The 213411-nt window shown below is 71.4% G+C and carries 193 protein-coding genes, 8 tRNA genes and 6 pseudogenes; 76 read left to right on the top strand and 131 right to left on the bottom strand.

The annotated features are described in order from the left end of the window. Window positions 1-154 precede the first annotated feature (154 nt). From QC385_RS30755 to QC385_RS30745, 3 genes and pseudogenes are all read right to left on the bottom strand, one after another. Window positions 155-460, bottom strand: a pseudogene (locus QC385_RS30755) (MmyB family transcriptional regulator); the annotation flags it as partial. A gap of 238 nt (window positions 461-698) precedes the next feature. Next, a pseudogene (locus tag QC385_RS30750) lies at window positions 699-1042 on the bottom strand (IS110 family transposase); the annotation flags it as partial. Window positions 1043-1451: 409 nt separating this feature from the next. After that, window positions 1452-1904, bottom strand: coding sequence for a GNAT family N-acetyltransferase (locus tag QC385_RS30745; RefSeq protein ID WP_279544630.1), 453 nt, complete (start codon window positions 1902-1904; stop codon window positions 1452-1454). Window positions 1905-2185: 281 nt separating this feature from the next. Here QC385_RS30745 and QC385_RS30740 point away from each other — a divergent pair, with 281 nt between their 5' ends. From QC385_RS30740 to QC385_RS30685, 12 genes are all read left to right on the top strand, one after another. Then, entirely contained in the window at window positions 2186-2896 is a 711-nt protein-coding gene (locus tag QC385_RS30740; protein ID WP_279544629.1) for a TauD/TfdA family dioxygenase, read from the top strand. 79 nt (window positions 2897-2975) lie between these two features. Beyond that, complete coding sequence (locus tag QC385_RS30735; protein WP_279544628.1) at window positions 2976-4013, top strand: AurF N-oxygenase family protein; 1038 nt, start codon at window positions 2976-2978, stop codon at window positions 4011-4013. Between the two features lie 22 nt (window positions 4014-4035). Then, window positions 4036-5319 carry a KamA family radical SAM protein gene (locus QC385_RS30730; protein WP_279544627.1) on the top strand — a complete coding sequence of 428 codons (1284 nt, stop codon included), beginning with the start codon at window positions 4036-4038 and terminating at the stop codon, window positions 5317-5319. Continuing rightward, on the top strand, window positions 5316-6788 hold the full coding sequence (locus QC385_RS30725; RefSeq protein ID WP_279544626.1) for a dipeptide epimerase: 1473 nt from the start codon (window positions 5316-5318) through the stop codon (window positions 6786-6788). Before QC385_RS30730 ends, QC385_RS30725 begins: the two co-directional genes overlap by 4 nt. Further along, the gene (locus tag QC385_RS30720) at window positions 6785-7903 is read left to right on the top strand and encodes an Ldh family oxidoreductase (protein WP_279544625.1); all 1119 of its coding nucleotides are present in this window, start codon (window positions 6785-6787) and stop codon (window positions 7901-7903) included. Before QC385_RS30725 ends, QC385_RS30720 begins: the two co-directional genes overlap by 4 nt. Further along, complete coding sequence (locus QC385_RS30715) at window positions 7900-9147, top strand: ATP-grasp domain-containing protein (RefSeq protein WP_279544624.1); 1248 nt, start codon at window positions 7900-7902, stop codon at window positions 9145-9147. The genes QC385_RS30720 and QC385_RS30715 overlap by 4 nt, the downstream gene beginning before the upstream one ends. Then, window positions 9144-10358, top strand: coding sequence for a GNAT family N-acetyltransferase (locus QC385_RS30710; RefSeq protein ID WP_279544623.1), 1215 nt, complete (start codon window positions 9144-9146; stop codon window positions 10356-10358). Before QC385_RS30715 ends, QC385_RS30710 begins: the two co-directional genes overlap by 4 nt. A gap of 6 nt (window positions 10359-10364) precedes the next feature. Beyond that, a complete protein-coding gene (locus tag QC385_RS30705; protein ID WP_279544622.1) occupies window positions 10365-11285 on the top strand; it encodes a branched-chain amino acid transaminase in 921 nt (306 codons plus the stop codon). 77 nt (window positions 11286-11362) lie between these two features. Beyond that, window positions 11363-12157, top strand: a complete 795-nt coding sequence (locus tag QC385_RS30700) for a hypothetical protein (RefSeq protein ID WP_279544621.1) — start codon at window positions 11363-11365, stop codon at window positions 12155-12157. A gap of 16 nt (window positions 12158-12173) precedes the next feature. Next, the gene (locus QC385_RS30695; RefSeq protein ID WP_279544620.1) at window positions 12174-13556 is read left to right on the top strand and encodes an MFS transporter; all 1383 of its coding nucleotides are present in this window, start codon (window positions 12174-12176) and stop codon (window positions 13554-13556) included. Further along, window positions 13553-14830: an ATP-grasp domain-containing protein gene (locus QC385_RS30690; protein ID WP_279544619.1), complete on the top strand. Its 1278-nt coding sequence runs from the start codon at window positions 13553-13555 to the stop codon at window positions 14828-14830. The genes QC385_RS30695 and QC385_RS30690 overlap by 4 nt, the downstream gene beginning before the upstream one ends. Before the next feature lies 1 nt (window position 14831). Then, window positions 14832-15905 carry an alpha-hydroxy acid oxidase gene (locus tag QC385_RS30685; protein ID WP_279544618.1) on the top strand — a complete coding sequence of 358 codons (1074 nt, stop codon included), beginning with the start codon at window positions 14832-14834 and terminating at the stop codon, window positions 15903-15905. A gap of 491 nt (window positions 15906-16396) precedes the next feature. On the opposite strand, the gene QC385_RS44345 is transcribed toward QC385_RS30685, so the two are convergent. Both QC385_RS44345 and QC385_RS30675 read right to left on the bottom strand, forming a co-directional pair. Continuing rightward, window positions 16397-16690 (bottom strand): transposase family protein, encoded by a 294-nt coding sequence (locus tag QC385_RS44345; protein ID WP_443033036.1) that lies wholly within the window; start codon window positions 16688-16690, stop codon window positions 16397-16399. Between the two features lie 421 nt (window positions 16691-17111). Further along, complete coding sequence (locus QC385_RS30675; RefSeq protein WP_279544617.1) at window positions 17112-17306, bottom strand: hypothetical protein; 195 nt, start codon at window positions 17304-17306, stop codon at window positions 17112-17114. A 560-nt stretch (window positions 17307-17866) separates the two neighbouring features. On the opposite strand from QC385_RS30675, the gene QC385_RS30670 reads away from it, so the two are divergent. Genes QC385_RS30670 through QC385_RS30660 form a run of 3 tightly spaced genes read left to right on the top strand, consistent with a single transcriptional unit; the run spans window position 17867 to window position 20233 of the window. Next, a complete protein-coding gene (locus tag QC385_RS30670) occupies window positions 17867-18712 on the top strand; it encodes an SDR family oxidoreductase (protein WP_279544616.1) in 846 nt (281 codons plus the stop codon). A 10-nt stretch (window positions 18713-18722) separates the two neighbouring features. Further along, entirely contained in the window at window positions 18723-19205 is a 483-nt protein-coding gene (locus tag QC385_RS30665) for a nitroreductase family deazaflavin-dependent oxidoreductase (RefSeq protein WP_279544615.1), read from the top strand. 47 nt (window positions 19206-19252) lie between these two features. Continuing rightward, on the top strand, window positions 19253-20233 hold the full coding sequence (locus QC385_RS30660) for an aldo/keto reductase (protein ID WP_279544614.1): 981 nt from the start codon (window positions 19253-19255) through the stop codon (window positions 20231-20233). Window positions 20234-20382: 149 nt separating this feature from the next. Here QC385_RS30660 and QC385_RS30655 read toward each other — a convergent pair whose 3' ends face one another. The 4 genes from QC385_RS30655 to QC385_RS30640 all read right to left on the bottom strand — a co-directional run bounded on the left by QC385_RS30655 (window position 20383) and on the right by QC385_RS30640 (window position 24885). Continuing rightward, window positions 20383-20940 (bottom strand): HIT family protein, encoded by a 558-nt coding sequence (locus QC385_RS30655; protein WP_086841012.1) that lies wholly within the window; start codon window positions 20938-20940, stop codon window positions 20383-20385. 89 nt (window positions 20941-21029) lie between these two features. Then, window positions 21030-23006 (bottom strand): threonine--tRNA ligase, encoded by a 1977-nt coding sequence (gene thrS, locus QC385_RS30650; protein WP_279544613.1) that lies wholly within the window; start codon window positions 23004-23006, stop codon window positions 21030-21032. Between the two features lie 92 nt (window positions 23007-23098). Beyond that, window positions 23099-24322, bottom strand: coding sequence for a hypothetical protein (locus QC385_RS30645; RefSeq protein WP_279544612.1), 1224 nt, complete (start codon window positions 24320-24322; stop codon window positions 23099-23101). After that, complete coding sequence (locus tag QC385_RS30640; protein WP_193504565.1) at window positions 24319-24885, bottom strand: DUF4365 domain-containing protein; 567 nt, start codon at window positions 24883-24885, stop codon at window positions 24319-24321. Before QC385_RS30640 ends, QC385_RS30645 begins: the two co-directional genes overlap by 4 nt. Before the next feature lie 169 nt (window positions 24886-25054). Here QC385_RS30640 and QC385_RS30635 point away from each other — a divergent pair, with 169 nt between their 5' ends. After that, the gene (locus QC385_RS30635) at window positions 25055-25783 is read left to right on the top strand and encodes a 3'-5' exonuclease (protein ID WP_279544641.1); all 729 of its coding nucleotides are present in this window, start codon (window positions 25055-25057) and stop codon (window positions 25781-25783) included. 69 nt (window positions 25784-25852) lie between these two features. Here the strand turns inward: QC385_RS30635 and QC385_RS30630 are convergent. Further along, window positions 25853-25924 (bottom strand) — tRNA-Val (locus tag QC385_RS30630). Window positions 25925-25988: 64 nt separating this feature from the next. Continuing rightward, window positions 25989-26435, bottom strand: coding sequence for an SRPBCC family protein (locus QC385_RS30625; protein WP_279544611.1), 447 nt, complete (start codon window positions 26433-26435; stop codon window positions 25989-25991). A gap of 98 nt (window positions 26436-26533) precedes the next feature. On the opposite strand from QC385_RS30625, the gene QC385_RS30620 reads away from it, so the two are divergent. Both QC385_RS30620 and QC385_RS30615 read left to right on the top strand, forming a co-directional pair. Next, entirely contained in the window at window positions 26534-28936 is a 2403-nt protein-coding gene (locus QC385_RS30620; protein ID WP_279544610.1) for an SCO7613 C-terminal domain-containing membrane protein, read from the top strand. Window positions 28937-28993: 57 nt separating this feature from the next. Further along, a pseudogene (locus tag QC385_RS30615) lies at window positions 28994-29098 on the top strand (leucine zipper domain-containing protein); the annotation flags it as partial. A gap of 239 nt (window positions 29099-29337) precedes the next feature. On the opposite strand, the gene QC385_RS30610 reads toward QC385_RS30615, so the two are convergent. The 7 genes from QC385_RS30610 to QC385_RS30580 form a co-directional block, all read right to left on the bottom strand. Continuing rightward, the gene (locus QC385_RS30610; RefSeq protein WP_279544609.1) at window positions 29338-32073 is read right to left on the bottom strand and encodes an exo-rhamnogalacturonan lyase family protein; all 2736 of its coding nucleotides are present in this window, start codon (window positions 32071-32073) and stop codon (window positions 29338-29340) included. Between the two features lie 113 nt (window positions 32074-32186). Continuing rightward, on the bottom strand, window positions 32187-32780 hold the full coding sequence (locus QC385_RS30605) for a hypothetical protein (protein ID WP_279544608.1): 594 nt from the start codon (window positions 32778-32780) through the stop codon (window positions 32187-32189). A gap of 12 nt (window positions 32781-32792) precedes the next feature. Beyond that, window positions 32793-33674 carry a carbohydrate ABC transporter permease gene (locus QC385_RS30600; RefSeq protein ID WP_279544607.1) on the bottom strand — a complete coding sequence of 294 codons (882 nt, stop codon included), beginning with the start codon at window positions 33672-33674 and terminating at the stop codon, window positions 32793-32795. Then, window positions 33671-34672, bottom strand: coding sequence for a carbohydrate ABC transporter permease (locus QC385_RS30595; RefSeq protein WP_279544606.1), 1002 nt, complete (start codon window positions 34670-34672; stop codon window positions 33671-33673). Before QC385_RS30595 ends, QC385_RS30600 begins: the two co-directional genes overlap by 4 nt. Continuing rightward, window positions 34672-35961, bottom strand: coding sequence for an ABC transporter substrate-binding protein (locus QC385_RS30590; protein ID WP_279544605.1), 1290 nt, complete (start codon window positions 35959-35961; stop codon window positions 34672-34674). Before QC385_RS30590 ends, QC385_RS30595 begins: the two co-directional genes overlap by 1 nt. Before the next feature lie 413 nt (window positions 35962-36374). After that, window positions 36375-36446 (bottom strand) — tRNA-Val (locus tag QC385_RS30585). Window positions 36447-36524: 78 nt separating this feature from the next. Next, a complete protein-coding gene (locus tag QC385_RS30580) occupies window positions 36525-36983 on the bottom strand; it encodes a TIGR02611 family protein (protein ID WP_279544604.1) in 459 nt (152 codons plus the stop codon). A 191-nt stretch (window positions 36984-37174) separates the two neighbouring features. On the opposite strand from QC385_RS30580, the gene QC385_RS30575 reads away from it, so the two are divergent. Continuing rightward, window positions 37175-37588, top strand: coding sequence for an SsgA family sporulation/cell division regulator (locus QC385_RS30575; RefSeq protein WP_004002642.1), 414 nt, complete (start codon window positions 37175-37177; stop codon window positions 37586-37588). Window positions 37589-37935: 347 nt separating this feature from the next. Next, window positions 37936-38496, top strand: a complete 561-nt coding sequence (locus QC385_RS30570; protein ID WP_279544603.1) for a CGNR zinc finger domain-containing protein — start codon at window positions 37936-37938, stop codon at window positions 38494-38496. Between the two features lie 80 nt (window positions 38497-38576). Here the strand turns inward: QC385_RS30570 and QC385_RS30565 are convergent, their stop codons facing one another. Both QC385_RS30565 and QC385_RS30560 read right to left on the bottom strand, forming a co-directional pair. Beyond that, window positions 38577-38753, bottom strand: coding sequence for a hypothetical protein (locus QC385_RS30565; protein WP_279544602.1), 177 nt, complete (start codon window positions 38751-38753; stop codon window positions 38577-38579). A 151-nt stretch (window positions 38754-38904) separates the two neighbouring features. Next, window positions 38905-39354, bottom strand: a complete 450-nt coding sequence (locus QC385_RS30560) for a hypothetical protein (protein ID WP_279544601.1) — start codon at window positions 39352-39354, stop codon at window positions 38905-38907. A gap of 162 nt (window positions 39355-39516) precedes the next feature. Here QC385_RS30560 and QC385_RS30555 point away from each other — a divergent pair, with 162 nt between their 5' ends. Further along, a complete protein-coding gene (locus tag QC385_RS30555; protein ID WP_279544600.1) occupies window positions 39517-40038 on the top strand; it encodes a DsbA family protein in 522 nt (173 codons plus the stop codon). Window positions 40039-40094: 56 nt separating this feature from the next. On the opposite strand, the gene QC385_RS30550 is transcribed toward QC385_RS30555, so the two are convergent. Genes QC385_RS30550 through QC385_RS30540 form a run of 3 tightly spaced genes read right to left on the bottom strand, consistent with a single transcriptional unit; the run spans window position 40095 to window position 42834 of the window. After that, on the bottom strand, window positions 40095-40919 hold the full coding sequence (locus QC385_RS30550; RefSeq protein WP_279544599.1) for a GNAT family N-acetyltransferase: 825 nt from the start codon (window positions 40917-40919) through the stop codon (window positions 40095-40097). Between the two features lie 53 nt (window positions 40920-40972). Beyond that, a complete protein-coding gene (locus QC385_RS30545) occupies window positions 40973-41794 on the bottom strand; it encodes an aminotransferase class IV (protein WP_279544598.1) in 822 nt (273 codons plus the stop codon). After that, on the bottom strand, window positions 41791-42834 hold the full coding sequence (locus QC385_RS30540; protein ID WP_279544597.1) for a chorismate-binding protein: 1044 nt from the start codon (window positions 42832-42834) through the stop codon (window positions 41791-41793). Before QC385_RS30540 ends, QC385_RS30545 begins: the two co-directional genes overlap by 4 nt. Window positions 42835-43012: 178 nt before the next feature. Between QC385_RS30540 and QC385_RS30535 the strand changes: the two genes are divergently transcribed. From QC385_RS30535 to QC385_RS30515, 5 genes are all read left to right on the top strand, one after another. Continuing rightward, window positions 43013-43085: transfer RNA gene (locus tag QC385_RS30535), tRNA-Gly, on the top strand. A 38-nt stretch (window positions 43086-43123) separates the two neighbouring features. After that, window positions 43124-43197, top strand: a tRNA-Cys gene (locus tag QC385_RS30530). A 1-nt stretch (window position 43198) separates the two neighbouring features. After that, window positions 43199-43270, top strand: a tRNA-Val gene (locus QC385_RS30525). 24 nt (window positions 43271-43294) lie between these two features. Beyond that, window positions 43295-43366: transfer RNA gene (locus tag QC385_RS30520), tRNA-Val, on the top strand. Window positions 43367-43409: 43 nt separating this feature from the next. Beyond that, window positions 43410-43481, top strand: a tRNA-Val gene (locus QC385_RS30515). Window positions 43482-43545: 64 nt separating this feature from the next. On the opposite strand, the gene QC385_RS30510 is transcribed toward QC385_RS30515, so the two are convergent. From QC385_RS30510 to QC385_RS30495, 4 genes are all read right to left on the bottom strand, one after another. Beyond that, window positions 43546-43836, bottom strand: a complete 291-nt coding sequence (locus QC385_RS30510; RefSeq protein WP_150479827.1) for a TFIIB-type zinc ribbon-containing protein — start codon at window positions 43834-43836, stop codon at window positions 43546-43548. 79 nt (window positions 43837-43915) lie between these two features. Next, entirely contained in the window at window positions 43916-44857 is a 942-nt protein-coding gene (locus QC385_RS30505) for an aminoglycoside phosphotransferase family protein (protein ID WP_279544596.1), read from the bottom strand. Window positions 44858-45109: 252 nt separating this feature from the next. Continuing rightward, window positions 45110-45316 carry a hypothetical protein gene (locus QC385_RS30500; RefSeq protein WP_086565651.1) on the bottom strand — a complete coding sequence of 69 codons (207 nt, stop codon included), beginning with the start codon at window positions 45314-45316 and terminating at the stop codon, window positions 45110-45112. 232 nt (window positions 45317-45548) lie between these two features. Then, a complete protein-coding gene (locus QC385_RS30495) occupies window positions 45549-45788 on the bottom strand; it encodes a hypothetical protein (RefSeq protein WP_184981801.1) in 240 nt (79 codons plus the stop codon). 195 nt (window positions 45789-45983) lie between these two features. On the opposite strand from QC385_RS30495, the gene QC385_RS30490 reads away from it, so the two are divergent. After that, window positions 45984-47459 carry a serine/threonine-protein kinase gene (locus QC385_RS30490; protein WP_279544595.1) on the top strand — a complete coding sequence of 492 codons (1476 nt, stop codon included), beginning with the start codon at window positions 45984-45986 and terminating at the stop codon, window positions 47457-47459. A 49-nt stretch (window positions 47460-47508) separates the two neighbouring features. On the opposite strand, the gene QC385_RS30485 is transcribed toward QC385_RS30490, so the two are convergent. From QC385_RS30485 to QC385_RS30440, 10 genes are all read right to left on the bottom strand, one after another. After that, the gene (locus QC385_RS30485) at window positions 47509-47901 is read right to left on the bottom strand and encodes an NUDIX domain-containing protein (protein WP_279544594.1); all 393 of its coding nucleotides are present in this window, start codon (window positions 47899-47901) and stop codon (window positions 47509-47511) included. A 16-nt stretch (window positions 47902-47917) separates the two neighbouring features. Continuing rightward, complete coding sequence (locus QC385_RS30480) at window positions 47918-48736, bottom strand: TrmH family RNA methyltransferase (protein ID WP_279544593.1); 819 nt, start codon at window positions 48734-48736, stop codon at window positions 47918-47920. Window positions 48737-48800: 64 nt separating this feature from the next. After that, window positions 48801-50042, bottom strand: a complete 1242-nt coding sequence (cobA, locus tag QC385_RS30475) for a uroporphyrinogen-III C-methyltransferase (RefSeq protein WP_279544592.1) — start codon at window positions 50040-50042, stop codon at window positions 48801-48803. Between the two features lie 159 nt (window positions 50043-50201). Continuing rightward, window positions 50202-54419: a nicotinate-nucleotide--dimethylbenzimidazole phosphoribosyltransferase gene (cobT, locus tag QC385_RS30470; protein ID WP_279544591.1), complete on the bottom strand. Its 4218-nt coding sequence runs from the start codon at window positions 54417-54419 to the stop codon at window positions 50202-50204. Between the two features lie 366 nt (window positions 54420-54785). After that, window positions 54786-56000, bottom strand: coding sequence for a precorrin-6y C5,15-methyltransferase (decarboxylating) subunit CbiE (gene cbiE, locus QC385_RS30465; protein ID WP_279544590.1), 1215 nt, complete (start codon window positions 55998-56000; stop codon window positions 54786-54788). A 154-nt stretch (window positions 56001-56154) separates the two neighbouring features. After that, window positions 56155-56787, bottom strand: a complete 633-nt coding sequence (locus QC385_RS30460) for a GNAT family N-acetyltransferase (RefSeq protein WP_279544589.1) — start codon at window positions 56785-56787, stop codon at window positions 56155-56157. A gap of 140 nt (window positions 56788-56927) precedes the next feature. Beyond that, the gene (locus tag QC385_RS30455; RefSeq protein WP_279544588.1) at window positions 56928-57746 is read right to left on the bottom strand and encodes a MetQ/NlpA family ABC transporter substrate-binding protein; all 819 of its coding nucleotides are present in this window, start codon (window positions 57744-57746) and stop codon (window positions 56928-56930) included. Between the two features lie 60 nt (window positions 57747-57806). After that, complete coding sequence (locus tag QC385_RS30450) at window positions 57807-58514, bottom strand: methionine ABC transporter permease (protein ID WP_279544587.1); 708 nt, start codon at window positions 58512-58514, stop codon at window positions 57807-57809. Further along, complete coding sequence (locus QC385_RS30445) at window positions 58511-59545, bottom strand: methionine ABC transporter ATP-binding protein (protein ID WP_279544586.1); 1035 nt, start codon at window positions 59543-59545, stop codon at window positions 58511-58513. Before QC385_RS30445 ends, QC385_RS30450 begins: the two co-directional genes overlap by 4 nt. 386 nt (window positions 59546-59931) lie before the next feature. Continuing rightward, complete coding sequence (locus QC385_RS30440; protein WP_279544585.1) at window positions 59932-60582, bottom strand: HAD family hydrolase; 651 nt, start codon at window positions 60580-60582, stop codon at window positions 59932-59934. A gap of 69 nt (window positions 60583-60651) precedes the next feature. On the opposite strand from QC385_RS30440, the gene QC385_RS30435 reads away from it, so the two are divergent. Together QC385_RS30435 and QC385_RS30430 are read left to right on the top strand one after the other, a co-directional pair. Further along, window positions 60652-61011: a hypothetical protein gene (locus QC385_RS30435; RefSeq protein ID WP_059422850.1), complete on the top strand. Its 360-nt coding sequence runs from the start codon at window positions 60652-60654 to the stop codon at window positions 61009-61011. After that, on the top strand, window positions 60992-61423 hold the full coding sequence (locus QC385_RS30430) for a hypothetical protein (protein ID WP_279544584.1): 432 nt from the start codon (window positions 60992-60994) through the stop codon (window positions 61421-61423). Before QC385_RS30435 ends, QC385_RS30430 begins: the two co-directional genes overlap by 20 nt. Window positions 61424-61519: 96 nt before the next feature. Here the strand turns inward: QC385_RS30430 and QC385_RS30425 are convergent, their stop codons facing one another. The 3 genes from QC385_RS30425 to QC385_RS30415 form a co-directional block, all read right to left on the bottom strand. Continuing rightward, the gene (locus tag QC385_RS30425) at window positions 61520-62017 is read right to left on the bottom strand and encodes a GNAT family N-acetyltransferase (RefSeq protein ID WP_279544640.1); all 498 of its coding nucleotides are present in this window, start codon (window positions 62015-62017) and stop codon (window positions 61520-61522) included. 57 nt (window positions 62018-62074) lie between these two features. Beyond that, entirely contained in the window at window positions 62075-62569 is a 495-nt protein-coding gene (locus QC385_RS30420; RefSeq protein WP_279544583.1) for an RNA polymerase sigma factor, read from the bottom strand. Between the two features lie 88 nt (window positions 62570-62657). Next, on the bottom strand, window positions 62658-63836 hold the full coding sequence (locus QC385_RS30415) for a glycerophosphodiester phosphodiesterase (RefSeq protein WP_279544582.1): 1179 nt from the start codon (window positions 63834-63836) through the stop codon (window positions 62658-62660). Between the two features lie 401 nt (window positions 63837-64237). Here QC385_RS30415 and QC385_RS30410 point away from each other — a divergent pair, with 401 nt between their 5' ends. Further along, window positions 64238-64912, top strand: coding sequence for a lysophospholipid acyltransferase family protein (locus QC385_RS30410; protein WP_150479844.1), 675 nt, complete (start codon window positions 64238-64240; stop codon window positions 64910-64912). Window positions 64913-64956: 44 nt separating this feature from the next. On the opposite strand, the pseudogene QC385_RS30405 reads toward QC385_RS30410, so the two are convergent. The 12 genes and pseudogenes from QC385_RS30405 to QC385_RS30350 form a co-directional block, all read right to left on the bottom strand. Beyond that, window positions 64957-66171, bottom strand: a pseudogene (locus QC385_RS30405) (sensor histidine kinase); the annotation flags it as partial. 5 nt (window positions 66172-66176) lie between these two features. Further along, window positions 66177-66845, bottom strand: coding sequence for a response regulator transcription factor (locus QC385_RS30400; RefSeq protein ID WP_279544581.1), 669 nt, complete (start codon window positions 66843-66845; stop codon window positions 66177-66179). Between the two features lie 14 nt (window positions 66846-66859). Next, window positions 66860-67741: a S1C family serine protease gene (locus tag QC385_RS30395; RefSeq protein ID WP_279544580.1), complete on the bottom strand. Its 882-nt coding sequence runs from the start codon at window positions 67739-67741 to the stop codon at window positions 66860-66862. Between the two features lie 16 nt (window positions 67742-67757). Beyond that, window positions 67758-68708 (bottom strand): VWA domain-containing protein, encoded by a 951-nt coding sequence (locus tag QC385_RS30390; protein ID WP_279544579.1) that lies wholly within the window; start codon window positions 68706-68708, stop codon window positions 67758-67760. 10 nt (window positions 68709-68718) lie between these two features. Next, entirely contained in the window at window positions 68719-69660 is a 942-nt protein-coding gene (locus QC385_RS30385; RefSeq protein ID WP_279544578.1) for a DUF58 domain-containing protein, read from the bottom strand. Next, the gene (locus QC385_RS30380; RefSeq protein ID WP_279544577.1) at window positions 69657-70655 is read right to left on the bottom strand and encodes an AAA family ATPase; all 999 of its coding nucleotides are present in this window, start codon (window positions 70653-70655) and stop codon (window positions 69657-69659) included. The genes QC385_RS30385 and QC385_RS30380 overlap by 4 nt, the downstream gene beginning before the upstream one ends. A gap of 2 nt (window positions 70656-70657) precedes the next feature. Next, window positions 70658-70906 (bottom strand): hypothetical protein, encoded by a 249-nt coding sequence (locus QC385_RS30375; RefSeq protein WP_279544576.1) that lies wholly within the window; start codon window positions 70904-70906, stop codon window positions 70658-70660. 123 nt (window positions 70907-71029) lie between these two features. Then, window positions 71030-72562: an MFS transporter gene (locus QC385_RS30370; protein ID WP_279544575.1), complete on the bottom strand. Its 1533-nt coding sequence runs from the start codon at window positions 72560-72562 to the stop codon at window positions 71030-71032. Further along, window positions 72559-73110, bottom strand: coding sequence for a TetR/AcrR family transcriptional regulator (locus tag QC385_RS30365; protein WP_279544574.1), 552 nt, complete (start codon window positions 73108-73110; stop codon window positions 72559-72561). The genes QC385_RS30370 and QC385_RS30365 overlap by 4 nt, the downstream gene beginning before the upstream one ends. 91 nt (window positions 73111-73201) lie before the next feature. Further along, complete coding sequence (locus QC385_RS30360) at window positions 73202-74173, bottom strand: aldo/keto reductase (RefSeq protein WP_279544573.1); 972 nt, start codon at window positions 74171-74173, stop codon at window positions 73202-73204. A gap of 176 nt (window positions 74174-74349) precedes the next feature. After that, entirely contained in the window at window positions 74350-75783 is a 1434-nt protein-coding gene (gene argH / locus QC385_RS30355; RefSeq protein ID WP_279544572.1) for an argininosuccinate lyase, read from the bottom strand. Window positions 75784-75852: 69 nt separating this feature from the next. After that, window positions 75853-77049: an argininosuccinate synthase gene (locus QC385_RS30350; protein WP_279544571.1), complete on the bottom strand. Its 1197-nt coding sequence runs from the start codon at window positions 77047-77049 to the stop codon at window positions 75853-75855. A gap of 218 nt (window positions 77050-77267) precedes the next feature. Here QC385_RS30350 and QC385_RS30345 point away from each other — a divergent pair, with 218 nt between their 5' ends. From QC385_RS30345 to QC385_RS30320, 6 genes are all read left to right on the top strand, one after another. Continuing rightward, on the top strand, window positions 77268-78191 hold the full coding sequence (locus QC385_RS30345) for a hypothetical protein (protein ID WP_279544570.1): 924 nt from the start codon (window positions 77268-77270) through the stop codon (window positions 78189-78191). 141 nt (window positions 78192-78332) lie between these two features. Next, window positions 78333-78920, top strand: a complete 588-nt coding sequence (locus tag QC385_RS30340) for a pyridoxamine 5'-phosphate oxidase family protein (RefSeq protein WP_279544569.1) — start codon at window positions 78333-78335, stop codon at window positions 78918-78920. A gap of 3 nt (window positions 78921-78923) precedes the next feature. Then, on the top strand, window positions 78924-79622 hold the full coding sequence (locus tag QC385_RS30335) for a L,D-transpeptidase family protein (RefSeq protein WP_279544568.1): 699 nt from the start codon (window positions 78924-78926) through the stop codon (window positions 79620-79622). Window positions 79623-79783: 161 nt separating this feature from the next. Beyond that, window positions 79784-81166: a ferredoxin reductase family protein gene (locus QC385_RS30330; RefSeq protein WP_279544567.1), complete on the top strand. Its 1383-nt coding sequence runs from the start codon at window positions 79784-79786 to the stop codon at window positions 81164-81166. A gap of 40 nt (window positions 81167-81206) precedes the next feature. Continuing rightward, window positions 81207-82295, top strand: a complete 1089-nt coding sequence (locus tag QC385_RS30325) for an FMN-binding protein (RefSeq protein WP_279544566.1) — start codon at window positions 81207-81209, stop codon at window positions 82293-82295. After that, window positions 82288-83091 carry an FAD:protein FMN transferase gene (locus QC385_RS30320; RefSeq protein WP_279544565.1) on the top strand — a complete coding sequence of 268 codons (804 nt, stop codon included), beginning with the start codon at window positions 82288-82290 and terminating at the stop codon, window positions 83089-83091. The genes QC385_RS30325 and QC385_RS30320 overlap by 8 nt, the downstream gene beginning before the upstream one ends. An 81-nt stretch (window positions 83092-83172) precedes the next feature. Here the strand turns inward: QC385_RS30320 and QC385_RS30315 are convergent, their stop codons facing one another. The 7 genes from QC385_RS30315 to QC385_RS30285 all read right to left on the bottom strand — a co-directional run bounded on the left by QC385_RS30315 (window position 83173) and on the right by QC385_RS30285 (window position 92083). Continuing rightward, window positions 83173-83718: an arginine repressor gene (locus QC385_RS30315; RefSeq protein WP_059422875.1), complete on the bottom strand. Its 546-nt coding sequence runs from the start codon at window positions 83716-83718 to the stop codon at window positions 83173-83175. Window positions 83719-83725: 7 nt separating this feature from the next. Further along, window positions 83726-84928, bottom strand: coding sequence for an acetylornithine transaminase (locus QC385_RS30310; protein ID WP_279544564.1), 1203 nt, complete (start codon window positions 84926-84928; stop codon window positions 83726-83728). Then, window positions 84925-85854 carry an acetylglutamate kinase gene (argB, locus tag QC385_RS30305; RefSeq protein ID WP_279544563.1) on the bottom strand — a complete coding sequence of 310 codons (930 nt, stop codon included), beginning with the start codon at window positions 85852-85854 and terminating at the stop codon, window positions 84925-84927. Before argB ends, QC385_RS30310 begins: the two co-directional genes overlap by 4 nt. Then, complete coding sequence (gene argJ / locus QC385_RS30300) at window positions 85851-87002, bottom strand: bifunctional glutamate N-acetyltransferase/amino-acid acetyltransferase ArgJ (protein ID WP_279544562.1); 1152 nt, start codon at window positions 87000-87002, stop codon at window positions 85851-85853. Before argJ ends, argB begins: the two co-directional genes overlap by 4 nt. After that, complete coding sequence (gene argC / locus QC385_RS30295) at window positions 86999-88027, bottom strand: N-acetyl-gamma-glutamyl-phosphate reductase (protein WP_279544561.1); 1029 nt, start codon at window positions 88025-88027, stop codon at window positions 86999-87001. The genes argJ and argC overlap by 4 nt, the downstream gene beginning before the upstream one ends. An 80-nt stretch (window positions 88028-88107) precedes the next feature. Beyond that, window positions 88108-88893 (bottom strand): tetratricopeptide repeat protein, encoded by a 786-nt coding sequence (locus tag QC385_RS30290; protein ID WP_279544560.1) that lies wholly within the window; start codon window positions 88891-88893, stop codon window positions 88108-88110. A 706-nt stretch (window positions 88894-89599) separates the two neighbouring features. Continuing rightward, a complete protein-coding gene (locus tag QC385_RS30285; RefSeq protein ID WP_279544559.1) occupies window positions 89600-92083 on the bottom strand; it encodes an alpha-L-arabinofuranosidase C-terminal domain-containing protein in 2484 nt (827 codons plus the stop codon). A 137-nt stretch (window positions 92084-92220) separates the two neighbouring features. Here QC385_RS30285 and QC385_RS30280 point away from each other — a divergent pair, with 137 nt between their 5' ends. Then, the gene (locus QC385_RS30280; RefSeq protein ID WP_279544558.1) at window positions 92221-92673 is read left to right on the top strand and encodes a DUF6314 family protein; all 453 of its coding nucleotides are present in this window, start codon (window positions 92221-92223) and stop codon (window positions 92671-92673) included. On the opposite strand, the gene QC385_RS30275 is transcribed toward QC385_RS30280, so the two are convergent. The 3 genes from QC385_RS30275 to QC385_RS30265 form a co-directional block, all read right to left on the bottom strand. Next, window positions 92655-93248, bottom strand: coding sequence for a histidine phosphatase family protein (locus QC385_RS30275; RefSeq protein WP_086848505.1), 594 nt, complete (start codon window positions 93246-93248; stop codon window positions 92655-92657). The genes QC385_RS30280 and QC385_RS30275 overlap by 19 nt on opposite strands. 73 nt (window positions 93249-93321) lie before the next feature. Continuing rightward, on the bottom strand, window positions 93322-93762 hold the full coding sequence (locus tag QC385_RS30270; RefSeq protein ID WP_279544557.1) for a GNAT family N-acetyltransferase: 441 nt from the start codon (window positions 93760-93762) through the stop codon (window positions 93322-93324). 39 nt (window positions 93763-93801) lie between these two features. Further along, complete coding sequence (locus QC385_RS30265) at window positions 93802-95238, bottom strand: aminotransferase-like domain-containing protein (protein ID WP_279544556.1); 1437 nt, start codon at window positions 95236-95238, stop codon at window positions 93802-93804. On the opposite strand from QC385_RS30265, the gene QC385_RS30260 reads away from it, so the two are divergent. Next, a complete protein-coding gene (locus QC385_RS30260) occupies window positions 95237-96154 on the top strand; it encodes a DMT family transporter (RefSeq protein ID WP_279544555.1) in 918 nt (305 codons plus the stop codon). The genes QC385_RS30265 and QC385_RS30260 overlap by 2 nt on opposite strands. A gap of 92 nt (window positions 96155-96246) precedes the next feature. Further along, window positions 96247-96447 (top strand): DUF1918 domain-containing protein, encoded by a 201-nt coding sequence (locus QC385_RS30255; protein ID WP_010045242.1) that lies wholly within the window; start codon window positions 96247-96249, stop codon window positions 96445-96447. A gap of 1 nt (window position 96448) precedes the next feature. On the opposite strand, the gene QC385_RS30250 is transcribed toward QC385_RS30255, so the two are convergent. Beyond that, window positions 96449-97699 (bottom strand): glycoside hydrolase family 10 protein, encoded by a 1251-nt coding sequence (locus QC385_RS30250; RefSeq protein ID WP_443033034.1) that lies wholly within the window; start codon window positions 97697-97699, stop codon window positions 96449-96451. A gap of 180 nt (window positions 97700-97879) precedes the next feature. Between QC385_RS30250 and QC385_RS30245 the strand changes: the two genes are divergently transcribed. After that, window positions 97880-98755 carry a 3-hydroxybutyryl-CoA dehydrogenase gene (locus QC385_RS30245; RefSeq protein ID WP_078945615.1) on the top strand — a complete coding sequence of 292 codons (876 nt, stop codon included), beginning with the start codon at window positions 97880-97882 and terminating at the stop codon, window positions 98753-98755. Between the two features lie 22 nt (window positions 98756-98777). On the opposite strand, the gene QC385_RS30240 is transcribed toward QC385_RS30245, so the two are convergent. After that, on the bottom strand, window positions 98778-99008 hold the full coding sequence (locus QC385_RS30240; RefSeq protein ID WP_279544553.1) for a hypothetical protein: 231 nt from the start codon (window positions 99006-99008) through the stop codon (window positions 98778-98780). Window positions 99009-99227: 219 nt separating this feature from the next. On the opposite strand from QC385_RS30240, the gene QC385_RS30235 reads away from it, so the two are divergent. Continuing rightward, entirely contained in the window at window positions 99228-99485 is a 258-nt protein-coding gene (locus QC385_RS30235) for a hypothetical protein (protein WP_279544552.1), read from the top strand. Between the two features lie 223 nt (window positions 99486-99708). Here QC385_RS30235 and QC385_RS30230 read toward each other — a convergent pair whose 3' ends face one another. From QC385_RS30230 to infC, 9 genes are all read right to left on the bottom strand, one after another. Further along, window positions 99709-100254 carry an NUDIX hydrolase gene (locus tag QC385_RS30230; RefSeq protein ID WP_279544551.1) on the bottom strand — a complete coding sequence of 182 codons (546 nt, stop codon included), beginning with the start codon at window positions 100252-100254 and terminating at the stop codon, window positions 99709-99711. 105 nt (window positions 100255-100359) lie between these two features. Then, complete coding sequence (locus tag QC385_RS30225) at window positions 100360-101700, bottom strand: transcriptional regulator (RefSeq protein WP_279544550.1); 1341 nt, start codon at window positions 101698-101700, stop codon at window positions 100360-100362. A gap of 326 nt (window positions 101701-102026) precedes the next feature. Next, entirely contained in the window at window positions 102027-104540 is a 2514-nt protein-coding gene (gene pheT, locus QC385_RS30220; RefSeq protein ID WP_279544549.1) for a phenylalanine--tRNA ligase subunit beta, read from the bottom strand. After that, window positions 104540-105667: a phenylalanine--tRNA ligase subunit alpha gene (gene pheS, locus QC385_RS30215; protein ID WP_279544548.1), complete on the bottom strand. Its 1128-nt coding sequence runs from the start codon at window positions 105665-105667 to the stop codon at window positions 104540-104542. Before pheS ends, pheT begins: the two co-directional genes overlap by 1 nt. 127 nt (window positions 105668-105794) lie before the next feature. Then, window positions 105795-106937: a sensor histidine kinase gene (locus QC385_RS30210; RefSeq protein WP_279544547.1), complete on the bottom strand. Its 1143-nt coding sequence runs from the start codon at window positions 106935-106937 to the stop codon at window positions 105795-105797. A gap of 54 nt (window positions 106938-106991) precedes the next feature. After that, window positions 106992-107852: a TrmH family RNA methyltransferase gene (locus tag QC385_RS30205; RefSeq protein ID WP_279544546.1), complete on the bottom strand. Its 861-nt coding sequence runs from the start codon at window positions 107850-107852 to the stop codon at window positions 106992-106994. Window positions 107853-107942: 90 nt separating this feature from the next. Continuing rightward, window positions 107943-108326 carry a 50S ribosomal protein L20 gene (rplT, locus tag QC385_RS30200; RefSeq protein ID WP_010045263.1) on the bottom strand — a complete coding sequence of 128 codons (384 nt, stop codon included), beginning with the start codon at window positions 108324-108326 and terminating at the stop codon, window positions 107943-107945. A 95-nt stretch (window positions 108327-108421) separates the two neighbouring features. Continuing rightward, complete coding sequence (gene rpmI, locus QC385_RS30195; RefSeq protein WP_059419477.1) at window positions 108422-108616, bottom strand: 50S ribosomal protein L35; 195 nt, start codon at window positions 108614-108616, stop codon at window positions 108422-108424. A 110-nt stretch (window positions 108617-108726) separates the two neighbouring features. After that, window positions 108727-109386, bottom strand: a complete 660-nt coding sequence (infC, locus tag QC385_RS30190; RefSeq protein WP_279544637.1) for a translation initiation factor IF-3 — start codon at window positions 109384-109386, stop codon at window positions 108727-108729. A gap of 396 nt (window positions 109387-109782) precedes the next feature. Between infC and QC385_RS30185 the strand changes: the two genes are divergently transcribed. Continuing rightward, entirely contained in the window at window positions 109783-110139 is a 357-nt protein-coding gene (locus tag QC385_RS30185) for a DUF1844 domain-containing protein (RefSeq protein WP_086855445.1), read from the top strand. Between the two features lie 14 nt (window positions 110140-110153). Here the strand turns inward: QC385_RS30185 and QC385_RS30180 are convergent, their stop codons facing one another. Genes QC385_RS30180 through QC385_RS30170 form a run of 3 tightly spaced genes read right to left on the bottom strand, consistent with a single transcriptional unit; the run spans window position 110154 to window position 112930 of the window. Further along, complete coding sequence (locus tag QC385_RS30180; protein WP_086855448.1) at window positions 110154-110882, bottom strand: SseB family protein; 729 nt, start codon at window positions 110880-110882, stop codon at window positions 110154-110156. A gap of 60 nt (window positions 110883-110942) precedes the next feature. Continuing rightward, window positions 110943-112109, bottom strand: a complete 1167-nt coding sequence (mycP, locus tag QC385_RS30175) for a type VII secretion-associated serine protease mycosin (protein WP_279544636.1) — start codon at window positions 112107-112109, stop codon at window positions 110943-110945. Window positions 112110-112117: 8 nt separating this feature from the next. Beyond that, a complete protein-coding gene (locus tag QC385_RS30170; protein WP_336621336.1) occupies window positions 112118-112930 on the bottom strand; it encodes a hypothetical protein in 813 nt (270 codons plus the stop codon). Between the two features lie 1166 nt (window positions 112931-114096). On the opposite strand from QC385_RS30170, the gene QC385_RS30165 reads away from it, so the two are divergent. Then, entirely contained in the window at window positions 114097-115299 is a 1203-nt protein-coding gene (locus QC385_RS30165; protein ID WP_279544544.1) for an amino acid deaminase/aldolase, read from the top strand. A gap of 31 nt (window positions 115300-115330) precedes the next feature. Here QC385_RS30165 and QC385_RS30160 read toward each other — a convergent pair whose 3' ends face one another. The 4 genes from QC385_RS30160 to QC385_RS30145 are packed head-to-tail and all read right to left on the bottom strand — an operon-like array spanning window position 115331 to window position 119816. Then, window positions 115331-116239: a DUF2510 domain-containing protein gene (locus QC385_RS30160; RefSeq protein ID WP_279544635.1), complete on the bottom strand. Its 909-nt coding sequence runs from the start codon at window positions 116237-116239 to the stop codon at window positions 115331-115333. A gap of 48 nt (window positions 116240-116287) precedes the next feature. After that, window positions 116288-117073, bottom strand: coding sequence for a 3-oxoacyl-ACP reductase (locus tag QC385_RS30155; protein WP_279544543.1), 786 nt, complete (start codon window positions 117071-117073; stop codon window positions 116288-116290). Beyond that, window positions 117070-118443: an aldehyde dehydrogenase family protein gene (locus QC385_RS30150; protein WP_279544542.1), complete on the bottom strand. Its 1374-nt coding sequence runs from the start codon at window positions 118441-118443 to the stop codon at window positions 117070-117072. The genes QC385_RS30155 and QC385_RS30150 overlap by 4 nt, the downstream gene beginning before the upstream one ends. Window positions 118444-118451: 8 nt before the next feature. Beyond that, entirely contained in the window at window positions 118452-119816 is a 1365-nt protein-coding gene (locus QC385_RS30145) for a glutamine synthetase family protein (protein WP_279544541.1), read from the bottom strand. A gap of 82 nt (window positions 119817-119898) precedes the next feature. On the opposite strand from QC385_RS30145, the gene QC385_RS30140 reads away from it, so the two are divergent. From QC385_RS30140 to QC385_RS30130, 3 genes are all read left to right on the top strand, one after another. Continuing rightward, entirely contained in the window at window positions 119899-120633 is a 735-nt protein-coding gene (locus QC385_RS30140; protein ID WP_279544540.1) for a FadR/GntR family transcriptional regulator, read from the top strand. 168 nt (window positions 120634-120801) lie between these two features. Continuing rightward, entirely contained in the window at window positions 120802-122247 is a 1446-nt protein-coding gene (gene eat / locus QC385_RS30135) for an ethanolamine permease (protein ID WP_279544539.1), read from the top strand. Window positions 122248-122269: 22 nt separating this feature from the next. Then, window positions 122270-122980 (top strand): gamma-glutamyl-gamma-aminobutyrate hydrolase family protein, encoded by a 711-nt coding sequence (locus QC385_RS30130; RefSeq protein ID WP_279544634.1) that lies wholly within the window; start codon window positions 122270-122272, stop codon window positions 122978-122980. A 138-nt stretch (window positions 122981-123118) separates the two neighbouring features. On the opposite strand, the gene QC385_RS30125 is transcribed toward QC385_RS30130, so the two are convergent. Further along, a complete protein-coding gene (locus QC385_RS30125) occupies window positions 123119-124045 on the bottom strand; it encodes a LysR family transcriptional regulator (RefSeq protein ID WP_279544538.1) in 927 nt (308 codons plus the stop codon). A gap of 70 nt (window positions 124046-124115) precedes the next feature. On the opposite strand from QC385_RS30125, the gene QC385_RS30120 reads away from it, so the two are divergent. Further along, on the top strand, window positions 124116-125267 hold the full coding sequence (locus QC385_RS30120) for a TDT family transporter (protein ID WP_279544537.1): 1152 nt from the start codon (window positions 124116-124118) through the stop codon (window positions 125265-125267). Here QC385_RS30120 and QC385_RS30115 read toward each other — a convergent pair. The 4 genes from QC385_RS30115 to QC385_RS30100 form a co-directional block, all read right to left on the bottom strand. Next, the gene (locus QC385_RS30115; RefSeq protein ID WP_279544536.1) at window positions 125179-125898 is read right to left on the bottom strand and encodes a helical backbone metal receptor; all 720 of its coding nucleotides are present in this window, start codon (window positions 125896-125898) and stop codon (window positions 125179-125181) included. The two genes, QC385_RS30120 and QC385_RS30115, sit on opposite strands and share 89 nt — an antisense overlap. Beyond that, the gene (locus tag QC385_RS30110) at window positions 125895-126464 is read right to left on the bottom strand and encodes a helix-turn-helix domain-containing protein (protein ID WP_086841771.1); all 570 of its coding nucleotides are present in this window, start codon (window positions 126462-126464) and stop codon (window positions 125895-125897) included. The genes QC385_RS30115 and QC385_RS30110 overlap by 4 nt, the downstream gene beginning before the upstream one ends. Window positions 126465-126835: 371 nt before the next feature. After that, window positions 126836-129451 (bottom strand): ABC transporter permease/substrate binding protein, encoded by a 2616-nt coding sequence (locus QC385_RS30105; RefSeq protein ID WP_279544535.1) that lies wholly within the window; start codon window positions 129449-129451, stop codon window positions 126836-126838. After that, a complete protein-coding gene (locus QC385_RS30100) occupies window positions 129444-130535 on the bottom strand; it encodes a quaternary amine ABC transporter ATP-binding protein (RefSeq protein ID WP_279544534.1) in 1092 nt (363 codons plus the stop codon). The genes QC385_RS30105 and QC385_RS30100 overlap by 8 nt, the downstream gene beginning before the upstream one ends. A gap of 169 nt (window positions 130536-130704) precedes the next feature. On the opposite strand from QC385_RS30100, the gene QC385_RS30095 reads away from it, so the two are divergent. Together QC385_RS30095 and QC385_RS30090 are read left to right on the top strand one after the other, a co-directional pair. After that, window positions 130705-131634 carry a 5'-3' exonuclease gene (locus tag QC385_RS30095; protein ID WP_279544633.1) on the top strand — a complete coding sequence of 310 codons (930 nt, stop codon included), beginning with the start codon at window positions 130705-130707 and terminating at the stop codon, window positions 131632-131634. A 124-nt stretch (window positions 131635-131758) separates the two neighbouring features. Next, window positions 131759-132601, top strand: a complete 843-nt coding sequence (locus QC385_RS30090) for a siderophore-interacting protein (RefSeq protein ID WP_279544533.1) — start codon at window positions 131759-131761, stop codon at window positions 132599-132601. 41 nt (window positions 132602-132642) lie between these two features. On the opposite strand, the gene QC385_RS30085 is transcribed toward QC385_RS30090, so the two are convergent. After that, the gene (locus QC385_RS30085; protein WP_279544532.1) at window positions 132643-133218 is read right to left on the bottom strand and encodes a GNAT family N-acetyltransferase; all 576 of its coding nucleotides are present in this window, start codon (window positions 133216-133218) and stop codon (window positions 132643-132645) included. Window positions 133219-133298: 80 nt separating this feature from the next. Here QC385_RS30085 and QC385_RS30080 point away from each other — a divergent pair, with 80 nt between their 5' ends. Beyond that, window positions 133299-134300, top strand: coding sequence for an RluA family pseudouridine synthase (locus QC385_RS30080; RefSeq protein WP_279544531.1), 1002 nt, complete (start codon window positions 133299-133301; stop codon window positions 134298-134300). On the opposite strand, the gene QC385_RS30075 is transcribed toward QC385_RS30080, so the two are convergent. The 17 genes from QC385_RS30075 to QC385_RS29995 form a co-directional block, all read right to left on the bottom strand. Continuing rightward, window positions 134294-135799 carry a cytochrome P450 gene (locus QC385_RS30075; protein ID WP_279544530.1) on the bottom strand — a complete coding sequence of 502 codons (1506 nt, stop codon included), beginning with the start codon at window positions 135797-135799 and terminating at the stop codon, window positions 134294-134296. The genes QC385_RS30080 and QC385_RS30075 overlap by 7 nt on opposite strands. 71 nt (window positions 135800-135870) lie before the next feature. Further along, window positions 135871-136491, bottom strand: coding sequence for a GTP-binding protein (locus QC385_RS30070; RefSeq protein WP_279544529.1), 621 nt, complete (start codon window positions 136489-136491; stop codon window positions 135871-135873). Then, window positions 136472-136873 carry a DUF742 domain-containing protein gene (locus QC385_RS30065; RefSeq protein WP_086850460.1) on the bottom strand — a complete coding sequence of 134 codons (402 nt, stop codon included), beginning with the start codon at window positions 136871-136873 and terminating at the stop codon, window positions 136472-136474. Before QC385_RS30065 ends, QC385_RS30070 begins: the two co-directional genes overlap by 20 nt. Next, complete coding sequence (locus QC385_RS30060; RefSeq protein ID WP_059419444.1) at window positions 136870-137277, bottom strand: roadblock/LC7 domain-containing protein; 408 nt, start codon at window positions 137275-137277, stop codon at window positions 136870-136872. The genes QC385_RS30065 and QC385_RS30060 overlap by 4 nt, the downstream gene beginning before the upstream one ends. Beyond that, a complete protein-coding gene (locus QC385_RS30055; protein ID WP_279544528.1) occupies window positions 137274-138914 on the bottom strand; it encodes a sensor histidine kinase in 1641 nt (546 codons plus the stop codon). The genes QC385_RS30060 and QC385_RS30055 overlap by 4 nt, the downstream gene beginning before the upstream one ends. Before the next feature lie 372 nt (window positions 138915-139286). After that, window positions 139287-142133, bottom strand: coding sequence for a DEAD/DEAH box helicase (locus QC385_RS30050; RefSeq protein ID WP_279544527.1), 2847 nt, complete (start codon window positions 142131-142133; stop codon window positions 139287-139289). Between the two features lie 56 nt (window positions 142134-142189). Further along, a complete protein-coding gene (locus tag QC385_RS30045; RefSeq protein WP_279544526.1) occupies window positions 142190-143080 on the bottom strand; it encodes a diacylglycerol kinase in 891 nt (296 codons plus the stop codon). A 31-nt stretch (window positions 143081-143111) separates the two neighbouring features. Beyond that, window positions 143112-144074, bottom strand: coding sequence for a twin-arginine translocase subunit TatC (gene tatC, locus QC385_RS30040; RefSeq protein ID WP_150479898.1), 963 nt, complete (start codon window positions 144072-144074; stop codon window positions 143112-143114). Window positions 144075-144121: 47 nt separating this feature from the next. Next, window positions 144122-144406, bottom strand: a complete 285-nt coding sequence (gene tatA / locus QC385_RS30035; RefSeq protein WP_059419437.1) for a Sec-independent protein translocase subunit TatA — start codon at window positions 144404-144406, stop codon at window positions 144122-144124. A gap of 259 nt (window positions 144407-144665) precedes the next feature. Next, the gene (locus tag QC385_RS30030) at window positions 144666-144860 is read right to left on the bottom strand and encodes a hypothetical protein (protein WP_279544525.1); all 195 of its coding nucleotides are present in this window, start codon (window positions 144858-144860) and stop codon (window positions 144666-144668) included. Between the two features lie 45 nt (window positions 144861-144905). Continuing rightward, a complete protein-coding gene (locus QC385_RS30025) occupies window positions 144906-145199 on the bottom strand; it encodes a hypothetical protein (protein ID WP_150479899.1) in 294 nt (97 codons plus the stop codon). Between the two features lie 370 nt (window positions 145200-145569). After that, on the bottom strand, window positions 145570-146640 hold the full coding sequence (locus tag QC385_RS30020; protein ID WP_279544524.1) for a helix-turn-helix transcriptional regulator: 1071 nt from the start codon (window positions 146638-146640) through the stop codon (window positions 145570-145572). 18 nt (window positions 146641-146658) lie between these two features. After that, window positions 146659-147636, bottom strand: a complete 978-nt coding sequence (locus QC385_RS30015; protein WP_086850470.1) for a helix-turn-helix transcriptional regulator — start codon at window positions 147634-147636, stop codon at window positions 146659-146661. A 129-nt stretch (window positions 147637-147765) separates the two neighbouring features. Beyond that, window positions 147766-148137 (bottom strand): FKBP-type peptidyl-prolyl cis-trans isomerase, encoded by a 372-nt coding sequence (locus tag QC385_RS30010; protein ID WP_019754140.1) that lies wholly within the window; start codon window positions 148135-148137, stop codon window positions 147766-147768. A gap of 61 nt (window positions 148138-148198) precedes the next feature. Further along, window positions 148199-149200 (bottom strand): FKBP-type peptidyl-prolyl cis-trans isomerase, encoded by a 1002-nt coding sequence (locus QC385_RS30005; RefSeq protein WP_279544632.1) that lies wholly within the window; start codon window positions 149198-149200, stop codon window positions 148199-148201. A gap of 130 nt (window positions 149201-149330) precedes the next feature. After that, complete coding sequence (gene pafA / locus QC385_RS30000) at window positions 149331-150692, bottom strand: Pup--protein ligase (protein ID WP_059419425.1); 1362 nt, start codon at window positions 150690-150692, stop codon at window positions 149331-149333. Between the two features lie 9 nt (window positions 150693-150701). Then, on the bottom strand, window positions 150702-151961 hold the full coding sequence (locus QC385_RS29995) for an MFS transporter (protein ID WP_279544523.1): 1260 nt from the start codon (window positions 151959-151961) through the stop codon (window positions 150702-150704). An 88-nt stretch (window positions 151962-152049) separates the two neighbouring features. Here QC385_RS29995 and QC385_RS29990 point away from each other — a divergent pair, with 88 nt between their 5' ends. Beyond that, a complete protein-coding gene (locus QC385_RS29990; protein WP_279544522.1) occupies window positions 152050-153066 on the top strand; it encodes a LacI family DNA-binding transcriptional regulator in 1017 nt (338 codons plus the stop codon). Window positions 153067-153289: 223 nt separating this feature from the next. Here the strand turns inward: QC385_RS29990 and prcA are convergent, their stop codons facing one another. The 5 genes from prcA to arc form a co-directional block, all read right to left on the bottom strand. Then, a complete protein-coding gene (prcA, locus tag QC385_RS29985) occupies window positions 153290-154066 on the bottom strand; it encodes a proteasome subunit alpha (RefSeq protein ID WP_279544521.1) in 777 nt (258 codons plus the stop codon). Window positions 154067-154135: 69 nt separating this feature from the next. Further along, window positions 154136-154981 (bottom strand): proteasome subunit beta, encoded by an 846-nt coding sequence (gene prcB, locus QC385_RS29980; protein WP_150479904.1) that lies wholly within the window; start codon window positions 154979-154981, stop codon window positions 154136-154138. A gap of 337 nt (window positions 154982-155318) precedes the next feature. Beyond that, the gene (locus tag QC385_RS29975; protein ID WP_030244016.1) at window positions 155319-155537 is read right to left on the bottom strand and encodes a ubiquitin-like protein Pup; all 219 of its coding nucleotides are present in this window, start codon (window positions 155535-155537) and stop codon (window positions 155319-155321) included. Between the two features lie 178 nt (window positions 155538-155715). Beyond that, window positions 155716-157227 carry a depupylase/deamidase Dop gene (dop, locus tag QC385_RS29970; protein WP_338776789.1) on the bottom strand — a complete coding sequence of 504 codons (1512 nt, stop codon included), beginning with the start codon at window positions 157225-157227 and terminating at the stop codon, window positions 155716-155718. Window positions 157228-157461: 234 nt separating this feature from the next. Further along, on the bottom strand, window positions 157462-159228 hold the full coding sequence (gene arc / locus QC385_RS29965; RefSeq protein ID WP_279544520.1) for a proteasome ATPase: 1767 nt from the start codon (window positions 159226-159228) through the stop codon (window positions 157462-157464). A gap of 246 nt (window positions 159229-159474) precedes the next feature. Here arc and QC385_RS29960 point away from each other — a divergent pair, with 246 nt between their 5' ends. Beyond that, on the top strand, window positions 159475-159780 hold the full coding sequence (locus QC385_RS29960) for a ferredoxin (protein WP_059419413.1): 306 nt from the start codon (window positions 159475-159477) through the stop codon (window positions 159778-159780). Window positions 159781-159838: 58 nt separating this feature from the next. Here the strand turns inward: QC385_RS29960 and QC385_RS29955 are convergent, their stop codons facing one another. The 3 genes from QC385_RS29955 to QC385_RS29945 form a co-directional block, all read right to left on the bottom strand. Beyond that, window positions 159839-160417: a hypothetical protein gene (locus QC385_RS29955; RefSeq protein ID WP_279544519.1), complete on the bottom strand. Its 579-nt coding sequence runs from the start codon at window positions 160415-160417 to the stop codon at window positions 159839-159841. Between the two features lie 345 nt (window positions 160418-160762). Continuing rightward, on the bottom strand, window positions 160763-161665 hold the full coding sequence (locus QC385_RS29950; RefSeq protein ID WP_086843993.1) for a tRNA (adenine-N1)-methyltransferase: 903 nt from the start codon (window positions 161663-161665) through the stop codon (window positions 160763-160765). A 49-nt stretch (window positions 161666-161714) separates the two neighbouring features. After that, window positions 161715-163250, bottom strand: coding sequence for a site-2 protease family protein (locus QC385_RS29945; protein WP_336621335.1), 1536 nt, complete (start codon window positions 163248-163250; stop codon window positions 161715-161717). A gap of 817 nt (window positions 163251-164067) precedes the next feature. Between QC385_RS29945 and QC385_RS29940 the strand changes: the two are divergent. Together QC385_RS29940 and QC385_RS29935 are read left to right on the top strand one after the other, a co-directional pair. Continuing rightward, window positions 164068-165067: pseudogene (locus tag QC385_RS29940) on the top strand (RecB family exonuclease). 14 nt (window positions 165068-165081) lie between these two features. Further along, the gene (locus tag QC385_RS29935) at window positions 165082-165753 is read left to right on the top strand and encodes a response regulator (protein ID WP_073899715.1); all 672 of its coding nucleotides are present in this window, start codon (window positions 165082-165084) and stop codon (window positions 165751-165753) included. 82 nt (window positions 165754-165835) lie between these two features. Here QC385_RS29935 and QC385_RS29930 read toward each other — a convergent pair whose 3' ends face one another. From QC385_RS29930 to metH, 4 genes are all read right to left on the bottom strand, one after another. Beyond that, the gene (locus QC385_RS29930) at window positions 165836-167419 is read right to left on the bottom strand and encodes an ABC transporter substrate-binding protein (RefSeq protein ID WP_279544517.1); all 1584 of its coding nucleotides are present in this window, start codon (window positions 167417-167419) and stop codon (window positions 165836-165838) included. Window positions 167420-167527: 108 nt separating this feature from the next. Further along, on the bottom strand, window positions 167528-169132 hold the full coding sequence (locus QC385_RS29925; RefSeq protein WP_279544516.1) for an ABC transporter substrate-binding protein: 1605 nt from the start codon (window positions 169130-169132) through the stop codon (window positions 167528-167530). Window positions 169133-169540: 408 nt separating this feature from the next. Then, window positions 169541-170242, bottom strand: a complete 702-nt coding sequence (locus QC385_RS29920; RefSeq protein WP_279544515.1) for an HAD family hydrolase — start codon at window positions 170240-170242, stop codon at window positions 169541-169543. A 170-nt stretch (window positions 170243-170412) separates the two neighbouring features. Beyond that, window positions 170413-173934, bottom strand: coding sequence for a methionine synthase (gene metH / locus QC385_RS29915; RefSeq protein ID WP_279544514.1), 3522 nt, complete (start codon window positions 173932-173934; stop codon window positions 170413-170415). Window positions 173935-174285: 351 nt separating this feature from the next. Here metH and QC385_RS29910 point away from each other — a divergent pair, with 351 nt between their 5' ends. The 6 genes from QC385_RS29910 to QC385_RS29885 all read left to right on the top strand — a co-directional run bounded on the left by QC385_RS29910 (window position 174286) and on the right by QC385_RS29885 (window position 181299). After that, the gene (locus QC385_RS29910) at window positions 174286-175059 is read left to right on the top strand and encodes an IclR family transcriptional regulator (protein ID WP_059419398.1); all 774 of its coding nucleotides are present in this window, start codon (window positions 174286-174288) and stop codon (window positions 175057-175059) included. A 264-nt stretch (window positions 175060-175323) separates the two neighbouring features. Beyond that, window positions 175324-176118, top strand: a complete 795-nt coding sequence (locus tag QC385_RS29905) for an MIP/aquaporin family protein (RefSeq protein WP_279544513.1) — start codon at window positions 175324-175326, stop codon at window positions 176116-176118. Between the two features lie 80 nt (window positions 176119-176198). Next, window positions 176199-177737, top strand: coding sequence for a glycerol kinase GlpK (gene glpK / locus QC385_RS29900; RefSeq protein WP_150479912.1), 1539 nt, complete (start codon window positions 176199-176201; stop codon window positions 177735-177737). Window positions 177738-177745: 8 nt separating this feature from the next. After that, a complete protein-coding gene (locus QC385_RS29895) occupies window positions 177746-179362 on the top strand; it encodes a glycerol-3-phosphate dehydrogenase/oxidase (RefSeq protein WP_279544512.1) in 1617 nt (538 codons plus the stop codon). Window positions 179363-179486: 124 nt separating this feature from the next. Next, a complete protein-coding gene (locus QC385_RS29890) occupies window positions 179487-180158 on the top strand; it encodes a FadR/GntR family transcriptional regulator (RefSeq protein WP_279544511.1) in 672 nt (223 codons plus the stop codon). Between the two features lie 157 nt (window positions 180159-180315). Further along, window positions 180316-181299 carry a PAC2 family protein gene (locus tag QC385_RS29885; RefSeq protein WP_279544510.1) on the top strand — a complete coding sequence of 328 codons (984 nt, stop codon included), beginning with the start codon at window positions 180316-180318 and terminating at the stop codon, window positions 181297-181299. A gap of 515 nt (window positions 181300-181814) precedes the next feature. Here the strand turns inward: QC385_RS29885 and mshC are convergent. From mshC to QC385_RS29865, 4 genes are all read right to left on the bottom strand, one after another. Beyond that, window positions 181815-183044: a cysteine--1-D-myo-inosityl 2-amino-2-deoxy-alpha-D-glucopyranoside ligase gene (gene mshC / locus QC385_RS29880; RefSeq protein ID WP_279544509.1), complete on the bottom strand. Its 1230-nt coding sequence runs from the start codon at window positions 183042-183044 to the stop codon at window positions 181815-181817. A 93-nt stretch (window positions 183045-183137) separates the two neighbouring features. Beyond that, a complete protein-coding gene (locus QC385_RS29875; RefSeq protein WP_279544508.1) occupies window positions 183138-183968 on the bottom strand; it encodes an SCO1664 family protein in 831 nt (276 codons plus the stop codon). Then, window positions 183932-184522: a DUF3090 domain-containing protein gene (locus tag QC385_RS29870; protein ID WP_086839541.1), complete on the bottom strand. Its 591-nt coding sequence runs from the start codon at window positions 184520-184522 to the stop codon at window positions 183932-183934. Before QC385_RS29870 ends, QC385_RS29875 begins: the two co-directional genes overlap by 37 nt. Window positions 184523-184600: 78 nt before the next feature. Then, window positions 184601-185287, bottom strand: a complete 687-nt coding sequence (locus QC385_RS29865; RefSeq protein ID WP_279544507.1) for a histidine phosphatase family protein — start codon at window positions 185285-185287, stop codon at window positions 184601-184603. A 61-nt stretch (window positions 185288-185348) separates the two neighbouring features. Here QC385_RS29865 and corA point away from each other — a divergent pair, with 61 nt between their 5' ends. Next, complete coding sequence (gene corA / locus QC385_RS29860; protein ID WP_279544506.1) at window positions 185349-186344, top strand: magnesium/cobalt transporter CorA; 996 nt, start codon at window positions 185349-185351, stop codon at window positions 186342-186344. 10 nt (window positions 186345-186354) lie between these two features. Here corA and QC385_RS29855 read toward each other — a convergent pair whose 3' ends face one another. Then, entirely contained in the window at window positions 186355-187143 is a 789-nt protein-coding gene (locus tag QC385_RS29855) for a ferritin-like domain-containing protein (RefSeq protein ID WP_279544505.1), read from the bottom strand. Window positions 187144-187421: 278 nt separating this feature from the next. Further along, window positions 187422-188477 (bottom strand): LLM class F420-dependent oxidoreductase, encoded by a 1056-nt coding sequence (locus tag QC385_RS29850; protein WP_150479921.1) that lies wholly within the window; start codon window positions 188475-188477, stop codon window positions 187422-187424. 168 nt (window positions 188478-188645) lie between these two features. Here QC385_RS29850 and QC385_RS29845 point away from each other — a divergent pair, with 168 nt between their 5' ends. Next, window positions 188646-189632: an aldo/keto reductase gene (locus QC385_RS29845; protein ID WP_279544504.1), complete on the top strand. Its 987-nt coding sequence runs from the start codon at window positions 188646-188648 to the stop codon at window positions 189630-189632. After that, window positions 189629-191869 carry an ATP-dependent DNA helicase gene (locus QC385_RS29840; RefSeq protein WP_279544503.1) on the top strand — a complete coding sequence of 747 codons (2241 nt, stop codon included), beginning with the start codon at window positions 189629-189631 and terminating at the stop codon, window positions 191867-191869. The genes QC385_RS29845 and QC385_RS29840 overlap by 4 nt, the downstream gene beginning before the upstream one ends. A gap of 64 nt (window positions 191870-191933) precedes the next feature. On the opposite strand, the gene QC385_RS29835 is transcribed toward QC385_RS29840, so the two are convergent. Further along, window positions 191934-192644 (bottom strand): hypothetical protein, encoded by a 711-nt coding sequence (locus QC385_RS29835; RefSeq protein WP_279544502.1) that lies wholly within the window; start codon window positions 192642-192644, stop codon window positions 191934-191936. Between the two features lie 47 nt (window positions 192645-192691). Here QC385_RS29835 and QC385_RS29830 point away from each other — a divergent pair, with 47 nt between their 5' ends. Continuing rightward, window positions 192692-192880 carry a DUF5703 family protein gene (locus tag QC385_RS29830; RefSeq protein WP_010045410.1) on the top strand — a complete coding sequence of 63 codons (189 nt, stop codon included), beginning with the start codon at window positions 192692-192694 and terminating at the stop codon, window positions 192878-192880. 98 nt (window positions 192881-192978) lie between these two features. Here QC385_RS29830 and QC385_RS29825 read toward each other — a convergent pair whose 3' ends face one another. From QC385_RS29825 to QC385_RS29815, 3 genes are all read right to left on the bottom strand, one after another. Further along, window positions 192979-193869, bottom strand: coding sequence for a chaplin family protein (locus tag QC385_RS29825; protein WP_279544501.1), 891 nt, complete (start codon window positions 193867-193869; stop codon window positions 192979-192981). Window positions 193870-193998: 129 nt separating this feature from the next. After that, a complete protein-coding gene (gene chpH / locus QC385_RS29820) occupies window positions 193999-194232 on the bottom strand; it encodes a chaplin ChpH (RefSeq protein WP_086563975.1) in 234 nt (77 codons plus the stop codon). 150 nt (window positions 194233-194382) lie between these two features. Then, window positions 194383-195708, bottom strand: coding sequence for a M20/M25/M40 family metallo-hydrolase (locus tag QC385_RS29815; protein WP_279544500.1), 1326 nt, complete (start codon window positions 195706-195708; stop codon window positions 194383-194385). A gap of 195 nt (window positions 195709-195903) precedes the next feature. Between QC385_RS29815 and QC385_RS29810 the strand changes: the two genes are divergently transcribed. From QC385_RS29810 to QC385_RS29795, 4 genes are all read left to right on the top strand, one after another. After that, window positions 195904-195988: transfer RNA gene (locus QC385_RS29810), tRNA-Leu, on the top strand. Window positions 195989-196281: 293 nt separating this feature from the next. Then, window positions 196282-200148: a Pls/PosA family non-ribosomal peptide synthetase gene (locus QC385_RS29805; protein WP_279544499.1), complete on the top strand. Its 3867-nt coding sequence runs from the start codon at window positions 196282-196284 to the stop codon at window positions 200146-200148. A gap of 68 nt (window positions 200149-200216) precedes the next feature. Further along, the gene (locus tag QC385_RS29800; RefSeq protein WP_279544498.1) at window positions 200217-201557 is read left to right on the top strand and encodes a M1 family metallopeptidase; all 1341 of its coding nucleotides are present in this window, start codon (window positions 200217-200219) and stop codon (window positions 201555-201557) included. A 13-nt stretch (window positions 201558-201570) separates the two neighbouring features. Beyond that, on the top strand, window positions 201571-201942 hold the full coding sequence (locus QC385_RS29795; RefSeq protein WP_279544497.1) for a YchJ family protein: 372 nt from the start codon (window positions 201571-201573) through the stop codon (window positions 201940-201942). A 19-nt stretch (window positions 201943-201961) separates the two neighbouring features. On the opposite strand, the gene QC385_RS29790 is transcribed toward QC385_RS29795, so the two are convergent. Continuing rightward, complete coding sequence (locus QC385_RS29790) at window positions 201962-202663, bottom strand: FadR/GntR family transcriptional regulator (RefSeq protein WP_279544496.1); 702 nt, start codon at window positions 202661-202663, stop codon at window positions 201962-201964. 137 nt (window positions 202664-202800) lie between these two features. On the opposite strand from QC385_RS29790, the gene QC385_RS29785 reads away from it, so the two are divergent. From QC385_RS29785 to QC385_RS29770, 4 genes are read left to right on the top strand one after another with little or no spacing between them, the layout of a single operon-like run. Then, entirely contained in the window at window positions 202801-203319 is a 519-nt protein-coding gene (locus tag QC385_RS29785; protein ID WP_279544495.1) for a gluconokinase, read from the top strand. Window positions 203320-203370: 51 nt separating this feature from the next. Further along, window positions 203371-204768, top strand: a complete 1398-nt coding sequence (locus QC385_RS29780) for a GntT/GntP/DsdX family permease (protein WP_279544494.1) — start codon at window positions 203371-203373, stop codon at window positions 204766-204768. Window positions 204769-204781: 13 nt separating this feature from the next. Then, window positions 204782-205546 (top strand): SDR family oxidoreductase, encoded by a 765-nt coding sequence (locus QC385_RS29775; RefSeq protein WP_279544493.1) that lies wholly within the window; start codon window positions 204782-204784, stop codon window positions 205544-205546. Window positions 205547-205566: 20 nt separating this feature from the next. After that, complete coding sequence (locus QC385_RS29770; protein WP_279544492.1) at window positions 205567-206598, top strand: L-idonate 5-dehydrogenase; 1032 nt, start codon at window positions 205567-205569, stop codon at window positions 206596-206598. Window positions 206599-206668: 70 nt separating this feature from the next. Here QC385_RS29770 and QC385_RS29765 read toward each other — a convergent pair whose 3' ends face one another. The 4 genes from QC385_RS29765 to QC385_RS29750 all read right to left on the bottom strand — a co-directional run bounded on the left by QC385_RS29765 (window position 206669) and on the right by QC385_RS29750 (window position 210627). Continuing rightward, entirely contained in the window at window positions 206669-207283 is a 615-nt protein-coding gene (locus tag QC385_RS29765) for a cytochrome b/b6 domain-containing protein (RefSeq protein ID WP_279544491.1), read from the bottom strand. Further along, window positions 207267-207992, bottom strand: a complete 726-nt coding sequence (locus tag QC385_RS29760; RefSeq protein ID WP_279544490.1) for a molybdopterin-dependent oxidoreductase — start codon at window positions 207990-207992, stop codon at window positions 207267-207269. Before QC385_RS29760 ends, QC385_RS29765 begins: the two co-directional genes overlap by 17 nt. A 111-nt stretch (window positions 207993-208103) precedes the next feature. Beyond that, complete coding sequence (locus QC385_RS29755) at window positions 208104-209639, bottom strand: APC family permease (protein ID WP_279544489.1); 1536 nt, start codon at window positions 209637-209639, stop codon at window positions 208104-208106. Between the two features lie 37 nt (window positions 209640-209676). Next, the gene (locus tag QC385_RS29750) at window positions 209677-210627 is read right to left on the bottom strand and encodes a hypothetical protein (RefSeq protein ID WP_279544488.1); all 951 of its coding nucleotides are present in this window, start codon (window positions 210625-210627) and stop codon (window positions 209677-209679) included. A gap of 366 nt (window positions 210628-210993) precedes the next feature. Between QC385_RS29750 and QC385_RS29745 the strand changes: the two genes are divergently transcribed. From QC385_RS29745 to QC385_RS29730, 4 genes are all read left to right on the top strand, one after another. Further along, the gene (locus tag QC385_RS29745) at window positions 210994-211905 is read left to right on the top strand and encodes a DMT family transporter (RefSeq protein ID WP_279544487.1); all 912 of its coding nucleotides are present in this window, start codon (window positions 210994-210996) and stop codon (window positions 211903-211905) included. Window positions 211906-211932: 27 nt separating this feature from the next. Next, window positions 211933-212469 (top strand): NUDIX hydrolase, encoded by a 537-nt coding sequence (locus tag QC385_RS29740; RefSeq protein ID WP_279544486.1) that lies wholly within the window; start codon window positions 211933-211935, stop codon window positions 212467-212469. Window positions 212470-212563: 94 nt separating this feature from the next. Further along, the gene (locus tag QC385_RS29735; RefSeq protein WP_279544485.1) at window positions 212564-212956 is read left to right on the top strand and encodes a YidH family protein; all 393 of its coding nucleotides are present in this window, start codon (window positions 212564-212566) and stop codon (window positions 212954-212956) included. Continuing rightward, window positions 212953-213288 (top strand): DUF202 domain-containing protein, encoded by a 336-nt coding sequence (locus QC385_RS29730; protein ID WP_279544484.1) that lies wholly within the window; start codon window positions 212953-212955, stop codon window positions 213286-213288. Before QC385_RS29735 ends, QC385_RS29730 begins: the two co-directional genes overlap by 4 nt. Here QC385_RS29730 and QC385_RS29725 read toward each other — a convergent pair. Then, window positions 213285-213411, bottom strand: a pseudogene (locus QC385_RS29725) (IS481 family transposase); the annotation flags it as partial. The gene QC385_RS29730 and the pseudogene QC385_RS29725 sit on opposite strands and share 4 nt — an antisense overlap.

Here is a 213411-nt window from a genome sequence, read left to right as displayed (position 1 = left end):
GTCGTCCGCCCGGAGGGCGGGCCTCGCGGCGTCCGGTGCGTGCTCTCGGCGTGCCGGGCGGACGCCCGCGTACTGGTTGTACGTGGGTGTTCGCCCGGTGCGGCGAGAGGGCGTGCCGGGCGTCGCGAGGCAGGCGGGACTTTGCGGACACGCCCTAGGTGTCCTGCTCGGAGTCGTCGGCCGGGGCTGACCGCTCGGCGTCGTCGTTGGCCGCGGCCCAACTGGCCGGCAAAGTCAGGGCATCCTGCGAGGGCGAGGTGGGCTCAGCGGTGTAGGTGAGGAGGAACTGGCCGGAGCCGTCCCCGAGCGGGAAGGTCTCGAAGGGCAGGTCGAGGTCGCCGACGACCGGGTGGTGGAGAAGCTTCACTCCGGTGGTGTGGATGCGGACGTTGTGCGCGGCCCAGCGGTGGCGGAACTCCTCGCTACGGGTGGACAGTTCGCCTATCAGGTCCATCAACCGACGGTCGTAGGGCTAATCACCCTCTACTCAGATGGCTCGGTGGCCGTCGCCGACAACGGACGGGGCACCGACACACGCCTCGATGAGCTTGGGCGCGTCGTGAAGAAGCCGGTCATGGCCACAAAGGACCTCCGGTTCTTCGACGACCCTGATGCGCCGTCCCTCCCCGACACACACATTCGCCGGGGCATGTCTGTTGTCGCTGCACTCAGCACGTGGCTCATCCATACCAACCGCGAAGTGCCAGCTCGATCGTGGCCTCGTCGCCGGGCGGATGGGCCGAAGGTCCCGGCGCATGCGTGCCTGGTCAGCGATGATCCTGGCGTCGCGAGCGTCGTTCTTGCCTTCGCCGCGGTAGGCGTCGGACGCGCGGTTCACCATGCGGCCGGGGATGTACAGCAGCTCCTGCATGTGGTGGATCAGGACTGCGATCAGCAGCCCGGGTTCGCCGCCCGTCATGTCCAGCGCCCAGGTCACCTCGCGGCCGTCCGCGGTGTCGAGGACGTCACCGAGCAGCTGGAGGAGCTCCGGCTCGTCGTTGGCCACCCGGCGCGACAACAGGGTCTTGCCGTCAGCCTCCATGGCGACGCAGTGGTGGTGAGTCTTGCCTCAGTCGATCCCGGCCCATATCCGGCTCATTGTGCTCCCGAAGTCGTTCCTGCCCTGCGTACCACGGACGACCTCGCCGGCATCGCCCTACACAGCGACCTGTTCGCACTTCCCAATCGGCGGCCGAGTCGTCGTGGAGAGCGGGGCGGCCAAGCCTCCGAAGCCATGGACGGCAGCGCAGCTGAGAGCCACGCCCCACTCCCCTGGGTGCCACAACCCTACGAATGGCTGGGGCCCATGATCAGAAAGGTAGGGCGAGCTGATGAAGGCCATACCCCCGCTGGTCCTGCGGACTGACCCGCGCCTGTGGACAACCTTGCCCACAGGCCGGCTGCCGCGCTGCGGCCTGGGTTCTCATCGGGCTGCGGGCACGTGGGGGAGATCAGAGCTGCAGCTTGAATCCCACGTGCGAGCCCGCGAACCCCAGACGCTCATAGAAGCGATGCGCGTCGGTGCGCACTGCGTCCGAGGTGAGCTGGACCAGTTGGCAATCCTGGCGGCGGGACTCCTCGATGGCCCACTCGATGAGCCGGGCACCGAGGCCGTGGCCGCGCTGGGAGCTGTGCACGCGTACGCCTTCGATGATCGAACGGGTCGACCCTTTGCGGGACAGCCCCGGGATGATCGTGAGCTGGAGGGTGCCGACGACCTCGCCGTCCGCGTCGGCGACGACCAGTAGCTGGTTCGGGTCGATTTGCAGTCGCTCATATGCTGCCTGGTAGGGAGCCAGGTCATCGGGAGACTCGCGGGTCGATCCCAGTGCGTCGTCGGCGAGCATGGCCACGATGGCCGGGATGTCGCCCGGGAGTGCGGGACGGATACCGATATTCGTCATACGGCGCATGCTAACCGGACGGGATCCCCACAAACAGACTACTCAACCAGGCGTGCAATCAACGCTGTTCAGGATGGATTCACCCGCGAGAAACCCCGGCACCGAAAAGGTGGTCGGAGCATTTGGTTCCGTGAGTCATCTCACAATGTGAACCATTGCGGCCCCACCCGCTGCTCACGGATGATCACTCCGGGTTTACCGGCGGCCTGATCTTGACCCGATCACCGCCCTGCCCGTTTCGATTGAGGATGGGGGAGTCCTAAATGTCTACGGCCCTTGATATGCACACTCGGGAACTTGCCGAGCAGGGGTACACGCTGCTCAAGGCGATCACCACGGACGAGGATGCGGCCGCTGCGGTCGGCCTCTTCGGCGATCTTGTCCCGCAGTACGACGGCTCCCTGCGCTACGAGGTGAAGGCCGCTCCCGGGTTCGAGGAGCGCCGCTACAGCAAGAGCGTCAACACGATCCTGGTGCACACAGAGGCGCCGGGCTGGAACCCGCCGCCCACCTACCTGGCCCTGCACTGCCGGGTCCAGGCCACCTGCGGCAGCGGCCACACCGAACTCGCCGACATGCGGGCGTTCATCGCCTCGCTGCCCGAGCGCGACCGGGCCGCACTTTATGAGCACACCGTCGACTGGATCGGCCACAACACCGGAGGCGTCGGCACGGAGGGCGTCCGCCGCCCCGTCGTCGAGGTCACCGACAGCGGCCAGGAGATCCTCCGCTTCAGCTACAACCTGCTGACCACCGGCCAGTACGACCCGCCGGTCGACGCGTCCGTCGCCCCGGAGCAACTGCCGCTCGGCAGCTTCGGCATCCACCTTGCGGAGCAGGCCGAGGCCTTCTTCCGCGAGAACCGGGTCTCGGTGCTCATCCCCGAGAACCACGTCCTGGTCTGGGACAACCAGCGCATGGTGCACGCCCGTTCCGCCTACACGGACAAGCGGCGCCACCTCACCCGCTACTGGATCGCCACCCAGCGCTGAACCGCGCGCCCGTCACCAGTCACCCCGTCACCGGTGGACCGATCACCCGCGACAGACTCCGATCACGTTAGGCCCACGCATGACTGACGACCGGAACGCGCCGGTTCAGGACGAGGAGTTCCCCACCGGACTGCCGGAGGAGCTCCGGGGACTGCCAGAGGGCGTCCCCCGCCACAACCCCGACGACCAGATTGAAAGCGCCGTCATCCGTCGCCTGATTGGCAACTGGCACCGGCGTGCCACCGTCAAGCGAGACGAGCCGAACCTCGACGACCTGTTTGAGCTCGACCGCCCCGACTACCCCGAGCGGATCCTGCCGTTCCGTGACCACCCGACGTATCGGACGCTGGACCCGGAGAAAAAGAGCCAGCTGCTCAGCTGGGCCTGGATCGCGTACAACCGGCACACCATCATGGCCGAGCAGAAGGTGGCCAACCCTGCCTTCGCCCTGGTCATGGAGGGTGAGTACCCCGAGCTCCAGGACGAGGCGCTCAACATCTCGCTGGCCCAGGCCATGGTCGACGAGCAGTACCACACACTGATGCACCTCAACGCCAGCGCCGTCACCCGGCGCAAGCGCGGCTGGGCGATGCCCGACCACGATCTGCCCATCTCCCACACGGCGCGCGAGCACATGCGCCTGCGGGAGAGCGCGGACGAGCGTTGGCAGCGGTCGCTGACCACCCTCGCCTTCGCGACGGTGTCGGAGATCTCCATCAACGCGTACCTGGACCTGCTCGCTGACGACCCGGACATCCAGCCGATCAACAGCAGCACCGCCAAGCTCCACAACCGGGACGAGTACTGCCACGCCTCGATCTCCGCGGTGCTCGCAGAGGTCGTCCACGACCGCCTCGACGAGAAGAAGCAGCGCTTCTTCCGCGACATGCTGTTCGAGGGACTGGAGGCCTTCGTGGCCACCGACTACACGACCTGGCACCGGATCATGGACCTGGTCGGCGTCGAGGGCGGCCACGAGATGCTCCACGACTGCCAGGCCGAGCAGAGCCGGAGCCGTCTGGTCCGCGACTACACGGGCCTGCATACCCTCATCGAGCGGATGGGGGTCCAGGACCTCGTCGAGTTCGACTGGTCCAAGTCCCACGTGGCGAGCTGAGCGGAAACGAGGCGAACCCCCCGTGAAGCACTACGCCAACGAGCGTCTTGCGCAGCTCGCGCGAGACCGCGGCATGCCGGACGAGTACGTCCGCGACCTGCGAGTGGTCTCCAGCGTGCTGCCGTTCAAGGTCAACGAGTACGTGGCCGACGAGCTGATCGACTGGGCGGCGGCGCCGGACGACCCGATCTTCCGGCTCACCTTCCCGCATCGCGACATGCTGCCCGCGCCGGTCTTCCACCGGATAGCTGCGCTGCTGGACGCGGGGGCGCCGCGCTCCGAGGTGCGCGCGGCCGCCATCGCCGCCCAGCTGGAACTGAACCCGCACCCGGGCGGCCAGCTCGAGTCGAACGTGCCGACCCTCGACGGGCGCCGGCTGGACGGCCTCCAGCACAAATACGCCGAGACGGTGCTGGTCTTCCCCTCCCAGGGGCAGACCTGCCACTCGTACTGCGGCTACTGCTTTCGCTGGGCCCAGTTCGTCAGCCAGGAGGAGCTGCGCCAGGCGCTGCGTGACCCGGCGGACCTCACGGGCTACCTGGCCCACCACCCGGAGGTCACCGACGTCCTGTTCACCGGCGGCGACCCGATGATCATGCGGACTGAGGTGCTGCGTCGCTGGGTCGAGCCGCTGCTGGCTCGGGCCGACACGGTGCGCACCCTCCGGTTCGGCACCAAGGCCCTGTCGTACTGGCCCGCCCGGTTCACCACGGGCCCGGACGCACACGACCTGCTGCAGCTGTTCGAGGAGTGCGTGGCGAAGGGCCGGCACGTGGCCCTGATGGCGCACTTCTCGCACCCGCGAGAGTTGGAGACGGCCCAGGTGCGCGAGGCGATCGCCCGGATCCGCGCCACCGGCGCCGAGGTGCGGGCCCAGGCCCCGCTGGTGGCGCACGTGAACGACGACCCCGCCGCCTGGTCGCGGATGTGGCAGCTCCAAGTCGAACTGGGCGTCATTCCCTACTACATGTTCGTGGAGCGGGACACCGGGGCGAGCAGCTACTTCGGCCTCCCCCTCGCCCGCGCCCTCGACATCTACAGCGAGGCCGTACGGGGGGTCTCAGGTCTGGCCCGGACCGCCCGCGGTCCGGTGATGTCCGCCGCGCCCGGCAAGGTGATGCTGCACGGCACGACAGAGGTGGCGGGCGAGCGGGCGTTCGTCCTCAGCTTCATCCAGGCCCGCCGTCCCGAGTGGGTAGGGCGGCCGTTCTTCGCGGCGTACGACGAGCACGCGCAGTGGTATGACGAGCTCAAGCCGGTGTCCTTCGGCACCACCCTGCCGGGGTACGCGGGTGAGCAGCGATGAGGCTCCACGTCCACGAAATCCGCCTCACGGACCACGACGTGTGGCGCAGCGCCCGCGAGGCGATCCCGGTGCAGCCGGGCGTTCTCGTCGAGCTGACAGCGGGCGGGCAGTCCGGTTTCGGTGAGGCTTCGGCATTCATGACCGACCGCTACAACTCCTCGCTCGACGCCCTGCACGCGGCGCTGCGGCTTGCCGCGGGGACACTGCGCCGGCTTCCGGCCGACGACCCCGAGGGGGCGTGGTCGGTGCTGGCTCCGCTGCTGGCCGGCTCGCCGTTCGCGCTCGCCGCGCTGGACGTGGCAGCGCACGACCTGGCGGCCCGGCTGGCGGGCGTACCGCTGTGGCGGCGGCTGGGCGCAGCCGAGCCGGGCGCGCTGCGCTCCAGCTACAGCATCGGGCTGGACGAGCCCGCGGTGATGGTGCGCAAACTGCTGGAGCGACCGGGCTGGCCCGCGTACAAGGTCAAGCTGGCCGCGCCCACTGACCTGCACATCCTCAAGGCGCTGCGCGAGCACACCGAGGCACCGTTCCTTGTCGACGGCAACTGCGGCTGGGAACCCGCCGCGACGACAGCGGCGCTGGACGCGATGACGGAGCTCGGCGTCACCCTGCTGGAGCAGCCCTTCCCGCGCGAGTCGTGGGCGGCGGCCAGGGCGCTCAAGGAGATCTCCCCGATCCCGGTCTACGCGGACGAGAGCATCACGGGACCGCACGACCTCGACGCCTGCGCCGAGGCGTTCCACGGCGTGAACCTGAAGCTGATGAAGGCAGGCGGTATCACGCCGGCCCTGCGGATGCTGGGCGCGGCGCGGGCGGCCGGGCTGGGCACGATGCTCGGCTGCATGCCGGAGTCCAGCGCCGGCGTGTCGGCCGCGGCCCACTTGGGCCCCCTCGTCGACCACTTGGACGCCGACAGCATCGCACTCCTGGCGGTGGACACGGGCACCGGCGTGCTGCTCGACGCCGAGGGCGGCATCACGCTGCCCAAGGCGCCCGGTACAGGCTTCGTGCCCGCGTACCGCGGGCCGGCGTTCACAGTGCGTCCCACGGCGGCCGGCGAGGTCGGCTGGGACGGTGAGGAACTGTTCGTCTACCGCGACGGTGCGGCCCTGGCCTCGGTACGCATCCGGCGCCGGCCGCTGCCCGGCCGGACGTCAGCGGACACCGTCCGGCAGCTCGACGTGCCGGCCGGGCCCGCCGACGCGGCGGTCCCCGAGGAACTGAAGGCGCTGGTACGCGGCGCAGTCACGCGCGCGGTCGCCGACGGGGCGGACATGGTCTGGCTGCGGACGGGGCACGACGGCGTACGGGAGGCCTGCCGCACGGCTGGTTTCCGTCCTCTCGCTGATTCCCCCGACGGCGCCGACACCGGCCGTAGCGACCGCGACGACACCCCCGGCGACGGCACCCTCTCGGACGGCGGCGACCCGTCCTCCCCCATGGTCTGGAAGGCGAACGAACCCGCATGAGCCACGTGCACGACATGCAGCACACGACGGCCGCCGGGGACGCCACGGCCGCCGCGCCCGCACTCGCCCCTCTGCTCCCGGCCACCACCGCCGTAGCCCTGGCCGAGACGGCGCTGACCCGCGCAGGGCTCTCCCCCGACGATGCCCGGGACGTGGCGCACGCCTTGACCGAGACCTCGCTGCGTGGCATCGACACCCACGGCCTGCGCCTGCTGCCGCAGTACTTGGACGAGCTGGCCGACGCGATCGCCACCGCCCGCCCGAAGATCCGCACGATACGGGACAGCGGAGCGGCCGCCATGCTCGACGCCGACGGCGCGCTGGGGGTGGTGGCCGGCCTGGCGGCCGCCCGGTTCGCCGCCGAGCGGGCCCGCACCCACGGCGTGGCCGCGGTCGGGGTCCGCAACTCCAACCACTTCGGGGCGGCTTCCGTCTACAGCCGCTACCTCGCCAAGCAGGGCATGGTCGGCATCGTGACCACCTCCGCCGCCTCGCGGGTTGCCCCGTTCTCCGGGACCGATCCGCTGTTCGGCACCAATCCGCTGAGCTTCGCCGCGGCCGCCGAGGGCGACGAATTCGCCCTCGACATGGCCACGAGCCAGGTCTGCTTCGGCGAGATCAAAGAGCGCCGCAAGCACGGCCGGACGCTGGACGCCGGCTGGGCCACCGACACCGAGGGCCGACCAGCCACCGATCCGGAACAGGCGTACGCACTCTCGCCGCTGGGCGGCTACAAGGGGCAGGGCCTGGCGATGGTGGCCACCCTGCTGGGCGCGGTGCTGACCGGTTCGCCGGCGGACTGGGAGCTGGAGCACATCGGCGCCTCCACCCCCGGCCGCAGCCGGGGCATCGGCCACCTGGTGATCTGCCTGGATCCGGCCGCCTTCGCGGGCAGCGAGCAGTTCGCGGCGGGGCTCACCGGCATGCTGGACACCACACGGGGCGCCCGGCCTGGGGCCGACGCTGAACAGCCCGTCCAAGTGCCCGGCGATCCGCAGCGGCGCATCGCCTCCGAGCGGGCGCAGAAGGGCATTCCGCTGGACCCGCACACCGCGCAGGCCTTCGCAGTACTCGCCACCGAGCAGGGCGTGGCCTGGCCGGAGGTATCGACGTGATCCTCGTCCTGCTCAGCCCACGCAATGCCGGCCTGCCGTTCGCCGAGTGGCTGCGGGAGCAGTCGGGCCGGCTGCTGGCCGTCACCGTGGAGGGGGTGGCCCTCGGGCCCGGCTTTCTCGACGTTGAGCGGGTCGCCGACTACACCGACGACGCGGCCGTCCTTGCGGCGGCCCGGCGGATGGCCGACCGTCACGGCGTCACGCGGGTGCTGGCCCTGGCCGAGGTGGACGTCGAGCGGGCGGCGGCGCTGCGCGCCGAGTTCGGGCTGCCGGGCCAACTACCCGCCAGTGCCCGCGCATACCGCGACAAGGTGCTGATGAAGGAACTGGCGGCGACCGGCGGGGTACCGGTGCCACCGTTCGCGGCGGTGGCCTCGGCGGCGGACGTGGCGGCCTTCATGGCGGCCAACCCGGGACCGATCGTGGTCAAGCCGCGCGGCGGTTCCGGTTCGACGGGCGTGGCGGTGCTGCACGATCCGGCGCAGATCGCGGAAGTGGCCGACCGGGTGACCGACGGCGACCACGAGGTTGAGGGGTACGTCACCGGCCGGATGTGCCACGTGGACGCGCTGCACGTCGGAGGGGAGCCGGTGGTGTGTGTTCCGTCCGTCTACACCGATGGCGGCTGCCTGTCGCACTGGACCGACTCCGGCAACGGCAGTTGGACGCTGCCCACCGTGGATCCGCTGTACGAGCGGCTAGTGACGGAGACCTGGCGACTGGTGGGCGCGCTGCCCGCGGCGCCCGCGCTGTTCGTGCACGCCGAGTTCTTCGTGACGGACGCCGGGGAGATCGTGCTGTGCGAGATCGCCGGGCGGGTGGGCGGCACGCCGATCCCGGCCATGCTGGAGGCCGTGCTCGGGCTGGACCCCCGGCACCTGTGGGCGCGGATCGAGTGCGGGCTGCCGGTGGAACTGGACGCCGTACGGGCGCACGCCGCGGCCGCGCCGCTGGTAGCCAACTTCGGCCTGCCGCCCCGCGACGGGCGAATCGTCAGGCTGCCCGCCAGGGCGCCCGCCGGGGCCCGGAACTTCACGGTACTCGCGCGGCTCGGTGAGGACTGGGGCGGGGCCCGGTACGCGGGTCGCAAGTCCGGCGACTTCATCGCGACCTGGCTGGTGACGGCGGACGATGCCGAGGAACTGCTCGCGCTGGTCGACAAGACCGGCGCGGAGGCGGAGGCTGGCTTCGGTTGGGAGCCCTCCCCCGCTCCGGAGGCCAGGTCCGAGGGGGCAGCCCGGTGAGCGACTTGACCGCCGAGATCCTCGGCCCGGACGCACGTCCCACCGCCGCGGAGTTCCCGGCCCTCGCCGCACCCGCGGTGATCTGGGAGGACGACCGTTGGTGGCGCTTCACCGAGCGCACCGACCTGCACGAGGTGCGCTACCTCGCCGTGCGCGAGGCCGGCGAGCTCGTCGCCCTCGCTCCCCTGCTCGTCACCCATGACGGCGCAGGTCTGCTTTTCTACGACACACCGAAGATGACTGGCGAGACCAACGCTTTCGGGGCCCCGGAGCTGCTGGACCCGCAACGGCGGGCGCGCTGGGACGAGCTGGCCGACCGGTTGGCCGACGCCCGCCGCGGCCAGTATCCCTCACTCGCGCTGGCCGTGTTCGGCTCGCACCACGGCATCGTCCACGCCGCCGGCCGTGACGCGGTCGGCCAGGCCCGGGTCTTGGCGGAGCTGCCGCGACTGTTGGAGGAGACGGCCGAGCTGCTTGGCTGCCGCAGCACTTCCCTGCTGTACGCCACCGACGAGCAAGCCGCCATCCTCGGCCCGGCGGCGCGGGCCCGCGGCCACGTCCCGGCAGTGCTGGGGGCCGAGTCCGTCCTGCGGCTCGACGCGCCGGACTGGGACGCCTACTTGGCGGGTCTGGTCAGCCGCAAGCGTATGCGCGTCAACCGCGAGCTGCGCGAGTACGCGGAGGCCGGCTTCCGCACCGTTGTCCGCGAGGGGCCGGAGGCGCTGTCGGACCCGATCGTCGACCTCCAGGTTGCGCTGCGCGCCAAGTACGGGCTGCCCGGCGGACGGCCCCGCGTCCAGCGGGACTTCGACGCCATCCGCGAGACCGTAGGTGACAGCTGCCTGGCGCTGAGCGCCGAACGCGACGGCGAGACGCTCGGTTTTGTCCTCTACTTGCGGGCGGGCCAGGCCCTGTACGGACGCACCGCCGGCTTCGACGACGACCGCGCCAAGGGGGTCTACTTCGCCCTGACCTACCACGAGACGGTCCGCTGGGCGCTGGCTCACGATGTGCGCGAGATCTGGTATGGCCTGGCCGCCTACGAGGCGAAGAAGCTACGCGGCTGCGACCTCGAGGCCCGCCACGGCTGGTTCCGCTTCACCGGAGTGGGCCGCGCCGAGCTCGAGGAGACCCTGCGGCTGCAGGGTGCGAGCGAGCACGACCGGCTGCTGAGCCTCGGGCCTGACAGCACCACTTCACAAGGAGACTGAGCACACATGCCACTGACCCCGACCCCGTTCATCTGGATGGACGGCGAGCTGGTTCCCTGGGACGACGCGAAGGTGCACGTGCTCACTCCGAGCCTGCACTACGGATGGGGCGTCTACGAGGGCATCCGCGCCTACGCCACGAACTCCGGTCCGGCTGTGTTCCGGCTGCGCGAGCACGTGGCCCGGCTGCGCGACTCGGCGCGGGTGTACCTGATGGAACTGCCGTGGACCGACGAGGAGCTGGTCTCTGCAGTGATCGAGCTAGTCCGGAACAACGGCCACGACTCGTGCTACATCCGCCCCATTGCTTACCTTGGCTACGGCGAGATGGGCGTCGCGCCGCAGCTGGACGCGGTACGAATGTCAATCGCGGTGTGGCCATGGGGCTCGTATCTGGGCGACCGTGCCGAGGCGGAGGGCTGCCGTCTGATCGTCAGCAACTGGCAGCGCAACTCGCACCAGACGGTGCCGCCGCTCGCCAAAGCCACGGGCGCGTACGTCAACAGCGCACTGGCCAAGGTGGGCGCGCAGCGCGCCGGTTACGACGATGCGCTGATGCTGACGGCGACCGGGCACATCGCGGAGGCCTCAGCCGCCAATCTGTTCCTGGTGCGCAACGGCGCCCTGATCACCCCGCCGGTAAGTGACGGGATCCTGCCCGGCATCACCCGCGACAGCGTCATCACCATGGCCCGCGACTTGGGTCTGGAGGTAACGGAGCGGAGCATTCCACGCAGCGAGGTCTACATCGCGGACGAGGCGTTCCTGACCGGGACCGCAACCGAGGTCGTGCCAGTGGCCTCGGTGGACGAGCGGCCGCTGGGCGCGAAAGGCGTCGGTCCGGTGACCAAGCAGCTGCGCGAACTGTTCCGGGCCGTGGTCAGCGGCCGACACGAGCAGTACGCGTGCTGGCTGGAGCGGGTGTGATCAGCACGGAACCGAATGGCGGCGTTGCGGGCCTCGGCGGCCCCGTTGTGCCGGCCTTCCGGGGCCCGGAGGTCGGCATGATCCATACTGCCGTTGCACGCCTGGAGGCCGCCGCGCTCCGGCTGCGGACGGTCCTGGGCGCGCCGGTGGCCGCGGCGGCGGCCTGCGACGTCGGCGCCCCGGAGCAGGCCTGGCGGGCCGCCCTGGACGAGGAGCTGTGCGACCGGCTGGTCGACCTGGCGGCCGCCCGGGCTTGGGCCGCGCGCGAGGCGGCCTCCGGGCCGGACCGGCACCCGGCGGCGGCCGTGCTGCGCGGGTGCACCCTGTGGGCCGTGGAGTCCGACACTGCCCGTGTCCTCGCCATGGCGAGCACCGACGCATCCCGGCCCGCCACAGACGAGGCGGCGGACGCAGAAGTGCCCTCCGCGGTGGCGGCGCAGGGCCGGGCGGCCGCCCTCGTGACGGCTCTGGCCTCGGCCGAGGTGTACGACGCGGTGTGCGCGAGGCTGCGGACCGCGTTCGGCCCGTGCCCGGCGGGCCGGGCGGCCGCCGCCTGGGAGATCGCCGATACGGCGCTATCGGGTCTGGGCGCCACGCGCGAGGAGTGGGTCGGCACCGACCCGGCATACACGGCCGCGGGCGGCTGGGTGCTGGTGGATCGGATCGGCCGGCTGGCGCTGGGCGCGGCCCTGCTGTCGGCCACCCCCACCTACCCGGCCGTGCAAGCGGAGACCCGCGTCAACGCGGCCCGCCGGCACACCTGGAACCACCTGCGCCAGCCGCCGCCGGAGGCGGCCACCGCCATTCACGTGCGGCGTACCGCGGAACTCGTGGACTGGATCGCCGGATCCGCAGGACGGAGCGGCGCATGAACGGGGAGACGTGCCCATGAGCGGGGAGCCGAACGGGCGCAAGCGCGCGGCCGGGCGGGCCACGCGCCTGCTGCTGTCCATCCTGCCGAAGACGCCGGCCGGGCGCCGCCTGGCTGCGGGCGCCGCGGTGGACTCGGTGGGCTCGGGCATGTTCCTGGCGGCATCCACCCTGTACTTCGTCACGGTGGTAGGCCTGCCCGCCGCCCGAGTGGGTTTGGTGCTGTCGGCGGCCGCTGTGGCCGGGTTGCTCAGCCCGATGCCACTCGGCTGGTTGGCCGACCGGGTGGGGCCGGCGCGGGTGTATGTGGCGCTGCTGGCGATGCGCGGACTCGGGTACGCCGGTTTCGCGCTGGTCGACAGCTTCTGGCCCTACGCCGTACTGACCTGTGTCCTCACCGCGCTGGACCGGGGCTGCTCACCGCTCCAACAGGTGGTCGTGGGCATCGTCGAGGGTGGGCAGAACCAGACACGGACGATGGCGTCCATCCGCTCCGTGCGCAACATCGGCCTCACGGCGGGCTTTCTGCTGGCGGGTGCGGTCCTCGCGATCGAGGAACAAGCGGCCTTCGTGGCACTGTTCCTGGGCAACGCCCTGACCTTCTGGGTGATCGCCGCCGTGGTGGAGCAGCTGCGCCGCCGGGCGGCCGCCGCTGCTGACTCGGCCGCGACCACCACCCCGGCAGTGTCCGCGTCAGCGGCCCCCGCACCGAGCAGCGACGAGCCGGCGCCCGCGGCCGTGCGCAGTCCCTTCCGAAACCTGCGGTTCCTGCTCTTCACCGTCTCCAACGGCGTGCTGTCGCTGCACGATTCTGTGCTCTTCGTCCTGCTGCCGCTGTGGCTGACCACGGCCACCGACGCGCCCTCCTCGGCGGTCTCGGTGCTGCTGGCGGTGAACACCGTGCTGACCGTGCTGCTCCAGGTATACGTGGCCCGGTTCGCTGAGACGACCGCGGGCGCTCTGCGGCTGATACCAGTGGCCCTCATCCCGTTGCTGGTCTCGTGCGCGGCGTTCGCCGGCGCCGAGCACGTCCCGGTGTGGCCCGCGGCGGCGTGCGCCGTCCTCGCCGTGGTGCTGCTGACGTTGGGCGAGAACGTGCACTCGGTCGCCGTGTGGAACCTGTCGTACGAGCTGTCGCCGGCCCCGGCTCGCGCCCGCTACCTCGCGGCCTTCAGCCTGGGCATGACGGGTCAGCAAATCGTCGGCCCGGTGCTGATGACGGGTGTGCTGCTGCCGCTGGGAACGGCGGGCTGGGCCGTGCTCGCCGTGGTGTACGCGCTGGCCGCCGCGGTGGTACGGGCCACCGGCGCACCACCCCGCACCACACCGGCCGCCCTCGCTTCCGGGCCCGCGCCGGCCCCCTCCCCTGCTTCCAGTTCTCCCAGCGAGGTGACCCCATGACCGAACACGTGCTCATCGTCGGCGGCGGCCGCGAGATCCCCGGCCTGATCCGGGAGGTGGGCGGCCCGGACGTCGCAACGACGATCCTGTGCCGGATGGACTTCGTCCCCAAGATCCGTAAGCCCGGGCAGCACGACCGGGTGCTGGCACTGCGCAGCGATGCCCCCGACGAGGAGTGGACCGCCCTGGCCGCCGCCGTACACGAGCGGCAGCCCTTCACCCGCGTGGGTACCTTCGGCGAGCGGGACCAAGACCGGGCCGCGGCAGTCGCCGCCGCGCTGGGCCTGCCCTGCCACTCGTCGCAGACCATCGCCTGGGTGCACGACAAGCACGCGATGCGGCAGCGGCTGGCGGAACTCGGCGTGGACGACACCCCGGGCGGACGAGTCGCTGACGTGGCGGAGCTGCGGGCGTTCCTGGCCGAGCACGGCACGCCGTGCGTGGTCAAGCCGGTCCAGGGCGCCGGCAGCTTCGGCGTCTCCGTCGTCCGTTCCGTAGACGAGGCCGAGTCGGCCTTCGCGCGCGCCGCACGCGACTTCGAGGTCATCCCGGACGCGGGCGTGCTGGTGGAGCGTTTCCACGAGGGTCCGCAGTTCAGCGTCGAGGCCTTCTCTGAGGGCGGCGAGCACGAGATCCTCGCTGTGACGCGGAAGTTCTCCGACCCCGTGGGCTTCGTCGAGCTGGGCCATGTGGTGCCCGCCGTCCTCTCCTGCGAGCAGACCGACGCCGTGCACAGTTACGTGCGCCGGCTGCTGGACGCTCTCGAGATCGCGTACGGCGTCACCCACACGGAGGTGGTGTTGACGGACGCCGGGCCGCGGGTAATCGAAACCCACGTCCGGCTTGCCGGCGACGAGATCCCGTACCTGGTGCAGGACGTCACCGGCGTGGACCTGGTCGACTGCGTGGTGCGTCAGACACTGGGCCAGTCGGTGCTCCCGGACATCCGCAAGATCCTGGCGGACCCCTCGGTGGACCGCAGCCCGGAGGCGATCTGGTTCGCGGTGCCGCAGGCGCGCGGCACGCTCGTCCGGATCGACGGCCTGGACGAGGCTGCCGCCCGGCCGGGGGTGGTGGCGGCCGAGGCCCTGCTGGCCGGTGGCGACGAGCTCGGGGACCTGGACAGCTCGGAGTCACGCGCGGCCTTCGTCCGGGCGCGCGGCGCGGACGCCATCGAGGCCGTGGCCCGGGCCCGGCAGGCCGTGGCGGCGCTGGAGTTCGCGGTCACCGTGTCCGGCGACGGGGCGGCCGTCGACGCCCAGGACTGGGTCTGAGATGGCGGCGCCTGAGGCGAGCGGACCCGAGCCGGAAGACCTCGGCATCCGCGCGTCGCAGGAGCTGGCCGCGCGAGCACGGGCCGTCCTGCCGACCGCTGCGTACGAGTTCTACGCCGCCGGTTCCGACGAGGAGATCAGCACGGGCGAGGCGGCGGGCGCCTGGCGCGGTCGGCGGCTGCTGCCGCGGGTGCTGCGCGACGTCTCGTCCGTCGACACGGGCGTAGAACTGCTGGGCACCCGGCTGGCGGCGCCCGTTGTCGCGGGGCCGACGGCCTTCCACCGCATGGCGCACGACGAGGGCGAGACGGCCACGGCGGCGGGCGTCGCCGCAGCCGGTTCGCTATTCGTGCTCTCCTCCCGCGCGACCTGTCACCCGGAAGAGGTCGCTGCGGCGGCTGGCCCCTGGTGGTATCAGGTGTACTGGCTGCGGGACGCGGATATCACCCGCCGTCAGGTGGAGCGAGCCGTCGCGGCCGGGGCCCAAGCCCTGGTACTGACGGTGGATGCCCCGTACGTACCGCCACGGGCGACGTCAGGGCTGCCGCTGCCGCTTCCCGAGGACGACGAGCTGTGCCGGTCGGTCGGGGTGGGGACCCGGCTGCCCGGCTGGGAGCAGGACCCGTCGCTGGGGCTGAACGCCATCGGGCGGCTGCACCAGATGTCAGGGCTGCCGGTGCTGGTCAAGGGCGTGCTGCGGGCCGACGACGCGAAGACGTGTGTGACCGCAGGGGCGGCCGGGGTGATCGTCTCCAACCACGGCGGACGGCAGCTGGATCGGGCCGTAGCCTCCGCGGACGCCCTGCCCTCGGTCGCGGCGGCGGTGGGTGCCGAGGTCCCGGTGCTCGTGGACGGCGGTGTTCGCACCGGTACCGATGTCCTGGTGGCCCTGGCTCTGGGCGCGAGGGCAGTGCTCCTGGGGCGCCCGATCGTGTGGTCCCTGGCCCTGGGCGGTGCGGCGGGTGTGACTGCCCTGATGGACTCGTACCGTACGCAGTTGTCGACGGCCATGGCCCTGGCCGGCTGCGCGCGGATTGGGGAAGTCGACGCGGGCCTGTTGCACGGCGGGTACTGAGGCGGCCTGCACGGCGGGCCTGGAGGCGCCCTCGCGACCCGCGCGCGCGTGCGCGGCCGGGAATGCGGACAACGGACAGGGGAAACACCTGTCCATAGGGCCAGCCCTAGGGCGTGTCCGCAAAGTCCCGTCGTCCGCCCGGAGGGCGGGCCTCGCGGCGTCCGGTGCGTGCTCTCGGCGTGCCGGGCGGACGCCCGCGTACTGGTTGTACGTGGGTGTTCGCCCGGTGCGGCGAGAGTGCGTGCCGGGCGTCGCGGGGCAGGCGGGACTTTGCGGACACGCCCTAAGCCGTACTCCTGCGAGGAGCCCTCCTGGGCGTCGTTGTGGCTCACCAGAGCCTGCCGTAGACAGGGGACATGAGCGAGATCCTCTCCAATGAGCCTCCGCCAAGTTCGTTTCCGCAGTTCAGTGGGGCTGGTGTGATGTGTCGATGAGGCCCTCACGCTGGCAGGTGGCGTGATCGTCGGGGCGAGATCGTCCGCCCCGTCTCGTTACCGCTGTACTTCGCTGTTCGCCAGGACGAGCAGGGCCCGCAGGAGCGTGGTGGCCTGCCGGGTGTCGGTGCGGAGCTGGGGCAGGATCCGCCAGTTCTTGAGGTTCGCGAAGCCGTGTCCGTTGGCGGCGCGTTCGCGGCTGACCAAGCGGTTCGCTTCCTTCTCGGCGGCGGTCAGCTGATGGTTGCGGGTGGCCTTGCGGCCGGTGATGATCACCGGGTCGTCGTCGGGTTTGTCGTCGAGGCCGACGAAGCCGAGGTCGGCCAGGGCGCCGAGGCCGGCTTCCCGCAGATGTTCGGTGATCTTGTTGTGGCGGGCGGTGGTGATCTCGCTGGACCGGCCGGGCTTGGCCGTCGGAGATCCAGATCAAGTTGCCCTTCTCGTCGGGCAGTGCGAGAAACAGCAGGCCGTGGGCCTTGTGCTTGCCTGAGTAGTTCTTCCGGTCGTCCTTCCCGGTGCGGCGGTGGGTACGGATCAGGGTGCCGTCGAGGAGGACCACGACCCAGCTGGCGTATCAGGCCGGCGACTGGCTCGACTACGTCGCCAGCCGCAAGCAACGCTGATCACCTCTGCCGCCTCCGAGCACACCCCCACGCTGAGCCCGGCACCACTCCCACCAGGCCCAGCGTCCAATCACGGCGCCTTTTCAGCGTGACCAACGATCAGGTGACAGCTCCGGCACCCTGGCGTCAAGCACTTGCCGAGGAGGCAGTCAGTTGAAGGCGTCGGTCATGCAGTCCACCCGGCAGTCGGAGGCCTCATAGCGCTGGCGGAGGGCGGCAGCTGCTTCTTCGCGCTCCACGAAGAGGTACCCGTAGTGCTGGCGCGCCACCTTGGTCACGTCTCCGACCGTGACGATGGCCGGTTCGTCGTGTGCGGCCCGGCGGCGCGCTCCGGCGATTGCCATGTCCGCAGAGCGCAGCAGGTTTCTGGAACGGTCCCGGATCACGGCTGCCTGGGCCCGTTTCGCTGAGAGGGGACGCAGGACACGTCCCCTCCAGACGTAGCCGGCGGCGACAAGGATGAGACCGAGCGCTACGAACAGGAGTCCGCCGGGGGCGTGAGGTCGCATCTATCCAGTCTTCACCACTCGCGTGGTGATCGTCATGCCCGCGTCGGCGGAACTCGACCGCCACGGCGCCGCGCTGCTGGTCCAGGTAAGAGCTGCCACTGCCCGCAGGAATACGACGGCAACGGAATAGGTGCTCTGCGCCAGTACCATGCGCTCCACTCTACGAGCGCCCGCGCCCGGTAGGGGGTCCCTCTCAGTGACCCCCTCCTCAGGGACTCCCACGCTCCCGTGACAGCCGGTTCCGTTGGTGGTGCACCGCTCCCGGCGGTGTGAACGGCCGGAGAGAGCGGCGCTTGTGCCACTGGTCTCCAGCCTTCTCCGCAGCGCCGTCGGCGCCGCACCCGTCACTCCCGCACACACCGGGTGCCGGACCACGGCACCCGAAAGGAACCCGCATGAGCAAGGTCATTCTCGTCACCGGTGCCGGACGCGGTCTGGGCACGGACATCGCCCGCGAGGCCCTCGCCGCCGGCCACCAGGTCGTCGCCACCGGCCGCCGCCCCGACGAGGCCGAGAAGACCCTGGGTGGGCCGCAGGACAACCTGCTGGTCGCCAAGCTCGACGTCACCAGCCCAGAGGACGCCGAGTCCGCAGCGCAGGCCGCCGTCGAGCGCTTCGGCCGCATCGACGTCCTGGTCAACAACGCCGGGAACCTCTTCTCCGGCTACTTCGAGGAGATCTCACCCGCGCAGATGCGCCGGCAGTTCGAGACCAACCTCTTTGGCCCGATGAACGTGACCCGCGCGGTCCTGCCGATCATGCGCCGACAGCGTGCCGGCCACGTCATCACCATCACCTCGACCGCGGGCCTGGTCGGCATGGAGTTCACCTCCGCCTACGCCGCCTCCAAGTTCGCGGAAGAGGGCTGGATGGAGTCCCTGCGCCACGACGTCGAGCCGTACAACATCCACACCACCACCGTGGAGCCCGGCTACTTCCGCACCGAACTCCTCGTGGACGGCTCCACCACCTGGCCCGAGCTCTCCATCGACGACTACGCCCCGCGGACCGCCCCGAGGATCGAGGGCATGAAGAGCATGAACGGCAAGCAGCCCGGCGACCCCGCCAAGCTCGCCCGCGCCCTGCTCACCATCGCCCGGCAGGACGAGCCCCCGCACCGCTTCGTCGCCGGAGCGGACGCCATCGAGGCCGTCGAGGCCAAGGCGAGGGAACTCCTCGCCCAGGCCGAGGCCTCCCGCGAACTGGGCGGCAGCCTCGCCTGCGACGACACCCACGCCTGAGAGGGACGACATGCCACTCAAAGGCGAGTACGAGCCGAGCAAGGCTCAGTTCGTGCGTGACCAGGTGGAGCTGTACGAGAGTTCCGGCGGCACCGAGGGAACGACGCTGAGCGTCCTGGTCGCACGCGAGGAAGACGAGAGGCTACGGGACCTGCCCGTCGTCATCCTGACCACCCTGGGCGCGAAGACCGGCAAGATCCGCAAGACCCCGGTCATGCGGGTGGAGCACCGCGGCTCGTATGCCGTGGTCGCCTCCATGGCGGGAGCCCCCAGCCACCCGGTCTGGTACCACAACGCGGTGGCCGACCCCCGAGTCGAGCTTCAGGACGGCCCGCTACGGCAGGACATGCTGGCCCGCGAGGTGACCGGGGACGAGAAGGCCCTCTGGTGGGCCCGAGCCGTCGAGGCGTTCCCGGACTACGCCGAGTACCAGAAGAAGACGGACCGCGAGATCCCAGTTCTCGTTCTGGAGCCCGCCGCTCAGGACCACTGACACGGCCGGCACCAAGGCCTGACGGCCGTCACGACAAGGAGTACCTCATGAGGCACGTATCACTGGGCGGGCTCGATGTCTCGCGCATCGGTCTGGGAGCCATGACCATGGCAGGCGTCTACACCACGGGTGGCGGGCTCGATGACGCCGAGTCCATACGCACCATCCACCGAGCCCTGGACCTCGGGGTCACCCACATCGACACCGCCGAGATCTACGGCCCCTTCCACAGCGAGAACCTCGTCGGCAAGGCCATCAAGGGCCGGCGCGACGACGTCGTCATCGCGACGAAGTTCGGTCTCGTCTCCCACGCCGGCGACGGCCCCGGCATCATCGACAGCGGCCCCGCCAACGTGAAGACCGCGGTCGAAGGCTCGCTCAAGCGGCTCGGCACCGACCACATCGACCTGTACTACCAGCACCGCGTCGACCCGAACACACCCATCGAGGAGACCGTCGGCGCGCTGGCCGATCTGGTCGCCGAGGGCAAGGTCCGCCACATCGGACTCTCTGAGGCCGGGCCCGAGACGATCCGCCGGGCCCACGCCGTGCATCCGGTGGCCGCGCTGCAGACCGAATACTCCCTGTGGACCCGTGACGTCGAAGCCGAGATCCTCCCGCTGCTGCGCGAGCTCGGTATCGGGTTCGTTCCCTACTCGCCGCTCGGCCACGGCCTGCTGACCGGGCGGATCCGCACCGTCGACGACTTCGCCGACGACGACTGGCGCAAGACCAATCCGCGGTTCACAGGCGAGAACTTCCAGTGCAACCTGCGCATCGTCGACGAGGTGCGGGCCATCGGCGCCGAGATCGGAGCCACCCCGGCCCAGACCGCGCTGGCATGGCTGCTGACCCGCGGCGACGACATCGCCCCGATCCCCGGAACCCGGCGGGTGTCGCGCGTCGAAGAGAACACCGCCGCCGACGGCATCGAACTCAGCGCCGCTCAGCTCGACCGCCTGAACAACCTCACACCGGCCGCGGGCGAGCGCCACGACGAGGCGAACATGGCCATCATCGACCGCTGACCCTTGACCACTGACCGCGGCGCATCGGCAGGACCGCGCCGCGGTCGCCGCGGCCCTCCTGGCCGCCGGCGGTCAACGAGGGCGCACCACGCCACCACCGCCCCAGCGGCACGACCGCCCGCAGGCGCAGCGCCCCGGCAGCCGGCAGCTCAGACCGGCCAGGCCTCCGCCAGCATCTTCCGGGTGTCCGCCAGCAGCTGCGGCAGCACCCGCGTATGCCCCACCACCGGCATGAAGTTCGTGTCGCCACCCCACCTCGGCACGATGTGCTGGTGGAGGTGCGCCGCGATGCCCGCGCCGGCGACCGAGCCCTGGTTCATGCCGATGTTGAAGCCGTGGGCGCCGGAGGCCGTGCGCAGGGCCGTCATCGCCTGCTTGGTGAGCTCGCCGAGCTCGGCGGTCTCCCCCGCCGTGAGGTCGGTGTAGTCGGCGACGTGCCGGTAGGGCACGGTCATCAGGTGCCCGCCGTTGTACGGGTACAGATTCAGCACCGCGTAGACCTGCTCGCCGCGCCTGACGACCAGCCCGTCCTCGTCGGACTTGGCCGGGATGGAGCAGAAGGGGCAGCCGTCGCCGGCGCCCGGGCCGCTCGGCTTGTTCTCACCCTGGATGTAGGCCATCCGATGGGGCGTCCACAGACGCTGGAACGCGTCCTGCGTCCCCACTCCCAGCTGCTGCTCCGGCTCACTCGTCATGCAGTGCAGCATATGGCGTGGAGCTGGGGGTACGGCAAAGGCCCCCGGGATCTCCCGGGGGCCCGTACGCGGTCCGGTCAGGCCGCGGTGACGCCGTGCGGTCAGACCTGCGCCCGCTCCTCGACGACCTTCACGATCTTCGCGATGGCCTCGTCGAACGGGATGCCGTTCTCCTGGGAGCCGTCGCGGTAGCGGAAGGACACGGACCCGTGGGACATGTCCTCGTCGCCCGCGATGACCATGAAGGGCACCTTCTGCTTCTGGGCGTTGCGGATCTTCTTCTGCATCCGGTCCGAGGAGGAGTCGACCTCGACGCGCAGGCCCTTCTTCTTGGCCGCCGCCGCGAACTTCTCCAGGTACTCGACGTGCGCGTCGCCGATCGGGATGCCGACCGCCTGGACCGGGGCCAGCCACGCCGGGAAGGCGCCCGCGTAGTGCTCCAGGAGCACCGCGAAGAAGCGCTCGATCGAGCCGAACAGCGCGCGGTGGATCATGACCGGGCGCTGCTTGGCCCCGTCCGGGCCGGTGTACTCCAGGTCGAAGCGCTCCGGCAGGTTGAAGTCGAGCTGAATGGTCGACATCTGCCAGGTGCGGCCGATGGCGTCCTTGGTCTGGACGGAGATCTTCGGGCCGTAGAAGGCCGCGCCGCCCGGGTCGGGAACGAGGGGCAGCCCCTGCTTCTCCGCCACCTGGCGCAGGGTCTCCGTGGCCTCTTCCCATGCCGCGTCCGAGCCGACGAACTTCTCCGGGTCCTTGGTGGACAGCTCCAGGTAGAAGTCGGTCAGGCCGTAGTCGCGCAGCAGTTCCAGCACGAAGGTGAGCAGCTTGTCGAGCTCCTCGGACATCTGCTCGCGCGTGCAGTAGATGTGCGCGTCGTCCTGGGTGAAGCCGCGGGCCCGGGTCAGGCCGTGCACGACGCCCGACTTCTCGTACCGGTAGACGGTCCCGAACTCGAACAGGCGCAGCGGCAGTTCACGGTAGGAACGCCCGCGCGCGTCGAAGATCAGGTTGTGCATCGGGCAGTTCATGGGCTTGAGGTAGTAGTCCACGCCCTCGTCGAGCTGCATGGGCGGGTACATGCCGTCGGCGTACCAGTCCAGGTGGCCCGAGGTCTCGAAGAGCTTCCCCTTCGTCGCGTGCGGGGTGTAGACGAACTCGTAGCCCGCCTCCTCGTGCCGCTTGCGCGAGTAGTCCTCCATGACCCGGCGGATGATGCCGCCCTTGGGGTGGAAGACGGCGAGGCCGGAGCCGATCTGCTCCGGGATGGAGAACAGGTCGAGCTCGCTGCCGAGCTTGCGGTGGTCGCGCTTCTCGGCCTCGGCGAGGAACTCCAGGTGCGCCTTGAGCTCGTCCTTGGTCGGCCAGGCGGTGCCGTAGATGCGCTGGAGCATCGGGTTCTTCTCGCTGCCGCGCCAGTAGGCGGCCGCGTTGCGCATCAGCTTGAACGCCGGGATCGCACGGGTCGACGGCAGGTGGGGACCGCGGCAGAGGTCCTTCCAGCACAGCTCGCCGGTCTTGGCGTCCAGGTTGTCGTAGATCGTCAGCTCGCCGGCGCCGACCTCGACGTCCGCGCCGTCGTCGCTGGAGGCGGAGCCCTTGAGGCCGATCAGCTCCAGCTTGTAGGGCTCGTCGGCCAGCTCCTCGCGGGCGGCCTCGTCGGTGACCACGCGGCGGGCGAACTTCTGCCCCCGCTTCTGGATCTCCTGCATCTTCTTCTCGATGGCCTTGAGATCCTCGGGCGTGAACGGCTTCTCGACGTCGAAGTCGTAGTAGAAGCCGTCCTTGACGGGCGGGCCGATGCCGAGCTTGGCCTCGGGGAAGAGCTCCTGCACGGCCTGTGCCATGACGTGCGCGGTGGAGTGGCGCAGGATGTTCAGGCCGTCCTCGGAGGAGATCTCGACGCCCTCGACCTCTTCGCCCTCGGACAGGGCGTACGACAGGTCCTTGAGCTCGCCCGCCACGCGCGCGGCGATGATCGAGCGCTCGCCGGCGAAGAGCTCGGCGGCCGTAGTGCCCGTCGTCACCACGCGTTCTTCCCGCTCGGAATCGCGCTGGATGATCACACGGACGTCTGACACCGGTCTCTCCTGACTGAAGGTGGGTCGCGGCGCCATACCGGAGCGCGCGCACGAGTATGGATCGTACCGACCCCGGACCACCCAGAGCGAAATCAGTCCCCGCAGTCCTCCTCGAAGAAGGCCGCCACCCCGGCGTTCTCCTGGAGCGCCTTCATCAGGCGGTCCCGCTCGGCGTCGTCGACCTGCACCGGTACGACGCCGTGGGCGCCGGTCAGACGCCGGAAGCCGCCCCGGCTCTCCAGCCGTCCCTGGACCCGCACCGGCAGTCCGACGAGGTGGGCGTGCCCGGCGATCCGGTAGGCCTCCTCGTCGAGGGTGATCCGGACGTCGGGTACGTCGGCCCCGGCCAGCACCCGCAGCCGTACCGTGCCCTCGCCGCGCGGCCCCGGCCTGCGCATCCGGACCACCGCTCCCGTGATCCGCACCGGTACGGAGGGTTCCTCGCGCAGGAAGCGGGCGCCCGCCTCGCGCAGCACCGGCAGGTCGCCGGGTGAGAACTCGACGGGCTCGGCGGAGGGCGCGCACCCTTCGGGCACACCGGCGGCCGGGGCCCACTCGACGGCGATCCGGGCACCCTCCGTGCCCCGGACCAAGGCGACGAGGGCCTCGGTGAGCTCGTGGCTCACCCCCGCCTCGACCGCGGCGTCGAAGGCGTCCATGCCGCCGGTGGCGCGCTGGTAGTCGACGGCCTCACGGGTGGCGTACAGGGCCTGGTGGAGGCGTACGGCCAGGGGACGGCCGTCGGCGACGGGCACGAAGGCGGTGAGCCGGCCGTCCGTCGCGGAGCCGACGAGGACGTTGTCCAGGGCCGCGGCGGCGGGGCGCCGGTGACGGGCGCCGTGGTAGCCGGCCCGCGCGCGCGTGGCGAGGGCCGCCGCGAGCAGCATCCGGCGGGCAGCGGTGCGCAGCCGGTCCTCGACGGTCCAGGGCGCCGCTCCGGCGGGCCCGGCGGGCACGTCGTGCCACCAGCGGATCTCGTCGCTGGGGACGGCGAGGGAGACGAGGACCTCACGGGCGGAGGGCGAGCCGCTGCGGGACAGGGCGAGCAGGGCCTCGGCGAGCAGGTCGTCGCTGTCGGGGAAGGCGCGGCTCTCGGGCACGAGGAGACTGGTGCCGCTGCCGCCGGGGCCGGGCGGGGTCCAGCGGCCGTAGCGTCCCGGGGCGCCGCCGCGCCGCTGCCAGCCGTGCCGCCGGAGCAGTGCGCCGAGCACGGCCGGGTCGACGTCCACGGGCTCGGGCGGAGCGCCGCTCCAGGTGGTGTCGACGGGGTGGGGCCGCACGGGCCTCAACGGCTCCTCGGTCGGGCGGTGCGTCACGGTTTCCCTCCCGTCCCGACCCGCGTCATGATCTCGCACAGCGCCCGGTCGTCGAAGATGCGTGCAGTCGGTATCCGCACGGTGGTGCGGCGGCGGCCGGTGATCGGCTGGCCGGCGAGGTTGGTCCAGTAGCAGCAGTGCCTGAGGTCGAGCCGGTCGTGGCCGGCGCGCAGCCAGTCGTCCTGGGCACGCGGCACCAGCATCACCACCAGGATCTTGTGCACGGACACCGGTGTGCGGGCGAGCTTCGCCAGGTGGTCGTTGTCGAGCGTGAAGGCGAAGGTGCGGCCCGGTGGGTTGGGCGGCACCTGGTAGGTGGCCTTGAGCTGCACCTTGATGGTGACCTCGTCGTCGACCGTGTGCCCGGGGGCGCTGTGGCTGACGTGCCAGTCGATGCCGTTGTCGGGGAACGGCTGGGAGAGCGAGCAGCCCGCGGCCGCCGCGACGGCGTGCAGATAGCCGACCTGGAGTGTCTCCATGCAGGCGGTGGTGGCGAGAGTGCCGCGAGAGGGAGCCGTGCGCTCGGGCAGCAGCCCGCCCCGTTCGGGCTGCGCTATGGCCATGGCCAACAGCCTTCCAGAACAAGTGATTCCCCGCTGCGGGCCGCTGAACTGCGCGGACCCGTACTCCTGTTGTCTCCTTCCGGCGTACGGCGCAAACAGCCCGGGTATCACCGGATCGGGCAGTGGACGGTGCGTCAACTGCCGAGGGTGAACGAGGGGTTGTGTGGCTATGACGACGTGCTGGTACGAAGGGCCGCTGGCAGCCTTCGACACGGAGACGACGGGCGTGGACGTCGAGACCGACCGCATCGTGTCGGCCGCCGTCGTCGTCCAGGACGCCCCCGGCGTCCGGCCGCGGGTCAGCCGCTGGCTGGTGAACCCGGGCGTGCCGGTGCCCGCCGAGGCGACGGCGGTGCACGGTCTGACGGAGGAACACCTCCAGCGCAACGGCCGGTGGCCGGCGCCGGTGATGTTCGAGATAGCGCAGGCGCTCGCCGAGCAGGCGCACGTCGGCCGCCCGGTCGTGGTGATGAACGCGCCGTTCGATCTGACCCTGTTCGACCGGGAGTTGCGTCGGCATCGCGCCTCGGCCCTGGGCCGCTGGTTCGAGTCGGCGCCGCTGTACGTGCTCGACCCGAGGGTTCTGGACAAGCATCTGGACCGCTACCGCAAGGGCCGCCGCACGCTGACCGACCTGTGCGCGCACTACGGCGTCACCTTGGAGGGCGCGCACGACGCGGCGGCCGACGCCGTGGCGGCGCTGGAGGTCACCCGGGCGGTGGGGCGCCGTTTCGCGTCCCGGCTGGAGCGCCTGGGCCCCGGTGAGCTGCACACGCTTCAGGCGGTGTGGCACGCGGCGCAGGCCCGGGGCCTCCAGGCGTGGTTCGCGCGCAGTGGCGTGGACGAGGCGGTCGACCCGGCCTGGCCGCTGCGTCCGGATCTGCCGGCGGCGGCCTGAGCACCTGGGCAGGGCACCTGCGCGGGCATGAAAAAACCGGTCCGTCTGCGACGGACCGGCTGTTTCCGGTGGGCGATACTGGGTTCGAACCAGTGACCTCTTCGGTGTGAACGAAGCGCTCTCCCACTGAGCTAATCGCCCGGGAACGCACTGAACAATACAGGTCCCGGCACGTTTCCTTCAAACCGCTTGGAGGGCCTGTCCGTCAGACAGACCCTAGGTGTCTGGCCAGTCCGCGCGCTCCCGTGCGCATCATCAGCCGGTGATTGACCCGGAAGGCGGGCCGGCACGGCACGGCGAGCCGCCGCAGCAGCGGCTTGCGGACGTCGACGACCTGGTCGTACCGCGCGCGAGTGCCCGCCCCGTCCGGGGTGAGCGTCCAGCGTGCCCAGCCCTCCATGTCACCGGACAGGGCGATCTCCAGCACGCCGGCCGCGGGGTCACGTCGCACCTCCCGCGCCGTGAAGGTCATGTCGTACGGCAGGACTGAGCGGATCCGAACCACCCCCGAGGTGTCGTCGAGCCGGGTCACCTCCCGGACCTGGCGCCACCACCGGGGGTAGTCCTCGGCCCGCTCCAGCGCCTCGTACACGGGGGCGGGCGGCGCGGGCAGGGTCCACAGAGTGCGGAAACGGTAGTGGTTCCAGTCCATGACCGCAGTCTGCCCGGATGCGGTGCGGACTGTATGAGTATGCGCCTGAGTACCCGCACTCATGCCGTACGGGGGTGACGCGGACCACACTGCCGGTCATGAACCACCTTCCGCCCCCGGCCGAGGAACTGCGGCTCCTCGACGCCGAGCTCCGGCAACTGGACGCCCGCCGGGCCCAGTTGCTGGCCCGTCGCGCCTGGCTGGTCGCGACCCTGCAACAGGCACCGCAACAACCGCAGCAGGCCTGGGCTCAGGCGCGGACGCAGCCGCCACCCGTCGCATGGTCCCGCCCTGAAACCGCCGCGCCCAGCGTGCAGAACGTGCTGCTGGTGCTCGGCGGTGTGCTGCTCACGCTCGCGGCGGCGGTGTTCACGCTGGTCAGCTGGGGACACATGGGCATCACCGGGCGGGCGCTGGTGCTCGGCGCGGTCACGCTGGCTGCGCTCGCCGGGCCGGCGCTCCTGCTGAAGCGGGGGCTGCGCTCGACGGCCGAATCCGTGGCGGGGCTGGGCCTGGCGCTGACAGTCCTGGACGCCTACGCCCTGCACGAGGCCGCGCTCGCCGGGACGGACGGGACGGGGTACGCAGCGGCCGCGGCGACGGTGCTGGCGGGGATCTGGTCGGCGTACGGTCTGCTGCCGGCCACGGCCGCGCTGCGACTGCCCCTGCCCTGCGCCCTGGTGGCGGCCCAGTTCCCGCTGCTGCTGTGGGCTCTGTCCGCCGACGCGGGTTCGCATGTGATCAGCGCCGCGCTGCTGGTGACGGCCGGGCTGGACGCGGTGGTGGCGCTGCGGGTGACGGGCGCTTCCGTACGGATCTGCGCGGTCGTCGGCGGGTACGGCACGGGCGGCTGGGGCGTTCTGGGCGCCGGCTGGCTGTCCGTGACGGCCGACGGCCCGGGCGCTGCCGCGCGGGCCGGGACGCTGCTCCTGCTCGCGGCGGCGATCGCGCTGGGTGCGGCCTGGCGGGTCCCGGATCCGGGTGTACGGCACGCCCTCGGTCTCGCGGCGGCCTCGGGGCTGCTCACCGTGGGTGCGCTCGGCGGAGTGGCTCGCTTCGGGGTACCGGCGGAGTGGGTGGTTCCGGTTTATCTGGCTTTGGGAGTCGCCCTGCTGGCGGGGCTGCGGGCCGGGCGGTTGCTGCCGGACGCGGTGCGGCACGGGGTCGCCTGGGCTTCCGCGGTCGTGCAGGCGCTGGCTTTTGTGTGGGCGCTGCCCGTCGTCGTCCTGGTGGTGATGGGGCCGGCGGGCTGGTTGGTCCGTGTGTGGAGCGGTGCGCCGTCGGACGCCCGTGCGGCGGTTGCCGTCGAGGCGCCCTGGCCGTCGGACGCGGCGGCGGCACCCGTTGTGCTGCTCGCGGTCGCGGCCGTACTCGCCACGGCGGTCCGCGCGGAGCTGTGGCGCCCGCGAGCCCGGCTCGGTGCGCTGGGTCTGCTGTGGGCCGCGGCGCTGCTGCTTCCGGCGATCCTCGCGGTTCCCTACCTCGCGGGGATGTCGGTCCTGGGAGTCATGACGGCGGCCGCGCTGTACCTGGGCCGGACCACGACGTCCGCCGCGCGGGTCACTGCCCTCGTCCTGGCCCTGGTCACGGCCGTCGACCTCACCCTGGTCTCCTTGGCATCCCAGACCGCGACGCTGGTCGTGCTGTCCGTGCTGACGGCGCTGCCGGCCGCGGCCTCGTGGCGGGCGAGCCTCGCTCCCTTCACGGCACCGGCCGCCCTCGTGCACGCCACAGCCCTGGCCTCGGCCACGGGCGCCGCCGTGGACTGGCCGCCGGCCCGTACCGCCCTGCTGGTCCTGGCCGTGCCCGTGGCCGCCGCCCTGCTCGCGCCGCGTCTCGGTGCGCAGCGGGCGACGGTGCCGGTCGAGGCCGCGGGAGCCGCCGCCGGCCTGCTGGCCGTGGGCCTCGCGGTCACCGATCCGCCGCTGCTCGCCCTGGTGCTGGCGCTGTGCGGCGTCATCGCCGCGGGCACGGCGCTGCGCCCGGACCGCCGTCCCGTCGGCTACGCGGCCACGGCCCTGTTCGTACTGGCCGCCTGGGTTCGCCTGGCCGCATGGGAGGTCGGCACACCCGAGGCGTACACGCTCCCGGTAACCGTTCCGGCGCTGCTCGTCGGTGCTCTGCGCAGGCGCCGTGACCCGCAGGCCTCCTCCTGGGCGGCGTACGGACCCGGACTCGCCGCCACGCTCGTGCCGAGCCTCCTCGTAGCCTGGGGCGACCCGCAGTGGACGCGGCCGTTGCTGCTGGGCACGGCGGCCCTGCTGGTCACCCTGCTGGGTGCCCGGCACCGCCTCCAGGCGCCGCTGGTGCTCGGCGGTTCGGTGCTGGCCCTGGTCGCGCTGCACGAACTCGCCCCGTACGTCGTGCAGGTGACCGGGGCACTCCCCCGCTGGGCGCCTCCCGCCCTCGCCGGACTCCTGCTGCTCGCACTCGGGGCGACGTACGAGCAGCGGATCCGGGACGTCCGACGGGTACGGGAGGTCCTGGGGAGGATGAACTAGGTGTGCTGTCCCGGGAGGTTGGTGACAGGCGACACGCCTTGAGCGGTCCTTGAACGAGCAGCACGCTGGGCCGGCCGCTACCGCAAGCACGGACTGGCCGGGATGCAGGACCGCTCCAGTCGCCCGCACCACCAGCCTGGCCGCACTCCGGCCGCCGTCGAGGGCCCGGCCGGGACGGACCGCTCCTCAGTCAACGCGCCGCGATCGTCTTCCTGCCGGCAGCCCTGGTCGGCATCGGTGCCACTGTTCTGGCGGCGCTGGCCGGCACCGTGTGGCCGGTCGCGGTGAGCGTCGGAGGCGGGGTCGTGGCCCCGGCCGTCCTGTTCTTCAACCAGATCATCGACCAGACGAGCGGATCCCGATGGCTCGCCCCGGGATCCGCCGGTCCAGCCCTCCCCCCGCTAAGGCATCTTGTCCCCCAGCAGGGCCAGGTTCTCGATCGCGGCGAGGCCGTACAGCGAGGTGTCGTTCGTGGACACCCAGGGCGCCTCACTGCCCGGCACCAGCGTGAGCGGGCCGCTGAGCTTCTCGGTCTTCCAGGGGGCCGACTCCTTGTAGCCGTCGGAGTTGTAGAACTTGTCCCACGCGCGCTTCGCGAGCTTCTCGTCGCCGGACTGGACGGCGGCGTAGGCGTCGAGGCGCGAGTGGCCCTGGAAGAGGATCAGTGAGCCGAAGTTGCTGCCGTAGCGGGCCGCCTGTTCAGCCTTGGTGGCGTTGAAGTAGCGGCAGTAGTCGAGGTACGCCTCCTTGAACTTCGGCACGTCGACGAGGTCGATGAGCTCGGCGCACAGCTCGTTGAGGCCGAAGACGGCCGACAGGTGCGAGACCTCCACCTTGGGCTTGTCGGCGACGGCGAACCTGCCGGTGTCCAGGTCGTACAGACCGCTGCCCTGGACGAAGCCGTTGGGCTGCGCGGCGATGGTCTCCATCGTGGACAGCACGCGCGCCTTGGCCTTCTCCCACTTGGGGCCCTTTCGCTCCCACTCGGTCAGCCACGCCGAGACCAGGCCGCTCCAGTCGGTGCCGAAGCCGATCGACAGGGCGTGCCGGTCGGGCGTGTACGGCTCGGTACGGATCTTGCGGAGCGGGTCGAGGGCGAGGAACGTCTCGTCGGAGTCGACGTTGGCGTGCATGAGGTCGCCGACGCGTTCGTCCGCCGTGAGGAAGTAGTAGTAGCGCCGGTACGTGGTGTTGGCGATGCGCTGCTGCTTGGCGCTGTCGGCGAAGTGCTGCACGCCGTGCCGGGTGCCGAGGCCGGCCCACTTGCCCAGGTGGTAGACGTCGACCTCACCGGTGTGCCGGGTCATGGCCTCGGCGAAGCGGAAGATGTCCGAACGGCCGCTTCTCAGGTACGCGTACCAGAGCCACAGGTCCGGCGACAGCTCGGAGTTGTCCCAGGCGTAGCCCCCGACGTCGTAGCGCCACTGGTGCCGGACGGTGTCGTAGGTGTGCATGATGTCGCCGTAGTCCCAGAAGCCGTACCACCGCCGCATCTCCACCTGGTCCTTGTAGTAGGTGAAGAGGAAGTCGAGGTGGTCCTCGATCTTGGCCTTGGCGGGGGTGGAGCGGTCGGGTTCGGCGTACAGGCCCTTGCCGAAGACGCCCGCCTTGATGAGCTGCTTGGGCGGGGCGGCGAGCTGCGGCAGGACCCGGACGGCCTCGACCTGCTCGGCGAGCTTCTCGGCGCTCGGGGTGGACTCGTTGGCCCAGAAGAGCAGTTCGGAGGTGCGGGCGATGCCGTACGGGGTGCCGAACTCGGGCTCGTAGTCCTCGTAGGTGATGTTGAGGCCCTCGATCTGCTCGGGGAAGGTGTCCTGGCCCATGCCGTCGTGGTAGAAGCGCATGTCCATGGGCTGGGCCTCGGGGGACCAGAGCCAGAGGGTGACCTCGGCCTCGTCGGTGTGGGCGTCCCGGATGTCGAGCTGGGCGGGGAACTTCTCCCAGAAGTCGCGCAGGCCGAAGGAGAATCCGCCGCTCACTCCGCCGACGTACCCGAAGCCGGAGGCGCGCCGGCCGCCGCCCGCGGCGATCCAGCCGTGGCCCTTCTTGGTGCGCTTGCGCACGGTGAAGCCGTCGGCGGACAGCTGGGAGAGGGTGTAGTCGCCCCACTCGGGTATGTACTGGAGCCGGGTGGTGACCCGCTGGTCCCAGGTGGCCGGGTCGGGCAGCTTCTTGCCCTCGTACTGCGCCGCCTGCACGGCCGCGCCCGGGTCGCGGCGCAGACCGGTGATGCCCTTGACGGCCTCGCGCAGCAGTCCGGTGCCCTCACCGCCGATGCGGATGTGCCGGTCGTAGGACTCGTCGCGCATCGGCACGCTGAAGCGGACGCCGAGGCCGCGGATGAAGTCGCCGCTCGCCTTGCCGGGCTCCTGCTTCCCGTCGTAGGTGATGGTGTGCACCATGCGGAAGGAGTCGGCGCCCGCGTAGAAGTAGAGCCTGATGGAGAAGGGCAGCCAGCCGCGGCCGCCCTTGCGGTGCTTGCCGTCGATGCGGACGACCGCGCGGACCGGGCCCTCCTGCTCGACGGTGACCTTGTCGATGGCACCGTCGAAGCGCTCGGTCTTGACCGCGCCCTGGTCCTCGTCCTCGATCTCGGGCTGGCGGATCAGCACGAGCCGGCCGTTCCTGGCGATCTCGGTGGAGCCCCGGGTGACCGACTTGACGATCGTGGAGCCGGACCTGCCGATCTTCGCGGTGATGACGCCGGTGGAGATGTCGATGGTGCCGCCGCGCTTGTCGACGGTGACCTTCTTCTGCGGTGCGGCGGGCGTCCCGGCGGTGAGGGTGAGCTTGCCGTCGCCCGAACCGACCGCGTGGGCGGTCCACTTGAGGGAGCCGTCGGGCCAGTAGGCGATCGGCCACGACTGCACGGGCACGGCCTTGCCGTCCGCGTCCGTCAGCGCGAAGGTCTGGTCCTTCTGATAGGCACCCTTCGGCCAGGGGACGCCGACGGTGGAGCCGGGCGCCGCGCCGAGGCCGCCGTCCTCCAGCCAGTCCAGGGTCACCGGGTCGGCGTCGGCGGGCTCGGCTCTGGGGACGGCCCGCGCGTCCTGTGTCCCCAGTGCCCAGCTGAACTGGGCGGCGGCTCCGGCGACGGCGGCCGCCTTGAGAAGGTTCCTGCGGGGGATGGGAGACATAGAGAGGCTGCCTTTCCTTGTCCGTGCGGGAAGCACATCCGTGCGCTGGTCAGGGGCATGACAGTGAGAGGCGCGGCGCGCGGGGCGCCGGCCTGGGACGAGGGCACCGCCGGTCAGCGGTGCCGGTACCGCTCCTCCACGGCGACGGCCGCCGCCGCGACGGCCCCGAGGACGGGGACCGCCAGCGGCGCGGTGAACCAGGCGGACACGGCAACCACGGCCAGCCCGGCGATGATCAGGAAGGACCCGGCCGGGTCGAGGACCGTCCGGCGCCAGGCGGCCACGAGCAGGGTCCGCCAGCGGGCGTCCGGCTCCCAGACCGCCGCCGCGCGCAGCCCGGCCACCACCAGGCCGATCAGCGCGAGCACTCCGACGGCCCCGACCAGCGGCCCGCCGGGGATCCCCGCACGGACCGCCTGGACGTCCACCCAGACCGCGGCCACCGCCGCCCACCCGGCGAGCCCGGCGATCCACCCGCCGCGCACGGCCGTACGGAAGTCGGCGACGAACTCCCGCCAGCCACCGCCCTCGTGCGCGGTACGGCGTCGCAGGTGCCGCGCCCCGGCGGCGAAGGCCGCCGGGTACGTCACGACACCCAGTGAGGCCACCGCGATCCACACACCGGTCAGCAGACACTCGGCGAACACGCCGAACCGCTCGGCAAAGGCCGACGACTCCCCCCGTGCCTTCACTCGCGTCGTGGCCATGTCCGGATCACCTCAGCCCTTCAGACCGGACGTCGCCATGCCGTCGATCAGATACCGCTGGAAGGCGAGGAAGAAGGCGAGAACCGGCAGCAGCGCGACCAGCGACATGGCGATCATGCCGCCGTAGTTGGCCAGCCCTTCCTGGTCGACGAACATCTTCAGACCGAGGGAGACCGTGTACTTGTCGGGCTCGTTCAGGTAGATCAGCGGACCCATGAAGTCGTTCCAGGAGTTGATGAACGTGAAGATCGCGCTGGTGATCAGGGCCGGACGGCACAGCGGAAGCATGATCGACCAGTAGATGCGGAAGTGCCCGCAGCCGTCGAGACGGGCGGCCTCGTCGAGCTCCTTGGGCATGTTGCGCATGAACTGCACCATCAGGAAGACGAAGAACGCCTCCGTGGCCAGGTACTTCCCCAGCAGCAGCGGGGTGTACGTGTTGATCATCCCCATGTTGCGGAACAGCACGTACTGCGGGATCAGCAGCACGTGGTACGGCAGCAGCAGGGTGCCGATCATCAGCGTGAACAGCAGATTGCGGCCCGCGAACCTGATCCGCGCGAAGGCGTACGCCGTCAGCGAGCAGGACGCCACGATGCCGATCACCGAACCGACCGCGAGGAAGAGCGAGTTGAAGAAGAAGGTGGAGATCGAGATGTCGGCGATGCCGTCGGCGAGGCTCTTGTAGTTGTCGAGGATCGGTTCGCCCGGCAGCAGGTCCAGGCTGCCGACGATGTCCTCGCTCTTCTTGAGGGAGCCGCCGATGACCCAGATCACCGGGTACAGGATCACCGCGAGGATCAGCAGGGACCCGATGTGCCAGGCGAGGGATCCGGGCAGTTTGTGCCGAAGGCCGCCCGCTCGTGGGGTGGCGTCGGTGACCTGCGCACTCATCGGGCGCCCTCCTCGTAGTGCACCCAGCGCTTCTGGGACCAGAACAGCACCGCCGTCACCAGGGCGACCGCGACCAGCAGCATCCAGGCCATGGCGGAGGCCAGACCCATCCGGCTGTTCTCGAAACCCTGGACGTAGAGATAGCAGGTGTAGACCATCGAGCCGTCGGCCGGACCGCAGGCGTTGCTTCCGGCGCCGCCGCCGACGATGTACGCCGAGCTGAAGATCTGGAAGGAGTGGATCGTCTCCAGCAGGACGTTGAAGAAGAGCACCGGGGAGATCATCGGCAGGGTGATGTTCCAGAACCGCCGCAGCGTGCCCGCCCCGTCGACCTCGGCCGCCTCGTACAGCTCGCGCGGGACCTGCTTGAGGCCGGCCAGGAAGATGACCATGGGCGCGCCGAACTGCCAGACGGTGAGCGCCACCAGGCTGTAGATGATCATGTCCGGGTCGCCGGTCCAGCCACCGACGTCGAGCCCGAAGATCTTCTGCGTACGGTCCACGATCGCGTCGTCCGAGAAGATCGCCTTCCAGACGATCGCGATGGAGACGCTCGCACCGATCAGCGACGGCGCGTAGAAGGCGGCCCGGTAGAAGGCCTGCCCGCGCCGCTTCTGGGCGAGGAGCAGGGCCACCCCGAGGGCCGCGAGCAGCTTGAGCGGCGTTCCGACGACGACGTACCAGAGCGTCACCTGCACCGAGTGGCGCCAGCGGGGATCGCCGAACATCTCGGAGAAGTTGTCGAGGCCGATCCACTTGGGCGCGTCGAACAGGTTGTAGTCGGTGAACGCGAAGTAGAGCGAGGCGACCATCGGGCCCGCGGTGAGCAGCAGGAACCCGGCGATCCAGGGAGACATGAAGAGATAGCCGGCCAGGTTCTCCCGGCGCCGCCGCCGCTTGAGGGCGGCGGGGCGCTCGGGCTTCACCGGACCGTGCCGCGGCTCGGAGTCCTGGGACAGGCCCTCCATCGCAGGGGCGTGTGTCACGGTGGTTCCCATCAGCTGCCGAGAGCCGTCTTCGACTCGGTGAAGAACTGCTTGACGGCCTCGTCCACCGACCGCTTGCCCAGGGCGAGTTCCTCGGCGATGCGCAGGAAGGCGGACTCACAGATGTCCGCGCCGTTCGGGTGCGGGGTGATCGGCTCCAGGACACCCGCCTCGACGAGGGACTCCTCGTAGGCGGCTATCGCCTTGTTGACCTCGTCGGTCGGCTTGTACGCGTCGTACTGGGCCTGCGTCGCGGGCACGCCCCGGTCGTAGCCCATGATCTTGGCGACCTCGGGCTCGTGCACCATGAAGTCGATGAACTGGGCGACTTCCTTGGGGTGCTGGGTGCGCTTGGAGGCGCTCAGCATGAGCGAGCCGAGGTACTGGCCGGTCTTCTTGCCGTCCGTGGTCGGGATGGGAGCGAGGGCGTACTCGCTCTTGCCCTCGGCGGTGTAGCGGACCGTGAAGTTGTCCCAGGTGAACTCGCCGCCCGCGAGTTCCCCGGTGACCGCGGACTTGGGCTTGATCTGGGCGACCTTCTTGGCGTCGGCGTAGCGGCCGTCCTCCACGCCCTTCTTGGCCTTCGTCCACCAGTCCGACAGATCCGACTCGGTGAAGCCGAGTCCCTCCTCCGTGAAGAACGCCTTGCCGTTCTGACGCAGGTACAGGTCGTAGAGGTACATGACGCCGTACATGCCGCTGTCGCCGGCGCGGCCCGCCTTGTCGCGGATCTTCTTCATCGCCGCGTCGAAGTCGTCCCAGGTCCAGCCCATCTCCGGCTTCACGCCCGCCTTGGTGTAGACGGGCTTGTCGATGACCAGGGCCATCGAGTTGGAACCGACCGGAACTCCGAGGAGCTTGCCGTCGAGCTCGCCGAACTTCTCGAGTCCGGCACGGAATCCGTCCATCCGGAGGTTGCCGGCCTTGACCTGCTCGCTGAGATCGAGCAGCACGTTCTTCGCGTCGTATTTGCGGAGGAACCCGATGGCATTCTGGAAGACGTCCGGCGGATTTCCGCCGGAAGCCTGGGTGTTGAACTTCTTCCAGAAGTCGAGATAAGGCTGGAAGTCCGTTTTCACCTTGATCTTCGGATACTTCTTCTCGAAGAGCGCGATGGTCTTGTTGATGCGCTCGGCGCGGTCCTCCGCACCCCACCACGCGTAACGGATCGTCACCGTCCCGTCCGCGGAGGCCCCTCCGTCGCCGCCGCAGCCGGTGGTCGCGGCCAGCCCCAGCGTGGCCGCCGTGGCCCCGGCCGCCTTCAGAATCGTACGTCTCTCAACATTCCTGCCGTTCACCACGGTTGGACCTCCCCGCACGTCGTCCCGCTCGCATGAATCGTTTCAAGTAAGCGCTTGCTGGCACAAGTTACGGAGGGGCTGAGGGTGCGTCAATGATTCGGACAAGAATTTCTTGCCGAACGGGCCGTCGGCGAGGCGGGACAGGGAGGGAGCGCGCCGCGCCCACCGGGAAGACGTCACTGGTGGGGGCCGCTGTGGTCGACGGGCCGAACGAGGCGGGGGCGCTCACACGGCTTTCGGGAGCGACCGAAAGGCGACGCCGGGGCGGGTGGCGTGGAGCGCGCGCAAGGTGGCCGGTTTCGGTCAGCGAGCCATGGAGGAGAACGGCACGCGGGTGATTCGGCAGCCGCGACAACCGGCCCCCGCACGACAGCGGCCCACCTGCGCAATCGCAGGTGGGCCGCCGATCCGGGTGGGCGATACTGGGTTCGAACCAGTGACCTCTTCGGTGTGAACGAAGCGCTCTCCCACTGAGCTAATCGCCCGGACGCAGGAAGAAGATTACCCCATGTCAGGGGGTGCCTGTGACCAGCGCCGGCCGGCACCGGCACCCCCGACGCGGCTCACTGGTTCTCGATCTTCCACGGCATGACCATGCCGAACTTCCACACGTAGATACCGACCAGTACGCCCACGATCACCAGCCCGATGGACGTCAGGATGATGTTGCGCCGCCGCACCTTGGGATCGAGGGCGCGCTGCGCTGCCTCGGTGACCTTCCGCTTGGTCCAGCGGAGCACCAGCTGGGCCCACACGAACTCGGTCGCCCAGATCGCCATGCCGCCGAAGATCACGACCCAGCCCGGCCCCGGCAGGGGCAGCATGATGATGCCCGCCACGACGACCGCGAGCCCGATGATGAAGACGCCGACCTGCCAGCTCACGTGCAGCAGGCGGCGCGCCTTGATGAATTCCGGCGCCCGCGAGCCGAGCCCCCGCTCCTGCTCGCTGCGCTCCTCGTCCGTCCCCGTCTCGTCCGGCGCCACGGCCACCTCGCCCGGCTCGTCACTCCCCGTATTCATACGGCCAAACACTACCCGAGCGAAACCAGTCACCGGAATGGACGCACGGCGCGAACGATCTCTCGGCCGGAAGAGTTACGTAAAGGCACGCAAAACACTCAGAGGGGTTTACAACGGCACCGTAGGTGGCATGTCGATTTCGCCGACGTGCGAATCCCCGAGCGCACACTGAGCGAAAGGCCCTGGCGCTTATGAACACCACGGTCAGCTGCGAGCTGCACCTGCGCCTCGTTGTGTCGAGCGAGTCCTCCCTGCCTGTCCCCGCAGGCCTGCGGTACGACACGGCCGACCCCTACGCCGTGCACGCCACCTTCCACACCGGAGCCGAGGAGACCGTCGAGTGGGTGTTCGCCCGCGACCTCCTCGCCGAGGGACTTCACCGCCCTACGGGCACCGGCGACGTCCGCGTCTGGCCGTCGCGCAGTCACGGTCAGGGCGTCGTGTGCATCGCCCTGAGCTCGCCGGAGGGCGAGGCCCTGCTCGAGGCCCCGGCACGGGCCCTGGAGTCCTTCCTGAAGCGGACCGACGCCGCCGTGCCGCCCGGCACGGAGCACCGGCATTTCGACCTCGATCAGGAGCTCTCGCACATCCTGGCGGAAAGCTAGGGCGAGGCCCCTCACAAAGCCGCCCGGCGCCGTCGACTCGGGGAGACGGCTCGGGCCCGGACAACCGCATACGGGATACACCGGCGTCGGCACCGCGGATCACGCGGGGCGGCGCCGGCTCGCGTGTGGCGCCGGCTCGCGTGTGGCGCCGGCTCGCGTGTGCACCGACGGCGGCCCGCGGCGGCGGGCCTGCCGCCGCCCGCAGGGCGGGCGGGAACCACGGCGCGCCCGGCGGCGTTGTATTCGAAGCCATGTGCGGGCATGAGGGCGGTCCAGCGGCGGTGGAGCCGTTACCATCGGCCAGCATCCGCGGGCGCCTGCCCGACCCCCAGGCCAGGGAGCGAATCGTGCTGATCACCCACGACACCCGGTGCGCCCTCGACACCGTGGTCGATCTGGTGAACACCGCACCGGAGGACGACGCGGCGGCGGACGGGCTGCCGGACGTGGCGACACTCGCGGACTTCGTACGAAACCACGAGATCAGCGATGTCGGAGTGCTCTCGGAGTTCGACCTCTCCGCGGTGCGGAAGATCCGCGGGCGGTTCGCCGCCGTTTTCGCCGCCCCTGACGCCCGGGCCGCCGCCGGTCTGATCAACGAGCTGGTCGCGGCCGCCGGCACCACCCCCCGGCTCACGGACCACGACGGCTACGACTGGCACGTGCACTACTTCGCGCCCGGCGCCTCCGTCGCCGACCACCTGGCCGCCGACTGCGGGATGGCACTGGCCTTCTTCGTGGTCGCCGGGGAGCAGGAGCGGCTGCGGCGGTGCGAGGCGCCCGACTGCCGGAGGGCCTTCGTCGATCTGTCCCGCAACCGCTCGCGGCGTTACTGCGACAGCCGCACCTGCGGGAACCGCCTGCATGTGGCCGCGTACCGGGCGCGCCGTAAGGAAGCGGCGGGCTGACCGTCATCGCCGGGGCGTTCGACGGGATCCTGGATGCCGACGCGGTCCCGGCGGGTGGCGCCGGGTACCGCGGGTACGGCTCACAGCAACAGCAGATCGTGCAACGAGGCCATGAGCAGCAGACTCCCGATCACCGCAAGGAAGATCATCAGCGGTGGCTGGGAAAGGGCGAAGAGGCAACCACGTGGCTCGTCCTGCCGGGGACATGGCTTGTCCTGCGGCGGCGCGGGGTCGCTCTGATTCGTCGTGTCCAGCATCTCGCGGCGATGATGACGCAGTAGCCGGGCAGGCGCGATCAGCGGCCTCGTTCCGTGCGGGAGTGCGCCGATTCCGCGAGGTCCGGTTCAGATTGTGATCACTTCCGCGCGCCCTCGGACCCACTGTGACGATTCGGCCGGCGCGCGGCCGTCATATCCCGTGCTTCTTGAGGATGGCCTCGATGTCGCTGAAGTCGTCCTCGCCCCGGGACGCCGACGTCGGCCGGGTCGCCGGGCGGGAGCCCTGACCCTGGCCCTGACCCAGGGAGGGCGCCGAGGCGCCCGGAGCCACAGCCTCCGGCTGGGATGCCGCGCGGGCCGCCCTGCGCTCCTTGCGGGTGCCGCCGCGGCGGCGCTCCACGACACGCGTGGTCATGAACAGCAGCCACGCGACACCGAGCACCCCGAAGCCCGCCCAGGCGGTCAGGCTGAACGCGGTGTCGGCCAGCCACTCGACGACGCCCGTCATGACCAGGCCGATCGGCACGAGCGAGTAGGCCGCGATACGGGTCGCCGCGAGGAAGCGCTTGCGGTACGCCGTGATGACCGCAATACCCAGGCCTGCCGCGGACACGGCGGAGCAGACGGTCTCGGCAATCATCCGGTCCTCCAGGCGTGGCGCGGTCGGGCAGGGCACTTCGTCCCTTCCATCCTGCACCCGCCCTACCCCGGGGGGCCATGCCCCGGCCCGACATCAGGGACATCTCCGGGTCGCCTCCTCCGCAGGTGCCGGTGCGGGTGTACGGCCTGGGAGAATGTCGGTATGAGCGACTCCTCCCCCGCCCCTGCCGCCGCCCTCGTCCTCGAGGTCTGGTGCGACCTCCAGTGCCCGGACTGCCGTACCGCGCTGGACGACCTCCGTGCCCTGCGCGCCCGCTACGGCCACCGCCTGGAGCTGCGGCTGCGGCACTTCCCCCTGGAGAAGAACAAGCACGCCTTCGCCGCCGCCCAGGCCGCGGAGGAGGCGTGGGAGCAGGGCCGGGGCTGGGAGTACGCCGAGGCGCTCCTGGGGCGGGTCGAGGAGCTGGGCCGTGCGGGAGAACCCTTCCTGGTCGAGCTGGCCCGCGAACTGGACATGGACGCCGAGGAGTTCGACACGGCCCTGATCGACGGCCGGCACATCCTGATCGTGGACGCCGACCAGGCCGAGGGCAAGGCGATCGGCGTGACCGGGACCCCGACGTACGTCATCGGCGGTGAGCGGCTCGACGGAGGCAAGAGCCAGGAGGGGCTGCGCGAGCGGATCGAGCAGATCGCGGACGGGCTGCTGGCCGGGCAGGAGTAGGAGCAGGAGCAGCAGGGCTGACCCCAGGGCCCCCGCCCCTCGTCCCCGCCCGGCCGCTACACCAGCGGCTTGTACATCGCGTACAGCTTCGTCTCGTAGCCGAGGGACGCGTAGAGCCGTTCGGCCGGGGTGTTGCCGGAGAAGACGTTGAGGCCGATGACGCGCCTGCCCTCGACGATCGTCTGGGCCTCGGCCAGCAGCATGAGGGTGCGGCCGTGTCCCTTGCCCCGGTGGGCGGCGCGGACCTCGACGTCGAAGACGAAGGAGCTGTCCGCGCGCAGCGCGAGCCACAGCTCGCCCACCGCCGTCCCCTCGTGTTCCAGGACACTGATGAGCGTGCCCGGGGTGGCGAGGCCGTCGGGCAGCAGGGTGGCGTGGTCCCGCTCCGACTTGGCGCGGGCCTCGGCCTCCGGAACGCCCCGCTCGATCCAGCTCCGCGCGTAGTCCTCCTCGCCCTTCTCCAGCCAGGGGCCGAACTCCGCCTCGGTCATGGGCCGGGCACGGCTGCCCTCCGGCAGCTCCGGCGGGGTGTCGCCGAGGGGCTTCTCCATGCCGCGGTTGCGCACGACGTAGCCGAGCGCGGTGGCGAGCCGGACCGCCGCGGCGGCGTCGGCGGGGACGGTCGTCTCGATACGCCGGCACCCCCAGCCGCGCGCCACCTCCTCGGCGGCGAGCGCGGCGACGGTGCCCCGGCCGCGTCCGCGGTCCGGTTCGTCGATGCGCAGTTTCATGATCCGGGCCACGGCGTCGCCGAACACGGGGTGCGTGCCGAGGTGTATCGCCCCTACGGGACGGCTGTTCACGCACACCTGGTAGCGGCGTGAGCGCGTCCCGTCGGCGTTCTGCTGAAGCGGCTCGGTCGGCCGCAGGGTCGTGGTCATCAGGGGTGTTCTACCCGCAACCACGCCCCGGGTCAGCCGAATATGCGGGGCTCTCAGGGGTCGAGATCGTCCCCGGACCGCTCCTGGAAGATCCGCATGGCCTTCGCGGTCACCGGGCCGGGCGCGCCGGGCAGCTCACGGTCGTCGACCCGGTGCACGGCCTGGACGTCCCGCAGCGTGGACGTCAGGAAGACCTCGTCGGCCCGCTCCAGGACGTCCAGCGGCAGGTCGGTCTCCTTGGCGCCGGTCCATGCGATCGCCAGCGCGCGCGTGATGCCCGCGAGGCAGCCCGAGGCGAGCGGCGGAGTGTGGATCTCGCCGTCGAGGACGACGAAGACGTTGGACCCGGTGCCCTCGCACAGCTGTCCCACCGTGTTGCCGAACAGGGCCTCGGAAGCGCCCTGTTCGCGGGCGCGGGCGAGGGCGACGACGTTCTCGGCGTACGAGGTGGTCTTCAGGCCGGTCAGCGCGCCGCGCTCGTTGCGCGTCCAGGGGACCGTGATCGCGGCGGTGGAGTCGGGGCGGCGGGTCGTCTCGCCGAGGGCGACGACGAGGGTCGGACCCTGGTCGCCGCGGTCGGAGCCGAGCGGGCCGTGGCCGCCGGTGTAGGTGATGCGCAGGCGGCCGAGCGGCATGGGGTTGGCCTCGAGGACGGCGGCGCAGGCGCGGCGTACCTCGTCGTGGTCCGGGTCGGGCAGTCCGAGGCCGCGCGCCGACCGGGTCAGCCGGTCGAGGTGCCGCGTGAGCGCGAACGGCCGGCCGTCCACGGCCTTCACCGTCTCGAAGATGCCGTCGCCCACGGTCAGCCCGTGGTCGAAGACGGAGACGCGGGCGGACTCGATGTCCTGCAACCCGCCGTCGAGCCAGATCTTCACGTCAGGTCCTCTCCACTCACCTCATACGCTCCCGACGCTATCGCGAGCAGCCGGGCCGCCTTCAGCTCGGTCTCCCGCCACTCCCCCTCGGGATCGGAGCCCCATGTGATGCCGGCGCCGGTGCCGAAGCGCAGCGCACCGTCGGCCCGGTCGATCCAGAAGGTACGGATGCCGACGGCCAGCTCACCGACCCGCCGGTCGGCGTCGACCCAGCCGATCCCCCCGCAGTACGGCCCCCGGGGTGCCGTCTCCAGTGCGTCGATGATCCGCAGCGCGCTCGACTTGGGCGCGCCGGTGACGGAGCCGGGCGGGAAGGCGGCGGCGAGCAGCTCGGCCCAGCCGGCCCCCTCCCCCAGCTCACCGCGGACCGTCGACACGAGATGGACCAGCCCCGGATGCTTCTCGACGGCACACAGGTCGGGCACCGTCACACTGCCGGTGGCGCAGACCCGTCCGATGTCGTTGCGGACCAGGTCCACGATCATCACGTTCTCGGCGTAGTCCTTCTCCAGCAGGTCCGCCTCGGTGCGGCCGGTGCCCTTGATCGGCCCGGACAGGACGACTCGTCCGTCGCGCCGCAGGAACAGCTCGGGGGACGCGGTGGCGATCTCCACGCCGTGACCGGGCAGGCGGATCGTTCCTGCATAGGGCGCCGGGTTGCCGCGGGCCAGCAGCGCGGTGAGGGCGTCCACGTCGGCGCCGGGTGAGACGGGCGCGGACAGCACCCGGCACAGGTTCGCCTGGTAGACCTCGCCGGCCGCGATGTGCTCGCGGATCCGCCGTACCGCCGCCGTGTACGCGGCGCGGTCGAGCGACGACGTCCAGTCACCCGCCGCCGGTCCCCGCCACGCGCCGGGCACGGGGGCGGGCACGGCCGCCTTGCGCACGTCCTGGAAGCGTGCGCAGGTCAGACGGCCCTCGAAGTCGGCGCAGACCGCCCAGAAACCACTGGACTCCAGGGCTTCGGGATCGTCGGTGACGTCGAGGAGCCCGGTGGCGACACGGTCGCCGAAGCGGGCCAAGGGAGGGAGGTCGAGCACGCAGTCGAGTCTATGGCGGGTGTCCCGCGGGTGACCGGGGGATGTCCCTTCGTGGGGCACTGTGACCCTCCTGAGCAGGGCAAGCGCAGCACGCTGCACAAACGCGTTTTTGTACTGGCCCGGGAATCCGCTAGAGTTCAACTCGTCGCCGGGCCGCGAGAGCGGACGGAAACGACAAGCGGACGTAGCTCAGTTGGTAGAGCGCAACCTTGCCAAGGTTGAGGTCGCGAGTTCGAACCTCGTCGTCCGCTCGAAGGAAGTGGGGATCTTCCCGGTTCCCTACACTCCTGGTGGAGTGGCCGAGAGGCGAGGCAACGGCCTGCAAAGCCGTCTACACGGGTTCAAATCCCGTCTCCACCTCCAAGGACGATTAGCTCAGCGGGAGAGCGCTTCCCTGACACGGAAGAGGTCACTGGTTCAATCCCAGTATCGTCCACTGGATCTGTTCGAAGATCCGCCCGCGCGATTAGCTCAGCGGGAGAGCGCTTCCCTGACACGGAAGAGGTCACTGGTTCAATCCCAGTATCGCGCACGCAGTGCCCATGATCCGCTGCATCCGGTGGTCATGGTACCGAGGACGATTAGCTCAGCGGGAGAGCGCTTCCCTGACACGGAAGAGGTCACTGGTTCAATCCCAGTATCGTCCACACCACACCGGAGCCCCCGGCCGTACGCATCGGCCGGGGGCTTCGTCGTGTCGCGGTCCTGGTGTCAGGACGAGAACAGCATGCGCCCGAAGCCCTTCTGCCGGTGGTGACCCTGGTGGCCATGGTGTCCGTGGCCACCGTGCGGGGCTCCCCAGGCGGGGGCCGGAGGGGCGGGGTAGGCCTGCGGGGCGGGGGGGGGTGGTGGGGCGGACTGGGACCACTGGGCTTCCAGGCGGGTCAGCGACTCCAGCTCGCCGTAGTCGAGAAAGATCCCGCGGCAGCCGCTGCACTGCTCGATCTGGACACCGTTGCGGTTGTACGTGTGCATCGGCGCACGGCACTTCGGACACTGCATGGTGGTTCAACTCCTCGCCGGTCGGTCCTGCTTCGTGTGTCGCCAGGACAGACTCTGTCCGGCTGTGGTCGGTTGCACCCTACTTCGGGTGCTCCTGCGCCAACTGCGGCGGGACGGTAGCCATTCGGTCACAGGCGTCCACGACCGACTCCTCCACCTCGTCGAGGGGGCGACCGGCCGCGACCGCCTTGGCGACGGCCCGGGCCGCGGTCTGCACGGTGAGGGCACGGGCGGGGACGTCCAGGGCGGCCCAGGGATCGCCGTCGGCCGGGACGGCGGGGCCGCCCTCGGCGCGGTAGGCGGCGAGGAACCGGGCCCATTCGCCGGGCGCGAGCAGCCCGCAGGCGTACCAAGCGGCGGGGCGGGCGAGGTCCCAGGCGGGGTCGCCGACACCGAGGTCGTCCACGTCGATCAGCAGCCAGGGGCCTTCGGGGGCGGGGTGGCGTATGAGCTGGCCGAGGTGAAGGTCGCCGTGGCACAAGGTGCCGGTGTGCGGCATCGGGGCCTCGTCCCGGGCCCAGGCGGGGAGGGTGTCCCAGGCGCGCAGGACGAGGGTGACGGCGGGGTGCGGGCCGGCGGCCCGGAGCCGGGCGACGGCCCGGGCCGCCGTGGCGGGGCCCCGCATCGTGGGCGGGTCGGGCGGGACCGGGGTGCGGTGCAGTCGCGCCAGGAGGGTGGCGGCGGCTTCCCAGGGAGCGGCGTCGGGATTGTCCGGGTCGACGGGGACGCCGTACGGCCAGAACGTCACGAGGCGGCCGTGCAGGTCGGCCGGGGTCGGGGCGAGTGGGGGCAGGAGGATGCCGGGGTGGTGGGTGGCGATGGCGAGGCGGGTGGTCAGTCCGCTCGGGTCGGTGTCTTCCGGGTGGGCCTTCGCGACCGTGTCCGCGTGCCGTACGACGATGCCGTCGGGGTGGTCCGCGAGTGTGGCTGCTTCGCAGGGGCAGGTCGAGGAGCGTGCGTGAGCCGCGGCTCGGGCCTTGGCGGTGAGCTGCTGTACGAGCAGGGCGGGGGCGGGTTTCACCGGGGCGAGAGTACGCGCAGGTGGGACCGGGGTGTTAAGGCATCCTTGGGTACAGGTGCTCGGCGTCCGTGCCGAGGTCGGGTGGGTCCGCAGCTCGGCCGATCCGCAGCCGCCCGCGTGCGCACACGGCAATGCCGGCGCAGCTCCCCAGCTGCGCCGGCATTTTTGCCGTCCGCCGCACCCCCGTCCCCACGGGGTTTCATGGGTGGGATGTCCCCGCCCGGACCGCTCTTCCGGGCCTGGGGTCGCCGCTCAGCGCCCCAGCATCTCTCCCACGGACGACGCCTGTGTGGCCACTGTCTCCCACCCGTCGAAGACGAGGAGGAGCAGGACCGCCAGGGGAAGGGCCATCAGCGTCGCCACCACGGGGTGGCGACGGCCCTGGCGCCGGCGGAACGCTGCGGCGTACACCTTGCGTCCCTCCTCGCGGATCAGCGTCCGCGGTGCCGTGTGGGCCATGGTCCCTCTCCTGACCGTTCGGTTGTAGTCGGCAGCGGCGGGTGTCTGACCTCGGGGGACGAGTGCTGCACCCGCCGCTTGACCTCAAATCTAGGCGGCCGGCCCTCCTCGGGCGTCATGCCCTCGTACCGATTGCCGGGCCTCCCGGAGGATGAGCCGTCACCTGCGGTGTACTCCCCTGGGTGGAGACGAAGACCCAGGTCTCAGGGTCTTCCCCGAAGGGACGCCCGGATCACCCCGCTTTGTCCGAGCTTTCCTCCCTCGGAATCGGCTGTTCGACCAGTGCCAGCACCCGGTTCGCCATGAAGCGGGCCGTACGCACTACGGTTCCGCTCCTGGTGACTTCGCTCACTTCCACGACACCTCGACGTACCGCCGTCTCCACCCTGCGGCCCGCCCTGCTCGCCACCACCTCATACGTGCGCGTCGTGTCGCCGGCGTCCACGACTATCTCCACACGGTCACCCTTCACAGGTCCAATCCCCCTTCCGTGGCAGGCGGTTGGGGTCATCCCCCGCGCGAACACGGCCTGTCCGCGCGCCCCCTGACCACCCTTCAAGTCTCCCACCCACCACTGACAATCCATCGCCCCGAGAGGGCGCGGCCTCTGCGCGCGGGCGGCCGTGGAAACGTAAGCTGTGGCTCGTCACAGGACCGGGCAGCGGGGATGAACATGGCGATGATGCGCCTGAGGCGCGAGGACCCGCGCGTCGTCGGCTCGTTCAGGCTTCACAGACGGCTCGGCGCGGGCGGGATGGGCGTGGTCTACCTGGGCTCCGACAAGAAGGGGCAGCGGGTCGCGCTCAAGGTCATCCGGCCTGACCTGGCGGAGGATCAGGAGTTCCGCTCACGGTTCGCCCGTGAGGTCTCGGCGGCCAGACGGATTCGCGGCGGGTGCACGGCACGGCTCGTGGCCGCCGACCTCGACGCGGACCGGCCCTGGTTCGCCACGCAGTACGTCCCCGGCCCCTCCCTGCACGACAAGGTCGCCGCCGAGGGACCGCTCGGCGCGGCCGACGTCGCGGCCGTCGGCGCCGCCCTGTCGGAGGGCCTGGTCGCCGTGCACGAGGCGGGGGTCGTGCACCGGGACCTGAAGCCGTCCAACATCCTGCTGTCCCCGAAGGGGCCGCGGATCATCGACTTCGGCATCGCCTGGGCCACCGGCGCCTCGACTCTCACCCACGTGGGCACGGCGGTCGGCTCGCCGGGCTTCCTCGCACCGGAGCAGGTGCGCGGGGCCGCCGTCACACCGGCCACGGACGTGTTCTCGCTCGGTGCCACGCTCGCGTACGCCTCGATGGGCGACTCGCCCTTCGGGCACGGCAGTTCCGAGGTGATGCTGTACCGCGTCGTGCACGAGGAACCGCAGCTGCACGGCGTACCCGACGCGCTGGCTCCGCTCGTCCGGGCGTGCCTGGCGAAGGACCCGGAGGAACGGCCCAGCACGCTCCAACTGTCCATGCGGCTCAAGGAGATCGCGGCCCGGGAGTCGCAGGACCTGGCCGGCGTACGGCCGCCCGCGCCGCGCGGTGCCGAGGCGGACCGGCCCGCCGACAGCTACCCCGAGCGCGGCCGGCGTCCGCAGGGACAGCAGGGTGCGGGGGCTTCCGGGGCGCAGCACGGCCGGGGGACTCCCCCGCCACGGCGCTCCCCCGGGCCCGGGGACGGCGTTCCGTCGCCGGACGGTCCGGCTTCCCAGTCAGGCGCCGGCGCGCGGGGCGGATCCCGGGCGACGGGAGGCGGGAACCGGTCGACGGGCGGCGGGAACCGGTCGACGGGCGGCGGGAACCGCGGCAGGACTCCGGTGCGCGGCTCCGGGGCCTCACGCGGCGGCACTCCGTCTCGCTCCGGATCACGGCCGACGCCCACCGGACGCAACGGGACGCGGTCGGGCAACGGCAGCCGTACCGCCCCGCACAGCGGTACCGGGCGGCCGACGTCCAGAAACACGGGGACCGGGCTGCGGCCCGCCAACCCCCGGCTGCTGCGGCAGCGGCTGTTCGTGTTCGTCGTGGTCACGCTGCTGGTGGCCGTCGGCATCGCCCTGGTGCAGGGCTGTCAGGGATCGGCGCGGGGACTCGGCGGCGACGGCGGCAGTGGTGGTGTGCGGCAGGAGAGCGTCCGGCAGGAATCCGGACCGTAGGGCTTCGAAGCCTTCGAAGCCCCGGTGCTTCACCGCCTTGGGCCCGCGGTCACAGCCCCGGCAGGATCCGCTCGAAGAACTCGCGGTCGCCGTCGAAGACCGGGTCCAGGGCCAGGAACTCCTGCGGCGTGACCCAGCGGGTCTCGGCGACCTCGGCGGGGTCGGGGACGACCTCCCCCGTGTCCGCGCGGGCGGTCCACCAGTGGAGGCGGAAGAGGCGGTCGTCGGTCTCCGACTCCCACACCTTCGCCAGCGGCACGACGGTGAGGCCGACCTCCTCGCGGACCTCACGGACGACCGCCTGCTCCTGGGTCTCGCCCGGTTCGAGCTTGCCGCTCAGCGGCTGCCAGTAGCCGGGACGGGCGACCGCCGGGCCGCGCCGGATCGCGAGGACACGGTCCCCGCGCAGCAGTACGGCGACGATCGCCTGGCGCTGTTCCACGTACGGCCCCCAGGACCTAGGACTGGGGGCGGCCGGTGGCCACGGCGTAGAAGGCCACGGCGGCCGCCGCGCCCACGTTGAGGGAGTCGACGCCGTGGGACATGGGGATGCGCACCCATTCGTCGGCGGCGACCAGGGCCTGGGTGGACAGGCCGTCGCCCTCGGCGCCGAGCATGAGGGCCACGCGGTCCATGGTGTGCGGGGCGGCCTCGTCGAGGGGCCGGGCCTTCTCGTCGGGCGTGAGGGCGAGCAGCGTGAAGCCGGCCTCGCGGACCGACTCCAGGCCCTTGGGCCAGGTGTCCAGACGGGCGTACGGCACGGAGAAGACGGCGCCCATGGAGACCTTCACGCTGCGGCGGTAGAGGGGGTCGGCGCAGTCCGGGGAGAGCAGGACCGCGTCCATGCCGAGGGCGGCGGCGGAGCGGAAGATCGCCCCGATGTTGGTGTGGTCGTTGACCGACTCCATGACCACGACGCGGCGGGCGGTCTGGAGGAGGTCGGCCGCCGTGGGCAGGGGCTTGCGCTGCATGGAGGCGAGCGCGCCACGGTGCACGTGGTAGCCGGTGACCTGCTCGGCGAGCTCCGGGCTGACGGCGTAGACCGGGGCGGGGAGTTCGTCGATGACGTCACGCATGACGTCGACCCACTTGGCCGACAGCAGCATGGACCGCATCTCGTAGCCCGTTTCCTTGGCCCTTCTGATGACCTTCTCGCCCTCGGCGATGAAGAGGCCCTCGGCGGGTTCGCGCTTGCGGCGCAGTTCCACGTCGGTCAGGCCGGTGTAGTCGTGCAGGCGCGGGTCGTCGGGATCCTCGACGGTGATGAGATCGGCCACAGGGTTGATACTGCCTTGTCCTGGGTGCGGTGCCAACGGCTTGGGACGGTTGTGTTACCCGGGGTTACTTGCGGGGTGCGCCGACCGTGGGGCCGACCTTCACGACCTCGCCGATGACGATGACCGCCGGGGGTTTCACGTCCTCGGTACGGACCGTCTCCGCGACCGTCGCGAGGGTCGCGTCGACCCGGCGCTGAGCCGCCGTCGTGCCCTCCTGGACGAGGGCGACGGGGGTGTCGGCCGGCTTTCCGTGCGCGACGAGCGTCTCCGCGATCTTTCCGATCTTGTCGACGCCCATGAGGATCACCAGCGTGCCGGTGAGCCTGGCCAGGGACGGCCAGTCGACCAGGGAGCGCTCGTCGTCCGGCGCGACATGGCCGCTGACCACGGTGAACTCGTGGGCGACGCCGCGGTGGGTGACCGGGATACCGGCCGCGCTCGGGACCGAGATCGAGCTGGAGATCCCGGGGACGACCGTGCAGGGGATGCCGACCTCGGCGAGGGCCTGGAGTTCCTCCATGCCGCGGCCGAAGACGTACGGGTCGCCGCCCTTCAGGCGGACCACCGACTTGCCCTGCTTCGCATGCTCGATCAGCGCGTTGTTGATGGCCTCCTGGGCCATGTAACGGCCGTAAGGGATCTTCGCCGCGTCGATCACCTCGACATGGGGCGGGAGTTCGGCGAGGAGATCGCGCGGGCCGAGGCGGTCCGCGATGACGACGTCCGCCTCCGCGAGCAGGCGGCGGCCGCGCACGGTGATCAGGTCAGGGTCGCCGGGGCCGCCGCCGACCAGGGCGACTCCGGGTGTGCGGGTGCGGTGGTGCGGGGCGACGAGCGTGCCGTCGCGCAGGCCCTCGACGACGGCGTCGCGGATGGCGGCGGTGTGCCGGGGGTCGCGGCCGCGGGCGTCCGTGGTCAGTACGGCGACGGTTACGCCCTCGCTGTGGCCGGTGGCCGGGGTCCAGGCCGTCGCCTCGTCGGCGTCGTCGGAGCGGACGCACCAGACGCGGTTGCTTTCGGCCTCGGCGGAGGCCCTGGTGTTCGCTTCCGTGTCGCCGGTGGCGATGAGGGCGTACCAGGCGTCGGCGAGGTCGCCTTCCTCGTAGGGGCGCTGGTGCCAGGTGATCTCGCCGGCGTCCGCCATGGCCTCTACGGAGGGGGTGACCTCGGGGGACACGAGGATGATGTCCGCGCCCGCCGCGATGAGGGCCGGGAGGCGGCGCTGGGCGACCTGGCCACCGCCGAGGACGACCACGCGGCGGCCGGTGAGGCGGAGGCCTACGGGGTAGGCGGGGTGTTCGGCCATGAGGGTGCGGCTCCTGTTGCGGCGGTGGTTCGGTAGCCCTGACGTGCGGATTTTACGGCGCGGGTGTTCGGGGTGGCACAGGTGTCCGGTGGCTGGGCGTCGTCACCGGGTATGGGTGCGTGGGTCCGTGCCCACGGACCCACGCGCACCTCAGGAGCTCTACTTCTCGGTCACTCCCGCCGAGTCGAACGTCGCCACCTCGTGCATCGCCCGGGCCGTGCTCTGGACCAGGGGGAGGGCCAGGAGGGCGCCTGTGCCCTCGCCCAGGCGGAGGTCCAGGTCGACCAGGGGGCGCAGGCCGAGCTTGTTCAGGGCGGCCACGTGGCCCGGCTCGGCGCTGCGGTGGCCCGCGATGCACGCGGCCAGGACCTCCGGCGCGATCGCGCGGGCCACCAGGGCGGCGGCGCCGGCGCTGACGCCGTCCAGGATCACCGGCGTGCGCAGGGACGCGCCGCCGAGCAGGAGGCCGACGATGGCGGCGTGTTCGAAGCCGCCGATCGCGGCGAGGACGCCGACCGGGTCGGCCGGGTCCGGTTGGTGGAGTTCGAGGGCGCGGCGGACGACGTCGGTCTTGCGGGCGAGGGTCTCGTCGTTGATGCCGGTGCCCCGGCCCGTGACCTCGGCCGGGTCGGCACCCGTGAAGACGGAGATCAGGGCGGCGGACGCGGTCGTGTTCGCGATGCCCATCTCGCCGGTCAGGAGTGCCTTGTTGCCGGCGGCGACCAGGTCGCGGGCGGTGTCGATGCCCACCTCGATGGCCTGCTTGGCCTCCTCGCGGGTCATCGCCGGTCCGGTGGTCATGTCCGACGTACCGGCCCGGACCTTGCGCGGAAGCAGGCCCGGCGTGGCCGGGAGGTCGGCGGCGACGCCCACGTCGACGATGCAGACCTCGGCGCCCACCTGGGTGGCGAAGGCGTTGCAGACGGCGCCGCCGCCGAGGAAGTTGGCCACCATCTGGGCCGTGACCTCCTGCGGCCAGGGGGTGACCCCCTGTGCGTGCACGCCGTGGTCGGCGGCGAAGATCGCGACGGCGGCGGGTTCCGGGATGGGCGGCGGGCACTGGCGGGACAGGCCCGACAGCTGTGCGGAGATGATCTCCAGCATGCCCAGCGCACCGGCCGGCTTGGTCATACGCTTCTGGCGCTCCCACGCCTCGCCGAGCGCCTTGGCGTCGAGCGGGCGGATCTGCGCGACGGTCTCGGCGAGCAGGTCGTGCGGTTCCTCTCCGGGCAGGGCGCGGCGGCCGTACGTCTCCTCGTGCACGACCCACGACAGCGGGCGGCGCTTGGACCAGCCCGCCTGGAGCAGCTCGGGCTCGTCCGGGAACTCGTCGACGTAACCGACGCACAGGTAGGCGATCACCTCGAGGTGCTCGGGCAGGCCGAGGGCGCGGACCATCTCGCGCTCGTCGAAGAAGCTGACCCAGCCGACGCCGAGGCCTTCGGCGCGGGCGGCGAGCCAGAGGTTCTCCACGGCCAGGGCGGCCGAGTACGGCGCCATCTGGGGCTGGGTGTGGCGGCCGAGGGTGTGGCGGCCGCCTCGGGTCGGGTCGGCGGTGACGACGATGTTCACCGGGGTGTCGAGGATGGCCTCGATCTTCAGTTCCTTGAACTGCTTGGCCCGGCCCTTGGGGAGGGACTTCGCGTACGCGTCGCGCTGGCGCATGGCCAGGTCGTGCATCGCGCGCCGGGTGTCGGCGGAGCGGATGACGACGAAGTCCCAGGGCTGCGAGTGGCCGACGGAGGGCGCGTGGTGGGCGGCCTCCAGGACACGGAGCAGCACCTCGTGCGGGATGGGGTCGCTGCGGAAACCGTTGCGGATGTCGCGGCGCTCTCGCATGACCTTCAGCACGGCCTCACGCTCGGCGGGGTCGTAGCCGGGGGCGGCGGGGCCGGTGGACTGTCGTGCTTCTGCCACTGCTGCCGCGCTCTCTGCTTCGTGTCGTTCCTGGTCCGCCAGGTCTTCTTGTTCGGCGCCCCGGGTGTCCAGGTCGTCGGCGTTCTGTGCGAGTTCGGCTTCGCCTTCGCGGGGTGCGGGGACGATGACCACGGGTTCCGCCTCGGGCTGGGCCGGCTGGGGGACGGCGGCCTGGGACTGCTGCGGGCCCTGGACGTGCTGTCCGGCCTGCTCGTCCGGGGCCGGGCCGGGGAGTACAACGGTGACGTCCTCGGCGGAGGTCGGAGTGCTCTCCGGGGGCTGCGGGGTCTGGGGAACCTGGGGGGCTTCCGGTGCTGTGGGGGCGGAGGTTGCCTCAGCCGGGTCGGGTGCGGGGGCTGCCGGGTCGGGCGCGGCGGCTACCGGCTCGGGGGCGGGGGTTGCCGCCTCGGCTGCGGGGTCGGGCGCGGCTGTATCGAGGGCCTGGGCCGGTGCGGCTGCTTCGGCGGCGGTCGTGTCAGGCGCTACCTCGGCAGGTGCGGGGGCTTCTGCTCCGGAGTCGGGTGTGGCCGTCTCGGTGGGCTGAGGAGGCGCCGTCGCAGCAGAGGACTGGGGCGGTGCGGTCGCTTCCGGAGCGTCGACGGGCACCTCGGGGGCGGGTGCTTCGACCGCGGGTGCTTCGGCGGCGGGCGCTTCGGCGGCCTCGGCAGCCGGAGCGTCGGCTTCCGCGGCGACCGTCTCGGCGGCCGGGGCCGGCATGGCAGCGGCGGGCGCTTCGGGGGCGGCGGCGGCCTGCGGTGCCGTCATCTCGGATTCCTGCGCGGCTGCCTCGCTGTCAGTTGCCTCCGGGACTTGGGCGATCGTCTCGGCAGCCTGGGCCTGCGCGGCGGCCTCGTCGCCACCGGCCTCCGGCTCCTGCGCGACGGACTCGGTCGCGGGTGCGGCGGGCTCGGGGCGGACTTCCGCTGCCGGGGCCTGTGCGGCAGCCTCGTCGCCACCGGCCTCCGGCTCCTGCGCGACGGACTCGGTCACGGGTGCGCCCGGTGCGGCGGGCTCGGGGCGGACTTCCGCTGCCGGGGCCTGTGCGGCAGCCTCGGGGCCGACCTCCGCTGCCGGGGCCTGTGCAGCGGCGTCGGGGGCCACCGGGTCCGGCGTTTGGCCAGCGGCTTCGGGGCCCACCTCGTCCGGCGCTCGGGCGACGTCAGGCTCCGCTGCGTCACCCTCGGGCGACGCCACGACAGCATGCTCGGGCGCGGTGGCGGCCTCCGGGAACGGGACCGCCTGCGGCGCCGGTGCGGCCTCCGGGACAGGAGCGTTCGCCACGTCCTGCTCCGCAGCGGCCGCCGGGGTCTGCTCACCGCCGTCGGCGGATCCGTCGGCGGCGGCTTGCCCGGGTACCTCGGGAGAACCGTCGGCGAGTGCCGGCTCAGCGTCCTGACCAGAGCCTTCCGCGACCGGCCCCGGCGTCTCCCCCGGTACCGGCGTTCCCTCGGCGGACACGGCCGCGGCTTCGGCGGGAGTCACCTGACCGGCGTCCGGATCGACGGCCACGTCAGCGGGGGCATCTCCGACGCCCGGGTCCTGGGCGGAAGCACCCTGCTCCGGCTCGGCGGCGGCCACCGGCTCACCCTCCGGGCCTACACCCGCACCCGCCGGTTCACCAGCAACCGCGGGCTCGGCGGCGGCCATCTGCTCCCCGGCAGGGTCGACGCTCATCCCAGCGGGGTCACCCGCGGCCACCGCCCCCTGTGCGGGGACGGCCTGCTCCGGCTGGTCGGCGGCCACCTGGTTACCTGCCGGCTCGCCCGGCGCGGCCGCAGTCTGCGCGGGCTGTTCGGCGTAGGCGGCCTGCGCGGACCCGGCCGGGGCGGGGACCGCCGCTGCCGCGTGGCCCGGCTCCGGGGTGACGGGGGTTGCGACGGCCTGAGCCGTGCCCGTCGGCTCTGTTGGCGGAACAACCGTTTCCGCAGGCGCCGCCCCGGCGCTCACCTGGGCCTGGGGCGGAACCTGCGCGCCCCAGGGCGCGGCGGCCGGCGCGGATGCCTCCGGGGCGCGCGGGGCATCGAGGTACTCGGGGCCGGGCGCGGGCGCTGCGGCCTGTCGGGCCGGCGCTCCCGCGGGGCCGCGGTCGGCGAGCGAGCGGACCGGGCTGGCGGAGCTGTCGGGAAGGGGCGGGCCGAGGTGCAGTGGCCGGCGCGGGGTGATGGGCGGGATGGGCGGAGGGTCGGGCAGGCGGACGCCGCCGAGGTCGACCGAGCCGCTGTCGCGGCCGGATAGCTCGTGCGGGCCCGGCTGGTGCACGGCCTCGACGACCGGCTCCGGAGCGGGCGGGGCGACCTCGTTGCCCCAGGCGCCGTGGGAGCCCGGCAGCAGCAGGTCCTCGTCCTCGACGGTGTCCTCGGAGAGGTAGGCGTACGCACCGTGCGCGGGGGCGCCCGGCTGTTCCACCATGCCTGCGCTCTCCGGCAGTCCCTCGCCCGGGACCTGGCCGGTGTCGGTCATGCGTACCCCTCGCCCATCGGTTAGTGCTCCTACGACCAGCTCACCCGGAACGGCGCACCGACCGCCCCACAGTGAAGAACGAGCGTGCGTCCCCAGCGGCACGAACGGCCCGCCGTAAAAGGCGACAAAGCCACTCACTGGCATTGTTGCGGCCGAACCACCGTCACGGCACGTTGATCCGCGACGGTTCCGCTGTGGACTGCGCCACGTTGCGCGTCCTCCGGTTCTGCCGTACCACACTCACCCCAAAACGGGCGGGCTTTCCGGACATTGACCGACGATCTGCCGGACGTCCGCGTGCGGTGCAGCGATCGGCCAGCCTACCGCGCGCGGTACGACAACCCGATCACGGGGACGACTGCGGGATCAGGCGCTGCGCCGGGGAAGCACCCCGCTGAGCAGGAACGCGACACTCCGTTCCTTCTCCGTCCAGGCCCGGGTGTCGAGTTCGACGGACTGGAGCAGGGCGCACTCGACGCCGTATCCGTGCTCCGTCAGGTCCCGGCCGACGAGTTCGGCCGCGTCCCGGGTGACGGCGTGCGTGACGATGCGCTGCGGGCGGCGGTCCGCGACGGCCGAGACGACGGCCGCTCCCCCGCCGGCGACGCGCACGACGTCGGGTTCGGGAAGGTTCTCCAGGACGTGCGGGGCGGTGCCGTGCACGATCTGGAGCTGGACGCCGAGGCGGCGGGCGGCCGCGTCGGTGCGGGCGCAGGCGGCCCGGTCGCTGTCGACGGCGATGACGGCGGCGCCGGCGCGCGCGGCGTCGACGGCGAAGGCACCGCTGCCGCAGCCGATGTCCCACACGAGGTCGCCGATCCGGGGCCCGAGGCGGGCGAGTTGGGAGGCGCGCAGCAGTTGGGTCTCGCCCTCGCCGAGGTCACCGCCGTACGCCTCGGCGGGCAGGGACCAGCCGCGTGGTCCGGCGGACGGGTCGCGGCCTGCGATCCAGCCGCCGGTCTCCCCCGCGGTGCCTACCGGGCCGCCGAGGACGATGACGACGTTGGGGTCGCGCCAGGTGTGGTCGGCGGCCTTCTCGGAGGTGACGACGCTGACCCGCTCGTGTCCGGTGCCGAGTTCCTCGCAGATGACGAAGGTGCGGTGGACTCCTTCGAGGAGCAGGCCAAGTTCGGCGGGGCCGGCGCCGGGTGAGGTGAGGACCGCCACCTTGGTGTGGGCGCGGCATACGTTCACCGCGCGGCGCAGGGTGCGGCGGTGTGCGACGACCACCTGTGCGTCGTCCCAGGGCATGCCGGCGCGGGCGAAGGCGGCGGCGACGGAGGAGACAGCGGGGACGACCTCCACTTCGAGGCCGAACTCGGGAGCGCGCAGGGTGCGTACGACGCCGAAGAAACCGGGGTCGCCGTCGGCGAGCACGACGGCCGTGCCGCGGTGGGCGGCGATGCGGCGGGCGGCGAGGGCGACGCTGCCGAGGCGGATGCGCTCGGCGCCGGCGGGTACCTCCGGGAGCGCCAGGTGGTGGGCTGCACCCGCCACCAGCGTGGCGGCACCCAGGGCGGCGCGTGCCGCGGCGGTCAGCGGCGAACCGTCCCAGCCGATCACCGTGACCCGGTCGGCCATCGTCGTCAGTCTCCAGGGTTTTCGCAGGTCGTCTGTGTGCCGTGTGATGAGGTGCCCGCGGGCGGGCTCCGTGAGACTACCCGGTGAAGCCGGCGGAGGGGGCGGCGGTGCCGTCGCGCACGGTGTCCGTTCCGGTCGGTTCCGGTCGCCGGAGTCAGTTCCAGTCGCCGAAGGACGTGAAGCCGCCGGGCAGCTGGTCGCCCACGCCTTCGAGGTCCTCGGGGAGCAGGCTCCAGACGATCAGGTCGGTGCGGACCTCGGTCCACTCGCCGTCGTCCCTCCGTGCCCGGGCTATCCAGGCGCCGCGCAGCACTCCCTCGCTGATGCAGCCGATCTTCTGGGCCACCTGCTGGGAGGCGGTGTTGTCGGCCGGGGTGCGCAGCTCCAGGCGCTCGAACTTCTGGTCGTTGAAGAGCCACTGCGCGGTGATGAGCGCCGCCTCGGAGGCGTAGCCCTCGCCGCGGGCCCAGGGGGCGATGACGTAGGAGATCTCGCTGGAGCGGATCCGCCAGTCGGTGTTGCGGAGGTGGACGATGCCGACGAGTCGCTGGGTGAGGAACTCGGTGACGGCGAAGACGATGCCGCGGCCCTCGGCCCGTTCGGCGGGGGCCAGTTCGGTGATCCAGGAGCGGGCGTGGGCCTCGGTGTAGGGCTGCGGGACGGAGGTCCAGGCGGTGACGAGCTCGTCGTTCATCATGTCGGCGAACGACTGGATGTCCGGCTCCTCGAAGGGACGCAGGACCAACCGCTCCGTGCTGATGGAGACGTTGGGAAAGGTGCTCGTCATGCGCCGCTCCGTTACCTTCGGTGAACCTTCAGGGCCTGCTGAACTGCCCAGCATGCAGCATGAAAGCACTGATCCGCACCACGGGGTCCTCCCCCACCGGGTGAGGGCGGACCCCGTGCGTGACGGTGCCGGGCATGGGCTCAGAAGGAGGCGAGCACCGAGCCGGCGTACTTGTCCTGGATGAACTTCTTCACCTCGGGCGAGGTGAGGAGCTTCGCGAGCTTCTTCACCCGCGGGTCGTCCTCCTGACCCTTCTTCACGGCGAGGAAGTTGCCGTACGGGTTGTTCTTCGGGGACTCCAGGACGAGGGCGTCCTTCGACGGCTCGAGGTCGGACTCGATGGCGTAGTTGCCGTTGACGACGGCGGCGTCCACGTCGTCGAGGGAGCGCGGCGTCTGGGCCGCCTCCAGTTCCTTGAACTTGAGGTTCTTGGGGTTCTCGGCGATGTCGGACGGGGTCGCCTCGTTGCCGACGCCCGCCTTGAGGGTGATGAGCCCGTGGGCGGCGAGCAGCTTGAGCGCGCGGGCCTCGTTGACCGTGTCGTTGGGGACGGCGACGGTCGCACCGCTCTTCAGGTCGCCGGCCTTCTTCGCCTTGTGGGAGTAGAGGCCGAGCGGCTCCAGGTGGACCGTGACGACGGGCACGATGTCGGTGCCGTTCTTCTTGTTGTAGTCGTCGAGATACGGCTTGTTCTGGAAGTAGTTGGCGCCGACGGAGCCGTCCTGCGTCGCGGGGTTCTGCGAGGTGTAGTCGGTGAACTCCTTGACCTCCAGGTCGAGGCCCTCCTTCTTCGCCAGGTTGTCCTTGACGTAGTTGAGGATCTCGGCGTGGGGGACGGGGCTCGCGGCGACGATGAGGGGTCCGTCGGAGCCGGAGTTGCCCGCGCCGCAAGCGCTGAGCCCGAGGGTGAGGGCTCCGGCGGCGAGAACGGCGGTGGTGATCTTGGCGGTGTTACGCACGAAAAGTGCCTTTCCTTATGGCCTTGCGATGGTGCGACCCCGTTGTGGTGGACGGGGAGTTCAGGAAGCGGCTTTGAGCAGCCGCAGCTTCGGCGCGGGACCCGAGTGGGCGCCTCGGCGGTGCAGGGAGCGGGCCGCGTAGTCGCCGGCGAACTGGATGACCGAGATGACGACGGCGAGGATCGCGACGGTGATCCACATCATCTGGGTCTCGAAGCGCTGGTAGCCGTAGCGGATGGCGATGTCGCCGAGGCCCCCGGCGCCGACGGTGCCCGCCATCGCGGAGTAGCCGATGAGGGCGACGACCGTGGTCGTGGTGCTGGAGATCAGCGAGGGCAGGGACTCGGGGACGAGGACCTTGCGGACGACGGTCCAGGTGTTGCCGCCCATGGCCTGCACGGCCTCGACGAGTCCGTGGTCCACTTCGCGGACGGCCGTCTCGACCAGCCGCGCGAAGAAGGGGATGGCGCCGACGGCGAGCGGCACGATGGCGGCCTCGCGGCCGATGGTCGTGCCGGTGATCCAGCGGGTGAAGGTCATCAGCGCGACCATCAGGATGATGAAGGGCAGCGAGCGGGCGATGTTCACGATCTGCCCGATGACCTTGTTCGCGACGACGTTCTGGAGCAGCCCGCCACGGTCGGTCAGGACCAGCAGGATCCCGAGCGGCAGTCCGCCGACGACGGCGATGAGCGTGGACCAGCCGACCATGTAGAGCGTGTCCCAACACGCCTGCGCCAGCAGGGGCTGCATTTCGGACCAGGTCACTTGACACCCTCCTTCACCAGTACGGACTCGCGACCCGGGACGTCGATCTGGAGGCCCTTTTCCCGCAGGAAGCCGATCGGCACGACGTTGTCCTCGTAGCGGCCGGGCAGTTCGATGCGCATCCGGCCGACCTGGAGGCCGCCGACGGTGTCGATGGCCGCGCCGAGGATCGATATGTCGATGTTGTAGGTGCGGGCGAGCTGCGAGATGACGGGCTGGGTCGCGCTCTCGCCCTGGAAGGTCACGTCGACGACGGTGCGGTCCTCGCCGGAGGCCTCGCCGTCGAGCGGGAACAGCGCGGCGGCCAGTTCGGAACCGGGGGTGGCGAGCAGTTCGCTGACGGTGCCCGACTCGACGATGCGCCCGTTCTCCATGAGTGCGGCCGAGTCGCAGACCGACTTCACGACGTCCATCTCGTGCGTGATGAGCAGGACGGTCAGGCCGAGCTGCCGGTTCAGGTCGCGCAGCAGCGCCAGGATCGAGCGGGTGGTCTCCGGGTCGAGGGCGCTGGTGGCCTCGTCGGACAGCAGCACCTTCGGGTCGCCGGCCAAGGCGCGGGCGATGCCGACGCGCTGCTTCTGGCCACCGGAGAGCTGGGCCGGGTAGGCGCCCGCCTTGTCGGCGAGGCCGACCAGGTCGAGCAGCTCCAGTGCCTTGCGGGAGCGTTCCCCGCCGGACTTGCCGAGGATCTCCAGCGGCAGTTCGACGTTGTCCTGGACGGTCCGGGAGGACAGCAGGTTGAAGTGCTGGAAGACCATGCCGATCCGGCTGCGCGCCTGCCGCAGTTCCCTTCCGGCGCGTGAGCCGCGGCCGGCCAGCGCGGTGAGGTCCTGTCCGGCGACCGTCACGGTGCCGGAGGTGGGGCGTTCCAGGAGGTTGACGCAGCGGATCAGCGAGGACTTGCCGGCACCGGACTGGCCGATGACGCCGTACACCTCGCCTTCGCGGACGTGCAGGTCGACGCCGTCCAGGGCGGTGACCTCTCGGCCGCGCGAACGGTAGACCTTGGTCAGGTCCGTTGTGGTGATCACGTGGGTTTCCGTCACTGTCGAGTGCGCGGGCGTGGGTGTGCCCGGGCACAGGTGCATTCGTTCAGGGACGCGACACGGTTCTCGCTGGGGCGGGGAACCGGAGAGAACATGTGCGCGGGCGGCTTGGTGTCACGCACGGCTCAGGGCGTGCGGACATGCCGCGGTCTCGCTTCGGGGCGCGAGCTCAGGGGGTGGTGCGGGGGCCCTCTAGAAGGCGCACATTCGACACATACAACGAGCACCGGGCGTCATGGTCGCCTCGGTCGCGGGGATGCGGTCGCTCGTCGTGGTCATGCCGTCAGTAAAACACGCGTACGGTCCTGACCGGCCGCCGTTGTCCGGATGCTGGACAGCGGTGGACAGGGTCCGGACACGACCGGCTCCCGTCAGCCTCGCAGGGAGATCTCCACACCCTGCTCGGTGACCAGTGCGGACAAGGCCGACAGGTTCTCGACCACCAGATCCGCCTGGAGCTCGTCGGCCCGGTGGGTTGTGGCCAACGCCACGGTGGTCATGCCGGCGGCCCGGCCGGCCGTCAGACCCGCGGGGGCGTCCTCGAAGACGACGCACCGGGCGGGGTCGACGCCGAGGGTGCGGGCGGCGAGCAGGTAGGGCTCGGGGTCGGGCTTGCCGCGGGTGACGTCGTCGGCGGCGACGAGCGTCTTGGGCAGGATGCCGACGGCGTCGAGCCGGGCCTCGGCCAGCCGCCGGGTGGCGGAGGTGACGACGGCCCAGCGCTCGGCGGGCAGGGCGTCGAGGAAGGCGCGGGTTCCCGGCAGCAGGTGCACACCGCCGCCTGGCACGTCCTCCACCTCGAGGTCCTCGATCCGCGCGACGGCCTGTGGCACCACGTCGGCGGGCAGCAGGTCGGCGGCTATCTCGGCGGCCGGCCGGCCGTGCAGTTCGACCCGGGCGAACTCCTCGGCCGTGATCCCGTATTCCGTGGCCCACCGTGTCCAGCAGCGGTCCACCGAGGCGAGGGAGGAGACCAGGGTTCCGTCGTTGTCGAACAGCAGAGCGTGCGCGTGGATCTTCATGACCTCGACCCTACGGTGCGGGCCAGGGCCGCGGGCATCGGGCCTTTTCGGCCGTAATAAGGTCGCAGCATGCTTGATGCCCTGACGCTGGTGACCGGCGTCGCCGCGCTGCTGCTCGCCGCCTGGTGCGGCTGGGCCGCCTACCGTGACCAGCCGACGAAGGACTGGCACTTCATCGGGATGGCCGTCGTCACGCTGCTGACGCTGATCCAGCTGGTGGCCGGGATCGTGCTGCTGGCGCGGGGCGAGAAGCCGGAGCAGGGCACGACGATCTTCGTGGCGTATCTGCTGGGGGCGTTCGCGTGCGTCCCGGCGGCGGGGTTCATGTCACTGGCGGAGCGCACCCGGTGGGGTTCGGTGACGGTCGCCGCCGGCGGTGTGGTGCTGGCCGTGCTGGAGGTGCGGCTCTATGACATCTGGGGAGGCTGAGGTGAGCCGGCGGCGGCTGATCAGCGGGCCGGGCACCCTGCTGGTGTGGCTGTACGGCGTGATGGTCGTGGGCGCGGTGTCGCGGTCCGCGTATCAGATCGCGACGGAGTTCGACCGGGCGCCGCTGGCGTACTCACTGTCCGCCGTGGCGGGTGTCGTGTACGGGTTCATCACGTACTCGTTGGTGCGGGGTGGGGAGACGGCGCGGCGGGCGGCGCTCGTGTGCTGTGCCGCGGAGTTGGTGGGTGTGCTGACGGTGGGGACGTGGACCCTGATCGATCCGTCGGCGTTTCCTGACGCGACCGTGTGGTCGGACTTCGGGATGGGGTATCTGTTCATCCCGGTTCTGCTGCCCATGTCGGCCATTTACTGGCTGCGGCGGTCGCGTGCGCGGGATGGGGATGCCGCCTGAGGTTCATCAGGCGGCCGCGGGCCGTATGTGGTTGCTCGCGCCCACGCGGCGGAGCCGCACATCGATACAGCCCCGCGCCCCTGAAAGCGGCGAAGATCAAGCCGTCGCCGCGTACGTGCTGGCCGGCTTCTCCAGGACGATCATCGGGATGCCGTCCGCGCCCTGGGACGTGCCCACCGTCTCGTAGCCGACCTTGCGGTAGAGGCGGAGGTGACCCTCGCTGCGGTGGCCGGTGTGGAGACGGAAGCGCTTGGCGCCGTGCTGGTCCGCGAGGGCCGATTCGGCCGCACGGAGGAGGCGGGCGCCGATGCCGTGGCCCTGGAGGCGGGGGTGGACGCAGAGCTTGCCGATCGCGGCGGCGCCGTCCTCGGTGACCGAGCCGCGGACCGAGCCGACGACCTCCTCGCCGAGCCGGGCCACGAAGACGCAGTCGCGGGCGACCTCCTCGCGGACCGAGTCGAGGGTTTGGACGAGCGGGTCGATGCGGTAGTTGCCGTACAGCGCCGCCTCCGGCTGGAAGCACAGGTACTGCAGCCTGAAGATCTGCTCCGCGTCCTGCTCGGTCGCCGCAGAGATGGTCACGCTCATGCCCATGTGCGCACGCCTCCCGCTCATCTGATCACCTGTCGTTCCTCACTCCTATCCCCCTCCTCAGCGGGCCGCAACCTCCGGTGTGAGCAATCTGCGCAGACATCCCAGGCATCTGGAACGTTCCGGACCAAGACTCCCCTGTGAGATACCCAACTCCCCTGCGATTTCCCGGTATGTCAGGTCCTCGGGAGAGAGCAGGGCCTCCATCAGCCGGGGGCAGCGGCCCGGGAGGCGGCGTACGGCCGCGCGCAGGGCACGGCCGCGGGCGGCGGCGAGGGCGAGCTGCTCGGGGCCGCGGTCGCCGTCATCAGCGGGTTCGACGCCGTATGGCCGTTCGAGGCGGCTCGTACGGCGGGTGCGGCGCGCTTCCGAGCGGACGGCCCGGCGGAGCCATCGCTGCGGGTCGAGCGGCGGACCCTCGGCGTCGAGGCGCTCCAGCAGGCGGAGCCAGACCGCCTGCTCCAGGTCACCCGGCTCGGTCCCGGTGGCATATGCCTCCGCGGAGGCCTCGGCGGTGAGCAGCGGGCGGAGCACGGTGACCAGGTCGGGCGTCATATGCGGAGCGACGCAGCCGCCCGGGCCGCGGGTTGCCCGGGCGGCCGAAGCTCACTCGGCCGGGGGGTGTGAGCTCACATGTTGACGCTCAGCCGCTGACGAAGTCCTCGCGGGCCAGCACGCCCGTGTCGGGCTGGTCCGTGAAGACGCCGTCGATACCGGTCGCGAAGTAGGCCTTGTACGCGCCGAACACGTCGCCGTAGGCGTCCGCGTCCGTGCCCTTGCGGAAGTTCGCGGGCAGGAAGGGGTTCTCGTTGCGCAGCGTCCACGGGTGCAGGATCAGGCCCACCTTGTGCGCGTCCGCGACGAGAGTCGTGGGCTGCGTGAGGTTGCCCTCGGCGTCGCGCGGGACGATCAGGTCGAGGGTCGGGCCGATGCCCTGCGCGTAGGAGGCGATCTCCCGCAGGCCGGCGGGCTTGACCAGGTCGGCGACCGTGCGGGGGTCACCCGTCTCGACGAAGTCCCAGGGGCGGGTGTTCGCCGAGGACAGCAGGACGACCAAGGGGTTGTCGACGAGCTTGTCGAGGCGCTCGATGCTGGTCGGCTCGAACGACTGGAGGATGACCGGGGAGGTTCGCCGGTCCTTGCGGTACTTGCGCAGCAGCTTGGCGACCCGCTCCTCCAGGGGGAGGCCCTGCTTGCGGAAGTAGGTGGGGTGCTTGAGCTCGGGGTAGATCCACACCTGCTTGCCGCGCTTGCGGGTCTGCTCGTCCTGCCACTTCAGGACCTCTTCGAAGGTGGGGATCTCCCAGCGGCCGTTGTAGAGGGTGTTGTGCGGGCGGTTGGCCGGGATGCGCTCGATCGCCCGCAGCGTCTTCAGCTCGGCGAGCGTGAAGTCCTCGGTGAACCAGCCGGTGGTGGGGACGCCGTCGAGCTGCTTGGTCTTCTTGCGGTCGGCGAACTCGGGGTGGTCGGCGACGTCCGTCGTGCCGCCGATCTCCGGCTCGTGACGGCAGACGAGGTGACCGTCCCTCGTCGGCACCAGGTCGCCCGCCTCGACGATGTCGGCGCCCATGTCGAGGGCCAGCTGGTACGAGCCGAAGGTGTGCTCCGGGCGGTAGCCGCTGGCCCCGCGGTGGCCGACGATCGTCGGCTTGGGCAGGCTCTTCAGCCCGCCCTGCCCACCGTGCCCGCCGCGCCGGGCGCTGTCGGCTCTCGCCGTGCCGGTCACGCCGAGGACCGCTCCCCCGGCGCCGAGGACCGCCGCGCCGAGCAGGGCCCGCCGTCCCGTTCCGCTCGTCTCCTCGTTCGGCCTCTGCGTTCCCATGAGCGCCCTCCCTGCCGTCGGCTCGTCAGTGCGCGCCGATCGTACGGGCGCGTACATGACGGGTGGGAGACGCCGGGCGGAACACGTGGGTGACGACGGATGTCGTAGTGGCCGGTGGGGGCGGGGAACTGACGGCTCGTCGACGACTCGCCGAGTCCGTCGCGTCCCGGCGATTCGGTGCGGCGGTTCTGGGAACGCGTCCGATACGCCCGGGGAGCGACGTCCGTCACATGTGGCGGGCGGGTTACGCATCGTCCACGGCGGGTCACCGCAGGTAAACACGCGTCACCGATGCGTAAGACCTCGGTTAAGTCCCGTGCCCGATGTGCACGACCCCCGGAACCCCGAGTATCGTCCTCACCTGCACAGACTCATACCGCATCCCTGACACGGAGGGCCCGTTGTCCCGCTTCGCGCTCATCAAGGCAGTGCTCGGCCCGATCATGCGCCTGATGTTCCGCCCTCAGGTGGAAGGTGCGGAGCACATTCCCGGCGACGGTCCGGTCATCCTGGCCGGCAATCACCTGACGTTCATCGACTCGATGATCCTGCCGCTGGTCTGCGACCGTCAGGTCTTCTTCATCGGCAAGGACGAGTACGTGACCGGGAAGGGCGTCAAGGGCCGGCTGATGGCCTGGTTCTTCACCGGCGTCGGCATGATCCCCGTCGACCGTGACGGCGGCCGGGGCGGGGTCGCCGCACTGATGACCGGGCGCCGGGTGCTGGAGGAGGGCCGCGTGTTCGGGATCTACCCGGAGGGAACGCGGTCGCCCGACGGGCGTCTGTACCGGGGGCGCACCGGGATCGCCCGGCTCACGCTGATGACGGGGGCGCCGGTGGTGCCCTTCGCGATGATCGGTACGGACAGGCTTCAGCCGGGCGGGGCGGGTCTTCCCCGGCCGGGGAAGGTCACCGTCCGGTTCGGTGAGGCGATGGAGTTCTCCCGGTACGAGGGCATGGACCGGGACCGGTACGTGCTGCGGGCGGTGACCGACTCCGTGATGAGTGAGGTCATGCGGTTGTCCGGGCAGGAGTACGTGGACATGTACGCGAGCAAGGCGAAGGAAGCGGCGTAGTTCCTTGGCCGTGGCGGCTGGTCGGGCAGCTTCCGCCCCTATAGGGGCGCGTTCTCCGGCGGGCCGCCATTCGTCTCACCGTCTGCCGGAGCCGGGAACCACAGGACGAACGTAGAGCCCTCCCCCACCCGTGAGAACAGGCGGACCTGGCCGCCGTGCGACTCCACGATCTGTCTGACGATCGCCAGGCCCAGACCGGCGTGGCGGTCCCGGCCGCCGCCGTTGCCCTTGGCCCGCCAGAAGCGGTCGAAGACCCTCGCCCGGTCGTCGTCGCCTATCCCCGGGCCCTCGTCCCGTACCGCCACCCACAGCCAGGAGCCGTCTTGGCCGGCCGCGACGGTGATGCGGGAACCCGGTGGGGCCAGCCGTACCGCGTTCGACAGCAGGTTGCCGACGGCCCGGCGCAGCGCGTCGTGGTCGCCGATGACCGTGAGGCCGGGGGTGAGACGGCGGTGCAGGAGCTGGCCGCGTTCGGCGGCGAGCGGGGCGAACTCCTCGCAGGCCTCGCCGGCCGCCGCCGCGAGGTCGACGTCGGCGTCGGCGAGGGCGGGGGCGCAGCGGCGGGCGGTGGCGAGCAGGTCCTCGACCAGGCGGGTCATGCGGGTCGTGGCCCGGTCGACGCTGCGGGCGGCGACACGGCGGTCCTCCTCGTCCGAGTCCTCCGCCGTCAGTACGGCGTCGACGTTGGCTCGGATGATCGCCAGCGGGCTGCGCAGCTCGTGGGAGGCGTCGTCGATGAGCTGGCGCTGGGCGCGGAAGGCCTCGTCGAGGCGGTCGAGCATGGAGTCGACGGTGTCGGCGAGGTCGCGCAGCTCGTCCTTGGGGCCGGTGAGGCGGATGCGCTGGGAGAGGTCGGTGGCCTGGATCTCGGCTGCCGTGCGGGAGATCGCGCGGACCGGGCGCAGGGCGCGGCCGGCGAGGATCCAGCCGATGACGGGGCTGGCCACGGCGAGCGCGCCGAGCACGATGAAGGAGAAGTTGCGCAGGTTGCCGAGCGTCTCGTAGTTGACGGCCGCCTCGACCTCCTGGAGCTTCACGGCGTCGAACTGACCCATGTAGACGCCGTTGACGTACTTCTCGGCCCGGAACTGCTTGCTGACCGGATGGGCCTCGCCGCTGCGCTCGACCGCGAAATAGGTGGCGCCCAGAACGAGGGCGGTGAGGAGGAAGAGGAGGCCGGAGTAGAGGACCGTGAGGCGGAAGCGGATGGTGTGCGTGAAGGCGGGCAGCCGGATCCGGGTCCTGAGCGGCCGGAGCATCGTCGTCACGGCGTCTCCTTCAGGCGGTAGCCCTGCCGTATCACCGTCTCGATGAGCGGTTCGTCCTCCCCGGTGATTTTGCGGCGCAGCGAGCCGACGGTGACGCGGACGGTGTTGGTGAACGGGTCGGCGTGTTCGTCCCAGACGTGTTCGAGCAGTTCCTCGGCCGGGACGACCCGCCCGGGGCGGGTCATCAGGTAGTGCAGGACGCCGAACTCCTTGGGGGTGAGCGGGAGCCTGCGGTCCCCTCGGTACGCCTCGAAACGGGCGGTGTCCAGGCGGAGCTCGCCGACCTCGACGACGGAGGTGCCGCCGTCCTCGCGGCGCAGCAGGGCGCGGATGCGGGCGAGGAGTTCGGGCAGCGCGAAGGGTTTCACGAGGTAGTCGTCGGCCCCCTCGTCAAGGCCGCGTACCCGGTCGGCGAGGCGGTCGCGGGCGGTGAGCATCAGGATGCGGGGGCCACCGGGGGTGGCGCGGACGGCGCGGCAGACGGAGAAGCCGTCGCCGTCGGGCAGGTTGAGGTCCAGCAGGACGAGGTCGTAGTCGTTCACGGCGAGCTTCTCGGTGGCGGTGTCGACGTCGGGGGCGACGTCGACCGCGTAGCCGGCCCTGATCAGGCCCACCTTGAGGGCGACGACGAGGTCTTCCTCGTCCTCGACGACCAGCAGTCGCATGGGCGCGGCCCCCTTCAGCCACCGTCGATGATGGTCCGGGCGGCCTCCACCGCGTCGCCCACGGGGATCGCGAAGCCGATGCCGATGGAGCCGCCTCTGTTCTGGTCCAACGTCGCGATGGCCGTGTTGATGCCGATGACGCGCCCTTCGTCGTCGACGAGCGGTCCGCCGGAGTTGCCCGGGTTGATCGAGGCGTCGGTCTGGAGCGCCCGCCTCGGTCCTCCGCCGCTGTCTTCGCCGAGCCGGACGGAGCGGTCGAGGGCGCTGACGATGCCGGAGGTGACGGTGCCGCTCAGCCCGAGCGGGGAGCCGATGGCCAGGACGGTGTCGCCGACGGCCGGGCGGGTGCCGGTGGCGAGGTCGGCGGCGCGCAGGCCACGGGACGTCTCCGGCTCCAGTACGGCGACGTCGTGGGCGGGGTCGTCGCCGATCACCTCGGCAGTGAGCCGACGGCCGTCCTGAAGCTCGACGGACACCTGTGAACTGCCGTCCACCACATGCGCGTTGGTGAGGATACGGCCGCGCTCGTCGAAGACGAACCCGGAGCCCTGGCCGCGGTCCGACTGGACGGAGACCACGCTGGGCAGCACCCGGGCGGCGACGGCCTGGAGGTCACCCGGGGCGCGGGCAGCCGGTGCCGAGGCGGGTACGGGGTCGTCGTCGCCGAGGGCCCCGGCGGCGTATCCGGCCAGACCGCCCGCGAGGACCGCGGCCAGAACGGCGGCCGCCAAGGGGCGGGAGGTGCGGGGCGGGCGTGTGGGCGGAGGTTGTTGTGTGGTGTGGGAGGGCGATGGTGCCGGTGGTGCCGGCGGTTCGGTGCGCTCGCGCGGGTGGCCCGGGAAGAAGGACGGGCCGCGGGGCTCGCCCAGGCCGGAGCGGGGATGAGGGTCGGGCACGGTCGTACCTCCTTCGTCACGGGAGCCGCGAGAACCACAGCAGGGACAGCGCTGCCGTCACGAGTGCCGTGACCAGGCCGGCGGCCACGAACCACTGCCAGATCTCGCGCTCCTCGGTGCGGTAGCCGACGGAGCTGCCGATGTCCTCGTAGACCGCTTGGAGTTCCTCTCCGGTGGCGGCCTCGTGGTAGTCGCCGCCGGTCGTGGAGGCGAGGTTCTCCAGGGCGGGGCCGTCGACGGGGACCTGGAGGATGCGGCCGCCGCCGAGGTCGACGACACCGTCCTCGGTGCCGTAGGCGATCGTCGAGACCGGGATGCGGTCGCCGGCCGCCTCCTCGGCCGCCGACTCGACCGGGCGGCCGGCGGTGTTGGCGCCGTCTGACAGCAGGACGATGTGCGCGGGCGGTGGCTCCGACTCGGCCTGCCGGTCGAGCGCGCGGATGGCGTCGCGGGCGGCGATGACGGCGTCGCCGATCGCCGTGGCCTGGCCGAGGGTGAGCTGCTCGATGGCCGAGCGCAGCACCGTGCGGTCGGTGGTCGGCGGCACCGCGACCGTGGCGGTGCCGCTGAAGGAGACCAGTCCTGTGTTGAACCGCTCGGGCAGCCGGTCGACGAACGCGAGGGCGGCGCGCCGGGCGGCCACGAAGCGCGTGGGTTCGACGTCGGTGGCCTCCATGGAGCCGGACGTGTCGAAGGCGATCATGATCGTGGCCCGCTCCCGGGGGACCTGCACGTCGGCCGTCGGCCGGGCGAAGCCCAGCACCAGCAGCGCGAGCGTGGCGCAGAAGACGGCGGCGGGGAGGTGCCGGCGCCAGCCGGGGCGGCTGGGCGCGACCTTGTCGAGCAGGTCGAGGTTGGTGAAGCGGACGGCGTAGCGGCTGCGCCGGCGCTGGACCAGCACATACGCGGCGATCAGGCCGGCGAGCGGCACGAGCAGCAGGAGCCAGCCCGGTGAGCGCAGACTCATCGTGCCTCCCTCATGCCGCCCCGCCGCCGGCCCGGCGCCGCTGCGTCTCGACGTGCCGGACGACGTCGCGGACCCAGTCCCGGTCGGTGCGCAGCCGCAGATGGGCGGCGCCCGCGCGGCGGATGGACTGCCGGATCAGTGCCCGTTGCTCCAGCGCGGCCCGTGCATAGCGCTCCCGCAGTCCCCGGGCGTGCGTGGAGATCTCGCGGCTGCGTCCGGTCTCCGGGTCGACGACGGTGAGCAGCCCGACGGGCGGCAGGTCCAGTTCGCGCGGGTCGACGACCTCCACGGCGAGGACCTGGTGCCGGCGGGCGAGGGTCTTCAGGGGCTGCTCCCAGCCGGTCTCCAGGAAATCGGAGACGACGGCGACCAGGCCGCGGGCGGGCAGCACGCGCAGGCCGTGCAGGGCGTCGGCGAGGTGGTGTGCCGGGGGCCCGGGGGTGACGCGTGGGCGTTCGAGAGCGGTCCGCAGGATCGCGAGCAGGTGGCGGCGGCCGGTGCGGGGCGGGATGCGCCGGCCGCCGTACGGTCCGCCTCCCGGGGAATGGTCCCCGGGGCCCTGCCCGGCGAACACGGCGCCGAGGCGGTTGCCGGCCCGTTCGGTGAGGAAGGCGACGGCGGCCGCCGCGCCCACCGCGAGGTCCCGTTTCTCCATCCTGGCGGTGCCGAAGTCCATGCTGGCGGAGGCGTCGAGGACGATCCAGGTGGTGAGTTCGCGGTCGGCGAGGGTGAGGCGGACGTGCGGGACGGTGGTGCGGGCGGTGGCGTTCCAGTCCATCCGGCGGACGTCGTCGCCGATGACGTACGGCCGGGTCTCCGCGATTTCGTCGCCGGGTCCGGGCACGAGGGACGGGTGGTCGCCCTGGAGCAGGCCGTCGGGGTGCCGGGTGAAGAGCAGCTCCAGGTGCCGCAGCGCCTGCTCGGGGGTCAGTTCGCCCAGGGCCTGGGTCATGCCGCCGCCTCCTCGGCCGCCTGACGGGGGCTGATCCGCGGCTGTTCCACGGAGGCGAGCACCTCGTCGACGATCTGCGGCCCGGTCACTGAGTCGGCGAGCGCGTCGAAGGACAGGACGAGGCGGTGACCGACGACCTCGTGCGCCAGGTCGCTCACGTCCTCGGGCAGGACGTAGCCGCGGCCCCGCAGCAGGGCCAGCGCCCGGGCGGCGGCGACCAGGCCGAGGGTGGCGCGCGGACCGGCGCCGTGGGCCAGGCGTCGCTCCGGACCGGCCAGTTCACGCGTCGCGCAGACGAGCCGTACGGCGTACTCGGCGACGGCGTGGTGCACGAACACCTCGTCGGTGGTCCGCTGGAGCGCGACCAGCCGCTCGGGGGTGAGGACCCGGCGCGGGCGGGGCGGGTCGACGCTCATCCGGTAGAGGATGGCGAGCTCCTCGGACTCGCTGGGCGCGGCGACCTCCACCTTGAGCAGGAAGCGGTCGCGCTGGGCCTCGGGGAGGTGGTAGACGCCCTCGGACTCGATCGGGTTCTGGGTGGCGAGGACGAGGAAGGGTTCGGGGACGGGGAGCGTGGTGCCGCCGATGGAGACCTGGTGCTCGCCCATGACCTCCAGCAGGGCGGACTGGACCTTGGCGGGGGCGCGGTTGATCTCGTCGGCCAGGACGATGTTGGCGATGACCGGGCCGGGTTCGATGTCGAAGGCCTCCTGCGAGGGCCGGTAGAGGCGGGTGCCGGTGATGTCGGAGGGGACGAGGTCGGGCGTGAACTGGAGCCGGGCGAACCGTCCGCCCACGACGTGCGCCAGGGTCTTCGCGGCGAGCGTCTTGGCGACGCCCGGCACGCCCTCCAGCAGGCAGTGGCCGCGGGCCAGTACGGCGGTGAACATCCGCTCCACCATGCGGTCCTGGCCGACGATCACCCGCTTGACCTCGAAGAGGGCCTCTTCCAGGAGCTTGCCGTCGGGGGTCATGGCATCCGGGGCGGTGGCCATGGTCACAGCTCCGGGGCGGGGGCGCCGCCGTTCGGTGCGGTTCCGCTCGGGGCGGTGCCGCCGTCTTTCCACGGGCAGTCCTGGTCGCCCGCCGCACCCCCGCCGGAGGAGGTGCCCTCCTCGACGACGAACCTGACCTGCTCGCGCGGCATCTCGTCACCGTCGGCTGCGAGCGCGACACCGCCGCCCGCGAGGCCGGCGGCGGCCAGGACGGAGACGGTGACGATCGCCTTCTTCGTACGACGTGTCATGATCGGTGGCTCCTTCGGCCGTGGGAACGACGTCGGGTACGGAGCCAAGACCATCAGGCGGGGGCGAAAACGGGCTTAAAGGCGGGGCTGAGCAGGGGTGGTGGAAGGCCCGGGCCACACGCCCTAAGGGTGTTCCGCCCCGCTCTCCAGCCGCTGCCCCCGCAGCAGGAACCACGCCGCCACCGCCGCCGCCAGCAGGACCGCCGCTCCGACGCCCGCCGCGAGGGCCAGGCCGTCGACGAAGGACGTGCGGGCCGCGTCCAGCATGGCCTCGGCGGTGTGCCCGGGCATGCCCTCCGCCGCCTCGACCGCGCCGCCCAGCGACTCGTGCGCCGCGGCCGGTGTGCCCGACGGGCCGGTGAAGTCGCGGTAGACGCCGGTCACGATGGAGCCGAGCACGGCGATGCCGAGGGCCGCGCCGAGTTCGTACGCCGTCTCGGACACGGCGGACGCCGAACCCGCGTGCTCCTTGGGCACGCTGGAGAGGATCACGTCAGCGGTCACGGTGAACGAGAAACCGGCTCCGACGCCGACCACCAGCAGCGCGGCCCCGAGCAGCGGGTAGCCGGTGGACTGGTCGATCACGGTGAGCGCGGCCAGGGCGAGGCCGATCGCCGCGAGCCCCCCGGAGACGACGGCCCGCACCGAGAAGCGCCGGGCCGCGCGCCCCGCGGCCAGACCGGCCACCACCGCGCCGATGGCGGCGGGCAGTTCCGCCAGGCCCGCCTCGAACGGGCGCCTGCCCTGGACGAGTTGCAGGTACTGGGAGAGGAAGAACACCAGCCCGGACAGACCGAGGATGGTCAGCAGGTCGGCCAGCACCGCGCCGCTGAAGCCGCGGTTGCGGAACAGCCGCATGTCCAGCAGCGGGGCCGGAAGCGTGAGCTGGCGGCGTACGAACCCGTAGAGGGCGGCCACGCCCAGCAGGCCCGCGGCCAGAGTGCTCCACGCAAAGCCGTGCGTGGCGGCCTCCTTGATCGCGTAGACGACACCGACCATGCCGACCAGCGACAGCACGACGCTGACCAGGTCCCACGGGCCGGGGTTCGCGGTGCGCGACTCGGGAAGCAGCTTGACGCCGACGAGGACCAGGACGGCCATCACGGGCAGATTGATCAGGAAGACCGAGCCCCACCAGAAGTGCTCCAGCAGGAACCCGCCGACGATCGGGCCGACGGCCGTGCCCGCGGAGGCGGTGGCGCCCCATATGCCGACGGCGAAACTGCGTTCGCGCGGGTCGTGGAAGAGGTTGCGGATCAGGGCGAGCGTGGCCGGCATCAGGGTCGCGCCGGCGACGCCGAGCAGCGCCCGCGCCGCGATCAGCATCTCCGGTGTCGTGGCGTAGGCGTTGAACACGGATATCGCGCCGAACGCCGTGGCGCCGACCAGCAGGATCCGCTTGCGGCCGATGCGGTCGCCGAGGCTGCCCATGGAGACGAGCAGACCGGCGATGACGAACGAGTAGACGTCGCCGATCCACAGCAGCTGCGTGCCGGAGGGCTTCAGGTCCTCGCTGATGTAGGGGGTCGCGAGACCGAGGACGGTCGCGTCGACGGCCACCAGCAGCACGGCGAGGACGAGGACGCCGAGCGCGAGCCAGCGGCCCGGGCGCTTCACCGCCTCGGCCGTCTCAGCCGGCTGCAAGGTGCTGGTCATGATTCCTCTCTCCGTAGTGCGCCGCCGAGCAGCAGCTCGACGATCATGTACTGGAAGTCCTTGGGGGCGCCCTTGCCGCTCTGCACCATCCAGGCGCCGGAGGCCAGCAGGCCGTAGAGCGCCTCGGTGAGCCAGACCGGCGTGAGGTCGATGCGGAACTCACCGCTGAGCTGGCCGCGGCGGAACAGGGCGGAGATCCGGTCGTCGATCAGGGTCCAGCCCGGGTTCTGCTCCTCGCCCTCGAACAGCTGGTTCTCGGTGTAGAGGAACCCGAGGAGTCCGGCGGCGGGCTCGATGGCCCCCACCAGCCGGCGGACGGCCTCGCTCGCCGTGCCCTCGTCGAGCCGGGCGGCGTCCAGCGCGGCCTCGCACTCCGCGATGCCCAGCGACTCCAGGGCGCGGACGAGGGCGTCACGTCCGGCGAAGTGGCGGTGCAGCGTGGCGCGGCTGATCCCGGCGGCCTTGGCGACCTCGTCCATGGTCGCGGTGGCTTTGTGGGTCAGCAGGGCCGCGGCGCGGCGCAGCACGTGGTCAGGATCGACAGCCATGAGACGACCATACTTCACATGAGACATGAATGTCTCATGCTGGGCATGTGTGACTCACGGCTGCCGGTTCCGGTTCACGAAAGGGTGCTGATCAGTGCCAGGGCAGCTGTCCGCGCTTCTCCCAGTACGCCTGCGGTTCCTCGACCAGCGTGGCGAGTCGGGCGAGCTGGTCGTCGTCGAGGTCGACGACCGCCGCGTGCAGGTTGGAGGCGAGCTGGTTGGCGGTGGCCGCGCCGGAGAGGACGACGCCGGCCCAGGGCTGCCGCAGGATCACCGCCAGGGCGACGGCGTCGCATCCCAGCCCGGACTCCTCGGCGATCTCCTTCAGGACGTCCGGCGCGTGCGGCCCCGCGAGCCGGCCGTTTGCCATGCCCTCCTTGACGATCACGGTGAGCCCGGCGTCGTGTGCCTCGGCGAGGGCGGGCGCGGCGGAGGTCTCCAGCGCGTTGTACGTCGACTGGACGGTACGGAAGAGGGGTTCGCCGTCGACCGTCACGGCGAGGGCGGCGCGGATCGCGTCCGCCTGGGCGGGACCGCTGGTGGAGAAGCCGATGGTGAGTCCCCGGGCGGCGGCTTCCGCGAGCTTCGCGTGCAGTTCCTTGTCGGTGAGGGCCGGGCTGTCCGGGGTCACCGAGTGGATCTGGTAGAGGTCGAGCCGGTCGCCGAGCAGGGCGTCGGTCTCGGCGCGCTGCCGTTCGTAGGTGGCGAGGGTGTGGTCCTTGACCTCGTGCGTCTCGGCGTCGGTGGACCAGTCGGCGGTGTAGGTGTAGCCCCACTTGCTGCCTACGACGATGTCGTCGAGGCCGGGCCTTGTGTTCAGCCAGTCGGCGAGGAACTCTTCCGAGCGGCCGTAGGAGCGGGCGGCGTCGAAGTAGCGGACGCCTTGGGCGTAGGCGGCGTCGAGGAGTTCATGTGTGCGGTTGCGCAGCGTCTCGACACTGCGGTCGTCACCGAGGTCTTCGTCCCGGCCGAGGTTGATGTAGCCGGGGCGCCCGACTGCGGCGAGGCCGAGGCCGATGTGGCAGGTGGGTGTTGTCGCTGAGGCCAGGCGGGCGAAGGGCATCCGGGGGCTCCGTTCGGTCGGCTGCGGCTTTCGACCAACGTAACCCCCGGGATGACCTTCGCCTCTGAGCTCGGGGCTTGCTGTGTTCCGGCGTGTGCGGGTTGCTTGTGGCTTGTCGCGCCCACGCGGCGGAGCCGCACATCGATACAGCCCCGGGCCCCTGGGGTCTGTTGCCCTCAGCCCTTCTTCTTGGCCACGGCCCATTCGTGCTGGGCCGCCACGTCCGCCTTCACCTCTGCCAGCTGGATCGCCACCGCGCTCGGGGCCGTGCCGCCCCTGCCGTTACGGGAGGCCAGGGCGCCCGGGACGTTCAGGACCGAGCGGACCTCGGGGGTGAGGTGGGACGAGATCTTCGCGAACTGCTCGTCCGTCAGCTCGTCCAGTTCCTTGCCCTCGCCCTCGGCGACCTTCACGCACTCACCGGCCACCTCGTGGGCCACGCGGAACGGTACGCCCTGCTTGACCAGCCATTCGGCGATGTCCGTGGCGAGGGAGAAGCCGGCGGGGGCCAGTTCCTCCATGCGCTCGCGGTGGACCCTGAGCGTGGCCATCATGCCGGTGAAGGCGGGGAGCAGGATCTCCAGCTGGTCGATGGAGTCAAAGACCGGCTCCTTGTCCTCCTGGAGGTCGCGGTTGTACGCGAGCGGGAGGGCCTTCAGCGTGGCCAGCAGGCCCGTCAGGTTGCCGATCAGGCGGCCGGACTTGCCGCGCGCCAGCTCGGCGATGTCCGGGTTCTTCTTCTGCGGCATGATCGAGGAGCCGGTGGAGAACGCGTCGTGCAGGGTGACGAAGGAGAACTCCTTCGTGTTCCAGAGGATGACCTCCTCGGCGATCCGGGAGAGGTTGACGCCGATCATCGCCGTGATGAACGCGAACTCGGCGACGAAGTCGCGGGAAGCCGTGCCGTCGATGGAGTTGCCCGAGCTGCCGTGCTCAAAGCCGAGGTCCTTCGCCACCGCCTCCGGGTCCAGGCCCAGCGAGGAGCCCGCCAGCGCGCCCGAGCCGTAGGGCGAGACGGCCGTGCGCGCGTCCCACTGGCGCAGCCGCTCCGCGTCCCGGGACAGGGACTGCACGTGGGCGAGGACGTGGTGCGCGAACAGGACCGGCTGGGCGTGCTGGAGGTGCGTACGGCCGGGCATCGCCACGTCCGGGTGGGCCTCCGCCAGGCCGATCAGCGCGTCCTGGAGCTCGGCGATCAGGCCGCCGACGACGCGGGCGTGGTCGCGCAGGTACATGCGGAAGAGGGTCGCGACCTGGTCGTTGCGGGAGCGGCCGGCGCGCAGCTTGCCGCCGAGGTCGGGGCCGAGCCGCTCCAGCAGGCCGCGCTCCAGGGCGGTGTGCACGTCCTCGTCGGCGATGGTGCCCACGAAGGAGCCGTCGGCGACGTCCGCTTCCAGCTGGTCCAGCCCGGCGATCATCCGGGTCAGCTCGTCCTCGGTGAGCAGGCCCGCCTTGTGGAGCACGCGCGCGTGCGCACGCGAACCGGCGATGTCGTACGGCGCGAGCCGCCAGTCGAAGTGGACGGACGCGGACAGCTTGGCCAGGGCCTCGGCGGGACCGTCGGCGAAACGGCCGCCCCAGAGCCGTACGTCACCGCTGTTGCTGCTCACTTGCGTTGCTCCTAGAGAGGTGTGGATGTGACGCAGACCTTTATATGCCCGCGCCGGGTTCCCGTCGGGCTACGCCCGCAGGTGACGCTGTGCCGCGATCTTCGACGACAGGCTGTAGATGTCGATGAAGCCCTTGGCGGCGGACTGGTCGAAGGTGTCGCCCGTGTCGTAGGTCGCGAGGCCGAAGTCGTACAGCGACTGCTCGGAGCGTCGGCCGGTGACGACCGCGCGGCCGCCGTGCAGGGTCATGCGGATGTCGCCGGTGACATGCTGGTTCGCCTCGTCGACGAAGACGTCCAGTGCGCGCTTGAGCGGGGAGAACCACAGGCCGTCGTAGACCAGCTCGCTCCAGCGCTGCTCGACGCCCCGCTTGTAGCGGGCGAGCTCGCGCTCGACGGTGACGTTCTCCAGCTCCTGGTGGGCGGTGATCAGGGCGATCGCGCCCGGAGCCTCGTACACCTCACGCGACTTGATGCCGACGAGGCGGTCCTCGACCATGTCGATCCGGCCGATGCCCTGGGCTCCGGCGCGCTCGTTGAGCTGCTGGACGGCCTGGAGCACGGTGACGGGCCTGCCGTCGATGGCGACCGGGGCGCCCTCCTTGAAGGAGATGACCACCTCGTCGGGCTCGCGGGCGACGGCCGGGTTCTGCGTGTACTCGTAGATGTCCTCGATCGGCGCGTTCCAGATGTCCTCGAGGAAGCCGGTCTCGATGGCGCGGCCGAAAACGTTCTGGTCGATGGAGTACGGCGACTTCTTGGTGGTCGCGATCGGCAGGCCCTTGGCCTCGCAGAAGGCGATGGCCTTGTCGCGCGTCATGGCGTAGTCGCGGACCGGTGCGATGCACTTCAGGTCGGGGGCGAGGGCGGCGATGCCCGCCTCGAAGCGGACCTGGTCGTTGCCCTTGCCGGTGCAGCCGTGGGCGACGGTCGTGGCGCCGTGCTTGCGGGCGGCGGCGACGAGGTGCTTGACGATCGCCGGCCGGGACAGGGCGGAGACCAGCGGGTAGCGGTCCATGTAGAGGGCGTTGGCCTTGATCGCCGGGAGGCAGTACTCCTCGGCGAACTCGTCCCTGGCGTCGGCCACTTCGGCCTCCACCGCGCCGCACGCGAGGGCGCGCTTGCGGATGACGTCCAGATCCTCGCCGCCCTGGCCGACGTCCACCGCGACCGCGATGACCTCGGCGCCCGTCTCCTCGGCGATCCAGCCGATGGCGACGGAGGTGTCAAGACCGCCGGAGTAGGCGAGTACGACGCGCTCGGTCACGGGTTCTTCCCCTCACACTGCGATCACTGACATGCATGATTATGCAGACCTTCGCATGATTCGTCAATGCACCCCGGATCGAGCGGCTGATTCCGGCCATGCCGAGACGACTTTGAAGATCCTTTGAACGCGCGAAACCGCTTACTCGTACCTCTCGCCGAACGCAGGCGCCGCGTTTTGACACCGATGACACCCCCGACCCCTAGTGAGGCATCCGCATGTCCAGGGCTCTTCCGAAGTACAACAAGCGTCGCGTCGGCTTCATCGGCGGCGCCGCCGCGGTGGCACTGTCCGGCACGGTGATCGCCGGCTTCGCCCTCGCCGGGGAGACGCCGGACAGCGGCGCGACGAACGCCCGGACGCTGGCGGGTCCCGGCACCATCTCGTGCCCGGACGTCACCGGCCAGCTGCCGGACATCCCCGCCTCGGCGCAGGCGGAGGTCGACCGCAACCTCGGTGATCTCCAGAAGCAGATCGAGGAGGCCAACAAGCGCCTCGTCGACACCGTCGGCCAGGGCGGGCCCAACTTCGTCCAGAACGCCATCCTCGGCCCGCTGGAGGACAAGCGCGTCGCCGCCCTGAACCGCATCGAGACCGCCATCGGGCGGGCCGCCGAGAAGCCGGAGGGCCTGGAGGCCTTCGCCGCCTGCCAGCTCAACGCCGACGGCGGCGCCGGAGCGGGCGAGGCGGCGGGCGGAGGCGAGGCGGGCGCCGGTGAGGAGGCCGGCGCCGGTGCCGAAGCCGGCGCGGGGGCCGAAGCCGGGGCAGGCGCCGAGGCAGGTGCGGGCGAGGAAGCCGGCGCGGGCGCCGGAGAGGACGCGGGCGCGGGCGAGGCGGGGAACGCGGGCGCCGGCTCGATCACCTGCCCGGACGTCGCCTCCCAGCTGCCGGCGATCCCGGCCTCCGCCCAGGCCGAGGTCGACCGCAATCTCGGCGATCTGAACAAGCAGATCGAGGAGGCCAACAAGCGCCTCGTCGACACCGTCGGCCAGGGCGGACCGAACTTCGTCCAGAACGCCATCCTCGGCCCGCTCGAGGACAAGCGCGTCGCCGCGATCAACCGCATCGCCACCGCCATCGGCCGCACGGCCGAGCGTCCGGCGGGTCTTGACTCCCTGGCCGCCTGCACGCTCACCAAGTGAGGTGACAGGCACTGTGGCCGCCCCGCGTGAGCGCCGGCCGGGGCGGCCACGGGCAGGCGCCCGGGGGCGGGGTCCGGCAGAGGTGACCGGATCCCGCAATTTCTTAGGCAACCGAAAGGTCATCGCCCATAATCTTTAGACATGGGAAAGACCTATGAACGCATAGAAGGCCGGCTCCGCTCGTTCATCGAGGCGCAGCCGGTCTTCTTCACCGCCACCGCTCCCCTGTCCGCCGACGGCACGGTCAACCTCTCCCCCAAGGGCCTCAAGGGCTCCTTCGTGGTCCTCGACGAACACACCGTCGCCTATCTCGACTTCGCCGGCTCCAACGCCGAGACCATCGCCCATCTACGCGAGAACGGGCGGATCACCCTGATGTGGTGCGCCTTCCAGGGCCCGCCGAACATCGTCCGGGTGCACGGCCGCGGGGAGCCGGTCTTCCGGGACGACCCCCGTTTCGGGGAGCTGCTCGGCCACTTCCCGGACATCGACCCGGCCCAGCACGGGCTGCGCGCGATCATCGTCGTCACGGCCGAACTCGTCCGCGACACCTGCGGCTACGCCGTGCCCTTCATGGCGTACGAGGCGGACCGCGACCTGCACGGCAAGCGTTTCGCCCGCGAGGACGACGCGTCGCTCAGCGCCTACTTCACCAAGAAGGAGCACATCGCGACCAGCCTGGACGGACTACCCGGGCTGCCGTTGCCGCTGCCGCCCTCTACGGTCTGAGGCATGCGCCCCGGTGCCGTCGCCCTCGCCGTCTCCTGTCTCGTCGTGCTCGGCGCCGGGCCGCCCGCCCCCTCGTCCGTCCTGCCGGCCCGGATGACGGACACCGGCGGCGGCACCCAGCTGATCACCGCGGTGGCCCCGCGGACGGCCTCGACGACGGGCACGGTCACCTGGTGGGACCTCAGGGACGGGCGGTGGGTGAAGGCGGGTTCCGCGCCCGCGCGTTTCGGAGCGAACGGACTGGTCGAGGGCGCCTCGCGCAAGCAGGGCACCAACACGACGCCCACGGGTCTGTACGGCCTGCCGTACGCCTTCGGCACCAAGGCGGCGCCGCGCGGGACCGCGTACGAGTACCGCCGGGTGCACCGGGACTCCTGGTGGTGCCAGGACAACGACTCCCGCTCCTACAACCGCTGGACCGAGCCCCGCGCGGCCGACTGCCGGGCCGCAGAGTCCGAGCACCTGATCACCTACGGCGATCAGTACGCGCACGCGCTCGTCATCGGCTTCAACTACGAGCGTCCCGTGCGAGGACGCGGCGCGGGCATCTTCCTCCATGTCAACGGACGTGGGGCGACGGCCGGTTGCGTGTCCGTGCCGAAGCGCGCCATGCGGACGATCCTGCGCTGGGCCGACCCGGCGAAGCACCCCCACATCGCCGTCGGGACGGCGAGCGGAACCACCGCCGTCACCCGCTACTAGGGCCTGTCTGTCACACAGGCACTTGGCGCGGGAGGCCGCCGGGGAACCTGTTCGGGTTACCGCCGGTCACTCCCGTACGCACACGACTCGGTGCACGGCTGAACACTCCCGTGTCCCGGCACGTATCTGTGGGCCAAGGGTCAAGTCCCCACGGAGGAACCGTGACCACCACGCTCGCAGGCGGCCGTGCCGCCCGCCGCCAGACGATGCGCCGCATCCGCCCGCGCCGCTCCCCGGCCGTACCGCTGCTGATCGCCCTGTGGGCGGGTGCGGCGGCCGTGCTGTGGCTGTGGTGGGACAACACAGCGTCCCTCGCGGACACCTCGGCCAAGATCCTGGCCGCGGGCCGGATCACCGGCCTGCTCGCCGGCTACCTCATGGCGCTCGTGGTGCTCCAGATGGCACGGGTGCCCGCGCTGGAGCGGCGGGTGGGCACCGACCGGGTCGCCCGCTGGCACGCCATGACCGGCCGCTACACACTCTGTCTGGTCCTCGCCCACGTCTTCCTCACCATGTGGGGCTACGCCCTCCAGGCGGGCAAGGGGCTCGGCGCCGTCGTCCAGCAGACGATCGACTCCGTCAACCAGCTGCCGGACATGGGCAAGGCCGCCATCGGCACGGGCCTGCTGTTCGTCATCGGGATCCTCTCGATCGGCGGGGTCCGCCGCCTGATCGGGTACGACACCTGGTACCACGTGCACCTGCTGACGTACGCGTCGGTGTACATGACGTTCTGGCACCAGATCACGACCGGCAACGAGTTCGCCGTCGAGCCCGCAGCCAAGACCTTCTGGTACGGGCTGTACGGCGTGGTGACCGCGCTCGTCCTCTGGTACCGGATCCTCACCCCGATCCGCCTGAACCTGCGGCACCGGATGCGGGTCGAGGCGGTCATCGAGGAGACCCCGGGCATCGTGTCCGTGCTGATCGGCGGGCGCAAGCTGCACCGGATGGGTGCGGAGGCGGGCCAGTTCTTCCGCTGGCGGTTCAAGGCGCCCGGCATGCGCTTCAGTTCGCACCCGTACTCCCTGTCGGCGGCGCCCCGTCCGGACATGCTGCGGATCACCGTCAAGGCGATCGGTGACCACACCTCCCGGCTGCGCGAGCTCACGCCCGGCACCAAGGTGTGGGCGGAGGGCCCGTACGGCGCGATGACCGCGCAGCGCCGCAGCCGCGGCAAGGTACTGCTGGTCGCGGGCGGTGTCGGCATCACCCCGATGCGGGCCCTGTTCGAGACCCTGCCGGGCGCCTCCGGCGACATCACGCTGCTCTACCGGGCCAACAGCACCCAGGACCTGGCCCTGTGGAGCGAGCTCGCCAAGATCGCCGACGAGCGCGGGGCCCGGCTGATGTACGCGGTCAACAGCCCCGACGGGGAACGCCCCGACATCTCCGCGGAGTCACTCCAGCGGAAGATCCCGGACATCGGCGACCACGACGTCTTCATGTGCGGGCCGCCCGGCTTCGCGCAGTCGGTGTACGAGGCACTGCGCGGCGCGGGAGTCCCCGCCCGCCGTATCCATCACGAGTCGTTCGAGATGTGAGCGACGGGACATCAACGGCACTTCAGGAGCTTGAGAAACGATGAGGAAGTCTCACCCCGTCCGGCGTGCCGTGCTCGCCGGCGCAGCCACCGTCTCCGGGATCGTGCTGCTGCTGTCACTGAAGCCGGCCTCCGACCCGGGCTCCGCCCAGGCCGCGGGCGGTCAGCTCCCGCCCGCGGCAGCCGGGCAGGCCCCGCAGGGCGGCGTGAACGGCGCGGTCACCGGTGACGCGGTGCAGACGCAGTACGGCGCGGTGCAGGTACGCCTGACCATGAACGGCGGCAAGATCACTCAGGCCGAGGCGGTCCAGGCCCCCAAGGGCGGCCGCAGCGACCAGATCACGGCCAGCTCCGTGCCCCGCCTCAACCAGGCGGCGGTCGCCGCCCAGAGCGCGGAGATCGACGCCGTGTCCGGGGCGACGTACACCAGCGCCGGCTACAAGAAGTCCCTCCAGTCGGCCCTGGACAAGGCCAAGGCCTCGGCCGGCGGCGCGCAGGGCTCGGGCAACGCCCAGACCGTGACCGGCGACGTGGCGCAGACGCAGTACGGACCGGTCCAGGTCCGCATCACAGTCGCCGGCGGGAAAATCACCAAGGCCGAGGCGGTCCAGGCCCCCAAGGGCGGCCGCAGCGACCAGATCACCTCCGCCTCCGTACCCCGCCTCAACCAGGCGGCGGTCGCGGCGGGGAGCGCGGAGATCGACGCGGTCTCGGGCGCCACCTACACCAGCGCGGGTTACAAGAAGTCCCTCCAGTCGGCACTGGACAAGGCTCCGGCAGGGGGCGGCTCTTCCCAGGCCGCCGGCTCCGGGGGCGGTTCGTCCCAGGGCGCCGGCTCCGGGGGCGGTCAGGCCCAGACGCAGACCCTCACCGGCAGCGTGGCGCAGACGCAGTACGGCCCGGTCCAGGTCCGCATCACCGTGGCCGGCGGCAAGATCACCAAGGCCGAAGCCGTCCAGGCCCCCAAGGGCGGACGCAGCGACCAGATCACCTCCTCCTCCGTCCCCCGCCTCAACCAGGCGGCGGTCGCGGCCGGGAACGCGCAGATCGACGCGGTCTCCGGAGCCACCTACACCAGTGCCGGCTACAAGCAGTCCCTCCAGTCGGCACTGGACCAGGCCGGTGGCTGACACGGTGGCCGACTCCGCACAGGCTCCCGCCGCGGTACGTCACGCGGAGGAGACGATGGGGACCGTCTTCTCCTTCGACGTCCGCGGCGGGGAACCCGGCGTCGTGCGCGCGGCGGTGGACGAGGCCGTCGCCGGGCTGCACCGGGTCGACGAGGTGTTCAGCACCTACCGCGAGGACAGCCAGGTCTCCCAACTGCAACGCGGTCGGCTGACGGTCGAGGAGTGTGATCCCGAGGTCGCCGAGGTCCTGGAGCTGGCGGCCGAGGCGGAGCGGCTGAGCGACGGCTGGTTCAGCACGTCGTACGGGGGCCGCCTCGATCCGACCGGCATCGTGAAGGGCTGGGCGGTCGAGCGGGCGGCGCGGCGGCTGGCGGCGGTGCCCGGGGTGAGCGGGGTGAGTGTCAACGGCGGCGGTGATGTCCAGTTGCTCGGGGCTCCGGGTGCGCAGCGGCCGTGGCGGGTCGGGGTTTCGGATCCCCTGCGGCCGGGGGGTCTCGCGGCGGTGATCTCCGCGGCGGGGGCGGGCGAGCTGGCCGTGGCCACGTCCGGGACCGCGGAGCGGGGGGCGCACATCGTCGACCCGCGTACGGGGCGCTCGGCCGTGACCGACCTGGTCGCGGTGACGGTGGTGGGGCCTCGGCTGACATGGGCGGACTGCTGGGCCACGGCGGCGTTCGCGATGGGGTCGCGGGAGGGGCTGGCGTGGCTGGAGTCGCTGGCGGGGGCTGAGGCGCTGTTGATCACCGCCGGCGATGAGGTGCGCTGTACTGGGGGGTTGGCGGCGCGGCTGGGGTGAGTGGGAGCTGGGGCGGATGCCCCCGGGGGGCGCGGGGAACTGCGCGACCAGCCACAGCTCACCCGCACACAACAACGGCGCTCAGTGCCCGTTCTGCGCCAGCCTCAGCAAATGGTCGGCCAGCGCCTGCCCCCCGTCAGGATTCCGGCTGATCAACAGCAGCGTGTCGTCACCGGCGATCGTCCCCAGAATGTCGTGCAGCTCGGCCTGGTCGATCGCCGACGCCAGGAACTGCGCGGCCCCCGGAGGAGTCCGCAGGACCACGAGGTTCGCCGAGGCCTCCGCGGAGATCAGCAGCTCCTGCGAGAGCCGCCGCATCCGCTCCTCCTTCGCCGACCCGCCCAGCGGAGCGCGCGGCGTGCGGAAACCGCCCTCGCTCGGCACGGCGTAGATCAGGTCGCCGTCGGAGTTGCGGATCTTCACCGCGTTCAGCTCGTCCAGGTCCCGGGAGAGCGTCGCCTGCGTGACGCTCAGCCCGTCGTCGGCGAGCAGCTTCGCCAGCTGGCTCTGTGACCGCACGGGCTGCCGGTTGAGGATGTCCACGATCCGGCGGTGGCGTGCGGTGCGGGTCTGCGGCACGGCGGGCCCGTTCGCCCCCGGCTGCTCGTGGTCCTGCGCCTGGCTCATCGTCGTCTCATTCCCCGGATCGTCCGTCCCCGTCGGCTGCGCTTGCGTCGAGGACGCCGGGCAGCGCCCGGAGGAAGGCGTCCACCTCGTCGTCACCGATGTTCAGCGGCGGCATGAGCCGTACGACGTCGGGAGCGGGCGCGTTCACCAGGAGGCCGGCGTCCTGAGCCGCCTGCTGCACCTGGGGCGCGAGCGGCTCGGTGAGCACGATACCCAGGAGGAGACCCGCCCCCCGGACGAAATCGATCAACTCGTGACCGAGGCCCTCGATCCCGTCCCGCAACCTCTCGCTCTGCCGCTTGACGTTCTGCAGCAACCCCTCGTTCTCGATGGTGTCGAGGACGGCGAGCCCGGCGGCGCAGGCGACGGGGTTGCCGCCGAAGGTCGTGCCGTGGTGGCCGGGCTGGAGCAGTTCGGCGGCGCGTCCGAAGGCGACGGTCGCGCCGAGGGGCAGTCCCCCGCCGAGGCCCTTGGCGAGGGTGACGACGTCGGGCAGCACGCCCTCGTGGGCCTGGTACTCGAACCAGTGCCCGGTCCGGCCGACGCCGGTCTGCACCTCGTCGAGGACGAGCAGCGCGCCGGTGGCGGCGGTGATGGCCCGGGCGGCCTTGAGGTAGCCGGCGGGCGGGACCACGACCCCGTTCTCACCCTGGATCGGCTCGATGACGACCAGGGCCGTCTCGTCCGTCACCGCGGCGGCCAGCGCCTGCGCGTCGCCGTACGGGACGTGGGTGACGTCGCCGGGCACGGGCAGGAAGGGTTCCCGCTTGCCGGGCTGGCCGGTGAGTGCGAGGGCGCCCATGGTGCGGCCGTGGAAGCCGCCCTGGGTCGCGACCATGTGGGTCCGGCCGGTGAGCCGGCCGATCTTGAAGGCGCCCTCGTTGGCCTCGGCGCCGGAGTTGCAGAAGTAGACCTTGCCGTCGCGGCCGAAGAGCTGGAGCAGCCGTTCGGCGAGCGCGACCGGCGGCTCGGCGACGAACAGGTTGGAGACATGTCCGAGGGAGGCGATCTGCCGGCTCACGGCCTCGACGACGGCCGGGTGGGCGTGGCCGAGCGCGTTGACCGCGATGCCGCCGACGAAGTCCAGGTACTGCTTGCCGTCGGCGTCCCAGAGCTTGGTGCCCTCACCTCGGACGAGCGGGAGCCTCGGGGTGCCGTAGTTGTTCATGAGCGCGCCCTGCCACCGCGCGGTCAGTTCCTGGTTGCTCACGACTCCCCCTGTCCGCCCGGTCCCTCGGGCTTCTCGTCGGCCACGACCATCGTGCCGATCCCCTCGTCGGTGAAGATCTCCAGCAGGATCGAGTGCTGGACCCGGCCATCGATGACCCGGGCGGTGGTGACGCCGCCCCGTACGGCGTGCAGGCAGCCCTCCATCTTCGGCACCATGCCGGACGACAGGTCCGGCAGCAGCCGCTCCAGCTCGGAGGCGGTGAGGCGGCTGATCACCTCGTCGCTGTGGGGCCAGTCCTCGTAGAGTCCCTCGACGTCCGTGAGGACCATGAGGGTTTCGGCGCCCAGTGCAGCAGCGAGTGCCGCAGCCGCCGTATCAGCATTGACGTTGTAGACATGTCCGTCGTCCTGGGAGCGGGCGATCGACGAGACGACCGGGATGCGGCCGTCGGCGAGCAGGGCCTCGATCGCGCCCGTGTCGATCGCGGTGATCTCGCCCACCCGCCCGATGTCGACGAGTTCGCCGTCGATCTCGGGCTGGTGCTTGGTGGCGGTGATGGTGTGCGCGTCCTCGCCCGTCAGGCCGACGGCGAGCGGGCCGTGCTGGTTGAGCAGCCCGACCAGCTCGCGCTGCACCTGGCCGGCCAGCACCATCCGTACGACGTCCATGGCGTCCTCGGTGGTCACCCTGAGGCCCGCCTTGAACTCGCTGACGATGCCGTGCTGGTCGAGGGCGGCGCTGATCTGCGGGCCGCCGCCGTGCACGACGACGGGCTTGAGGCCGGCGTGGTGCAGGAACACCACGTCCTGGGCGAAGGCGGCCTTCAGGTCCTCGTCGACCATGGCGTTGCCGCCGAACTTGATGACGACCGTCTTGCCGTTGTGCCGGACCAGCCAGGGCAGCGCCTCGATGAGGATCTGGGCCTTGGGCAGCGCGGTGTGCTTACGCGTCGATCCACTGCTCATGACGAGTACGCGCTGTTCTCGTGGACGTAGTCCGCGGTGAGGTCGTTGGTCCAGATGGTGGCGGTCTCGGACCCGGCGGCGAGGTCGGCGACGATGTGCACCTCGCGGTAGCGCATGTCGACCTTGTCGCGGTCCTCGCCGACGCCGCCGTTCTTGCACACCCAGACGCCGTTGATGGCGACGTTGAGCCGGTCCGGCTCGAAGGCGGCGCTCGTCGTGCCGATCGCCGACAGCACCCGGCCCCAGTTGGGGTCCTCCCCGTGGATCGCGCACTTGAGGAGGTTGTTGCGGGCGATGGAGCGGCCCACCTCGACGGCGTCGTCCTCGGTCGCGGCGTTGATCACCTCGACCTTGATGTCCTTGCTGGCACCCTCGGCGTCCCGGATGAGCTGCTGCCCGAGGTCGTCGCAGACCTGCCGGACGGCCTCGGCGAACTCCTCGTACTCCGGGGTGACTTCGGCCGCGCCGGAGGCGAGCAGCAGCACGGTGTCGTTGGTGGACATGCAGCCGTCGGAGTCGACCCGGTCGAAGGTCGTGCGGGTGGCCGCCCGCAGGGCCTTGTCGAGTACGTCGTTGTCCAGGGCCGCGTCCGTGGTGAGGACGACGAGCATGGTGGCGAGGCCCGGCGCGAGCATGCCCGCGCCCTTGGCCATGCCGCCCACGGTCCAGCCGTCCTTGGTGACGACGGACGTCTTGTGGACGGTGTCGGTGGTCTTGATGGCGATGGCGGCCTTCTCGCCGCCGTGCTCACTCAGCGACGCTGCTGCCTTCTCCACGCCCGGGAGCAGCTTGTCCATCGGCAGGAGGATGCCGATCAGGCCGGTCGAGCAGACGGCGACCTCGATGGCGCCCCGCCCGAGGACCTCGGCGACCTTCTCGGCCGTCGCGTGCGCGTCCTGGAAGCCCTTCGGGCCCGTGCAGGCGTTGGCGCCGCCGGAGTTGAGGACGACGGCGGAGACCTGGCCGCTCTTGACGACCTGCTCGGACCACAGCACCGGGGCGGCCTTCACGCGGTTGGAGGTGAAGACGCCGGCGGCGGCGCGGCGGGGCCCGGTGTTGACCACGAGGGCCAGGTCGGGGTTGCCGTTCTCCTTGATCCCGGCGGCGATGCCCGCCGCCGTGAATCCCTTCGCTGCCGTCACACTCACGGCGCAACTCCGATCGTCGTCAGTCCGGTGGTCTCGTCGAGCCCCAGGGCGATGTTCATGCTCTGGACGGCACCGCCGGCGGTGCCCTTGGTGAGGTTGTCGATGGCGCTGATCACGATGATCCGTCCGGCGGCCGTGTCGTACGCGACCTGCACCTGAACGGCGTTCGAACCGTAGACGGACGCCGTGGCGGGCCACTGGCCCTCGGGCAGCAGGTGCACGAAGGGCTCGTCGGCGAAGGCCTTCTCGTAGGCGGCGCGCAGGGACTCGGCGGTGACCCCGTCCGCCGCCTTCGCGCTGCACGTGGCGAGGATGCCGCGGGGCATCGGCGCGAGGGTCGGGGTGAAGGAGACGGAGACCGGCCCGCCGGCGGCCGCGCTGAGGTTCTGGGTGATCTCGGGGGTGTGCCGGTGCCCGCCGCCGACGCCGTACGGGGACATCGAGCCCATGACCTCGCTGCCCAGCAGGTGCGGCTTGGGCGCCTTGCCCGCGCCGGAGGTGCCGGACGCGGCGACGATCACGGCCTCCGGCTCGGCGAGCCCGGCGGCGTACGCCGGGAAGAGCGCCAGCGACACGGCCGTGGGGTAGCAACCGGGCACCGCGACGCGCTTGGACCCCTCCAGCGCGGCGCGGGCGCCCGGCAGTTCGGGAAGGCCGTAGGGCCAGGTTCCGGCGTGCGGCGAGCCGTAGAACCGCTCCCAGGCGGCGGCGTCCGTCAGCCGGAAGTCGGCGCCCATGTCGATCACCAGCACGTCCGGCCCGAGCTTCTCGGCGACGGCGGCGGACTGCCCGTGGGGCAGCGCGAGGAACACGACGTCGTGCCCGGCGAGAACCTCGGGGGTGGTCTCCTGGAGCACTCGCCCGGCCAGGGGCAGCAGGTGCGGCTGGAGCGCACCGAGTGTCTGCCCCGCGTTGGAGTTGCCGGTCAGGGCACCGATCTCGACCTCGGGGTGCGCCAGGAGCAGACGCAGCAGTTCCCCGCCCGCGTATCCACTCGCTCCGGCCACTGCCGCACGTACCGCCATGGAACCTCCTCCTTAGAGAGCATGACTATACGTTTCGCCGCACGTTTATGCAATCCCGGAGTCGTCCCGTGCGTGGTCGGTCAGGCGCTGTCGATGCGGTCGAGCAGTGCCCGGGCCTCGGAGGTGCGGTAGTGGTGCAGGCCGAAGGCGGACAGGCAGGCGTCGAGGGCGGCCACGGCGCGGGAGCGGGCCTCGGTGCGGCGGCTCAGCCCCAGAAGGGCGGTGGCCAGGGCTAGCTCGACGGCGCCGGCCTCCGGGCGGCACTGCTCCTCGGGCAGGCCGCGGCGCAGCTCGTCGGCGCGTTCCGCCTCGGCGAGGGCCTCCTCGTGGCGGGCCTGGCCCTGGAGGCCGCGGGCCAGGCCGAGCCGCAGGACCAGGCCGAACCGGTCCGGTACGCGATGGGCGGCGAGGGCCTCACGGGCGAGCACCTCGGCCTGCGGATGACGGCCCTGTGCGTTGAGGGCATAGATCAGTCCGTTGCGGGCGGCCGCCGCTATCCGCGGCATCTCCGGCCCGGTGCCGCGAGTCGTTGCCTGGACGACGGCCGCGCACTCCGCCTCGCATTCGGAGTACCGGGCGAGCGCGCTCAGCGCCTGGGCGCGGTCCGAGCGCAGTTTCAGGGTCTGCGGGTGTTCGGCGCCGAATACTCTGCCGAAGACCGGCATCAGGGCGTCGTACGCCGTGACGGCCTCCGCGTGGCGGCCCTGGGCGCCCGTCGCCAGCGCCGCGATGCCCAGCGCCAGCGGTGCGTGCATGTCGTCACGCCGCCGGGGCCGGGCCGCAGCCACGGCCCGGGCCTCGGCCTCCGCCTCGGAATAGCGCCCGGCCTCGTAGAGGGCGATGGCCTGGGCCACGGGTGATCGCATCGACTGCCCACCGCTGCTTCGGCCGCGCGGCCGAAAGAGTCTCATGCCCGGAGCATACGGATGCGGCGCACGCCCGTTCGAGGAAGCGGGAGAGGCGGCCGGCGGGCCCGAGCTTTCCGGGGTGGCAGCGCGAACACGCTTCACGCCCCGGGCGCTGGCGCCCGCGCTGCCGGCCGTTGGCGGCGGCGAGGGCGCCTGCCGGGATGTGAGGGTGCGGGCGTGGACGGCTACCGGGCTCGCCGTTTCGCCGGCCCGGCGGCTGGGTCGGTGTTCCCCGGTGAAGCCGCCGCGTGCCCTGAGGGCAGGCGCGTGGAGAGCGCGCCAGGTCGGGTCGGGCTCGGGCAGTCCCAGTCCTGCGGCCGAGCGGGGGCCTCGCGGTCGCGGCGGCCGTGCTGGTGGAGCACGCCCCCGGCCTTCGCGCAGGACGAGGACGCGGCGGCGGCCCAGGAGTGGGTACACGCACACGCCGCCGGCCGCCGACCCGCTACAGCGAGCCCTGCCGGTCGCCCACCGCCGGGCGGTGTTCGCCGCGTTGCCCGACGAGGGCGCAGCACGCTCTGGGCGAGCACATCGGCCGGTGGTGGTCCGGCCGTGCCGACCTGACGCCAGCTCAGGCCAAGGAACCTGGTCCCGCGACGGACTCCGCTGCGGATGACGCGCCACGTCGTGGGCCGCCGCGCCGGGACGGCGGCCCACGCGGGTCCCGCTACCCCTGCTTGATCCGCAGGAAGGTGACGGAGTTCGCCGGGAAGGTGTAGGTGAACTTCTTCGCCACACCCCGGAAGGTGGACGTCACCGGCGTCACCGGCGTGTCCGTCTCGGTGTTGACGGCGTCCTCGTCGGCGGCCAGCGTGGTCACGCGGGCCGTGGAGGCGACCTTCGCGCCCCCCAGGTCGACGGCCGTGCGGGCCTCGGCGGACTGGGCGTTGACGACCTTGACGATCAGGTCACCGGTCTTGGCGTCCTTGGTGACGACCTGGCGGAACGGCTCGGCCGGCTTGTCGTCCTTGAAGGTGCCCCATTCCTTGCCGTCCAGGAACAGGGTGACCTGACGGCCGCGGACCTTGATGTCGATGTCGTAGGCACGGCCCGTCTCGATCGACCCGGCCTTCGTCATCAGCGTGCCCTTGCCACCGTCCACGGCCTGCTCGATCGCGGACTGGGTGTTGTTCCAGCCGCCCAGATTCCACCAGTAGTAGTTGCCGGTGTCCTTGACGCCGAAGGCGACGAGGAAGCCCTCCTTGCCGGACTTCTTGGTGGCCTTCACATGCAGGTCGTAGTCCTTCCAGGCCGGGTCGCCCGCCGTGACCATGGTGTTCTCGGCGGCGGTGTCGGTCTGGACGTACTGCCCGTCCTGGATGCTCCAGCTGCCCCGGCCGCTGGTGGTCCACTTCGAGGCGTCACCGGAGAAGTCGTCGCTCAGCAGGGTCGAGCCGTCCGCCGAGGTGACCTTCACGTCGTCGTACGCGGCGCTGGTCGCCCACGTGGACAGGCCGACGGCACCGGTGATCGGTCCGCTGACGTTCGGCGTGGTCGTGGCCTTCGACGGGACGACGCGGTCGCCGACGTTGGTCATGAACAGCTTCTGGACCTCGTAGTTGGCCGAGTTCCAGGAGGCCCTGTTGTTGAACCAGATCATGTCCGGCCGCCACTGGACGTAGTCCTCGTTGGCGAGCAGCGGGGCGTAGGAGGCCAGCTTGACGATGTCCGCGTTGCGCTCCAGGCCGGTCATGAAGGCGGCTTCGGACAGGCCGTTCTTCCAGGCGTTGCCCTGGGAGGCGTACTCGCCGAGGAAGACCTTGGGGCCCTTGCGGTCGTAGGAGTCGTAGCGGTCGTTGTTCTGGAGGAACCAGTTCGGGCTGTTGTAGTAGTGCTCGTCGACCATGTCGACCTTGCCCTCGCGGTTGAGCTGCCAGGCGGTGTCGAAGGTCGTGCCGGCGTCGTCCGGGCCGGAGTTGGAGATGACGGTGATGTCCGGGTACTTGGCCTTGATGGCGGCCCGGAACTGCTCGAAGCGGGCGAAGAACTCCTTGGGGAGGTTCTCCTCGTTGCCGACACCGAGGTGGGTCAGGTGGAAGGGCTTGGGGTGGCCCATCTGCGCGCGGACCTTGCCCCACTTGGAGGTCGCCGGGCCGTTGGCGAACTCGATGAGGTCGAGGGTGTCCTGGATGTGGCGCTTGAGCAGGGCGTCGTCGTCGGTGGCCTTGTTCTGGCCGCAGCCGGTCACCAGGGCGGGGACGACGGGCAGCGGCATGGCGCCGATGTCCTCGGAGAAGCGGAAGTACTCGTAGTAGCCGAGGCCGTAGCTCTGGTTGTAGCCCCAGAAGTTGGCGTTGGTGGCGCGCTGCTCGACCGGACCGATGGTGTCCTTCCACTGGTAGCTGCGCTTGCGCTGCCAGTTCGAGGCCTCGCTGTAGTCCTCCATGGAGCCGGTGTTGACCAGGCAGCCGCCGGGGAAGCGCACGAAGCCGGGCTTCAGGGCGGCGATCTTCTCGGCGAGGTCCTTGCGCAGGCCGTTCGGCTGGTTCTTGTAGGTGTCGCGCGGGAAGAGCGATATCTCGTCGAGCGCGGCGGCGTTAGCCGAGGCGACGGCGAGGCGGCCGCGGTTGCTGGTGCGGGTCGCGGTGAAGGTGGCCTTGTACTTGGCCCAGCCGCCCTTGACGGCCACCTGCCGGGCGGTCGCCAGCGTACCCGCCGTGTCCTTGAGGGAGACGGTGAGCGTGCTGCCGCTCTCGGCGCGGGCCCACACGGAGAAGTCGTACTTCTTGCCCTGCTCGACCCGGATGCCGGTGTTGTAGCCGGCGTTGGTCACGGAGGAACCGGCGCCCAGGGAGAGGTAGTTGCGGTTGCGCTCGTTGAGGCGGCCCGAGTCGTTCACGACCTCGGCCGTGCCGCCGGCCGCCCACGAGGTCAGGGGCGTGTAGGAGCCGTTGTCGGCGGTGGAGTACTCGAAGGAGCGGTTCTGCACGAGCTCGGCGTACAGACCGCCGTCGGCGGCCCGGTTGATGTCCTCGAAGAAGACGCCGTACATCGTGTCGTCGATCGCCGCGCCCTTGGCGGACGGGTCGACGGTGATCGCGTAGTCGGTGACGTCCTCGGCGTGCGCGGGGGCCGGTACGAGGGCTGCTGCCGTCAGGAGGGCCGTGGCCGTGAGGCCGACTCTCCATCGGGTGCGGGCGGTGCGTGGCATGGATACTCCGCGGCTCTCTGGTAGAGGAGTGTTCGAAATATCAGACATTGATCAGCACTTCGAACGGCAAGATAGAGAGGGGGCGGATGCGCGTCAATGGGTCGCGCAGCAACGGCTGAGACGGAGAGCGGTACGGGATGGGCGAGTTCTGGCCAGTGCCGGACGTACTGGCATACCTGGCCGGGCGTTGGCGCGTGGCCAGATCGGTACGGGATCTCGCGAGCGGCGAGCGGGGGGAGTTCTCCGGAACCACGGTGTTCGCCCCGGAGGAGGACGGCGGGGACGACGGCGGGCTGCTGCACCACGAGTGCGGCACCTTCGTCTGGCAGGGCGTCGCCCGGCCCGCCGAGCGGACGCTGCGTTTCCTGCCGGGCCCGGGCGGCACGGCGGACGTGCGGTTCGCGGACGGGCGGCCGTTCCACGACCTGGACCTGACCTCAGGACGGCACGTCGCCGACCACCCCTGCGCGGCGGACCTCTACCGCGGCGAGTTCACCGTCCACGACGCGGACCACTGGCGGACGGTGTGGCACGTACGCGGCCCGGCCAAGGATCTGGTGCTGCGAACGGACTACGCGCGCGACGCCTGAGCCGACACCCCGTCGAAGCGCAGGTTCCAGCGTCCCGCCCGACCCGTCACGGAGGTCGTCGACAGCGGGCGGACGTCGATGTTCCAGTACGTCGAGGGCGGTGCCTTCAGGGCGTACACCAGCGCGGCACGGATCACGGACGGCTCGGCGACCGCCACGACCCGGCAGCCGTCCTCGACGGGCCGGGTGTCGAGCCAGCCGCCGACGCGGGTGATGAAGTCCACCAGCGACTCACCGCCGTGCGGTGTGGCGCGCGGATCGGCCAGCCAGGCGTCCACCGCCTCCGGCTCCCGGGCCATCGCCTCGCCCAGGGTCAGCCCGCGCCACCGGCCCATGCCACAGTCGCGCAGGCCGAGTTGCACGAGCGGCGCGTACCCGAGCCCCTCCCCCGTCGCACGGCTGCGCGGGGTCGGCGAGCAGTAGCGCAGCTCGGCCGCGGCGAGCGGCAGCAGCTCGTGGGCGACGCGCTCCACCTCACCCCAGCCGGCCTGGTCCAGCGGCCGGTCGTCCTCGAAGCGCTCGGCGAGCAGCGGGGAGCTGCGCGCGGCGGCGACGAACGTGACCCGAAGTGGCATGCGGCGATGGTGAGCGCCGCAAGTGCGCAGGTCAAGAGGCGTTACCCAGGAGTTACCCAGGGTGCACCGACCCTCACTGGCCGAAGATGAGAGCCATCCAGTGCTCGGGCCGCTCCAGCGCCGCGAACCCGAGCTTCTCGTAGACCCCGTGCGCGTCGTGCGTGGCGAGCAGGACCCGCCGCACCCCGTACTCCCGCAGCTCGTCCCGTACGGCCGCGACGAGCGCGCTGCCGACACCCTTGCCGCGCACCGACGGGTCGACGTACACGTCGCACAGCCACGCGAAGGTCGCCCGGTCCGTGATGACCCGGGCGTACGCCACCTGCTCGCCCGACGCCGTCTCGTACACGCCGAAGTTGAGCGAGCCCTCGATCGCCCGGTCCTGCTTCTCGCGTGGGCGGCCCAGCGCCCAGTAGGCGTCGGTGGACAGCCAGTGGTGGACCCGCCCGGCGTCGACGCGGGCGGGGTCGGTGGAGATCTCGTAGCCCTCGGGCAGGCTCGGCGTGTCGGTCATGACGGGATGCTCGCAGGTCACGGGCCATGCGTCGAACGCTTATCCCAGGGCCTCGTCACAGGCCGCGCGCAGCCGCCGTACCCCCTCCGCTATCTCCCCGGTCCCGGCGACCGCCGCGAAGCTGAGCCGGACGTGCGGAGCCGGCGGTTCGGCGCTGAAGTAGGGGCGGCCGGGGGTGATGGCGACGCCCGCGCGCAAGGCGGCCGCCACCAGGGCCGGCTCGTCCGTCCCGTCCGGCAGGCGCGGCCAGAGGTGGTAGCCGCCGGACGGCACGTGCGGCAGGGCGAGTTCCGGCAGGTGCAGCGCGAGGGCGGCGGTCATCGCGTCCCGGCGGGTCCTCAACTCGGCGGACACCGCTCGCAGATGGCGCGGCCAGGCGGGCGAACCGACGAGTTCCAGTGCCGCCTCCTGAAGAGGCCGGGGCACGAAGAAGGTGTCGACGACCTGGATGGCGCGCAGCCGCTCCAGGACCGGTCCGCGCGCGGCCAGGGCGCTCACCCGGAAGCTCGGCGAGGTCGCCTTGGTCAGCGAGCAGACGTGGACGACGACACCGTCGGGGTCGTCGGCGGCCAGCGGGCGCGGCAGCGGCCCCGCGTCCTCGTGCACGAGCCGCCGCACGAAGTCGTCCTCGACGACGAACGCGCCCGCCGCGCGGGCGATGCGCAGCACCTCGCGGCGCCGCTCGGGCGCGAGCACGGCACCGGTGGGGTTCTGGAACAGCGGCTGGCAGACGAAGGCCGGGGCACCGGTGGCCCGGAAGGCGTCGGCGAGCAACGCCGGTTTCACGCCGTCCGCGTCGACCGGGACGGGCACCGGGCGCAGGCCCGCGGCACGGGCGATGGCGAGCATGCCCGGGTAGGTCGGCGACTCGACGAGGACGGGGGCGCCGGGCGGGGCGAGGGCGCGCAGGGCGGTGGTGAGCGCGGACTGCCCGCCCGCGGTGACCAGCACCTCGGCGGCCGTGAAGGACCCGCCGATACCCCGCGCGAACCACTCCCGCAGCTCCGTCAGCCCCTCCACGGGCGGGCGTCCCCAGGCGCCGGGACGGCGTCCGGCGCGTGACAGGGCGGCGGCCATCGCGCGCTCCGGCTGCAACGACGGGTGCAGATAGCCGCCGTTGAACTCGATCACGCCGGGCGGCGGGGCGGCCAGCGAGACCAGCACCCCGGAGGCGTCCACCGAGCGCGGTACGAGATCGGCGGCACCGTCGGCGCTGAGCGCGACCTCCTGCCAGGAGGTGTCCCCGGCCGGAGCCGGTGCCGTCCGGGCCTGCGCGCGGAACGCGCCCGCGCCGGGCCGGGTGACCACCAGCCCCTCGGCGGCGAGGTGCGCCAGCGCCCGCGACACGGTCACGGGACTCACCCGGAACCGCTCGACCAGAGCCCGGCTCGACGGCAGCTTTCCACCCGGAGAGTAGCGGTCGAGCTCCTGCCGCAGCCGTTCCGCCAGTTCACCGACGCTGCTACGCTCTTGCATGAGAGTACAGAGTAGCGCTACTACCGCTTCCCGGATAGCAGTCGCCACGGAGCGGCACCGGCCCGGCCTCGGCGCCCTCCAGGCCGCCCTGGGCGTCGTCGCCTTCTCCCTCACCTTCCCCGCCACCGCCTGGGGTCTGGAGGGTTTCGGGCCCTGGTCGCTGGTCGCCGTCCGGAGTGTCCTGGCCGCGGTGATCGCGGGCGCTGCGCTGCTGGCGCTGCGGGTGCCGCTGCCCGCCCGCCGCCACTGGTCCGGCCTCGCGGTCGTGGCGGCCGGTGTCGTCCTCGGTTTCCCGTTGCTCACCACGCTCGCGCTGGAGGCCTCGACCACCGCGCACGCCGCCGTCGTGGTCGGACTGCTCCCCCTGACCACCGCTCTCGTCTCCGCCCTGCGCGTCGGCACCCGCCCCTCGCGCACGTTCTGGGCGGCGGCCCTCGCCGGCGCGGCGGCGGTGCTGGCCTTCACCGTGCAGCAGAGCGGCGGCGCGCTGAGCACGGCCGACGTGTACCTCTTCGCGGCGCTGCTGGTGTGCGCGGCCGGCTACACCGAGGGCGGCCGGCTGGCCCGGGTCATGCCGGGCTGGCACGTCATCGGCTGGGCGCTGGTGCTGTGCCTGCCGCTGACCGTGCCCGTCGCCGCGTTCGCGCTGACGCAGGAGCCCGTGCACCTGACCCCGCACAGCGTCACCGGGCTGCTGTGGGTCGCGGCGGGCTCGCAGTTCCTCGGACTGGTCGTCTGGTACCGGGGCATGGCGGCCGTCGGCATCCCGAAGGCCAGCCAGTTGCAGCTCGCTCAGCCCCTGCTCACACTGGTGTGGTCGGTGCTGCTGCTGGGCGAGCACCTCACGGTGGCCGCCCCGCTGACAGCCGCGGCGGTGCTGGTCTGCATCGCCGTCACACAACGGGCGCGCGGCTGAGCGGGGCGCGCACGGCCCCGGCCGAGTGGCGCCCCCGGCCGTAGACTCAAAGGCCACGGACCGCTGCTCCACACCTCGTGAGGAGGCCCCAGATGCGCGCAACCGTGGGCGACCAGCTTGTCCAGCACGGCAGGGTGGTCGGTCAGCACGACAAGGTCGGCGAGATCGTCGAAGTGCTGGGCCAGGAAGGCAACCCGCCGTACCGCGTCCGGTTCGAGGACGGGCACGAGGGCGTGTGCTCGCCGGGACCCGACACCGAGATCCGGCACCGGGAGACCACGACCGGGCCGTGATTCAGCGCGGCGGCGGCGCCGGCTGCCCGTAGTGGTCGGCGACCACCCTCGCCATCGCCCCGATCCGATCGGCCGCCACGTCCTTGGCGGCGAAGAAGACGTGCCCGCGCACCTGCGCGTGCTCCCTGGCCAGCGTCAGGTGCCGGGACAGCTCCGCCGGGTCCTGCCAGGCCGCGGGCTGCGCCGGGTCACCGGCCTTGTACAGCGCCTCCCCCACGTACAGCTGCGTCGAGGTGCCGCGCGCGACCTCCGCCCACCAGGGCACCAGTTTCGCGTAGTCGGCGGCGGCGAAGCCGATGTTCCAGTACAGCTGCGGGACGATGTAGTCGATCCAGCTCTCGCGCACCCACTTGCGCGTGTCCGCGTGCAGGTCGTCGTAGGTCTGCACGCCCGCCCGGGTGTCCGAGCCGAGCGGGTCGGTGGCGGCGTTGCGCCACACGCCGAAGGGGCTGATGCCGAAGGGGGTGCCCGGCCGGACCTGCTTGATGCGGTCCGCCGTCTCCCGGACCAGCTTGTCGATGTTGTCCCGCCGCCACGCCGCCCGGTCGGGGAAGCCCGCGCCGTACTCGTCGTAGGCCCCGTCGTCGTCGAAGGTCTGGCCCGCCACCGGATACGGGTAGAAGTAGTCGTCGAAGTGGACGCCGTCCACCGGGTACTTCTCCACCGCGTCGAGCATCGCGTCCTGCACGAAGCCGCGGACCTCGGGCAGCCCGGGGTTGTAGAAGAGCTTCCCGCCGTACGTCACCACCCAGTCCGGGTTGCTGCGGGCGGGATGGCCGGCGGCCAGCCGGGTCGGGTCGGCGTGGGCGGCGACCCGGTACGGGTTGAACCAGGCGTGCAGCTTCAGGCCGCGGGCGTGGGCCTCCTCCACGGCCGTGCCCAGCGGGTCCCAGCCGGGGTCCTTGCCCTGGGTGCCGGTGAGGTACTGCGACCACGGCTCGAACGGCGAGGGCCACAGGGCGTCCGCCGTGGGCCGGACCTGGAAGATCACGGTGTTGAGCCGGTTGCGGACCGCCCTGTCGAGGTGGGTGATCAGCTCGGCCCGCTGCTGCGTGGCGGTCAGGCCCGGCTTCGACGGCCAGTCGCGGTTGGCCACGGTGGCCAGCCACACGCCCCGCATCTCGGAGGCCGCCCTGTCGTCGCCCCGGCCGTCACCCCCGCCGGCCGGCTTGGGCGCGGCCGACGCCGGAGGCATCATCGTGAAAGCCGACAGCGCCGCCACCGCGAACGCCCTGCGTGACACTCGTCCCATCCGCATGCCCCAAAAAGCCGCGGATCCGCCCGGTCGCGGATCGCTCCGCGCCCAGCATGCCCGAAGCGGACACGACCCCCGCGATCGATCATCGATACTTGGGAGTAACGTGCACGAACGGAGCAGGCACCGAAACCCGGAGCACCTGCCCGGAAGTGGATCAGCGGCGAAAGGGACGATGTGACGGACACCCCAGCGGGAGACATTGCACGCGTCGGAGTCGTGGGCTGCGGTCAGATGGGCGCGGGGATCGCCGAGGTGTGCGCCCGGTCCGGACTGGACGTCATGGTCGCCGAGACCACCGGCGAGGCCCTGGAGATCGGCCGGACCCGGCTGTTCAACTCCCTGGCCAAGGCAGCCGAGCGCGGCAAGATCACCGAGGAGGAGCTGGAGGCCACCCAGGCCCGCCTGAGCTTCACCACGGACCTCGGCGAGTTCGCCGACCGCGACCTGGTGATCGAGGCCGTCGTCGAGAACGAGCAGGTCAAGACCGAGATCTTCCAGGTGCTCGACCAGGTCGTGACCCGGCCCGACGCCATCCTGGCCTCCAACACCTCCTCCATCCCGCTCGTGAAGCTGGCGGTGGCGACCTCGCGGCCCGACCAGGTCATCGGCATCCACTTCTTCAACCCGGCACCGGTGCAGAAGCTCGTCGAGCTGATCCCGGCCCTCACCACGTCCGAGGGCACGCTGAGCCGGGCCCAGCTGTTCACCGAGAAGCTGCTGGGCAAGCACGCGATCCGCGCCCAGGACCGCTCCGGGTTCGTGGTGAACGCGCTGCTGATCCCCTACCTGCTCTCCGCGATCCGGATGTTCGAGACGGGCATCGCCAGCCGCGAGGACATCGACAACGGCATGGAGATGGGCTGCGCCCACCCGATGGGCCCGCTGAAGCTCTCCGACCTCATCGGCCTGGACACGGTCGCCTCGGTGGCCCAGTCGATGTACGAGGAGTACAAGGAGCCGCTGTACGCCGCTCCCCCGCTCCTCCAGCGCATGGTCGACGCGGGCCGGCTGGGCCGCAAGACGGGGTCGGGCTTCTACACGTACGACTGACCGGCCCGCTGACGCCGGCATCTCAGCGCCGCCGCTCCTCCGGCCACGGCCGGAACCGGCGGCGTCCCCATTCGGCCGCCTGCTCGTTGAGGCGGCTGCGCAGCCAGCCCATCCAGAGGGCGAGCGGAGTGGTCACGAGAGCGAGCAGCAACGCCGTGCCCCACCCCTGCCCGCCGGAGGAGAACCGGAGCACCACGACCGACAGCACGTAGAGCGCCAGCGCGTACGCCGCGCTCTTCTGCCACTTCGTCATGCGCCCCGGGTACCCCCCGAGGCTGATTACTGACGGTCAGAATTCGGCCAACCCAAGGGCCCGGCACCGGAATTGGTGCCGGGCCCGCGGCATTCACACACCGTGTGCGCGCCGGGCTCGCATATGCCCGTCGCACACTCTCCCCAGGCGTCCACCAGGCGAGTTGACTCCCAGTGCGCATGCAAGGGATGCGCAATGACTACAGAAAGGAGCGGACTCGTGACCGTCGATCCCGAGCATCCGGTCGTACATGGAGAACTCGCAGAGTTACGACGCCGCCTCGACGTGGCGTACGCCCGTGTCGAGGGCGGGCTGGCCCTGCTCAGCCACCGCACCGAGGAGACCGCCAAGGAACTCGACGAGCTCAGCACCCGGATCAACTCACTGGAACACGCGCGCTGGCCGCTGCCCGCGGTCGCCGCCCTCACCGCCGTGGGTGCCCTCGTCGTAGCGATCTGGCAGGCACTGGGACGCTAGGGCCTGTCGTTTGGATCACACCGCAGACGCGGGGTCTGGCACGCGCATCTGCCGCGTTGTCGTCGGTTGCCGACTCCCCCACGCTCGGCTTCGCTCGCGCGGGTGGTGCCCCATCGCGTCGACGCCCTCCTCCGCCTTGCAGCTGCACGCACCAGACCCCGCTCACCGGCACTGAACAGCACCGTCGATTTCCTGCGGCCTGATCCAAACGACAGACCCTAGCTCAGGGCAACGTGTCCTGCCCGAGCCTGAGATGGTGCAGCAGCAGTAACGCGGCCGCCATGTTGGCGGCCGGGACCTCCCCGCGGGCGACCATGTCGGGGACGAGCTTGAGGGGAACCCATTCCCGGCGGTCCGACTCGAAGTCGTCCACGGGGTGCCCGACGTACTCGCCCTCGTCGGCCCAGTACACGTGGTGCCGGGCGTCGGTGAGCCCGTTGGACGGCTCCACGCTCATGAGGTGGTGCAGGGGTCCCGGCCGCCAGCCGGTCTCCTCCTCCAGTTCCCTGGCGGCCGCGCGGGCGATGTCCTCGCCGTCCTCGACGACGCCCGCCGCGAGTTCCCACCCCCAGCTGTCGGTGATGAAGCGGTGCCGCCACAGCAGCAGCACCTCGTTGGCCTCGTTCACGACCGTGGCCACGGCAACGGGCCGCAGCCGTATGAGGAAGTGGTCGAGGTGCCGGCCGTCCGGCAGTTCGACATCCGCGAGATTGACGCTGAACCAGCGGTTTGAGTACACATTTTGTTCGTTGTGTTTCGTCCACTGCACTTCTGCCACCTTCCGTCGAGTAAGTGGCAATATCGCAGTAGGGACGTACGGACAGCAGGCGCACAGGACGTCGCTCGGGATGACACGGGCGGCGGCGCCCGGGGTCTACAACGGTACGCGCAGGGCCCCGTCGATGAGTTCGGCGGCCTCGGCGGTGCCCGAGCAGCCGCTGCGCACCAGGTGCTCCCGCACCGCGCGCAAACGGTCGCGCAGCCGCTGGGACTCCATGCCGCGGGCCTGCTCGGCCATCTGCACGGCGATGGCCACGGCCTTGTCCGCGTTGCCCTGACGCAGCTCGATCGTGCTGAGCATGGCCAGCCGGTGCACCCGGCCGCGGTCGTGCGCCGGGTTGTCGACGGCGGCGGCGGCATGCTCCCCCGCGGCCGCGATCTCCCCGAGGCTCAGCAGCGCCTCCGCCACCTGGACGTTGACCAGCCCCGGCTGGACATAGCCGGTCTCGTCGGGCTCGTAGCCACGCCGGATGCGCTCGGCGGCCTGCTCGGCCCGCCGGATGCGGGACAGGGCGCTCGTGCCGTCGCCGAGATGCGCGTACGCCTTGGCCTGCATCGCGTACAGGTCGGAGGCGAGCGCCGGGGTGATCTGCTTGCCGGCGGCCCGCAGCGCGGCCTCCGCGAAGGCGACGGCCTGCCGGTACTCCCGCATGAACAGCGACTGGTTGACCAGCAGCGCGATGATGTAGGCGCCGAGCCCCCGGTCGCCGCTGGCCTTGGCGAGCCGCAGGGCCTGGTGGAAGTAGCGCTGCGCGAGGCCGTGCGCGTCGGAGTCGTAGGCGCAGATCCCGGCGACGGCCACCAACCCGCCCGTCGCCCGGTGCAGTTGTCGCCCCGTCTCGTCGGTGTAGCTGCCGCGCAGCAGCGGCGCCGCCTCGGCGTTGAGGAAGCCGACGATGCGCGCCCGCGTCGCGATGCCACCGGCCTTGCGGTACAGCTGCTCGTAGTGCGTGCGGGCGGCCCGCAGCATGTCGAGGTCGCCCGGGGTCACCCGGTGTCTGCCGCCGCGCGAGACGTCCACGTCCTCGGGCGGGTTCTCCCACTCCCACACCGGCATGACGGCGGGCGTGCCGGTGAGCGCGGGCGCGCCCAGGATGTGCGGGCGCTGCTGCTGGTCGGAGCGCCACAGGGCGGTGGCCCGCTCGACGAAGCCGGACAGCGAGCCGGTGTGCGGGGCGGACGGTTCACCGGGCACGCCCAGGCCGATGTCGTCCAGGGTGACCTGCCGCCGCAGCCGGGCGGCGAGCACCTCGCAGATCAGGTCGGGCACCTGGCCCCGGGGACGCTGCCCCTTCAACCACCGGGCGACGGCGGTGTGTTCGTACCTCAGGGACAGGCCGCGCGCCCGTCCCGCCTGGTTGACATGTGCGGCCAGCCCCGCGTGCGAGATCCCGGCCTCGTCCAGGATCGCGTCGAGCAGAGTGTTGGGCTGCATGTGGGCCCCCCGGTGGCTCGGTGCGGCCAGATTAGTGGCTCCGCCTTCACACGGGGTGTGAACGGAGTGCTCGAATCCGCACAGTGCGCGCACTGTCGCTCACAGTCGCCGCCCGGTTGACTGAAATGCCTCGAAAGAGGCCGGCCGGGCCGCCGGCTCCCCCTCGTACAGTGCGGCGGCCCGCTTCCGCCGTCCGCCCAGCCGCCTGCCCGACACACCGTGGCGGGGCGGACGGCACCGCCGGCCCCGCCCGGTAGGGGCAGGGGAACTGCGCGACCAGCCACCACCGAGCCGCAGCCGGCTATGCAGCGCAGTCCCCCACGGCGCTAGCTCCGCAACTCGGCCCCTACGCGTTCACCCGCAAGGGCAACCGCCGCGTCCCGGGCCGCCGACGCCTCATCCACCGTCAGCGTCCGGTCAGCCGCCCGGAACCGCAGCGCGTACGCGAGCGACTTCCGCCCCTCGCCCAACTGCTCGGCGTTCTCGTACACATCGAACAACCGGATGGACTCCAGCAGTTCCCCGGCGCCGGCACGCAGGGCCTCCTCGACCTCCGCCGCCGGAACCACCGCGTCGACGACCAGGGCGACGTCCTGCGTGGCGACCGGGAACGTGGAGATCCGCGGCGCCTTCACCGTGGCCTCACCGGCCGACTCCACCGCGTCCAGGTCGATCTCCATCGCACAGGTACGCGCCGGCAGCCCCAGCGCCTTCACCACGCGCGGGTGCAGCTCGCCCGCGTGGCCCACGATCCGCTCGGCACCGTTCACGGTGATCGCCAGCTCGGCGCACCGCCCGGGGTGCCACGGCCCGTACTGCCCCTTGCGGATGACGAGCTCGGCGCCCGCCTCATGGGCGACGGAACGCGCCGCCTCGACCGCGTCGGCCCAGTCGGCCGGGCGGCCCTTGCCCCACCAGCCGGCCTGCTCGCGGGCACCGGCGAGGACGACGGCGGCGTGCCGCGGCTGCTCGGGCAGCGCGGCGTTCAGCTCGGCGAGCTCCTCGTCGGTCGGGCGGCGGTCGACGGGCAGTACCGCGGCGATCCGCTGTTCCTCGCGCGGCTTGAAGACCAGACCGGTCTCGAACAGCGCGAGGTCGTGCGAGCCCCGGCCGTCGTTGCGCCGCAGGGCGGCCAGCAGGCCGGGCAGCAGCGTCGTGCGCAGCGCGGGCTCCTCGTCGCTCAGCGGGTTGCTGAGCTTGACGACGCGGCGGGCCGGGTCGCCCTCCTCGAGGCCGAGCTGGTCGAAGACCTGCTCGCCGATGAACGGGTAGTTCAGCGCCTCGACGTATCCGGCACCGGCCAGGGCCCGGCCGACGCGGCGGTGCAGCCGCTGCCGGTGCGTCAGGCCACGGCCGGCCGGCGGCTTGGGCAGCGTGGAGGGCAGGTTCTCGTAGCCCTCCAGGCGGATGACCTCTTCGGCCAGGTCGTTCGGGTCGGTGAGGTCGGGGCGCCAGGACGGCACGGTGACGATCAGCTCGTCCTGCCCGTACACGTCGCAGCCGATCTCCTGGAGCCGCCGTACGACGGTCTCCCGGCCGTACGCGACACCGGCGACCTTGTCCGGGTGGTCCGCCGGGATGCTGATGGTGCGCGGCGCGGTCGGCGCGAGGACCTCGGTGACGCCGGCCTCGGCGGTGCCGCCCGCGAGGAGGACCAGCAGGTCGACCGTGCGCTGCGCGGCGGCAGCGGCGGCCTGCGGGTCGACGCCGCGCTCGAAGCGCCGGGACGCCTCGGAGGACAGCTTGTGCCGGCGGGCCGTGCGCGCGATCGACACCGCGTCGAAGTGCGCGGCCTCGATGACGACGTCCGCCGTGGCGTTCTCCACGTTGTCGTGGTCGGCGATCTCCGTGTTGGCGCCGCCCATGACGCCGGCGAGCCCGATGGGGCCGCGGTCGTCGGTGATCAGCAGGTCCTCGGCGTCCAGCGTGCGCTCGACGCCGTCGAGGGTGGTGAGCTTCTCGCCCGGCTCGGCCCGGCGGACGCCGATGGTGCCCTGGACCAGGCCGCGGTCGTAGGCGTGCAGCGGCTGGCCGAGCTCCATCATCACGTAGTTGGTGACGTCGACGGCGAGCGAGATCGGGCGCATGCCGACCTTCTGGAGCCGGCGCTGGAGCCAGATCGGCGAGCGGGCCTCGGCGCTCAGGCCGGTCACCGTGCGGGCCGTGAAGCGGTCGCAGCCGGTGGGGTCGGAGATCCGCACCGGGTAGCCGTACGCGTTCGGGGCGGGCACGTCGAGCAGGGCCGGGTCGCGCAGCGGCAGGCCGTAGGCGATGGCGGTCTCACGGGCGACGCCGCGGATGGACAGGCAGTAGCCGCGGTCGGGCGTGACGGCGATGTCGAGGACCTCGTCGACCAGCTCCAGCAGCTCGACCGCGTCCTTGCCGACCTCGGTCTCCGGCGGCAGCACGATGATGCCCTTGGTGCCGTCGTCGCCCATGTTCAGCTCGTCGCTGGAGCAGATCATGCCGCGGGACATCTTGCCGTAGGTCTTGCGCTCGGCGATCTGGAAGTCACCGGGCAGGACGGCGCCGGGCAGGGCCACGACGACCTTGTCGCCGACGGCGAAGTTGCGGGCGCCGCAGACGATCTCCTGGGGCTCACCGGTGCCGTTGGCCTGGCCGACGTCGACGGTGCAGAAGCGGATCGGCTTCTTGAACTCCGTCAGCTCCTCGATGGTCGCCACCTGGCCGACCACCAGGGGGCCCTTGAGGTCGGCGCCGAGCTGCTCGACGGTCTCGACCTCCAGACCTGCCGAAATGAGCTTGGCCTGGACGTCTCGGCCGGTCTCCGTCGCCGGCAGGTCGACGTACTCCCGCAGCCAAGAAAGCGGGACCCGCATCAGATCTCCATCCCGAACGGCCGGGTGAACCGGACGTCACCCTCGACCATGTCTCGCATGTCCTCGACGTTGTGGCGGAACATCAGCATCCGCTCGATGCCGAACCCGAAGGCGAAGCCGCTGTACTTCTCGGGGTCGACGCCGCAGGCGGTGAGCACCCGCGGGTTGACCATGCCGCAGCCGCCGAGCTCGATCCAGCCCTCGGACGAGCAGGTGCGGCAGGGCCGGTCGGGGTTGCCGATGGACTCGCCCTTGCAGACGTAGCAGAGCATGTCCATCTCGGCGCTCGGCTCGGTGAACGGGAAGTAGTTCGGCCGCAGCCGGGTCTTCATGTCCTCGCCGAACAGGGACTGGACCATGTGGTCCAGGGTGCCCTTGAGGTCCGCCATGGTCAGGCCCTCGTCGATCGCGAGCAGCTCGATCTGGTGGAAGACGGGCGTGTGCGTGGCGTCCAGCTCGTCGGTGCGGAACACCCGGCCGGGGCAGACGATGTAGACCGGCAGCTCACGGTCGAGCAGGGCGCGGGCCTGCACCGGGGAGGTGTGGGTGCGCAGGACGACGCCGGACCCGGACTCCTCGGTGCCCTTGGGGCCCTGCACGAAGAACGTGTCCTGCATCTGCCGGGCCGGGTGGTCGGGCAGGAAGTTGAGGGCGTCGAAGTTGAACCACTCCGCCTCGGCCTCCGGGCCTTCGGCGATCTCGTAGCCCATGGCCACGAAGACGTCCGCGACCCGCTCCATCATGGTGGTGAGCGGGTGCCGGGCGCCGGCCGGTACGCGGTCGTAGGGCAGCGTGACGTCCACCGCCTCCTCGACCAGCACACGGGCGTCCCGCTCGGCCTCCAGTTCCGTCTGGCGGGCGGCGAGGCCCTTGTTCACGGCGCCGCGGGCCTGCCCGACGCGCTTGCCGGCGTCGGCCTTGGCGTGCGGGGGCAGGGCGCCGATCTCGCGGTTGGCGAGGGCCAGCGGGGAGGCGGGGCCGGTGTGGGCGACCTTGGCCTCGTGGAGCGCGTCGAGGGAGTCCGCGGCGGCGAAGGCGGCGAGCGCCTCGTCCCGCATGCGCTCGATCTCTTCCGGTTTCAACGCCTCGACCTCTACAGGGTCGTACGACTTATTCGGTGCCGACATCTCTTCCCGTGCTTCCGATTGGCTGGCTGAAGGTCCCCGTCACCGACTCCGATGGCCGTCTGCGGGACACAAAGGTGCCAATGGCCGAGTCTAACGGGGTGGAGGTATACGAATGCGCCCGTGGTCCTCAGGCGAGATACGCCGGAGCCGCCACGGGCAACGTAAATCGGAACTCGGCACCGGCGCCCGGCGCGCGGCCGACCGTGATGGTGCCGCCGTGGGCTTCGACGATGCCCTTGACGATGTAGAGCCCGAGGCCCGTGCCGCCGCGCTTGCTGCCCCGCCAGAAGCGGGTGAAGACGCGGTTCATGGACTCCTCCGGGATGCCGGGCCCCTCGTCGCTCACCGTGACCGACGTGCCGATGTCCTCGCCCTCGCGGGGGGACGCCGTGGCCGTGACGTCGATCGTGACAGTTCCCTCACCGTGCCGCACGGCATTTTCCAGGAGGTTGCTGAGCACCTGGTCGATCTTGTCGGGGTCGGCCCACAGAGCGGGCAGCGGCTGCTGGACGCGCAGGAGGAACCGGTCGGCGGGCTGCCCGGCGGCGACGTAGGCCTGGATGTGCCGTCCGACGGCGGCGCCGATGTCGACGGGCTGGCGCCGCACCTCCAGGCGGCCGGAGTCGATCCGCGAGATGTCGAGCAGTTCGGCGATGAGCCGGGTGACCCGGTCGGCGTCGGCGTCGACGGTCTCCAGCATCAGCCGCTTCTGGTCGTCGGTGAAGCGTTCCCACTTGGCCAGCAGGGTGGCGGTGAAACCCTTGACGGAGGTGAGCGGGGAGCGCAGCTCGTGGGCGACGGTGGCGATCAGCTCGGCGTGGCTGCGTTCGGTGCGGCGGCGGGCCTCGGTGTCGCGCAGGGTGACGACCAGGCGCTTCAGGGGCCCGGTGGGCCGCGTGCGGACGTAGCGCGCGGAGACCAGCACCTCACGGCCGCCGGGGAGGAGGAGGTTGCGCTCGGGCTGTCCGACCCGGATCGCCAGACCGCCGTACGGGTCGGTCAGCTGCCACCAGCGTCGCCCCTCCAGATCCTCTAATGGCAGGGCCTTCTCCAGGCTCTGCCCGAGGGCGTCCTGGGCGCGGACGGCGGTGATGCGCTCGGCGGCGGCGTTGAAGCAGACGACCCGGCCCTGCTCGTCGGCGATGACGAGTCCGTCGGGCAGCATGTCGGGGTCGATGCCGAGGCCGGCGAGATCACCGGCTGGCCGGGACGCGGCGGGCGGGCTCCCGGCGTCCTGGGCCCCCGGTGCGCTGCTCGTGCCGACGCTCATCCCCGTACCCCACCTCCAAGGCTCCACAGAGGGGTCCCTGAGCTGGTCACCCTACTAGTTCCCGGTGACGGAGCGGCACCCTCCGGCGGCGCGCTGTGCACGCGCCGACGCATAGAGACATACGGCGGCGGCGGTGGCGAGGTTCAGGCTCTCGGCCTTCCCGTGGATCGGAACGCGCACGACGGCGTCCGTGAGGGCGCGGGTCTCCTCCGGCAGGCCCCAGGCCTCGTTGCCGAAGACCCAGGCGGTCGGCCCGCCCATGGTGCCCTTGTCGAGCTCGTCGTCGAGGTCCCGGTCGCCGGCACCGTCGGCGGCGAGGACCCGGACACCGGCGGCCCGCAGCCCTTCGACCGCCTGCTCCACGGGGACGCCGACGGCGACGGGCAGGTGGAACAGGGAGCCGACGGAGGCGCGGACGGCCTTGGGGTTGTACACGTCGACGGAGGCGTCGGTCAGGACGACGGCCTCGGCACCGGCGGCGTCGGCGCAGCGCAGCACGGTCCCGGCGTTGCCGGGGTCACGGACGTTGGCGAGGAGGGCGACGAGCCGGGGGCGCGCCGCGAGGACCTCCTCGAAGGGCGTGTCCAGGAACCGGCAGACGCCGACGAGGCCCTGCGGGGTGACGGTGGTGGAGATGTCGGCGATGACCTGCTCGGAGGCGAGGTGCACCCGGGCGCCGGCGTCCCGGGCCTCCCCCACGATGTCGGCGTACCGCTCGGCGGCTTCCAGCGTGGCGAACAGTTCCACGAGCGTGGCCGCGCCCCCGGCCCGGTGCCCGGCGGCCTCCCGAACCGCCTGCGGCCCTTCCGCGAGGAACAGCCGCTCCTTCCCCCGGAAGTTCCGCTTCGCCAGCCGCCGCGCGGCGGCGACGCGGGGGGAGCGGGGGGAGATGAGCTCGGGGGTGGCGGGGGGCATTCCGTTCGCTTTCTCAGTAGCTGGCTGCACAGCAGGACCCGCAGGCCGAGCGGCCTGCGGGTCCTTCCGTCACACGGCTCGGAGCCGGCGTCAGGCCGCCTTGGGGGCGTTGACGTCGCTCGGCAGCGCCTTCTGGGCGACCTCGACGAGCGCGGCGAAGGCGCCGGCGTCGTTGACGGCCAGCTCGGCCAGGATCTTGCGGTCGACCTCGATGTTCGCGGCCTTCAGACCCTGGATGAAGCGGTTGTAGGTCATGCCGTTCGCGCGGGCAGCGGCGTTGATGCGCTGGATCCACAGCTGACGGAAGTCGCCCTTGCGCTTCTTGCGGTCGTTGTAGTTGTAGACCAGCGAGTGGGTGACCTGCTCCTTGGCCTTGCGGTACAGGCGCGAACGCTGACCGCGGTAGCCGGAGGCCTGCTCGAGGATCGCCCGGCGCTTCTTGTGGGCGTTCACTGCCCGCTTGACGCGTGCCACTTGTTAACTCCTTGTAGCGGGGCCGCGGTGGTCTTCACACGGCCCGAAATCGATTGGGTCCCGGTCCTGACGTGCGGCGCTGGCGCGCCGGGACGTCACTTGCCGAGAAGCTTCTTGATCTTCTTGGCGTCGCCCGGGGCCATCTCGGCGTTGCCGGTGAGGCGACGCGTCACACGGGACGACTTGTGCTCGAGCAGGTGGCGCTTGCCGGCACGCTCGCGGAGCACCTTGCCGGAGCCGGTGATCTTGAAGCGCTTGCTGGACCCGCTGTGCGACTTGTTCTTCGGCATAGCGCCGTTCTCTCCTCGTGGTGGCGCTCCGATGCCCGGTCGTGAAACCGGGCACGGTGGAGCGTCGCTCTTGTATCGGTTACGTCCTTGGGGACTCGCGTCCCCCGGGATCACGCGTCGGCGGACGCCTCGGCCGGAGCCTCGGAGGAGTCCTCGTCGAGGTCGGCCTCAGCGGCGTTCTGCGACTTGCCGGGGTTGGCCTTCGCCTCGGCCTTGCGGGCCTCCTGCGCCTGGCGAGCCTCGGCCATCGCCTCGGTCTTCTTCTTGTGCGGACCGAGAACCATGATCATGTTTCGGCCGTCCTGCTTCGGGTTCGACTCGACGAAACCGAGGTCTGCGACGTCCTCCGCGAGCCGCTGGAGCAGTCGGTAGCCCAGCTCGGGCCGGGACTGCTCGCGACCACGGAACATGATCGTGATCTTGACCTTGTCGCCCTGCTTGAGGAACCGGACGACGTGACCCTTCTTGGTGTCATAGTCGTGCGGGTCGATCTTCGGCCGGAGCTTCATCTCCTTGATGACCGTGTGCGCCTGGTTCTTGCGCGCCTCACGGGCCTTCATGGCCGACTCGTACTTGAACTTCCCGTAGTCCATGAGCTTGCACACGGGCGGACGGGCGTTCGCCGCGACCTCGACCAGGTCCAGGTCGTACTCCTGCGCAAGCTCCAGTGCCTTGGCCAGGGGGACGATGCCCACCTGCTCGCCACTGGGACCGACAAGTCGCACCTCGGGAACGCGAATCCGGTCGTTGATGCGGGGCTCGGCGCTGATGGATCCTCCTCGGTAGCACCACGCGACGGTCTGGCGGACGGCCGCGTAACGTCTCTATTCGATAGACCTAACCGCGCCGAAGCACAAAAAATGCCCCGGACGATTCCCAGGCGGGGCTCCTCGAACTACCGGAGCACCGTCGCGGGGAACCGCGGGGCGCGCTTTCGGACGGATCGCCGCCGCTGGGACGGGACCGTCTGACCGGTGACCCGACGCCCTGGGGGCGGTCAGGTGGGAGTTCGAAAGCCTCCACTTGTGGGTCGGGCTCGCGGGCCGCTAGGCATACGGGTCCGACCGGTCGTTACACGAGATTACCAGCATTGGCCAGGAACGGCTAATTGCGGCGCCCCGGGGCCTGGTACGGCGCACGCCCCGCCTGCGCCTATCGTGTGGGGCATGAGTGAGACCCCTCCTGAGTCCCCCGACTTCGACGCCATGGCCCGCGACATCGCCGAGGTCCCGGCGGTCGAGGTGATCGTGACGGTCGCCGTCAACCTGATGAGCGCCGCCGCGGTGAAGCTCGGTCTGACCGAGGAGGGCGACACGCACAAGGACCTGGACGAGGCCCGCAAGCTGGTGCACGCGCTGGCCGGTCTGCTGGACGCGTCCACCACCGAGATCAGCTCGTTCCACGCGGCACCGCTGCGCGACGGCCTGAAGTCGCTCCAGCTGGCGTTCCGCGAGGCGTCACTCGTCCCGGACGAGCCGGGCAAGGGCCCGGGCGAGAAGTACACGGGCCCGGTCTACGGCTAGTACGGCCCAGGCTCTCAGCGTTCGTACAAGGGCTCGCCCGGTGGCGTCGCCCCGGCCGGCAGCAGTGCCAGGTCGAGGCCGCGCACCAGGCGGGCCCTCAGTGTCTCGTCGTCCGCGAGCCGCCGGGCGACCGCCCGGGCCGCTTCGGCGGGGGCGGCGGACGGGTCCAGGACCAGGGCGAGGGTGCCGTCGGCCTGGCCGGGCCCCAGGTGGGCGCGCAGAACGGCGGGCTCGGCGGCCACGGCGGCGCGTACGGCCTCGACGACGGCCGGGTCGGCGAGCGGGTCGGTGGTCGTACGGCCCTCCGCGAGGGCGAGCAGGGCGGGGCCGGTCAGCTCGAAGGGCACGGGCCCGGCCAGGTCGAGCACGACCGTGTCCGCCTTCTCGTGCGCGGCGGCCTGGAGGGCCTGGTGCAGGGGTACGGCGACGGGCCGGGCCGCCGGGTCCCAGCGGGCGAGGGAGTCGGTGGAGGTGAAGGCGGGGAGGGCGGTGCGGTTCCCGGCCTTCAGCGTCGGTACGGCCATGTCGCTGGTCTTCTCGCGGCGCAGTCCCCGCTCGTCCTCCTCGACCTCGCCGAGCACGGCCACGACGGGGACGAGCAGCCGGGCGCCCTTGAGGGCGTCGAGGACCGGGCCCACCGCCCCCCGGTCCTCGGACCAGGCGGCGAGTGCCGCGCTCAACCGGGGGTCGGCGGAGCCGTCGTCGTCGGAGAAGCCGGAGTCGGGGATGTTCTTGTTCGCCACGGTCATCGACCCTATCGGCCGGGTGCCGCCGCCTCGGCGGGCGGTCCTGGTGCCCGGTGACTAGAAGTCGTCGTGGCCGGCGCGACGGCCGCGCCACAGGACCACGGCCGCGACCAGCAGGACGCCGCCGGCGCCGCCCGCGAGGGGAGCGGCCCAGTCGGCGGTGTCGTCGTCGGAGCCGGTGGCGTCCGGGCCGCTGCCGAAGTACTTCCCGCCGTACGCCGCCGAACGGAGGCCCCCGGGCTTCAGCCGGTCGGCGGCCTTGACGGCGGCGGCCGGATCGACGAAGCCGAAGCCGCGGGAGTCGTCGCGGCCCCCGGCGGGGGCGTTGCGGGCGGTGTCCTCCAGGAGCGACTTGATCTGGGCCGGGGTCAGATCGGGGTGGGCGGCCCTGACCAGGGCGGCGGCCCCGGAGACGAAGGCGGCGGCGGCGCTGGTGCCCCAGCCCTCGTAGTACTTGCGGTCGGGGTCGGCGATGACGACATCGACACCGGGGGCGCTGACGGTGGCGTACCAGCGGCGGGTGGAGAAGGGGGCGCGGGTTCCCGAGCGGTCGACGGCGGTCACGGCTATGACGCCCGGGTAGGCGGCCGGGTAGGAGATGCGGTCGCCCTTCTCGCCGCCGTTGCCGGCGGAGGCGACGACGACCACGCCCTTCTTCAGGGCGTACTGGATGGCCTGGTCCTCGCCGGGTTCCGGGTGCGCGGAGGCGGAGTCGTCGCCGAGGGAGAGGTTGATGACGTCGGCGCCGTGGTCGGCGGCCCAGCGGATGCCCTCGGCGAGGGCGTTGCCGCGGGTGCTGCGGGCCTTGGCGCGGGAGGGGTCGCCGTCCTCCAGGATCACGCGGACGGGGAGGATCTTCGCCTCGGGGGCGATGCCGAGGACGCCGTCGGCATCGCCCGGGCCGTGTCCGTGCCCGGCGATGATGCCGGCCATGGCGGTGCCGTGCCGGGCCCAGGCGCGGTCGCCGGGTTCGGCTCCGAAGCCGACCAGGTCCTCACCGGTGAGGACGTTGCCGATCAGGTCGGGGTGGTCGGCCTCGACGCCGGTGTCCAGGACGGCGACGGTGACGCCCTCGCCCTTGGTGGTCTGCCAGGCCTCCTGTGTGTGCATGGCCTCCAGGGCCCACTGCTGGGCGCGGATGCCGTCGGCGTGGGCGGCGGTGGAGGGGACCAGGACGAGGCCGGCGGCGAGGAGAACGCTCAGGAACCCGCCCGCGCGGGACATGACGGCTTTCACGACGGCTGCTCCGTGGCCGAGCGGACGTTCTTGCGCAGGCCGCGTTCGACGCGGTCGGCGAGACCCTGTGCCTCGTGGCCGAGGCCGGCCTGGGCGGGGGCGGTGGTGGCGCCGGACTCCATGGCGTCCTCGGCGGGCTGCGGGTCGTCGACGGTGCGGCCGTCGGCCCAGCCGGAGACGGCGTAGACGACGACCGGGGCCTCGGTCAGCACGGAGAGGGTCCAGGCGGCGCGCTGCTGCGCGCCGAAGCCGGCGGCGGGCGTGTCCTTCGCGGCGTACGGCAGGGGCATCAGGTCGCCGCGGCGGTCCAGGCGCTCCTTGCGGAAACGGTTCGCGAGGGAGGTCATGCCCGCGGCGTCGGCCTTGGTGAAGAGCAGGCCGACGGTGGTCACGTAGCTCTCGGTCGCGTCGGTGTAGGTGGCCCGCAGGAGCCGCTCGCAGCCGACGGGAGCGAGGGCCTTGCGCAGCAGGGGGTCGAAGGCGTCCTTGCAGCCGCTGTCCGGGGCGACGGCGATACGGGTCCAGGTGCGGTCGGCACCGCCGGGGCCGGCGCCCTGGCCCTGCACGGTGGGCGGGAACAGCTGGTCGACGGGAACGCTGTGCCAGAGGCTGCCGGCCGCGGTGAAGGTGGTGCGCGAGCCCTCCTGCCCGGAGTCCCCGACGAGCCAGCTCCCGGTGACCGCGCCCGAGATGAGCCCCAGTCCGAGCACGAGACAGACGGCGGCAGCGGCGGCCTGGGACGCCCCGCGCCGCCCGAGCGGCCGGGGCCGCGCGTCGGCGTCGTATCCCTCGGGCTCCCCGAACGACACGACGGGTCGTGTGCCGGCGGGAGCGGGACCGGGGGTCAGGGGGGCGCTCCAGGAGAGGGACGGGTCCGGGGAGGCGTTGGCGGGCCGGTGGAGGGGTGCCGAAGGCATGCGCATGCCACGCCCGGTGGTGGCACCGGTGTCGGCACCGGCACCGGCCTGCGGCTCCCGCGAGGGGCGGGGCGGAATCCCGGGCCGCGCGGGACCGGGGCGGCCGAAGGATTCAGCGGGCTCGGGGGACGGGCGCTCGGCTCGCTGGGAGGGTGACGGGTCGGCGGGAACCGGTCGCAGGCGTGCGGTCGTCTCCGAGGAGTTTTCGGAGGGAGCGCCGGTACGGCGTGACGCAGGGGCGTACCCCGGGCGGCCGGGCGAGCCCGGCGTGGGGAGGTGACGCGGCCGCGGAGGTGCGTCGGGCGGGGCGGACGGCCTGTTCGACTCGGGTCGGGTCACACGGCCGACGCCGGGCTGTGTGTCCGGGAAACGGTCGGAGGCGCGGGGCGGGGGCGGAGCGGGCTCGGTACGACGGGGTGTGGCGGGCTCGGTACGACGGGGTGCGGTGGGCTCGCTACGCCGGGCCGGCGTGTCGCCGAAGCTGGGGAAACGGGGGCGGCCGTTCGAGCCGTCGGACCCACCGGAGGCCGAGGCACCACCGCGAGCAGCCGTTTCCTGCCCGGCGGCGGCAGAGCCTGACGAGTCCGTGTCCCCCTGCGGCGAGGGGCGCCGCGTCCCCGCACTCGGCCCACGCACGCCGGAGCGCCCCCGCTCGTCCTCACCCGACGGGTTGTCACCCGTGGCCGCCGCGCCGGACGATGCCGTCCGGGCGTCCTCGGGCGGGGCCGGGGGGCGGGGCGGAGTGCTGGGACGCGGGGGGAAAGAGGCACGCCGCGCTTCCGTGCTCATGCACCCCCCGTTTCCTCGTACCCGGGCCGCTGCGTAAATGCGCGGGCCGTGTCGTCCTGCCCGAGGCCCGGCACTGAGTCGTCCCGGGCACACATACCCGTACGGATGGAGCGTCATCCCAGCGCGAAGTCCGGCCGGCGTCGCTCCGCCGTACGTGCGCGTCACTCTACGGCTTGTTCCTGCGCGAACGGGAACCAGTCCGCGAGCCCGGGGCATCTGCCCGGAACGTCCCCCTACCCTGCGGTAATCCTGTCTGGCAGGCTGCGCTCATGACTGCGCGCGCCTCCGACCGGGCCCGTTACGACCGGGTCACCGCCCATCTCGACGCCCCACTCGCGATCGTGGACCTGGACGCCTTCGACGCCAACGCCGCCGATCTGGTCCGTCGCGCCGGCGGCAAGCCCATCCGGGTCGCCAGCAAGTCCGTGCGGTGCCGGGCACTGCTGGAACGCGTCCTGGCCCGGGACGGTTTCGCGGGGATCATGTCGTTCACCCTCGCCGAGTCGCTGTGGCTGGCCCGTTCGGGGTTCGAGGACGTGCTGCTCGCCTACCCGTCCGCCGACCGGGCCGCGTACGCCGAACTCGCCGGTGATCCCAAGCTCGCCGCCGCCGTGACCGTGATGGTCGACGACGTCGCCCAGCTCGACCTGATCGACGCGTCGCGCGGTGGTGGCCGTGAAGTCGTGCGCGTCTGCCTGGAGTTGGACACCTCTCTGAAGCTGCTCGGCGGGCGGGTGCGGGTCGGGGCCCGGCGTTCGCCGCTGCACTCCCCCGCCCAGGTCGCCGACGTGGCCCGGGCCGTGGCCCGCCGGCCGGGCTTCGAGGTCGTGGGGATCATGGCGTACGAGGGGCACGTCGCCGGTGTCGGGGACGCGGTGGCGGGACGGCCGCTGCGGTCCCGTGCCGTCCGGCTGATGCAGGCCGCCGCCAAGCGTGAACTCGCCGAGCGGCGTGCGGAGGTGGTGCGCGCGGTGCGGGCCGTCGTACCGGGTCTCGAGTTCGTCAACGGCGGCGGCACCGGCTCGGTGCAGCACACGGCGGCCGAGGACGCGGTGACCGAGATCGGCGCCGGGTCGGGGCTGTACGTGCCGCGGCTGTTCGACAACTACACGTCGTTCAGCGGCCGTCCGGCGGCCCTCTTCGCCCAGCCCGTCGTACGACGGCCGGGCGTCGGGGTCGTGACGGTCCTCGGCGGCGGGTACCCCGCCTCCGGCGCGGCCGGGCCCGACCGGCTGCCCGTGCCGTATCTGCCGGAGGGGCTGCGCTACGACCCTCAGGAGGGGGCCGGCGAGGTGCAGACGCCGCTGCTGGGCTCGCCCGCCGACGACCTGCTGATCGGTGACAAGGTGTGGTTCCGGCACGCGAAGGCCGGTGAGCTGTGCGAGCGGTTCGACACGCTGCATCTGGTCGAGGGGGACGCGGTGACGGCGAGCGTGCCGACGTACCGCGGCGAGGGCCACACGTTCCTGTAGCCGGCCCACGGTCCGTACCGGTCGGCCGCGTTCACTCCGGCGGGCCGATGCTGCTGCCCACGCCGCCGCCGCCCGTGTCCGCGTCGCCGAACGGCCGGATGCCCTTGGTGATGCGGTCCATGTCGGCGAGCGGCGGTCCGTCCTCGCCCGCGTCGAAGACGTAGCGGACGAGGACGGGCGACTCGGTGCCGACGCTGGACGGGAAGACGAGCGACTGGACGTATCCGCCCGGCCCCTTGGCGGTCCGCACGCGCCAGCGCACGAGGTACCCGGCGCGGCCGGCCACCGCGACCGGCCCGGACCTGACGACCTGGTGCGACTCGATGCCCCCGTGGAGCTCACGGCCCAGTTGGTCGCGGTCGTAGGCCTCGTCGGCGGCGTCCTTGATGTCCGCCTTGGCGAGGGCCTCGGGGGACTTCTCGTCGTTCTCGGTCACCGTGCGGGAGAAGACCATGCCGTGGCGGCACAGGCCGACGCCACCGGGGCAGTCATAGGTGCCGTCGGTCGTCATGACGACGTCGTCCTGGGCCACGTACTGCGGCCGGACCCAGCCGTCGAGCAGCGGGAAGGTGACGCCGTTGAGCTGGTCCTCGACGACGGCCGGGTCGTCGGCGGACGGCTCGGACGTGGACTCCTCGGGAGTCGGCTCCGGTCGGCCGGTCGTGGCCGGGGGCGCGGATGTCGGGGCCGTCCTGGTCTCGGTGCCGTCGCCGTCCTCGCCCAGCACGACGGCTCCGGTGACGATCGCCGCGACGAGGACGGCCCCGGCGGCGATGAGGGCGACGGCCTTCGCGGGCCCGGTGCCGCCGCCCGGGGGGGGGGGCACCGGGCCCGCGGGGGCACCGGGCGCACGGCGGTGCTCGGTCCAGGCCGTGCCGTCCCACCAGCGTTCCAGATGGGGGCCGTGCGGGTCGGGATACCAGCCGGGCGGTGGCGTCATGCTCATCCCGGCACTGTAGGGCGCGACCCGGGCCCGCCGGGCACGGGCTTACAGGGGTGTGACGTACGCCCCCGCGATCCCGCCGTCGACCAGGAAGTCGGTGGCGTTCACGAAGGAGGAGTCGTCGCTGGCGAGGAAGGCCACGGCGGCGGCGATCTCCTCGGCCTCGGCGAACCGGCCCAGCGGGATGTGCACCAGGCGGCGCGCGGCGCGCTCCGGGTCCGTGGCGAACAGCTCCTGGAGGAGCGGGGTGTTGACCGGGCCGGGGCACAGGGCGTTGACCCGGATGCCCTCCCGGGCGAACTGCACGCCCAGTTCACGGGACATGGCGAGGACGCCGCCCTTGGAGGCCGTGTACGAGATCTGGCTGGTGGCGGCGCCCATCCTCGCCACGAAGGACGCCGTGTTGATGATCGAGCCCCTGCCCTGGCGCCGCATGTACGGGATGGCGGCCTTGCAGCAGAGGTAGACGGAGGTGAGGTTGACCTCCTGGACGCGCTTCCAGGCCTCCAGGCCGGTCTCCAGGATGGAGTCGTCGTCGGGCGGGGAGATGCCGGCGTTGTTGAAGGCGATGTCGACGCTGCCGTACGTGTCGTGGGCGGTCTTGAAGAGGGCCTCGACCTGCTCGGGGTCGGTGACGTCCACCTTCACGAAGGTGCCGCCGGTCTCCTCCGCGGCCGCCTTGCCGCGGACCTCGTCGACGTCGCCGCAGACGACGTGCGCGCCCTCGGAGGCGAGGCGGCGGGCGGCGGCGAGACCGATGCCGCTGCCGGCTCCGGTGACGACGGCGGTACGGCCGACCAGCCGGCGGCAGATGCTTTCCTGAGCGGTCACTGTGCGGGGCCCTCCGTACTGATGAAGACGTTCTTGGTTTCGGTGAAGGCGGCCAGGGCCTCGGGGCCGAGCTCGCGGCCGACGCCCGACTGCTTGTAGCCGCCGAACGGGGTCCAGTAGCGGACACTGGCGTGGGAGTTGACGGACAGGTTGCCGGCGCGGACGGCCTGGGAGACGCGCAGGGCACGGCCGACGTCCCGGGTCCAGATGGAGCCGGAGAGGCCGTACGGGGTGTCGTTGGCGAGCCGGATCGCGTCGGCCTCGTCGGTGAAGGGCAGCAGGACGGCGACCGGGCCGAAGATCTCCTCGCGGGCCGCCGCCGAGTCGGGCCGCTCCCCGGTGAGCACGGTCGGCGGGAACCAGAAGCCGGGCCCCTCGGGTGCGCTGCCGCGCAGGGCCGGGGAGTCGTCGGGCACGAAGCCCCGGACGCGGTCGAGCTGCTGCCGGGAGATGAGCGGGCCCATCTGGGTCTTCTCGTCGGCCGGGTCGCCCACCACCACGGCGGCCAGCGTCTCGGCGAGCAGCTCGCGGACCTCGTCGTACACCGTCTCCTGGACCAGGATGCGAGTGCGGGCGCAGCAGTCCTGGCCGGAGTTGTCCAGGAAGGAGAAGGGGTCGACGGCCGTTTTGAGGTCGGCGTCGGCGAAGACGATGTTGGGGCTCTTGCCGCCCAGTTCGAGGGTGACGGGCTTGACCTGCTCGGCGCCGAGGGCCGCGACGCGCGTCCCGGTCCGGGTGGAGCCGGTGAAGACGATCTTTGCGACGCCGGGGTGCCGGACCAGAGCGTCTCCCGTGATGTCACCTCGTCCGGGCAGGACCTGGAAGAGGTGCTCCGGGAGCCCGGCCTCCAGGGCGAGTTCGGCGAGGCGCAGCGCGGTGAGCGGGGTGGTCTCGGCGGGCTTGAGGAGGACCGCGTTGCCGGCCGCGAGGGCGGGGGCGGTGCCCCAGGCGGCGATCGGCATGGGGAAGTTCCAGGGCGCGATCACGCCGACGACGCCGAGCGGTTCGAGGATCGTGACGTCGAGGCCGCCGGGCACCGGGATCTGCCGGCCGGTGAGCCGTTCCACTCCCCCGGCCGCGTAGTCCAGCAGGTCGCGGACGTTGCCCGCTTCCCAGCGGGCGTTGCCGATGGTGTGTCCGGCCTCGCGGACCTCCAGGCTGGCCAGTTCCTCCAGGTGCTCGTCGACGGTGGCCGCGAAGCGGCGCAGTAGCCGGGCGCGGTCCCCGGGCGCGAGGGCGGCCCAGATGCGCTGTGCCCTGGCGGCGTGGGTGACGGCCGCGTCGACGTCGGCCGGACTCGCCCCGGCGACGGCGGCGACGACCTCCTCGGTCGCGGGGTTCAGTACTTCCAGAAGGTGCTCGGAAGACAAGAAGGACCTCACATGCGTTCGAAGGAGCGGCGCAGCTCCCAGTCGGTCACCGCGGCGTCGAAGGCGTCCAGTTCGACGCGCGCCATGTTGCGGTAGTGCGCGACGACCTCGTCCCCGAAGGCGGCCTTGGCTACGGGGCTGTTCTCCCAGAGCTCGGCGGCCTCGCGCAGAGTCGTGGGGACGTGGGCGAAGTCGCCGGCGTACGCGTTGCCGGGGCAGGGCTCGGGCAGCTCCAGCTTCTGCTCGACGCCGTGCAGCCCGGCCGCCACCAGCCCGGCCACGGCGAGGTAGGGGTTGACGTCGCCGCCGGGCAGCCGGTTCTCGAAGCGCATCGAGCGGCCGTGGCCGACCACGCGCAGCGCGCAGGTGCGGTTGTCATGGCCCCAGGCGACGGCCGTCGGAGCGAAGGAGCCGGGCTGGAACCGCTTGTAGGAGTTGATGTTGGGGGCGTAGAGGAGGGAGAAGTCGCGCAGCGCGGCGAGCTGGCCGGCGAGGAAGTGGCGCATGACGTCCGACATGCCGTCTTCGCCGTCCCCTGCCATGGCGTTGTTGCCGTCCGCGTCGGCGAGCGAGAGGTGGATGTGGCAGGAGTTGCCCTCGCGCTCGTTGTACTTGGCCATGAAGGTGATCGAGACGCCCTCCTGGGAGGCGATCTCCTTGGCGCCGGTCTTGTACACGGTGTGCTGGTCGCAGGTGACCAGGGCCTCGTCGTAGCGGAAGGCGATCTCGTGCTGGCCGGGGTTGCACTCGCCCTTGGCGGACTCGACGGTGAGGCCGGCGGTCGCCATCTCGTTGCGGATGCGGCGCAGCAGGGGCTCGATGCGGCCGGTGCCGAGGACCGAGTAGTCGATGTTGTACTGGTTGGCCGGGGTCAGGCCTCTGTAGCCCGCGTCCCAGGCCTGTTCGTAGGTGTCCTTGAAGACGATGAACTCCAGCTCGGTGCCGACCTGGGCGGTGTAGCCGAGTTCGGCGAGGCGCTCCAGCTGGCGGCGCAGGATCTGGCGAGGCGCGGCGACCACGGGCGAGCCGTCGTTCCAGGCGAGGTCGGCGTGGAGCATGGCCGTGCCCTCGTTCCACGGGACGCGGCGCAGGGTGGCCAGGTCCGGGTGCATGGCGAAGTCGCCGTAGCCTCGGTCCCAGGAGGACATCGCGTAGCCGTCGACGGTGTTCATCTCGGTGTCGACGGCGAGCAGGTAGTTGCAGCCCTCGGTGCCGTGCTTGAGGACCTCGTCGAGGAAGAAGCGCGCGGCGAACCGCTTGCCCTGGAGCCGCCCTTGCATGTCGGGGAAGGCCAGGACGACAGTGTCGATCTCACCGCCCGCGACGAGGGCATGCAGCTCCTCGACGCTCAGCGGGGGTGTGCGGTCTGCCACGGGAGGGCCTCCTTGGCTCTGGTTCCGCCGGAAGCCATAAGGTATTCCTGAGAACCATTGCTTGGGAAGGGGGTACGGCCACATGCCGGAGGAAGCTGGCGGCGGGACGCGGGACGGGCTGACGCCGGTGCTGCGGCCGGTGCGCGCGGGCAACGGTTTCGAGGAGGCACTGGAGCAGATCCTCCAGGTCGTACGGCTGGGGCTGGTGCCGGGGGGCGAGCGGCTGCCCGCCGAGCGGGAGCTGGCGGAGCGGCTGGGGATCAGCCGGGTGACGCTGCGCGAGGTGCTGAAGGTCCTCCAGGACCAGGGTCTGGTGGAGTCGCGGCGGGGCCGCTACGGCGGCACGTTCGTGCTGCCGCGCAACGACGCCGGCGGCGAGGACGAGCTGCGGCGCCGGATCACCGAGGTCGACATAGAGGACATGCTCCGGTTCCGGGAGGTGCTGGAGGTGGGCGCGGCGGGGCTGTGTGCCACGCACGGCCTGTCGGACGAACAGGAGGCGCGGCTGCGTCAGGCCCTGTCCCGCACGCACGACGCGCCGCTGGGCGACTACCGGCGGCAGGACACCCTGCTCCACCTCACGCTGGCCGAGCTGTGCGGCTCGCCGACGCTGACCGCGCAGTACGCGGCGGTACGGGCCACGGTCAACGACCTGCTCGACTGCATCCCGCTGCTCGTGCGCAACCTGGAGCACTCGCAGCGGCAGCACACCGCCCTGGTGGAGGCGGTGCTGGACCGGGACGCGGACGGGGCACGGGAGATGATGCGGGAGCACTGCGCGGGGACGGCGGCGCTGCTGCGCGGCTTCCTGGGCTGAGCCCCGCGCGCCGGCGATGTGGTGAGGATTTACGGGCGATTAACGCACGGGTATTGCCATTCCCGGTCGGCACCGAAAAGGTATGGATCCATTCCATTGAGCCGGAGCTCGGTCGACCCCACCGTGCCCGGAGCAGCCCCGTGTCCGCCGCCTCGTGGGGAGTCCGCGATGTCCCAGGAATCCACCCGCACACCCGCCGCCGAGCCGGCGGACGACTATCTCGAACGCAGAGCGCTCCGCCGCGGCAGCGCCGGCTGGGTGCTGCTGACCGGCCTCGGCGTCGCCTACGTCGTCTCCGGCGACTACTCGGGCTGGAACTTCGGCCTGGCCGAGGGCGGCTTCGGCGGCCTGGCGATCGCCATGGTGCTCATGGGCGCGATGTACGCGTGCATGGTCTTCGCCCTCGCCGAGCTGTCCTCGATCCTGCCGACGGCGGGCGGCGGCTACGGCTTCGCCCGGCGGGCGCTCGGCCCGTGGGGCGGCTTCCTGACCGGTACGGCGATCCTCATCGAGTACGTCCTCGCGCCCGCCGCCATCGTCATCTTCATCGGCGACTACGTCGAGTCGCTGGGCCTGTTCGGCCTGGAGTCCGGCTGGCCGGTGTACCTGGTCTGCTTCGCGATCTTCCTCGGCATCCACCTCTGGGGCGTGGGCGAGGCGCTGCGCTTCAGCTTCGTCGTCACGGGCATCGCGGTGGTCGCGCTGATCGTGTTCGCGCTGGCGGCCCTGCCCGACTTCTCGGTCGCCGCGCTGGACGACATCCCGGTCGACTCCTCCGCCGCGGGGTCGAACTCCTGGCTCCCGTTCGGCCTGCTCGGCATCTGGGCGGCGTTCCCGTTCGGCATGTGGTTCTTCCTGGGCGTCGAGGGCGTACCGCTGGCCGCCGAGGAGACCAGGGACCCGGCCCGTACGCTGCCGAAGGCGATCCGCTGGTCCATGGGCATCCTGGTCGTGCTGGCGGTGGTGACCTTCGTCGCGGCGGCGGGAGCACGCGGCTCCGCGGCGATCCAGGAGGCGGGCAACCCGCTCGTCGAGGCGCTCCAGCCGGACGGCGAGGCGACGACCCTGAGCCGGATCGTGAACTACGCCGGCCTGGCCGGCCTGGTGGCGTCGTTCTTCTCCCTGATCTACGCGGGCTCGCGCCAGCTGTTCGCCCTGTCCCGCGCTGGCTACCTGCCCCGCTTCCTGTCCCTCACCAGCCGCCGCAAAGCGCCCTACCTGGGCCTGCTGGTGCCCGGCACGATCGGCTTCCTGCTGGCGGCGGCGTCCGGGAACGGCGCCCGGATGCTGAACATCGCGGTCTTCGGCGCGACCATCTCCTACGCGCTGATGTCCCTGTCGCACATCGTGCTGCGCCGCCGCGAGCCGGAGCTGCCGCGGCCGTACCGGACGCCCGGCGGGGTGCTGACCTCCTCCGTCGCCCTGGTGCTGGCCTGTGCGGCGCTGGTGGCGACGTTCCTGGTGGATGTGACGGCGGCGTTCATCGCGCTCGCGGTGTACGTCGTGGCCATCGCGTACTTCGGTCTGTACAGCCGTAAGCGGCTGGTCGCGCAGGCGCCGGAGGAGGAGTTCGCGGCGCTGGCCGCGGCCGAGGCAGAGTTGACACGAGACTGAGGCGTCGACTGTTGAGGGAGTTCTGGTGACCAGGCCGTTGATCGGTGTCAGCACCTATCTGGAGTCCGGTGCGCGCTGGGGAGTGTGGGAACTGGAGGCCGCGCTGCTGCCGGTCGGCTACCCCCGGCTCGTGCAGCGGGCGGGCGGCCTGGCCGCGATGCTCCCGCCGGACGACCCCGCGCACGCGGCCGCGGCCGTGGCCCGGCTGGACGGGCTGGTCATCGCGGGCGGGCCGGATGTGGAGCCGGTACGGTACGGCGCCGAACCGCATCCCCGCACCGGGCCGCCGGCGCGGGAGCGGGACGCGTGGGAGCTGGCCCTGATCGACGCGGCGCTGACGGCGGGTGTGCCCCTGCTGGGCATCTGCCGGGGCATGCAGCTGCTCAACGTCGCCCTCGGGGGGACGCTGGTGCAGCACCTGGACGGGCACGCGGAGGTCGTGGGCGTCTTCGGCGACCACGCCGTCAAGCCGGTGCCGGGGAGTCTGTACGCCGGTGTCGTACCGGAGGAGACCTCGGTGCCGTCGTATCACCACCAGGCCGTGGACCGCCTGGGCACCGGCCTGGTTCCGTCGGCGTACGCGGACGACGGCACGGTGGAGGCCCTGGAACTGCCGTCCGGTGAGGGGTGGGTGCTGGGGGTGCAGTGGCATCCGGAGATGGGCGAGGACGTGCGGGTGATGCGGGCGCTGGTGGAGGCGGCGCGGGTGGCCGAACTCGAAACACCGGGCTGAGCCACCGCCAGCCCGTCCGGCGTTTGGGGACGAGGCCGTTCAGGCCGACCGGGGGTCCAGGGGGCGGAGCCCCATGGCGGGGTCGAAGGGGCGGAGCCCCTGGGGATGGGACGGGTAGGGGCGGCGGGGGCGAGGAAACTACCCCCGCGTCAGCGACAGCAGATCCCGGGCCGGCCCGGTTGGGCGATGCCCAGTCGGCCACACCGCCCGGAGGTCCCGCGCCAGCGCGACCCCCTCCACCGGCACCCGCACCAGACGCCGCATCGCCAGCTCCTCCCCCACCGCCAGTTCACTCAGCACCGCCGGCCCCGCCCCGCTCACCGCCGCCGCCTTGACCGCCGTGGTGGACGACAGCTCGATCAGCGGCCGGGCCAGACCTCCCAGCGCCGCGTCCAGGACCTGGCGGGTGCCGGAGCCCTTCTCGCGCAGGATGAGGGGCGTCGACGCCAGTTCCTCCGCGGCCAGGGAGCGCCGCCGACGGGCCCAGGGATGGGCGGGAGCCGTGACCACTATCAGCCGGTCGTGGGCGATGACCACCGAGTCCAGCCCCGTCGGGACCGTCAGCCCCTCGACGAACCCCACGTCCGCCTCGTCCGACAGCAGCCGCTCCGCGACCACCGTCGAGTTCCCGGCGTGCAGGGACACCGCCGTGTCGGGCCGCTGTGCGCGCAGCGCGAGCAGCCAGCCCGGCAGCAGGTACTCGGCGATCGTCATGCTCGCCGCCACCCGCAGCCGCGAGTCGCGGCGAACGCGCAGCGCCTGCGCCCCCACGTCGAACGCCTCCGCCGCCTCGACGATCCGCCGCGCCCAGTCCGTCACCAGCGCACCGGCGTCCGTGAGCCGGGACCCGCGCGGTGAGCGGTCGACCAGCGCCACGCCGAGCTGCCGCTCCATCGACCGGATCCGGCTGCTGGCCGCGGGCTGGGTGATGCCGAGTTCCCGCGCCGCGCCGCCGAGACTGCCGAGCCGCGCCACCGCCAGCAGCAACTCCAGACCGCCCAGATCCGGCACCCGGTGCGCCAGGGACCCGGTGGCCGGTACCCCACCCTGCTCTTCCGTGCTCATAAACCCAGCTTATGTCGCCATAGGAACACACTCCCTGGCGGTGGGGTGCCCACGGCCCGACCGTGGAGTCATGGTCACCGCAGCCCAGCCCCTTCCGTGCCCAGTCTCCGTCCGTCACCTCGGACCCAACTGGTACGCCACCGTCATGGGCACCGCCGTCGTCGCCACCGCCGGGGCCGCCCTGTCACCGCACGTCCCCGGGCTGCGCGGCGCGCCGGCCGGTGTCTGGGCCCTCTCGCTGGTCCTGCTCGTCACCCTGCTCTGCGCCCGGGCCGTGCACTGGGCCCGCCACCGGGACCAGGCCCGCGCCCATCTCCTCGACCCGGCGACGGCCCCGTTCTACGGCTGCCTCGCCATGGCCCTGCTGGCCGTCGGCGGCGGTGCCCTCACCGTCGGCCGGGACTGGATCGGCCTGCGGGCGGCCGTCGCGCTCGACGCCGTGCTGTTCTGCGCCGGTACGGTCCTCGGGCTGGCCGCGGCGGTCGCGGTGCCGTTTCTGATGGCCGTACGGCACCGGGCCGAGCCGGGACAGGCCACGCCCGTCTGGCTGCTGCCGCTGGTCGCGCCCATGGTGTCCGCCGCCGTCGGGCCGTCGCTGGTGCCGCATCTGCCGCCCGGTCAGGCCCGCGAGACGCTGCTGCTCGTCTGCGTCGCCCTGTTCGGGCTCAGTCTGCTGGCGGCCCTTCTCATGCTGCCGCTGGTCTTCGGACGGCTGCTCACCGGCGGGCCGCTGCCGCTCGCCCTCACCCCGACGCTGTTCCTGGTGCTCGGGCCGCTCGGGCAGTCCACGACCGCCGCCGGCGCGTTCGCGGACGTCGCCCCCGGTGTCGTACCGGCGCCGTACAGCCAGGGCTTCGGTGTGCTCGCGGTTCTCTACGGCGTGCCCGTGATGGGGTTCGCGCTGCTGTGGTTCTGCCTCGCCACCGCCCTGGTGCTGCGCGCCCGGCAGCAGGGGATGCGGTTCTCCATGACCTGGTGGTCGTTCACCTTCCCGGTCGGCACCTGTGTCACGGGCGCCGAGGCGCTGGGCCGGCACACCGGGCTCATGGCCTACGCGGGTCCGGCGGTCGTGCTGTACGCGGTGCTGGTCGCCGCGTGGGGCACCGCCGCCGTGGGCACCGTGCGCGGGCTGCTCAGGGGCGAGCTGCTCGCAGGGCCCGGCCCAGTACCCGCGGCGCCTCGGCCAGCGACGGCCCGTACCACGTCAGGTGCCGTCCGCTGACGAGCGCGCAGGGCAGGCCGGGGAAGGCCTCGGGGCCGTCGTCGGCGGTGAAGCGGTACGGCTCGTCCGGGAGGATCACCACGTCCGGTGCGGCTGCGCGGAGTTCCTCCAGGGGGACGCGCGGGTAGCGGTCCGGGTGCGTCGCGTGCGCGTGGTCGATGCCGAGGCGGGCCAGGACGTCGCCCGCGAAGGTGTCGCGGCCCAGGACCATCCAGGGGCGGCGCCAGATCGGCACGATCGCCGTCGGTCGAGCGGCCGGACGCGGCAGGGACGACCAGGTCTCCTCCGCCTCGTCGAGCCAGCGCGGGCGGGCCGTCATCCCGCAGGCCTCCAGGACGCGTGCCAGTTCCCGGAAGGCCTGCGGAACGTCGCGGATCTCCGTGACCAGGACCTCGACGCCCGCCGCGCGCAGGGCCGCGAGGTCGGGTGCGCGGTTCTCCTCCTCATTGGCGATCACCAGGTCGGGAGCGAGGGAGACGATCCGGTCGGTCTTGGGGTTCTTCGTGCCGCCGACGCGTACGACGTCGAGGCCGGGCGGATGCGAGCACCAGTCGGTGGCGCCGACCAGGGCGCCGGGCGCGGACCGGGCCACGGCCTCGGTCAGCGACGGGACCAGCGAGACGACCCTCACCGGCGCGGCCGGTCCCGGACCGCCTCGATGTGCTCCGCCACGGCGACGACGATCACCCGGGTGTCGGACTCCGCCGCCCGCCAGCGGTGCCGCACACCGCCGGTGAGGTACAGCGTGTCGCCGCGGCCGAGCCGGTAGGCGCGGCCCTCCGCCTCGATCTCCACCGCGCCGTCGGCGACGTACATCAACTGGTCGTTGCGGTACTGGAACTCACGGCCGGCGTCGTGGTCGCCGGTGAACTCGGAGGCGTGCATCTGGTGGTGACCGCGCACCAGGGACCGGGTGCGGGGCTGGGGCAGCGGTTCGGTGCCGTCGGCGCGGACGACGTCCACGCTGCACGCCGGGTCGGCCGCGGCGAGGAGTTCGACCGCGGTGGTGCGCAGGGCGTCGGCGACCTTCTCCAGGGAGCTCGTGCTGGGCCGCGCCCGGTCGTTCTCGACCTGGCTGAGGAACGGGACCGACAGACCGCTGCGCTCGGCCACGACGGCGAGGGTGAGCTCCAGCGCGCGGCGCCGCCGACGCACGGCCGCGCCCACCCGAAGGGGCTGTTCTTTGTGGTCGCCCATCGCTCCGGCTCCCTCCTTCGCCCGTCGATCCGGTCCCTGTGCGCCGGTGTCCCGGCGCAGAGCTTCTGTTGAGTTGTCTGCACCCTACGCATGTTCGGCAAACCGGTGCATGCGCCCGTCACATCGATGTCACACAAGGCGGCGCGCGACCTCACAGTTCGCGCCAGCGGATCCTCCGTCCCCGGGGGCGGCGCGCGGATTCCTCCTACGGGAGGATCAGGGAGGGAGAAGGGGTTCGGGGGGTGGCGTAGCGCTCTGTGGTTGTCCGGATCCCGCTCGTCGGTCAGGTCCCCTGACGGGGGTCCGGGTACGGGTGAGGGTACGCGTACGGGGCGGGACGCGGCGTGTCGCGTCCCGCCCCGCCACGGGCCTCACTGCGGCGTCATGCGCTCCACCATGTCGGGGTGCTGCTTCAGCCACGCGGCGACGGCCTCTTCCTCATGGCCCTGGCCGCGGTTCTTGATCTCGCTCTCCAGGCTGCCGAGCTCGTCCTCGCTCATCTTGAAGTTCTTGATCCACTTCGTGAGCTGCGGGTACTGCTCGGGGAACTTCTCGTTGGAGATGGTGCGGATCGTGTTGCCCTCGCCGAAGGCCTTCTTGGGGTCCTTCAGCTTGGTCAGCTCATAGTCGCTGTACGCCCAGTGCGGCGACCAGAGGGTGACGGCGATCGGCTCCTTCTTGGCGTAGGCGCGCTTCAGCTCGGCCAGCATGGCCGGGGTGGAGCCGTCGACGGCCTCGTACTCCTTGTCCAGGCCGTAGCCGGGCAGGACCTTGTTCTTCAGCAGGTCCATCTCGCCGGTGCCGGGCTCGATGCCGATGATCTTCCCGTCGAAGGTGCCGGCCTTGCCCTTGAGGTCCTCCAGGGAGTCGACGCCCTTGACGTAGGACGGCACGGCGATCTCCAGGGAGGTCGGTTCGTACCAGGTGCCGAGGTCCCTGAGCCGGTCCTTGTTCTTGTCCCAGTAGTTCTTCTGGGCATAGGGCAGCCAGGCGTCGAAGTTGAGGTCGAGATCGCCCGAGGCCAGACCGGTGTAGACGGGGCCGACGTCCATCTGCTTCAGGTTCATCTTGTAGCCGCGCCGTTCGAGGACGTTCTTCCACAGGTACGTGACGGCGATGTCCTCGTCCCAGGGGAACCACGCCACGTCCAGCGGCCGCTTCGCCTCGGCGGGCGTGCTCCCGCCGGTGCCCTTGACCGGGGCGAGTTTGTCGGCGTAGCCGGGGTGCTGCTTCAGCCAGGCGCGGACGGCCTCCTGCTGGTTGCCCTTGCCGGCCTTGTTGATCTCGGCTTCGAGGCTGGTGAGCTCCTTCTCGCTCATCTTGAACTTCTTCAGCCAGCCGGCGACCGTCGGGTCGTCGTCCGCGAAGCCCTTGCGGGCCAGCGTGTGCACGCCGTCGCCCGCGCCCCAGGCGCCCTTGGGGTCCTTGAGCTTCTTCAGGTCGTAGTCGTTGTACGCCCAGTGCGGCGACCAGAGCGTGACGACGATCGGTTCCTTCTTGGCGTAGGCGCGCTTCAGCTCGGCCAGCATGGCGGGCGTGGAGCTGTCGACGACCTTGTACTCCTTGTCCAGGCCGTACTCCTTGAGGACCTTGCTCTTGAGCAGGGCCATCTCGCCGGCGCTGGACTCGATGCCGGTGATCTTGCCGCCGAACTCGGAGGCCTTGCCCTTGAGGTCCGCCAGGGAGTCGATGCCCTTCATGTAGGAGGGCACGGAGAGCTCCAGGGACGTCTTGCCGTACCAGGCGCCCAGGTCGTCGAGCTGCTTGCCGTACTTCTTCCAGTACTGGGCGTGGGTCGTGGGCAGCCAGGCGTCGGTCTGGAAGTCGATGTCGCCCTGGGCGAGGGAGGTGTAGAGCGGTCCGGCGTCGAGCTGCTTGGCCTCGACCTGGTAGCCGCGCTGCTCCAGGACCTCCTTCCAGAGGAAGGTGGAGGCGACGCCCTCGTCCCAGGGGATGTAGCCGATGCTGATCTTCTTGCCCTGGCCGACGTCCTTGCTGCCGGCCGCGGCGGTCGAGCTCGTGCCGCCGCCGAAGACCCCCATGCCGCCCGAGACGAGGGCGAGGACGACGACGCCGATCACGGCGACGGCCGGGCGTGGCCGGTACGACCAGATCTTCAGCCCCTGTGCGGCGCGCAGCCTGGCGGCGGCGCGGCGGCCGAGCGGGGAGACCTGGGTGCCCAGCGCGCTGGTCATGCGGTCGAGGTAGATCGCGAGGATCACGATGCCGACCCCGGCCTCGGCGCCGAGGCCGACGTTGAGCTGGCCGATGGCCTGGTTGACGTCGCCGCCGAGACCGCCGGTGCCGACCATGCCGGCGATGGCGGCCATGGACAGTCCGAGCATGATGACCTGGTTGACGCCGGCCATGACCGTGGGCAGGGCGAGGGGGAGCTGGACGCGCAGCAGGGTGTTGCGCGGTGTGGTGCCGAACGCGTCGGCGGCCTCGACCAGGTCCTTGTCGACCTGGCGGATGCCGAGTTCGGTCATGCGCACGCCCGGGGCGAGCGCGAAGATCAGGGTGGCGACGATGCCCGCGGAGGCGCCGGTGCCGAAGAAGAGGATCGCCGGGATGAGGTAGACCATCGCGGGCAGCGTCTGCATGAAGTCCAGGACGGGCCGGACCAGACCGCTGACGCGGTCGGAGCGGGCCGCCCAGATGCCCACGGGTATGGAGATCACCAGCGCGATGACGGTCGCCACGAGGACGAGCGCCAGGGTGATCATCGCGTTCTCCCACAGGTCGAGGGAGTCGATGAACGCGAATCCGACGAAGGCGAGGACACCCGCGAGGGTGCCGCGCAGCCAGAAGGCGATCACGGCGAAGATGCCCGCGAGGAGCAGCGGCTGGGGGGCCTGGAGGACGGCGTTGATGCCGTCGTAGAGGCCGAGGAAGACGGTCTTGCAGAAGTCGAACAGCCACCCCATGTGGGTGGTGAGCCAGTCGACGGCGTCGTTGACCCAGGTGCCGAGCTGAATCCTAGGCACGGGCGGTCACCTTCTCTCCGCCCTTGTCCCGCGGGGAGTCGCAGGGCTCCGGGGTGGCGTCCCGCTCGTCACCGAGGAAGCCGACGAGGCGCTGCCGGGGGACGACGCCGATCAGCTTGTTGTCCTCGTCCACGACCGAGACGGGGTGGGAGAGCCGGGCGCTGATCGCGCAGAGTTCCGTGAACGGGGTGCCGGTCGTGGCGGTCTCGCAGTGGCAGCCGGGGCCGTCGCCGGTGACCGAGGTGTCCATGAGCTCGCCCGCGGTGAGCACGCGGGAGCGGTCGACGTCCTGGGTGAAGGAGGCAACGTAGTCGTTGGCCGGGCGCAGCAGGATGTCCTGCGCGGTGCCGTTCTGCACGATGCGGCCGTCGCGCATGACGGCGATGCGGTCGCCGAGGCGCATGGCCTCGTTCAGGTCGTGGGTGATGAAGACGATCGTCTTCTTCAGCTTCTGCTGGAGCTCCAGCAGCTGGTCCTGCATGTCGCGGCGGATCAGCGGGTCCAGGGCGCTGAAGGACTCGTCCATCAGCAGCAGGTCGGCGTCGGTGGCGAGCGCTCGGGCCAGACCGACGCGCTGCTGCATGCCGCCGGAGAGCTCGTCGGGCCAGGACTTCTCCCAACCGGCCAGGCCGCACAGGGCGAGCGCCTCGTCGGCGCGGCGTACGCGCTCGGCGCGGGGCACGCCCTGCACTTCCAGACCGTAGGCGGCGTTCTCGCGCACGCTGCGGTGCGGGAAGAGCGCGAAGTGCTGGAACACCATGCTGATCTTCTTGGAGCGGACCTCGCGCAGCTCACGGTCGCCGAGCGTGGTCAGGTCCTGGCCGTCGAAGCGCACGTGTCCGGCGGTCGGTTCGAGCAGGCCGTTCAGCATGCGCAGCAGGGTGGACTTGCCGGAGCCGGACAGGCCCATGACGACGAAGATCTCGCCGGGTTCCACGGTGAAGGACGCGTCGATCACGGCTGCCGTCACGCCCTCGGCGCGCAGCTCGTCCCGGTCGGCCCCGTCGCGGAGCCGCTGGACCGCTTGGTCCGGTCTCCTGCCGAACACCTTGTACAGGCTCTCCGCCTGCAGCCTTGCTGACACGTGCACCTCAATATCCACGGCGACAGAACAGCGCGAGGACAGGGCGCAAAAGTTGAAATGTGCAACCAGCCTCGCTGCGGGGCGGCGCCTCCCCTAGATTCCACATCCCAAACGCACAAGTGGGGCGCGTCACACATGAGGCGCGTGACTGTCGGTGGCGTACGGCATGATGCGTGGCGTGACCGGACGACTGATGCTCCTCGACACCGCCTCCCTGTACTTCCGCGCCTACTTCGGCGTCCCGGACTCGGTGAAGGCACCGGACGGCACGCCGGTGAACGCCGTGCGCGGGCTGCTCGACTTCATCGAGCGCCTGGTCCGCGACCACCGGCCGGACCACCTCGTGGCCTGCATGGACGCCGACTGGCGGCCACACTGGCGGGTGGAGCTGATCCCCTCCTACAAGGCCCACCGCGTCGCCGAGGAGCACGCCGCCGGCCCGGACGAGGAGGAGGTGCCCGACACCCTGTCGCCGCAGGTGCCGGTCATCGAGGCGGTGCTGGACGCGGTGGGCATCGCGCGCGTGGGCGTCGCGGACTATGAGGCCGACGACGTGATCGGCACGTTCACGGCGCGGGCGAAGGACCCGGTCGACATCGTCACGGGCGACCGCGACCTGTACCAGCTGGTGGACGACGCGCGCGGGGTGCGCGTGCTGTACCCACTGAAGGGCGTGGGCACGTTGCAGCTCACCGATGAGGCATGGCTCCGTGGGAAGTATGGGGTCGACGGCAGCGGGTACGCGGATCTGGCCCTGCTGCGCGGCGATCCCAGCGACGGCCTGCCGGGCGTACCGGGCATCGGCGAGAAGACGGCCGCCAAGCTGCTGGCCGAGTTCGGGGACCTGGCCGGGATCCTGGCGGCGGTCGAGGACCGGGGGTCGACGCTGACGCCGACGCAGCGCAGGCGGCTGGACGAGGCGCGCCCGTATCTGGCGGTCGCGCCGAAGGTGGTCCGGGTCGCGCACGACGTACCGCTGCCGGACGTCACGACGGCGGTGCCGCGGACGCCGCGCGACCCGGCGGAGCTGGAGGCACTGGCGGCACGCTGGGGACTGGGCGGGTCACTGGAGCGCCTGCTGACGACGCTCGCGGAGTGACCTGTGCGGGGCCGATGGCTCTCCTGAGGCCGGTGGCGCTCATCAACTTCTCATCCGAGAGGTGTTAAGTGGGGGCGAGGTGCTAACTTAGGTAAGCCTAACTATGCGAATCAGGGAGGTCCTCATGGCAGAGCGACCGGGACGCCAGCCGCGCAAGCCGCACTCCGCTCAGGTCGTCCGCACCGAGCGGCTGACCCCGCACATGCAGCGCGTGGTGCTCGGTGGCGAGGGCCTCGCCGACTTCGCGACGGGTACATGCACCGACCACTATGTGAAGCTGCTGTTCCCGCCGGAGGGCGTGACCTATCCGGAACCCTTCGACATCCAGCGCATCCGCGACGAACTGCCGCGCGAGCAGTGGCCGGTGACCCGGACGTACACGGTGCGCCACTGGGACGCCGAACACCGCGAGCTGACCCTGGACTTCGTCATCCACGGCGACGAGGGCCTGGCCGGCCCGTGGGCGGCGCGTGTCCAGCCGGGCGAGACCGTGCGGTTCATGGGCCCCGGTGGGGCGTACGCGCCCGACCCGGACGCCGACTGGCACCTGCTCGTCGGCGACGAGAGCGCACTGCCGGCGATCGCCCGCTCCCTGGAGGCACTGCCGCGCGGAGCCAGGGCCCACGCCTTCATCGAGGTCTCCGGCCCCGAGGAGGAGCAGAAGATCGACTCGGAGGTGGAGGTCGTCTGGCTGCACCGAGGCGACCGGCCGCTCGGCGAGGCGCTCGTCGAGGCCGTGCGGGGTCTGTCGTTCCCCGAGGGCCGGGTGCACGCCTTCGTCCACGGCGAGGCGCACTTCGTGAAGGAGCTGCGGAAGCTGCTCCGCGTCGAGCGGAGCGTCCCGCGCGAGGACCTGTCGATCTCCGGCTACTGGCGCCGCGGCCACAACGAGGACGGCTGGCAGGCCTCGAAGCGGGAGTGGAACGCCCGCGTCGAGGCGGAGCAGGAGCGCTCCCCCGCCGCCTGAGCGACACGAGCACGTCACTCCGCCCCCCGGGCATGCCGCGGTCAGTCTCCCCGCACGCGCGCGTGCAGATGCATGTCGTGCCAGCCGTCCGGATGCAGGATGGCGCTGCGCTTGGTGCCTTCGAGGGCGAAACCGGTCCGCGAGGCGACACGGGCCTCGTTGCGTACGGCGTGCAGCAGTTCGAGACGGTGGAAACCGATCTCGTCGAGGGCCCAGCGGGCGAGCGCGGTCGTGGCCCGGGCGGCGACGCCCCGGCCGCGTGCCGCCGGGACGGTCCAGTAGGCCACTTCCGCCACGCCGTCGTCGAGCCGTATCTCGCGGAGCGCCACCCGCCCCAGCAGCCGGTCGGAGTCCGCGTCGACGACGGCCCACTGCGCCTCCCGCCCCTCCTCCCACGCCTGGTGCCAGTCGCGGATCCAGCCGGCGACCTCCTGCTCGGAGTCGGCGGACCGGGCGTGCCACTGGTGCATCACCGGGTCCTGGAAGACCTCGTACACGGCAGGGGCGTCCCCGGCCCGCCAGGGGCGCAGAAGGATTCCGTCATCGGTGGCCAGGGTGGGCTGCGGGCGGCCGGTGAGGACCCTGGGCGTCAGGACCGCGCTGATGAGGAAGGGCATGCCCCCCATCCTGGCAAGGGGCCCTGTTCGGCCCCAGGGATTTTCCGCCGGTGCCCGCCCGCCTCGTACGCTGGGCCGCGATGAGACGCCGGACCCGTATTCCGCCCGCTCCCCTGCCGCAGCGCCACGGGGTGGACCCGGTGCGTGTGCGACTGCCCGCCGCGGGGGCCTGGGCCACGGTGCGCGAGCACCTGGTGGAGCGGCTCTCGGGTGCCGGTGACGGGGTCGTCGACGGGATGTTCGAGGCGGGGCGGATCGTCGGGGCGGACGGTCGGGCCGTGCCGGCGGACGCGCCGTACGTGCCCGGAATGTTCGTGTGGTTCCACCGGGAGCTGCCCGACGAGGTGCCGGTGCCGTTCCCGCTGGAGGTCGTCCACCACGACGAGCACATCGTCGTCGTCGACAAACCCCACTTCCTCGCCACCACCCCGCGCGGCAGCCACGTCGCCGAGACCGCGCTGGCCCGGCTGCGCCGTGAGCTGGACCTCCCAACGCTCGGCGCCGCGCACCGCCTGGACCGGCTCACCGCCGGACTGGTGCTGTTCACCGTGCGCCCCGAGGAACGCGGCGCGTACCAGACGCTGTTCCGCGACCGGCGGGTGCGCAAGGAGTACGAGGCCGTCGCCCCGTACGATCCCGGGCTGGCCCTGCCCCGGACCGTGCGCAGCCGGATCGTGAAGGAACGCGGCGAGCTCACCGCCCGGGAGGTGGCGGGCGAGCCCAACGCCGTCAGCCGCGTCGAACTCGTCGAGCACCGCCCGGACGAGCACCGCCCGGACGGGGCCGGCGGACTGGCCCGGTACCGGCTCGTGCCCGGCACCGGGCAGACCCATCAGCTGCGCGTGCACATGACCGCGCTGGGCGTACCGATCCTCGGCGACCCGCTCTACCCCGAGGTCACCGCTCCCGGGCCGGCCGGTGACTTCCGGCGCCCGCTCCAACTGCTGGCCCGGGCGCTGGAGTTCACCGACCCGGTCACGGGAGCGGAGCACCGGTTCCGCAGCGGCCGGGTACTCGCGGCCTGGTCGTCGTACGACCGGTGGGCCGCCGGGACGCACGACGGCCCGTCGGACGGTCAGTAACCCCGCCACCAGCTCAGGAAGCGCTGCCAGACGCCCGTGCGGCGGGCCGGTTCCTCCGCAGTCGGCTGTGGGGCCGGGGGAACCGGCTGGGGTTGTGCCGGAGCCGGCTGGGGCTGCGGCTGTGCGGCGACCGGCGCCGGCTGGGGCTGTGGCTGCGTGGTGCCGATCTGCCAGTCCGAGCGCTGCGCGGGGACCGGCTTGTGGCTCGGTGTCTGCGTCACGTCCTGCGGCGGCTTGGGCAAGAACTGCACCGGCAGCGACACGAGGTGCCGGGAGGCGATGGACGCCGTCCAGCGCAGCTCGTCCTCGTCGCAGTCGAGTTCGACGTCCGGCAGCCGCATCAGCAGCGCGTCGACGCCGACGTCGGCGATGGAGCGGCCGATGTCCTGACCGGGGCACTCGTGCGGGCCGCCGCCGAAGGCGAGGTGGGACCGGTTGCCCTGCATGCTGGCCTTCAGGTCCGGCCGCACCCGCGGGTCGACGTTGGCGGGAAGCGGGGCGAAGAGCAGTCCGTCGCCCCGGCGGATGCGCTGCCCGCCCAGCTCGGTCTCCTGCTTGGCGAAGTAGGCGAAGACCGTGCTGAACGGCGGCTCGTTCCACAGCGACTGCTCCACCGCCTCCGGCACCGTCATCTGGCCGCCGTTGAGCTGGGCCCGGAAGCGCGGGTCGATCAGCACCGTGAGCAGCACGTTGGACAGCAGGTTGGTGGTGGCCTCGTAGGCGGCGAAGAGCACCAGGCGCAGGTGCTCCCTGACCTCGTCGTCGGTCAGCCGGACCGGGTGGGTGATCAGGTAGCTGGCCAGGTCCTCCTCCGGCTGGGCGCGGCGCCGGGTGGTGAGCCGGCTCAGGGCGTCCATGACGTAGGAGTGGCTGGCGATCGCCGTCTCGGTGCCCTTGAGGGCGTCACGGGCGGCCTCGACGATACGGTCGTTGTACTCCTCGGGCATGCCGAGGATCTCGCACATCACCGCCATCGGCAGGTGCTCGGCGAACTGGCCGACGAGGTCGGCCTCGCCGTGCTCGCAGAACCGGTTGACGATGGCCTGCGTGCTGCGGTTGATGTAGCGGCGCAGGCTGCGGAAGTCGATGGTCGAGATGGCGCCCTGAACCGCGCCGCGCAGCCGCTTGTGCTCGTCGCCCTCGGCGTGCGAGGCGATGGGCTGCCAGGCGATGTGCGGCATCAGCGGGTGATCGGGCTTGACCAGGCCGTCCCTGAGCGGGGTCCAGATACGGCTGTCCCGGCAGAACTGCGTGGGCGAGCGCACCATGTGCAGGTTCTCGGCGTGGCCCAGCACGATCCACATCGGTACGTCGTCGTGGAGCAGCACCGGCGCCACGGGGCCGTGCTCCTGCCGCAGCTGCTCGTACAGCGCTGCCAGGTCCTCCGACTCGTGCAGCCGGTGCAGTCCCCCGGGCCCGAGGCCGTGCGCGGGGCAGCCGGGGGGCGGGCCGGTCCGGGGGGCGTCCGTACCGGTCGGGGCGTGGGATTCAGGCGTCACAGTGGTCGCTCCGAAACTGAAGTGAATCCAGGTGTATGGGGGGGGAAGGTGGGGCGTGCGCGGACACGGGCTCAGGTGAGCGAGCCCGTCATGGCGAGCGAGTGCAGGAAGCGCATAAGGGTCATCAGGACGTCACGGCTGGAGGCCCGCCGCCGCACGTCGCACTCCATGATCGGGATGTCCGGGGAGAGGTCGAGCGCCGTACGGAGCTCGTCGATGGGGTAACGGGGCGCGTCCGGGAAGGAGTTGATGGCGACCACGAACGGCACGCCGCGTTCCTCCAGGCGCCCCATGACGTCGAAGCTGACCTCCAGCCGGCGGGTGTCGACCAGCACCACCGCGCCGAGGGCACCTTCGAACAGGCCGTTCCACAGGAACCAGAAGCGCTGCTGTCCGGGTGTGCCGAAGAGGTACAGCACCAGTTCGTCGGTGATGCTGATCCGCCCGAAGTCCATCGCCACGGTGGTGGCCGTCTTGGACGCGGAACCGAAGTTGTCGTCGACACCGATGCCGGCCTGCGTCATGGTCTCCTCGGTGGTCAGCGGTGTGATCTCGCTGACCGAGCCGACCATGGTCGTCTTGCCGACGCCGAAGCCACCCACGATCACGATCTTGGCCGCGGCCTGTGCCGTGTGGGGCAACTGGTCCTCGGCCCGGGGGCCCGGGATGGTGTCAGAGCCTTTGAAGTCCATTCATCACCGCTTCGAGGAGGGAACGATCGGTGCGTGCCTGACGGACGATCGGGGCGCGCGCCTTCACCAGTTCCGCCGTCAGCAGCTCGGTGAGCAGCACGCCCATCGCGCTGTACGGCAGGTGGAGGTAGGCCGACAGCTCGGCCACGGACAGGGGGGCGGCGCAGAGCCGGAGCACCGCCGCCTGCTCGGGAGAGGCGGAGGGCGGTGGGTCCGTGGCACGCGCCACGATTAACGTCACCAGGTCGAGCTCGGCCCGTTCACCGTCCGGGCCGGCCACCACGTACATCCGCTCCGGGTTCTTGACCTTGCCCTCGCCCTCCTGGGGCGTGGCCGGTTCCGGGACCGCGGGGTCGCGCCTCTGGCGTTGCGGAGGCGTCATACGATCTGCCCGTTCCGCCGGGGCGGACTGGTGAGATGCCCGCCGATCCGGACGACCAGATCGCGCATCATCGCGCTCATCCGGCCGGGTTCGCACCGCACGTCGGAGAGCACCGCGAGGAAGGCGTTGGCTCCGGCGTTCATCAGGTAGAAGTAGCCGCGGTCGATCTCGATCATGACGAGCTTCATCTCGCCGTCGCCGACGCTGAGTTCCTGGCAGATGCTGCCCGCGAGCGACTGGAGGCCGGCGCAGGCCGCGGCGACCCGGTCGGCCGCGTCGGGCTCGCCGCCGTAGCGGGCGATGCGCAGACCGTCGGCCGAGAGCACCACGATCATCTCGATGCCCGGCACGCCGTCGGCGAGTTGCTTGAGCATCCAGTCGAAGTTGCCTCGCTGCTGGATCACTTGAGGTCCCCCTCGTCGTCGGCCTCGGTGGGGGCCGGGTCGTTGATCAGGTGCAGGTACTTGGTCGGGTTCCGCAGGAAGTCGGTCGGGTGGGTGCCGGGTTCGATGCCCTGCTTGAGTCCCTCCCAGAAGGCCTCCAGGCCCTTGCCGGGGGCGTCGGGGGCGTTCATGTCGAGCAGGGGCTTGGGCTCGGGCTCCGCTGCCGCCCAGGGGTTCGCCTCGCCCCGTGCGGCGGCCTCCCGGTCTTCCCGCTCGTAGGCGGCCTGCTGGGCGATCCGCTCGGTGAGGGACGTCTTCACCCGGCTGCGGCGCTGCGGCAGGCCGTTCGGCGTCCACTCTGTGACCTCGGGGACGTCGTCGTCCTCCAGGGAGACCGTCGCGGGGACGCGCGGGCTGGTGGGGCGGCGCTTCTTCGGCGTGCGCTTCGGCCCCTCGGGGATGCCGACCGTCATGGGGATGCCGGTGGCGCCGATGCCGTGGGCGAGTCCGACACCGGGCTCGTGGGTGATCATCTGGCTCGGCACGATGAGGATGGCGCGGACGCCGCCGTACGCGGAGGCGCGCAGCGAGACCTGCATGTTGTACGCCGTGCACAGGCGGCCCACGACTGCGAGGCCGAGGCGCGGGTGCTCGCCGATGTCCTGGAGGTCGACGCCCGCCTTGGCGGCCTCCAGCATGCCCTCGATCCGGGCGCGTGCCTCCTCGTTGAGGTTGACACCGCCGTCCTCGATCTCGATGCACACGCCGGTCTGCACCTCGGTGGCGGTGACGTGCACCTTCGTCTGCGGCGGCGAGTAGCGCGTGGCGTTGTCGAGGAGCTCGGCGGCGGCGTGGATGACCGGCTCGACGTAGATGCCCTTGACGCTGACCTTGGCGATGGAGGACAGCTGGATGCGCCGGTACTCCAGGATGCGGGACATGGCGCCGCGCAGCGTGCTGTACAGGGACACCGGCTCGGGCCACTGCCGTCCGGGGCGGCCGCCGCCGAGGACGGAGACGGAGTCGGCGAGGCGGCCGATCAGGGCGTTGCCGTGGTCGATGCGCAGCAGGTCGTCGAAGACCTCGGGGTTGCGGCCGTGGTCCTCCTCCATCTCCCGGAGTTCCTCGGCCTGCTGGTGGATGATCGCCTGGACGCGGCGGGCGACACTGACGAAGGAGCGCGCGGCGGCGTCGCGCATGGTCACTTCGCGGTCGACGATCTTGAGCACCGTCAGCAGCGTCTCGGTCTGCGGGGCGGGGAGGTCGCGGTACTCGGGGTTGGCCAGGCCGAGCTTGCGAATCACCTCCCTGGGGGATTCTCCGGTGCTCAGCAGTTGGAGCGCCGCGGGGATGATCTCCCTCGAGAAGCGGACCAACTCGTGCTCGTGCGCGGCGATCCGCTGTTCCAGGTGCGCGCTGCGCCGGGCATGCTCGGCCCGCTGCTTGCGCAGGGCACGGCCGCGGCGCACCGCCTCGGCCGCCGTCGCGATCACCAGCACGGTGGCGATGCCACCGCACCAGCCGACGGCGAGCCGGGCCGGCGCCGTCACCAGGGCGACAGCGGCTCCGGTCGCCGCGGCCATCGCTATGGCCGGCAGCAGCAGCACGCGCGTGTAAGGAAGTTCAGCGCGACCGGGAGGGGATTGAACACTCACCATGTGGGCCTTCTGAAAGGAGTCGGCTGGGGTTCGGAAGGACTTGCCGGGGGGTATGTCATGAAGCTGTAGGACTCTTCCGCACATTGGGGAACAAGCGCCCGAATTCATCTCAAGCCGGTGCGCTGCGGGCGAGCTTAGTCCGACCGGATCATCGCCGTGTCATATTCAGCAACTGCCGGAAACCGGTCGCGAAGGGATAGTACGCTCAGCCTTTTACACGCTGCGACATCGTTCGAATACGCCGAGTAGCAGCAAACAGGCATGCGAAAGCCCCTCACCTCAACGGGTGAGAGGCTTCGGCAACGACGCCCCTCTAAGGGGCGCGGGGAACTGCGCGAGCAACCACAACGAACCGGCACCCGCGCAACAAGCTCACCCCACCGACGAGTAGGCGACAACTCCCCGCAGCAACAGATCAACCGCCTTACGGGCGTTCTTCACCACCGAAGACCCTTGCGGAGCCGCGGCGGCGATCTGCCCCAGCACATCGATGACCTGCTTGCACCACCGCACGAAGTCCCCCGCCGGCATCTCCGCCTCGCGCAGCACCTCGTCGAGCCCCTTGTCGGAGGCCCACATGTACGCGGCCCAGGCGAAGCCCAGGTCCGGCTCACGCTGTCCGACACCCTCGGTCTGGGTGATCCGGAACTCCTCCTCAAGGGCGTCCAGCCGCCCCCAGATCCGCACCATCTCGCCCAGCGCGGCCTTGGCCTTCCCCGAAGGCAGCTTCGGCGCCAGCGCGTCGTCCCCGGCGCGTGACTCGTACACCAACGCCGAGACACACCCGGCGAGTTCGGCCGGTCCGAGCCCCTCCCAGACGCCCTCGCGCAGGCACTCGCTGGCGAGCAGGTCCAGCTCACCGTAGAGCCGCGCGAGCCGCTTGCCGTGCTCGGTGACCTCGTCGCCGCGCAGGTAGTCCATCTCGGTCAGCAGCGCCACGATGCGGTCGAACGTCCGCGCGATCGTGTTCGTACGGCCCTCGATACGCCGCTCCAGCTGCGAGGTGTCCCGCAGCAGCCGGTGGTAGCGCTCGGCCCAACGGGCGTGGTCCTCACGGTCGTTGCACCCGTGGCAGGGGTGCGCGCGCAGAGCCGTCCGCAGCCGGGCGATCTCGCGGTCGTCGGCCGCCTGGGAGCGCCGCTTGCGGTGCCGGTCCGCGGGGATGTGCCCGGCCTTGGTGCGCAGCGCGGACGCGAGGTCCCGACGGGACTGCGGGGAACGGGGGTTGAAGGACTTCGGGATCCGCATCCGCTCCAGCGGCTCGACCGGCACCGGGAAGTCGATGGCCGCCAGCCGCTTCACCTGCCGCTCGGCGGTCAGCACCAGCGGGCGCGGCCCGTCGTGGTGGTCGAATCCCCGGTGGCCGTTGGAACGGCCCGCGGGCAGGCCCGGGTCCAGCACCAGCGCCAGGCCCGCGTACTTGCCGGTGGGCACGTGGATGACGTCGCCGGGCTTCAGCTTCTCCAGCGCGACGGCGGCCTCGGCGCGCCGCTGTGCCGCACCCTGCCGGGCCAGTTCGTTCTCCCGGTCCTTCAGTTCGCGGCGCAGCCGCGCGTACTCCTCGAAGTCGCCGAGGTGGCAGGTCATGGAGGCCTTGTAGCCCTCCAGACCCTCCTCGTTGCGCTGCACCTGCCGGGAGATCCCGACGACCGACTTGTCCGCCTGGAACTGCGCGAAGGACGTCTCCAGCAACTCCCGCGAGCGGTGCCGGCCGAACTGTTCGACGAGGTTGACCGCCATGTTGTACGACGGCTTGAAGCTGGACCGCAGCGGATACGTGCGCGTGCCGGCCAGGCCCGCGAGGTGCTCGGGGTTCATGCCGCGCTGCCAGAGCACGACGGCGTGGCCCTCGACGTCGATGCCGCGTCGTCCGGCCCGGCCGGTCAGCTGCGTGAACTCGCCCGGGGTGATGTCCGCGTGCTGCTCGCCGTTCCACTTGACGAGCTTCTCCAGCACCACCGAACGGGCGGGCATGTTGATGCCGAGGGCTAGGGTCTCGGTCGCGAACACGGCCTTGACCAGACCGCGCACGAACAGCTCCTCGACGACCTCCTTGAAGGTCGGCAGCATGCCCGCGTGGTGGGCGGCGATCCCGCGCTCCAGGCCCTCCAGCCACTCGTAGTAGCCGAGGACGTGCAGGTCCTCGTGCGGGATGGACGCCGTGCGCTCCTCGACGAGCGCGCGTACCCGGTGGCGCGCCTCCTCGTCGTTGAGCCTGAGGCCCGCGTACAGGCACTGCTGGACGGCGGCCTCGCAGGCGGCGCGGCTGAAGATGAAGGTGATGGCGGGCAGCAGCCCTTCGGCGTCGAGCCGCTCGATGACTTCGGGCCGGCTCGGCGTCCACACCCGGGAGCGCTGCCTGCGCTCACGCTCGCGGTCGGCCTCGCGCAGCCGGCCGCGCCGGCGGTCCTGGTACGACGGCCGGGACGCCTCCATCCGCGCCATGCGCGTGAGGTCGGGGTTGACGGCCTTCTTGTGGCCCTCGCCCTCCTCGAACAGGTCGTACATCCGCCGCCCGGCCAGCACGTGCTGGAACAGCGGCACGGGCCGGTGCTCGGAGACGATCACCTCGGTGTCGCCGCGGACCGTGTCCAGCCAGTCGCCGAACTCCTCGGCGTTCGACACGGTCGCCGAGAGCGAGACGAGCGTGACCGACTCGGGGAGGTGGATGATCACCTCTTCCCAGACGGCGCCCCGGAAGCGGTCGGAGAGGTAGTGCACCTCGTCCATGACCACGTAGCCGAGGCCCAGGAGCGTCTGCGAACCGGCGTACAGCATGTTCCGCAGCACCTCGGTGGTCATCACGACCACCGGGGCGTCGGAGTTGACGCTGTTGTCGCCGGTGAGCAGGCCCACCTTGTCCGTGCCGTAGCGGCGGCACAGATCGGCGTACTTCTGGTTCGACAGCGCCTTGATGGGCGTCGTGTAGAAGCACTTCTTGCCCTGCTGGAGGGCGAGGTGGACGGCGAACTCGCCGACGATCGTCTTGCCGGAGCCGGTGGGCGCGGCGACCAGCACGCCCTTCCCCGCCTCGAGCGCCTGGCAGGCCTCGATCTGGAAGGGGTCGAGGCCGAAGTCGTACATCTCGCGGAATGAGGCGAGCGCCGTGGCCTGCTCGGCAGCGCGCTTACGGGCTGCCGCGTACCGCTCGGCCGGTGAGAGATCCTCTGTCATCGTGCTTTCGAGCGTACCGGGCCGCACTGACAACAGGACGATCATTATCCGGATCCGTTCCTGTGAAACCGGGGATCGGCGCAGCTCAGGGGCAGCCCGGCTCAGGGGCCTACCACCCGCACGCCCCCGCGCACGCAGCGCGCGCTCAGCGGCAACGGGCCGAGCGGTTCCCCGTCCGCGTACCCGGTGACGCACTCGGCGGCGATCTCGACCCGCGCCGCCCGCAGCACGGTCACCTTCGGATGCTCGACATGGGTCCCCCGGTACACCCGCGGAAACACGCGCAGCAGCGTCGTACGGTCGCAGTCCCCGACCACGGTGATGTCGAACAAACCGTCGGTCAGGTCCGCACCGGGGCAGATCCGCATGCCGCCGCCGTACGACGATCCGTTGCCGACGGCGACGAGGGTCGCCTCGACCTCACGGACCTCGCCGTGGTCGAGCCGGATCCGGTACGGGACGGGCCGGAACGCGGCGAGTTCGGCGACCATCGCGAGGTCGTACTTGAAGCGGCCGGCGGGCCACCTCATGCGGTTGCCCCGGTCGTTGACCCGGGAGTCGAAGCCGGAGGCGAGGACCGTGCCGAACCAGCGGTCCCCCACCTGGCCGAGGTCGATGTCGCGTAGCCGACCGCACTTGAGGGCGTCGGCGATCATCCGGCCCGCGGCGGCCGGCTGGCGCACGGGCAGACCGAGGGCGCGGGCGAAGTCGTTGCCGGTGCCGACGGCGACCAGGCCGAGGGGGGTGCTCGTGCCCGCGACCGCCCGCAGCGCGAGCTGGGCCATGCCGTCACCGCCGACGGCAATCAGCGCTCCGGTGCCGCCCGCGACGGCGGCACGCGCGCGGGTGAGGGCGTCCGGGGCGTCCTCACCGAGCACCGTACGCACCGAGTAACCGGCCGCCCGCAAAGCGGAAGCGGCCGGCTGCGCCGCGCGGGCGCCCCGGCCGCGACCCGCGGTGGGGTTGACGAAGAGGGTGATCTCGCTGGTCACGCGACCGACCCTATGAGCTGCCCGCCGATCTTCAGGTCACGTCGTCATAACCGTTGACCCGGTCCGTGCGCTCCGCGCTCGCCTGCTCGGGCAGCGCGGCGCGGCTGGTCGTCACGGGCTCGATCTCGCCGATGTCGTCGGGGGTGAGGTCCAGCTCGGAGGCCTCGTCGTCGGCGGGGCCCAGGGCATCGCGGCGGCTGCGGCGGCGGTCGTTGAGCAGGGAGAAGAGCACCGCGGCGAAGTACAGGATCCAGATCGGCCCGGCGAGCGCGAGCATCGTGAGCGGGTCGGTGCTCGGCGTGGCGATGGCCGCGAACACCGTGATGCCCATGATCATGCCGCGCCACCAGCCGAGCATGCGCTTGCCGCTGATCGCCCCGGTGCTGTTGAGCATGACCAGCAGCAACGGCAGCTCGAAGGAGAGGCCGAAGACGAGCACCATCCGCATGACCAGGTCGAGCAGGTCGTCCAGCGGGAGGAGGTTGGACGTGCCGCCCGGGGTGAACTCGAGAAGCACCTTCGCCGTGGTGGGAAGCACCGTGTAGGCGAAGTAGGCGCCGATGATGAACAGCGGGGCGCCCGTGCCGACGAAGGCGTAGGCGTACTTCTTCTCGTGCCGGTGCAGGCCCGGCGCGATGAAGGCCCACAGCTGGTAGAGCCAGATCGGCGAGGCCAGGACGACACCGGCCATCAGGGACACCTTCAGCGCGAGCGTGAAAGGAGTGAGCAGGCCGTTGATGGTGATCTGCGCACACGGCTTCGAGCCCGGCTGCGCCTTGGCCAGTTCCGCGAAGGTCTTGTCACAGCCGACCGAGTCGAGGATCGGCTTGGTGATCAAGTTGATGATGTCGTTGTAGAAGAAGGCGGCCACGATCGTCACGAGCACGATGGCCAGCAGCGCCTTCGCGAGCCGGTTGCGGAGCTCGCGAAGGTGCTCCGCGAGGGGCATCCGCCCCTCGGGATCCTTCTCCTGCTTGCGGGCAGACTTCAGCAACCCACGTTCCCATCTCGTGCGGCGGGCCGGAGGTCACCGGCCCTGGGTCAGCGCTTGGTCGTGTCCGTCGGCTCGTTGACCGGGCGCGAGCTGGTCACGTCACCGGGCGCTGCCTGGATGGTGCGCTGCGAAGGCTGCTCGTCGTTGTTGGGCGGGCCGGCCGGGGTCGTGGACGACTTGTTCTCGTCCTTCATCGCCTTGGCCTCGCTCTTGAGGATGCGGGCCGACTTGCCGAGCGACCGAGCCATGTCCGGAAGCTTCTTCGCGCCGAACAGCAGGATGATGACGACGAGGATGAGAATGATCTCGGGGGCTCCGAGCCTTCCGAACATAAGTCTTTACCTTCTCACCGAGGCGGCTGTGGTGGGGTGCTGTCCGACCGGTCGGACATGTGTCCGAACGATCGTGTTGACAGCGATCGTAACGCTCGGGGGTAAACGTGTGGCAATCCCTGTGCATCCCCCGTGCGTACTCCCGTCCGCGGCCAGTGCCTCGTTAACCGGGCCGCGACCAGCAGCGTACCTGTCCGAACCGCCGAGGTGACAGGGCGAAGTGTCCCAAAGCCCGACTCACCGCCACCCGCCGGACAGCTCACAGGGCGTCCACGGACCGGGCCGCGCTCTCCGCCGCCCGCTCCAGGTCCTCCGCGGCACGGTTGATACGGCGAGCCGAGTCCGTGACCTGCCTGCCCAGGCGCTGCGCCTCTACGAAGACCCGCACGGCGAGCACCCCGAGCACGGCAAGACCCACGAATCCCACGGCAATCGCCAACATCGGCCAGAACATGACGCCGAGCCTAGACCCTCCCGGAACGCCGAACGTCCAGACCCTCTACAGGGTCGAATGCAGCCGCAGGGTCCGCACGCCGCCGCCGGTGAGGAGCTCCACGATCCGCTCCCCCGCGGGCTTGCGCACGGACGCACCGCACTCCGGGCAGGTGAAGGAGTAGAAGGTTGTGCGGCTCGTGGCGCCGATGGCGAGGCGCAGGGCGCTCGCGGTGAGTTCGAAGCGCTCCCGGCAGTCCGGGCAGCCCGCCCGGAACACCACCGGGGTCACGCTCGTCATCCCGGCGAACGCGGACTCCACCGTCATGCCCATCGCACCGGACGTCACCGACTCGCTCACAGCCCTGGCTCCTCTTTCTCGGGTCGTTCGCCTTCGGGGCACCCGGGTGGCGCCGGGGCGGGCCGGCTCACCACCGGCGTCGACCAGCTCCGCGCCCCGGCACCGCGGCGGTACCGGAGGACGGCCCTAGGGGGTGTCCGCAAAGTCCCGCCTGCCCCGCGACGCCCGGCACGCTCCCCCAAGCTCTTCCAGCAGGGGAGACCGCCACTCGCCGCACCGGGCGGACGCCCGCGTACAACCAGTACGCGGGCGTCCGCCCGGCACGCCGAGAGCACGCACCGAACGCCGCGAGGCCCACCCTCGGGGCGGACGACGAAACTGTGCGGACACGCCCTGGCAGCCGGCCGTCGGCGCCCTTGGCACCCGCGGCTCACGCGCGCCTGCCGTCCGGCCCGTCCGCCACCGGGTGCGGCCCGCGCACCTCGGCCGCCTCCACCACGTCGGCCGCCGCCAGCGCCTCGATCCCGTCGTACGCCGCCAGCGCCTCGCGGGCCGCCTGCCGGGCGCTGTCCGCCAGCTCGGGCGGCGACACGATCCGGCCGTCGCGCCCGAGCCGCAGCGCCAGGCGCCGCAGCGACGCCGGCTCGGGTGTCCGCAGAGTGATACGCAGCCCGCCGTCGGGGAGCTCATCCGCACTGTCGTGCGGGTAGTACTCGGCGACCCAGCGGCCGCCGGGCCCGACCTCGGCCACGACCTCCGGGTCCTCGGCCGCGGGCTGCACCAGCGCCTCGGACAGGTCCCGCAGCTCGATCTCCGGCGGTGCCGACGGCTCGTCGAGGATCTTGATCTCGGCGACCCGGTCCAGCCGGAAGGTGCGGCGCGCCTCCGAGCGGCGGCACCAGGCCTCGACGTACGTGTGCCCCACGCTGACCAGGCGGATCGGGTCGATCTCCCGCTCGGTGACCTCGTCGCGCGCGGGCGAGTAGTAGCGGATCCACAGCCGGCGGCGCTCGGCGATCGCCCGGTCGACGTCCGCGAAGACCCCGCCCTCGGACTCGAAGGTCACCGACAGCCGCGAGCTGGCGCCCGCCGCCTCGCCGGCCGCGGCCTCCACCTTGGCCGTCGCCCGCAGCAGCGCCTGCCGGTCGCTCTCGCGCAGTCCGGGCAGCGTGGCCACGGCCCGGGCGGCGACGAGCAGGGCGGTGGCCTCGTCGGCGGCGAGCCTCAGTGGCTCGGCAGCCTCCGCCGCCAGGGCGGCCGGGTTGTGCCACCAGATGCGCTCGCCGTCGGTGTCGATGTCGAGCAGGTCGCCACCGCGGAAGCTGGTGCCGCACATGGGCAGCACGTCGAGGTCGGAGACGAGCTCGTCCTCGGTGATGCCGAAGGCGCGCGCGACGTCCTCGACCCGGGCTCCGGGGCGCTCCCTCAGATACGTCACCAGGGAGAGCATGCGTCTGGTCTGGTCGATGGCGTTCACGGGCCTGACCGGTTTGCCTGCCACTGTCTCGTCCGCTCCCCCTCAGCCCTTGGCCACGGCGCGTAGCCGGTCCACCACGTCGGCCCGCAGCTCCGCGGGTTCCAGGACCACCACGTCCGGCCCGAACTCCACCAGCCAGGCGTCCAGCCCGTGGCCGTACGGAATCTCCAACTCGTCCCAGCCGTCACCGAGTTCCCGTACGGAGGTGGCCTTCGCCCGAAGGGGGTACCCCGCGTCCGAGCGCAGCCGGATCCGCGCCGAGCGGTCGGTGATCTCCCCGGCCCAGCTCGCGACGGTCTCACGGACGGTGACGACATCCGGCACGTCGGCGGTGTACCGGCCGCCGCGCGAGCGGACCTTGCCGGTGATCCTGGACAGCCGGAAGACCCGCTCGGCGCCTCGGTCACGGTCCCAGCCCGCCAGGTACCAGTGGCCCCGCCAGCACTCCAGCGCCCATGGCTCCACATGCCGCTGCTCGGGGTGGGCGGCGGTGGCCTTGCGGTAGTCGAAGACGACGGGCCTGCGGTCCCGGCAGGCGAGCATCAGCGGTTCGAACGCCGCCTCGTGCACCGGGATGCGCGGCTCCAGGGCGCCGTGCGACCCGTACGGGTCGACGTCCTCGGGGAGTCCCGCCGCGCGCAGCTTCTGGAGGGCGCCGCTGGCGGCGCCGGCGAGCCGGGCCTGCTGCCAGACCTTGGCGGCGAGCCCGAGTGCGGCGGCCTCCTCGGCGTCCAGGGTGATGGGCGGGAGGCGGTTGCTGTCGCGGCGGGCCAGATAGCCGATCTCGCCGTCGAGGCTCTCGACGGTCTCGATGACCAGCCCGAGTTCGCGCAGGTCGTCCTTGTCGCGCTCGAACATGCGGTTGAAGGAGTCGTCGTTGCCGCCCGGGCCATTGCCGGGGCCGAAGGCCTCGACGTAGGCCTCGATGGAGTCGCGCAGCTCACGCTTGCTGAGCGGCCGCCGCGTCCCGAGCAGACACAGCGCCAGGTTCATCAGACGCTCGGCCTTGGCAATGGCCATCGAAGCGCTTCGCCTCCCTATGGTGCTTACGAGCGATGACCGTACCGCCACACGGTGGCCCGGCAAAAGCCGAGGGCCCATGCCCGAACAGGCATGGGCCCCACGTGATCGAGTCTGTTCGGATCTTGCTCAGACTCCGAGCAGGTCGACCACGAAGATCAGCGTCTCGCCGGGCTTGATCGCCGGGGTCGGGCTCTGGTTGCCATAGGCGAGGTGGGCGGGGATTGTCAGCTGGCGGCGGCCGCCGACCTTCATGCCCTGCACGCCCTGGTCCCAGCCCTTGATGACCCGGCCGCCGCCCAGCGGGAAGCGGAAGGGGGTGCCGCGGTTCCAGCTGGCGTCGAACTCCTCGCCCGTGCTGAAGGCCACGCCGACGTAGTGCACGGTGACGGTCTGGCCCGCCTGTGCGACCGGGCCGTCGCCTTCCCAGATGTCCTTGATCTCGAGGTCCGCCGGGGGCTCGCCGCCCGGGAAGTCGATCTCGGGCTTGTCGATGCTCACGTCTCTAGCTCCTGCTTGTCTGCGGAAAGGCGAACACGCACAGTCTTACATCCCGCGCGCGTCACAGCTTCGCGAGGATGTCCACCGAAAAGACCAGCGTGGAGTCCTTCTTGATGCCGCTGCCCTGCGGCGGGTTGTCCCCGTAGCCCAGCTCCGGCGGGATGACGATGAGGACGCGGCTGCCGACCTTCTTGCCGGTCAGGCCCTGCGCCCAGCCCTTGACGACCTGCTGGAGCGAGAACGACACCAGCTGCTTGTTGGCGTACGACGAGTCGAACTCCTTGCCGCCGTCCCAGAGCACGCCCTTGTACTGCACGAGGACGCTGTTGTCGGCGGCGACCTCCTCGCCGTCACCCTCCAGGACGTATTCCGCGACGAGCTTCTTAGGCGCGGCCGACTTGGGCACCTCGATGGAGGGCGCCTTGCCGTCGGTGTTGGTGCCGACCTTGGGAAGGTCCGCGTTGCCCTGCGGGACTTCCTTGCCCTTGGCGGAGCTCTTGGCGTTGAACGTGTCCTGCACGTCGACGACGAAGACCAGCGTGTCGGTGCCCTTGATGCCCGCCTGCGGGTTGCCCTGCGAGCCGTAGCCCCAGGTGGGCGGGACGGCCATCTCGACACGGCTGCCGGCCTTCTTGCCGGCCAGCGCGTACCGCCAGCCGTCGATGATCTGGCCCTGGGTGAGCTGGATGGCCAGGCGTGCCTTGCGGTCGTAGGAGTTGTCGAAGACCTTGGCGGTGTTCCAGACCTGGCCCAGGTAGTTCGCGACGACGAAGTCGTTCTCCGCGATCGCCTTGCCGCTGCCCGCGACCAGGGTCTTCACCGCGAGCTGCTTCGACGGCTCTGAGCTGCCCTTGGCGATCGTCGGCTTCTCGTCGAACTTCGTGCCCGCGGTGACCGCCGGCAGCGGACCGTCGACGATCTTCGGCGGCGGGGCCGCGGACGGCGCCGAAGCCGAGGGCGACGGGCTGTCGCTGGCCTTGCTCGAGTCGGACTTGTCGTCACCGCATGCGGCGAGCGTGGCAAGTCCAGCGGGTACGGAGATGAGAAGTGAGCGTCGGCGCACTGTGGGGGCCTCGTAATCGGTCGATCTCATTGATGGCGTGCGCGCAACTCTACGGCGTGAGCAGGGCGCCGTACTTGTAACGTACGGCGCCCGTGTGGCGTTCCGGCGATTTCCCCGCCGGCGCATTTCCTCACATTCCGGCGATCAGCTTCTCCACTCGGTCGTCCACGGAACGGAACGGGTCCTTGCACAACACGGTGCGCTGGGCCTGGTCGTTGAGCTTGAGGTGCACCCAGTCGACCGTGAAGTCACGGCGCTGTTCCTGCGCGCGCCGGATGAAGTCGCCGCGCAGCCTGGCCCGAGTGGTCTGCGGCGGTACGGACTTGCCCTCGAAGATCTTCAAGTCGTTGCAGATCCGCGCTGCCTGCCCCTTCTTCTCGAGCAGGTAGTACAGGCCGCGACGGCGGTGGATGTCGTGGTAGGCGAGGTCTATCTGCGCGACGCGCGGATGCGACATGGTCATGTTGTGCTTGGCCCGGTACCGCTCGAGGAGCTTGTACTTCATGACCCAGTCGATCTCGGTGCCGATGCGGTCGAGGTCCTCGCTCTCGATCGCGTCCAGCGTGCGGCCCCACAGCTCCAGGACCTGCTCCACGGTGCCGGTGCGGATGCCGCGGCGGTCGCAGAAGTCCAGGGCCTTCTCGTAGTACTCGCGCTGCACCTCCAGGGCGGAGGCCTCGCGTCCGCTGGCCAGGCGGACCTTGCGGCGGCCGGTGATGTCGTGGCTGACCTCGCGGATCGCCCGGATCGGGTTCTCCAGGGTGAGGTCCCGCATCACCGTGCCCGCCTCGATCATGCGCAGTACCAGGTCGGTGGCGCCGACCTTGAGCAGCATGGTCGTCTCGGACATGTTGGAGTCGCCCACGATGACGTGCAGGCGGCGGTAGCGCTCGGCGTCCGCGTGCGGTTCGTCACGCGTGTTGATGATCGGGCGCGAGCGGGTCGTCGCCGAGGAGACGCCCTCCCAGATGTGCTCGGCCCGCTGGCTGACGCAATACACGGCACCGCGCGGCGTCTGGAGCACCTTGCCCGCGCCGCACAGCAACTGCCGTGTGACCAGGAACGGAATCAGAATGTCCGCGAGCCGGGAGAACTCCCCGTGCCGGGCGACCAGATAGTTCTCGTGGCAGCCGTAGGAGTTGCCCGCCGAATCGGTGTTGTTCTTGAAGAGGTAGACGTCGCCCGCGATTCCCTCCTCGTGCAGGCGTCGTTCGGCGTCCACCAGGAGTCCTTCGAGAATGCGCTCGCCCGCTTTGTCGTGGGTGACCAGTTCGGTCACGTTGTCACATTCGGGTGTGGCGTATTCCGGATGTGAACCCACGTCGAGATAGAGGCGGGCGCCGTTTCGCAGAAAGACATTGCTGCTGCGGCCCCATGACACGACACGGCGGAAGAGGTACCGCGCCACCTCGTCAGGAGACAGGCGGCGCTGTCCCCTGAACGTGCACGTGACGCCGTACTCGTTCTCCAGCCCGAAAATGCGGCGGTCCATGAGGGAACATTACGCCCGATCCCCTGAACTGAAACGGGGTTCGACGGCACGGTTTGGATCATTTTCCGAACCGACGGCAACAACCGCTCCCCCACCGGGAGCTGCGAGTACCCGTCCTGTGGCGGTCAAAACCAGTAGGGACACGCCCCCCGCGACACCCGGCAGGGCGAAGCCCCACAGGGCCCCTCCCGTCTCCACGACGGGCCCCGCGACGCCCGCTCCGACCGAGTGGCCCACGGTGAACGTCGTCACCAGCCAGGAGAACGCCTCGGTGACCGTGCCGCGCGGCGCGTGCCGGTCGACCAGGACGAACGCGCAGGCGATGGCGGGCGCGAGGAAGACCCCGGCGAGCGCGGTCAGCGCCACCATGGGCACCGCGTCCGGCATGAGCATCAGCGGCAGGTAACACACCACCAGAAGGGCTACCAGCACCCGCAGTCGCCGCGCGGGCTCACCGGCCCACTGCCGGGCCCCGTAGACGGAGCCGCCGACCAGCGCCCCGAAGCCCAGAGCCGCCATCAGCCAGCCGTAGACGACGTCGCCGCCGTGGTCGTCCGCGTAGGGCACCGAGGCGACCGTGATGGAGCCGAGGGCGATGCCTATGAACAGGAACGCCGCCAGCAGCGCCAGCAGCCCCGGCGAGCGCAGCGCGCCGAGCCAGTGTGCCTCACGCGGCGCCGACCGCCACGCGCGCGAGGGCGGCGACGCCACCACGGACAGCGCCCCCAGTACCCCGACCACGTTCAGCACCAGCAGCGCGGCCTGGGCGGACCACAGGGACACGCACAGCGTCACGAGCAGCGGCCCGAGGGTGAACATCACCTCCTGGGCCACGGCGTCCATGGCGTACGCGGTGTGCACGTGTTCCTCCTTGCGGAGGACGGACGACCACAGGGCCCGCAGCCCGCCTTCGAGGGGCGGCGTGAAGAGTCCTGCGGCCGCGACGGCGGCGTACGCGAGAGGCAGTGACCCGATCCCGCCGAAGGCGAAGACGCCCATGGCGAGCCCGGACAGGACGGCCGCCGGCAGCTGCACACGCGGCTGCCCGCGCAGGTCCACCAGCCGGCCCAGCACCGGCTGCCCCACGGCGTTGGCGACGCCGTAGACACCCACCAGCGCCCCCGCGACGCTGTACGAGCCGCCTTCGGCCCGCACGAACAGCAGGATCGCGATGGCGGCCGTGGCATTGGGCAGCCGGCCGACCAGCGTGCCGACGAGCAGCCGGGCGGCGTGTCGCGCCCGAAGGATCTCCAGGTATCCCGTGGCCATGTCCCCGCCCTAGGTTTTACGTATAACGTCGAGTTCCATACGTACCATGGCCGCTGTTTACGAGTCCAGACGAAGGAGCAGACCGACGGTGGCACGAGGCAGCACGCGTCCCACGAGCCGGGACGTCGCACAGGCCGCCGGCGTCTCCCAGGCGGCGGTCTCCCTGGTCCTCGGGGACAAATGGCGCGGGCGCGTCTCGGAGGCGACGGCGGAGCGGGTCCGCGAAGCCGCGCGCGACCTGGGCTACCGCCCGAACCTGGCCGCCCGCAACCTCCGCCTGGGCCGCACCCGCACGGTGCTCCTGGTGGTCCCCGCCCTGACCACGGAGTTCTTCGCCGGCGTCTACACGGGCGCCACCCGCGTCGCCGCCGATCACGGTTTCGGAGTGGTCCTGTACCCCTCTCCCGAGGGCATCGGCCCTGCTCCGGACCCCTTCGCCTCCGCCCAGGCCGCCCTGGACGGCGTCATCGCGTCCTCGATGGCCTCGGAGGCCCTGACGGCGATCCGCGGGGAGGCGCTGCCGCTGGTGATGCTGGACAGTGACCCGGCGGGGAGCCTCGGGGCGGCGACGGTGAACCTGGACATCGCCGACGGTGTCCGCCAGGCCGCGGAACATCTGCTGTCCCTCGGCCACCGGCGGTTCCTCCACCTCGCGGCGGACGTACCGTCCTGGACCTTCGAGGTACGCGCCCAAGAGCTGGCGGCTCGTCTGGATGAGGTGCCCGGTACGTCCGTCCGCACGGCCCGCTCACCGATCTCCATCGAGGGCGCGGTGGCCGCGGCCGAAGCCGCCCTCTCCGAGCCCGGCCCCCGCCCTACGGCCGTGATCTGCGACGACGACCAGCTGGCCGCCGGCACGTACAAGGCAGCTCGCCGCCTTGGCCTGCGCGTACCGGACGACCTGTCGGTCACCGGCCTGGACGATCTGGCCCTGGCCACGGCGATCGACCCTGAACTGACGACGGTCCGCCTGGACGCCGAGCTGTTCGGCGAACGGGGCATGGGAGCGCTGCTGGCCGTCCTGGAGGGCCGTGAGCCCGAGAGTGGGGACATCCCGGTGCGGCTGGTGGTACGGGGCTCTACGGCACCACCGGGCTTGCCGTAGCCGCTCGGCGTCGCTGCCGGGGCGGGCCGGGTGCGCAGCTCGGCGCGACGAGGTGCCGCCGCGCCCACCCGTGCCGCCCCTAGCCCCACGCCTGCCCGCAGCCAGGGCGGCCACAACGCGCCCGCACCGAAGCCGCACAGGCCGCCGCAGGCACCCCGGCTCAACCGCCGGAGGCAGCCGCGCGCCCGGGCCGCCGAAACGGCCTGGGCGCGGCAGTGAACGATTACTCGTTGTCCCCGGACGCCTCCGCCTCGGCTTCGGCGTTCGCGTCCGCCTCGGCCTCGGACGCCGTGGTCGCCCCGTCCGCCTCCAGCAGCCGGCTCAGCTGGCGCCCGCTGATCCGCTTGAACTTGCGCTTCTGCGGCCGCGTACGGTCCAGCACCGCCACTTCCAGCCGCTCCGCGGGAATCTCCCGCTCGCTGCCGTTGGTGTCACGGGACAGGGACTGCACCGCCAGCTTCAGCGCCTCGGCCAGCGTCATGCCGTCCCGGTGGCGCTGGTCCAGGTAGCTGCTGATCTGCTCCGCGTTGCCGCCCACCGCGACCGCGCCGTGCTCGTCCACGATGGATCCGTCGTGGGGCAGCCGGTAGATCTGGTCCTGCTCGGTCGTCTCGCCGACCTCGGCGACGACCAGCTCCACCTCGTACGGCTTCTCCCCGACACTCGAGAAGATCGTGCCCAGCGTCTGCGCGTACACGTTCGCCAGGCCGCGGGCCGTCACATCGCCCCGGTCGTAGGTGTAACCTCGCAGGTCGGCGTAACGGACACCGCCGATCCGCAGGTTCTCGTACTCGTTGTACTTGCCGGCGGCCGCGAAGCCGATCCGGTCGTAGATCTCGCTGAACTTGTGCAGCGCGCGGGACGGGTTCTCGCCGACGAACACGATGCCGTCGGCGTACTGCAGCACGACCAGGCTGCGACCACGGGCGATGCCCTTGCGGGCGTATTCCGCCCGGTCGGCCATCTGCTGCTGGGGTGAGACATAGAACGGCGTCGACACCGGTTATCCGTCCCTCTCTTGAAGATTCCGTCGGTTCACTGGACCACGCTCATGAAGAAAGCCGGCCGCTCACAGCAGCGCGGCCCGCGGACCGTCGGGCTGCTCCAGACGCCGCTCCAGAATCGAGCGCGCGATCTCGGACGACTCGTTCTCGGAGAGACGGCGGAAACCGTCCTCGGTGATCACGGTGACGATGGGATAGATCCGGCGGGCGACATCGGGACCACCGGTCGCCGAGTCGTCGTCTGCCGCGTCGTAGAGCGCCTGGACCACCAGCGTCGTGGCCTCGGCCTCGCTCAGGTCCTCCCGGAAGAGCTTCTTCATCGCGCCGCGAGCGAAGATCGAACCGGAACCCGTGGCCGCGTAACCCTGTTCCTCGGAGCGCCCGCCCGTGACGTCGTAGGAGAAGATCCGCCCCTTCTCCCGGTCCACGTCGTACCCGGCGAACAGCGGCACGACGGCCAGGCCCTGCATGGCCATGCCGAGGTTGGACCGGATCATCGTCGACAGCCGGTTCGCCTTGCCCTCCAGCGACAGCTGGGCGCCCTCGACCTTCTCGAAGTGCTCCAGCTCCAGCTGGAACAGCTTCACCATCTCCACGGCCAGACCCGCCGTACCGGCGATGCCCACGGCCGAGTACTCGTCGGCCGGGAAGACCTTCTCGATGTCCCGCTGCGCGATGACGTTGCCCATGGTGGCCCGCCGGTCACCGGCGAGGACGACGCCGCCGGGGAACGTCACGGCCACGATCGTCGTGCCGTGCGGCGCCTCGATCGCGCCCTGCACCGGTGGCAACTTCTTGTTGCCCGGCAGCAGTTCGGGCTGGTGATCGGACAGGAAGTCCATGAAGGAGGCAGACCCCGGCGTCAGGAAGGCAGCTGGCAGACGCCCGGTGCTACGAGTGTTGGCTTCCACGCGATTCCTTCCACGTATGCGACAGCCCGCCCTGTGACGTCGGGCCGATCCTTGGAACAACCCCGGCCCGGTTGCGACCGGGGGCACGGTATGCCTCGGACCCTACCCGTCCTTCGGTGGTGATCCACATGCCCGGCGGAACCAACTCCGCCGGAGCGGCGCCGCACTTGCCCGCCGCCCGCATACGGGCGGGCCACCGGGCTCCGGACACCACCGACGCCCGGAGCGCCGCACGCGAGGGCATCACGTCGTGTTCTGCCCCGCGCACAGCGCTCCGCGCCCGGCTCGTCCGTCACCCACGCACCCCGCTCACCTTCGGGATGAAGGCTCAGGCGCCCTACTGGCCACCCTTTTGCACGAAGGACCGCACGAAGTCCTCGGCGTTCTCCTCGAGGACGTCGTCGATCTCGTCCAGAACCGAGTCCACGTCGTCGCTCAGCTTCTCCTGTCGCTCCTTGAGGTCCTCGGAAGCCTGCGCCTCTGCCGCCTGCTCCTCGACCTCCTCGGTGGACCGGGTGGCCTTCTGCTGTCCGCCGCCGGTGTCCTTGGTCGCCATATCCCTCACCCCGCTCGGTTCGCCCGACACAGTTGCTCGGTCAAGATCAGACCCTACTCGCCGGGTCTGACAATGGCCCCGCAGTTGCTCCAACGTACGGGGACCACCTCGATGATTCCCGGACCTGGGATTTTCCACCCTGTCCGGCGGGCCCCACCCGAGTACCCGCTGAACGCGCTCACCCGCCCGAAAGGACCCTGACCAGGTCTTCCGCCGTACGGCAGCGGTCCAGAAGCTCCTTGACGTGATTACGCGTTCCGCGAAGCGGTTCCAGGGTTGGAACCCGCTGGAGGGAGTCCCGGCCCGGCAGGTCGAAGATCACCGAGTCCCAGGAGGCCGCCGCCACGTCGTCCGCGTACTGCTCCAGGCAGCGGCCGCGGAAGTACGCGCGGGTGTCCTCCGGCGGCGCCGTACGGGCCCGCTCGACGTCCGCCTCGTCCAGCAGCCGCTTCATGCGCCCGCGGGCCACCAGACGGTTGTACAGGCCCTTCTCCGGCCGTACGTCGGCGTACTGGAGGTCGACCAGGTGCAGCCGCGCCGCGTCCCAGTCGAGGTCGTCCCGGCGCCGGTAGCCCTCCATGAGCTCCCGCTTGGCGACCCAGTCCAGCTCGCCGGCCAGGCTCATCGGGTCGTGCTCCAGACGGGTGAGGGTGTCCTCCCAGCGCGAGAGGACGTCCTTGGTCTGGTCGTCGGCGTCGGCCCCGAACCGCTCCTCCACGTACTTGCGCGCGAGCTCGTAGTACTCCATCTGAAGCTGGACCGCCGTGAGCGTACGGCCGCTGCGCAGCGTGATCAGGCGCTTCAGGGACGGGTCGTGCGAGACCTGGTGGAGAGTGCGGACGGGCTGGTCGACGGCCAGGTCGACGGCGATGAAACCGTCCTCGATCATCGACAGCACCAGGGAGGTCGTCCCCAGCTTGAGGTACGTCGAGATCTCCGACAGGTTCGCGTCGCCGATGATCACGTGCAGACGGCGGTACTTCTCGGCGTCCGCGTGCGGCTCGTCGCGGGTGTTGATGATCGGGCGCTTGAGCGTCGTCTCGAGGCCGACCTCGACCTCGAAGTAGTCGGCTCGCTGGCTGAGCTGGAAGCCGTGCTCGTGCCCGTCCTGGCCGATGCCGACGCGGCCCGCGCCGGTGAAGACCTGGCGGGAGACGAAGAACGGCGTGAGGTGGCGCACGATGTCCGAGAAGGGGGTCTCCCGCTTCATCAGGTAGTTCTCGTGCGTGCCGTAGGACGCGCCCTTGTTGTCGGTGTTGTTCTTGTACAGGTGGATCGGTTGGGCACCGGGCAGCTGCGCGGCCCGTTCCGCGGCCTCCGCCATGATCCGCTCGCCGGCCTTGTCCCAGAGGACGGCGTCCCGAGGGTTGGTGACCTCGGGGGCGCTGTACTCGGGGTGTGCGTGGTCGACGTAGAGCCGTGCGCCGTTGGTGAGGATCACGTTGGCCAGGCCGATGTCCTCGTCGGTGAGCTGGCTGGAGTCGGCGGCCTCGCGGGCGAGGTCGAAGCCTCGGGCGTCCCGCAGCGGGTTCTCCTCCTCGAAGTCCCAGCGGGCCCGGCGGGCCCGGTGCATCGCCGCCGCGTAGGCGTTCACGATCTGGGACGAGGTGAGCATGGCATTGGCGTTGGGGTGGCCGGGGACGGAGATTCCGTACTCCGTCTCGATGCCCATTACTCGCCGTACGGTCATGCGGCCCTCCTTGCCCGGCGGCGCCCTCGGTCATGGGCGCCACTCAGATACCGCTGGCGCTCGGTTGCGTGTGCGGTGCCCGTCCCCGCACTGCGCGACTTGGCGGTACGCAAGAGCCTAGAACGCCTTTGCGCTGGTGGGGAGATCATTTGCGTCATTGCGTTGCTCCAGCCGTGGCCTGAAAAACAGTCGGCTGCGGGTACCCGTCGAGGGCACCCGCAGCCGCCCTGCCTTTTACAGGTACTGACCGGTGTTCGCCACCGTGTCGATGGAGCGTCCGGTGTCCGCGCCCTGCTTTCCGGTGATGAGCGTACGGATGTACACGATCCGCTCGCCCTTCTTGCCGGAGATCCGGGCCCAGTCGTCCGGGTTGGTGGTGTTCGGCAGGTCCTCGTTCTCCTTGAACTCGTCCACGCAGGCCTGGAGGAGGTGGGAGACCCGGAGGCCCTTCTGCTTCTTCTCCAGGAAGTCCTTGATCGCCATCTTCTTGGCGCGGCCCACGATGTTCTCGATCATGGCGCCGGAGTTGAAGTCCTTGAAGTAGAGGACTTCCTTGTCGCCGTTGGCGTAGGTGACCTCCAGGAAGCGGTTCTCCTCGGATTCGGCGTACATCTGTTCGACGGCCGTCTGGATCATGCTCTGGACCGTGGAGGCCTTGGAGCCGCCGTGCTCGGCGAGGTCGTCGCCGTGCAGCGGGAGGCGCTCGGTGAGGTACTTGCCGAAGATGTCCTTGGCCGCCTCGGCGTCCGGACGCTCGATCTTGATCTTCACGTCCAGCCGGCCGGGCCGCAGGATGGCGGGGTCGATCATGTCCTCACGGTTGGAGGCACCGATCACGACCACGTTCTGCAGGCCCTCCACACCGTCGATCTCGGCGAGCAGCTGCGGGACGATGGTGTTCTCCACGTCCGAACTGACACCGGAGCCACGGGTGCGGAAGAGGGACTCCATCTCGTCGAAGAAGACGATGACGGGGGTGCCCTCGCTGGCCTTCTCACGGGCCCGCTGGAAGACGAGGCGGATCTGCCGCTCCGTCTCACCGACGTACTTGTTCAGGAGCTCGGGGCCCTTGATGTTGAGGAAGAAGCTCTTGCCCTGGGCCTGGCCGGTCACCTCGGCGACCTTCTTGGCCAGCGAGTTGGCCACGGCCTTGGCGATCAGGGTCTTACCGCATCCAGGGGGCCCGTACAGCAGGACACCCTTGGGCGGCCGCAGTTCGTGCTCCTTGAACAGGTCCGGGTAGAGGTACGGGAGCTCGACCGCGTCGCGGATGGCCTCGATCTGGCCGCCGAGACCACCGATCTGCTCGTAGCCGATGTCGGGGACCTCTTCGAGGACGAGCTCCTCGACCTCGCTCTTCGGCACGACCTCGTAGACGTAGCCGGAGCGGGGTTCGAGCAGGAGGGCGTCGCCGGCGCGGATGGTGACGTCCAGCAGCGGCTCGGCGAGCCGTACCACCCGCTCCTCGTCGGTGTGCCCGAGCACCAGGGCCCGCTCGCCGTCCTCGAGGATCTCCTTGAGGGTGACGATTTCACCGACGCGCTCGTACTCCATGGCCTCGACCACGTTGAGCGCTTCGTTGAGCATCACTTCCTGGCCGCGCCGGAGCTCGTCGAGCTCGACGCTGGGGCTGACGTTCACCCTGAGCTTGCGGCCGCCGGTGAAGATGTCGGCGGTGCCGTCCTCGTTCGCCGTCAGGAAGACACCGAAGCCGGCCGGCGGCTGCGCGAGCCGGTCGACTTCCTCCTTGAGGGCCACGATCTGGTCACGGGCCTCACGGAGCGTGTTGGCGAGTCGCTCGTTCTGTGCGGACACGCCGGCCAGATTGGTCTGAAGCTCGACGATCCGCTCTTCGAGAATCCTCGTGTGCCGCGGAGAGTCGGCGAGCTTGCGTCGCAGGACGGCGATCTCCTGCTCAAGGTAGGCAATCTGCCCGGCCGGGTCGTCGGACCCGCGTCCCGGGCGGATGCCGCGGTTCATGTCGTCGTCGTGGGCTGCCACGGTCCTCACCTCCTCCAAGGGGAGCTGGACGCTTCCAGACCCTACCTGGGCGGGTGTCGATTGAAACCCCTAGATCACAAAGACGGTCGGGGTGTGTCCGATCTTCACCCTTGCGCTCTCCCTCACGCCAGGGGAATACCCAGCGAACATGATTGGAACCCAGCCGAAGGTAGGGTCGAAGCGTTCAACACCCGTCAGAGCTGGCCGGATTCCCGACGCGGCTCGACGCATGAAACGGCAGGAGACATGAGCGTGCAGCAGGAGGCCGGGGTCGAAGGCGAGGCACTGGAGGTCTGGATCGACCAGGACCTGTGTACCGGTGACGGCATCTGCGCCCAGTACGCGCCCGAGGTGTTCGAGCTGGACATCGACGGTCTGGCCTATGTGAAGAGCGCCGACGACGAGTTGCTCCAGGACAAGGGCGCGACAACGCCCGTTCCCCTGCCGCTTCTCACGGACGTGATCGACTCGGCGAAGGAGTGTCCGGGCGACTGCATCCACGTACGTCGAGTTTCGGACAGGGCCGAAGTGTACGGACCGGACGCAGAGTGACCACTTCTCTACGTTCGGTTACTGCTGTCTGATATCTCACACATGATGCGCACGGTCCTCACACGCTGCGGGCACCGGCCGGCGCCGAGCGCACGAACGCGCCGTTCTGCCAACGCCATTTCGCGTCACTGTGCACATCGGGGCAGCAACGGGGCACATCGGGCGACGAATAGCCGAGGAGCGCGGCCGTGACGGCGCCGTCGCGCACGGCGAAGTCGCCGACGGTGGTGCCGCCCTTGGGGTCGAGCAGGGTCGCCACCACGCGCGGTGCGCCGCCGTCGGCGCCCCGGGTGAGGACGTACACGCCGTCCGGCGGGGTGCCCATCGGGGAGTCGCAGTGGACCACGGCCACCGTCTCGGGGTGGCCGTCGCCGTCGAGGTCGCCGGAGGCCTTCTTCTTCACCACTGCCTTCACCGGTCCGCACTCGATGGGGAACTCCACCGCGGCCGGGTCGGGCGCGGCCGCGTTCGCCGGCGCGCTTCTGGTCTCGGGGGCGGACGGCTGAGCGGCCGTCGCCGCGCCGGGCTGGAGGACCGAGGAGAGGGCCACGACACCGGCGACTGCCGTCGCGGTGGCGAGCCAGTGGATGGGGCGGGTGTGGGTGTGGGCGAGCTCCGGGACGGCGGAAGGCTGCACTAGGAGTGTCTCCTGAGGGCTGTGCCGGTGGTGGGGTGGCCAGCATGGTGCCACACGTCACACGGCGAGGGAACGGCGGGGTGTGCACGTCCCGTGCCGGGGAAGTCAGAAGGGTTACGGTCCCTGCCGCTGTTTCAGCGGGCACCTGCCGGCGCGGGGCCGCGGCCGGCCCGTGTCACATCGGAAGGGCGGTCCGTGGGGGGCCTGTTTCAGGTCAAACAGACACACGCTGGTTCACTCGCCGCCCGGCCACCCCGGGCAACAGTGAGGCGCCGTGGCGGAGTTCGGACCGGGTCCGGGAACTCCGCCACGGCGCCTGTGCGTTGTGCGGGGCGGCGGGCCGTCTCAGCGGCCGCTGCCGCCGTCGGCGTTGGGGCCGGCGTAGTCCTCGCCGTAGGCGCCCTTGGCGGGGCGGCGGCGGCGCATGGGCGGCTCGACACCGTCGGCGAGGCGGCGGGCGGTGAGCAGGAAGCCGGTGTGGCCGATCATCCGGTGGTCCGGGCGGACCGCCAGGCCCTCGATGTGCCAGTTGCGGATCATCGTCTCCCAGGACGTCGGCTCGTTGAAGCAGCCGATCTCGCGGATGGACTCGACGGTCCGGGCGAGCTGGGTGGTGGTCGCGACGTAGCAGCACAGGATGCCGCCGGGGACCAGCGCCTTGGAGACGGCCTCCAGGCACTCCCAGGGGGCGAGCATGTCGAGGATGACGCGGTCGACGTCGGCGTCGGACAGGTTGTCCTGGAGGTCACCGACGGTGAGCTGCCAGGCGGGGTGCGGGCCGCCGAAGTAGCGCTCCACGTTCGCCTGGGCGATCTCGGCGAAGTCCGCGCGGCGCTCGTAGCTGTGCAGCATGCCCTGGTCGCCGATGGCGCGCAGCAGGAAGCTGCTGAGCGAGCCGGAGCCGACCCCGGCCTCCACGACGCGGGCGCCGGGGAAGATGTCGGCGAAGGCGAGGATCTGCCCCGCGTCCTTGGGGTAGACCACGGCGGCGCCGCGGGGCATGGACAGGACGTAGTCGGGGAGCAGGGGGCGCAGCGCGAGGTAGGCGACGTTTCCGGTGGTGCGGACAACGCTGCCCTCGGGAGCACCGATCAGTTCGTCGTGCGGGAAGGAACCCTTGTGGGTGTGGAAGTTCTTCCCGGCCTCGAGCGTGAACGTGTAGTGGCGGCCCTTGGGGTCGGTCAGCTGTACCTGGTCCCCGACCTTGAAGGGCCCGCGCCTGCGGGCGGCACCGGTCGGTTCGGACATGTGACCAGCCTACCGGCACCTGAGAGGGCCTCCGACCACGGTCCGGCCCCTAGGAGGGACGGGCCATGGCCTTCACGAAGGCCCGCTCCACATCGGCCGCGGACAGGACGCCGTAGATCTCGCCGGTCTCCTCGACCACGAGGTACTCGGTCGCCGGGGTGGCGCGCAGGGCGTCCAGGAGTTCCTCGCCGGACAGTTCCGCCGAGACGCGCATTCCGTCGGTGAGGTCCTGGGCGAGGCCGCTGACCGCGACCCAGGGGCGGCGGTGCTCGGGTACGCCGACGATGGCGGCCTCGCGGACGAGGGATACAGGGTTGCCGTGGGCGTCGACGACGACCAGGGCGCGGGCTCCGGCGGCGTTGGCGCGGCGCAGGGCCTCCGAGAGCGGGGTGTGGGTCTCGACCGGGACGGCACGGCGGGTGAGCGCACGGGCGCGCAGTTCGGGGAGGTGCTCGCGCAGGCGGGCCATGCGCAGGCTGTTGCCGGCGCCGGTCCAGATGATCGCGGCGAGGATGGCGGCGAGCAGGGCGTCCAGGACGGTGTCCATGCCGACGTTGTCCACGGCCTCGGTGCCGAGGGCGCCGGACTGGGTCAGCAGGGGCAGGCCGATCAGGACGGAGACGGCGAGGGCGCGGCCGACCCAGGCGGCGGCGACGGTGCCGGTCATCGGCTTGCCGGTGATCTTCCAGACGACCGCGCGGAGCATGCGTCCGCCGTCCAGGGGCAGGCCGGGCAGGAGGTTGAACGCGGCCACGATGAGGTTGGAGATCATCAGGCCGGCCAGCAGGACGCCCGGGACGGTCCCGGGTTCCACGGTCTGCACGGCGGCGTAGAAGACACCGGCCAGGACGAGGGAGAGCAGCGGCCCGACGAAGGCGAGCACGAACTCCCGTCCGGGGGTCTCGGCCTCCTTCTCGATCTCGGAGACGCCACCGAAGAACTGGAGCTGGATACGGCGGACCGGGAGCTTGAAGCGGAGGGCGGCGACCGTGTGGGCCAGCTCGTGCACCAGTACGGACGCGTAGAAGGCGACCGCGAAGAACAGCGAGACCAGGTAGCGGGAGGCGCCGAGCTCGGGCAGCACGCGCTCCAGCTGCCCGCCGAACACCCAGGTGATCAGCGCGGCGACGAGGAACCAGCTGGGCGCGACGTAGACGGGCACGCCGAACGGCCGCCCCATCAGCAGTCCGCCTCGCGGCTCCGGGGGGCGCTGGGGCGCGGGGCCCTTGCCGTCCGCCGAGTGCGCGAGGTGACGGTCACCGGGGCCGGAGGTGGCGTGCCGGCTGTGCGCATCGGGCTCACTCGCGGCAGGGTCTGTGTACGGGCCGGTGGCGTAGGCACGGTCGGGGTGCGCGTCGGCCTCCGGCGGACGGCTGCCGTCGTGCTCACCCCCGGCAGAGTCTGTCTGCGGGCCGGTGGCGTAGGCACGGTCGGGGTGCGCGTCGGCCTCCGGCGGACGGCTGCCGTCGTGTTCACCGTGGGCGGGAGCCTTGCGGAGGGCATCGGCCGCGGAGCCGTCCGCGTGCGCGTCAGTCGCCGAACGGCGGCCGCCCTGGCTCTCGCCGTGAGCCGGGGCCTTGCGCAGGGCATCGGACTCGGGGCGGTCGGAGGGCGCGTCCGTCTCGGTGCGCTGATTGCCTTGGTGTTCGCCGTGGGCGGGAGCCTTGCGGAGGGCATCGGCCTCCGGACGGTCGGCGTGCGCGTCCGTCTCCGCGGGGTGGGTGTCTTGGGGCTCGCCGTGGGCGGGGGGCTTGCGCGGGGCCGCGGCCTCCGGGTCGTACGCCCGTGCGCCGGTCTGCGGGCGGTGGCTGCCTTCGGGGTCGGCGTGGGTGTCGGCCCCGGGGCTGCCCGGGTGCTCCTGGTGGGAGGCTTCCGGGCGCTGCCGGTCCGGGGGGCCGTCGGTCGTGGCGGCTGAGTCCTGGCCGGGGGCCGGGTCTCCCGGACGTGGGGCGGCCGGGCGGACGGGGCCGGGGGTCTCAGGCGCTGCCGCGTCGGCCGTCGGTCCGGGTGTCTGTGGGGACGGGCGGTCGTCCGGCCGGGCCGGCGGCGTCGCGGCAGGGGCGTCGTCGTCGCTCGTGGAGGTGAACCGCCGTACGTCCGTGGACTGTTCGTCGGCGGAGGTGGGGTCGGCGGCCGGGGCCGGAGGCCCCGCGTGACGCTCGGCCGACTCCTCGTTGCCGGACCGCGGCTGCCCGCGCCCGCCGCTCTCGTCCACCGGTGTCCCCTCGTTCGCTGCGTCTCCCGCGCCTGCCGGACGGGAGGGTCTCGAGTCGATGGTATGCGTCTGCCGAGGTGCGTTCCGCCCCGGCACCCCTGAGTTTCCTCCGCCCCGCCTCCTCGCTCCTGCCCGCGGCGCGACCGCGGCCGGGTCACTGTCAGTGGCGGGCCGTATGGTCTGAGGCATGGAGACGAGCACCGAGGGCGCGGCGCAGCCCGACAGCAGCCCTGCCGCGGCGGTGGATCCGCCGGTCCCGGCCGGGTCCGTGGAGGCGGTCATCGAGACGGCGGTGGAGACGGCGAGCGAGACCAAGCCAACCGCCATACCGCCCGCTTCGCTGTCCCCCTCGCGTGCCAGTGACTTCATGCAGTGCCCGCTGCTCTACCGCTTCCGGGTCATCGACCGGCTGCCGGAGAAGCCGAGCGAGGCGGCGACCAGGGGCACGCTGGTGCACGCGGTCCTGGAGCGGCTCTTCGACGCCCCGGCGGCCGAGCGCACGGCGCCCCGGGCGAAGTCGCTGATCCCGGGCCAGTGGGACCGGCTGCGGGAGTCGCGGCCGGAGGTCGTGGAGCTGTTCGCCGACGATCCTCAGGGCGAGCGGCTGGCGCGCTGGCTGGGCGAGGCCGAGCAGCTCGTCGAGCGCTGGTTCAGCCTGGAGGACCCCAGCCGGCTGGAGCCGGCCGAGCGGGAGCTGTTCGTCGAGGCCGAGCTGGAGTCCGGGCTGCGGCTGCGCGGGATCATCGACCGGGTCGACGTGGCGCCCACGGGCGAGGTGCGGATCGTCGACTACAAGACGGGGAAGGCCCCCAGGCCCGAGTACTCCGAGGGCGCCCTGTTCCAGATGAAGTTCTACGCCCTCGTCGTCTGGCGGCTGAAGAACGTGGTCCCGAGGCGGCTCCAGCTGGTCTACCTCGGCAGTGGTCAGGTGCTGACGTACGACCCCGTCCTCGCCGACCTGGAGCGTGTCGAGCGCAAGCTGCTGGCGCTGTGGGAGGCGATCCGGCTGGCGACCGAGACGGGCGACTGGCGGCCGCGCCCCACGAAGCTGTGCGGCTGGTGCGACCACCAGGCCCACTGCCCGGAGTTCGGCGGCACTCCCCCGCCCTACCCGCTGCCGCTGAGGGCGACCGGCCAGGGCGGCTGAGTCCGGCGGCCTCGCGCAGGGCAGAATGGGGCCGGACTAGCGAAGGAGACTTACGTGGCCATCCGCGTCCTACTGGTCGACGACCAGCCCCTGCTCCGTACGGGCTTCCGGATGATCCTGGAGGCCGAGCAGGACCTCGCGGTCGTCGGCGAGGCCGGAGACGGCCTCCAGGCGCTCGACCAGGTGCGGGCGCTACAGCCCGACGTGGTCCTGATGGACATCCGCATGCCGCGGATGGACGGTGTGGAGGCGACCCGGCAGATCACCGGCCCCGGGCGGGACGGTCCGGCGAAGGTCCTGGTGCTGACCACCTTCGACCTGGACGAGTACGTGGTCGAGGCCCTGCGGGCCGGCGCCAGCGGCTTCCTGCTGAAGGACGCACCGGCCAACGAGCTGGTGCAGGCGATCCGGGTCGTGGCCGGGGGTGAGGCGATGCTCGCGCCCAGCATCACCAGGCGGCTGCTCGACAAGTACGCCACGCATCTGCCGTCGGGCGAGGAGCCCGTGCCGGACACGCTGCACACGCTCACCGACCGCGAGGTCGAGGTGCTGAAGCTGGTGGCGCGCGGGCTGTCCAACGCCGAGATCGCCGCCGACCTGTTCGTCAGCGAGACCACCGTCAAGACGCACGTCGGGCATGTGCTCACCAAGCTGGGTCTGCGCGACCGCGTGCAGGCCGCGGTGTACGCCTACGAGAGCGGACTGGTGCGCCCCGGCGCGCAGTAGTCCTCCTCACGCCTCCTCACCACCGGAACACGAAGAGGGCGCCCCCTGCCGAGCAGGGGGCGCCCTCTTGTCCGCGGGTGCGTCAGGCGTCCTTGCTCAGCTCCCAGAAGCGGAACACGGTGGACGCGTCGAGGCAGTACTCCAGTCCGTAGACGCCGTCGCGGACGACCGCGTACTGCTTGGCCTGCCACACCGGCAGGACGGGCAGTTCGTCGGCGACGATGTCCTGGAGCTCCCCGAACTCCTTGTCGGTGGCGGCCCGGTTGGTCAGGGCGGCGGTGCGCGGGATGAGCGTGCCGGTGATGGTGCCGTTGTCGTAGTTGTTGCTCAGCACGTTGCCCTCGCCGAAGAAGGGGGCCGTGAAGTTGTCGGCGTCCGGGTAGTCCGGCACCCAGCCCTTCACGTAGACGCCGTACTTGCCGGCGGCGATGTCCTTCTCGTACTGGCCGAACGGGACGGACTTGACCTCGGCGTCGAACAGGCCGCTGGCGTTGAGCTGGCCGGCGATGGCGGTCAACTCCTGGTCGGTGGCGGGGCCGTAGCGGGACGGCGTGGACCACAGGGTCAGCTTCACCTTGCCGTTGATGCCGTCCCCGCGCAGCGCGGCCTGGGCCTTCGCCTTGGAGGGGCGGGCTCCGTAGGTGTCGAAGAAGGCCGTGTTGTGGCCCGCGATACCCGCCGGGATGATCGAGTACAGCGGGGTCGCGGTGCCCTGGTAGACGTCCCTGATGAGGGCTTCACGGTCGAGCAGATGGGCGATGGCCTTGCGGACGCCGAGCTTTCCGGCGACCGGGTCGTCCATGTTGAACACCAGGTGCTGGACCTCGGCGCTGCTGCCCTCGATGACCTCGACGCCGGTGCCGTCGTCGGCCTTCTCCATGTCGGCGACGTCGCCGGCGGTGAGGCCGCGGTAGGCGATGTCGACTTCCTCGTTCTGGATGGCCTGCTTGAGGGCGGTCTGGTCGCCGTCGAAGAACTTGAGCGTCACGCCGGTGTTCTTCACCTCGGCGCTGCCCTTGTAGTTCTCGTTGACGGAGAAGACGGCCTGCTCGTCGTCGAACGAGTCGAGCTGGTAGGGGCCGGAGCCGACGGCCTTGCCGTCCTTGCGCAGCCCGTCCGCGTCGTACTCGCGGTGGTCGACGATGGAGCCGGCACCCGAGGCGATCTTGCTCGGGAAGGTGGCGTCGGCCGTGTTGAGGCGGAAGACGACCGTCTTCTCGTCCGGCGTCTCGACCTTGTCCAGCGTGGGGAACATGACCGCGGGCCCGTCCGGGTCGTTGATCTTCAGCATGCGGTCGAAGGAGAACTTGACGTCCTCGGAGGTGAGCGCGTCACCGTTGCTGAACTTGAGGCCGTCCTTCAGCGTGCACTTGTAGACCGTGGTCTGGGCGTCGGTGAAGGAGCAGCTCTCGGCGGCCTCCGGCTGGGGTTCCGTTGCGCCCTTGGGGAAGCTGAGCAGCGACTGGAAGACGTTGTTGAACAACAGCCAGGAGCCGGGGTCGTAGCCGGAGGCCGGGTCGGTGGCCAGGACGTCGTCGGACATCCCCACCACCACGTTGGAGCCGTCCCCCGCGGAGTCTCCGGTCTCCGTGCCACAGCCGGTCAGCAGGCCGGAGGCGAGCCCCGCCACGATGGGCAGGACCGGCCACTGGTTGCGTATGTTCACGTGTGTGCCTTGTCGTCGGTTCTCGAGAACACCCGGAGCATCTCCCTGGCTCCGGGGCACGGGTCCCCGGGGGCCGCGGTCACCGGCCCCGGGGTCCCAGCGGGTCCGTCAGCCGCTCACGCCCCGGCCGAGCTCCCACAACTGGAGCGTCGACGCGGAGTTGAGGGCGTACGCGGTACCCGTGATGTCGTCGCGCGCGGCGACGTACTGCTTGCCCTGCCACAGCGGAAGCATCGGCACGTCGGAGGCGACGATGTCCTGAATGTCCGTCAGGCTGGAGGCGGCGGACAACCGGTCCGCCTCACGGCGGGACTCCGGGATCAGGGTGTTGCGGATCTGGTTGTTGTCGTACGGCGAGCCGAGGGTGTTGTCCTTGTCCAGGAACGGAGCGAGGAAGTTGTCGGCGTCCGGGAAGTCCGGGAACCAGCCCATGCCGTAGACGTCGTACTCGCCCTTCTTCTCGGCCGGGCGGAACGTGTCCCACGGCGTGCCCTTGATGCCGACCTCGAACAGGCCGCTGGAGTTCAGCTGGTCGCGCAGGACCTCGAACTCCTTCTTGGTGGCCGGTCCGTAGTGGTCGGTGGTGTAGTGCAGCGTCAGCTTCACCGGGGTGGTGATGTTCGCCTGGTTCAGCAGGGAGCGGGCCTTGGTGACGTTCGGGTCGCCGTACTTGTTGAAGAACGAGTTGGAGTGGCCCGTGACGCTGGCCGGGACCAGCGAGTACAGCGGCTCGGCCTGGGAGCCGTAGACCTTGGAGACCAGCTCGCTGCGGTTGACGACCTGGGCCATCGCCTGGCGTACGGCCTTGGACTTCACGGTCGGGGCGTCGGTGTTGAAGCCCAGGTAGCGGATCTCCAGGCCGGGCATCTCGACGAGGTCGACGCCGGTGTCCGCGTCGCCCGAGAGCTTGCGGATCTGGTCGGGCGACATCGCGCGGGTCATCAGGTCGATGTCGCCCTTGTCCAAGGCCTCGCCCATGGCGTCGGCGTCCTTGAAGGAGACCATGTCGACCTTGCCGTTGTTCACCTTCAGGCTCCCCTTGTAGTCGGGGTTCCGGGTGAACTCGGCCTTGACCAGCTCGCCGTCCTCGACGTCGGCCTTGAGGGTGTACGGGCCGGAGCCCTGGAGGTCGAAGCCGTCGCGCAGCTTGTTCTTCGGGTACTCGTCGGGGTCGACGATGCCGGCGACCGGCGTCGACAGCTTGTACGGGAAGGTCGCGTCGGCGGTCTTGAGGTGGAAGATGACCTCGCTGTCGCCCTGCGTCTCGACGGTGTCGATGGTGGACAGCAGCGCGAACACGCCGCTGTCGGCCTTGAGGGAACGGGCCCGGTCGATCGAGTACTTGACGTCGGCCGCGGTGACGGGGTCGCCGTTCGCGAACTTCAGGCCGTCGCGCAGGGTGCAGGCGTAGCGCTCGTTGCCGGTGTCGGTGAAGCCGCAGCGCTCGGCGGCCTCCGGTACCGGCTCGCCCTCGCCGCGCGGCTGGATCATCAGGGTCTGCACGGTCTGGCGCAGGATGTTCCAGGTGCCGACGTCGTAGGCGTACGCCGGGTCGAGGGGCGCGGGGGCGTCCTTCGAGGCGGTGAACCGGTCCGTGGTGCCGACGACGATCGCGTCGCCGTTGTCGCTCCCGCTGTCGGACCCGCCACAGGCGGCGAGCACCGGCGCGAGCAGGCCGATCACGGCCGGCAGCACCAAAGTCTTGCGGTTCATGCTCGAGTTTCTCCAGAGCTGTCGACTCCGTGTACCCGGCATGCAGGGGTGGCGCAGCGGATCACGGGGGTGGGGCGATGTTCTCGCAACGAGATTAGTCGCGGTCGGCAGGAGCGTTCGCCGCCACCGGAGTTGAGCACCCATCACGCTGCGGAACCGGGCGTGGACGCACCGAAAACCCGACAGCGGAAGCTTTGGTGCAGCGTCCCATCAATCGGGACACAAGGGCACGCCCACGGCCCCCCGCAGGGGGTGCGCAGCACACGCCGGACTTGGCGTCGACCCCGGACTGCGTGGGGAACGTCACACCCGTAAACGGGTTCGAAGGTACGCGAATTCGACCCTCCGGAGAGGTCGAATTCACCTTCGGAATTACCGCCCTAACACGGCTGCACGCTGGGTGAACACCTAGCGCATTTCCGTCATCAGGCCATGCAGAAATGTCAGGTCGACCTCTTCGAGAGAGGTGACGACCGTGCGCCTCAGGGCGGGGGCGATGGGGGCCACGGAGGGCACCGCCACGACTTGGCAGCCCGCGGCCTCGGCGGCGGCGACTCCGGTCGCCGTGTCCTCGATGACGGCGCACCGGGCGGGGTCGGCGCCGAGTCCGGCGGCGGCCGCGAGGTACGGGTCGGGGTGGGGCTTGGTGCGCGGGACCTCGTCGCCGGCCACCGTCAGGGCGAAGTGGTGCGCGCCCAGGGAGGTCAGCACCCGGTCGATGATGCGCCGGTGCGAGGCGGAGACCAGGGCCGTGGGGATCTCGTACTCGTACAGCTCGGCCAGCAGCCGGCCGGCGCCGGGCATCAGCGGCAGGGTGCGGCCGATGCGGTTCTCGAAGCCGTCGTTCAGGAGCACCGTGAGCTCGTCGAGCGTGATGTCCGCGCCGGTGACCTCGATCAGGAACCCCGCACTGCGGGTCATGGGGCCGCCGACCACCACATGCCGCCAGGACTCGTCGAGCACGTGGCCGAGGGAGGCGAAGACCTCGACCTCGACGTCCCACCAGAAGCCCTCCGTGTCCACCAGGGTGCCGTCCATGTCGAGGAGCACGGCTTGCAGGGCCGAGCCTTCGGCCGTACGTGTACCGAGCGCGGGGACCGTACTGGTCATCCACCTACCTCCTTGAGGGACGATCAGGCCGGTTCCCACGTGGGAACCGGCCTTCAGTGGACCGACCAGTCTACGTCGTGTGCGAAGGAAGTGCCTCGTTTAACCGCTGTGCCCCCGGGCACACAGTGCATGCGCCGGGGGCTGCTGTGGAGTGTGCCCGGTGGGGCGGCTCAGCGGGCGTTGAAGTACTTCGCCTCCGGGTGGTGGATCACGATGGCGTCCGTGGACTGCTCGGGGTGGAGCTGGAACTCCTCGGACAGGTGGACGCCGATGCGCTCCGGCTGGAGAAGGTCGGCGATCTTGGCGCGGTCCTCCAGGTTGGGGCAGGCGCCGTAGCCGAGGGAGAAGCGGGCGCCCCGGTACTTCAGCTCGAACATGCCCTGCATCTCGTCCGGGTCCTCACCGGCGAAGCCGAGTTCGGAGCGCACGCGCGCGTGCCAGTACTCGGCGAGGGCCTCGGCCAACTGCACGGACAGGCCGTGCAGTTCGAGGTAGTCGCGGTAGGCGTTGGACTCGAACAGACGCGCGGTCTCCTCGCCGATGCGCGAGCCGACGGTGACGACCTGGAGGCCCACGACGTCGATCTCGCCGGACTCCTCCGGGCGGAAGAAGTCGGCCAGGCACAGGCGCCGGCCGCGGCGCTGGCGCGGGAAGGTGAAGCGGGTGCGCTCGTTGCCCTGCTCGTCCAGGATGATCAGGTCGTCGTCCTTGGAGACGCACGGGAAGTAGCCGTAGACCACGGCCGCCTCCAGCAGGTTCTCCGTCTGGAGCTTGTCCAGCAGCCCGCGCAGCCGGGGCCGGCCCTCGGTCTCGACCAGTTCCTCGTACGACGGGCCCTCGCCGGTGCGGGCCTGCTTGAGGCCCCACTGGCCCTTGAACAGGGCGCCCTCGTCGAGCCAGGACGCGTACTCCTTGAGCTGGATGCCCTTGATCACGCGGGTGCCCCGGAAGGGCGGCTCGGGCACGGGGTTGTCGGTGGCGACGTCGGAGCGGACGTGCCCCTCCTCGGGGCGCTCCTCCACGGCGGCCGGGGCGGTGGCCCGGACCCGGCGCTGCTTGAGCTCGGGCAGCTTCGCGCCGGGCACTCCCCGCTTGACGCCGATCAGGGCGTCCATCAGGCGCAGTCCCTCGAAGGCGTCCCGGGCGTAGCGGACCTCGCCCTGGTAGATCTCGTGCAGGTCCTGCTCGACGTAGGCGCGGGTCAGGGCCGCGCCGCCCAGGATGACCGGGTACTTGGCCGCCAGGTCGCGCTGGTTCAGCTCCTCCAGGTTCTCCTTCATGATCACCGTGGACTTGACCAGCAGCCCGGACATGCCGATCACATCGGCCCTGTGCTCCTCGGCGGCCTCCAGAATCGCCGAGACCGGCTGCTTGATGCCGAGGTTGACGACGTTGTAGCCGTTGTTCGTCAGGATGATGTCGACCAGGTTCTTGCCGATGTCGTGCACATCGCCGCGCACGGTGGCCAGCACGATCGTGCCCTTGCCCGCCTCGTCGCCCTCGACCTTCTCCATGTGCGGTTCGAGATGCGCCACGGCCGTCTTCATCACCTCGGCCGACTGGAGCACGAACGGCAGCTGCATCTGACCGGAGCCGAACAGCTCACCGACGACCTTCATGCCCTCCAGCAACGTCTCGTTGACGATGTCCAGGGCCGGGCGGGACTCCAACGCCTCGTCCAGATCGGCTTCGAGCCCGTTGCGCTCACCGTCGATGATCCGCCGCTTGAGACGCTCGTCCAGCGGCAGCGCGGCCAGTTCCTCGGCCTTCCCGGCCTTCAGCGACTTGGCCGTCGCACCCTCGAACAGCTGCATCAGCTTCTGGAGCGGGTCGTAGCCCTCGGCACGCCGGTCGTAGATCAGGTCCAGAGCCGTCTGGACCTCCTCCTCGCTGAAACGGGCGATCGGCAGGATCTTCGACGCGTGCACGATCGCCGAGTCCAGACCCGCCTTCACACACTCGTCCAGGAAAACCGAGTTCAGCAGCATGCGGGCGGCCGGGTTCAGACCGAAGGAGATGTTCGACAGACCCAGCGTCGTCTGCACCCTCGGACGGCGCCGCTTCAGCTCGCGGATGCCCTCGATGGTGGCGATCCCGTCCTTGCGGGACTCCTCCTGACCGGTACAGATCGTGAACGTCAGGCAGTCGACGAGGATGTCCTCCTCGTGAATGCCCCAGTTCCCGGTCAGGTCCTCGATCAGCCGCTCGGCGATCTCCACCTTCTTCTCCGCCGTGCGGGCCTGACCCTCCTCGTCGATCGTCAGCGCGATCAGCGCGGCACCATGCTCCCGCGCCAGCTGCGTGACCTTCGCAAAGCGCGACTCCGGACCGTCACCGTCCTCGTAGTTCACCGAGTTGATCACCGCACGGCCACCGAGCTTCTCCAGACCGGCCCGGATCACCTCCACCTCGGTGGAGTCCAGCACGATCGGCAGCGTCGAGGCGGTGGCGAAACGCCCGGCCAGCTCCTCCATGTCCGCCACGCCGTCGCGGCCGACATAGTCCACGCACAGGTCGAGCATGTGCGCGCCCTCGCGGATCTGCTCCCGGGCCATCTCCACACAGTCGTCCCAGCGGCCCTCCAGCATGGCCTCACGGAACTTCCTCGACCCGTTGGCGTTCGTCCGCTCACCGATCGCCAGATACGCGGTGTCCTGCCGGAACGGCACCGACTGGTAGAGGGAGGCCGCACCCGGCTCGGGCTGCGGGCTGCGCTCGGTCGGGGTGACGTCCCGGACGCGCTCGACGAGCTGGCGCAGGTGCTCGGGGGTGGTGCCGCAGCAGCCGCCGACCAGGGACAGGCCGTAGTCGCGGACGAAGTTCTGCTGGGCGTCGGCCAGGCCCTCGGGGTCGAGCGGGAAGTGGGCGCCGTCCTTGGTGAGGATCGGCAGGCCGGCGTTCGGCATGCACAACAGCGGGATGCGCGAGTGGCGCGTCAGATAGCGCAGGTGCTCGCTCATCTCGGCCGGGCCGGTGGAGCAGTTCAGCCCGATCATGTCGATGCCGAGCGGCTCCAGGGCGGTCAGCGCCGCGCCGATCTCGGAGCCGAGCAGCATGGTGCCGGTGGTCTCGAAGGCCATCGAGCACAGCAGGGGCACCTCGACGCCGGTGGCCTCCATGGCCCGGCGGGCGCCGAGAATGGAGGCCTTCGTCTGGAGCAGGTCCTGCGTGGTCTCCACGAGCAGCGCGTCCGCGCCGCCGGCGAGCAGGCCCTCGGCGTTGGCCTGGTAGCCGTCGCGGATGAGGCCGTAGGTGACGTGGCCGAGCGTCGGCAGCTTGGTGCCGGGGCCGATCGAGCCGAGCACCCAGCGCTGCCGGCCGTCTTCGGCGGCGTACTCGTCGGCCACCTCGCGGGCGATCCGGGCACCCGCCTCGGACAGCTCGTGCACCCGGTCGGAGATCTCGTATTCGGCCGCGGCCGTGTGGTTGGCGCCGAAGGTGTTGGTCTCGACGCAGTCGACGCCGACCGCGAAGTACGCGTCGTGGACGGAGCGGACGATGTCCGGCCGGGTCACGTTGAGGATCTCGTTACAGCCTTCGAGGTTCTCGAAGTCCTCGAGCGTCGGGTCCTGCGCCTGGAGCATGGTGCCCATGGCCCCGTCGGCCACGACCACACGGGTGGCCAGGGCCTCTCGGAGGGCGGACACGCGGGTCCAGTTGTCTGCGGAAGGGGTCGGTGGCAACGAGGCCATGTAAAGGGCTCCCTCGAGTGCGACGGCTGTCGGCTATGCGGCTGCCCGGACACACGGGGGGCATCCGGGGGAAAGGCGCACGGCGCCAGCGTAACCGGGAGCGGCCCGGGATGGGCAGGGCGTCCACGGGGCGGACGCGCATGGCGTCCCGGACGGCCGTTGTGCCACTGATGAGCCACCTGTGACGCACCTCGGCGCGTCGCCGGTGCACCGCATGGCGACCCGCCGACGCAACAAATGGTGACCCGCCATTAGCGAGAGGTCGGCAACGACCGGTAGTGTTCGGCATTGCCGAACAAAGGCTGCGGGCGCCGCTGGTCGGCGGTCGAAGGGGACGGAGGCAGTACGGCGATGGCACGGAACATCCAGTCGCTCGAACGGGCGGCCGCGATGCTGCGGCTGCTCGCGGGCGGCGAGCGGCGGCTCGGCCTGTCGGACATCGCCTCGTCGCTGGGCCTGGCCAAAGGCACCGCCCACGGCATACTGCGCACCCTCCAGCAGGAGGGCTTCGTGGAGCAGGACGACGCCTCCGGGCGCTACCAGCTCGGCGCGGAGCTGCTGCGCCTGGGGACCACCTACCTCGATGTGCACGAGCTGCGGGCGCGCGCCCTGGTGTGGGCCGACGACCTGGCCCGGTCCAGCGGCGAGAGCGTCTACCTGGGCGTCCTGCACCAGCAGGGCGTGCTGATCGTGCACCACGTCTTCCGGCCCGACGACAGCCGGCAGGTCCTGGAGATCGGGGCCATGCAGCCGCTGCACTCCACGGCGCTGGGCAAGGTGCTCTCCGCCTACGACCCGGTGGCGCACAGCGAGGCCCTGGAGGCCGACCGCAAGGCGTTCACCGACCGGACCGTGTGCGAGCCGGAGGCCTTCGAGCACATCCTCGACGTCACACGCGCGCGTGGTTACGCGGCGGACGTCGAGGAGACCTGGGAGGGCGTCGCCTCCCTCGCCGCACCCATCCACGACCGGCGGCGCATGCCGGTCGGCGCGGTCGGCATCACGGGCGCCGTGGAGCGGCTGTGCCGGTCCGACGAAGAGCGAGCGCTGCGCCCCGAGCTGATCGCGGCGGTCCGGGACTGTGCCCGCGCGGTGTCGCGGGACCTGGGCGCCGGACGGTTCTGACGGGACATGGGGCCGGGGCGCCGCAGGGCGTTCCGGCCCTTCGGCATGCCCGCGCTCACCCGCCGCCGGAGATCCACGAGGCCGCGGCGATCAGTAACGATCGTGTTTTCGACAACACAGCCCTTGACGTGCTCGTAACGCCGAAGCAAGACTCCCGTCCATCGGTCGACATTGTCGAACAGCTACCGGCAATACGCGCTAGAGTGTGACAACGCCAGGCCGGTATAGAACTTCACCCCTGGACGAAGGACAAAGGAGTCGCGGGTGTCCAGCTCCGACATCTTCATCGGCGAGACCATCGGTACCGCCATACTCATCCTCCTCGGCGGCGGAGTCTGCGCCGCCGTCACGCTGAAGGCATCCAAGGCCCGCAACGCCGGCTGGCTCGCCATCACCTTCGGGTGGGGCTTCGCGGTGCTCACGGCGGTCTACACCACGGCGCCGCTGTCCGGCGCCCATCTGAACCCGGCCGTGACCCTGGCCATCGCCATCAAGGACGGCGACTGGAAGAACGTCCCGGTCTACTGGGCCGGACAGATCCTCGGCGCCATGATCGGTGCCGCCCTGGTCTGGATCGCCTACTACGGCCAGTTCCACGCCCACCTCACCGACCGCGAGATCGTCGGCGGTCCGGGCGCGCAGGCCACCACGGCCAAGGCCGTCGAGGCCCAGGAGAAGGGCGCCGGCCCCGTGCTGGGCGTCTTCTCCACCGGGCCCGAGGTCCGGGTCGCCTGGCAGAACGTCGTCACGGAGATCATCGGCACCGTCGTGCTGGTGCTCGCCGTGCTCACCCAGGGCCTGAACGACAAGGGCAACGGCCTGGGCAACCTCGGGGCCCTGATCACCGCGCTCGTGGTGGTCTCCATCGGCCTCTCCCTCGGCGGCCCGACGGGCTACGCGATCAACCCGGCCCGTGACCTCGGTCCGCGCATCGTGCACGCCCTGCTGCCGCTGCCCAACAAGGGCGGCTCCGACTGGGGCTACGCCTGGGTCCCCGTGGTGGGTCCGCTGATCGGCGGCGCCATCGCGGCAGGCATCTACAACGTCGCATTCGCCTAGAGATCCTTTGCGCTTTCGCGAAACTCTCAGCACGCGCCGTACGTAAAGCCCCATAAACCCGGAATTACCAGGAGCTCACAGTGACCGACGCGCACACCGCCGGCCCCTTCATCGCCGCCATCGACCAGGGCACCACCTCTTCCCGATGCATCGTCTTCGACCGCGACGGCCGGATCGTCTCCGTCGACCAGAAGGAACACGAGCAGATCTTCCCGAAGCCGGGCTGGGTCGAGCACAACGCCACCGAGATCTGGACCAACGTCCAGGAGGTCGTCGCCGGAGCCATCGAGAAGGCCGGCATCACCCGTGACGACATCAAGGCCATCGGCATCACCAACCAGCGCGAGACGACCGTGCTGTGGGACAGGAACACCGGTGAGCCCGTCCACAACGCCATCGTCTGGCAGGACACCCGCACCGACGCCCTGTGCCGCGAGCTCGGCCGCAACGTCGGCCAGGACCGCTTCCGCCGCGAGACGGGCCTCCCCCTCGCCTCCTACTTCGCCGGTCCGAAGGCCCGCTGGCTGCTCGACAACGTCGACGGGCTGAAGGAGCGCGCCGAGGCGGGCGACATCCTCTTCGGCACCATGGACAGCTGGGTCATCTGGAACCTGACCGGCGGTACCGACGGCGGCAAGCACGTCACGGACGTCACCAACGCGTCCCGCACGATGCTGATGAACCTCCACACCATGGAGTGGGACGACAAGATCTGCGAGTCGATCGGCGTCCCGAAGCAGATCCTCCCCGAGATCCGCTCCTCCGCCGAGGTCTACGGCGAGATCACCGGCGGCAAGCTGGGCGACCTGCTCGGCGGCATCCCCGTCGCCTCCGCGCTCGGTGACCAGCAGGCGGCCCTGTTCGGCCAGACCTGTTTCGCCGAGGGCGAGACCAAGTCGACGTACGGCACCGGCACCTTCATGGTGATGAACACCGGTGACAAGATCATCAACTCGTACAGCGGCCTGCTGACCACCGTCGGCTACAAGATCGGCGACCAGGACACGGTCTACGCCCTGGAGGGCTCGATCGCCGTCACCGGCTCGCTGGTGCAGTGGATGCGCGACCAGATGGGCCTGATCTCCACGGCCGCCGAGATCGAGACGCTCGCACTGTCCGTGGAGGACAACGGCGGTGCCTACTTCGTCCCGGCCTTCTCCGGCCTGTTCGCCCCGTACTGGCGCTCCGACGCCCGCGGTGTGATCGCCGGCCTGACCCGGTACGTCACCAAGGCGCACCTGGCGCGTGCCGTCCTGGAGGCCACCGCCTGGCAGACCCGCGAGATCGCCGACGCCATGACGAAGGACTCCGGCGTCGAGCTGGCCGCCCTGAAGGTCGACGGCGGCATGACCTCCAACAACCTGCTGATGCAGACCCTCGCCGACTTCGTGGACGCCCCCGTGGTGCGCCCGATGGTCGCCGAGACCACCTGCCTCGGCGCCGCCTACGCCGCCGGTCTCGCCGTCGGCTTCTGGAACAGCACCGACGACCTGCGCGCCAACTGGCGCCGGGCCGCCGAGTGGACCCCCCGCATGGACGCGGACACCCGCGCCCGTGAGTACAAGAGCTGGCTCAAGGCCGTCGAGCGGACCATGGGCTGGCTCGAGGACGAGGAGTAAGAAACCGCATGACCAGTCAGTCCACCCTGCAGTCCGTGCCTGCCCTGGGGACCCACCCGGCCTCCGGCTCGAACCCGAGCCGAGCCGAGACCAGGGAGCAGCTCGCCAAGGCGTCGTACGACCTCCTCGTGATCGGCGGCGGCATCCTGGGCATCTCCACCGCCTGGCACGCCGCGCAGTCCGGCCTCAGGGTGGCTCTGGTCGACGCCGGCGACTTCGCCGGTGCCACGTCCTCCGCCTCCTCCAAGCTGCTCCACGGCGGTCTGCGCTACCTGCAGACCGGCGCGGTGAAGCTGGTGGCGGAGAACCACTTCGAGCGCCGTGCGGTCTCCCGCCAGGTGGCCCCCCACCTGGCGAACCCGCTCACCTTCTACCTCCCCGTCTACAAGGGCGGGCCGCACGGCGCGGCGAAGCTCGGGGCGGGCGTCTTCGCCTACTCCGCGCTCTCCGCGTTCGGTGACGGCGTCGGGCACCTGCTCTCCCCCGCCAAGGCGGCACAGGACGTGCCCGAGCTGCGCACCGAGAACCTCAAGGCCGTGGCCGTGTACGGCGACGACCAGATGAACGACGCGCGCATGGCGCTGATGACGGTCCGCGGGGCCGTCGAGGCGGGCGCGGTCGTCCTCAACCACGCCGAGGTCACCGGCCTGCGCTTCACCAAGGGCCGGGTCACGGGCGCCGAGCTCAAGGACCGGCTGTCCGGTGACGAGTTCGGCGTCAACGCCCGGCTGGTGCTGAACGCGACCGGCCCCTGGGTCGACCACCTGCGCAAGATGGAGAACCCGAACGCGGCGCCGTCCATCCGCCTGTCGAAGGGCGCGCACCTGGTCCTGAAGCGCACCTCCCCGTGGAAGGCCGCGCTCGCCACCCCGATCGACAAGTACCGCATCACCTTCGCCCTGCCCTGGGAGGACATGCTGCTGCTCGGCACCACCGACGAGGTGTTCGAGGGCGACCCGGCGGACGTCTCGGTCACCGAGCAGGACATAACCCAGATCCTCGACGAGGCCGCCTTCTCGGTTCGCGATCAGCAGCTCAGCCGCGATCTGATCACGTACTCGTTCGCCGGACTGCGCGTGCTGCCGGGCGGCCCCGGCGACACCGCCAAGGCCAAGCGCGAGACGGTCGTCACCGAGGGCCGGGGCGGCATGCTGTCCGTCGCGGGCGGCAAGTGGACCACCTTCCGCCACATCGGCCGCACGATCATGAAGAAGCTGGAGACGCTGCCCGGCCACCCGCTCGGCGACGACTTCGAGCCGATCAGCTCCCTGCCGAAGAGGCTGCCGCTGCCCGGCATCGCCAACCCGCGCGCGGTCGCCCACCGGCTGCTGACCGACCGCCCGGCGCCCGGCCCGCGCATGGCGGCCGACACCGCCAGGCACCTGGCCACGCATTACGGCTCACTGGCCTTCGACATCGCCCGCCTGGCCAACGAGAGCCCGGAGCTCGCCGAGCGCGTCCACCCGGACGCCCCGGAGATCTGGGCGCAGGTCGTCTGGGCCCGGGACCACGAGTGGGCCGAGACGCAGGACGACGTGCTGCGCCGCCGCACGACGCTGACCATCCGCGGCCTGGCCACGGACGATGTCCGCGCCAAGGTGCAGGATCTGCTCGACAAGAAGTAGGCACGCCCGGGGGATCCCGTTGCCGGGAGGGGCGGCTCCACGCCGACGGAGCCGCCCCTTCCGCGTTCCCGACCCCCATAATGACCTGATACGTCGGAGGTCTTGAGCGACAGGGAGGCCGGCCATGGCAGTCACCGACGAGGCGATCGAGAAGATCAAGGGCATGATCGTCTCCGGCGCGCTGCGGCCGGGCGACCGGCTGCCCAAGGAGAGCGAACTCGCCGCCGACCTCGGCCTGTCCCGCAACTCCCTGCGGGAGGCCGTACGCGCCCTGTCCCTCATCCGGATCCTGGACGTCCGGCAGGGCGACGGCACGTACGTCACCAGTCTCGATCCGCAACTCCTGCTGGAGGCCCTGAGCTTCGTCGTGGACTTCCACCGCGACGACACGGTCCTGGAGTTCCTGGCCGTACGCCGCATCCTGGAGCCCGCCGCCACGGCCATGGCGGCGCTGCGGATCAGCGAGCAGCAACTGGACGCGCTGACGGCCCAGCTGGACAAGCTCGGCGACGCCCCGTCCGTGGAGGACCTCGTCGCCTGCGATCTCGAGTTCCACCGGGGCATCGTGCAGAGCTCGGGCAACTCCGTGCTGTGCTCGCTGCTCGACGGGCTGTCGGGCCCGACCACCCGGGCCCGGATCTGGCGCGGCCTGACCCAGGAGGACGCCGTCGGCCGCACCCTGCGCGAGCACCGGGCGATCCTCGCGGCCCTGCGGGACCGGGACGCCGAGGCGGCGCGTTCCTGGGCGACGGTGCACATCGCGAGCGTGGAGCAGTGGCTGCGCTCCACGCTGTGACCAGGACCTCACGGACGGCTCGGACGAGCCCGGTGTGTTCAGGGGCGGATCGCGGGGCAGTGATGGGGTCACTCCCCCTGCGAGGGGGCTGCGGGCGCCCCCTTGGCACGCCGTAAGGTTGGGGGGTACGCGAGGGCACGTCGGAAGGAGGCGCTGGGTGATCGAGCTCGAGGGGGTTCCCGAGCTGATCGACCCGGTCATGGTGGCCGCGTTCGAAGGCTGGAACGATGCCGGCGACGCCGCCTCCACCGCGGTCGCGCATCTGGACAGGGAGTGGAAGGGCGAGGTCTTCGCGGCGCTGGACGCCGAGGACTACTACGACTTCCAGGTCAACCGTCCCACGGTGTTCCTGGAAGCCGGCGTCCGCAAGATCACGTGGCCGACGACAAGGCTGTCGGTGGTCCGGGTGGGCGGGGAGAAGCCACGCGACCTGGTCCTCGTCCGGGGCATCGAACCGTCCATGCGATGGCGGTCGTTCTGCAACGAACTGCTCGGCTTCGCGCACGAACTCGGCGTGGAACTGGTGGTCGTCCTGGGCGCCCTGCTCGGTGACACCCCGCACACCCGTCCGGTTCCGATCAGCGGGACGACGTCCGACCCGGACCTGGCCCGCCGGATGGACCTGGAGGAGACCAAGTACGAGGGGCCCACGGGCATCGTCGGCGTCCTCCAGGAGGCCTGCACGCACGCGGGGGTACCGGCGGTGTCCCTGTGGGCGGCCGTACCGCACTACGTCTCGCAGCCGCCGAACCCGAAGGCCACGCTGGCCCTGCTGAACCGGCTGGAGGACCTGATCGACGTGCGCATCCCGCTGGGCGAACTGCCCGAGGACGCGCGTGCCTGGCAGGTCGGCGTGGACCAGCTGGCCGCCGAGGACAGCGAGGTCGCCGAGTACGTCCAGTCGCTGGAGGAGGCCCGGGACACCGCCGAGCTGCCGGAGGCGTCGGGCGAGGCGATCGCCCGGGAGTTCGAGCGCTATCTCCGCCGCCGCGACGGCGGCGGACCGCCCTCCTCCGGCGGCCACGCCACGGCGGACGGCAGCGACAGCACGTCGTACCTGCGGGACAACCCCAGCGGCCGCACCCGCCCGCCGAAGCCGCCCAAGCCGGGTACGGACGACGAGGAGTCGTCGGAGGACTGAAGGCCGGCCTCGCCCACCGCGGGTCTCCCTACGCCGGGCTGCGGCGAGCGGGCGCCGCGGAGTGCTGCCGCAGCCCGTCGCCGCCTGCCGGAGCCTTACGGCAGCACTCGCCCCATGCCCATCTACTCAACGGCGAGCGGCCGGCAGGCACGCCCAGAGCCCGTCCAGCCTGCCGGGGCCCAACCACGGCACGTCGCCGCCGCCCCACCGCCGATGACAACGAGCAGCCCGGAGACGCGAACGAAGCCCGCACGGCCTCCGGCGTTCCACTGCCGCGAGTGGGCCGGCCGGGGTGGGCCGGGGCACGCCCGCAGCCCTGGTCGCCTGCCAGGGCCCCATCCCCAGCGCCTCGCCACGCAGCGCCTGGCCACCCGCGTCGGCGACGGCAAGCGGGCGCCCCGGAGCGCGCCCCGCAGACCCTCACCGCCTGCTGGAACCCCGCGGCAGCACCACAACCCCCGCACGCCAAAGGGGGCGTCTCCCGCTCGGGATGCGCCCCCTCTGTCTGTTGTCGGTTACAGCGCGACGCCGAGCAGCGCGTCCACCGCGCGGGAGACCACCCCGGGGGCGCCCTCGTCCGTGCCGCCGTGCTGCTCCTGCTGAGCGGTCCAGCGGTCGACCGCGGTGAGTGCGGCCGGGGCGTCCAGGTCGTTCGCGAGGGCCTCGCGGATCTCGTCCACGAGCGCCTCCGCCGGCGGCCCGTCGGGCCGGGACACGGCGGCCCGCCAGCGGCCGAGCCGGGTCACGGCGTCCTGGAGGACCTGGTCGGTCCACTCCCAGTCGGCGCGGTAGTGGTGGGAGAGCAGCGCGAGCCGGATGGCGGCCGGGTCCACGCCGTCGCGCCGGAGCTTGGAGACGAAGACCAGGTTGCCCTTGGACTTGGACATCTTCTCGCCGTCGAGGGCCACCATGCCGGCGTGCACGTACGCCTTGGCCATGGGGAACTCGCCGGTGAGGGCCTGGGCGTGCGAGGCGCCCATCTCGTGGTGCGGGAAGGCCAGGTCGGAGCCGCCGCCCTGGATGTCGAAGCCCATGCCGAGGTGGTCGAGGGCGATGGCCACGCACTCGATGTGCCAGCCGGGCCGTCCGCGCCCGAGCGAACCGCCGTCCCAGCTGGGCTCGCCCTCCCGGGCCGCCATCCACAGCATCGGGTCGAGCGGGTTCTTCTTGCCCGGCCGGTCCGGGTCGCCGCCGCGCTCGGCGGACAGCAGCCGCATCGCCGCGGCGTCCAGCCCGGAGACCTTGCCGAAGTGCGGGTCGGACTCGACCGAGAAGTACACGTCGCCTTCGAGTTCGTACGCCGCGCCCATGTCCCGCAGCCGCTCGACGAGCGGGACGATCCCGGGTATCGACTCGACGGCGCCTATGTACTGCCGCGGCGGCAGCATCCGCAGGGCCGTCATGTCCTCGCGGAAGAGGGCCGTCTCCTGCTCGGCGAGCGCGGCCCAGTCGATGCCGTCGCGCTGCGCCCGCTCCAGGAGCGGGTCGTCGACGTCGGTGACGTTCTGGACGTAATGAACCTGCCGCTTGGTGTCGAGCCACACCCGCTGCACGAGGTCGAACGCGTTGTAGGTCGCCGCGTGACCTATGTGCGTGGCGTCATACGGGGTGATGCCGCAGACGTAGATACGGGCGACGGGACCGGGGTCGAGGATGACCAGACCGCCGGTCGCGGTGTCGTGGATCCTCAGGTCGCGGCCCTGACCAGGCAGGGCGGGGACCTCGGAAGCGGGCCAGGCATGCATGCCTTGAGCCTAACCGGACTGAAGTTCCATATACGAATGGGAGCGGCCGGACGGCCGAGAAGGCGTTCTTGCGGTGAACCGGCGGCTGTGCTGCTACACGGGCGGCCATGGAATCGCCGGCCACTCCCCGCTCGGCTCCGGATGCTTCCCCGAGGCGAGCAGCGCGCCGACCCGCGCGCGCGTGGCGTCGATCTCCGCGCCGGTGATCAGCGGCTGGAGCCGGGCGGCGAGGTTACCGCCCTCCGCCAGGTCCTTCCTGAGGCCTTCGAGGACGTCGACGGCCTCCCGTTTGAGGGGCTCCCCCGCCCACCCCCACAGCAGGGTCCGCAGCTTGTTCTCGACGTTGAAGGTGACCCCGTGGTCGATCCCGTACAGCCGCCCCTCGCCGGTGGGCAGCAGGTGCCCGCCCTTGCGGTCGGCGTTGTTGAGCACGGCGTCCAGCACCGCGAGCCGCCGCAGCCGCTCGTCGTCCGCGTGCACGAGGAGCGCAGTGCGGCCCTCGCCGACCTCTGCGAAGCCGATGGCCTTCCAGCCCGGCTCCGGTTCCTCCCCGTCGACCAGCGCGAGCAACTCCGCCTCCGGCGCCGCCTCGACCCACAACTGGCACATGCCCTCGCCGTAGGGGCCGTCGCGCAGCACGGTGGGCGGGACCAGACCCCAGCCGGTCGCCTCGGAGACCTCGTACGCGGCGACCTCGCGCTGGGCGAGCGTCCCGTCGGGGAAGTCCCACAGGGGCCTCTCCCCGGCGACCGGCTTGTAGATGCAGGCCGCGTCCCGGCCGTCGTGGGACACCGTGCAGTACAGGGCCGCGTTGGACGCCTCACGGATGCGTCCGCGCACGGTGAGTTCGCCCCGGGCGAGCAGTTCGGCGGCGTCCGAAGGAGGTGTCACGCTCCGCGGCGGTATCCGTTCTGGCGCGGACATACGTGTCCTTCCGGGTCGAGCGGGAGGCTGCACAGCGGGCACGGCGGCCGCCCGGCGTTGACGATGTCGAGGGCGCGCTTGGCGAAGGCCCTCGCCTGCGCGCCGGTGAGCCGCACCCGCAGCATCGGGGGCCCGTTCTCCTCGTCCTGGAGCAGCCGTTCCTCGGCCTCGGCGAGGTCCTCCTCGGTGTCGGCGTCGAGCTCGACGAGCGCCTGCGCCTCGACGATCATCAGCTGCTCCTCGCCGTCCCAGGCGAGCGCCATGGTGCCGACCCGGAACTCCTCCTCGATGGGGGTGTCCAGCGGAGCGGTGTCGGTGATCTCCGACGGTGCGACGGCGGGGACGGCGGCGCTGCCTCCGCTACGGCGTACGACCTCGTCGAGCAGTTCGTCCATGCGTTCGGCGAGTGCGGCGACCTGGGTCTTCTCCAGGGCCACGCTGGTCACCCGGGAGCCGGCGGTGGCCTGGAGGAAGAACGAACGGCGCCCGGGCAGTCCGACCGTGCCGGCCACGAAACGCTCCGGATGGTCGTAGAGGAACACCTGACGGGACACGTCCTGTCTCCATTGGAATCGTGGGGGCCGTGTGGCCACGGCACTGCTGCGACCGCTTCACCCTACTGCGGCCGACGATCACGGTGCGCCCGCACCACCCCCGACGGGGGCCTCGTCGCCCGGCGGTTCCTCGCGCGGCACCAGGGACGTGAAGTCGCCCGTGTCGCCGAGGCGGACGAGAAACGGTCGCAGTCGTGTGTAGCGGATCGCGGTGATGGAACACGGTTCAACGGAAATCCGCTGGAAGAGGTCCAGATGAAGTCCGAGTGCGTCCGCGACGAGCGACTTGATGATGTCGCCGTGCGAGCACATGAGGTAGACGGCGTCGGCGCCGTGGTCGCGCTCCACGCGCGCGTTCCACTCGCGTACGGCCTCGGCGGCGCGGGTCTGCATGGCCCGCATGGACTCCCCGCCGGGGAACGCCGCCGCGGAGGGGTGCGCCTGCACGACCTCCATCAGGGGCTGGTCCTTGAGCTCGTCGAGCTTGCGTCCCGACCAGTCGCCGTAGTGGCACTCGCCGATGCGCTCGTCGGTGTTCGGGGTGAGTTCCGGCCGGGCCTGGAGGAGGGGCCGGATCGTCTCCTGGCAGCGCTGGAGCGGGCTGGTGACGATCTCGGCGAGCGGCAGCTCGGCGAGCCGCCCGGGCAGCGCGGCGGCCTGTGCCGCGCCGCGTTCGTCGAGGGCGACACCGGGCGTCCAGCCGGCGAGCAGTCCCTCGGTGTTGGCGGTGGAACGTCCGTGCCGGACCAGGATCAACGTGGGCATGCGGTCCAGCGTAGGCGCACGCGCGCGTACGGTGTCCTTCGAGTGACGGGAGAGTCTTTTCGTGATCGTCGACTGTGCCATCTACCGCGACGGACACCGGTCGGAAGGGCCGGAGGACTTCTCCGACGCCCTGAGTGAGGCCCGTGCGGCGGGCGGTTTCGTGTGGATCGGGCTGCACGAGCCGACGGAGCGCGAATTCGACCATGTGACCCAGGAGTTCGGGCTGCATCCACTGGCCGTCGAGGACGCCCTCAAGGCCCACCAGCGGCCCAAGCTGGAGGTGTACGACGACTCGCTCTTCGTGGTGCTCAAGCCGGTGACGTACGAGCCGCAGACCGACACCGTCTCGGCCGGCGAGCTCATGATCTTCCTGGGCGACTCGTTCGTCGTGACCGTCCGGCACGGCGATGGCGGCCCGCTGAAGGCCGTACGGCAGCGGCTGGAGCACGAGCCGGACCTGCTGGGCAACGGCCCCACCTCCGTGCTCTACGCGGTCGCCGACGCCGCCGTCGACCACTACCTGGACGTCGCGATGGAGTTGCAGGCCGACCTGGAGGGGCTGGAGGCGGAGGTCTTCTCCCCGGACGACGGGGGCTCGCGGCACACCGCGTCCCGGATCTACAACTTCAAACGGCAGGTCCTGGAGTTCCGCCGGGCGACCGGACCGCTGGCCCTGCCGATGAGCCGGCTGGCGGGCACGGCGCCGTCCGGCGTGGCGGTGCCGTTCGTGGACGACCGGGCGCGGCCGTTCTTCCGGGACGTGAGCGACCACCTCACGCGCGTGAACGAGTCCGTGGAGAACCTGGACCGGCTGGTGTCGGACATCCTCTCCGCGCATCTGGCGCAGATGAGCGTCCGGCAGAACGACGACATGCGCAAGATCTCCGCGTGGGCGGCCATGGCCGCGATCCCGACGATGGTCGCGGGGATCTACGGCATGAACTTCGATCACATGCCAGAGCTGCGCTGGGAGTGGTCCTACCCGGTGCTGATCGTGGTCATGGCGGTTCTCGAGGTGCTGGTGTTCCGGCTGTTCAAGCGCCGGGGCTGGTTGTAGCGGGGACGGCTCAGGCGAACTCGGGTGCCGGGGACGCGGGTCCGCCGAGGGCGTCGCGGTGCTCGGGCATCCTCAGCGACACCATCCGGCGCCAGCCGCCCAGCCGTTCGTACGCGTACAGCGCGTGGATGCCCGCCGCTAGCACCGCCGACTTGGCCCTGGACCAGCCGAGGATGCGGCCCATGTTCGCCATGACCGCGAGGCTGACGTCCCGGTAGATCCGGATCTCGGCGAGCGCGCACTCGCGCAGGGTCCGCTGGATGGCCCGGCCGTGGCCCGCGTGGGCGAAGCGCAGCAGTTCCTCGTGGCAGTAGGCGAGGTGGTTGTCCTCGTCGTGGGAGATCTGCCGGACCGCGCGGCCGATGTCGGGGTCGTCGGCGAAGTGCTTGCGGAGGAGTTCCATCTGCTCGGAGGCGCGCTGTTCGGTGACCCTGCTGTGCGAGAGGTAGGTGACGATGTCCTGGACCGTGAGCCGCTCGTCGCGCTTGAGGTGCTCGTGCGCGAGGCCGATGCCGTTCTTCTCCAGGAGCATGGTGTAGTCGGTCTCCGGCGGGACCGGGACGGGGTCGAGGCCGCGCTTCTTCAGCAGGGCGTTGAAGATCCGGCCGTGCTTGTCCTCGTCGGCGCCGTGCCGGGTGATCTTGGGGGCGAGTTCCCGCTGGCTGTCGGGGACGAGCGCGGCGATCCGGGCGTTCTCCCAGCCTCCCTGGGACTCACCGCTCGCGGCGATGGAACAGAACAGGGCGAAGGACTCGTCGTTGGCGAGGATCTCCTGGAACACACTCTTGGCCGAAAGCATCGTGAGCACCTCTCCCGCGCTCGCGCGCGTGCTGCGTGACTCCGCAGGATTCCGCCGAGAACGAGTCAAGTGCGGGGCGACAGGTGGTGCAACAGGTACGCCGGACATGTCCGCCGAACGGAGGACACGGGAGACCGGCGCCGCTGTAGGCGGTCGTGCCTCCGGAGCGAGGGAGATCCCGGCGTAACCGCCGGGGGGCGCGCGGCGTTGTTCCGCGTGACGGCCGTGGCGGGGAAGACCCCCGAGCCCCCACCACGGCCGCAGACAACTCCGCCGGGTCAGGCGAGCCCGGCGCGCTCCAGGGCCTGCGTGCCGGCGCGGAGGGACGCGAGCCGCTCGTCGAGCGTGAAGCCCGCCGGGGCGAGGCTCAGGGTGGTGACGCCGGCCTCCGCGTAGGCCTTCATCCGGTCCGCGATCCGGTCGACGGAACCGAGCAGCGTGGTCTTGTCGATCAGCTCGTGCGGTACGGCGGCCGCGGCGCCCTGCTTGTCGCCGGACAGGTACTTGCCCTGGATCTCGGCGGCCTCCTTCTCGTAGCCCATGCGCTGCGCGAGCTGGTTGTAGAAGTTCTGCTTGGGGCTGCCCATGCCGCCGACGTACAGCGCGGTGTAGGGGCGGAAGGTGTCGGCGAGCGCGGCGACGTCCTTGTCGTCCCCGACGGCGAGCGGGACGGTCGGGCAGACGTCGAACCCGTCGAGCGTCTTGCCGGCCTTCTCACGCCCGGCGCGGAGGTACTTGATCGTGGTCTCTTCGAGGTGGTCGGCCGAGGGGAAGATGAGGAGCGCCCCGTCGGCGATCTCGCCGGTCTGCTCCAGGTTCTTCGGGCCGATCGCGGCGATGTACAGCGGGATGTGCTCGCGCTGCGGGTGCACGGTCAGCTTGATGGGCTTGCCCGGGCCGCCCGGCAGGGGAAGCGTCCAGTGCTGCCCCTCGTAGGACAGGCGCTCGCGCGTCATGGCCTTGCGGACGATCTCGACGTACTCACGCGTGCGTGCCAGCGGCTTGTCGAACTTGACGCCGTACCAGCCTTCGGAGACCTGCGGGCCGGAGACGCCGAGGCCGAGGCGGAAGCGGCCGCCGGAGAGGGAGTCGAGGGTGGCCGCCGTCATGGCGGTCATCGCAGGCTGGCGGGCCGGGATCTGGAAGATGGCGGAGCCGACGTCGATGCGTTCGGTCTGGGCGGCGACCCAGGTCAGTACGGTGGCGGCGTCGGAGCCGTAGGCCTCGGCGGCCCAGCAGACGGCGTATCCGAGCCGGTCGGCCTCCTGGGCGACGGCCAGATTGTCCGCGTCCATTCCGGCACCCCAGTAGCCGAGGTTGATACCGAGCTGCATGCCGAATCCCCTTACCGATCAGTAACGTGCACGTGCGGAGACCTTAGCGCGCGGCTCGATCGGGGCCTAGCCGTGGGCGGTCGTGCCCGGCAACTCGCGGCCGGCCCCCGGAAATCGGCTGTCCACAGCCCCCCACACGGAAGGCTCTGGCCAGTAATCTCGGCGTTCATGGAGCAGAGGCATCTCGGCCGCACCGGCCTGCGTGTGTCCCGGATCGGGCTCGGCACCCTGACCTGGGGACGGGACACCGACGAGCACGACGCCGCGGACCTGATGAAGACGTTCTGGGAAGCGGGCGGGACCCTCGTCGACACCGCGGACGTGTACGGCGACGGAGAGGCCGAGTACCTGCTCGGCAGGCTCATGGACGGCCTCGTGGCCCGCCGGGACCTGGTCATCTCGACCAAGGCAGGGAGCGTGCCGGACCCCGACCGCCGCTTCGACACCTCCCGCGGCCATCTGCTCTCCGCGCTGGACGCCTCGCTCTCCCGGCTCGGCACCGACTACGTCGATCTGTGGCACGTCCACGCCTTCGACCCGGACACCCCGCTGGAGGAGACCCTCCAGGCCCTCGACCTCGCGGTCGCGAGCGGGCGTGCCCGCTACGCCGCCGTCTCCAACTTCTGCGGCTGGCAGCTGGCCAAGGCCGCGACCTGGCAGCTGGCGGCCCCCGGCACCCGGACCCGGCTGGCGGCCACGCAGCTGGAGTACTCGCTGCTCCAGCGGGGCGTCGAGCGCGAGGTGCTGCCCGCGGCGCTGGACCTGGGCATCGGGCTGCTGCCGTCCTCGCCGCTGGGGCGCGGTGTGCTGACGGGCAAGTACCGGGGCGACACGACGCCGCCGGACTCGCGCGGTGCCTCGGAGCACCTCGCGCCGTTCGTCGCGCCCTATCTGGACGACACGGCGAGGCGCATCGTGGACGCCGTGACGACCGCGGCCGACGGTCTCGCGGTGACGCCGCTCCAGGTGGCGCTGGCCTGGGTCCGCGACCGGCCGGGGGTGACCGCGCCCATTGTCGGCGCGCGCAACGCGCAGCAGCTCACGGCGGCATTGTCAGTGGAGACCCTTAGTCTTCCTGACGAGATCTGCCGGGCGCTCGACGACGTGTCGGCGCCCGTGCACCGCTATCCCGATCACGACTGGAGCACGCTGTGAGCACGGAGCCGGAGACCACGGAGGACGCCGAGCCGGGGACGCCGACCGGTGGTGCGGAGACCGAGGCTACCGAGGAGGGCGCGGCCGGTTCCGGTGAGGTGCCCGAGACCGAGGCGACCGAAGGTGAGGCGCCCGCAGCCGAGGGGACCGAAGGGGACCCGGCCGCTTCCGGTGAGGTGTCCGCGGCCGAGGCCGAGCTGCGGGCCCAGCGCGCCGAGCGGGAGCGCATCGAGCAGCGCAAGGCCGAGAAGAAGGCACGGATCGAGGCCGGCACCAAGCTGAGCGGGAAGGCCGCCGACCTGCTCGCGGCCGTACGGGCCGTGGAGAGCGGCGAGAAGCCGGCCGCCACGGTGTTCGAAGAGCCGGAGCCCGCCCCCCGGCGCTCCGCCCCGGAGCCGGTACGACGGCCGCAGCCGGTGGCGGCCGAGTCCGTCGCCGCGTCGGCGGCTCCCGCGCCGGCGGCGGTGCAGGCCGTGCGGCAGGTGCTCGGCGCGGGCGGAGCCCCCGAGACGCTCGCGCCGCAGGTGGCCGCGGCCCTGGGCGAGGGAGCGGACGAACTGCTGCGCGCGGACCCCTGGCAGTTGCTGCGGGTCACCGGTGTGCGGCCCGAGCAGGCCGACGGGTTCGCGCGAGCCCTGCTCGGCGCCGAGTGCGGGCCGGACGACGGGCGGCGGGGCCGGGCCGTCACCGTCTGGCTCCTTGAGCAGGCGGCGCTGGCCGGGCACACCGCCCTGGAGATGTCGGCGCTCCTGGCGGCCCTGGCCCAGCGGGGCGTGCCGGACCCCGACAGCGCGGTGCAGGACGCGATCGCGGAGGGTGATGCCCTGGTCTTCCAGGACGCCCTGGAGGACACCGGTGCCGCGCCGGCCCGGACCGAGGAGGAGGGCACGGAGGAGGACGAGGAGCGTCCGGTCCGTGTCCTGGCCGGCCTGGAGCGGTACGCGCTCGCGGAGGAGAGCCTGGCCGACGGCCTGGCCCGGCTCGTGAACTCGGTGCCCAAGCAGGACGGTTCGGCCGAGGACTGGGAGCGGGTCGCCGCCGCGGCCCAGGGGTCGACGGGTGAGCTGCTCCGGGCGGTCGCCGCTCATGGCCTGGTCCTGCACACCGGCGGCGAGGCCTCCCTGACGGAGCCCGCGGCACTGCTCACCGCCGCGCACGCCCTCGGCCTGCGTGCCTGGGCCGCCACCCACGGCCCGATCGGCCGCACCCGCTTCGCGGCCCTGCTGCAACGCTCCGGCACCGGGTCCGGCACCCCGTCCGCCGACGCTCGGTCCGCCGGCGCCCACGGGCCCGTCGCCACCGTCGCCGGACTGCTCTCCGGTGCCGAAGGACCTGGCCGGGACACCGACGGGGCGCTGGACCTCGATCTGCTGGTCGTGCTCGACGCGCCGCAGCTGGATGTCGAGACGGCCGCGCTGCTGACGGAGTCGCTGCCGGACGGGGCGCGGCTGGTGCTGGCCGGGGACCCGGGGGTGCTGTGGTCCGTGGGTCCGGGCCGGGTGTTCGCGGATCTGCTCGCGGCGCGGATCTGCCCGCAGGTCGCCTCCCGGCAGCCGGATCCCGGGCCGCTGGGCGAGCTGGTCTCCGGTATCGGCATCGGCGAGCTGAACCAGGTCGAGGCCCCCGGCAAGGAGGTCGTGATCGTGCCGGTTCGGGACGCGGGCGAGGCCGTGCACCGCACGGTTCAGCTCGTCGTGGACTCGGTGCCGCGGGCGATCGGCGTTCCGGCCGAGCAGACGCAGGTGATCACACCGGGGCACGGCGGCGCCGTCGGCACGCGTGCGCTCAACGCGGCGTTGAAGGAGCGGCTCAATCCGGGCCCGGGACGCTTCGGCGGCTTCGACCCCGGTGACCGGATCGTCTACTCCCCCGTGCCGGGCCGTGCGCTGACGGGCCGCGTGGTGAAGGCGGATGCCGAGGGGCTGCACCTGTCGTGCGAGGGCGAGGACGTCGTCGTACCGAAGGAGCGGGTGGAGCAGTCCGTGCGGCACGGCTGGGCGCTCACGGCGCACCAGGCGGTGGGGAGCCGGTGGCCCGCGGTGGTCGTGGTGCTGCCCGGCGATGCCGCGCAGGCCCTCAGCCGGCCGTGGGTGTACACGGCGTTCGGGCGGGCCGACCGCCATCTGTCCGTCGTGCACGGTGTGGAACAGGCGTTGGCCAGGGCCGTGGCCGAGGTTCCGGCGAAGCCCCGCACGACCCGGCTCCCGGTGCTGCTCGCTCCGCAGATCAGCGGCTGACGACGACGGCGGTGGTCACGGGCCGTCCCCGTGACCACCGCCGTCGGGTGGCCGACGCGTGCGCTCAGCGGCGGTCGGCGTCCAGCGGCTCCAGATCCTCGTCCTCGTCCAGATCGGTGGCGAGGTCCTCCACCAGCTCCTCCGGGTCGTCGTCATCGTCGTCGTCGATGCCGATCTCGTCGTCGAACACGGCACTGACGTCGAAGCGGCAGACCACGCTCTGCGGATCGACCTGCTCGAACGGCGCCTCCAGCCACTCGCCGGGGTCGGCCGGTTCCTCCGCCGCCGTCACCCAGAGCGTGGAGTCGCCCTCCTCCAGCCCGAACTCCTTGTGCCGGGAGGCGATCTCGTCGGGTTCGAACTCGCCGAAGAGGAGGCCCAGCGCACCATGGACCGTCCCGGAGGCGGCCGGGCCGTCCTCGCCCTCCGCGGACTCGATCCGCTGCGCCTGCGCGAGCAGCCGCTGCGGCTCCGCCACCGCGTAGTCGCGGCGGATCAGTACGCTCAGCGCGTTCGGTTCCTCGGGCCCGGTGTACGGGGGCAGCGCGTCCTCCGTACCGGGGATCTCGAAGGGTGTGACCTCGTCGTAACGGTCGTAGAGCAGTTCGTCGTACACCTCTGCGGCCGCGGCCAGCTGGTTGAACGCCTCGTAGACGGCCGGGTCGTCCTCCCCCGACCTGCGTTCGACCGCGGCCAGGTGGCGGTCGAGCGCGGTCTTGACCGCCTCGGCGGCGGCGCGTACCTCGGCAGCGGTGGGCTGCGCAGCATCAGACATAGTGCAGACGCTATCCGTACCAGGCCCCAGCCCGCACAATAGATGCGATGCCGGAATACGAATTTGTCGACGTGTACGTACCGCGCGGGGTCTCCCGCAAGGAGACGGCACGTCTGCTGACGGACCATGCCGAGTACGGACACTGGGAGTTGCACCGTCTGAGCCTGCTGCGCGACGGCAGCCGCAAGGTGCGGTTGCGCCGGCGGATCATCCGTCAGGTGCGGGCCACGTGGTGAGCTGAGACGGGGCACTGGAGAAGGCACACACGGGAGCGGGCCCCGCATCGGCGGGGCCCGCTCCGTTTTCCGTGGGCTGTCAGGCCTGTCCGGGGCTGTCAGGCCGAGGTGCGGGCCTTGCGGTAGAGGATCGAGCCCGCGAGCAGCGCGCCGGCGCCGGCCGGCAGGGCGAGGCCGAGCGGCAGGTCGCTGCCGGTGCTGGCGAGCTGCGCGTCGCCCTTGGGCTGGGTGACGAACTGGCCGCCCGGCTGGTTGCCGTGCGAGGAGCCGCCCGGCGTCTCGCTGTCCGCGCCGGGCGTCGCGCCCGGGGTACCGGGGTCGCCAGGGTTTCCGGGAGTGCCGGGGTCGCCAGGGTTTCCGGGAGTGCCGGGGTCGCCAGGGTTTCCGGGAGTGCCGGGGTCGCCCGGATCACCGGGGTTTCCGGGGTGGCCCGGGTTCCCGGGGTGGCCCGGGTTTCCGGGGTCGCCCGGGTTTCCGGGATCGCCCGGCTGTCCCGGGTTCCCGTTGCCGCCGCCGGGCGGGTTGCCGTGGTGCCCGCCGGAGCCGCCGTTCGCGCAGTCGTTGCCCGTGCTGGAGTTGCCGACGGCGACGACGTCGACGCTGTTGCCGCAGACGTTCACCGGCGCGTGGATCGGCGCCTCGACGTGGTTGCCCGAGCCGACGCCGGGCGAGTCACCGGCATGGCCGCCGGCGTGCGAGCCGCCGTGACCGCCTGAATCGCCGTATCCCCCCGACGACGGTCCACCGCCCTGGTTGGCGCACGAGTTGCCCACCGACGGGTTGAGGACACCGATCACATTGACCGTGTTCCCGCAGACGTTGACCGGCGCGTGCACCGGCGCCTGCACCGTGTTCCCGGACAGCACGCCGGGCGAGCCCGAGCCGGAGCCCTGCGCGCCCGAGTCGGCGTGAGCGGAGCCGCCCGCGGCGGCGATCACGCCGGTCGCGGCCGCCACGGTCATCAGACCCTTGCGGGTGACCTGTCGCATTCCTGAATACCTGCCTTCGGCCTGTCTCGAATTCTTCTCGAATTCCTCGAAAGAAGCGTTCGGTCCCAGAGCGCATGGCATGCGCTCCGGGACCGATGGCTCATAACTCCCCTCAAAGAGGGGGGAGCGTCACTTGTTGACGCAGGTGTTGCCGAAGGCGGGGTTCAGCAGCCCGATCACGGAGACCGTGTTGCCGCAGACGTTCACCGGGACGTGAACGGGCACCTGAATGACGTTGCCGGACACGACGCCCGGGGAGTGCACGGCGGCACCCTGGGCACCCGAGTCGGCGACGGCAAGGCCCGCGCCCGCGAGAACCAGACCACCGGTGGCAGCCGCAGCAGCGACGACCTTCTTGATCATTATTCCTCCTAGTTGGCAAAGCGACCTATCTTGCGATCGCATTACCTGTAACGAGGAGGGAGTAATGAGGCTACGAGCTTATGGTCGCATTCACCCTTCCCAGTCGATCTCGCACGCCCGACCGAATAGCGGTGTTTCGTATGGGCGGTTTCAGGACGCGTCGATGAACCGGTCGAGCACCCGCGCGCCGAACTTGAGGCCCTCCACCGGCACCCGCTCGTCCACGCCGTGGAACATGCCTGCGAAGTCCAGCTCCGGCGGCAGCTTCAGCGGCGCGAAGCCGAAGCCCCGGATGCCCAGGTCGTCGAAGGACTTCGCGTCCGTCCCGCCGGAGAGCATGTAGGGGATCGCCTTGGCGGTCGGGTCCTCGGCCAGCAGCGAGGACTGCATCGCCTCCACGAGCGCCCCGTCGAAGGTGGTCTCGACGGCCTTGTCGGCGTGGATGTCCTCGCGCCGCACCTTGGGGCCGAGGATGCGGTCGAGGTCGGCGAGGAACTCTTCCTCGTGCCCGGGCAGGAACCGTCCGTCGACGTGGGCGGTCGCCTCGCCCGGGATGACGTTGACCTTGTAACCGGCGCCGAGCTGCGTGGGGTTGGCCGTGTTGCTCAGCGTCGCGCCGATGAACTTGGCGATGCCGCCGAGCCTCACGAGGGTCGACTCCATGTCCTCCGGGTCGAGCTCGGTGCCGAGCGCGTCACCGAGCTCGTCGAGGAAGGCGCGGGTGGTCTTGGTGACCCGCACCGGGAACTTGTGCCGCCCCAGCCGCGCGACGGCCTCCGACAGCTCGGTGATCGCGTTGTCCCGGTGGATCATCGACCCGTGCCCGGCCGTGCCGGCCACGGTCAGCTTCATCCAGTGCATGCCCTTCTCGGCCGTCTGGATCAGGTACAGCCGCCGCTCCTCGCTCACGGTGAAGGAGAATCCGCCCACCTCACTGATCGCCTCGGTGACGCCCTCGAAGAGGTCCCGGTGGTTGTCGACGAGGTAACGGGCCCCGTACGTGCCGCCCGCCTCCTCGTCCGCGAGGAACGCGAGGACGATGTCGCGCGGGGGCTTGCGCCCGCTGCGCATCCGGTCCCGGACGACCGCGAGGGTCATCGCGTCCATGTCCTTCATGTCGACGGCACCGCGGCCCCACACGCAGCCGTCGGCGATCTCGCCGGAGAAGGGGTGGTGGGTCCAGTCGTCCGCGTTGGCCGGCACGACGTCCGTGTGGCCGTGGATGAGGAGCGCGGGCCGGGACCGGTCCTCGCCCTCGATCCGGGCCACCGTGGAGGCGCGGCCCGGGTGCGACTCGAAGATCTGCGGTTCGAGCCCCACCTCGGCGAGCTTCTCGGCGACGTACTCCGCCGCCTTGCGCTCGCCCGGACCCGAGTGGTCGCCGTAGTTGCTGGTGTCGATCTGGATCAGCTCGCGGCAGAGGTCCACGACCTCGTCCTCGCCGGTGACATTCCTGGCCGTGTCCGTCTCGCTCACGTGCTTCCTCCCGGTGTCACTGCTGGTGGGTCCCCCTCATCCTCCCTCTCCCCGGCCCGCGCCCCAAGACCGGTCCCGGCCCGTCACACGCCGTTCACGCCCGGCCGGGTGCGGGCGGGGGGTGATCGGCCACCCCTGAGAGCCTGGTAATGTTTACGTCGTCGCCGCGGGGAGAACCCGCGCGACAGACACCTTGTCCGGGTGGCGGAATGGCAGACGCGCTAGCTTGAGGTGCTAGTGCCCTTTATCGGGCGTGGGGGTTCAAGTCCCCCCTCGGACACAGATCGAAAAGCCCCTCTCACCGAGGGGCTTTTCGTCGTTTTCCGGGGAGGAAGGCCTCCCGCCGGGGGAATGTGGGCGACATCTCGCCAGGTCGGCAGAAGCACAGGTGGGAGCCGGGGCGCCGGACCTCCGGGGTGTCTCGCGTTCGCCTCCACGTGGCGGACATGACAGGGCGAAGTCACCCGACCACTAGAGTATTGGGCTTGTTCGCACCGGAACGGAACATCCCCAGGCAGACCTGCGGGCCCACCGGCGCCCCGGATGGTCCGGGTTCGAGACTTCGAGGATCCGATGGCCGCCCTGCACGACAGCCCTGACCTCACCGTGCTGGACCGGGAGCTGAGCACAGCCCCGAGCGACGTCGCCCGTTTCTCCGCCGGTCCCGCGGCCTCCCCCCGCACCCTGGTCGACATCTTCGAGGCATCCGTACGCGCGTACCCCGACGAGCCCGCACTCGACGACGGCCGCCGGCTGCTCACCTACCGCGCGCTGGCGGTCGAGGTGGAGCACCTGCGGCAGCGGCTGGCCGCCCTGGACGTCGGGCTCGGGGACCGCGTCGGTGTCCGGGTCCCGTCGGGCACCAACGACCTGTACGTGGCGATCCTCGCGGTGCTGGCCGCCGGCGCCGCGTACGTGCCCGTGGACGCCGAGGACCCCGACGAGCGGGCCGATCTGGTCTTCGGCGAGGCCGGGGTGCGGGCGGTCATCGGGGCCGGTCACGAGCTGACCGTCCAAGGTGCCGCCGGTCACACCGCCGCCCGGCCCGGTGCCGGGCACGACGCGTGGATCATCTTCACCTCCGGCTCCACCGGGAAGCCCAAGGGCGTGGCCGTCAGCCACCGCAGCGCCGCGGCCTTCGTGGACGCGGAGGCCGCCCTGTTCCTCACCGACGAGCCGATCGGGCCCGGTGACCGGGTCATGGCCGGGCTGTCCGTCGCCTTCGACGCGTCCTGCGAGGAGATGTGGCTGGCCTGGCGGTACGGCGCCTGTCTGGTGCCGGTGCCGCGCTCGCAGGTCAGGAGCGGCGCCGATCTCGGGCCCTGGCTGGTCGAGCAGGAGATCACGGTCGTGTCCACCGTGCCGACACTCGCCGCGCTGTGGGAGCCCGAGACCCTGAACGACGTACGGCTGCTGATCTTCGGCGGCGAGGCGTGCCCGCCCGAGCTGGCACAGCGGCTGGTGACCGAGGGGCGCGAGGTGTGGAACACCTACGGGCCGACCGAGGCCACCGTCGTGGCGTGCGCGTCGCTGTTGGGCGGCGAGGAGCCGATCCGGATCGGGCTGCCGCTGGACGGCTGGGAGCTGGCCGTCGTGGACGAGGCCGGAGAGCCCGTGCCGATGGGCGGCAGCGGACAGCTCGTGATCGGTGGGGTCGGGCTCGCCCGGTATCTCGACGCCGAGAAGGACGCGGAGAAGTACGCGCCACTTCCGTCGCTGGGCTGGGGGCGGGCGTACCGCAGCGGTGACCTGGTGCGGGCCGAGCCGGAGGGGCTGGTCTTCCTCGGGCGGGCCGACGAGCAGGTCAAGCTCGGTGGGCGCCGTATCGAGCTCGGCGAGGTGGACGCCGCCTTGCAGGCGCTTCCCGGTGTCGCCGGCGCGGCCGCCGCCGTGCGTACCGCTCGCAGTGGAAACCAGCTCCTCGTCGGGTACGTCGTCATCCAGGAAGGGTGGGACCAGGCCACCGCCGTCGAGAAGCTGCGTGCCGAACTGCCCGCCGCGCTCGTGCCGCTGCTCGCGCCGGTCGACGAGCTGCCCACCCGTACGTCCGGCAAGGTCGACCGGAACGCGCTGCCGTGGCCGCTGGAGGGCCTGGTCAGCGACGGCCCGGCCGAGGAGCTGTACGGGACCGAGGCGTGGCTCGCCGAGCAGTGGGGCGAGGTGCTCGGCATCCCGGTGGGCAGCGCCTCCGACGACTTCTTCGCCATCGGCGGGAGCAGCCTGGCCGCCGCCCAGCTGACGACGAGGCTGCGCACCCGCTACCCGAGCGCGGCGGTGCTGGACCTCTACCAGCATCCGACGCTGCGCAAGCTGGCCCGGCACCTGGAGGAGTCCGCGCAGGGCGACGGCTCCCGGCGGGTGGTCGAGCCGGTGCCGGCGCGGGCCGGGGTGGTGCAACTGCTGCTGCTCCTTCCGCTGTTCACACTGCTCGGGCTGCGCTGGATGGTGCCGCTGGCCGCCCTCGGGAACGTGCTGGGGGCGTACTCCTGGCTGCCGAGTGCTCCCTGGTGGGTCGTGGGTGCCGGGGCGTTGCTGTTCTTCAGTCCGCCGGGACGGCTGGCCATCGCCGCCGGTGGGGCGCGGCTGTTGCTGCGCGGGGTGACGCCGGGTCGCTACGCACGCGGTGGGAGTGTGCATCTGCGGCTGTGGACGGCCGAGCGGCTCGCCGAGTTCAGTGGCGCGGCCTCGCTCACCGGTTCCTGGCTGGAGAGGTACGCCCGGGCGCTCGGCGCCAGGGTCGGGTCCGACGTGGATCTGCACTCGCTGCCGCCGGTGACCGGGATGCTGAAGCTCGGGCGGGGTGCCGCCGTGGAGTCCGAGGTGGATCTGTCGGGCTACTGGCTGGACGGTGACCGGCTGGAGATCGGGCCGGTCAAGGTGGGTGCCGGTGCGGTGGTCGGGACGCGCAGCATGCTGTTCCCAGGTGCGCGCGTGGGCAAGCGGGCCGAGGTCGCGCCCGGTTCCGCCGTCGCCGGGCAGGTGCCCACCGGGCAGCGCTGGGCCGGGGCGCCCGCCGTGAAGCTCGGCAAGGCCAAGCGGAACTGGCCCAGGGAGCGGCCGGACAAGGGCGTGTTCTGGCGGGCGATGTACGGCGTCTCCGGGTTCGGGCTGAGGGCCCTGCCCCTGCTCGCCGGACTCGGCGCGCTCCTCACCGCCGGCCTGTTCGTGGCGCCCGGCGGCGGGCTCGGTGAGGCGCTGCGGGGCGCGGCGCTCGCGCTGGTGCCGGCGACCGTGGCCTTCGGCGCGGTGTACGCGCTGCTGCTGCTCGTCGCCGTACGGCTGCTGAGCCTCCGGCTGCGCGAGGGCACGCACCCGACGCACAGCAGGGTCGGCTGGCAGGCCTGGACGGTCACGCAACTGATGGACCAGTCCCGGGAGATGCTGTTCCCGCTGTACGCCGGGCTGGTCACGCCGGTGTGGCTGCGGCTGCTCGGGATGCGGATCGGGCGGGGCGCCGAGGTGTCGACGGTGCTCGCGCTGCCCAGCCTGACCACGGTGGGCGACGGCGCGTTCCTCGCGGACGACACGCTGACGGCGCCGTACGAGCTGGGCGGCGGGTGGATGCGGATCGGGCGCGCGCAGATCGGGCGCCGGGCGTTCCTCGGGAACTCGGGGATGACCGCGCCGGGGCGCAGCGTGCCGGACGGCGGGCTGGTCGGGGTGCTGTCGGCGACGCCGAAGAAGGCGAAGAAGGGCAGCTCGTACCTGGGTCTGCCGCCGGTGAAGCTGCCGCGCAACGCGGGCGGCGGCGACCAGAGCCGGACGTACGAGCCGCCCGCGCGGCTGCTGTGGGCGCGCGGCCTGGTGGAGTTGTGCCGGATCGTTCCGGTGCTGTGCTCGGCCGCGCTGGCGGTGCTGACGGTGGCGGCGCTGAGCGCGCTGGGTGGCTGGGCGTGGCCGTTGGCCGGGGTGGTGCTGCTGACGGTGGGGACTGCGGGGTGTGCTCTGTCCGTGGTCGCCAAGTGGCTGCTCGTGGGGCGGCACCGCAGTGGTGAGCACCCGCTGTGGAGCTCCTTCGTGTGGCGCAACGAGCTGGCCGACACGTTCGTCGAGGTGGTGGCGGTGCCGTGGCTGGCCGGGCGCGTGCCCGGTACGCCGCTGGTGACGCTGTGGCTGCGTGGGCTCGGTGCCCGGATCGGGCGGGGCGTGTGGGTGGAGAGCTACTGGCTGCCGGAGACCGACCTGGTCACGCTCGGCGAGGGGGCGACGGTGAACCGGGGCTGTGTGCTCCAGACCCACCTCTTCCACGACCGGATCTTGCGGACGGATACTGTGGTCCTCCGTGAGGGCGCCACTCTGGGCCCGGGCGGGATCGTCCTGCCCGGCAGCACCGTCGGGGCCCGCACCACGCTGGGTCCGGCGTCCCTGGTGATGGCCGCGGAGTCCGTGCCCGACGACACGCGCTGGCTGGGCAACCCGATCGAGGCATGGCGTCGCTAGGCGGGCCCCCCGTGGGGCCGGGGGCCGACGGACGTCGTACGAGCGCAGTGCAGGGAGCGGACGCAACAGTGGCGGTTCAGCAGTCAGTGGGTCAGGACCCGTACTTCCCGGGCAACGGTGACCGCCGGTACCGGGTGCACCGGTACGAGCTCACGCTGGACTACCGCCCGGCGCCGAACCGGCTGTCGGGAACCGCGCGGATCAACGCCATCGCGGGCCGTGGCCAGCTCACCGAGTTCCAGCTGAACCTCGCGGATTTCCGGGTGGGCCGGGTGCGGGTCGACGGCCGCGCGGCGCACTACACGCACCGGGGCGGCAAGCTGCGCGTCCGCCCCGCGAAGCCGCTGCGCACCGGTGCCGCGTTCACCGTCGAGGTGCAGTGGTCGGGGAACCCCCGGCCGGTGAGCAGCCCCTGGGGCGGCCTCGGCTGGGAGGAGTTGGAGGACGGGGCGCTGGTGGCGAGCCAGCCGGTCGGGGCGCCGTCGTGGTACCCGTGCAACGACCGGCCCGCCGACAAGGCCTCGTACCAGATCTCGGTCACGACGCCGTCGGCCTACGCGGTGGTGGCCGGTGGACGCCTGCTCACCCGCACGACGAAGGCCTCGACGACCACCTGGGTGTACGAGCAGGCGGCGCCGACCTCCAGCTATCTGGTGGGGCTGTCGATCGGGAAGTACCAGACCGTGCTGCTGGGCGACCCGGGCCCGGGCGGGGTGCCGCAGCACGGGCACATTCCGGCGCACCTGCTCCCCCGGTTCTCCCGGGACTTCGCGCGGCAGCCCGCGATGATGGAGTTGTTCCAGGAACTGTTCGGGCCGTACCCCTTCGACGAGTACGCGGTCGTCGTGACCGAGGAGGAGCTCGACGTCCCCGTCGAGGCACAGGGGTTGTCGCTGTTCGGGTCCAACCACGTGGACGGGGCGCGGGGTTCGGAGCGGCTGGTCGCGCACGAGCTGGCGCACCAGTGGTTCGGCAACAGCGTGTCCATCGCCGACTGGCGGCAGATCTGGCTGAACGAGGGGTTCGCGAAGTACGCCGAGTGGCTGTGGTCGGAGCGCTCGGGAGGCCGCGGCGCCCGGCAACTGGCCGCCGCCGCACACCGGTCGCTGTCCGCGCTGCCGCAGGACCTTCGCCTCGCCGATCCGGGGCGGAAGTCGATGTTCGACGACCGTCTCTACCAGCGCGGCGGGCTCACCCTGCACGCGGTGCGGTGCGCCCTGGGCGACGACGCGTTCTTCCGCATGCTGCGCGGGTGGGCGAGCCTGCACCGGGGCGGGGCGGTGACCACGGCGGCCTTCACCGCGCATGTGGCGCGGTTCGCTGACGAGCCGCTGGACGAGTTGTTCGACGCGTGGGTGTACGGGACGGCGCTGCCGCCACTGCCCTCGTCCGGGACGGACACGCCCTAGGACAATGACCGGTATGAGTACGCGTTCCTGCCCGTGCGGCCTCCTCGTGGCCTACGGCGACTGCTGCGGCCGCTATCACTCCGGCGCCGCCGCCCCGACCGCCGAGGCGCTGATGCGGTCGCGGTACAGCGCCTTCGTGAAGGGGGACGCCGGGTATCTGCTGCGGACCTGGCATCCGCGGACGCGGCCCGGGACGCTGGAGCTGGATCCGCGGATGCGGTGGACCGGGCTGGAGATCCTCGCGACGAGTGACGGGTCGGCGTTCCACTCCGCCGGGACGGTGGAGTTCCGGGCGTCGTACCGGGGCGGCTCGCTGCACGAGCGGAGCCGGTTCGAGCGGGTCGACGGGGCCTGGGTGTACGTCGACGGGGAGTTTCTGCCGTAGCGGGTGCTTGCGGAGACCCCTAGGGCGCCAGGATGTCGAGTTCCTGGAGGGCGCCGACCGTGATCTCGCGGGTCAGTTCCTCCGCGCGGACCGCGTCGCGCGCGCGGACCGCCTCGGCGACCTGGACGTGGAGGGTGACGGCGGCCGGGTCGGGGTCCTCGAACATCACGTCGTGGTGCGTGCGGCCGGCCAGGACCTCGGCGACGACGTCGCCGAGGCGGGCGAACATCTCGTTGCCGGAGGCGTCCAGGATGACGCGGTGGAAGGCCATGTCGTGGACGAGGTACTCCTCCAGCTTGTGACCGCGTGAGTTGGCGACCATGCCGAGGGCGCACTCGGTGAGTTCGGCGCACTGCTCGGACGTGGCGTGCCGGGCGGCGAGGCCCGCGGCGACCGGTTCGATCGCCGAGCGCAGCACCGTGAGGGAGCGCAGCTGCCGGGCGCGGTCCTTGCCGGCCAGGCGCCAGCGGATGACCTGCGGGTCGTAGACGTTCCACTCCGACGTCGGGCGTACGGTCACGCCCACGCGGCGGCGGGATTCGACCAGGTGCATGGACTCCAGGACGCGGACGGCCTCGCGCATCACCGAGCGTGACACGTCGAAACGCTGGGCGAGCTCGTCCGTGCGCAGGACACTGCCCGGCGGGTATTCGCCCGCCGTGATCTCGGGGCCGAGGGTGTCCAGTACGTGGCCGTGCAGCCCCCGGCCCGGTGTGCTCATGCACTCAGCGTACGGGGTAGATCACGGAGACAAAAAGTCAGACTTATTCATCACGACCCCTTGAATTTGTCGTACCTAATGAGTTTCAGTTGCGTCGACATCACGTGTCGACGGAGACAGCAGACAGTGAGGCAGCGATGAACACCCCCCACGTCGTCGTGGTCATGGGCGTCGCCGGCACCGGCAAGACCACCATCGGTCCCCTGCTCGCGGCCCGGCTCGGCGTTCCGTACGCCGAGGGCGACGACTTCCACCCGCAGGCCAACATCGCCAAGATGACGGCCGGTACCCCGCTCACCGACGAGGACCGCCGGCCCTGGCTGGACGCCATCGGCGAGTGGGCGCACGGGCGGGCCGGGCTCGGCGGGGTGGTCAGCTGCTCGGCGCTGAAGCGGTCGTACCGCGACCGGCTGCGGGCCGCCGCGCCCGGCGTGGTCTTCGTGCACCTCACGGGTGACCGCGCGCTCATCGAGGACCGGATGTCGCACCGGCAGGGGCACTTCATGCCCACGGCGCTGCTCGACTCCCAGTTCGCCACGCTCCAGTCGCTCCAGGCGGACGAGGCCGGGGCCGACGTGGACGTCTCGGGCAGCCCGGAGGAGATCACCGAGCGGGCGGCGCTCGCCCTGGAAGACCTCCCCGAGCCCGTCCAGTAGCCCCTGCCGGTCCCCCTCCCCCAGTCCCCTCCAACGCAAGGGAACCCACCCGTGACCAGACTCAGCGTCGAGATGCTGGCAGCGGACGCACCCGAGCCGATCACCTCGGCCGGCCACGCTCAGCTGGGCATCGCCGTCCTGGCGGGCATCGCCGTCATCGTCCTGCTCATCACCAAGTCCAAGCTGCACGCGTTCCTGGCGCTGACCATCGGGTCGCTGGCGCTCGGCGCGATCGCCGGGGCGCCGCTGGACAAGGTCCTCACCAGCTTCAGCGCCGGCCTCGGCACCACGGTCGCGGGCGTCGGGGTGCTGATCGCCCTCGGCGCGATGCTCGGCAAGATGCTCGCCGACTCCGGGGGCGCCGACCAGATCGTCGACACGATCCTCGCGAAGGCCGGCGGGCGGTCGATGCCGTGGGCGATGGTGCTCATCGCCTCGGTGATCGGACTGCCGCTGTTCTTCGAGGTCGGCATCGTGCTGCTGATCCCGGTGGTGCTGATGGTCGCCAAGCGCGGCAACTACTCGCTGATGCGCATCGGCATCCCGGCGCTCGCCGGCCTGTCCGTGATGCACGGCCTGGTGCCCCCGCACCCCGGTCCGCTGGTCGCGATCGACGCCGTCAAGGCCGACCTCGGCGTGACGCTGGCGCTCGGTGTCCTCGTCGCCATACCCACGGTGATCATCGCCGGTCCGCTGTTCTCGAAGTACGCGGCCCGCTGGGTGGACGTCCCCGCCCCGGAACGCATGATTCCGCAGCGTGCTTCGGAGGACCTGGAGAAGCGTCCCGGCTTTGGCGCCACGCTGTTCACGGTCCTGCTGCCGGTGATCCTCATGCTCGCCAAGGCGCTGGTCGACATCGTCGTGGACGACCCGGAGAACCTGGTCCAGCGCGTCTTCGACGTGATCGGCGCCCCGATGATCGCGCTGCTCGCCTCGGTGCTCGTCGGCATCTTCACGCTGCTGCGGCCCGCCGGGTTCTCCAAGGAGCGGATCTCGCCGCTCGTCGAGAAGAGCCTCGCGCCGATCGCGGGCATCCTGCTGATCGTCGGCGCGGGCGGCGGCTTCAAGCAGACGCTGATCGACACCGGCGTGGGCCAGATGGTCCTGGACATCTCCGAGGACTGGTCGATTCCCGCGCTGCTGCTGGCCTGGCTGATCGCGGTGGCGATCAGGCTGGCGACCGGTTCGGCGACGGTGGCGACGGTCTCGGCGGCCGGTCTGGTCGCCCCGCTGGCGGCCGACATGTCGACCACGCACGCGGCCCTGCTGGTCCTCGCCATCGGCGCCGGCTCGCTGTTCTTCAGCCATGTCAACGACGCCGGGTTCTGGATGGTGAAGGAGTACTTCGGGCTGAGTGTCGGCCAGAACATCAAGACCTGGTCCGTCATGGAGACGATCATCTCGGTGGTCGCCGGCGGCATCGTCCTGCTGTTGTCCCTCGTGATCTAGGAGTGCCGCGGCCATGACGGCTCACCCTCTCTTCGACATCAGCGGCCGTACGGCCCTCGTGACCGGCTCCAGCCGGGGCATCGGGCTCGCGCTCGCCCGTGGTCTGGCGGAGGCCGGCTGCACGGTCGTCCTCAACGGACGCGACAAGGACCGGCTCGCCGAGGCCGCCGCCGGGCTGCCCGGCGACCGGGTGCACACGGCGGCGTTCGACGTGACCGACGGATCATCGGTGGCCTCGGGGGTCGCCGAGGTCGAGGAGCGGGTGGGTCCGCTCGACATCCTCGTCAACAACGCGGGCATGCAACTGCGCGCTCCGCTACTGGAGTTCACCGAGTCCGACTGGCACCGGATCCTGGACACCAACCTGACCAGTGCCTTCCTGGTCGGCCGGGAGGCTGCGCGCCGGATGACGGAACGCGGCCACGGAAAGATCATCAACATCTGCTCGTTGCAGAGCGAGGTGACACGGCCCGGGATCGCACCGTACGCCGCCACCAAGGGTGCGCTGAAGATGCTCACCAAGGGCATGTGCGCGGACTGGGGTCCGAGCGGTGTGCAGGTCAACGGGCTCGGTCCGGGCTACATCGAGACGGAGCTGACACGACCGCTGGTCGAGGACGAGGAGTTCAGCGCCTGGGTGCGGCGGCGCACCCCGGCCGGCCGCTGGGGCCGCACCCAGGACCTGGTGGGCGGGGTGCTGTTCCTCGCCTCCCCCGCGGCCGACTTCGTCAGCGGTCAGGTGCTGTACGTCGACGGCGGCATGACGAGCGTGTTGTGACCACCTGCCGGGAGGCTGTGATGCTGGGTTGTGTGATCCACGGTCAGGGTGACCTGCGCGTGGCGGAGTTGCCGGTTCCCCAGCCCGGACCGGGGCAGGCGCTGGTCGCCGTGCGGTACGGCGGGGTGTGCGGGTCCGATCTGCACTACTGGCGGCACGGCGGGGTCGGGGACTTCCGGCTCCGGGAGCCGATGGTGCTCGGGCACGAGGTTGTCGGAACGGTGGTCGGGTACGGTGCCGGCGCGTCGGGCCCGGCGCCGGGTGCCGCCGTCGCCGTGCATCCGGCGACGCCGTGCGGGGTGTGTCCGGAGTGCTCGGACGGTCGGCGGAACATCTGCCGGGACACCCGGTATCTGGGCAGTGCGGCGCGTTTTCCGCATGTGCAGGGAGGGTTCGCGGCGCACATGGTCGTGCCCTGGGAGCAGGTGCGGGCCTTGCCGGAGGGCCTCGAGCTGCGCCGGGCCGCGCTCGCCGAGCCGTTGTCCGTCGCCCTGCACGCGGTGCGGCGGGCCGGGGAGGTGGCCGGGCGGCACGTCCTGGTGACCGGTGCCGGGCCCATCGGCTGTCTCGTGGTCGCGGCGGCGAAGGCGGCCGGGGCGGTGCGGGTGACCGTCACGGATCTGCTGCCCGAGGCGCTGGAGTACGCCCGGATCGCCGGTGCCGGGACGCTCGTACGGGCCGATGATCCTGACGACCCGGGGTGGCCTTCCGAAGTGGACGTCGCGATCGAGGCGTCCGGAGTGGCTGCCGGGCTCGACACGTGTCTGCGGCGCGTGCGGCGGGGCGGGGTCGTCGTGCAGTTGGGGATGTTGCCGGCGGGGCACAGTCCGTTCGCGGGGAACCTTGTGGTGAGTCGGGAGATCGAGCTGCGGGGGGCGTTTCGCTTCGACGGGGAGTTCGATCAGGCGCTGGAGCTGCTGGCGGGGGAGGCTGCGTTCGACGGGCTGATCAGTGCGGTGGTGTCGGTGAGGGAGGCCGAGTCCGCCTTTGCCCTGGCTGCTGACCGGAGTCGGTCTTGCAAGGTGCTGTTGGATTTCGCCCAGTCGCCGTAGCTGGTTCTGTCGTCGCGCGGCTGCGGGTGTGTTGTGGCTTGTCGCGCGGTTCCCCGCGCCCCTGACGAACCTACTGGCGCCATAGAGGGTGCTGTTGGTCTGCCCACTCTCTGCTCACCGAGCCCGTGCGCATACCTCTCCTGGATTCCGGGTCGGCCAGGGCCATGCCGATGTGACCGGCCAGGACCATGCCGATGGTGAGGGCCAGCCAGTCGTGGACGAACGTCGCACTGGTGCGCCACAGGAGGGGGGTGAGGTGGGTGAACCACATCATCAGGCCGGTGCCGAGCATCACGAGGGTGGCGCCGGCGATCCAGGACGCGTAGAGCTTCTGGCCGGCGTTGAACTTGCCCGCGGGGCGGGACGAGGGACGCTTGTCGCGGTGCAGGGCGGCGCGCAGCCAGGTGCGGTCGTGCGGGCCGAAGCGGTTGAGGTGGCCCAGGTCGGTACGCAGGGCGCGGGAGGCGAGGCCGGCCAGGACCGGGATGGGCAGGGCGAGGCCGGTCCACTTGTGCAGGGTGACGACGAGGGCACGGCGGCCTACGAGTTCGGCGAGCTGGGGGACGTAGAGGCAGGCCGCCGTCAGGACGCAGACGCCCATGAGCGCGGCCGTCGTGCGGTGGACCCAGCGCTCGGTCCGGCTGAAGCGCCTGACAGCGACCGCGGTGTCAGGTCGTGGGCTCATCGTCACGTCCGTTCGAGCGGCCCACCCAGGCGTCGACGTCGTAGCCGCGCTCCTCCCAGTACCCCGGCCGGACCTCGTCGGTGACGGTGATGCCGGAGAGCCACTTGGCGGACTTGTAGAAGTACATGGGCGCCACGTAGAGGCGGACCGGGCCGCCGTGGGAGTGGCCGAGGTCCTTGTCCTGCATGCGCAGGGCGACCAGGACGTCCGCGCGGCGGGCCTGGGCGAGGGTGAGGCTCTCGGTGTAGGTGCCGTCGAAGCAGGTGAAGCGGATGGCCTTGGCCGTGGGGCGGACCTTGGCGGTGTCGAGGAGGCGGGACAGGCGTACGCCCTCGAAGGGGGTGTCGGGGACCCGCCAGCCGGTGACGCACTGGACGTCGCGGACCAGGCGGGTCTGCGGCAGGGCCTTGAGGTCGGCCAGGGTGTAGGTCGCGGGGTGGTCGACCAGGCCGTCGATCGTGAGGCGGTAGCTGCCGGCGTTCTTGCGGGGAACGGACGAGGCGACCGAGTAGTAGCGGAAGCCGCCGCCGTTCGGGAGCAGTCCGGTCAGGCCGGTGGGGTCCTTGTCGGCGGCGCCGCCGAGGAAGCCCTCCAGGCCGCGTTGGAGCTGGGGCGCGGCGACCACGCCGAGGGCGCCCAGGCCGAGGGTGCCGAGGAAGACGCGGCGGCCGACCGGGGTGCCCCGTGGTCCGGGGGGTTCGTCGTTCATGCCCTCATGTACGTCCTCGTTCACGTTCTCATTCGAACACCCGCGGCCCCGTCAGGACAGGGATCGCGGGTGCTCGTCAGAGTTCCGTAACCACTTCTTACGCGGCCGGGGTCAGGACGACGCCGCCTTGTCGAGCTGGAACGCCTCGTTGCCGAGCCCGATCCGGGCGTGCTTCTCGGGGGCACGGGCGCGCAGCACCAGGCCCAGGACCAGGCCGGCGGCCAGGGCGAGGCCGATGGTGCCGGGCAGTATCCAGCTCAGCGAGGAGCCCGGGCCGGCGCCGACGAGGACCTCGAAGTCCTTCACCGTGTAGCCGGCGATCACGAGCAGGGCGATGCCCGCCAGGGCGGAGGTGACCAGCCGCCAGGCCTGGGCGCCCGCGGCACCCCGGCGGACGAAGAAGACGACGACCGACAGGGAGGCCGCCGCCATCAGCACGATCACGCCGAGGGCGCCGATGTTGCCGAACCAGGTGAACAGGTGCAGGACCGGCGCGGTCGGGTCGCCGGCCGGCTTGTCGTCGACGATCGCGAAGGCGGCCACGACGACCACGGCCACGACGGTCTGGAGCAGCGAGCCGGTGCCCGGAGCGCCGCTGGTGCCGCTGGTGCGGCCGAAGGCGGCGGGCAGCAGGCCCTCGCGGCCCATGGCGAAGGCGTACCGGGCGACGACGTTGTGGAAGCTGAGCAGCGCGGCGAACATGCCGGTGACGAACAGGACGTGCAGGACATCGGTGAAGGTGCCGCCGAGGCGCGACTCGGTGAGGAAGAACAGCAGTCCGGCGCTCTGCTTCTGGGCGGTGCCGACGATCGCGGCGGGGCCGGTGGCGACGGTGAGGGCCCAGCTGCTCAGCGCGAAGAAGACGGCGACCCCGCCGACGGCGAGGAACATCACGCGCGGCACCAGGACGTGCGGACGGGTGGTCTCCTCGGCGTACACGGGTGCCTGCTCGAAGCCGAGGAACGCGGCGATGCAGAAGCACAGCGCGGTGCCGACGCCCGCGCCGGTGAGGGTGTCGGGGTTGAAGGCGTGTAGCGAGAGGCCTTCCTTGCCGGGGTCGGCGAGGGCGGCGACGTCGAAGATCACGACGAGGAGCACCTCGATGACGAGCAGCACGCCGAGCACGCGCGCGTTGACGTCGATCTTCAGCCAGCCCAGCAGGCCGACGGCGAGCGCGGCCACGAGCGCCGGTATCCACCAGGCGATCTCCACCTCGGCGTAGGTGGCGAGGAGCCCGGAGACCTCGAAGCCGAAGATGCCGTAGATGCCGATCTGGAGCGCGTTGTAGGCGACGAGGGCGACCAGGGCGGCGCCCGCGCCGGCGGTGCCGCCGAGGCCGCGGGAGATGTACGCGTAGAAGGCTCCGGCGTTGTGGACGTGGCGGCTCATCTCGGCGTAACCGATGCTGAACAGGATCAGGACGACGCCGAGGACGACGAAGAGCAGCGGCTGACCGACGATGCCCATCACCGCGAATGTAGTGGGCATGACACCCGCGACCACCATGAGCGGGGCGGTCGCGGCGAGGACGGAGAGCAGCAGTCCCCCGGTGCCGAGCCGGTCGGCGCGCAGGGCGCGCTCCTGTCCCTTGAACGTGCTGATGCCGCCGGCTGCGGATGTGCTCGTGCTCGAACTGTCCGTGGTCATCGGGAGAGCGTCCTCACTTCTGGATTTCCGGGGGGTGTCAGGCCGTGCCCAGCGCGGCGGCGCGGGCGGCGGCGAAGGCGGTGTGCGGGTCGCGGTCCGGGTACGACCAGGGCGCCGGGGTGGCGTGCCGGCCGATCCGGTGGAACAGGGCGGCGGCCTCGGCGCCCCGCCCCTCGCAGAATTTGGCGTGGGCGAGGAAGTTGAGGTCGATCAGCCGGCGCGGATGACCCTCCTGTTCCCACTCCAGCCACCAGTCGAAGGCGGCCTTCATCACCTGCCGGGCGCGGCGGCCCGTCCAGTGGCCCGAGGCGGCCGGGTCGGCGGGTTCGTGCCCGGCGGCGGCCAGCGCGCGGTAGCGCTCGGCGTGCGCGATGACCGGCAGGATCGCGAGCGGGGAGTCGGCGGGTGCCTGCTCGGCGGCCCAGCCGGCGAAGTCGTAGACCTCGTGCAGGGGGTCCGGGCCGGCCTCCGTGCGGCGTCCGGCGAGCCGGGCGACCATCAGGTGGTGGGCGTGGTGGTGGTCGGCGTAGCGGGCGCGGACCTGCTCGAAGGTCCGGACCACGTCCTGGTCGGTGCCGACCGCGCACTCCAGCAGGAGCAGGCCGAGCCAGGGGGTGGGGTCGGCGGGGGCGCGGGCGGCGGCGGTCGCGCAGGCCTCGCGGGCCCGGACCGGCTTGCCCTTGCCGTGCAGGGCGCGCCGGACCTGGGCGAGGGCGAGCAGGACCGCGGCGTCGGCTGACTCGGGTTCGGCGAGCAGCCACTCACGGGCCCATGCCGCGCAGTAGGGCTCCCGTGCGAGGACCGTGACGCGGTGGCCGCGCCGGTCCCAGTCGTCCGCGGTGTGCACCAGCAGTGAGCGGGCGTTCTGCCAGCGGCCCTGCGCCAGCGCGGCGCGGGCGGCCGCGAGGTCGGCGTCGTCGAGGGCCTCGTCGAAGGCCTGAGACGCACGTCTGCGGCCACGGCCGAGGGGAGGCGGGGGTGGGGGCACCGCGGGACTTCCTCACGCGCTCTTCTTGTGTTTCGGCTCACGGCGGTCGATGGAGCGCGTGTGTGCGCTTCGCCATGAACTGATCACGCACAGCCAACCGTCAGCCAACGGTTGACGTCAAGGGCCGCCAGGGCGTTACACGCGTCAACTGCTGTTACTCGTGAGGCTTTTGTGATCAAAGGGGTCCCAGAGGACGGCGGGACGAGCATCCCTTTTATCCGTTTCGCCCTTTGTGGCGTGCGTCATAGTGCTGGGCGGTCACCACCGCTCAGGATGGGACGACGTACGGGCGCGCCGGGCGGAGCCGGCCGGTACAGTCGGCCCCTACGCCATCGTGAACCCGACCTGATGATCGAGGTACACCGCGTGTCGGTTCTAGTCCTGGTGCTCGCCGTGAGCGCCGCCTGCTGTCTGGGCTTCGGCTTCGTGCTTCAGCAGAACGCGGCCCAGCGCGCTCCGCTCAACGACTTCCTGTCCTTCCGGCTGCTGATCGACCTGGTGAAGGTGCCGCGCTGGCTCGGCGGTATCGGGCTGATGGTGCTCGGCACGGCGCTGGGTGCCGCCGCACTGGGGCAGGGCGAGCTGTCGCTGGTGGAGCCGCTGCTCGCGACGAACCTGCTCTTCGCGCTCGCGCTGTCCCGCCGGCAGACCCGGCAGCCGCTCGGCCGCCAGGGCTGGGCGGGACTTCTGCTGCTGGCGGGCGGTGTGACCACGTTCATCGTGGCGGGCGAGCCGCACGGCGGCGCCGCGACGGCCGATCCGATGCGGCAGTGGCTGATCATCGGGGCCATGACCGGGCTCGCCCTGCTGCTCACGGCGCACGCCAAGCGCTCCCGGCTGGGCTCCGGGCCGGTGCTGCTGGCCCTGGCCGCCGGGCTGCTGTACGGCGTGCAGGACGCGCTGACCCGGGTGAGCGGGGAGAAGTTCGCCGAGGGCGGCTTCGCCGGGCTGCTGACCGGCTGGCAGCCGTACGCCGTCCTGGCGCTGGGCGTCACGGGGCTGCTCCTCGTGCAGAGCGCCTTCGAGACCGCGTCCCTGCGCAAGTCGCTGCCCGCCCTGACAGCGGCCCAGCCGATCGCCGGGATCATCTGCGGCGTCGGCTTCCTGGGCGACCGGCTGCGGACCGACGCGGTGGCGCTGAGCTGGGAGGCGGGCGGTCTCCTCGCCGTGGTGGCCGGGATCATGCTGCTGGGTCTGCATCCGGCCATGCCCTCGGGGTCGGCGGAGCGGGCACGCGTGGGGCGGCTCCAGCCGCAGCTTCAGCCGCAGCCGCAGTGACGCCTCGCGCCCTGCTTGGATGAGGGCATGAGTGCTGCGGGTGAAGGCTTGAGTGCCGCTGACGAGATCCTCGACATCGTCGACGAGAACGACCGGGTCATCGGGCAGTCGCCCCGGGGCGAGGCCTACGCCAGGGGTCTGCGGCACCGCTGTGTGTTCATCCAGGCCCGGGACGCCGCGGGGCGGATCTTCGTGCACCGGCGGACGCCGGCCAAGCTGGTCTTCCCCTCCCTGTACGACATGTTCGTCGGCGGCGTGGTCGGCGCGGGCGAGACCTACGACACGGCGGCCCTGCGCGAGGCCGAGGAGGAACTGGGCGTCACGGGTCTGCCGCTGCCGCGCTACCTCTTCAAGTTCCTCTACGACAACGGCTCCGGTCAGACCTGGTGGTCGGCGGTGTACGAGGTCCGCTGCGACCTTCCGGTCCAGCCGCAGGCCGAGGAGGTGGCCTGGTACGACTTCCTGCCCGAGGACGAGGTGCGGCGGCGCCTGGGCGACTGGGAGTGGGTACCGGACGGGCTGGCGGCGTACGAGCGGCTCAGGGCGTTTCGGTCGATGGACTGAGCGGGGCTGTCCCCGGTCGGCCCAACCGCGGCAGGCGGCACTGCCACACCCTCCCCGGCGACCGGGTACCCGGGTGCCCGGTAGGGTCGCGCACGTGATCGAGTTCGTACGGAACGTCCGGTTGTGGTTCGCTCCCGCGCAGGTGCGGAAGGACGGCGAGACGCCCGACTACCGGTTCTCGCTGGCGAACGAACGCACCTTCCTGGCCTGGCTGCGCACCGCGCTCGCGTTGATCGGCGGCGGCTTCGCCGTGGACCAGTTCCTTCCGGACCTGCGCTGGGGCTGGCGCGTGGGGCTGGCGCTCGCGCTGCTGGCCGCGGGCGTGCTGTGCTCGCTGCGGGCGGTCAACCACTGGGTGCGCTGCGAGCGGGCCATGCGCCGGGGCGAGGACCTGCCGGTGTCCCGGTTCCCGGCGGTGCTGAGTCTCGTCGTCGCGATCGTCGCCCTCGCCATGGTCCTCGTGGTGCTCGTGGGGTGGGAGGGGTGAACGCGCCGGCGGCCCGACGCCAGGACCCCGACCGCGACCCCGGGCTGCAACCCGAGCGGACCCGGCTCGCGTGGCGGCGTACGACGCTGTCGGGCACGGCCTCCGCCGTGCTCGCCGTGAAGACCGCGCTGCACGGCGGGGCGTCGGCGCCCGGGCTCGTCGCGTGCGCGCTGTGCTGCGTCCTGTGGCTGGGCTTCCTGAGCATCGCCCACCGCCGTATCCGCGCCCTCTCGGCCACCGCCACCCCTGCCGCGTTCGCGCCCCGGCACGCCACGGCCGCGGTGCTGTGCACGATGGCGTTGGCGGTGTGCGGAGCGGCGCTCGTGCTCTAGGTGTATTGACCTGGAGCGTTGTTCACGCGGGAGATGGGTGGGTGGCCGCCGAGTGCGGTGTGGCAGCGGTGGTGGTTGTAGGTGTGCAGGAAGTCTGCCAGGGCCGCGGTGCGTTCGGTGTTA

This window comes from Streptomyces sp. DH10, from assembly GCF_029813805.1.
In the GTDB taxonomy this organism is placed as follows: domain Bacteria; phylum Actinomycetota; class Actinomycetes; order Streptomycetales; family Streptomycetaceae; genus Streptomyces; species Streptomyces coeruleofuscus.
Note: the sequence above shows the minus strand (reverse complement) of the source record. Positions and strands in the feature narration are given on the sequence as shown.

What these genes read in the sequence shown, in the direction of transcription:
- QC385_RS30575 (WP_004002642.1), top strand. Translation starts at nt 37,175, where the DNA reads ATGAACACCACGGTCAGCTGCGAGCTGCACCTGCGCCTCGTTGTGTCG.
- QC385_RS30705 (WP_279544622.1), top strand. Translation starts at nt 10,365, where the DNA reads ATGCCACTGACCCCGACCCCGTTCATCTGGATGGACGGCGAGCTGGTT.
- QC385_RS30080 (WP_279544531.1), top strand. Translation starts at nt 133,299, where the DNA reads ATGAGACGCCGGACCCGTATTCCGCCCGCTCCCCTGCCGCAGCGCCAC.
- QC385_RS30660 (WP_279544614.1), top strand. Translation starts at nt 19,253, where the DNA reads ATGAGGCACGTATCACTGGGCGGGCTCGATGTCTCGCGCATCGGTCTG.
- pheT (WP_279544549.1), bottom strand. Translation starts at nt 104,540, where the DNA reads ATGCGGGTCCCGCTTTCTTGGCTGCGGGAGTACGTCGACCTGCCGGCG.
- chpH (WP_086563975.1), bottom strand. Translation starts at nt 194,232, where the DNA reads ATGATCAAGAAGGTCGTCGCTGCTGCGGCTGCCACCGGTGGTCTGGTT.
- QC385_RS30225 (WP_279544550.1), bottom strand. Translation starts at nt 101,700, where the DNA reads ATGCAGCCCAACACTCTGCTCGACGCGATCCTGGACGAGGCCGGGATC.
- QC385_RS30500 (WP_086565651.1), bottom strand. Translation starts at nt 45,316, where the DNA reads ATGGCCCACACGGCACCGCGGACGCTGATCCGCGAGGAGGGACGCAAG.
- QC385_RS30720 (WP_279544625.1), top strand. Translation starts at nt 6,785, where the DNA reads ATGAGCCACGTGCACGACATGCAGCACACGACGGCCGCCGGGGACGCC.
- QC385_RS30740 (WP_279544629.1), top strand. Translation starts at nt 2,186, where the DNA reads ATGCACACTCGGGAACTTGCCGAGCAGGGGTACACGCTGCTCAAGGCG.
- QC385_RS29865 (WP_279544507.1), bottom strand. Translation starts at nt 185,287, where the DNA reads ATGCCCACGTTGATCCTGGTCCGGCACGGACGTTCCACCGCCAACACC.
- QC385_RS30290 (WP_279544560.1), bottom strand. Translation starts at nt 88,893, where the DNA reads ATGCGATCACCCGTGGCCCAGGCCATCGCCCTCTACGAGGCCGGGCGC.
- QC385_RS29890 (WP_279544511.1), top strand. Translation starts at nt 179,487, where the DNA reads ATGGCAGTCACCGACGAGGCGATCGAGAAGATCAAGGGCATGATCGTC.
- QC385_RS30510 (WP_150479827.1), bottom strand. Translation starts at nt 43,836, where the DNA reads ATGCAGTGTCCGAAGTGCCGTGCGCCGATGCACACGTACAACCGCAAC.
- QC385_RS29920 (WP_279544515.1), bottom strand. Translation starts at nt 170,242, where the DNA reads ATGACCAGTACGGTCCCCGCGCTCGGTACACGTACGGCCGAAGGCTCG.
- argB (WP_279544563.1), bottom strand. Translation starts at nt 85,854, where the DNA reads ATGAGCAGTGGATCGACGCGTAAGCACACCGCGCTGCCCAAGGCCCAG.
- cobA (WP_279544592.1), bottom strand. Translation starts at nt 50,042, where the DNA reads ATGGCCGAACACCCCGCCTACCCCGTAGGCCTCCGCCTCACCGGCCGC.
- QC385_RS30335 (WP_279544568.1), top strand. Translation starts at nt 78,924, where the DNA reads ATGCGCCCCGGTGCCGTCGCCCTCGCCGTCTCCTGTCTCGTCGTGCTC.
- eat (WP_279544539.1), top strand. Translation starts at nt 120,802, where the DNA reads ATGTCCCAGGAATCCACCCGCACACCCGCCGCCGAGCCGGCGGACGAC.
- QC385_RS30580 (WP_279544604.1), bottom strand. Translation starts at nt 36,983, where the DNA reads ATGAATACGGGGAGTGACGAGCCGGGCGAGGTGGCCGTGGCGCCGGAC.
- QC385_RS30255 (WP_010045242.1), top strand. Translation starts at nt 96,247, where the DNA reads ATGCGCGCAACCGTGGGCGACCAGCTTGTCCAGCACGGCAGGGTGGTC.
- QC385_RS29785 (WP_279544495.1), top strand. Translation starts at nt 202,801, where the DNA reads ATGAACACCCCCCACGTCGTCGTGGTCATGGGCGTCGCCGGCACCGGC.
- QC385_RS30275 (WP_086848505.1), bottom strand. Translation starts at nt 93,248, where the DNA reads ATGCCACTTCGGGTCACGTTCGTCGCCGCCGCGCGCAGCTCCCCGCTG.
- QC385_RS30315 (WP_059422875.1), bottom strand. Translation starts at nt 83,718, where the DNA reads ATGAGCCAGGCGCAGGACCACGAGCAGCCGGGGGCGAACGGGCCCGCC.
- QC385_RS30050 (WP_279544527.1), bottom strand. Translation starts at nt 142,133, where the DNA reads ATGATCGTCCTGTTGTCAGTGCGGCCCGGTACGCTCGAAAGCACGATG.
- QC385_RS30390 (WP_279544579.1), bottom strand. Translation starts at nt 68,708, where the DNA reads ATGAGTCTGCGCTCACCGGGCTGGCTCCTGCTGCTCGTGCCGCTCGCC.
- QC385_RS29995 (WP_279544523.1), bottom strand. Translation starts at nt 151,961, where the DNA reads ATGGCCACGGGATACCTGGAGATCCTTCGGGCGCGACACGCCGCCCGG.
- mycP (WP_279544636.1), bottom strand. Translation starts at nt 112,109, where the DNA reads ATGTCCCGCGCGGGCGGGTTCCTGAGCGTTCTCCTCGCCGCCGGCCTC.
- QC385_RS30565 (WP_279544602.1), bottom strand. Translation starts at nt 38,753, where the DNA reads ATGCTGGACACGACGAATCAGAGCGACCCCGCGCCGCCGCAGGACAAG.
- QC385_RS30555 (WP_279544600.1), top strand. Translation starts at nt 39,517, where the DNA reads ATGAGCGACTCCTCCCCCGCCCCTGCCGCCGCCCTCGTCCTCGAGGTC.
- QC385_RS30370 (WP_279544575.1), bottom strand. Translation starts at nt 72,562, where the DNA reads ATGACCAGCACCTTGCAGCCGGCTGAGACGGCCGAGGCGGTGAAGCGC.
- QC385_RS30015 (WP_086850470.1), bottom strand. Translation starts at nt 147,636, where the DNA reads ATGGCCATTGCCAAGGCCGAGCGTCTGATGAACCTGGCGCTGTGTCTG.
- QC385_RS30360 (WP_279544573.1), bottom strand. Translation starts at nt 74,173, where the DNA reads ATGCCCTTCGCCCGCCTGGCCTCAGCGACAACACCCACCTGCCACATC.
- QC385_RS30125 (WP_279544538.1), bottom strand. Translation starts at nt 124,045, where the DNA reads ATGAGCACGGAAGAGCAGGGTGGGGTACCGGCCACCGGGTCCCTGGCG.
- QC385_RS30725 (WP_279544626.1), top strand. Translation starts at nt 5,316, where the DNA reads ATGAGGCTCCACGTCCACGAAATCCGCCTCACGGACCACGACGTGTGG.
- QC385_RS30070 (WP_279544529.1), bottom strand. Translation starts at nt 136,491, where the DNA reads ATGGACTTCAAAGGCTCTGACACCATCCCGGGCCCCCGGGCCGAGGAC.
- cbiE (WP_279544590.1), bottom strand. Translation starts at nt 56,000, where the DNA reads ATGGCCGACCGGGTCACGGTGATCGGCTGGGACGGTTCGCCGCTGACC.
- mshC (WP_279544509.1), bottom strand. Translation starts at nt 183,044, where the DNA reads ATGCATGCCTGGCCCGCTTCCGAGGTCCCCGCCCTGCCTGGTCAGGGC.
- QC385_RS30240 (WP_279544553.1), bottom strand. Translation starts at nt 99,008, where the DNA reads ATGACGAAGTGGCAGAAGAGCGCGGCGTACGCGCTGGCGCTCTACGTG.
- QC385_RS29855 (WP_279544505.1), bottom strand. Translation starts at nt 187,143, where the DNA reads ATGCTTTCGGCCAAGAGTGTGTTCCAGGAGATCCTCGCCAACGACGAG.
- QC385_RS29755 (WP_279544489.1), bottom strand. Translation starts at nt 209,639, where the DNA reads ATGACCACGGACAGTTCGAGCACGAGCACATCCGCAGCCGGCGGCATC.
- QC385_RS30260 (WP_279544555.1), top strand. Translation starts at nt 95,237, where the DNA reads ATGAGAGTACAGAGTAGCGCTACTACCGCTTCCCGGATAGCAGTCGCC.
- QC385_RS30440 (WP_279544585.1), bottom strand. Translation starts at nt 60,582, where the DNA reads ATGAAGATCCACGCGCACGCTCTGCTGTTCGACAACGACGGAACCCTG.
- QC385_RS30685 (WP_279544618.1), top strand. Translation starts at nt 14,832, where the DNA reads ATGGCGGCGCCTGAGGCGAGCGGACCCGAGCCGGAAGACCTCGGCATC.
- QC385_RS29775 (WP_279544493.1), top strand. Translation starts at nt 204,782, where the DNA reads ATGACGGCTCACCCTCTCTTCGACATCAGCGGCCGTACGGCCCTCGTG.
- QC385_RS30185 (WP_086855445.1), top strand. Translation starts at nt 109,783, where the DNA reads ATGAGTGAGACCCCTCCTGAGTCCCCCGACTTCGACGCCATGGCCCGC.
- QC385_RS30280 (WP_279544558.1), top strand. Translation starts at nt 92,221, where the DNA reads ATGGGCGAGTTCTGGCCAGTGCCGGACGTACTGGCATACCTGGCCGGG.
- QC385_RS30415 (WP_279544582.1), bottom strand. Translation starts at nt 63,836, where the DNA reads ATGGGAACGCAGAGGCCGAACGAGGAGACGAGCGGAACGGGACGGCGG.
- QC385_RS30030 (WP_279544525.1), bottom strand. Translation starts at nt 144,860, where the DNA reads ATGTTCTGGCCGATGTTGGCGATTGCCGTGGGATTCGTGGGTCTTGCC.
- QC385_RS30700 (WP_279544621.1), top strand. Translation starts at nt 11,363, where the DNA reads ATGATCCATACTGCCGTTGCACGCCTGGAGGCCGCCGCGCTCCGGCTG.
- QC385_RS30625 (WP_279544611.1), bottom strand. Translation starts at nt 26,435, where the DNA reads ATGGACTGGAACCACTACCGTTTCCGCACTCTGTGGACCCTGCCCGCG.
- QC385_RS29910 (WP_059419398.1), top strand. Translation starts at nt 174,286, where the DNA reads ATGGCACGGAACATCCAGTCGCTCGAACGGGCGGCCGCGATGCTGCGG.
- QC385_RS30425 (WP_279544640.1), bottom strand. Translation starts at nt 62,017, where the DNA reads ATGGGCATGAGCGTGACCATCTCTGCGGCGACCGAGCAGGACGCGGAG.
- QC385_RS29845 (WP_279544504.1), top strand. Translation starts at nt 188,646, where the DNA reads ATGGAGCAGAGGCATCTCGGCCGCACCGGCCTGCGTGTGTCCCGGATC.
- QC385_RS30085 (WP_279544532.1), bottom strand. Translation starts at nt 133,218, where the DNA reads ATGCCCTTCCTCATCAGCGCGGTCCTGACGCCCAGGGTCCTCACCGGC.
- QC385_RS30140 (WP_279544540.1), top strand. Translation starts at nt 119,899, where the DNA reads ATGCCGGAGGAAGCTGGCGGCGGGACGCGGGACGGGCTGACGCCGGTG.
- QC385_RS29770 (WP_279544492.1), top strand. Translation starts at nt 205,567, where the DNA reads ATGCTGGGTTGTGTGATCCACGGTCAGGGTGACCTGCGCGTGGCGGAG.
- dop (WP_338776789.1), bottom strand. Translation starts at nt 157,227, where the DNA reads ATGACCGTACGGCGAGTAATGGGCATCGAGACGGAGTACGGAATCTCC.
- QC385_RS29895 (WP_279544512.1), top strand. Translation starts at nt 177,746, where the DNA reads ATGACCAGTCAGTCCACCCTGCAGTCCGTGCCTGCCCTGGGGACCCAC.
- QC385_RS30095 (WP_279544633.1), top strand. Translation starts at nt 130,705, where the DNA reads ATGCGTGGCGTGACCGGACGACTGATGCTCCTCGACACCGCCTCCCTG.
- QC385_RS30055 (WP_279544528.1), bottom strand. Translation starts at nt 138,914, where the DNA reads ATGGTGAGTGTTCAATCCCCTCCCGGTCGCGCTGAACTTCCTTACACG.
- QC385_RS29795 (WP_279544497.1), top strand. Translation starts at nt 201,571, where the DNA reads ATGAGTACGCGTTCCTGCCCGTGCGGCCTCCTCGTGGCCTACGGCGAC.
- QC385_RS30620 (WP_279544610.1), top strand. Translation starts at nt 26,534, where the DNA reads ATGAACCACCTTCCGCCCCCGGCCGAGGAACTGCGGCTCCTCGACGCC.
- QC385_RS30385 (WP_279544578.1), bottom strand. Translation starts at nt 69,660, where the DNA reads ATGACCCAGGCCCTGGGCGAACTGACCCCCGAGCAGGCGCTGCGGCAC.
- QC385_RS30165 (WP_279544544.1), top strand. Translation starts at nt 114,097, where the DNA reads ATGACTGCGCGCGCCTCCGACCGGGCCCGTTACGACCGGGTCACCGCC.
- QC385_RS29925 (WP_279544516.1), bottom strand. Translation starts at nt 169,132, where the DNA reads ATGAACCGCAAGACTTTGGTGCTGCCGGCCGTGATCGGCCTGCTCGCG.
- QC385_RS30665 (WP_279544615.1), top strand. Translation starts at nt 18,723, where the DNA reads ATGCCACTCAAAGGCGAGTACGAGCCGAGCAAGGCTCAGTTCGTGCGT.
- QC385_RS30635 (WP_279544641.1), top strand. Translation starts at nt 25,055, where the DNA reads ATGACGACGTGCTGGTACGAAGGGCCGCTGGCAGCCTTCGACACGGAG.
- QC385_RS30365 (WP_279544574.1), bottom strand. Translation starts at nt 73,110, where the DNA reads ATGGCTGTCGATCCTGACCACGTGCTGCGCCGCGCCGCGGCCCTGCTG.
- pheS (WP_279544548.1), bottom strand. Translation starts at nt 105,667, where the DNA reads ATGTCGGCACCGAATAAGTCGTACGACCCTGTAGAGGTCGAGGCGTTG.
- tatA (WP_059419437.1), bottom strand. Translation starts at nt 144,406, where the DNA reads ATGTTCGGAAGGCTCGGAGCCCCCGAGATCATTCTCATCCTCGTCGTC.
- QC385_RS29740 (WP_279544486.1), top strand. Translation starts at nt 211,933, where the DNA reads ATGAGTGCTGCGGGTGAAGGCTTGAGTGCCGCTGACGAGATCCTCGAC.
- QC385_RS30340 (WP_279544569.1), top strand. Translation starts at nt 78,333, where the DNA reads ATGGGAAAGACCTATGAACGCATAGAAGGCCGGCTCCGCTCGTTCATC.
- QC385_RS30375 (WP_279544576.1), bottom strand. Translation starts at nt 70,906, where the DNA reads ATGACACGTCGTACGAAGAAGGCGATCGTCACCGTCTCCGTCCTGGCC.
- QC385_RS30745 (WP_279544630.1), bottom strand. Translation starts at nt 1,904, where the DNA reads ATGACGAATATCGGTATCCGTCCCGCACTCCCGGGCGACATCCCGGCC.
- QC385_RS29765 (WP_279544491.1), bottom strand. Translation starts at nt 207,283, where the DNA reads ATGAGCCCACGACCTGACACCGCGGTCGCTGTCAGGCGCTTCAGCCGG.
- QC385_RS30420 (WP_279544583.1), bottom strand. Translation starts at nt 62,569, where the DNA reads ATGACGCCCGACCTGGTCACCGTGCTCCGCCCGCTGCTCACCGCCGAG.
- QC385_RS30600 (WP_279544607.1), bottom strand. Translation starts at nt 33,674, where the DNA reads ATGAGTGCGCAGGTCACCGACGCCACCCCACGAGCGGGCGGCCTTCGG.
- rpmI (WP_059419477.1), bottom strand. Translation starts at nt 108,616, where the DNA reads ATGCCGAAGAACAAGTCGCACAGCGGGTCCAGCAAGCGCTTCAAGATC.
- QC385_RS30695 (WP_279544620.1), top strand. Translation starts at nt 12,174, where the DNA reads ATGAGCGGGGAGCCGAACGGGCGCAAGCGCGCGGCCGGGCGGGCCACG.
- QC385_RS30435 (WP_059422850.1), top strand. Translation starts at nt 60,652, where the DNA reads ATGCTTGATGCCCTGACGCTGGTGACCGGCGTCGCCGCGCTGCTGCTC.
- QC385_RS30605 (WP_279544608.1), bottom strand. Translation starts at nt 32,780, where the DNA reads ATGGCCACGACGCGAGTGAAGGCACGGGGGGAGTCGTCGGCCTTTGCC.
- QC385_RS30250 (WP_443033034.1), bottom strand. Translation starts at nt 97,699, where the DNA reads ATGGGACGAGTGTCACGCAGGGCGTTCGCGGTGGCGGCGCTGTCGGCT.
- QC385_RS30285 (WP_279544559.1), bottom strand. Translation starts at nt 92,083, where the DNA reads ATGCCACGCACCGCCCGCACCCGATGGAGAGTCGGCCTCACGGCCACG.
- QC385_RS30265 (WP_279544556.1), bottom strand. Translation starts at nt 95,238, where the DNA reads ATGCAAGAGCGTAGCAGCGTCGGTGAACTGGCGGAACGGCTGCGGCAG.
- pafA (WP_059419425.1), bottom strand. Translation starts at nt 150,692, where the DNA reads ATGGACCGCCGCATTTTCGGGCTGGAGAACGAGTACGGCGTCACGTGC.
- QC385_RS29760 (WP_279544490.1), bottom strand. Translation starts at nt 207,992, where the DNA reads ATGAACGACGAACCCCCCGGACCACGGGGCACCCCGGTCGGCCGCCGC.
- cobT (WP_279544591.1), bottom strand. Translation starts at nt 54,419, where the DNA reads ATGACCGACACCGGCCAGGTCCCGGGCGAGGGACTGCCGGAGAGCGCA.
- QC385_RS30205 (WP_279544546.1), bottom strand. Translation starts at nt 107,852, where the DNA reads ATGCCCCCCGCCACCCCCGAGCTCATCTCCCCCCGCTCCCCCCGCGTC.
- QC385_RS30325 (WP_279544566.1), top strand. Translation starts at nt 81,207, where the DNA reads ATGAGGAAGTCTCACCCCGTCCGGCGTGCCGTGCTCGCCGGCGCAGCC.
- QC385_RS30560 (WP_279544601.1), bottom strand. Translation starts at nt 39,354, where the DNA reads ATGATTGCCGAGACCGTCTGCTCCGCCGTGTCCGCGGCAGGCCTGGGT.
- QC385_RS30120 (WP_279544537.1), top strand. Translation starts at nt 124,116, where the DNA reads ATGGTCACCGCAGCCCAGCCCCTTCCGTGCCCAGTCTCCGTCCGTCAC.
- QC385_RS30610 (WP_279544609.1), bottom strand. Translation starts at nt 32,073, where the DNA reads ATGTCTCCCATCCCCCGCAGGAACCTTCTCAAGGCGGCCGCCGTCGCC.
- QC385_RS30490 (WP_279544595.1), top strand. Translation starts at nt 45,984, where the DNA reads ATGAACATGGCGATGATGCGCCTGAGGCGCGAGGACCCGCGCGTCGTC.
- QC385_RS30160 (WP_279544635.1), bottom strand. Translation starts at nt 116,239, where the DNA reads ATGACGCCACCGCCCGGCTGGTATCCCGACCCGCACGGCCCCCATCTG.
- QC385_RS29875 (WP_279544508.1), bottom strand. Translation starts at nt 183,968, where the DNA reads ATGTCCGCGCCAGAACGGATACCGCCGCGGAGCGTGACACCTCCTTCG.
- QC385_RS29975 (WP_030244016.1), bottom strand. Translation starts at nt 155,537, where the DNA reads ATGGCGACCAAGGACACCGGCGGCGGACAGCAGAAGGCCACCCGGTCC.
- metH (WP_279544514.1), bottom strand. Translation starts at nt 173,934, where the DNA reads ATGGCCTCGTTGCCACCGACCCCTTCCGCAGACAACTGGACCCGCGTG.
- QC385_RS29835 (WP_279544502.1), bottom strand. Translation starts at nt 192,644, where the DNA reads ATGTCTGATGCTGCGCAGCCCACCGCTGCCGAGGTACGCGCCGCCGCC.
- QC385_RS30430 (WP_279544584.1), top strand. Translation starts at nt 60,992, where the DNA reads ATGACATCTGGGGAGGCTGAGGTGAGCCGGCGGCGGCTGATCAGCGGG.
- QC385_RS30210 (WP_279544547.1), bottom strand. Translation starts at nt 106,937, where the DNA reads ATGAGCGTCGGCACGAGCAGCGCACCGGGGGCCCAGGACGCCGGGAGC.
- QC385_RS30110 (WP_086841771.1), bottom strand. Translation starts at nt 126,464, where the DNA reads ATGGGCGACCACAAAGAACAGCCCCTTCGGGTGGGCGCGGCCGTGCGT.
- QC385_RS30595 (WP_279544606.1), bottom strand. Translation starts at nt 34,672, where the DNA reads ATGGGAACCACCGTGACACACGCCCCTGCGATGGAGGGCCTGTCCCAG.
- QC385_RS29805 (WP_279544499.1), top strand. Translation starts at nt 196,282, where the DNA reads ATGGCCGCCCTGCACGACAGCCCTGACCTCACCGTGCTGGACCGGGAG.
- QC385_RS30400 (WP_279544581.1), bottom strand. Translation starts at nt 66,845, where the DNA reads ATGCGACTGCTGGTCGTCGAGGACGAGGAAGACCTCGTCGTCGCCCTC.
- QC385_RS29830 (WP_010045410.1), top strand. Translation starts at nt 192,692, where the DNA reads ATGCCGGAATACGAATTTGTCGACGTGTACGTACCGCGCGGGGTCTCC.
- QC385_RS30090 (WP_279544533.1), top strand. Translation starts at nt 131,759, where the DNA reads ATGGCAGAGCGACCGGGACGCCAGCCGCGCAAGCCGCACTCCGCTCAG.
- QC385_RS30670 (WP_279544616.1), top strand. Translation starts at nt 17,867, where the DNA reads ATGAGCAAGGTCATTCTCGTCACCGGTGCCGGACGCGGTCTGGGCACG.
- QC385_RS30735 (WP_279544628.1), top strand. Translation starts at nt 2,976, where the DNA reads ATGACTGACGACCGGAACGCGCCGGTTCAGGACGAGGAGTTCCCCACC.
- QC385_RS30270 (WP_279544557.1), bottom strand. Translation starts at nt 93,762, where the DNA reads ATGACCGACACGCCGAGCCTGCCCGAGGGCTACGAGATCTCCACCGAC.
- QC385_RS29960 (WP_059419413.1), top strand. Translation starts at nt 159,475, where the DNA reads ATGAGCGTGCAGCAGGAGGCCGGGGTCGAAGGCGAGGCACTGGAGGTC.
- QC385_RS29850 (WP_150479921.1), bottom strand. Translation starts at nt 188,477, where the DNA reads ATGCAGCTCGGTATCAACCTCGGCTACTGGGGTGCCGGAATGGACGCG.
- argC (WP_279544561.1), bottom strand. Translation starts at nt 88,027, where the DNA reads ATGGCGGTACGTGCGGCAGTGGCCGGAGCGAGTGGATACGCGGGCGGG.
- QC385_RS30655 (WP_086841012.1), bottom strand. Translation starts at nt 20,940, where the DNA reads ATGCTGCACTGCATGACGAGTGAGCCGGAGCAGCAGCTGGGAGTGGGG.
- QC385_RS29825 (WP_279544501.1), bottom strand. Translation starts at nt 193,869, where the DNA reads ATGCGACAGGTCACCCGCAAGGGTCTGATGACCGTGGCGGCCGCGACC.
- QC385_RS30675 (WP_279544617.1), bottom strand. Translation starts at nt 17,306, where the DNA reads ATGGCAATCGCCGGAGCGCGCCGCCGGGCCGCACACGACGAACCGGCC.
- QC385_RS30550 (WP_279544599.1), bottom strand. Translation starts at nt 40,919, where the DNA reads ATGACCACGACCCTGCGGCCGACCGAGCCGCTTCAGCAGAACGCCGAC.
- QC385_RS29790 (WP_279544496.1), bottom strand. Translation starts at nt 202,663, where the DNA reads ATGAGCACACCGGGCCGGGGGCTGCACGGCCACGTACTGGACACCCTC.
- QC385_RS30065 (WP_086850460.1), bottom strand. Translation starts at nt 136,873, where the DNA reads ATGACGCCTCCGCAACGCCAGAGGCGCGACCCCGCGGTCCCGGAACCG.
- QC385_RS30640 (WP_193504565.1), bottom strand. Translation starts at nt 24,885, where the DNA reads ATGGCCATAGCGCAGCCCGAACGGGGCGGGCTGCTGCCCGAGCGCACG.
- QC385_RS29950 (WP_086843993.1), bottom strand. Translation starts at nt 161,665, where the DNA reads ATGTCCGAACCGACCGGTGCCGCCCGCAGGCGCGGGCCCTTCAAGGTC.
- QC385_RS30690 (WP_279544619.1), top strand. Translation starts at nt 13,553, where the DNA reads ATGACCGAACACGTGCTCATCGTCGGCGGCGGCCGCGAGATCCCCGGC.
- QC385_RS30380 (WP_279544577.1), bottom strand. Translation starts at nt 70,655, where the DNA reads ATGGCCACCGCCCCGGATGCCATGACCCCCGACGGCAAGCTCCTGGAA.
- QC385_RS30460 (WP_279544589.1), bottom strand. Translation starts at nt 56,787, where the DNA reads ATGACGAGCACCTTTCCCAACGTCTCCATCAGCACGGAGCGGTTGGTC.
- QC385_RS30345 (WP_279544570.1), top strand. Translation starts at nt 77,268, where the DNA reads ATGTCCAGGGCTCTTCCGAAGTACAACAAGCGTCGCGTCGGCTTCATC.